Here is a 225,831-nt window from a genome sequence, read left to right as displayed (position 1 = left end):
TCTTCGGCGGCTCGACACCGGCCTTTTCGAAGGCTTCGGTGTTGATGTACATGATCGGCGCCGACGAGTTGAAGGGCATGCCGACAAACTTGCCATCGGCATCGGCGTAGAAGTAGCGCACGCCTTCGATGAAGTTTTCGCGGTTGAAGTCGTAGCCGGCGTCCTTGATCAGGTCTTCGGCAGGAACAGCAGCGCCCTTGGCGTTGATGATGGTGGCGGCGCCTGCATCGAAGACCTGCAGGATGTTCGGCTGTTCGCCCGAACGAAAAGCGGCGATACCGGAGGCGAGCGCTTCTTCATAGGTGCCCTTGGAAACCGGCGTCAGGCTGCAGGCGTCCTGCGAGGCGTTGAACTTCTCGGAAATCTGGTTGATGACTTCCTGGTTCTTGCCGCCCATGCCGTGCCACCAGGTGATGTCGGTGGCGGCGAATGCGGTCGAGGTGGAGAGGCCAGCGGCGAGCGCGGCCAGAACGAATTTCTTCATGATCAAGGTCCCCGGTTCAAAGGTCATCGACGTCGATGATGATCGGGGAGGTAGTCCCGCTGCATGACGGCGAGACGACGGTTTTGTTTCAGGAATGTAAAACCGCTGGGCAAACCTCAGAAAGCATCGGGAAAATGGCGCGGCAGACGTCCGGGCAGGCAGGCAATGATGTCATAGCGCTGCGACAGGCGCGCAAAATCGGGCTGGCGCGAAAGCCAGACATCGGAAGCCGCCCGGATGCGGCGCATGGCAGATGGCGTGACGGCATCGAGTGCCACCTGCGCCTCCCGCCGCGCCTTGACCTCGATGAAGACGGCGAGGTCGCCCTTGCGGGCGATGATGTCGACCTCTCCGGCATGGGTTTTGTAGCGGGTTGCCATGATGCGGTAGAATTTGAAGCGGAGATAGAGGATTGCGATCCGCTCGGCGGATCGGCCACGGCGTTCGGCCTTTCGGCGGCTGTCGCCCGCCTCAGCCATTCTTCAGCGCCAGAAGCTGCTGGTAGAGATCCTTGCGCGGCAGGCCGGTCTCCTTCGCGGCCTGGGCTGCGGCCTTTGCCGCGGGCATCTCGCCAGCAAGCCGTTTCAGGAGAGCGGTCACATCGGCTGCCTCCGGAACCCGGTCGGCCGGCGGCGGGCCGATCAACAGCACGATCTCGCCCTTCACTGTTTCGTCGCGGTAGAAGTCCGCAAGTGCCAGGAGTGTGCCGCGCTTGAAGGTCTCGTGGGTTTTCGTCAGTTCGCGGCAGACGGCTGCGGGGCGTTCACCGCCGAGCACGTCGGCTGCGGCATCAAGCGTTGCGGCAATGCGGTGGGGTGATTCGAAGAAGGCAAGCGTTGCCGGTACTCCGCCAAGTTCTGAAAGCCGGTCGCGCCGCGCCTTGTCCTTGGAAGGCAGGAAGCCTGCAAACAGGAAGGCATCGCTTGGAAGGCCAGCGCCGACGAGGGCTGCAAGCGGGGCGGAGGCGCCGGGGATCGGCACCACGTTGATATCGGCGGCAATGGCATGCTGGGCGAGGCGGTATCCGGGGTCGGAGACCATTGGCGTTCCGGCATCGGAGACGAGCGCTACCGTCTTGCCGTCGCCAAGCGCTTCCAAAAGCTTCTCGCCGGCCTTTTCGGCATTGTGCTCATGATAGGCATAGGGCCGCTTGCGGATCGCGAAGCGGTCGAGCAGCTTGCGGGTGACGCGGGTGTCCTCGCAGGCCAGAATATCGCAGCCGGCAATGGTCTCGAGCGCGCGGATGGTGATGTCGCCGAGATTGCCGATCGGGGTTGCGACCAGATAAAGCCCGGGCGCTAAGGGCCGCGCCTCGATCGCGTGGCCTGCGATCTCGAACCGATTGCTGTCATTGTCCATGGTCTTCATCCCGGCATTTTCCTTCCCCGTTTGACCACGGCTCAAGGGGTGTCGCAAGGGGCGCTGCGGGTCCGCCCTGTGATCAATGGGGATGGAACGGCGGGAGGCCTTGCAATCCGGCTGGAATTGCTGTCATTTTGTCCCCCCGCCTGCGCCCTTCGAAGGTGCAAGCCCGTCGCCGTCCGCGCAATGAGAGTGAAAGCGAAAGTCATGCGTATCACGCTTGAGAGATCCAATCTGTTGAAGTCCCTGAACCACGTGCATCGCGTGGTCGAGCGGCGGAACACCATTCCGATTCTCTCCAATGTGCTGTTGAAGGCCGAGGGCGCGGATCTGGAGATGAAGGCGACCGACCTCGATCTCGAAATCACCGAAAAGACCGCCTCCATGGTCGAACAGGCAGGCGCGACCACGGTTCCCGCGCATCTTCTGTATGACATCGTGCGCAAGCTTGCCGATGGCGCGGAAGTCTCGCTTGCGACCGCCACCGACGGCCAGACCATCTCGGTTGCCTCCGGCAAGTCGAAATTCTCGCTGCAGTGCCTGCCGCAGGAAGATTTTCCGGACCTGACCGCCGGTTCCTTCAGCCATTCCTTCAAGCTGAAGGCGAGCGATCTGAAGATGCTGATCGACCGCACCCAGTTTGCGATTTCGACCGAAGAGACCCGCTATTATCTGAACGGCATCTATTTCCACGCGATGGCCGAGGGCAAGGCGCTGAAGCTGCGCGCGGTTGCCACCGACGGCCACCGTCTGGCGCGTGCCGAAATCGACGCGCCGTCCGGCTGCGAGAACATGCCGGGCGTGATCATTCCGCGCAAGACGGTCGGCGAGCTGCAGAAGCTTCTCGACGATCCGGAAATCATCGTGACCGTCGAAGTCTCCGATGCCAAGATCCGCTTCACCATCGGCTCGGTGGTGATCACCTCCAAGCTGATCGACGGCACCTTCCCGGATTACCAGCGCGTGATCCCGGCCAATAACGACCGCGAGATGCGGATCGACTGCGCCGATTTCACCAAGGCCGTAGACCGCGTGTCCACGGTTTCTTCCGAGCGCGGGCGCGCTGTCAAGCTGTCGCTTGCCGAAGGCCAGCTCACGCTCACCGTCAACAATCCCGATTCGGGCAGCGCCACCGATGAGCTCGCCGTCGGTTATGACAGCGAGCCGATGGATATCGGCTTCAATGCCAAGTATCTGCTCGACATCACCGGCCAACTGACCGGCGACGAGGCGATCTTCCTGTTTGCCGATGCCGGCTCGCCGACCCTGGTGCGCGACACCGACAGCGAGAACGCGCTTTACGTTCTGATGCCGATGCGCGTCTAGCGCGTCGGGCATGTTCCGATTTGGAAAAGCGTGTGGCGTGTTGCCAATAAGCGCTTTTCCCCGAGCCGTTTTTATGCGACTTGCACCCCGGTGAAACGAGGGCCGAGAACATGCATGCACGCGACAGACTGATTGTGGGGCTGGACGTCCCGACGGTTTCCGAAGCGGAAGCCATGGTTGCCACGCTGGGCGACACCGTTTCCTTCTACAAGGTCGGCTATCAGCTGGTTTTTGCCGGCGGGCTTTCCTTTGCCCGCGAGCTTGCCGAGGATGGCAAGCATGTGTTTCTCGACATGAAGCTCCTCGACATCGACAACACGGTGGCCAAGGGCGTCGAGAACATCGCGAAAATGGGCATGACGATGCTGACGCTGCACGCCTATCCGAAGGCGATGCGCGCCGCCGTCGCGGCCGCGCGCGGATCGGATCTCTGCCTGCTCGGCGTCAGCGTTCTGACCTCCATGGACAATGACGATCTGATCGAGGCCGGCTACAGCGACACCGCCGAGGCGCTGGTGGAAAAGCGCGCCCGCCAGGCGAAAGAAGCGGGCATGGGCGGTCTGGTCTGTTCGGCAGCGGAAGCAGAGCTCGTGCGCCGCCAGATCGGCGCCGACATGGCCGTGGTTACCCCGGGCATCCGGCCTCAGGGTTCCATCGCCGACGACCAGAAGCGCGTCATGACCCCGCGCGATGCGATCGGCGCGGGCGCAAGCCATCTCGTGGTGGGCCGTCCGATCGTCAAGGCGGAGGATCCGAAGGCGGTGGCAGCGCGCATCGTCGCTGAAATCGAAAGCGCTGCGCCTTCGGCCTGAGACAGATTGCGGCGGCAGATCGAGACGTGCCTGCGGCAGGCGCTGTGTCGGCAGGGTCACGGCAGCCGCTCTTGGCGAGGGATCGTTAACCGCCGCGACGTGTTGTCCCTTCACCTTGGCCGGAGATTGGGCTAAGGAAATCACATCATCGAAACTAGAGGCTTGTCATGACGCTATCGAACATCCCCCCGCTGGTTACGGTCTTCGGCGGTTCCGGTTTTGTCGGTCGCTATGTCGTCAGGGCGCTTGCGAAACGGGGATACCGGATCCGCGTTGCCGTGCGCCGGCCCGATCTCGCGCTGTTCCTCCAGCCGCTCGGCAATGTCGGCCAGATCACCTTCATGCAGGCCAATCTGCGCTACGAGGAAACGATCCGCCGCGCCGTGGACGGTGCGGATCATGTCGTCAACTGCGTCGGCATCCTCTTCGAAGACGGCAAGAACGGGTTCGACGCCGTGCAGGAAAAGGGCGCGCGCATGGTGGCGGAAGCCGCCCGTGCCGCCGGCGCGAAGCTTACCCATGTTTCGGCGCTCGGCGCCGGCGAAGGCAGCGAATCGCATTATGCCCGCTCCAAGGGCAAGGCCGAGGCGGATATCCGCAAGATCGTGCCGGATGCCGTGATCGTGCGTCCTTCGATCATCTTCGGCCCCGAAGACGACTTCTTCAACAAGTTTGGCAAGATGTCGCTGATTTCGCCGATGCTGCCGGTCATCGGCGGCGGCGAGACGAAGTTCCAGCCCGTTTATGTCGGTGATGTCGCAGAGGTGATCGCGCGCTCCGTCGAGGGCAAGCTTCAGGCCGGCACCATTTACGAGCTGGGCGGCCGCGATGTCCTGACCTTCCGCGAATGTCTCGAGCTGGTGCTGTCGATCACCGGCCGCAAGCGGGCGCTCGTTTCCATGCCCTTCGGCCTTGCATCGCTGTTCGGCGGCGTCGCAAGCCTTGTTCCTTTCGTGACCCCGCCGCTGACATCGGATCAGGTGAAGCTCCTGAAGACGGACAATGTCGTCTCCGAGGAAGCGAAAAAGGAAGGCCGCACGCTCGATGGTCTCGGCATTCGCCCGGCCCAGCTCGAGGCAGTGTTGCCAACTTACCTCGTTCAGTACCGTCAACACGGTCAGTTCGGAAAAGCCGCTTGACGTTATGGTTGTGCGGGCGCATATGTTCGCGCACACTCTTGCAAAAATTTCGCCACATTTGGGAACCTGTCCCTGCCCTTGTGCCTTTACTGTTTATTGAAAGGTCATCGGCAGGATGATCTTGCGGGTTCTTGATCTAGAAGGTTACTAAGACAATGGGTAAATCGATCGCGGTACTGTTTGCAGGCGCGGCTCTGATGATCATGGCAGCTTCACTCGTTGCGCCCGGCAGCATTGCTGCAAGCAAGCCTGGCTGCGCACCCGCCTACGGTGTCGATCCTTGCGCGCTGGCCTCCACCAACTAATTCCCTTCTTTTGAAATACTGCACGCCCGCGCTCTCCGTTTCGTGAGGGCGAGGGTTCAGATTTAATCTTGACAATCAGCCTCGCCTTTAGCAAAACACCAGTCATCAGAGACTGATGTCAATGGTGGAAGCATGCTGGTTTGCAGTTGCAATTTCATAACCGCGAAGGACATTGAACAGACCATCGTCGAGCTTCTCGACGAGGACTGCTGGCAGCTTATCGTCCCTGCGAAGGTCTATCACCGAATGGCCAAGCGCGGCCGGTGCTGCGGATGCTTCCCGAATGTCGCCGACATCATTGTGCGCACGACCGAGGATTATCACAAAAATCGAGACTCGACCGATGCGGAAATCTGTGATTTTTTGAGCCGCCTCAAAGAGTTCCACCAAAAGAACAGGAGAGCGGACATTGAAAGGCGACAAAAAGGTTATCGAACGGTTGAACGAAGCTCTGTTTCTTGAGCTTGGTGCCGTCAATCAGTATTGGCTGCATTACCGTCTGACCAAGGACTGGGGTCTGACCAAGCTCGCCGCCAAGGAGCGCGCCGAGTCGATCGAGGAAATGAACCACGCCGACAAGCTGATCGACCGGATCATCTTTCTCGAAGGCCACCCGAACCTGCAGACTGTTGCGCCGCTGCGTATCGGCCAGACCGTCAAGGAAGTGCTCGAGGGCGATCTCGCCGGCGAGTATGAAGCGCGTAATTCCTACAAGGAAAGCCGTGATATCTGTCACGAAGCTGGCGATTACGTCAGCATGAAGCTTTTCGAAGAGTTGATGATCGACGAGGAAGGCCATATCGACTTCCTTGAAACCCAGCTTGATCTTCTCGATTCGCTTGGCGAAGAGAAATACGCTCTGCTCAACGCTGAATCGAGCGACAAGGCCGAGTAAGCCTTTTCGACTCATTGCATGATCTCTGAAGGCCCGGTTTTGCCGGGCCTTTTTTTGTTCGGATGGCGCCTCGCCGGTTCCTGATCCTCTGCCGTCGCTCGTGCCGCTTGCGCGGGCAACGGCGAAGACAGGCCGTCAGCGCACCAGGTGGCGAAATTCCGCGACCACCTGTTCATAGACCGCGCGCTTGAATGCGACGATCAGCTCTGGCAGGGCGTCGAGATCGGCCCATTGCCAGGCGTCGAATTCGCGCGCGTGCCCTTCGGGCGGCGGATCGATCGCGATCTCGCTGTCGTCGCCCAGAAACCGGTAGGCGAACCATTTCTGGGTCTGGCCGCGAAACCTGCCGCGCAGACCGATGCCGATCAGATGATCGGGGAGATCGTAATTGATCCAGCCGGCAGATTCGCCGAGGAGTTCGACCGAGCGGATGCCGGTCTCCTCATAGAGTTCCCGCGCTGCGGCATCGGCAGGCGTCTCGCCCGGATCGATGCCGCCCTGCGGCATCTGCCAGAGCTGCGGCGAGCCGTCGGATTCCGAATTGTTTTCCGACAACCTGCGGCCGAGCCAGATCTTGCCCTGGCGATTGATGATCATCACGCCGACATTCGGGCGATACGGCAGTTCGTGGGCTTTGCGCATGAAAAGGGCTCTCGGGTGGGGATCATTGACGTTCTGCGTAGCGCAAACTTCGTTTGAGTGGAATGGCTTTGTTTGGCCGCAGTCGCCCTGTTCCAAACGTCACCCGCTGCGCCACGGAAGCCTGCGGTTTTCGCGGTTGCATGCCGGATTGCTTTACTGCCGTCCAGTCGGTTGCGACCGCGCAGAAAGACTGTCATCTCTGACCCCCTATGCAGAGGAGGGGTTTATCATGATGGCTTTGCCGTTTTTCATTGGCGCTGGCGCCGTTTATCTGGCCTGGAAAGATCGGGGTGGGGCGGCGCTGCTGGTCGCCGTTTTGGGGGTGTTGCTGTTGTTTGTGCTCTACAGGCTCCACGCCACCGATACGCTCGACATCGCGCTGTAGGGAGGCCGTCATGAACGAACGTCTGGCGTCAACGCTGAACAGCCTCGGCCTTCTGGCTATCTCCTTCGTCCTGCTGTTCGCCTTTTATGCCCAGTTCGCCGATGGCGAATTACCGTGTCCGCTGTGCCTGCTGCAGCGCGCTGGCTTCGTCATGGTTGGTGTGGGGCTCAGCCTCAACATCATCCTCGGCGTCGCGCCGCAATATTACGGATTGATGATTGCCGGTGCTGTCGCGGGCGGGGTTGCCGCATTGCGGCAGGTGGCGCTCCACGTGGTTCCGGGAACGGGCGCCTATGGCGACGCCTTCTTCGGCTTACACTTCTACACCTGGGCGTTTCTGGTATTTGCGCTGGTGATCCTGGGCTCCGCCGTGATGCTGATGCTTGGCGGGTTTTCCTCCGGCCAGCGCCGCAGGCTCTCCGGCCTCGGTCTTGCGGCGGTCGTCGTCTTCATGCTGGCGTCGCTCGGCAATGGCATTTCCACGGTTGCCGAATGCGGTCTCGGCCTTTGCCCGGACAATCCGGTCAGCTACGAGGCGCTGGATTCGCTGCTTGGGCGCTGAGCACGGGAGACGGCATTGCCTCTTTCGTACCAGCCCTTGCTGCGGTTGACGATGGCAACCACCGACAGCATCACCGGTACCTCGATCAGGACGCCGACGACGGTGGCAAGCGCTGCGCCGGACTGAAAGCCGAAAAGGCTGATGGCGGCGGCGACGGCGAGCTCGAAGAAATTCGAGGCGCCGATCAGTGCCGAGGGGCCTGCAACGCAGTGCTCTTCGCCGGCGGCGCGGTTCATGAGGTAGGCAAGGCCGGCGTTGAAATAGACCTGGATCAGGATCGGCACGGCCAGAAGCGCGATGATCATCGGCTGGGCGAGGATCTGTTCGCCCTGGAAGCCGAACAGCAGCACCAGCGTGGCAAGCAGGGCAACGAGCGACAGGGGCTGGAGCCTCTTGAGCAGGGCGTCAAGCCGGGCGGTCTTGCCGCCCTGTGTCAGCGCGGTGCGGATCAACTGGGCGACGATCACCGGAATGACGATATAGAGCGCCACCGACAGCGCCAGCGTCAACCAGGGAACGGTGATCGCCGAAAGACCGAGCAGCAGGCCGACGATCGGCGCGAAGGCGACGATCATGATCGCATCGTTGAGCGCCACCTGGGACAGGGTGAAATGCGGCTCGCCCTTGGTCAGGTTGGACCAAACGAACACCATGGCGGTGCAGGGGGCTGCGGCGAGGATGATCAGGCCGGCGATATAGCTGTCGATCTCGCCCGCCGGCAGCAGCGGGCGGAACAGGTAGCCGATGAACAGCCAGCCAAGCAGCGCCATCGAAAACGGCTTCACCGCCCAGTTGACGGCGAGTGTGACCCCGATGCCGCGCCAGTGCCGGCCAACGGTGCGCATGGCGCCAAAATCGATCTTCAGCAGCATGGGGATGACCATAAGCCAGATCAGCACCGCGACCGGAATGTTGACCCGCGCGACTTCCAGTCTGCCGACCGTTTGAAACAGGCCGGGCATGACATGGCCGAGCGCAATGCCCACCACGATGCACAGCCCGACCCAGACGGTAAGGTAACGTTCAAACAGAGACATGGATCAGCAGCACTTTTCTGCAGGAGGACAGGAGGGCGAAAGGTCAGCGATCAGGGGCGCACACAGCGCGGCATCGCCGCCGCAGCAATCGTTCACGAGAAACAGCATCGCCGAGCGCAGCCCATCCAGATCGGCACGGTAGATGATCGATCGACCGTCGCGCGTGCTGGTTGCGAGCCCCGCCCGCGACAAGGTGGCAAGGTGCGCCGACATCGTGTTCTGTGGTACCGCCAGTTGCTGGGCCAGCACGCCCGCGGCAATGCCTTCGGGCTCTGCCGCCACCAGCAGGCGGAAGGTCTGCAGCCGGGTCGGCTGCGCGAGGGCGGCGAGCGCCGCTATCGTGTCTTTTTCATCCATAAATCCAGAATAATGGATATGTGGAGACTGTCAAGCGTTGATTGTGTCCCGGTGACGGGCGGATGATCCGGGGGAGGTGGCGCAATGGATGACACTGCACCAGCGCGCAGCTCCCGGAGATCACCGCCCTCAGCGCCGGGATCGCAACCCTTGCCCAAAGTGCGGGTCAGCAGGGCCGGTAGTGACGCATTTCCTGGATCATGCCGACATAGGGGCGGACATGGGCGAAGAAGGCGCGGAACTCCGCGCTTCCCCTGAAGGAACGCAGGTGATCCTCGGCAGATGTCCATTCGATCCGGATGATGAATTGCGCGGGGTCTTCCTCGCACTGCGCCATGTCGAAGGCGCGCGCATGGGGCGAGCGCATCAGCGGCTCTTTCGCCGCCTGATAGTCAAGGATGAATGCGGCCTGCTGCGCTTCAGGCACCGTATAGCGGAGATATTCGACGATCATTGCGCCCTCCTGCAACCATCAGGCGAGATTACAGCAGCAGGACACGGATGCACAAGCTGAATCTGTGGCGGTTGGCTGCGCTACAGGCTGGTTCGCGCTCTGAGCGCTGCCACCAGCGTGCCCTCGTCGAGATAGTCGAGCTCGCCGCCGACCGGTACGCCGTGGGCGAGGCGGGTGACCTTGATATCGAGCCCGTCGAGTTGGTCCGTGATATAATGGGCGGTTGCCTGCCCCTCGACGGTGGCGTTGACGGCGATGATCAGTTCGCGCACCTCGCCGGTCTTCACCCGGTCGACAAGGGCGGAGATGGTCAGGTCATCCGGACCGATGCCATCAAGCGGCGACAGCGTGCCGCCGAGCACATGATAGGCGGCGTTGAGCGCGGCAGCGCGTTCCAGCGCCCACAGATCGCCGACATCCTCCACCACGATCACCAGACCCTGGTCGCGGCTGGGATCGGTGCAGATCGTGCACGGATCGACTGTATCCACATTGCCGCAGGTGGAGCAGATCTTCACCTTGTCATAGGCGTCCTGCATGGCCCCGGAAAGCGGGCCCATCAACTGGTCGCGCTTCTTGATCAGGTGAAGCGCCGCCCGGCGCGCCGAACGCGGTCCAAGCCCCGGCACTTTCGCCAGAAGCTGGATCAGTTTTTCGATTTCGGGGCCGGTGACTCGCTTTGCCATAGCCTCCCCTAGCGCATCGGCCCGGAAAACGAAATCCGTTTTTGACAAGAGCCGTTATCGCGGAGTGCCGCAGCAGCCCCTGGTGCGACGCAACCTTTTCAGAGGCGATGCGTTTCTCTCTCGAAGGAGAACACAATGTCAAAGACCGAATTCTGGAAAGAAATGGATGATGTTCGGGCCGCCATGCTGGGGATCGGGTCCGCCCGCCACGTGCCGATGTCACCTTACCCAGTCGAGGACGATCAGGCGATCTGGTTCATCACCGCCCAGGGCACCGATCTGGTGAAGGCGCTGGAGAAGGGCGAAACGGAAAGCTCGCTGATTGTGACCGGCAATGGCGACATGCATGCCCGGGTCGAAGGCGCCTCTTCCCTGGTGCAGGATCGGGCCAAGCTCGAAGAACTCTGGAACCCGGTTGCCTCCAGCTGGTTCGACGGCATCGACGATCCCGATATCCGGCTGATCAAGTTCGATCCGGACTTTGCCGAGGTGTGGGCGACGAAGAACGCGCTTGGTTTCGCGATCCAGATCGCCAAGTCCAAGCTGACGGACGAAAAGCCCGACATGGGTGACCACTTCGAAGTGCGTTTCTGACGAGCAAGCCGATGCTGCCGTCTGGCCTCTCTCTTCAGGCGTTGGAGAGCCATCCGGCGGACTATGACGCTGTTCAAGAGGCAAAACCCGGTGTGTCAGAAATGGCACGCCGGGTTTTGCTTTGGAAAGCGCTTTGAAAACAGACGGCTAATGGGTAAGGGCCTACTTGCAGCATAGGTAGTATATGTGTAACAAACTGATATAGGCCGCTCTTGCGATGCGCAGCGGGTCCAGTCAAAGGTTTCAGGAAATACGTCATGATCGCAGCTAAGACTTTCTGGTTTGCCCTTGCGACCACAGCGCTTGTGTCGTCTGCCTCGCTTGCCCAGGATCTTCCTGAATCCCTGCAGCCTCTCGGCAATCTCAAGGGACCGCTGAACCTCGTCATCCCGAATTACTCCCAGGATCCGTCCGCCTCTGCCTGGAACGGCTTCTATCTGAAGCCGAACATCGGCTACGAGACGATGTCGTTCGACAATACGTTCCTGAAGGATGCAGGCGGCATCACGCTTGGTATTTCGGGCGGCTACGATTTCACCTTCGATCGTTTCCTGATCGGTCCGTCAGGTGAATTCAACTACAACTTCACAAGCGGCAACCAGTCGAGCGTCAACGGTGGCGACAATTACAAGGCCTTTGCCGATTTCGACGGCTATGTCGGCGGCCGCACCGGCTTCCTCCTGGACCGCACGCTGATCTATGCAATCGGCGGCTATGCCTTCACCAATACCCATGTGAAGAATGCCACGCTGGGCATTTCTGAGACCGATTACATGTCGGGTTGGACCGGCGGCGCGGGCGTCGAATATCTCTGGAGCAACACCAACGGACTTCGCCTGGAATATCGCCGGGTGCAGTACGATTCCAAGCGCTTCAGCATCCTGCCTGCCAGCGACGACAAGGTCAGTCCCAACATGGACAAGCTGTCGATCGGTTTCGTCCGCCGGTTCTGATTGCTGCCCTCATTCTTCAGCAAGGCGCGCGGCCTGCCACCGGTGGAGGTAACCGATGACAGGCGCGCGCTGGAAGCCAGACGATCCTGAGCGATCGCCATATGCTTCCTCTCGCCGGCATGGACCACCGCCGGCATCGTTTCCCCCGTTTTGGCCGTGCCGCCGGTTTTCGCCGGCCCAGAGCATTTCGCAGTCAGCTTGCAACGCCTGACCCACGCGAAAATGCGTCGAAACAGGAAGATCGAGCGGTCTGGCGTTCCCGTGAAACCCGCACTCGGGTTAAAGCGCCGCGCCGGTCTCGCTGTCGAAGATATGCACCCGTTCCGGATCGATCCTGGCTTCGAAGGGCTGCCCATGGTGAACGTCCCGTTCACCGTCCACGATCGCCGTCACATGCTGGCCGCCAAGTTCGAAGACCACATGGCTCTGCGCGCCCGTCGGCTCGACCAAAAGCGCCGTGCCCTCGATCACCGCGCCATCGCCGATATCCGGGTTCAGATGCTCCGGTCTGAGGCCGACCGTCACCTTCTGTCCGGGCTTCATGCCAGCATGGCCTTTCGAGATCGAAAGCGTCTTGCCATCCGAAAAGCGCACCGAGGGTGCGCCATCGACGCTCTCGACCGTGGCCGGCAGCAGGTTCATGGCCGGCGAGCCAATGAAGGCGGCGACAAACAGGTTGGCGGGCTTCTTGTAAAGCTCGATCGGTGTCCCTTCCTGCTCGATATGCCCCTTGTTCAGCACCACCACCCGATCTGCCAGCGTCATCGCCTCGATCTGGTCGTGGGTGACGTAAACCGAGGTGGTCTTGACACGCTGATGCAGCGTCTTGATTTCCGAGCGCATCTGAACCCTGAGTTTCGCGTCGAGATTGGAAAGCGGCTCGTCGAACAGGAAGACGGCCGGGTTGCGCACCACGGCGCGGCCCATGGCCACGCGCTGGCGCTGGCCGCCGGAAAGCTGCGAGGGTTTGCGGTCGAGAAGCTCGGTCAGGTCCAGCATGCGCGCGGCCTCGCCGACGCGCTTTTCGATCTCCTCCTTCGGCCGCTTGGCAAGGCGCAGGTTGAAGCCCATGTTTTCGGCGACCGTCATATGCGGATAGAGCGCATAGGACTGGAACACCATCGCGATATTGCGTTCGCGCGGGGTAAGATCGTTGACGATCTCGCCGCCGATCGAGATATCACCGCCGGTGATTTCCTCCAGCCCCGCGATCATGCGCAACAGCGTGGACTTGCCGCAGCCGGAAGGGCCGACAAGAGCCACGAATTCTCCATCTTCGATCGCCAGAGAAACGCCGTGAATGACTTCGAGCGCGCCGTAGGCCTTTCTGACATTGTTGAGTTCGACGGATGCCATGTCTTAAAGCTCCACGTTTTCACGACTTGACGGCGCCGGCGGTGAGGCCGGCAATGATGTGTTTCTGGGCGAGGAAGAAGGCGATGATCGTCGGCAGGATGGTGAGCGTGATGAAGGCCAGCACCAGCTGCCATTCGGTCGCGAATTCGCCCTTGTAGACCATGATGCCGAGCGGCCAGGGATAGCGGTCCTCGGTGTTCAGCATGATCAGCGGGATGATGTAGCTGTTCCAGCTCTGCACGAAGGAGATGATGCCGACCGTGGCGATGATCGGCCGCGACAGCGGCATGGTCACATGCCAGAAGAAACCGATATAGCCGCAGCCATCGACAAAGGCGGCGTCGAACAATTCATGCGGCAGGTTGCGGAAATAATTGCGGAACAGCAGGATGCTCATGCCAAGCCCGAAGGCCACCTGCGGCAGGATGACGCCCCAATAGGTGTCGAGCAGGCCAAGATCGCGGATCCGGATGTAAAGCGGCAGGATTGCCGTTGCTGCCGGAAACATCAGCCCGATCAGGAAATAGTTCAGGAGATAGTCCGAGCCGAAGAACCGGATATGGGCAAAGCAGAAGGCGGCCGCCGCGGCGATCACCACGGTCAGAAACACCGTCATCACCGCGATCAGCAGCGAATTGCCCATCTGCAGCCAATAGCGCTGTGAAAACAGGATATCGGTGTAGTTCGACCATTGCCATTCGGTGGGCAGCCCGAACGGGTTGCCGCGCAGGTCCGGCAGGGTCTTGAAGCCGCCGAGCGCCGTTGTCAGCAGCGGCACGATGACGATGCCCGCCACGATCAGCAGCGAGACATAGAGATAGGTCTGGGTGCCGGCCTTGAGCTTGCGTCCCTCGCCGCCCGTTTTTGCCGCATCGATCGGCGCGCTTTCGGAGATATCAGTCATTTTTCATGAATATCCGTTTGTAGCTGAAGGCGAGCGTGACGCAGATGACGAACAGAATGACGCCGACCGCGCTGCCGAAACCGACCTGCATGCGGGTGACGCCGAAATTGTAGAGGAAGGTCACCATGGTCTGGGTCGCGTTCGACGGTCCGCCGCCGGTCAGCGGCATGATCAGGTCGAAAAGCTGCAGCGAGCCGATGACCGCGAAGAACACCGAAAGGCGGACGGTGGAGCCCAGCATCGGCAGCGTCACCAGACGGAACTTCTGCCAGCCGGTCGCCCCGTCAATATCGGCAGCCTCCAGGATCGACTTGTCGATCGCCTGCAGCCCGGCGATGAACAGCATCATGTGAAAGCCGAAATATTTCCACACGACCACCGCAAGGATTGCCGACATCGCGGTATCTGGATTGGCAAGAACGAAGGGCGGCTCTGCGCCGAAGAAATGCCAGATGCCCGCAACCAGCCCGAAATCGCCATCATAGACGAAGCGCCAGATCATGCCGGCGGCGACATCTGCCAGCACATAGGGCAGGAAGAAGATCAGCCGGAAGAACAGCGCGCCCCTGATATGCTTGGTGACCATGGATGCCAGCCAGAGCGCCAGCGGCAGCTGAACGACGATGGACACGAACAGGATCAGCCCGTTGTTGAACAGCGCGGTCTTGAAGGCGGCATTGCGGAAAATGAGCTGGTAGTTGCGGAAATCGACCCATTTTTCCGGCGTGCCATAACCGTTCCAGTGGAAGAAGGAATACCACGCCGCCTCGCCCATGGGCAGGATCACGAGCAGCGTGAACAGCACCAGCGCCGGCGGCATGAACAGGATCAGCACCGGCCATTTGGTATGGGCGAGCGATCTGCGGCGTCTGGCTCTTGCAGGCGCGGGCCCGACCGGCGGTGGCAGAATGGAATCGGTGGTCGTCATCGCTTTTCCCGCTTTGCCGCACATCAGGAAACGGAAGGACAAACGGCCTTTCGATCCTCGGGCAGGGCCCGTCCGCGCGGAACATGAGAGGGCCTGGCCGCCGGAGGCCGGAGAGATCCGGCATCCGGCAAGCCAAGGGATTACATGTTTTCCAGTTCGAACGTGTCCTGGATCTGCTGTGCGGCATCTTCCGGCGATGTCTGGCCGGAGACAATGGCGACGCTCATGTCGTTGACGACGGCGCCGACATTGGGGCCGAGATCCTGGTCGAGATAATTCTGGTGCCAGGTTTCATCGGCAAGTGCTTCCGCGCTGCTCTTCAGAAGCGGATCGGTGATGGAATCGGCCACGCCGACGGTCACCGGGATTACCTTCTGTACCTCGGAGATACGTTTGGAAACCTCGGGGCTGGTATAGTATTCAAGGAATTTCTCCGTCTCGGGCGGCGCATCCCTGGTGACGGCCCAGCCGGTGAGGCCGCCCATATTGTCGGTGACGAGACCCGGCGCGCCTTCGATCGTCGGGAAGGCGAAACGGCCGATATTGGCCGGATCGAGGCCCTTGCCATCGGTGGCGTTGCTCGCCTGGGTGCGGCCGGTGTTTTCGAACGACAGGATCATCGCCGCGCGGCCATCGCCGAAGGTTGCGAGCGCATCGTTCCAGGTCGCGCCCTGATAGCCGTTCTGGAACGGCTCCAGTGCGCCGAGATCGGCCAGATGCTGACCGGCCTTGACGAAGGCCTCGTTGGTAAAGCCGCCGTTCTCGTTGGCTTTGGCGGCGGTGAAGCCGTCGTGACCCGCCTCGCGCATGGCCAGATAGCCCCAGTAGAAGTGGATCGGCCACTTGTCGCCGCCGCCGCCCGCAATCGGCGTGATGCCGGCGTCCTTCAGCGTCTGGACGGTGGTCAGAAGATCGTCCCAGGTGGTGATCTGGCTGGCGTCTACGCCGGCCTTGTCGAACAGTTCCTTGTTGTAGAAGAAGGAAACCACGCCGTTCAGCACCGGCGCCGCCCAGACCTTGTCGTCATAGGTCATGCCGGCGATGGAAGACGGCTTCAGCGTGTCGCGCCACTTGTTGTTGTCGGCATCGAGCGCGGGCGAAATATCACGCAGAACGCCGGTTTCTTCCTGCGCCTTCAACACGCCGCCGCCCCAGGTATAAAACAGGCTCGGCACTTCGGATGATTGCAGCAGGGTCGGCAGCTTTGCCTTGAAAGCCTGGTTTTCCAGGAACTGCATCTCGATGGTTACACCGGGATTGGCCTGTTCGAACTCGTCGGCGACCTGGCGCCAGATCTCGACCACCGGTTCCTGATTTTCAAGATGCAGCCATTTGATGACCGTGTCGGCCGAAGCGGTCGTCGCGCCTGCGACAAGAGCGGAAAAGCCGACGGTGGCGGCAGCCACGTGACGTGGCCATTTGATAGCGACTGGCATGTGCACTCCTCCCAAAGTACTTTTTGCAGTGTCCGGATTAAATAAACGGGCGGTTTGGGTTTTTGTCAATAGACTGCTATCCAGACTTTGGGCAGGATGCCTGCGATTTAGGCATGTTTTGGAAAAATCCCTTGCGCTTTTGCGGGTTTCGGGCCTAAAACTGCCGCGGTATTTAATTCGCATGGCGGATAAATTATCCGTCTTCAGCATGTTGTCCGGGCCGAAATGAAAACTGCCGATCCAGAATTGATGCGAGCGATCAACAGGTTGAGCGTGCTGGACACGATCCGCCGCCATGGCGCCATTTCGCGCATCGAGATCAGCCAGGGAACACAGCTTTCCACCAGCACGGTCTCGGCCATCACCGCCTCGCTGATGGATGACGGCCTCATCCTGTCGCGCCATGAAGGCGACCTCAGATCTTCCGCGGCACGAGGTCGCCCGCGGGTGATGCTGGAAATCAACCCGGATGCCGCGCGCGTCGTCGGCGCAAAGATCACCGCCACCCGCATGACATTCGTGGTCACGGATTTCTGCGGCGCTGTGCTGTCGGAATATTCGCTGCCGGTGCGCATCGACCGGATGCCGATCGGCGTCATCGCCGATCTGGTCGACGACGGCGTCAGGGCCTGCGTGATCGATGCGAGGCTGACGCTCGGCGAGATCGATGCGATCTGTCTCGGCATTCCGGGTGTGGTCGAGCATCGCACCGGAATTGTCCGGGCAAGCCCGATCTTTTCCGACGAGAAGGTGGATTTCGCCGGCGTGATCGCGCCCCGCTTCGGCATCCGCACCATCGTTGAAAGCGATGTCCACGCGATCACGCTTGCCCATCACTGGTTCGGCAAGGCCCGGCATCTGGAGGACATGGTGCTGATCTCGCTGGAGCAGACGCTCGGCCTCGGCGTGCTCCACAATTCCAGCCTGTTTCGTGGCGCCGGCGGCCTCAGCCACAATCTCGGCGATCTGGTGCTCGGGGCGGACGTGTCCTGCGTCGAAAGGCTTGGCGCCCTTGCAGGCGAAAGCGCGATCCTGGGAAAGGCGCCGCAGGAAGGGCTTTATGCGGATGCGATCCGGCTCGGGCGCGGCATGTCTCACGCTCAGGCCCTGATGGCGGAGGAGGATGCGCAGATGCTGGCGAACGCCAGGCGCGCCGCAGAGGCGATCGGCGTGACGCTTGCCAATATCGTGACGCTATTTGCCCCGCCGCGGGTCATTCTGGTGGGCTCGAGCCTGGCGCTCGGGCCGCCCTTCATCGAGGGCTTGCGGCAGGCCTATCTCGCAGCCGTTCCGCCATCATTGCGCGATGTCAGCGAGCTGGTCTTCGATGACAGCGACGACTTCTTCTGGGCGCGGGGCGCCGCTGCTGTTGCCCTGCACGAACTCTACGAATCGACCTGGGGGACAACGGGGCCGGCTCTCTAGGCGGATTTCTCATACCTTGAGGCCGGTGCTGGCCTCAGCTTTCGGGAGGAAAGATCATGGAAAAAGTTGGTATCGGTATCATCGGATGCGGCAATATCTCCGGCGCGTACCTGAAGGCGATGACCGGTTTCGAGATTCTCGATATTCGCGGCGTTGCGGACATGAACGAGGCGGCGGCCAAGGGGAAGGCGGAGGAATTCTCCGTGCCGGTCGCAACGATCGACGGCCTTCTCGCTGATCCGAACGTCGAGGTCATCCTCAACCTCACCATTCCCCGCGCCCATGTCGAGGTTGGCCTGAAGGCGCTTGCTGCGGGCAAGCACACCTATAGCGAAAAACCGCTCGGCATCAATTTCGAGGAAGGCAAGCGGCTCGCCGATGCCGCGGAGAAGGCGGGCCTGCGCATCGGTTCGGCGCCGGACACCTTCCTTGGCGGCGGTCATCAGGCCGCACGCGAAGTGATCGATTCCGGCGTGCTTGGCCAGGCGATCGGAGGCTCTGCGACCTTCATGCGGCCGGGCCATGAAAGCTGGCACCCGAACCCCGATTTCTATTACGATATCGGCGGCGGCCCGATGCTCGACATGGGCCCCTATTACATCACCGATCTCGTCAACCTGTTCGGGCCCGTCAGCAGGGTCGCGGGTTTTGCGACCATGCTGCGCAAGGAACGCGTGATTACCAGCGAACCGCGCAAGGGCGAGACGATTTCGGTGAAGGTGCCGACCCATATCGCCGGCGTTCTGTCCTTCGAAGGCGGCGCCGTTGTGCAGGTGACGATGAGCTTCGACGTCGCCGGTCACAGGCATTCGCCGATCGAGATCTACGGCACGGAAGGTTCGATGCTTGTGCCCGATCCGAATTTCTTCAAGGGGCCTGTCGAGGTGCTCAAGAAGGGCGGCGAGTTTGAAGATTATCCGGTGACGCTGCCCTATGCCGACGGCAATTACCGCTCTCTCGGTCTTGCCGACATGGCCTATGCGATCCGCACCAACCGCCCGCACCGTGCAAGCGGCAGCCTCGCCCTGCACGTGCTGGAGGTCATGGAGGCCTTCAATGTCGCCGCCGAAACCGGGAAGACCGTCGACATCACCACGACGACGCGCCGTCCCGATCCGCTGTCGGCATCGCTCGTTGACGGCATGCTTGCCCAGTAATTCCAGCAATTCGCACTTTGCCGGCCAGACGCCGGCGCCACGAACAGGAGGAAAATCATGCGTGAAGCACTCATCGTCTGGGGCGGCTGGAGCGGCCACGAGCCGGAGGAATGCGCCGCCGTCATCCGCGACATGCTGCAGGAGGACGGGTTCAAGGTCTATGTCGAGCATTCGACCGAGGCCTTTGCCGACCCGCAGATCAAGGATCTGAGCCTCATCGTCCCGATCGTCACCATGTCGAAGATCGAGAAGGAAGAGGTGAAGAACCTGTCCGAAGCCATCCAGGGCGGCGTTGGCCTTGCGGGCTATCACGGCGGCGCCGGCGATGCGTTTCGTGAATCGGTTGATTACCAGTTCATCGTCGGCGGCCAGTGGGTGGCGCACCCCGGCAACATCATCGATTACCGCGTGAACATCACCAAGCCGGATGATCCGATCATGGAGGGAATTTCGGATTTCCCCTACACGTCGGAGCAATACTACATGCATGTCGACCCCTCCAACGAGGTGCTGGCAACCACGACGTTCACCGGTGAGCATGCCGAATGGATCGATGGCGTGGTCATGCCAGTCGCCTGGAAGCGCCGCCACGGCAAGGGCAGGGTGTTCTATTCCTCGCTCGGCCATGTCGCGAGCGAGTTCAAGGTCGCGGAAATGGCGACCATCTTCCGCCGCGGCGCCAACTGGGCCGCGCGCTGAGCCTTCATGAAAAAGGAGTGCGGCGGACGCACGCGTGATGAAAAGGGCGCCACCGCCGAGGTGGTGCCCTTTTTGAACGCGCAGCCCGATGAATGCTGGCGGTTCAGACCGGATTGTTGAAGGTGTCGCAGGCGGAAAGGCGGCCGCTGTCATAGCCCTTCTTGAACCACGTCATCCGCTGGGCAGAGGTGCCGTGGTTGAAGGAATCGGGCACTACATAGCCCTGGGTGCGCTTCTGGAGCGTGTCGTCACCGATCTGGCGTGCCGCATTCAGGGCTTCTTCCAGGTCGCCCGTTTCAAGCAGGCCCTTCTGCGCCGTGAAATGAGCCCAGATGCCGGCAAAGCAATCTGCCTGCAGCTCGACCCGCACCGACATCTGGTTGGCTTCGACCTCGGTCATCTGCTCGCGCATGCGATTGAACTGGGGCAGCACGCCGATGATGTTTTGCACATGGTGGCCGACTTCATGCGCCAGAACATATGCCTGCGCGAAGTCACCCGATGCACCGAAGCGGCGGGCGAGTTCGTCGTAGAAATCGAGGTCGATATAGACCTTCTCGTCTACGGGGCAGTAGAAGGGGCCCATTGCCGAACTTGCCGACCCGCAGGCCGAACGGACCGCGCCGGAAAAGAGCACCAGCGACGGTTCGGGATAGGCCTGGCCCTGGCTTTCCATGATGGAATGCCAGACGTCTTCGGTCTCGGCGAGCACGGTCGAGACGAACTGCTTCATCTCGTCATTGCTGCCAGTGGTAACCTGGCCGGTTTGGCTCGGCGCATATGAGCCGCTGCCGTCATCGAGAAGGGCGAGCGGATTGATCCCCATCATGAAGAGAATCGCGCCGACCACGATCAGGGCGAGAATGCTGCCGCCGCCGCCGCGGCCAACGCGAATGCCGCGTGAGGGCATCCTTATGCCGCCGCCGCGCCCGAACGGGCTTCCGCCCCGCGATCCTCGACGATCCTCGACATTGCGGCTTTGTCGCCGGCCTCTCCACTCCATCGCATCCGCTCCATCCGTTGAAAAACCGGCGCCTTGCCTTGAGAAGCGGGGCCGTCAGCAACTAAATTGCGCGCGCGCGCCGAAGATCAAGACGGTGGCCATCTCCATCGATCAGGAAAGTGGTGAGGGTAAAACCGACAAACGGAAGGCCTGCATTGCGCAGGCCTTCCGTGATGTCAGGATATTGGGTGTCTGCGATCGGATGCCGGCTTCAGTGGAACTCATGCCGCCGGCACGCAATCGATGCGCCTGCGGCAATCTTGCCGGCATATCGAAGGCGTTCAGAGCAGCTTGTCGCTGCTGTCGCTGCTATCGGCCGCGGTCTTGTTCTGCTTCGTCTTGTCGGCGGCCTTCGCCGGCCGTTCCGAGGACTTCTCGGTATTCTTGGTCTTGTCGGCGGGTGCGGCTTCGTTCTCGACGGCTTTCGTATTTCTGGCAAATCGTATCATCTGTTTCTCCTTCGGGTGGGGTAGACGAGTGATTGGTGACAGGGTCTGCTTCAAGGAAACCGTGCAGCGCATCATGCGCTCAGGCGCGCCTGCCGGAATGAAACCAGTCGGTTGGTCCTTTCATCCCAAAGCACGAACCTGACACAGCGCAGGCTTTGAAGAAGCGTGATCCGGCCTGTTTCGTGCAGCTCCGGATAATCGCGCAGCACTTCCGGCAGCCGATAGAACGGCACCTTGGCGGCCAGGTGGTGCACGTGGTGGATGCCGATATTGCCGGTGATCCATCGCAGCGGCAGCGGGAGGTCGTAATGCGAGCTGCCATTAAGCGCCGCATTCTGGAAATCCCAGTTGCGCGCACCGGACCAGTGCGTTTCCTCGAATTGATGCTGGATGTAGAACAGCCAGACCCCGGCTGTCGCAGCCATCAGCGTGATCGGCAACTGGACCGTCAAGAACGCCAGCGGTCCCATGAGCCACATCAGCAGGGCAATGGCAACGGCCGCCCCGGCCGTGGTGACGACCGTCGATGTCCATGGCTCGAGTCCCGAGCGCATCAGGCCGAGCGGCAAGCGGTACTGGCAGATGAACAGCCAGGCGGGACCAAGCCCGAACATGATGGCGGGATGGCGATAAAGGCGATAGCGCAGCCTTCCCGCAGCCGACAGGGCGCGATACTCCCGGACCGTGAGCGTATCGACGTCGCCGATGCCGCGCTTGTCGAGATTGCCCGTCGTTGCGTGGTGGACCGCATGGGTGCGGCGCCAGTAATCATAAGGCGTCAGCGTGAACACGCCGATCACCCGTCCGGTCCAGTCATTGACGCCCCTGCGGGCAAACAGGGCGCCATGCCCGCAATCATGCTGCAGGACAAACAGGCGGACGAGGAAGCCGGCGGCAGGAACCGTCAGGAACAGCGCCCACCAATGGCCGTTCAGGACGGCGAAGGCAAGCAGCACCCAGAGGCTGACAAAGGGCAATGCCGTCGCCGCGATTTCGGCCGTGCTGCGCAACGCGCTGGGCTTGCGGTAAGGCGCAAGCGCCGCAATCCATGAGCGGTGGTTCCGTTCGATCGCAGCCTTCTCTGTCGTGCTGTCCAAGGCTTTTCCTAGCTCCGGTATACGCTTGACCGGGACGCGTGATAATCTGTCTGAAAAGGGCGCGCGGACCTTGCCGGGCGCTCAAAAGCAAGAAAGGCCGGGCGCATAGCCCGACCAATCCATTCGTCTCGATACTTCGTGCCAGTACATCCGTGGTCACGGAAGCAAAGACAATCCTTATGCAGCGCGCAGGTTTTCCGCAGCGCTTTTGCCGGACCTGCTGTCGGCAACGATGTCAAAGGTCACCTTCTGGCCTTCGGAGAGCGTGCTCATGCCCGAGCGCTCAACAGCAGAAATGTGAACGAAAACGTCCGCTCCGCCGCCATCAGCCTCGATGAAGCCGAAACCCTTGGTGCTGTTGAAAAACTTTACTGTACCAGTGCTCATGACGATTTCCTTTCAATCAATCAGAGAGAATGTCCGGAGAGCCTCTATGGCCGCACCGAACGATAATTTCGACGTTGATCAGAAAATCACACAAGCGCGATGCGCAAAATAAAGTTCGTCAAACAAAATCGATGAACATCATATGCGCCTCATTATTGTTTTAATCAAGGCGCAATCTCAGATTTATTGAAGAAAAATCCAAAATAAAAAATTCCGATTATTATAAAAAACATTATTGGTTCGGACTATTATTTGGGTCGTATCATAGATATATATAGTGTCATGGTCCGCTAAATCCGGCCTCATCAAGAAATTGCCTGTAGAATTTGCGCTTCAGAATGTCGTTCAACTTGTTGCGCGACGGCGGGCGCATGCGCTCGAAGGCGAGTGTCCTTTTCAGGCACGGGGTGCCACGACAGCCCGTCCATTGACGCTAAAGCGGCCGGGGAGCGCTGCCGCCGATCACACCAGACAATTGATTTCACATCGGAAGGAATTCGGCATCATGGCATCAGAAAACAATGGAGCGCCATCCATCGGACAACGGTGGAAAGCCTATCACCCGGCAAAATCCACCCTCGTATGGGCCTGTATCGCAACCGCTGTCGTCACGATCGCGGTCGGCTTTACCTGGGGCGGATGGGTGACGGGCGGTACGTCCAGAACGCTGGCGTCGGAAGCCGGAGAGCTCTCCCGCGATGAGCTGGCGACGGTCATTTGCGTCCAGAGATTCAAGGCGGCGCCTGACGCAGCGCAGCAGTTGAGCGAACTCAAGGCCATCGACAGTTCCTACAAGCAGCGTCAGTTCATCGAAGCTGGCGGCTGGGCGACGATGCCGGGCGAGGAAAGCGCAAATCGCACCGCCGCGGCGGCATGCGCCGGCGCACTCGAAGGCTGAAGGATTTCAAGGGGCCGAATTGCTGGCGGGGCGGCCTTGAACGGCCCCTCGTCGCAGACAGCGCCCCGGTTGAAGAGCGGCAAGCAAGAGGCGCCGCCGCAGCAAAGCGCGCCTGACAATCGGAGTTTCCAGATGGCCAAAGGTCAGAAGAAAAGCAATCGCGAAATCAGAAAGCCCAAGAAGGAAAAGAGCGCAGCTGTTGTCGAAGCGCCGTTGCTCGGCTCGCTGGTCAGAAATGCCGGCAACAACAATGCCGCGCGCAGCAAGCCGAAAGGCTGAGCCCGTCACAGGCGGGATGCCGCACCAGACCGGTCTCAAGCCGGTCTGGGCGTGTCTCCGCTGACGGAAGCCCGGTTTTTCCATTCCAAAGTGGCAAGAGATGCCACGTTTCTAAGGATTCTTTCCATCATGGCACTTCAATTCCCCAATCAGAGCCGCAGTTACGACAAGAACGGCAAACGTGTCCGCTTTACCGGTCATGATGGCATGTTCGAAGTGATGTTCTTTGCCAGAGCCGACGCCCTGAGCAACCCGGCCGAAGGCGAAGAAACCTACCTCGCCGCCTTCGATGCAGCGCGTGCCAAGATGTATGACGCAGCTCGCCGGCTCTACCTGAAGGGCCGCAAGGCGGTCTATGTCCTGACGGCGGCCGACCTCGCCTGATACCGGTCGCGCAGGTAGCGCAGACCCGAAGGTTCAGCAGAAATGCAGGCGATGACGGCTCGAGCCGTCTGAACGCGCGCTGCCCTTGCCGGCAGCGCTGCCGGAATTCAGGCCCAATCAATAAAGATCGCATCTGGGTTTTCAGACCCATAGCCGTTGCGCCGAGGCATGCGTCCCGGTGGAAAGGCAATACTTGAAAGTCGAACTCAATTTCCTTCGGGGCCGGACCGTTTCTCCCCTCTGGGCCGACCTTGCGCCGGTCAGGCAGGAGTTGTTCAGCGCGGAGCGGCTGGAGCAGCACGCAATCAGCCTGGCAGCAGCGCAACCTGTCTCAGGCAAGGCGCCTTCGGTCATGTCCCTGCACAAGAGACTGAGCGACAACGCCGCTGTCTTGCGGTCTGCCTACCGGGCGGGAATCAACGAGTTGAAGCACGGCCGGGAGGTGGTGCCGGCTGCGGAATGGCTCCTCGACAATTATCATCTGGTCGAAGAGCACATCCAGGAAATCAGGAACGACCTTCCGCCGGGCTATTACCGGCAGCTGCCCAAGCTTTCGAACGGACCCTTTGCGGGATATCCGCGCGTATTCGAACTGGCCTGGGCCTTTATTGCCCACACCGACAGCCTGTTTGATCGCGACAAGCTCGAACGCTTTCTCCTCGCCTATCAACAGATCCAGCCATTGACGATCGGCGAATTGTGGGCCGTCGCGATCACGCTCAGGATCGTCCTCATCGAGAACCTGCGCCGGCTTTCAGACCAGATTACGGTCGCGCGCGCTTCCCGGCTGGAGGCGGCGGCGCTGGCCCATAAAATCCTGTCTTCCGATGACACCGGGCAGGCGCTTCCAGACGAACTCGCCGCCCGCTCTGAAGGGCCGCTGTCTGAACTCTTTGCAGGGCATCTGGCGCGGCAACTCAGAAACCGGGACCCCGAAACCACGCCCGTTCTCGGTTGGCTGGAGAAGCGGCTTGCGCTGCAGGATTTGACCATCGAGGACGTGGTGCAGCATTCCCAGCAAAGGCAGGGCGCCTCCAACGTCACGGTGCGCAACATCGTCACCAGCCTGCGGCTGATTTCCGATATCGACTGGGCCGATGTGTTCGAAAGCATCAGCCCGGTAGACGCGCGGATGCGCGCCGCGAGCGCCTTCGCCGAGATGGATTTCCCAACACGGGATCTCTATCGCAAAGCAATCGAGCAGCTTGCGCGCGGCTCCTCATGGACGGAACTGGAGGTTGCCGATCAGGCGCTTGAAGCGGCGCGCAACCCGGCCACGGAGGGGATCAGCCTTACGGAGGCTCAGCGGATCGCCGATCCGGGCTATCATCTGATTGCAGAGGGCAGGCCGGCGCTCGAGCGCGCCATAGGGTTCAGGCCACCTGCGCGGCTCAGGGTCGGACGCATCCATATCCGGCTCGGCATTGGCGGCTATATCGCGTCGATCCTGCTTGTCACCTCCATCCTGATGGCCGTGTCGTTGTCGCTGCTGGCGCAAGCGGGGCTTGTGACCGTCTGGCTTTTGCTGTTTGCAATCCTCGCGCTTCTGCCGGCAAGCGAAGTCGCGACAGCCATCGTCAACCGGACATTGAGCTGGTGTTTCGGCCCGGTCATCCTGCCCGGCCTCTCTCTCAGGCATGGCGTCCCGCCATCCCTGCGCACGCTCGTTGCCGTTCCCACGCTTTTGACGAATGAAGCCGATATTGTCGAGCAGGTCGAGCGCCTCGAAGTCCATCACCTTTCCGGCGCCGGCGGCGATCTTGTCTTCGCGCTCGTCACGGACGGGACCGATGCCGATCAGGAGGAGACCGAGGCCGATCGCCCTCTGCTGGCCGCCGCCGCTGCCGCAATCGCCAGGCTGAACGAACGCCACGGACCTGTGGATGGCGGTCCCCGCTTTCTGCTGTTGCATCGCCGCCGCCTGTTCAACCCTCTCGAAAACCGCTGGATGGGGTGGGAGCGGAAACGCGGCAAGCTGCATGAACTCAACCGCCTGCTGCGCGGTGCCAGCGACACCAGCTTTGTTCCGATTGCAGGTGTTCCGCCCGAGGTTCCGGCCGATGTCCGTTATGTGATCACGCTCGATGCCGATACGCGCTTGCCGCGCGACGCCGCCCACCGCCTGATCGGCAAGATGGCCCATCCGCTCAACCGTCCGCGCTTCAGCGCAACGGAACATCGGATCGTCGGCGGGCACGCCATTCTCCAGCCGCGCGTGACGCCTTCGCTGCCGGTTGGCCGGGAGGGTTCGCTCTATCAGCACGTCTTTTCGGCGCCTGGCGGCATCGATCCCTATGCCGCGGCCGCCTCGAATGTCTATCAGGATCTCTTCGGCGTCGGCGCATATACCGGCAAGGGCATCTACGATATCGATGCCTTCGAACAGGCGCTCGGCGGGCGCGTGCCGGACAACACCATGCTCAGCCACGATCTTTTCGAGGGAGCCTTCGCGCGCGCTGCCCTTGCTTCCGATGTCGAGCTGATCGAGGAATTTCCGGCGCGCTACGATGTCGATGCCAAGCGGCAGCATCGCTGGACGCGGGGCGACTGGCAGCTGCTTCCGTGGCTGACCGGGCGCTACAGGGACGACGGCGCGCTGCCCCCTGTCAGCCGCGGCATGATGATCGACAATCTGAGGCGCTCGCTTGCGGCTCCGCTCACGCTCCTGGCTTTCGGGCTTGCCTGGATGATGCCGTTTGCCGCGGCATTGGTGGCGACCGTGCTGCTTCTCGCGGCTCTTGCAATCACAGCCTTCCTTCCGGTTTTCTTCGCCGCCATGCCGCACAGCGCTGGCATTCATCTGCGCAGTCACCTGAGCACGCTCGGCGCGGATCTGCGCCTTGCTGCCTTGCGAACCGGCCTCGATCTTGCCTTCCTTCCCGATCGGGCCTGGCGGATGGCGGATGCGATCGCAACGACGCTGAACCGGCTCTATCGCACCCGGCGCCATCTTCTCGAATGGACAACGGCCGCCCAGTCGCAGGGCAGCCCCCGCCTGGATCTTCCAGGGTTCTACCGCCGCATGGCGCCGGGCACGCTGACGGCGCTTGCGATCGCCGGGGCAGCCTTTCTGCTGTCGCCATCCTCATGGCCTGTTATTCTTCCCTTTGCGTTGTTGTGGCTGGCGGCGCCCGCCATTGCCCTTTGGGCGAGCCGCCCGCCTGCCGAACCGGCGGGTGCGGCAATATCCGACGCCGATGCGATCGCACTGCGTCTGATCGCCCGCCGCACCTGGCGTTTCTTCGAGACCTTCGTGACGCCGGAAAGCAACATGCTGCCGCCGGACAATTTCCAGGAAGATCCGAGGCCCGTCATCGCCCGGCGAACCTCGCCCACCAATATCGGGCTCTATCTTCTTTCCACGGTCGCAGCCCGCGACTTCGGCTGGACAGGCAAGGTCGAGACCGCCGAGAGGCTTGAGGCGACGCTTGGAACGATGAGGGCAATGGCCAAGCACAAGGGCCACCTCTTCAACTGGTATGCGACCGATGACATCCGTGTCCTCGATCCTGCTTACGTCTCTTCGGTCGACAGCGGCAATCTCGCGGGACATCTGCTCGCCCTTGCCAATGCCTGCGAGGCCTGGACAGGAGCGCAGCCTGCGACGAATATCCGGGGAGGGCTGGCCGACAGCCTGATGCTCGCCCGCCAGGCGCTTGATGCTGCCGCCGGAAACGGACGACAGGGCCAAAAGCCGCTTGCAGACGTGATCGAGGACATTGAACTCCGCCTCGACGGCTCGGAGTCGTTCGAAACACTGGGCCCCATTCTGACGCGCCTTGGCGACAAGGCGATGGCACTCGCCCGGGAAACCGTTCCCAAAACCGCCGAAGATGGCGCCGACGACCTCATTTTCTGGCTTGGCACGTTGAACAGCCGGCTGGCCGAGGATCGCCGCGACCGCCTGACCGACAGCAGCCTTGATATCCGGCTGGCAGCAATTGCAACCGAGGCGCGGGCGATGGCGATGGCGATGGATTTCGCCTTCCTGCTCGATCCCGAACGCAAGTTGCTATCGATCGGCTATTCCCTTCCGGACGAAAGCCTTGACGAGAACTGCTACGATCTTCTGGCGTCCGAAGCGCGTCTTGCGAGCCTGTTTGCGATCGCAAAGGGCGATGTCGAAACCCGGCACTGGTTCCTGCTCGGTCGCTCCGCAACGCCGGTCGGGCGCGCGTCTGCCCTGATCTCGTGGTCAGGCTCGATGTTTGAATATCTGATGCCGTCGCTGGTCATGCGCGCGCCGGATACAAGCCTGCTCGCCCAGACCAACCGGCTGGTGGTCACGCGCCAGCAAGCCTATGCCGCCAGGCTCGGCCTGCCTTGGGGTATCTCCGAATCCGCCTACAGCGCGCGTGATACGGAGCTGACCTACCAGTATTCCAATTTCGGCGTTCCGGGCCTCGGGCTGAAGCGCGGCCTTTCCGAAAATGCCGTCATCGCGCCCTATGCCACCGGTCTTGCCACCATGGTCGATCCGCAGGCCGCATGCGCGAACTATGAAAGGCTCGCCGCCCTCGGTGCGCTCGGACGGTATGGCTTTTACGAAGCGCTTGATTTCACCTCCGCCAGGTTGCCGGAAAACGAGACCGTCGCAATCGTGCGCACGAGCATGGCCCATCATCAGGGCATGACGATTGTTGCAATCGCCAACACGCTTGATGACGGGATCATGCGCGCCCATTTCCATCGCGAACCGATCATCCAGGCCTGCGAACTGCTGTTGCAGGAGCGCATCCCCCGCAGCGTGAACAACGAGCGCCAGAAGATCGACGATGCGCCCGTCTCACCCGTCAAATCCTCGCTCGGGCCCGATACGTCACGGCGGCTTGCCGGCGCGGTAGCCGGTCCTCCGATCACCCACCTTCTTTCAAACGGCCGCCATGCGGTGATGCTGACGGACAGGGGCGCCGGCTACAGCCGCTGGCACGACCTTGCCATCACACGCTGGCATGAGGACGTCACCCGCGATGGCGACGGTTCGCCGATCTTCCTGCGCGATGTCGATGACGGCACGGTCTGGTCCGCAGGCGCTCGCCCGCTTGGCGGTGACGACGAAAGCGGCCATGTGCTCTTCGACGAAGACAAGGCCCGTTTCGTTTCTGCTCACGATACGCTGAACACGGCCATGGAAGTGCTGGTATCGGGCGAGGACGATTGTGAGGTCCGCCGTGTTTCGATCGCAAACAGCGGCAGGCGCACCCGCGAAATCGAGGTCACATCCTATGCCGAGCTGGTTCTGGCGCCCGCTTCGTCCGATACCGCGCATCCCGCATTTTCGAAGATGTTCGTGCAGACGGAGTATGCCGCCGAATACGGTGCGCTGATCGCCACCCGCCGGCCCCGCACGCCGGACGAGCCCCGCATATGGGCCGCCCATTTCGCGGTGGTCGAAGGCACGCCTTCAGCCGATCAGCAGTTCGAAACCGACAGGGCCCGTTTTATCGGCCGTGGCAACACGGTGGCCACCGCTGCCTCCATGGCCGGCGATACGCCCCTTTCGAATACGGTCGGCACAGTGCTTGATCCGGTTTTCTCGATCCGCCAGCGGATCAGGATCGCTTCCGGAAAGGTCGCTCGCATCGCCTATTGGACCGTGGTCGCGTCTTCGCGTGACGAACTCATCGATCTGATCGACAGACATCTTGACCGCAGCGCCTTCGAACGTGCCCGCACGCTGGCCTGGACCCAGGCGCAGGTTCAGCTTCGCCATCTCGATGTCAAATCGGGCGAGGCCGCGGATTTTCAGCGATTGGCATCCGCGATCATCTACGTGGACAAGCGCTATCGCGCTCCCGAAGCCGAAATCGCGCGCGGCGCGGGCCCCCAGTCCGGCCTCTGGCATCTTGGCATCTCCGGCGATTTGCCGATCGTGCTGCTCAGCATCGATGACCCGCAGGACATGGCGCAGGTCCATCAATTGCTGCGGGCACATGAATACTGGCGGATGAAGAGCCTGGCAGTCGATCTCGTCATCATCAACACCCGCGCCTCGTCTTATACCCAGGACCTGCAGATCGCCATCGAGACTGCGCACCGCAGCAGCCAGTCGCGGCCCCGTCCCGGCATCAAGCTGGCACAGGGCTCGGTCTTCGTGCTTCGGGCGGATCTGATGAGCGCAGAGGCGCTCGCACAGCTTCAGTCGGTCGCCCGCGTCAGGCTGAACGCCCGTCGCGGCCCGATCGCGCAGCAATATCCGCAATATCCGCAAGGGGTCTCGTCGCCTCCAGTGCCGGCAAAATCCGCCCCCGCAAAGCGTACCCCCGCGAAGGACATTGCGGCCTATCAGCGCCCCAGCCTTGAATTCTTCAACGGGTTTGGCGGCTTCGACAAGGATGGCAGGGAATATGTGACCATCCTCGAGGGGGATGCGGTCACGCCAGCGCCCTGGATCAACGTGATCGCCAATTCAGGTTTCGGGTTTCAGGTCTCTGCGGAAGGCAACGGGTTCACATGGGCTGAAAACAGTCGCGACAACCAGTTGACGCCATGGTCGAATGATCCGGTCACCGATCCGGCAGGCGAAGCGTTCTATATCCGGGATGAAGAAACGGGCGCGTTGTTTTCCCCGACGGCGAAGCCGGTGCGGCGCAAGGGCGCCTATGTCGCCCGCCATGGCTTCGGCTACAGCCGTTTCGAGCATGAGCAAGACGGAATTTCCACGGATCTTCTGCAATATGTGCCGCTTGCCGACCCGATCAAGATTTCGCGTCTGACGCTGCGCAACACATCCGGCAGGCCGCGCCGTCTGACGGTCACAAGCTATGCGGAACTCGTCCTTGGCGGCTCGCGCGGTGCCACGGCGCCATTCGTGATCACCGAAATCGATGTACAGACCGGCGCCCTGTTCGCGCGCAATCCGTGGAGCGCCGGGTTCCCCGGTCGCGTCGCATTCGCAGACCTTGGCGGAGAACAGACGGCCTGGACGGCCGACCGCAGCGAATTCCTCGGCCGTCATGGCAAGGCGTCCGCGCCGCGCGCGCTTGGCCATGACATGCCGCTTTCAGGCGCCACCGGCGCCGGCCTCGACCCCTGTGCCGTCTTGCAGCGGACGATCGTGCTCAACGCCGGCGAAACCATCGAACTCCTTTCGTTTCTGGGCGAAAGCGGTTCCGTGGACGAGGCGCGCAGCCTGATCGCGCACTACCGCGAGGCCGATCTCGACGCAGTCCTGCAGGCGGTCACCGATCACTGGAGCGCGCTTTTGCAAACGGTTCAGGTGAAGACGCCGGACCGGGCGATGGATATCATGCTGAATGGCTGGCTGCTTTATCAGACGGTCGCGTGCCGTATCACCGCCCGCGCTGCCTTCTATCAGGCAAGCGGCGCTTATGGTTTCCGCGACCAGCTTCAGGACGGCATGGCGCTGACCTTCGCCCGGCCGGAGGAAACCCGGCATCATCTCCTGCGCGCCGCAGGGCGGCAGTTCGTCGAGGGCGACGTCCAGCATTGGTGGCTGCCGCAATCCGGCCAGGGCGTGAGAACCCGCATTTCCGATGACCGGGTCTGGCTCGCCTTCGCTGCCGCAACCTATGTGAAGACCACCGGCGATGATGCGGTGCTCGATGTTTCCGTGCCCTTCCTCGAAGGCCCCCAGCTCGAACCCGGCGAGCACGATGCCTTCTTCCACCCGACAGTCGCAGCCGAAGAGGCTTCGCTTTTCGAACACATGGCCCGCGGCCTCGACCAGTCCATCGAACTGACCGGCGAGCACGGCCTGCCGCTGATGGGCACCGGCGACTGGAATGATGGCATGAACCGGGTTGGCGAAGGCGGAAAGGGCGAGAGCGTCTGGCTTGGCTGGCTGCTGCTGGCGGCAATCGATCTCTGCGCCCCGCTTGCCGACCAGCGCGATCCGCAACGCGCCGAACGCTGGCGCGCTCATGCCGGAATGCTGCGCGCAGCCATCGAAACCCATGGCTGGAACGGCGAATGGTATGGACGCGCCACGTTTGACGATGGCTCATGGCTTGGCACCAGCGACAGTCCGGAGTGCCGGATTGACTCGATTGCCCAATCCTGGTCCGTGCTGTCGGGTGCCGGTGATCCCGCGCGTGCGGCAACGGCGATGGCATCGCTGGAACGCCACCTCATCCGGCCCGATGAAGGGCTGGCGCTGCTGTTCACCCCGCCGTTTGACGACGGGCCGCGCGATCCTGGTTACATCAAGGGCTATCCGCCGGGCCTGCGCGAAAATGGCGGACAGTACAGCCACGCGGCGATGTGGGCGATCATGGCCTTTGCAAAGTCGGGAGACGGCGACAAGGCGCAGGCGCTGTTTGCGCTCCTGAACCCCGTCAATCATGCGCTCACCGCCGCAGACGCCGAACGCTACAAGGTCGAGCCCTATGTCGTTGCAGCCGATGTCTACTCAGTCGCCCCGCATGCCGGCCGCGGCGGGTGGACTTGGTATACCGGCTCCGGCGGCTGGATGTACCGTTCGGGCGTCGAGGGCATTCTCGGCATCCGCCGTGAAGGCGGGCGCCTTTTGGTCACCCCGTCGATCCCGGCGGAATGGCCGGGCTTTGCGGCCACGGTGACGGTCGGAAACACCCGTTTCGATATCCGAGTGGACAATGGCCGGCGACCGGGCGCGGATGGATGGTCGGCCACTCTGGACGGCAACGCGCTGTCGCTCTCTGACAGCCTCGTGCGGGCGCCAATCGATGGCGGCCACCACACATTGCTCCTGCATTGATTGGGGAAGCGGAACCGGCCTTTCGCCGGCTCAGATTTCCTCGGTGACGACGTCGAACTGTCGGAGAATGGCGGGGCCGAAAGCCGTCGACATCGCCACATCGGTTGCATCGCGGCCCCTCGCCATCAGGATGCGACCGATGCGCGGCTTGTTGTGGCGCGCATCGACCGTGTACCAGCGACCGCCGAGATAGACTTCCATCCAGGCGCTGAAATCCATCGGGTTCGGATCCCTCGGTACGCCGATATCGCCCAGATAGCCGGTGCAATAGCGCGCCGGAATGTTGAGGCAGCGGCAGAGCGTGATGGCGAGGTGGGCATAGTCGCGGCAGACGCCGACGCCATCGTTGAAGCCGCCGAATGCGGTCCTGAACGGATCGGCCTTCATGTAGTCGAAGGCGATCCGCTGATGGGCGAAGTCCAGGACCGCCTGCACGCGCGGCCAGCCGAGCGGTGTATTGGCAAAGTAGCTCCAGGCAAAATCGGCCAGACGGTCGGTGTCGCAGTAGCGGCTGCCGAGCAGAAAGACCAGCACATCATCGGGCAATTCGTTGATCTGGTGCTGGATGGCGCCGTAGGGAACGGGATCGGGAAGACCGTCGTCATGGATTTCGAAGGACGTGGAGATCGTTGTCCTTCCGGGCGGGGCGACGATGCGGTTGCAGGCATTGCCGAAAACATCGGTATAGGCCGATACAGAGATCGGACGGTCGAAGGACAGGACCTGCGACGTCAGCAGATCGGCCCAGCGGGACGGGAAGACATTGAGCGACAGCAACATCGGGGTTGGCTGTTCGCAGTCGTAGCCGATATGAAAGCCAGCGCGTATCTTCATGTCGTACCTGTTCCTTGCTGTGAGCGATCGGTCATTTCAAAAGATGTAACGCTGCAGCGCGACGTTCGGCCCGGTCGAATGGCGGAATAGTCGGCCGGCTCCTGCATGATCACCGCCAGAATGCAGTCGCAGTCTTTCCGCAGGCCGCACAGGCGGCGCGATCAGACTGCGGCGCTCACGGCGCCCGCCTGCGTCGTGACATTGACCTGCACTTCCAGGCTGTCGAAATCGGCTGCCCCGCCATCATAGCTGCCCGACAAGGGAACCGCCTGGACCGGGTCCCTGGCGGTTGCGACGCGGATGAGGTCGCGGTTGCCGACAATGCCGTTGGTCGGATCGAACTCCACCCATCCCGCACCCGGGAGATAGACCTGGCACCAGGCGTGGGTCGAGCCGCCGCCAAGCGTCACGGAGCCGTCGCGGTCCGGCACATAGATATACCCGGTCACGAAAGAGGCCGCGAGGCCGAGCGAGCGGGCCGCCTCCATCATCAGGAGCGCGAAGTCGCGGCAGGTGCCGCTGCGCAGCGCAAGCGTTTCGCCGGGCTTCTGGGTGCCGTATGCGCTGCGCCGGACATAGGTGAAGCTTTCCCTGATCCCGTTGCAGAGCGTCATCAGCACGTGGCCGGTGCGCGCGGCATTGCCATAGGGCACAAAGCGCTTCGCCCAGCGGCCGACTTCATCGCCGGGATCGGGATAATGGCGCGCGATGGTCTTCTCAAGATCGATGGCCTCTTCCGCATCATAGGAAAACGGGAAGCCGGACGCTCTCTGGTCCAATTCGAGATCGATCGGGATATGCGCCATGTGATCGATTTCGATGGTGGTCTCGAAGCTGAGCTCGGACGCCGGAACGTCGACATCGACAAACGCGATGCAATTGCCGAAGACATCGTGCATCCAGTGGATGCGCGCGCTTTGCGGGCCGATGTTGAGCGTGCAGCTCAAAAGCCTCTGGTCGAAACTGTCCCGGGGGCGAAACATCAGCCGGTGCCGGCCGAAAACGACCGGCTTCCGGTATCGATAGACGGTGAGATGCCGCACCGAGAAGACCGTCATCCGGAAACGGCGCTTGGGTGCGGGTCGTGCGGAGATGAGCCGTGAATCTCAGCAGCTTCCATCATTTTTCGCTGCGCACGAGCGGGTATTCCGGCGCATCGTAGAGCTTGCGGATCTGCCTGTCGTCGTAACGGCTTTCTTCAATCTCCAGTACCGACCCACGAAGCTGACAGCCTTCCATCTCTTCCACCGCAAACCGCACTGCGTCGGCAGCCGTATCGAAGCGTCTGTATCGAGGGCTGCGGTTTCCCTTTGCCTTGCGGCCAGGATAGAGGGCAGCTTCGACCTGATAGTCGAATTCGTTCATGTATTCATTCCCGTTGAAGCAAGATTGACGGCAAGCCGCGAGATGACGTCTTCATCTCTCACCGTTGTTTCCATCACTCTACACCACAATTCCCGGTTCTGTAAGCTTCCGGCGTGAAACCTTGCTCCGATTGTCGTGAAAATCCTGATCCGTTGGCAGGCCGGAAAGGCCTTTGCGCGTCCAAGCCTCTGGAAAGACAGGCGAAGGTGGCAGAGGGAGGGAGCTCTTGCTTCATTCGCTTTTCGATCATGCGAACCTGCTTTGGGCAGCAACTGATCGCGCGGGCCAGTTTCGTCTGCAACTGCCAGGACGTCCGATCGGGTTCTGTGTGGAGAAAGATGTGCGGGCCCTGTGTCTTCTGCCATTCCCTCAGGCGTCCTTGTCCTGACCGAATGGGGGACGGGAAGCCGCGATGGACGCCTTGACCGAAGATGTGCGGAACGCCGCAAGGGCGATTGCCTCGCTTGTCGCGCCCCCTGACGGGATGCCGTCAGCTTTTCGGATCCTGATCGAGAGCGCCTGATTGCGCGGGGCAGGCTACAAATAGTTCATCGGCACGGCGGTGGTGTATTTCAGTTCCTCCATGCCGATGAATGACGAGATGTCGGTGAAGTCGAGGCGCGCGATCAGCCGCTTGTAGACGGCGTCATAGACTTCGACATCGGGCACCACCAGCCTCAGCAGATAGTCCATCTCTCCTGTGAGACGGTAGGCCTCGACGATCTCGGGTATGTCGCTGATCGCGCGGCGGAAACTCTCCAGCCAGTCCATGGAATGACGCGAGGTGCGCACGGCGACGAATACCGTCATGCCGACATTTGCCTTCCGGCGGTCGACGATGGCCACCTTGCGTGCAATCAGGCCGGTTTCCTCAAGGTTCTTGATCCGCCGCCAACAGGCGGAGGCCGACAACCCGACAGCATCGGCGAGATCGGTGACCGGCATGTCGGCGTCCTGCTGAAGAAACTCGACGATCTTGCGGTCGCGTTGGTCAAACATGGCAATCCAATCGCAGGGAAGAACTGATGGCCGGAAAATAATCGCGCGATTGATCCATACTGCAAGAAATTATCGCGAGAACATGCCAATTTGCTGCGATCTTCGATCTCATTTTGCGCCGCAGCTCAGCTATCGTGGGTGAAAAGCATGAGGAGAATGAACGTGAGAAAGACGATAGGCCTGATCGGCGGCATGAGCTGGGAATCGACGGCGGTTTATTACCGTGAAATCAACGAGCTTGTCCGGAAGCGGTTTGGCGGCCTGGCCTCTGCCGACATTCTCATGCATTCGGTGGATTTCTCGCAGGTGGTTGCCTGGCAGAAGGCGGGGCAATGGGACAGGGCGAGCGCCTATCTCGGCAAGGTCGGACGAAACCTGCAAGAGGGTGGCGCGGATTGCGTGCTGATCTGCACAAATACCATGCACATGATCGCCAGCGAGGTTTCGGCGCATTTCGATATCCCCCTCATTCATATCGTCGATGTGACCGGGGCGGCGCTGAAATCGGCCGGCATGAAGCGTCCGCTGCTGCTTGCGACCCGCTACACGATGGAACAGGGCTTTTACCGCGACCGCCTCGCGACCGCGTTCGGCATTTCTGCCATGGTCCCGGATGCCGCCGACCGGCAGGCCGTGCACGATATCATTTTCGATGAGCTTTGCTGCGGCATCATCGACGACGGGTCGCGGGCGGCCTATTGCAGGGCCATCGAAAAGGCGAGGGATGCGGGCTGCGATTGCGTGATCCTCGGATGCACGGAGATCGGACTTCTGATCGGGCCCGGCGATACCGACCTGCCGGTCTTCGATTCGACCAGGCTGCACGCCGTCGCCGCCGTCGATTTCGCATGCGCCGAGGATCAGGGCCTGCTGCGGGAGCCGGCCTGACCGGGTTGCCCTGGCATGTAATTTGCTTGATTGTCCTGTCAGGCGGCGTACCGCAAAAAGCGCATGTTTTGGTAAAGGTTTCTAATGAACGGAGGCGCCGCGCAAACCACTTTCTCATTCCAGGGTGCAAAGCCTGCTAGCAGCTACTGCAACAGCATCACAGCAAGGCAGGTGTCACTTGATCAACGATCTTTCACAAAACAACAAAAGAAAGACCACAGAGGAGAACGACATGAATGGACTTCGAAAATCGGCGCTGGCAATGGCTGCCGGTATCGCCACGACGGCGCTTGCGACCGGGCTTTCGTTTGCTGCAGATGGTGATCCGATCAAGATCGGGTATCAGCTGCCGTTGACGGGCGCGACCGCCCAGTATGGCAAGGATTTCCAGACGGCCGCGGAAATCGCGCTGGAAAAATTCAATGCTTCCGGGGAGCTTCCGGTCCCCGTGGAGATCATCTACGAAGACTCGCGTTCGGATGCCAAGGAAGGCGTCACGATCGCGCGCAAATTCGCCGACAATGACGAAATCGTCGCCGTGCTGGGCGATTTTACCTCGGGCGTTTCGATGGCCGCCGCCCAGGTCTATCAGCGCGAAGGCGTGCCGCAGCTCTCACAGACGGCATCGCATCCCGATTATACGAAGATCTCGCCCTATCAGTTCCGCAACATCACCACCCAAGCGCAGGAAGGCCCGTTCAATGCGGACTGGATGAACGCCGAAGGCTACAAGAAGATCGCCGTCATTTCGGAGCAGACGGACTGGGGCCAGACCGTCGTCGACAACTTCGCCGACGAGGTGAAGAAGAATGGCGGCGAGATCGTCTTCTCGGAATATTTCAATCGCGGCCTGCCGGATTTCCGTTCGATCATCACCAAGATCGAACGCGCCGAGCCCGATGCGATCTATACCGGCTTCTTCTACGAAGACGGAGCCAATTTCCTGAAGCAGGCCAAGCAGCTCGGACTTGATATCCCGATCTTCTCGACATCGGCTGCCTACAGCCCGCAATTGATCGAGCTTGCCGGAACGGACGCCGATGGGATGCGACTGGCGGCGACCTTCATGCCGAACGATGATCGTCCCGAGGTGCAGGAATTCGTGGAGGCATGGCAAGAAGAGCGCGGAGACCTGCCGGGCCAGTTTCCGGCCCAGGCCTATGACGCCGTCAACATCATGCTCGATGCGATCGTGAAGGCCTATCCTGACGTGACCCGTGAAACCGTTCGCGATGCGCTTGCCGCCACGACCGATTTTCCGGGCGTGACCGGTGTGACGACCTTCGGGCCGGATCGCGAGCCGCAGAAACAGTTGACCAGAGCCCTCGTCGAAGGCGGTGAATTCACCCCGGTGTCCAACTGATATCGCCAGCGCCCGGCAGGCTGCACCTTTCGCGCCTGCCGGGCTCTCCCGCTTTTTTGAAAAGACGCTACACTTGCCTCTTCCGGTGCGCTCATCATTCACGGGCTGGCCACTCATGCGGAGTTACGCATCTTGCTTGATCCATATTATCTCCAACAATTGCTCATCGGCCTTTCGCTCGGCGTCACCTATGCCCTGATGGCGATCGGGTTCACGCTGATCTTCGGCGTTCTCAACGTCGTCAACTTTGCCCATGGCGAGGTCTACACGATCGGCGCCTTCGCCGGGCTGATCGCCATCACCGCCTTTGCGCCGCCGCTCCTGATCGTGCTCTTCATTGCGCTGGCCATCGGCGCGCTTGCCGGTTTCGGCCTGGAGCGGATCGCATTTCGTCCCTTCCGGCGGTTTTCGGACGAGGCCTCGCTGAAATCGCGCGCCATGCGCGAGGCGACGCTGATGTCGTCGCTTGCGGTTTCGATCGTGGTGCGCGAAGCGCTTGAGCTGATCTTCGGATCGCAGATGCAGGCCGTTCCCTTCGATTACATGATCAACAAGCCGATCCAGCTCGGACCGGTGACGATTTCCAATGGCGATATCATCATCCTGGTCGTCGCGATCGTCATGCTGGGCGGGCTTCAATATGTCCTGAAGCGCACCCGCATCGGTCTTTCGATCCGGGCCGTGTCGAACAATGCGCTCGGCGCGAAATATGTCGGCATCAACACCGATATGACGATCGTGTCGACGTTTGTCGTCGGCTCCATGATGGGCGGTGCCGCCGGCCTGCTCGTTGGCCTCTATTACGGCGCGATCTTTCCGGCGATGGGGTTCGTGCCCGGCATCAAGGCCTTCGTGGCGATGATCATGGGCGGGCTGACATCGATCCCCGGAGCGGTGATCTGCGCACTGCTGCTTGGTCTCTCGGAAGGCCTTGCCACCACGTTCATCTCGTCCAACTGGGCGGACATGGTGGCCTATGGCTTCCTGATCGTCACGCTGATCTTCTTCCCGCGCGGCCTGTTCGGGGCAAGGAGGGAACGTGTTTAAGCTTCCGTCCTCCCGCCTGTTTTCGGTCGGTCTGCCGCTGGTCCTGCTGTTCGTGATCGTTCCTGCAGCCCTTTACGGATTTGATCGCGGATATTTCTACCAGATCGCAAGCCTCGTGCTGATCTTCGTCCTGCTCTCGGCATCGCTCAACATGGTCTCCGGCACCTCCGGCCTCCTGCATCTCGGCCATGCCGCCTTTTACGGCGTCGGCGCCTACACGGCTGCCCTTCTCGGGTCCGATTACGGCATCGGCTTCACGCTGGGGCTGCCGCTTGCAGGCCTTGTCGCCGCGCTGATCGCCTTTCTGGTGGCGCTGCCGACGATGCGGCTGGTGTCGATCTATTTCGCCGTGGCGACGCTTGCGATCGGACAGATGCTCTATCTGATCATGCTGAACTGGGTGGGCTTCACCAAGGGGCCGAACGGCGTGATGCTGTTTGATGGCATGAGCCTGTTCGGCATCTCGATCACCTCCGACACCGGGATCTATTTCGTCGTTGCCGCCGTCGTGACGGTTTCGATCTTCCTCATCCACCGCATCAGCCACTCCTATTACGGCAACGGGCTCAGGGCGCTGCGCGAGGACGACCAGTGCACCGATGCGATGGGCGTCAACACCGTCCGGCTAAAGATCGAGGTGTTCACGCTCTCTGCCTTCTTTGCAGGTCTTGCGGGCGCGCTCTGGGCCTATACGACCGGCTATATCTCACCGAAGGATTTCGACTTTTCGGTTTCGATCCAGATTCTCGCGATGGTGGTCGTCGGCGGGCTGGGCTCGCTGCCGGGAGCGATCATCGGCGCGGCGCTCCTGATCCTGCTGCCGGAAGTGCTGCGCGATGTCGGCGATTTCCGCAACATCGCGGTTGGCCTCGTGATGTTCCTCGCCATCCTGTTCCTGCCCAAGGGTCTTTTCGGCGAGGTGCCTGCGCTCTCGCTGATCCGCCGCCAGTTCGGCGACCGCTGGGCCGCGGCCCCCGGCGACAAGAAGGTGGGCTGGCGATGAACGTGCTCGAAATCCAGAACCTCTCGCGCCATTTCGGCGGGCTGAAGGCGGTTGACGACATCACCACCCATGTCGGCGAAGGCGAGCTTGTCGGCCTGATCGGGCCAAATGGCGCCGGCAAGACGACGCTCTTCAACCTGATCTCCGGCTTCACGCCGGTGTCAGGCGGCAGCGTCCGCTTCAAGGGTGAGGACATCACCGGCCAGAAGCCGTTTGCGATCGCCAAGCGCGGCATGTCGCGCACCTTCCAGAACCTGCGCATCTTTCCCAATATGACGGTGTTCGACAACGTGTCGGTCGGCGCGCTTGGCGCCACTGGCATGAACTTCTTCCAGTCGATCGCCGGCGGCAGGAAACGCGCCGAAAGGATCTCGCAGGCGAGCTGGAAGGCGCTGGAGATGACGGGCCTGACGGAGGTCGCCGACGATCTTGCGGCCAACCTTTCCTATGGCCGCCGAAAATATCTGGAAATCGCCCGCGCGCTGGCGATGGACCCGCAATTTCTGATCCTCGACGAGCCGGCGGCGGGGCTCAACGACACGGAAACGGCGGAGCTTGCGGCGTTCGTCAAGCAGCTCAACGCCGACGGCCTGCCGATCATGCTTGTCGAGCATGACATGAACCTGGTGATGAGCATCTGCGAGCGGGTGGTCGTCATCGCGTCGGGCCGCAAGATCGCGGATGACATTCCTTCGGTGGTGCGCAATGACCCCGTGGTTCTCGAAGCTTATCTTGGAGGTGACGAATGAGCGCCGTTCTCGAAGTCGAAAACCTCACCGTCTCCATGGGCGTGCAGCAAATTCTCCACGGCGTTTCGCTGAGCGTCGAAGAGAAAGGCATCTATGGCGTGCTCGGCTCCAACGGCGTTGGCAAGACCACGCTGATGCGCGCCATCTCCGGCATCTACAAGCCGGATGGCGGCACGATCCGCTTCAAGGGCGAGGTGGTCAGCGGCCTGCCGAGCCATGCGATTGTCCGGGCGGGCATTTCCCAGGCGCCGGAGGGAAGGCAGATCTTCTCCAACATGACGGTGCGCGAGAACCTGCTGATCGGCGGCGGCCGGCACGGGCTTTCCGAGCTCGACCATGTCGTCAGCCTGTTTCCGATTCTGAAGGAGCGGATCAGCCAGGAGGCCGGATCGCTGTCCGGCGGCGAGCAGCAGATGCTGTGCATCGGGCGGGCGCTGATGGGAAAACCGGAAATCCTGCTTCTGGACGAGCCCTCGCTCGGCCTTGCGCCGAAGATCGTCAAGGCGATCTTCGATCTCGTGGAGCAGATCCGAAGCGAAGGCCTGTCGATCCTGATCGTCGAGCAGAATGCGAAATCGGTTCTGAGGATCGCGGATCAGGCTGCCGTGATGGAAGGCGGCAAGATCGTGCTGCAGGGCGATGCCAAGGCGCTCGCCGCCGACCCGCGCGTTGCCGAAGCCTATCTCGGGGGACATGCCCATGTCTGAGCAGCGCCGCATCCCGATCATCGAACAGCGCCGGATCGAGGCCAACGTTCTTTCAAGCGTCTACGAGGAACTGAAGGCGCGCTGCGGCGAGGCCGAGGCGCGCTCCGTGATCGGCGATGCGGTGACGCGGGCGGCGATCCGGCAGGGCGAGAGCTTCGCCGGCGAGCTCGATCATACGGCGGATTTCACCGATTTCTCGGCAATCCTTCCGAACTGGACGGCGGGCGGTGCGCTGGAGATGACGGTGCTGGAGGAGGGGCCGGACATCCTTTCCTTCAATATCACCCGCTGTCGCTACGCCGAGATGTATCGGGCGATGGGGCTCGGCGATATCGGCGATCTGCTGTCGTGCAATCGCGACGGTGCGTTTTGCGAGGGCTTCAATCCGAAGATGAAGCTCACCCGCACCCAGACGATCATGTCCGGCGCAAGCCACTGCGATTTTCGATACGCGATGGAAAACGACGCGGCGAAGTGAAGCCCGCAAACAGAAGAGCTGAACAGAGATGCCTACATCCTTGAAGAAATCCGACGCGCCGCTGGAAGGGCGTGATGGACTTGCGGCGCTGAACGAGCGGGTGAGAGCGGATCTTGCTGTCCTCAAGCTGCCGCCGGCTGAGTGGACGGCAAGGGCGACGACCGGCGATGGCGCGTCGTTTTACGATGTCATCATCGTCGGTGCCGGCATGTTCGGGCTTTCGGCGGCTGGCAGTCTGATGTTCAAGGGCATCCGCAACATCAAGCTCCTCGACCGCGCGTCTGCAGGCAAGGAAGGGCCGTGGGTGACGTTTGCGCGGATGCTGACGCTGCGCTCGAAGAAGGATCTGCCCGGCTCGCCCTTCGGCATCCCGTCGCTGACCTTCCGCTCCTGGTATGTTGCTGCCTTCGGCGAGGCGGCCTGGGAGACGCTCTACAAGATACCGAACGCGGTCTGGCAGGATTATCTGATCTGGATCAGGAACGTGCTGGAACTGCCGGTCGATAACGACTGCGATGTCGTCGGCATTGCGCCTTATGCCGACCATGTCGCGCTCACCACAGCCGATGGCCGGGTAATCAGGGCCAAGCGCATCGTGATCGCCACCGGCCGTCCGGGGGCAGGCGGCTTCAATCTGCCCGCAGGGGTTTCCGAAGATCTCTGGCCGGATCTCGCGGCCCATACTTCGGAGATGATCGATTTCGGCCGGCTCAAGGGCAAGTCTGTTGCCGTCATAGGCGCAGGCTCATCAGCCTGGGACAATGCCGCAACGGCACTGGAAACGGGGGCAGGGCGGGTCGAGATGTTCTGCCGCCGCAAGGCCTTGCCGCAATTGAACAAGGGCCGCGCCAATGCCAATCCCGGCTTCTTTGCGGGCTGGCGCGGGCTTTCCGATGCCAAGCGTTGGGAAATGGCGGTCTACCTCGAACGCGTCCAGACCCCGCCGCCCCATGAAACCGTGCTTCGAACCATCGCCCACGACAATTTCGAGGTGCACTTCGGAAAGCCGTTCAAAACGATCGCGCGCAATGGGGCGAAGGTCGAGATCGCATTTACTGACGGTGAGAGCAGGCAATTCGACTTCCTGATCCTTGGCACCGGCTTTGCCGTGGACCTTGGCCGGGAGCCTATGTTTTCCGCTCTCAAGGACCGCATCCTCACCTGGGGCGATTGCTATCAGCCGCCGGAAGGCATGGCCAATGCCGGTCTGGCGCAGATGCCCTATCTCGGCGAAGGCTTCGAGCTCAAGGAGCGTGGTGTGGAACACAGTGCGGTCAGCCGCATCCACATCTTCAACACCGGCTCCTATCTGAGCTTCGGGACGCTTTCGCTGGATGTGCCGAGCGTCAATCCGGCAGGCGAGCATCTGGCGTCTCATATCGCCAGCCATCTCTTCGTCGATGACTTCGACGTCCTGTTCAAGCGGCTGAAAGACTGGGAAGAGGAACACGAGCTGGAGCCGACGCCCTTTTATGCGCCGGACTATGTCAACCGGGCATAGGGGACCACGCGCCGTCACACCGTCTTCTGTGGACGCGCCGGCTTTCAGACCTTGCCGGGCAGGCTGGTCCGGCGCCGATCTTGGCCGGCCTGCAGCCGAAATAATTCCGTCTCCTGCCGTGTGTATCGTAACAATACGGAAAGTTAATCTGACGGAAAACCAGATGACAGATTGCTCTGCTATCACTTCTCGATAACAGTTCTGGTTCACAACGCGCAAAGCGGACAGAATCAGACTTTATGGAGGAAGCAAAAAGTGAGCGACATGATCGATTTTGCCACCGGCGCACCGGGTATCGGTGCCCGCTGGACGTCAAGCGCCAAGAGCGGTGTCGGCACCGCGCTTTCGACGGCTTCGCCTGTCTGGTTCACGTTGAGCCACGGCATTCTCAACGAGATCTACTACCCCCGCGTTGATAGCGCCTGCACGCGCGATTTCGGTTTCGTCGTGACCGGGCGGGACGGCTATTTTTCGGAGGAAAAACGCGACTGCACCCATGAAACGGTGGCCATCGAGGATGGTGTTCCGGCCTTTTCGATCATCAATACCGCTGATGACGGAGCCTACCGGATCGAAAAGCAGGTCATCGCCGACCCCGCGCGGGCCGTGATCCTCCAGCGCATGACCTTTTCCGCCCTGAGCGGTGAGACCGGCGACTACCGGGTGCACGCGCTCCTCGCGCCCCACCTCGTCAATGCGGGCATGGGAAATTCAGCCTGGATCGGCGAGTTCGAGGGCGCGCGCGTTCTGTTCGCAAGCGGCCGTTCCCGCTATCTGGCGCTGGTGTCGAGTGCGCCATGGGGCGCCATGTCCGCCGGTTTCGTAGGCTGCTCGGATGGCTGGCAGCAGCTCAGCGCGCATGGAAGGCTCGTCAGGCAGTATCAGCGCGCCGATGACGGCAATGTCGCGCTTGCCGGCGAAATCGACCTTTCCGCAACCGACGGGACCGTGACGATGGCGCTTGGCTTCGGCCAGACCGAACACGAAGCGGCGGCGGTCGCGATGCACAGCCTGAAGGAAGGTTTTGACGCAGCCCTGAAGAAATATGTTGCTGGCTGGCGGAAATGGCAGGACAGCCTCGTTCCGCTCGACCGCAAGGAAGAGACCGGCATCAACCCCTATCGCGTCTCGACGGCGGTACTTGCCACCCATCGGGCATCGGACCGCCCCGGCGCGGCGGTTGCCAGCCTCTCGATTCCCTGGGGTTATTCCAAGGGCGATGACGACCTCGGCGGCTACCATCTGGTCTGGCCGCGCGATCTGGTGGAAACCGCCGGCGGATTTCTGGCGGCGGGGGATGCCAAAGAGGCTCTGGCGATCCTCGATTATCTGCGCGAACTGCAGCAGCCCTCCGGCCGATGGGCGCAGAATTTCTGGCTCGATGGCAAGCCTTACTGGCAGGGCGTGCAGATGGACGAATGCGCCTTCCCGATCCTGCTCGCCGACATGCTGCGCCGCCACGGCCATCTGAAGGGCAGTTCGCTCCGCCGCTTCCTGCCGATGGTCAAGAGCGCCGCCGGCTACATTCTGGCCAACGGTCCTGCGACCGGCGAGGACCGCTGGGAAGAGGATGCCGGATACAGTCCCTTCACGCTCGCCGTCGAGATCACGGCCCTGCTGGCCGCTGCCGACATTCTGGAGCTCGACGGCGAAACGAAGGCAGCCGGCCATCTGCGCGAAACGGCCGATTGCTGGAACGAGCAGATCGAGCAATGGACCTTTGAAGGCGATCCCGATCTTTGCCGGGCGCTGGATATCGCGGGTTATTATGTCCGCATCGCCGCACCCGATGCGACGGATGTCGCGGGGCCGGCGGGAACAACGCCGATCCGCAACCAGACGGCCGAACGCGCGCTGATGGCGAGCGATGCCGTGATCAGCCCGGACGCGCTGGCGCTGGTGCGCTTCGGGCTTCGCGCGGCCGATGATCCGCATATCGTCGACACGGTCAAGGCGATCGATCATAGCCTGCGTGCGGAACTGCCGCAGGGCCCGCTCTGGTACCGCTATACCAATGACGGCTACGGCGAGCATGAGGATGGCCGGGCGTTTGACGGTATCGGCCAGGGCCGGCCCTGGCCTCTGCTCGCCGGCGAGCGCGCCCATTACGAGCTTGCCGCAGGCCGGCCCGAGGCGGCCCGGGCGCTGCTTGCAACGCTCGAAAAATCCGCCAATGAAGGCGGGCTGTTGCCGGAACAGAGCTGGGATGGCCCCGACATGCCGGAGCTCGAGCTGTTCTTCGGCCGTCCGTCAGGCAGCGCGATGCCGCTGGTCTGGGCCCATTCGGAACATATCAAGCTGCTGCGTTCGCTCGCCGATGGCGCGGTATTCGACATGCCGCCACAGGGATTGGCCCGCTATGTCGAGCGCCGGACGGCGTCAGAGCTCCGGATCTGGCGGTTCAACAACCGGCTCGCCACCATACCGTCCGGCAAGACGCTCAGGATCGAACTGGATGACGCGGCGACCATCCATTGGAGCGCCGATGGCTGGGCGACCGTCGAGGACATCGAGACCGAACCTTCCGGGCTCGGCACCCATTTCGCGGACCTGCCGCTTGAGGGCCTGGAGCCCGGGCGTGCCGTTATTTTCACTTTCTTCTGGCCGGAAAGCGGCCAGTGGGAGAATGTAGACTTCACCGTTCGCCTCGGCGAATGATCAGGAGCTGGAAACGGAGTTTGGACATGCAGATTGGAATGGTAGGCCTCGGGCGCATGGGCGCCAATATGGTGCGGCGTCTGATGAAGGATGGCCATCAATGCGTCGTCTTCGACGTCAATCCCGACAATGTCGCGGCCCTGGTCAAGGAGGGAGCCGTCGGCGCCAGCTCGGCCGATGACCTCGTTGCAAAGCTGGAGCAGCCGCGCGCCGTGTGGATGATGCTGCCGGCAGCGATCACCCCGCGCATTGCGCGCGACCTGGCCTCGAGGCTTGGAAAGGGCGACGCGATCATCGATGGCGGCAATTCCAACTATCGCGATGCGATCGACCTTGCCAGGGAGTTCGCCCCTGCCGGGATCGACATGATCGATGCCGGCACGTCCGGCGGCGTCTGGGGTCTCGAGCGCGGCTATTCGCTGATGATCGGCGGGCCGAAGTCGGCGGTAGAGCGGCTCGACCCGATCTTTGCCTCGCTTGCGCCGGGCGCCGATGCAGGGGCGGACCCGGCCGCATCGGCGGACACGGCCACCAGGGGTTATCTGCATTGCGGCCCGACCGGGGCAGGCCATTTCGTCAAGATGGTGCATAACGGCATCGAATACGGCGTGATGGCGGCCTATGCCGAAGGGTTGAACGTGTTGAAGGCGGCCAATTCCGGGACGCGTGAGCGCGAGGTCGACGCCGAGACCACCCCACTCGCAAACCCCGAATATTACCAGTTCGACATCGATCTTGCCGCCGTGACCGAAGTCTGGCGCCATGGCTCGGTGATCGGCTCTTGGCTTCTGGATCTGACGGCGGCTGTGCTCAAGGAAAACCCGCATCTGGAAGGGTTTGACGGCCGGGTATCGGATTCGGGCGAAGGCCGCTGGACATTGCAGGCCGCGATCGAGACGGGCGTGCCGGCGCCGGTGCTGTCGTCGGCGCTGTTCGAGCGGTTCTCCTCGCGCGGCGAAGCGGAATTTGCCGGCAAGGTGCTCTCGGCCATGCGCTACGCCTTCGGCGGTCATCTTGAAAAATCGACAAAATAGCGGAGGAAGCGCCATGACGGAGCAAAAATCCGATGCGCTGGTGGTGTTCGGCGCCACCGGCGACCTGGCCCACAAGATGATCTTTCCTTCGCTCTACGCGATGGTGAAGCGGGGCGCGCTCGCCACGCCGGTGATCGGCGTCGCCTTCGATGACTGGAGCCTCGACCAGCTGATCGCCCGTGCGCGGGATTCGGTCGAGTCCCATGTCGCGGCATTCGACGAAGCGGTGTTTGCAAAGCTTGCCGGGCTTCTCGGATATGTGTCCGGCGACTATCGCAGCCAGTCGACCTTCGACAAGCTCCGCGAGACGCTCGCCGATCACAAGCACCCGCTCTATTATCTGGCGATCCCGCCATCGCTGTTCGAAACGGTGACCGGCGGTCTCGACAGGGCGGGGATCGCACGCGGCGCCCGGCTGATGGTCGAAAAACCCTTCGGCCGCGATCTCGAGACGGCCCGGGCGCTCAATGAGGCCCTACACACGGTTTTCGAGGAGGATGCGATCTTCCGCATCGACCATTTCCTCGGCAAGGAGGCGATCCAGAACCTTTTGTATTTCCGGTTCGCCAACGCCTTTCTCGAGCCCGTCTGGAACCGCAACACGATCGACAGCGTCCAGATCACCATGGCGGAGGATTTCGGCATCAAGGGCCGCGGCAAGTTCTATGACGAGGTCGGCTGCATCCGTGACGTGATCCAGAACCATCTGGTCAACGTGCTGCTGCTTCTGGCGATGGAGCCGCCGGTGAGCGGGTCCTCCGACGATCTGGTGGATGAAAAGGTGCAGGTGCTGAAGGCGATCCCGCCGCTTCAGCCCGAGGATGTGGTGCGCGGCCAGTTCGAGGGCTATCTCGACGAGCCGGGCGTTGCCGAGGGCTCGACGACGGAGACCTTTGCGGCTGTCAGGTTCCATCTCCACACCTGGCGCTGGAGCGGGGTGCCCTTCTTCATCCGCGCCGGCAAGAACCTGCCCGTTCACGCGACAGAGGTCGTGGTTCGGTTCAAGCGCCCGCCGATCGCGCTGTTCGATACGATGGAGCATGCCGGCGCCAATTACGTGCGCTTCCGCCTTGGTCCGGAAATCGAGATCGGTCTCGGCGCGCAGCGCAAGTCGCCGGGCGAGGACATGCGCGGCGAGGCCGTCGAGCTTGCGGCGGTCGATGACGGCGTCGGCGATCTGGCGCCCTATGACCGGCTGATCGGCGATGCCATGGCCGGGCGGCGCGAACTCTTCACCCGCGAGGATGCCGCCGAACTGGCCTGGACGATCTTCGAGCCGATCCTGGACGACAAGACTAGGCCGGAGACCTACAAGCCCGGCACATGGGGGCCGGAAAAGATGAAGGACTTCGCGCCGGCCGGCGGCTGGTTCGATCCCGCCCAATCCTGAAGGAGCCAGAGATGGAACAGACAAATGGGACCGAGCGCCGCGTGCTCGCGATCGATATCGGCGGAACCCACGTCAAGATCCGCGCCAGCGCCGGCGGCCCGGAGCGGAAGGCCGACAGCGGGAGAACAATGACCGCGACAGAGATGGTGGCGGCCGTCAAGACCATGGCGGAGGGTCTTGATTACGATGTGATCGCGATCGGCTATCCCGGTCCGGTCGTCCATGACAAGCCGATCGCGGAGCCGGCAAATCTCGGACCGGGCTGGGTCGGTTTCGATTACGGGCAGGCGTTCGGCTGCCCGGTCAGGATCATCAATGATGCGCTGATGCAGGCGCTCGGATCCTATCAGGGCGGGCGCATGCTGTTTCTGGGGCTTGGCACCGGTCTCGGTGCCGCAATGGTCGTCGAGAATGTCGCACAGCCCATGGAGATCGCGCATCTGCCGTTCCGCAAGGGCAAGACCTATGAGCATTATGTCGCCGAGGCCTATCGGGAAAAACACGGCAACAAGGACTGGCGCAAGCGCGTCTTCGACATCGTCGAAAAGCTGACGGCGGCGTTGGAGCCCGACTATGTCGTCATTGGCGGCGGCAATGTCGAGCATCTTGATGAATTGCCGCCAAAGTGCCGCCGGGGTGACAACACGCTGGCCTTCGAAGGCGGTTTCCGCCTTTGGAAGGATGAAAGCCTGGTTATCTGAAACACGAAACGGCGGCCATCGCAAACGGACTTCCATGAAGAAACGTCTGGAAGCAAATGACAAAGGAGAATGCCATGACGACCACTCTCATGATCCAGCCACTGATCGCGCTCATTGCCGGTCTGGTCATTCTGTTCGTACCGCGCGTCCTGAACTATGTCGTGGCCGCGTATCTGATCCTCGTGGGCCTGATCGGCCTATATCCGCATCTGCTCGGCTAGGAAACGAGCCCTTGTCTCCCTGTGACTCTCGGCTTACTCGTACTGCATCAGCTTTTCGTTGATCGCGTCAACGCTTCGCAGCCGATCGCGGCCGTCGCGGCCGGCTTTCAGCGTTGCGCGGACCACGATCTGGTGGCAGAGCGCCAGCACGGCCGCATGGTTGAACTGCGGTCCATCCGAATGGATCCGGCAGTGAAAATGCCAGTGGGCGGCGGGATGGCGCGCCATGTTCTCATCCGAGATCAGGGCAAGCGCAGCACCGCTTTCCACGATCGTATCCAGCAATTGCCGCGTGCCGGCGATGCGGCGGCGCAGCGTGATCGCAATCACCAGGTCGCCCTCCTTGATGCGGGCGACATGCTCGCCAAGCGTCTCGCCGCCTTGCGGAAAGACGACCACTTCGCCGACGATCTTGGTCAGCTGCCAATAGAGATAATGCGCGAAGGACTGGCTGATGCGCTGCCCGGTGATCCAGACCTTGCGGCTTTCGATGACGGCGGCGGCGAGCCGGTCGAGTTCGCTTGCATCGAGATTGGCAAAGGTCCAGTCGAGATTGTCCTTGTCCTCGCGCATGTCGAGGGCGAGGGCGGCTGCATTCGCCTCCGGTTCGGCACGGGCGAAGAAAGCGCGCGAGCCGGTCTCGCGCTCGTCGCGCACCGCCTTCTTGGCCTGATCATAGCTTGAAAAACCAAGCTTGCGGATGAAGCGGGAAACGGTCGCCTTGGAGACATCGCAAAGGCGCGCCAGCTCCTGCGCGTCATAGCTGCCGAGCTCCCCCGGGAAATCCAGAAGAAATTCGCCCAATCTGCGTTCGGCCGGGCTCAGGCGTGGCAACACCCGTTGCACGCGGGTCAGAAACGGGGCGTCATCGGCCGGATTTTGAAACTCGGATTTCATATCCTCCATTAGCGTTTGCGGGACGGAAAAGGCAAGCGGCAGGTTTCTGAAATCCCGATTGCAGGGCTAGCTTCGTGTCGAGGGGCATTGAAACATGCCGTATTTGCGAGCGTTCAAGCTGATTTGCCGCCTGCGGAAAAACCATTATGCCCAAGAAATAGACAATATTTATAGGTGCCTATTTTTTACTTGCCCGGCGTTTGAAACTGTAGTTTCCTGTTTTGGAAATTGAATTCCGTAAGTGCATTCGCCCCGTCCCACGTCAGCAGAAACTGGAGTTCTGCCATGCCGGTCCGACCGCTGAAATCCCTTATTCTCGCCGCCACGGCACTTGCCGTCCTCGCCCCCGCTGCCCTTGCCGCCGACTATCCCGAGCGGCCTGTCCGCATCCTGGTTTCCTTTCCGCCGGGCGGTTCGAGTGATCTCGTCGCCCGTCTTCTCGCCGAAAAGCTCGGCGCCGGTCTCGGCCAGCAATTCGTCGTCGAAAACAAGCCTGGCGCTGCGGGCACCGTCGCCGCAACCGAGCTCAAGAACGCGGAGGATGACGGCTATACGCTGATGCTGTCGAACCTGACGCCGTTCAATGTCGCGCCGACAAGCTTTCCCGACACGCCCTATGACCCGGTCGGAGACTTCACGCATATCGGCTATATCGGCGCCGTTCACCTTGGCATGTTCGTCTCGCCCACACTCGAAACGCCGGATATGGCTGCCTTTGTCGCAAAGGCGAAGGCAGAGCCCGGCATGCTGGATTACGGCTCCTCCGGTGTCGGCTCCTGGGGCCACGTCGTCGCCGTCGCCTTCGAAAACGATGCAGGCGTGGAACTGTCGCACATTCCCTACAAGGGGTCCGGCCCGATGCGGCTCGATTTCCGGGCAGGCGTCATTCCGGTACTATTCGACGCCGTGCCGCAAAACCTGCCCGCCGTCGAAGAGGGCGCAGCGATTCCGCTCGCCGTCACCTCGCCTGAACGGCTTGAGACATTGCCGGATACCCCCACCTTTGCCGAGCTCGGCTATGACATCGTCGCGGAAAACTGGCTCGGCATTTCCGGCCCTGCCGGGATCGATCCCGAAATCGTCGCCACGCTTCAGGAAGCGCTCGACGCGGCGCTTTCCGCCGACGATGTCGTCGCCCAGTTCGAAACATGGGGCATTGTCGGCGGCAAGATGACGAGCGAGGAATTCACCGACTATGTGGCCGCTGGGGTTGCCGAATGGGCGCCGCTCGTCAAACAGGCGAACCAGTGATGCGCGTCAGCCCGCTTGTTTCCGGGGCACCCGATCTGCCCCAGATCGCGGTCGTCGTCATCGGCGAGGCGGATGATACCGGCTTCAACGCCAGCGGTCTTGCCGGCGCGCGCAACGCGGCGCGTGCGGGCAGGGGCCGGATCAGCATTGTCGACGGGCTTGCCTATGACGCGACGGAGATCCGCGCAGGCCTCAACAGCATCATGCCGGACTTTGACGGGCTGGTATTCATCGGCGGGCAGGGTGACCAGGTCATGCCGATGATCGCGCGCGACTGGCCGGACAAGCCCTTTGCCATCGTCCAGGGCGATGCCCATGCGGCAAACCTCGCAAGCTACGATGTCGCCCAGGAGCATTCGGCCTATCTCGCCGGATGCCTGGCCGCCCTCATGACGAAGACAGGTACGGTTGGCCATCTTTCCGGACACCGGGTTCGTCCGGGCCTGAAGGGGCGCGCCGCCTTCGTGCAGGGCGTGACGGAGACCGATCCTGCCGTCCGGGTACTGACATCCTTCTGCGGCTCGCAGGATGACAATGCGATCACCCGCGAATGGGCCGATGCCGAGATCGCCGCCGGCGCCGATGTCATCTTCACCATGCTGAACGGTGCAAGGCAGGGCGCGATCGATGCCTGCCGAGAGGCCGGCATCGTGCAGATCGGCAACGCGCTCGACTGGACGGCGCTCGCGCCGGATGTGTTTGTCGCCTCGGCACTGGCGCGGATCGATCTCGGTGTCGAGCGCGCCATCGCCGATGTCGCCACCGGCTGTCTGCCGCAGAGACCGGTTGCGCTGGGGCTTTGCGACGGCGACTATGCCGCGCTCGCATTGCGGCCGGACGTTCCAGATCAGGTCGCGGAGCGGATCGCGCTTGCCGAAGAGGCCATTCGCTCCGGCGCCATCACCGTTCTGACACGCTATGACGGCAGCGAATTCGTTCTCGAAAAGGAAAACGGGCAATGCTGAAGCGCCTTTCGGCACAGGCTGGCACGCTCCTGATCGGCGCAATAGCCGTGGTCTTTATCGCCGCTTCGCTGACGGCGCTCGACCTCGGCACGCCGCGGCGGATGGGGCCCGGGGCCTTTCCACTGATCGCTGGCGGGATTCTCGTCATTCTCGCAGTCATTGCCCTTGTTGGCGACATCAAGGCCGGCGCCGAACATATGAAGGCGGACTGGCGCTCGGTCGTTCCGGTCGCGCTCGCGGTGGCAGGCTTTGCGCTTGTGACGCAGCGTTTCGGCGTTCTGCCGGGTGCCGGCGTCTGTGTCCTGATTGCAAGCTTTGCCGTCGGCGCGCTCTCGCCTCTGAGGCGGGCCGGTCTTGTGGCAGGCGCGGTGTTCGGCATCTGGCTTGTCTTCATTGTCGGCCTCAGATTGCCGCTTGAAGCCTTCCGGGGATTTTAAACCATGCTGGACAATCTTGCCCTCGGCTTTGCCACCGCCACGACAATTCCAAACCTTTTCTATTGTTTTCTCGGCACGTTTCTGGGCACCTTCATCGGCGTTCTGCCCGGACTTGGACCGCTCGCCGCCGTCGCGATGCTCCTGCCGGTTTCCTTCTACCTGCCGCCGGAAACAGCACTCGTCATGCTGGCCGGCGTCTATTACGGCGCGGAATATGGCGGCTCGATCGCCTCGATCCTGCTCAATATTCCGGGCACGCCGTCCTCCTCGATCACCTGTCTCGACGGCTATCCGATGGCGCGGCAAGGACGGGCGGGCGTGGCGTTGCTGATGACGGCGCTTGCCTCCTTCTTCGGCGGCATTTTCGGCATTCTGGTGATTGCCGCGCTTGCGCCGCTGCTTGCGGATTTCGCCCTGCTGTTGGAACCGGCGGATTATTTCGCGGTGATGCTGCTCGGGCTTGTCGCGGCCTCCGTCGTCTCAAGCTCCGGCACGCTGAGGGGGGTGATGATGGTAACGCTGGGCGTGCTGCTCGGCACGATCGGGGTTGACGTCAACAGCGGCGCCACCCGTCTGACCGGCGGTATCCAGGACCTGCGTGACGGCATCAATCTCGTGGTCGTTGCCATGGGCCTTTTCGGTGTGTCGGAGGCGATGTTCTCCGCCCGCGGGACGACGGCGTCCTATGCCACGGAAAAAGTCGCTTGGCAGCGCTTCCTGCCGCAGCGCAGCGAATGGCTGCGCTGCCTCGGGCCGGCCATCCGTGGCAGCCTGATCGGCAGTTTCTTCGGCACTTTGCCGGGCACGGGCCAGACGGTCGCCTCCTCGATCGGCTATGCGGTGGAAAAGCGCGTTTCGCCGAACCGCGCCAATTTCGGCAAGGGCGCCATAGAGGGCGTGGTCGTGCCGGAATCGGCGAACAATGCTGCCGCCCAGACAGCCTTCATCCCGACATTGACACTCGGCATACCGGGCTCGACGACGATGGCGCTGATGATCGGCGCGTTGATGATCCACGGCGTCACCCCCGGGCCGCGCCTGATCTCGGATCACCCGGCGCTGTTCTGGGGCCTGATCGTTTCCTTCCTGTTCGGCAATCTCTTCCTTCTGGTGCTCAACATTCCGTTGATCGGCATCTGGGTGCGGCTGCTGCGCATCCCGCATTATTTCCTCTATCCCACGATCGTCGTGCTGATCTCCATCGGCGTCTACAGCCTCGATCATTCGCTCTTCGATGTCTGGGCCATGCTCGGCTTCGGCGCGCTCGGCTATGTGCTGAGGCTCTACCGCTACGAACCCGCGCCGCTTCTGATCGGTTTCATCCTGGGGCCGATGATGGAGGAATATCTGCGCCGGGCGATGCTTTTGTCCAGGGGCGATCCGATGATCTTCCTCGAACGCCCGGGAAGCGCGGTCATGATTGCGATCTCCGTCCTGCTTCTGGTGCTGACGGCGCTGCCGGGGCTGAAACGGCTGGTGAAATCCGTCGTCTGACTGCGCGCCTGCTTTTGGCGGGATAGAAAGGTGGTGCCGAATTCGACGACATCTTGTCGTCATCGTCGCCCAAGATGTTGAAATGTGCGGTTGCGTGACATCGACTCATGCTTTGCGAAACGGCCAGACAAAGCTTCAGATCCAGACGAAACTTCAGATAAAGTCCCGCGGTGCAAATAAACTGTCCTATTGCAGAAGCATGATCGCCGAGCGGATTTCACTTCGGCCGGTCGGCCTATTCCACCAGTTCTAGGGTCGGCGCTGTGCGAAGCCAATCTCATATGAACAATATTTAATAGATCAAATATTGAAATCTGTTGAATTCATAGCGACCTGAAGACGATGCATTTATCTGAACAGGAGTGAAGAAAATGTTCGCAGTGATGGATGACAATGTTCGTTTGGTCGGCCTTCAGGCCACAAAAAATATCGAAGAAACATCTGTTACTGAACTGACGCTGGATGAGTTGCAAACGGTTGCTGGCGGGAAGAGCTTTTTCAAAGATCCGTGGACCTATATTGGCTTAACCGGCGCAGGTGCGTTTGCCAAACTTGCTCATCAGGTTTTAATTCCCGGAGCCCTTGCAGGTAACGAGAACGCGAATGTACCGGGGAATGCTGCAGGCGATGCCGCTCTTGATGCTGTAGCCGACGGGGAAGGCGTGGGAGGAGCCCTCATAGAGCTTGGCGAGTTGGCCGGTGAAGTCGCTTTGGCCTAGCCAGGTCAGGAGAACCTCCAGGCGATCGCTGTCTGCGATAATCTTCGGAAAAGCTGACGGTAGATTGAAGGCGCGGGGGCACTCAGATGAGCTGCCCCCGTAGCCGCGCATTCATGCGACAACGCACGAAACCGTTATCATAGTGCGTCAAGCACAGTGTACTTGGCAGAAGGCAATCTGCTGAAGACCGCACAACGATCAGGACGACTCAAAACGAAGCCTTCGGTGTCTTGCGTGCAGTCGAAGCCTGTCCTATCCCGCATTTATCTTTCTCCGTCTGCTTGGCTGTTCCGGAGTTTCGTCCAGGTTCTGCTGCAGGATCTGGATCAGGCTGTTTGCTGTTCCCATCAGGTGCGCGTCGATGACCTGTTTTGCCTTTGCCGCGTCTCCGGCTTCGCAGGCATGCAGAAGCGCCCAATGCTGTTGCTGTGAAACGGACAATCCAGCATTGGTCACATAGGAACGAACGTAGCGGTCAGCATTGCTCCGGAGTGTGTCGATCATTTCCAGAAGCCGTGGCCAGCCACAAGCCGCGTTGAGTGCGTGATGAAATGCCGCGTTCAGTTCAAGCCAGCGTGTCGTCCTGTCTTCTAGTCCGTCGATCTCTTCCAGGATTCGGCGCATGTCGTCGATTGTTTCGGCGCTCAAGCGAGGGACGGCGCGTCCTATTGCAACCTGTTCCAGGGCGCTGCGCAGCGTGAACAGCTCCTCGATTTCACCCGTTGAGAGGGTTGAGACCTCGACGCCCTTATAGGGAAAGACCTTCAGCAGACCTTCGGTTTCGAGCTGGCGAACGGCATCGCGCACCGGCATGCGGCTGACACCAAATTCTTCGGCTACCTCATCGAGATTGAGGCGCTCTCCGGGCGGCAGGACGCCTGAGAGGATGGCGTCGCGCAAGGCTTCGCGAACCGCCTCGGAGCGGCTCAGTTGAACGTGTTTTTGAAGTCCGATTTTTCTCAAGATGCCATCCCGGTTGGTTTGTCGACCGGGCATGTAGCCACGGATTTCGATGCTGCTCAGATTAGTAATCGAAAAAGGCTTTGACAAGAACCTCGTATTTAATATCTAATATATCGCAAATGACCTTGAAAGGATACGACATGACGGACGCCGTCGGAGCCTCGGTGCGCAGCAGAATACCCTATCAGCCGATTACGCAGCGACCGGCACTCACTCTACCCGGCAATGCCCGCGTCGCCGTCTGGACGATCGTTAATGTCGAAGCCTGGAATCCTGCAGCGGCAATGCCACGTTCGGTTCTCCCTCCGCCGATGGGCGTTCCCATGTTGCCGGATGTCCCTAACTGGGCGTGGCATGAATACGGCATGCGCGTCGGCTTCTGGCGATTCCTGGATGCCCTGAAGTCGCGTGACCTGAAGGCAACGCTGGCGATCAATGGTTCGGCTATCGAGGCCTATCCTCAAGCGGCTGAAGCTGCGCTTTCCGCGGGCTGGGAGTTTATGGGGCACGGCTTTCATCAGAAGCCGATGCACAAGGTCGATGATCAGGTCGAGGCGATCGCCAGAACGATGGAGGCGATCAAGGACTTTTCCGGCAAGGCGCCGCGCGGGTGGGAGAGCCCGGGTATCACAGAGACCGACGAAACTGCGGATTTTCTGGCCTCGGCCGGTATCGAATACGTCGCCGATTGGGTTCTGGACGACCAGCCTGTGCCGATCAAGACCAAGACCGGACGGCTGACTTCGGTCCCCTATACGGTGGAAATCAATGATGTGGTCATGACGGCTGTGCAGGGGCAGCCATCCGACGAGATCTTCCGGCGCGGCAAGGATCATTTCGAGCGCCTTTGGCAGGAAGGTGCCGAGACGCCAAGGGTCATGGCGATTTCGATCCACCCCTATCTGACGGGGGTACCGCACCGGATCAAGTACCTGGAGAAGCTCTACGATTTCATCCTAGGCCATGAGGGCGTGCAGATGTGGACGGGAGAGGAAATCCTCGACTGGTATCTCGGCCAGACAGGGGGACAGACAGAATGAAGGCGATGACCGAAAACATGCATCTTGATCTCTTTATCGGCGGCAAGTCCGTCCCCGCCGTCAGCGGCAAGATCTTTGAGGTTGAGGATCCTGCGACAGGCAAGAGGATCGCGACTGTTGCCGAAGGCGATGCCGCGGATATCGAAAAGGCTGTCGAGGCCGCCGAAGCTGCATTTCCTTCCTGGGGCGGCATGGAAGCCGAAGCTCGCGCCCGCATTCTCAATCGCGCTGCGGAAATCCTGACCCGACGCCTGCCCGATTTCATTGATGTCGAGGTGTCGCAAACCGGCCGGCCCGTACGCGAAATGAAAGCCCAGCTTCAACGTCTTCCGGAATGGTACTCCTACTTTGCGGCCGTTGCCCGCACGCATGAGGGTTCAGTCCATCCCTTCGGCAGGAACCACCTGAACTATACCGTCCGCAAGCCGCTCGGCGTGGTCGGCCTGGTCACGCCCTGGAACCATCCGCTGCTGATCCTCACCAAGAAGGTCGCCCCGGCTCTGGCGGCGGGAAATACCCTTGTCGTGAAACCGAGCGAGCTGGCGCCCTTGACGCCGATCATGCTTGCCGAGGTGCTTGAAGAGGCCGGTCTGCCAGCAGGTGTCTACAATGTCGTGCCCGGGTTTGGGGCGACGGCGGGCGCTGCCCTTACCAGCCATCCGCGCATTGCCAAGATCGATCTGACGGGAGGCACCGAAACGGGCAGGGTGGTTGCGGCGGCGGCCGGCAAGAACCTGATACCTTTCGCTGCCGAGCTTGGCGGCAAGGCTTCTGTCGTTATCTTCGAGGACATGGCCGATCAGGCTGTGCCTGCAGCGCTGTTCGCTTCGTTCATTGCTGCCGGGCAGACCTGCGTCCAGGGTGCGCGCCTTCTGGTCGAGCGGTCCATTTATGATGATGTGCTGAAGGCGCTGGTAGAGCGCGCCAACGCCATCAAGATTGGCACCCCTTCTGATCCGAAGACCCAGATGGGACCGATGATTTCGGCCAAGCAGCGCGATCTGGTGGAAAAATATGTCGAGATCGGCAAAGCCGAAGGCGCAACCCTTGCTGCCGGCGGCAGGAGGCCGGAGGGCGAGGAGTATGCCGGCGGCTATTTCTACACGCCCACTATTTTTTGCGATGTCAAAGATGACATGCGTGTCGCGCAGGAGGAAATCTTTGGCCCTGTGGTCTGTGTCCTTCCATTCGAGACTGAGACGGAGGCGATCACTCTGGCCAACAGCACCCAGTTTGGACTAGCCGCAAGTGTGTGGACCAGAAATGGTGCGCGCGGACATCGCGTGGCGGGCAAGATCGAGGCCGGTATCGTCTGGATCAATGACCATCACCGCGTCGATCCCGCATCGCCGTGGGGCGGTTTCAAGGACAGCGGCCTGGGCAAGGAAAACGGCATCGTCTGCTATGAATCTTACACCAAGGTGCAGAGTGTCGTCGCCAACCTTTCCGAAGACAGTTTCGACTGGTTTGACGATGACGGACGCGAGAAAAGGTACAGCTGATGTCGGGCGCTTCTTCCTCTCCTTCCCTCCCAAATATCTCGCTGATCGTGCTCGGCGGCACGATTACCATGACCTCCGGTGCAGGCGGCGGCATTACGCCGAGACTGACGGCCGAGGCGCTTTTGGCGGCGGTTCCAGGACTGGAGGCTGTGGCAAATGTCACGCCGCTTTCGCCATTTCGCATTCCAGGCGCGTCGCTGACGCTGGATCAGATTGGCGAAGTTGCTGGCCTTGCGCGGGAAGCCGTTCGCGACGGTGCTGCCGGTGTCGTTGTCGTGCAGGGTACGGATACAATCGAGGAAACCACCTTTGCGCTCGACTGCATGTGGGATGAAGAGGCGCCCATCGTCGTCACCGGAGCCATGCGCGGCCCGGAGGCGGCTGGTGCCGACGGCCCGGCCAATATTCTTGCCGCCGTCATGACCGCAGCAAGCCACCAAGCGCGAGCACGCGGCGCACTTGCGGTGATGGACGACCACATCCACACCGCGACAGCCGTGACGAAGTCCCATACGGGGTTCTGCTCGGCGTTCATTTCTGCGGGGCAGGGGCTGTCCGGCGAGGTTATGGAGGGAGCCGCCTTCTTCTTTGCCCCGCCAACCGTGCGTCGCAGGGCATGCGCCATTCCCTCCAGAGCCATTCCTCCGGTGGCTCTCATAAAGCCCGGCATTGGCGAGGACAGCAGGTTGATCGAAGCGTTGCCAGACCTCGGCTATCGCGGGGCTGTCATCGAGGCGATGGGTGCAGGGCACGTCGCCGAAGGGCTTTCCGGCCCACTGGCCGCGCTTGCGCGCGTATTTCCTGTCATTCTTGCGAGCAGAACCGGCAGCGGACCTGTGTTCCGAAAGACCTATGGATTCAAGGGGGGAGAGATTGACCTGTTGTCCAAAGGCCTCATTCCCGCAGGTCGGCTGAATGCGCTGAAGGCACGTCTGCTGCTGCAGCTCGTTCTCGCCAATGGCGGCGCGCATGATGACGTTGTCCGCGCCTTCGCGTCAGAGTGAAACGAAGACCAGGCCATGGTCCAATGAAAGGACATGCCGATAGAAACGCCGAACTGACAGACGAAAGGATTTGATCGCGTAAAACTTGATAAAAATTCATGCTTCTGTAATTTCGCTCAAGAGTGAAAAGAGGGACGCGTGATGAATCAAGATAATCTGTCGACCAATGTCGGTGTGAAGCTGAGGCATGCCCGGCTGGTCAAGGGGATGACACTGAAGGAACTGGCTGATGCGGCGGGGTGTTCGGAATCCCTGCTTTCGAAGATCGAGAACGGTCGTTCCAGTCCGTCGCTGAAAATGCTGCAGAAGATTGCGAGGGGGCTCGACCTCACTGTGGGACAGATGTTCGCCCAGGCAGATGAACCGGCCAGCCCGGTCTCGCGTGCGGGAGACAGGATGCTGGTCCACACTGATCCGCTCAGAAAGGGAGAGCATCTGACGCTCGAACGGCTCATTCCGTTTGCCGAGGGGCATTTGCTGCAGGGCAATATTCACCACATCGGAGTCGGTGGCGGCAGTGAGGGCATGTTGCAGCATGATGGGGAGGAGTTTGGTTATGTGCTTGAAGGAAAAGTAGAACTTCTTCTGGACGGCAAGAGTTATGAAATGTCGGCAGGCGATTCCTTCTGCTTTCGATCCGAACGCCCGCATGGCTATCGCAATATCGGCAGTACCGAGGCTCGGGTGATCTGGTTGAACACGCCGCCCTCATTTTAAAAAGCGAGAGAACACACAAGGCGGTCTCATCGCGACATGGACAAATGAAGAGGTCGCCATCCCGGCCCGGCCATATGCCGGGCTGGCGATATGGGGCCGGTGCTGAACCGGGGCGGCGCGATGCATCCCGAGCGCCGTTCTGAGGCGAAGCCCTTGCGCTTCGCGGCGTGAGAGAGGTCTGCCGCGACAGGGCGCATGGTTGGTGGAATGGTCGGTTTTCATAGGGGCGCAATAAAATTCAAGTTACTTGACATATAATCATCTCTCTGTAACCTCGGTGTAGAACCCTAACTGAAACAGAATTCCATCATGCAGGAGAGTGCATTTGTCTGCAGAGCAGAAGCTGATTGACGAGGTCGTCGACCGCACGGAACCCCATTATCGCGACTATGGCTGGCATCACTGGCCCGAACATCCCTGGATGTCGTACCAGTTCCGCCGCGCGCTTGGCGAAACCCAGGAAGGTGGCGGCGCAATCTCCGAGTGTTTCCAGGCGGCCTCGCGGATGGTGCCCGGCGACAAGGACAGCTGGCGTGAGGAATGGCTTCGTGTTGCAGACCGCAACGACAAGCGTGGCGACGCCGAGGAAAAGGCCGGGCACATCGAGACTGCCAAGGCCTGCTGGTTGCGCGCTGCAGACTATTACCGCCAGGCAGAGTTCTGGCTCGAAGGAGAGGACCCGGCTCGTCTCGAAATCTTCACCAAGATGGAGAACTGCTCGAAGAAGTGGGGCCGGTATCTAAAGCCGGCCATGGAAGAGGTGGAAATTCCGTATCTCGACGGCAAGATGTACGGCTATTTCCTAAAGGCGCCCAAGGCACCATCGCTTTCGCCGGTTGTTATCTGCTTTGGCGGTCTCGACAGCATCAAGGACGAGATGTGGTTCATGAGCGCCCGCGGGCCTTATGAGCGTGGCATATCGGTTCTGATGATCGACGGACCCGGCCAGGGCGGTACGCTGCGGCGCCACGGTATCAATACCCAGCTCGATTATGAAAAGCCTGTCGGCGTGATGATCGACTACCTGCTGTCGCGTGGCGATATTGACGAGAAGCGCATCGCCGTTTGCGGCTCGAGTCTTGGCGGTTTCTACGCGGCGCGCGCCGCATCCTATGAACCACGCATTGCTGCGGCCATCTCCCATGGCGCCGTCTGGGACGTCAACGACCTTTGGGGATCGGCAGGCGATAGCCATGGTCTTGCTGATCACATTACCTGGGTGTTTGGCGGCAAGAACATGTCCGAGGCGCTGCAAAAGGGAAAAGATTTCAAACTCGAAGGCCATATCGACAAGATCAGCTGCCCGTATCTGATCTGCCACGGCGGCTCCGATGTGCTGAGCGTGCGCCAGGCAACCCAGGTCTTCGAATATGCAAAGGAACATGGTGTCGACGTGACGCTCGAAATGGTCAGCGTCGAGGAAACCGGTGCTGAACATTGCCAGCACGACAACCCCACCATCGGTCAGGAAAAGATGGCCGACTGGCTAGCGGACAAGTTCGGTATCGATCAGCGGGAGGGGTACTGACCCGCCGAAACTAATATCGCGCCGCCACAAAGAGGCGGCGCGCGCTCGACCATGAAAACGATACTCAACAAAAAAGGGGAATGAAAATGAAATCCAAGACAACCAAGACACTGCTTCTCGCGCTCGGGACGGCCTGCATGGCACTCAACGCAGGCGTCGTTGCGGCACAGCCGATGAAGATCGCCCATGTTGTTCCGCCTGGCGACCCGCGTGACCTCGGCGCCCATGAGGTTGCCGACCTTCTCGCTGCCGATGAAAGTTGCGAAATCGAAGCCACGGTTTATCCGTCCGGTCAACTGGGCGGCACCACCGACCTGATCGAAGGCATGCAGATCGGCTCGATCGAAGCTGTCGTGCTTCCTGCCTCCTTCCTCGTCGGCTTCGAACCCAAGATCGGCATCTTCGACTTTCCCTTCTTCTGGCCGACGGATGAAGAAAAGCTGATTGAGTTGCAGAAGGGCGAAGCGATGGCCAACCTGCTCGCCAGCACCGAGGAGCAGGATGTCGTCAGCCTCGCGGCATGGCATACTGGCTACAAGGAATGGACCGGCAACAAGCCGTTGCAGTCGCTTGATGACTACGCCGGCCTCAAAGCCCGCGTCATGCCTTCGCCTGTTCTGGTCGAACAGCAGACGCTTCTCGGCCTCAACCCCGTCAACATGCCGTTTTCGGAGACCTACAGCGCACTGCAAAATGGCACGATCGATGCTCAGGAGAACCCGCTGGTAACCAGCTACGTGATGAAGTTCTACGAGGTCCAGAGCGATATCACCATGACCAATCATGGCAATCTTGACCAGATCTTCATGGTCTCCAAGCCCTGGTATGATGCGCTCAGCGAAGACTGCCAGACGGCTGTCAGGAACGCCGCCGTCAGCGCTGGTCAGCTTGTTGCGGACAAGACGGACGAAATGACCAGCACCGCCATGGACGCTTTCGCTAAAGCAGGTGTTGCCGTCCACGAACTGAGCGACGAACAGTATGCCGCTTTGAAAGAAGCAACGCTCCCCGGCGTTGAAGCTTTCTACGTGGAACAGGTGGGTCCTGAAGGCCAGGAAATCATCGATTCCTTCAAGGCCGAGATGGGCACCGAATAATGACCGACACGGTTGAAAGCCGGAATGCCGGCCCGAAGCCGGTGATGATACGCATTATCCATGCGTTTGATCGGGTGCTCAAGGCACCCGATCTCGTGGTTTCGTATCTCATCGGGGTGGCGCTTATTGCCATCATGGGCACGCTCTTTGTCAGTGCCGCCGGCCGCTATCTGATCGGCTTCAGCCTGATCGGCGGCGAGGAAGCCGCCCGCTACATGATGGTGTGGATGACGTTTCTCGGCATGTACATGCTGATCCGGAAGCGCTCCCATATCGCCATCGACATTCTGCCGCGCTTCGCGCCGTTCGCGATCACCCGCTGGGTGGGGGTCGCCATCGGCATTCTGGGCACGTTCATGATGGTCTATATGCTGCATTTTGGTGCGGCACTCGCAGACCGTATGCTCTCCGGCGGACAGACAAGCCCGGTGCTGCCGATCCCGCGTGGCATTCTGCACCTCTCGATGCCGGTCGGCGCAGCCCTCAGCGCGCTGGCCTATCTGCATATGACCCTGTCCTTCCTGTTTGACCCGGAAAGCGAACGAGCCGCGATGGTCAAGGACGAGGACCTCGCCGAGCAATTCGACCAGAACGCAGAAGCGGAAGCCTCTGCAAACATCGTAAAGCCCTGAAAACCATGGCGATTCTTGTTTTTTCACTTGTGCTGGTCGCTCTTCTGGCCCTTTCATTTCCGATCTTTCTCGGCATCCTGACCGCGACCGTCGGAACGTTCGAGATATTCGGCCCGCACATGCCCTCGATGGTCATGTCCCAGCGCGTGATCGAAGGCGTCAATGTTTTCTCGCTGATTGCTGTGCCGCTCTTCATCTTCGCTGCCGACATCATCGCCCGCGGCGAGATCGGTTCACGCCTCGTTGGACTGATGGAAGCGCTTGTCGGCCACGTCACGGGCGGCCTCGCCATGGCAACGGTGATCTCATGCGCCTTTTTCGGCGCGATCAGTGGCATCGGCGCCGCCGCCGTGGTGTCCATCGGGCCCATCGTCTACCCCTCGCTGCTGCGGCAGGGCTATAGCCGTTCCTTTTCCGTCGGACTGATCCTGTCCGCCTCCACGCTCGCCATGCTGATCCCTCCTGGGGTCGCGATGATCCTTTATTCGGTTCAGACATCGGCATCCGTCGGCGCGGTCTTCCTGGCGGGGCTCGCGGCAGGCGTCTTGTTTGTGCTCGCCCTGACGATCTACGTCTATATTCATGCAAAGCGTCACGGCATCACCGGAGCTGAGCCGACAAGCTGGGCACAGCGCTGGCACGCCGGCAAGCGGGCATTCTGGGCGCTCGGCTTGCCCGCCGTCATTTTCGGCGGCATCTACGGCGGCGTGTTTACCCCGACCGAAGCCGCCGCTGCGGCCTGTGTCTACGCCATCATAGTGGAATGGCTGATTTACCGGAACATGGGCCTGCGTGAATTGTTCTCGGTCTCGCGGTCATCCGGTATCGTCATCGCCAGCCTGCTGATCCTGATCGCCGTCGGCAGCGCCATGGGCTGGTATCTCACCTTGCTGCAGGTACCCCAGATGATCAGCGGTGTTCTCGGCGGGATGCCTGGCTGGGCCGTGCTCTTGATCATCAACGCGATCTTTCTCGTCGCCGGCATGTTCATCGATCCAAACTCCGCCATCATTGTCCTGGCGCCGCTCGTCTATCCCAGCGCCGTTGCCATTGGGGTCGACCCGACGCATCTCGGAGCCATTCTGGTCTTCAATCTTGCTATCGGCATGATCTCCCCGCCCTTCGGTCTCAACATTTTCATCGGCACAGCCACGTTCCGCATCGGTTACCTAGAGGTCGTCAAGAGCCTCATTCCGTTCATTATTCTCGCGCTGATCGTACTGGCGATTGCCACTTACATTCCAGCTTCAGTGCTCTGGCTTGTCTAGACGTGCTGTCCTTGAAAGGAAGGAAACATCATGGATTTTGGAGTCGACACTGCCAAGGCAGCCGTCATTGCCATCGACCTGCATCGGGGACATCTGGACCCGAGCGTCGCGACCATGCCGCTTGAGGCAGAAAAGGCCGCGCGGGTGGTTGAGAACAACCGGATCTTCTTCGATAAGTGCCGTGCGGCGGGCATTCCGATCGTCCATCTCGTGACCCGTTATCGCGATGTCGCGGAGATCCGTTCCAATCCGTTCTGGCGCACGCGCGCCGACGATCCGAATGCCTCCCGCAAGAATGTCGAGCATCACAATCTTGACGGCATGCCGGGCTGCAATATCATGCCCGAACTTCTGCACAAGGACGACATGATCGTCGACACGAAGAAGCGTTACGATTGCTTCGTCGCCACCGATCTCGACTTCACGCTGCGCCGCCATGGGATCAACACGTTGCTGATGACCGGGGTGAATACATCGAGCTGTGTACTTGCGACATCGATCCGCGCCAACGTCCTCGACTACGCGACGATCTGCATTGAGGAATGCGTGGACACAATGGACGGCCCTGTTTTGCACGAAGCCGCGTTGACCTGCCTCAGGGCGGCATTCGGCTGGGTAATGAGCGGAGATGAAGCGCTCGGACATCTCGCCGGCTGAGATCCCATCGACTTGAAGCAAAAAAGCCGGCTCGCTTTCGCGGCCGGCTTTTTTCGCTCTGGCGGAATGTGCTCAGAGCGGCTTTTCCGACGCCTGAATCGTTATGTTGACGACGGCGCTCACGCCGCCATTCACAGCCTCGAGCGCTGCTGCAAGCACCGGTTCCAGCTGGTCATGGGTCTCCACGCGTCCGCCCCATGCACCACAGGCTTCGGCGATCTTCTCGAAGGCTGGTGGATCCGTGAGATCGACGCCCACATAGCCTTCCGTCGCCTGAATGCCTTCTGGGAAGCTGTCGCGTGTTGCCAGTCGCACCGAGTTATAGCAGGCATTGTTGACGATGACGAAAAGCACGGCGATGCCTTGCGTCTTCGCCATCCACAGCGCCGCACTCGGCACACCGAACATGAACGAACCGTCCCCCGTGACGCAAACGACGGTCTTTTCCGGATCAGCAAGCTTGGCGCCAAGCGAAGCGCCGAGACCCCAGCCGAGGAACGACCCGCCATTGCGCATATAGCTACCTTCCTCGCTCGGCCTGAAGCCAAGCGCCAGCGGATTGCCTGAGGTTACCGCCTCCTCGTAAAGCTGAGCATCCGGGCAGAGCTTAGACAATGCGCGCCCGACCATGAAGGGTGTGATCGCGTTGGTGCCGGGGCTTGCCTCACGCGCTTCAAGCGCCTGCATCAGGCTGTTGTGGCGTTCAGCGGTTGACCTTTTGCGTGTTTCAAGTCGCTGGCGCGCCTCGGTGGAGAGTGACGGCAGGATCCGATCGGCGGCCTTCATCAGTGATCTCAGGCCGGCAAGCGTGTTGCAGGCGAGAACCTCGTCGGCGGGAAAGCCCCAGGTCACCAGGTTTTGCTGGATCGGATCCGGACCCATATGGGTGATGTGCAGGTCGTCGCGCAACGGCCTGTCAGCCGGAACGAAGGGGACGTCGTGGTCGAGCACCAGAATGGCATCGGCCTCGCCGACCCATCTTTCCGGGTTGAAGCCGAGATGCAATGGATGTTCGAGCGAGGCATTGAACCTGCCGCGATATTCGGTAATCGGCAGGTTCAGCACCTCGGCGAAGGCAACGATCGCGTCGCGGTGCGCGCGGGTCCGGCCGCCGTATCCGGTCACGAGAAGCGGAAACTCTGCCTCCAGCAGGCGTCGCACCAGTGCTTCTGCAGCCTCCTCATCGAGGCCGGGAAGGCGTACAGGACGGCTGCGCATTCGGCCGAGCTGGAGCTGCTTCGGTGTCTCTTCCATCAGTGTTTCGCGTGGAAAAGCCAGATAGACCGGGCCCTCGGGCTCGCTGTTGGCCATCTGAAACGCACGATCGACTGCGAGGCCAACCGCCGAAGCATGGGCAACAACCTGCTGCCATTTCACATAGTTGCGCACGAGCGCACCCTGGTCCGGCACATCCTGAAGCCAGTTGATGAATTTGGCCCGGGCGCCGGGGACGGTCGTGTCCAGAGAAAGCGGGCTCATTCCGGCGCAGAGAACCAGCGGAATGCGGCTCGCTCGGGCATCATTGAGACCGCCCGTAGCATTGGCGGTGCCCACGTCGACATGGACAAAAGCCACCTGGGCCCGACCTGTTGCGAGATAGTAGCCCTGAGCGGCGGTCACCGCGACAATCTCATGTGGGCAGAGCACGAGTTTCGGCACGGCTACACCCTCCTGTTTCAGCCTCGCCCAGGCTTCCTGCAGCGGTGGGGTATCTGTGCCCGGATTAATAAAGATGGCATCGCAGCCCTGTTCGATCAGACCTCTTAAAAACCATTCCGCGACGGTGGCCATGGGCTTAACTCCTTTTAGAAAATCCGGCTTCATCGGGTATTGCGAGCCAGCCGGGCAAAAGTGATGGTGTAACCTGCGGCGACCGAGCGTATCTCCCGGTGCCGCTTCTGCTGGACCTATGTGCTTTCAGCGCTTGCCGGCGTCCGTGTCTGGCGGAACAGCTTGACCTCCCGCCAGACGGCGTAAGCCAGGATAGCGAGCGTCAGGACAAGGAAGCCGCCCGAGATCGGGCGCGAGAAGAACATGCCCAGATCGGCTCCCGGCAGCATGAGCGACGACCTGAAATTGGTCTCCATGATCGGCCCCAGGATGAGGCCCATGGCAACAGCCAGAACCGGAAATCCTCCACGCTGGCAGAGATAGCCGATGATACCGAAGATGATGGTGAGCCAGAAGTAATAGACGTGACCATAGGAGATCGCCGGCCCGGTGATGGAGATGATAAGGATGACCGGGATCAGGTATCGCTTCCTGATGGCTGCTATCGCGGCGACCCAGCGCGTGAACATCATGCCAAGAACAAAGATCAGCAGATTGGACAGGATCATCGTGCCAAAGATGACGTAGACGAGGTCGGCGTGATCGGTAAACAGGCCTGGCCCGGGGATAAGGCCATGCACAAACATGGCGCCGAGCAGGAGCAGCGTGTTGATGTCGCCTGGAATGCCCAACGCGAGCAGCGGTATCATCGTGCCCCCGGTTGAGGCGTTATTGGCCGATTCCGAAGCGGCCACGCCCTCTTCCGATCCATTGCCGAACCGTTCCCGCTCCTTCGACAGGCTGCGTTGGGCATTGTAGCTCAGATAGGAGGCAACGGTTGCTCCGGTGCCGGGGAGGACGCCGACCAGCGTTCCGATGATGCTGGACCGGAAAATCGTTGGCGCGAGGCTTGGCAGAAGCGGAAATGCTGTGCGCATGCCTGAAAAACGGCTCTGTTCCGGTGGCGTTTCGCCCGGCGATTCAATCATGCGAAAGACCTCCGCCACGCAGAACAGCCCGATCGTCGCAGGAACCAGAGGCACGCCGATCATCAGTTCGCTCATGCCGAAGGTGAATCGCGGAAATGGCGTGATCGGATCGATCCCGATCGTTGACAGCAACAGGCCGAGGCAGGCGGCAATGATGCCGCGCGCCAGTGAGGGGGAGGAAAAGACGAAGACGACGGTGGTCGCGAAAAGGCAGAGCGAGAAATATTCCGGACCACCGAACCGCAGGGCGACCTGTGCGAGTTCGCGAGAAAGGAAAACGAGGAGAACGCAGCTTATCACGCCGCCGATCGTGCCCGACAGGATCGATACGCCGAGAGCTTCGCCGGCACGGCCCTGGCGCGTCAGCGGAAAGCCGTCGGCTGTCGTCACGGCAGCGGAAGGCGTGCCGGGCAGGCCCATCAGAATGGCGGGGACGGAGCCGCCGTACATTGACCCCACATAGATCCCGAGGAGCAGGACAAAGGCCGTGTCTGTGTTGAAGGAGAAGGTGAACGGAATCAGGACGCCGATGGCAATTGCAGGCGTCAGCCCGGGGATCGCTCCGACAATGATGCCTGCCATGACGGCGATCACCATCAGCGCCATGTTCTGCGGATCGCCAAGCACAGAGAAAGACGAGAGAAGCGTGTCCATTTTCAGCCCATCCGAATGATCTGGGAAAGATCGAAGATCGAGCCTTCGGGAATGCGTGCGTCAAGCAAGGTCCCGAAGGCGAACTGAAGCAGCAGCGGCATGACGATCGCTATTGCCAGTGTGCGAAGCCATCCGAGCGAGCAGACGCGGCCGATCACCACGATCAGAGCGAAGGACGCAAAGATGAAACCGGTGAGCTGCATGAGCGCGGGATAAAGAAGCGCGAGGATCATGCAGACGAGGACGCGCCATGTTGAAGACGATTCAGCACGAACGCCCTGGCGCACCTGCGAAAGGAAGTCGCTGAAGGTCTGTCCAAGGGACTGGTGCTGATGGCGGGCATGATAGAGTCGAACGACCTCTACCAGTGCTGCAAGTCCGATGATCCCGCATAGGACACGCGGAACGATGGCCGGGCCTCCGGGATCAGACATCAGTGTGGTCAACCCGAGGCTGCCCCAGAAAAATGCGACGGCAATACCCAGAGAGGAAAGGCAGACAAGGCCTGCAGTGAACATGGTTTGATCCTGAAACGGCTATGAGCAAAGGAGGATTGGCGAAACCGGCCCCGGGGGAGGGGCCGGCTTTCCGATTATTGCTGCCGCATCAGCTCGACGACATGCTCCATCTGTCTGCTGGTCTCGAGCAGTTCCTCCCGATAGTCTTCGGGACCGACGCTGTGCAGTGACAGTCCGACGGTGTCCAGCTCGGCCTGGAAATCCGTGTTTTCGCGGACGGTTTCAAGCGCTGCTGTCAATCTCGCCTTCACCTCCTCAGGCGCCCCCTTCGGTGTCGCCACGCCATAGGAGTGCTCCCAGACGATATCATAGCCAAGCTCCCTGGCAGTCGGCACATCGGGCAAGGCCTTCGTCCGGGTTGCACCAAAATAGGCGATATAGCGCATGTCTCCGGACTGGACGTGGGCAAGAGACTGCTTGGCGAAACTGGAGATCAGGTCGATGTGGCCGCCGAGGAGAGCCGCATTGACCTGAGGCGTGCCCTCATGGGCGACGACATTGATTCTGATGTCGGCGGCCTCAGCCAGAAGAACAAGCGGCTGGTGATGGATGCCGCCGATATTGGTGACACCGATGGAGAGGCCATCGGGGTTTTCCTTCGAAAGGCGGATGAAGTCATCAAGCGTTTCGATTTCGCTGTCGGCAGGGGCCACAAGAACAGGCGCTTCCACGGCAAAACTGCCGAGAATGTCGAAATTGTCGACTTCGATCCCCGGCGTGCCGAGTGGCTTGTATTTGGGCAGATCACTCAGGGCGGTCGTCAGCGTGTAACCATCGGGATCCGCATCGCGCGCGGTCATGTAGCCGATTGTGCCCGAAGCGCCGGTGACGTTCTGGACGGTGATCGGCTGACCGAGTTCCTCTTCATAGTATTTTGTGAAAATGCGGGTCGCAGTGTCGGCGCCGCCGCCGGGCGACCACATGAGGATCCAGTCGATGGAGCGATCCGGATAGTCCTGGGCTGTCGCTGCCGGGGCTCCCGCCAGGAGGCCCGCGGCCATCACGCCCGCAGTCGCGAAAAGACGCAGTTTGTCGAACATTTTTCGTTCCCCTTTTTCGTGCGCGCGGCAGATTGGCGCATTTGGCTGTCATTTGATTGAAATGGGCTGCCATCCAAAACTTAACGGCAAATGCATTCTGATATCAAGTATCTAATATCCAATATATCGCAAAACTGAACGATGTCTCTGTTCGGTTTGATTCTCCTGTTTGTCAATCGGTTGACCAGAATGTTCGGTGAACGGGCTCGGACGAACGAACGCTGCCGCTTGGGGCACGACATTATGAGGTGCGGTCGGGCGAATGCACCGACAGGCGTCCGGGCATTTTCAGAGCCGGGAGAAAGCTGCCTCAACGAGCGCCTCGGTTCGCTCTCCGACGCTTTCGCCGCCGCATTGGAAGTTTGACTGGGCAGCGAAGGAAAGCCTTCTTTCGGGATCGGCAAAGGCAAGTGTTCCGCCTGAGCCGAAAAAGCCGTAGGCGTTCATATTTGGGCCCATTGGCACCCAGCCCGGCTTGTTCTTGAAGAACCCGACCGCCATGCGCAGCGGGCGCTCCAGGATAGCGTCCCTGTCCGTCTCCCATTGCAGAACGTGCAGGTTTTGGACAGCCTCCGACGACAGCAGCCGGACCCCGTTGAGCGTGCCCCCATTGGCAAGCGCCGCGTAGATTGTTGCCTGGCCGCGCGCATTGCCGTGGCCACCGAAGGAAGGCAGGAGAGCGGTTCTGACCTTTGGCGTGTTCAGGGCGTCGGCATTCCATGGCTTGGCCATCGCGTTCCAGGCCCGTCCGATGGTCGAGCCAGGGGTTTGTCCACGCAGATATTGGAGGTTCGGCGTTTCAGACGGATAAAGCGTCGCCACACGGTCGAGATCGCTCTCGGCAAGCCCCATGTGATAATCCACGCCCAGCGGCCCGCAGACATTTTCCTGAAGAAACCTGTCGATCCTCTGACCGGTAACCTTCTCGACCAGCGTGCCGACGAGATAGCCGAAATTGGTAGTGTTATAGGCCGGTTGGGCGCCTGGCGGCCAGGCTGGTGCCTGAAGCTCCAATGCGCGCCTCATGGCTGGAAAGTCGAAGATGTCGCCTTCGGAGGAATGATCGTTGAAAACCATTCCGCAGCAATGGGAGAGGATATGCCGGACCAGGATCCCGGATTTTTCCGAGCCGCCATCGAGGAATTCGGGCCAGTAGAGTGAAACCGGCGTGTCGAGATCAATCTTGCCACGGTCGGCCAGAATATGGATACAGAGTGCGCCCATGCCCTTGGCGAGTGAAAACAGGACAGAAACGGTGTTGGCTTGCCACGTCTTCTGTTGTTCCAGGTCAGCGAAGCCGCCCCACAGGTCAACGACCCTTTCGCCCTCCTGAAAGATCGTGACAGCCCCCCCGATTTCCCGACGCATCTCGAAATTGCTCCGGAACGCTGCCAATACGGGCAGGAACTGCGGAGCACAGCTTCCGGCAATGTGCCCCGTATATCCGCGAACCTCGACTGCCTCTTCGATCTTCATGTCAGGTGCGCCATGGTTTGGGAGGGGTCGGTTTCACAGGCGGAGCAGGTTTGCCGCATTGCCGTTGAGGATGCGTGCCTTGTCGTCGTCTCCGAGCGTGGCAAGCTTTTCGACGGGCGTGCGCGGCTGCTCGAGCCCCATGTCGAAACAATAGTCACTTCCAAGCATGATGCGGTCGGAGCCGACTTGTTCCACCAGAAAGGCGAGCGATTGTGCGTCATGCGTGATGGTGTCGTAGAAGAAGCGGCCGGCATACTGGCGCGGATCAGTTTCAAGGTGGACACATTCGGGTCGCACCGACCAGCCGTGCGAAATCCGGCCGAGCAGGAATGGAAGTGCTCCGCCGCCATGGGGTAAAGCGACTTCGAGCTTCGGGAACGCATCTAGCACCCCGGAAAAGATCAGATGTGCGGCGGCTACCGCCGTGTCGAACGGGTTGCCGAGAAGGTTTGAAAGGAAATACTTGCTGAGGCGATCGCTCATGCCGAGCACCTTCAGCGGATGCAGGAATATTGGCAGGCCAAGCTCCTCAAGAACGGCATAGACCGGCCAGAACTTCTTGTCGCCGAGATCGTCATCATTGATTGCCGTGCCGAGATAGACGCCCTTGATGCCGGGAATGCCTGCCACGCGCCGCGCTTCGGCGATAGCCCTTTCGGGATGCTGCATGGCAAGGGTCGCGAAGCCGAAAAGCTTCTCTGGCGCATGCTCATGCGCTGCAGCAAGCGCGTCGTTGAAGGTTTGCGCCAACCGGTCGGCCGTCTGCTCGTCAGCCCAGTAGACCATCGGCTGGGTCAAGGACAGAACCTGTTTTTCGACACCGCTTTTCTCCATGTCGGCGAGGCGCATATCGAGATCGATAAATCGGGGTGCAATCGGACCGGTGAAAAGCGGGCCAACCTTGACGGCCGGGTGGCCATGGAATTCAAAGACTTCCGCTCCTGCTCCGGCTGCGGCATCGAGGTAGCTCTGCGGAAAATAATGCGCGTGGATATCAATGGCGCGATGGCGCGAGCCACATCCGCAGCCGCAGGGCGTTTGACCGGCAGTCATGTAAAGTCCTTCATATTCAGTCGGCGATAGCAATGATATTTCTTATCTAATATATTAGATAAAATTGGTTGGCAATCTTTTCTAAGCGTTTTGTGAACCCGCCTCGTTCGATGGAACAATCGGATAGGCGGCGCGTATCATTCAGATATTGCGAACACGACGTCGATCGCCATGGCAACAAACAGATCGTGTCCCATGGCGTGGGGTAGCGTCGGCGTTCACCGTTCCTTCCGGAGAGGGGCGGAGAATGGATCAGCGGGCCGCAGGCAGGCTGATGAGCGAAACATTGTGGCGATATGAGCCGGTGCACAAGCGGATGTTTTGCTGCTGGGTCTGACAGAGGCAGATGAAGCCGGCTTGTCGGTGTTATAGCGTCAACGTTCTCCAGCTGGGGCTTACCGGCATCCATTTTTCAATCCATGGGGAATGGTCGACATCGGCAGCAAGCCGATTGAAGACGACGAGGCCTCCAAGGCCCGCCGTCGGTGTCTGCACAAAAACCGACTTTTGTCGCAAAGTCGGCGTTTCCGTGTCGGACGATATATGTGGCGATGGACAGAAATGGTGGGCCTGGAGGGCCTACCTAAAACAAGCAAAAACAATGACTTGTCTATAAGTGAGACGGTTCTGCCTCCTTATGCATTTCAATGGCTTACGAACGCCCCTGTCCCACTTTTTCCGATCTTCAAGGCTGAGAATACCTCCTTCGCGATGAGCCGCAGGAGGCGCACATGACTGTCTCTCGACCATTCCGAGAAGTGAAATTGCAGTGGCTGCAGCAGCTGAGCTGTGACGCGGAGCTGAGTGACAACGCCAAATGCGTAGCGCTCTATATCATTACCACACATTTGAACGGCCACACCGAGAAGGCGTGGCCGTCCTATCAAACGATTGCCGACGCAACCGGCAAGAGCGTCAAGACCATTCAGCGCGCCATTCGCGAACTCGAAGCCACAGACTGGTTTGATGTTCGGCGCGGAAACGGTGTCGGGCACAATACGGAATATCGCCCTTCAGCATCGTCTATTTTACGCGCATCGGAATCCCGTGAAAAGACAGACAAGATTGTCCGCCTTTACCCGAAAAAAGGCGGTCAGATTTGTCCAGAAAGACAGTCAGATATGTCTCTGGAAGGGGGACAAAAACGACCGCTGAATCCAGAGAAAGAAATAAATAAAAAACCTAACGCGCGAGGGACAGGCCAACCGTCTGGCTCTCACCAATCAATGCCGCTTGTTTTCTTGATGGCTGGTCAGACGTCACAGGTTGATCGCTGGCTGGCTTGGCTTGCCAAACATCGGATGCCGCCTCTCGCTGCATTCGGTATTGAGACGAAGAACTCCGGCCGCGGCGGATACCGTCTGCCGAGCTACTGGCCGCCGAGCGAAGATAGTCCCGAGGAGGAGGCCTGCCTCCAGTTCTTCCGCGAGAGAATCAGCAAAAGCTCCAATGCCATCAGACCAAGTTCCAGCGCTGGAGGTGTGTCATGAGCGCTGGCGATGTGAAGACAGCAAGGCGACCCCTGTCATACGCTGGCGCTTCTGACCGGGAGCCTTGCGAGGGGCGGCGAGCCTCCCCTTCGAACCCCACCGGCGCAGGCCGTAGCCGTGCAAAAGAACCGCTCACCGAGACCTTTGTGTTTCGCTGCACGGCGCAGGAAAAGGTCAAGCTTCGCGCCAAGGCCGATGCGTCGAATGTCTCCGCAGCGATGCTCTTGCGGGAAACGCTCGGCCTCGTTTCAGCGAGTCGCCGCCGTCCTGTACCCGCTGCGGCTCCCGAGCTTCTTGCTGCCCTGTCGCGCATCGGCGGCAATCTCAATCAGATTGCCCGATGGTTGAACACCGCCGAAGCACGCGGCGACGTTGCCCGCATTGATGCGATTGCCGTTGCCGCCGGTCTCGTCGGCGTTGAGCGCGCATTGTCGGAGGCCTTGGCTCAGAATGCCCGCAAGGGTGACCGGCCATGCTGATCAAGTTCTTTCGCAACGGTCAGGGCGGTGGTGCAGGACCGGTCAACTATCTTATCGACCGCGAGGTCGTCGCCTATGACGAGAACCGCAACGCCATCCGTGATGCGTCAGGCGCGGTGCACATGCTCGCCCGCGATCCGTTGCCGGAAGTGCTGCAAGGCAATCCCGATCTGACACGCGGCCTGATTGATGCCTGCCCGCATCAATGGTCCTACCGCGCTGGCGTGATTGCCTTCACGGCGGAAGATGCCCCGAGTGATGAGCAACAGCGGTCAGTGATCGAGGCTTTCGAGCGTCTGGCCTTTGCCGGGCTTGAGGCCGACCGGCGCGATATTCTCTGGGTGCGCCATACCCATGAGCAGCGTGTCGAACTGCACTTCGTCACGCCGCGCATGGAGCTTGAGAGCGGGCGCAGCCTCAATATCGCGCCCCCTGGCTATCGCAAGCACTACGACGCCCTGCGTGATGTGCTGAACAAGGAATTCGGCTGGAGCGATCCGCTTGCGCCGGAACGGGCTCGGGAAACCGTCAGCCTGATTGAAAGCGTGCGCCGGGGCGAGGCGCGCACATTGATCCATGACTGGATCGTCGACCGGGTTGAAGCCGGTTCTATCCACGATCGCCCAAGCATAATGTCCGCGCTTGAGGGCGCGGGCTTCGATCTTCCCCGACAAGGCAAAAACTACATCACCGTCCGCGACCCGCAAACGGATGAACGCTGGCGGCTCAAAGGAGATTTTTTCCATGAAGACTGGACCCGACAGAAAACCCTTGAGCGAGCGCTTGAAAGAGGTGCTGGCGCAACACCAAGCCGAAGCGGGAGCCGCCTCGACGGGCTCACCCTCGAAGAGCTGCAAGACCGACTGCGAGGCAGTGTTGAGCGACTGGCGCGCTATAATCGCGAGCGATTTGGCCGCAGTGGTGGAAGACAACGCGCAGCAGATGTACCTGATCCGGCGCGAGACCGAACGGGAGCTTTCCCGCCTTCGGATGATGAAGCGACCGGTGCTGCTGACCGCGAACACGATCAGCGCGGCCGTGATCGCGGCGAGCGCGGTCATAGCGGCAATCGCAGCGGGGATCATCTTGACCAAGGCGCAGAGTGTGACCCTCTCGCACGCGGACCTTCCGAACAATACAGCCGTGCCGGAAACACACCTTTCATGGAGCGGGGCGATCCCGACCGATTGCCGGATTGGCTTCGAAGGGAAAGCCTGCCTGCCGGTCGTGGAGGCCGGATAGACGATGGACGAAGACAAGCTTTCTTCGGAGCGTCTGACGCCGATGGAGCGCGCGCTTCTGCACTACGTCGAACGATTGACGAGCGCCTTGGAGCAGTCAGCCAGTCAATTCGAAGTCTTGGAACAGCGTTCGACCGGTTTGATCGCGGAACGGCAAAGGCTGCTGAGCGATTGCATGATGTCGCTGATCGCCTCTCAGGCCAGCTTCATGACCGGCTTTCGCGCCTTCGCGAAGCGTTCGGGTGGCAGCGCTCTGATCCCGCCCGAGATGGAAGAGGCCTTTCGCCTGCTGGAAACAGCGGGCGAAGCCATGACGGCGATGCCCTCAAAATAGACCGGCCGAACCGATCCGTCCCCAGCGGCGGGCGCGGGCATTCCCGATGATGACCACGCTTTCTGTTTCCCCCTCACTCTCTGATTTCACACCGAGGCAATGCCATGAACCGGATGATACCGACCTACCGCGCAGTGCTTTCCTTATCGGCGCTTGTTCTGTCCCTGATAATCGCTCTGTTCGTCCCTGTGGTCTGGCCGTATATCGATTACAACAGCCAGATTGCGTTGGCGTTGATGGGCGTGGCGCTGGCTCTGAAGCTGCTCACAGGCGATTTTCAGGGACGCAGCCGCAGTGCGTCGGGCTTAGCTATTGGGGCTGCCCTCCTTACTGCGTCTGCACTGGCACTCGTCGCACCCGCAACGCTGGCACTCTCGGCTGGCCTTGTGTTTCAGGATTGGATGCGGGAAGGCTTTTCCTTCTTCGCAAGCCTTGGTGCAGCTGGCAGGGCCTTCACCGGCTTGTCAGAGTCGCAAAGGCTTGCGCTGATGACCAGTCTCGCCGTTGGCCTGCCGGTTCCCGTTATCGGTCTCGTGATCATTCTGGAAAAGGTCCTTCCCAAACCCAACAACCGCGTTCAGAAGAAGGGCCCATGGCGCGCGCAGTGGATGAGCCAGCAGGAAATCAACCAGCTTCGCCACAACGAAACGGGTCTGCCCTTGGGGCTGCACAAGGGCGCAATCCTCAGATATCGCCCCAATGCCAAGCAGGGCTGGCGTCAGGGCCATCATGCGGCCATCGCCGGGACCCGCGCCGGTAAGGGCGTCTCCGTGGTCATTCCGGCGATCATTGATCATGACGGGCCGGTTGCGGTCCTCGACATCAAAGGCGAAAACTTCGCCATCACCCGCCGCTATCGCCAGTCCCTCGGGCGGCGCGTGATCGTTCTCAACCCTTTCGGTGTGCATGAAGCCTCCACGGATTGCTTCAACCCGCTGGACTACATCCGCCCGGATCACCTTGTGCGCGACATCGATGTGATCGCCGAAGGTCTGGTACGGCCGGAACATGGCAACGGCTCACACTTTGCGGAAATGGCGAAGTCGATGATCGCCGGCATATTGGAGGCGATTGTCGAAAACGGCGAGGCCGACGAACGCAATTTGCCCTATGTCATCGATATGGTTTTCTCGGCAGACTTCGAAAAGTCGCTTTCGAGATGGGCTGAACATCCCGAATTGGTTGGCAAGCGTCCTGCGGCGGCTGCCGCAACGTTCCTGGCGGCCGGAGAAAACGAACGCGGCGCGATCCGCACAACCATCCTCAGAGCCTTCGAATGGGCGCGCTCGGATGAAATGCGCACTTTCCTGTCCGGCTCGAACTGCTCGCTTGATGATGTCTTTCACGGAGAGGCCGATTTGTTCCTCGTCGTTCCGCTCGATCAGATTGATGCCCAAGCCGTCTTCCTGCGTCTGATGACCAACATCATTCTCGGCACGGCGGTTCGCCTCGAAGGCTCCGACAGGCCGCAAAAGAACGTGCTGCTCGTACTCGATGAGTTTGTCAGGCTTGGCCGCATGGAAAAGCTGGTCAATATCGCCAATGTTGCCGCCGGTTGCGGCATTGAGGCGCTGTTCATTACGCAGGACAAGGGCCAGATCGAAAGCGTCTATGGCAGAGGCGACACGGCCAGCATCCTCGGCTCATGCGTCACCACGCGCATATTCGGCCTTGGTCGCGCTGAATACGAAACCGCGAGCTGGGCCGCCAATGCGCTTGGCGATCAGACTGTTTTGACCCGCAGCCGGCAGCCCGCCGTCAAGCTCGGCCAAAATCCGCGCATCACCACCAGCGAAAGCCGCCAAAAGCTCATGACGGCTGATCAGATATTGGAACTTAAGGCGGGCAAAATGCTGCTTCTGACGGGGTCAAAGGCCCCTGTGGTTATCGATGCAGTTGTTTCCCATGCCAGCCCGATCTATCAAGAAAAGCTGGGTCTTAATCCAATGGCAAGTTGATAAGCGCCTAAATTGACCCAGTGGCTTGGAGCGGCTGAACTAGATGTCGAGGTCAAAAGAGGTGGAGTCAGTGCTTCGAAGCAAGAGATCGGTTCAGCGGTTCATTTTCGCGTGTGTGGTAGGTTTCGCTTTGTCGACGGGTGTGGGCGCGGCCGAGGTCGAGTTTGCCGGGCAGGGCACTGTCCGTATCACTGGCACCATTACAGACGCGACCGAGGAAAGCTTCTATCGCCTGCTGGATCAGGAACGTATCCGAACAGTGGAACTCGACAGCGGCGGCGGGCAGGTCTACGCTGCTCTTGGCATCGCTGACCGAATCCATAAATTGGGAATCAACACTTGGGTCATGCCCGGTGCTAAATGCTACTCGGCTTGTTCTTTGATATTTCTTGCGGGTGAAATGAGGCTTGCCGATGGGCTTTTGGGCGTTCACCAAATTCGACCGGGCGAGCAGAACAACTCGCTAACCCAAGCCGTGGTCGCCGACATTTTTGCGGCGCTTTCATCTTACGGGACACCCGACGAACTCGTGGCCGTAATGCTGCGTACGCCGCCCGAGGAGATGTATGTTTTCACGCCGGAGGAAATCGATAGGCTTGGTGTTACCCGCCGCCAAGGCGAAGTTACCCTTTCACATCTGCAGGTGGTGGAAAGTACGCTTTATGATGACTGGCTCGTGGGTACCTTCCTGAACACTCACACTGCTCAACCCTTCTATGCATTGGAGAGTCGAGATCTTGATCCGGTTTTTCGCATCGTCCACTATCCGGGGAAAAATCAGACATTTGGCGAAATAATCTGGAGCAACCGAACTTTCTCACCGGGGAAAACCGACTTGCGGTTCGTGTTCGAACGTGACGCGAACGAGTTTGGTGCCGCCGGGACCTTTGAAATTTGGGTGCGTGCTGACTTGGAAGCGATAGGCTACAGTTGGGATTTTCCGGGCGATAAGGAAAGCGTTAGCTTCATGAATGGTTTCATCTATGGCCACCGTCTGAGGGTTGAGGATTTTGCGGGGCGAACCATAGCTCAGTTTGGTCTATCAGGGAGCTATAAGGCGACGGAGGAATTTATTGCACTGATGGCAAGGTAGAATGGCCCAGCTCCGCCGTCGATTGTAGAAATAATGGCTGGCAAGCGAAACCAAGCCAATTATTGTTAAGTCCGATATGCTGGGGGCGGTATCTCTGAATGAACTGAACAGCACCGGAATGCTTTTGAAACAAAAAGCTTCTGTTTCCTCCCCATTCCTTTCCAATTTGGTTCAAAGGTTTGGTGCCTATATCAGCCGAACCAGCCAACCCAATCTTGATCCTGATGCTTTCGGCTAAGAGCCACTTATTGATGGCAATTCGATCAAGAAATGTTTTGCTTCCGAAGCGCCAGCTCGAAGAAGTTTTTCATCGAGAGCAACCGGGCTTGCTGCGCAGGTCGATAAGTTGCATGCAACCTTTCAGGAAGAACAAGCCAAAGGTTTGCCTGCTGCATCTGGTCGGTCTGGTGCTCGGAGATTGCGGGCTCCAGAGTCAGCAGGTGCTTTTTCGGAATACGTTCGGCTTCGGTCAGTACCTGCCGCCATCGGTCTTTGAGAGTTGATTTTGCCCCCAACATAGTGAGTCTTTGCGATGGGAAGGCGGCATCGCGGTATTCGGCGATTCCGGGAAACAGAAAATCAGGTTTGTGCCGGTTCTCTGTCTCGGCCCCGCGCACGTACCGGATACCGTGAGCCTGAAACAACGCTTCCAAGTGATTTTCCAGTGACTGTCCGGCGCGCGCCTTGCGCCGGTTCTGGACACTGAGCGAAAACGCCAGAAATCCGTCAACATCCGCCTCGCTTCCCGCCATGAAACCATTCACCAGACGATCGGACACAATATGGCGCTCCAGACGCCGGAAAAGCAGTTCCTCACGCTCCAGCCACGCCATCAACACGCTGTCAGGGCTATCGTGTCCGGCAGTCACATCCGGCAGGGAGGTTCGTGCCAGCGCGGAGAATTCCCGCGTGGTCGGAAATTTCATGCCAAAGCGTTCGATCAGAGCATCAAGGGCATCGGCTTCAGGCTCTTCAGGCTCGATACCGAGTTCATCCAGGATGTATCTGACTGTGAAGTCCAGCTCGGCATCCTGATTGCCCGATATTTCCTGTACCTCGAAATGCAGGTCGGGCTGAGATTCCATTCCGAACAGCCATAGCAGCTGGTTCTGCACGGTACTCCCGGACGGTGTAATTATCACCATCGCCGTGCCATCGCGGCGGGTAGCCAGAAAGAAGGTATCCCCGGCCTCCATAAGCGCGGTGACCTCGTTGCCGGGGTAATACAACCGATATTCCGTTCGCGTTGGATGCTGGCGTCGCGCGTCGTACCAGCTGATAATGCCTTCGGCCGATACGCCTTCCTGTTCGCCGCCGAGCCATACAAAACGTGTTGGTATTCCTCTCCGGTCATCTTCACCGAAAATCCGGCGCAAAGCCTTTGTCGCGTTGAACTCGTGCTGGTTCGAGCTGTCCGGAGAGGTCTCGACCGCACTGAGCCGCTTCACCGCAGCTCCCTCGAAGTAGTCTGACAGATAACCCTTGCCGATCATGCCGCCCCCCGTAATTCAATCGCGCTCCCGTCCGAGCGAAGCCAGTCAGCCAGTTGCCCCGCAACCGCTGCGAATTCCAGCTTTTCCCGACCCTTCAGCGCACATTCCCATACTGTTCCCACGCGCCAGCCCGCCGTTTGCAACTGTTCGGTCGCGGCGCAATCGCGCACGACATTCCCCTCGATCTTGGATTTCCAGAATTCCGGGCGGGTTGAGGGCAGACGGAACAGGTGGCAGTCATGTCCGTGCCAGAAGCAACCGTGAATGAACAAAACGGCCCGGTATTTCGGAAACACCATATCGGGCTTGCCCGGCAGCCGCCGGTCATGCAGACGATAGCGGAACCCTGCCGCGTGCAGGGCCTTGCGGATTACGATTTCCGGTTTGGTGTCCTTGCCCCTGATGCCGGACATCATCCGGCTTCTGACCTCGGGCGAAACAGTATCAACCATGCGCGGCAGCGACTTCCGGCTCTTGCGGTGTTGAAGCTGAAAGCGGAATGACGTCACCACCCTGCGCGCGGGGTAACCATGGCTCCATGGCCTGCGCCACGGCCTCGACAACCGGCACGACAACGGCGTTGCCGAACTGTTTGTAGGCCTGTGTATCCGATACCGGTATGTCCCATACCCGGTTGCCGCGTTCAAATCCCATCAGCCGGGCGCATTCCTTCGGCGTCAGCCTGCGGGGGCGCTTGCTGGGGCCCTGGTCAACGAGGATTTCGGAGCCGTCCTTGTAATAACGGGCGGACAGGGTGCGCGCGACATCGTTCGGCCCGCACAGACCATAACCGAACCCGTTGCCCTTGGATTCATGTTTCTTGCGATAGTCCTGCAGATACTGCCAGAGCTTCGGTGTCAGCGTGTATTTTTCGTCGACCCTTGGCAACAGCACCGATCCCAGCACCGGTGCAGGCCCCTCGGGGATGACGACATCATCAAACGAAAAGCCGACGCCATGGTCCAGAAAACCGGCAATAAAGATGCGCTCGCGTCCCTGGGGCACCCAGGGACGGGCACTCATGACCCGTGTTTCAACCTTGTAGCCGAGCTCGTTTTCCAGCACGTTCATGATGGTCCGGAACGTGTTGCCACCGTCATGGCTGCGCAGGTTTTTCACATTTTCCAGCAAAAAGGCCTTCGGCCGGTGAAACTTGATAATCTGGGCGACATCGAAAAACAGGGTGCCTTGCGTCGCATCCAGAAAACCGTGCGGACGCCCCAGCGAGTTCTTTTTCGAGACGCCCGCGATCGAGAAAGGCTGGCAGGGAAATCCCGCCAGCAACACGTCATGCGCCGGTATGCCCGCCAGTGCGCCGACATCTTTCGTGTATTCCCGGATATCTCCGGCAAACACATGCTCGGGATCTTCCGGAAAGTTCTTGCGATAGGTTTGCTGGGCGTACTTGTCCCATTCGCTGGTGAACACGCACTTGCCCCCGAGCTTCTCGAAGCCGATCCGCAGTCCACCGATGCCGGCGAACAGGTCAACAAAGCGGAACCCGGCTGACGGCTGCTCCCGCTGGTGACTGCGCGCCATCAGTTCAAGGATTTCGAGGGCGAGGGGCGAGGGGGAAGAGTCACCGCTTTCATAGCGATAGGCTGTACGACCGGAAACGCGGACAACACGCGCGGCTTCCTCCAGCGTCAGCCCGGCCTGTTCCCGAAGCCTTGTGAATTCCGTTTTTCCGGTCAGCTCACGTGTCACGAATCGCGCCTTTCTGTGTTATTTTTTGACAGACTGGCACATTTTGACTCGGATGAATAGTCGTTCGTTCGCTTTTTGTTCCTCCCGCCGCCCCTTTTTCAGTGAACTAATTCATGTACGGTGTAGCTATCTTCGGACATCGATATCTGAATTACGCATTAGCAATCTATTGACGTGCTCGGCAATTGCGAGAGAGGCGCAAGACGCTGCCAAAACACATAAAAGTATTGTGGTCGCAATATGCGAGTTGCTTGTTTTATCCCAATTCCAAACTATCAATCCAGAACCGGTCGCCACTATCGAAAGGATACTTCCGAGACGGATAATTCTCACTGAGGTGGCTAGCTCTTGGGTAAGGCTGTCTAAAGTCATTAGAAGCTCACTTTCTCGTTCTGTAAAACTCTTCTGCTTCAACGCTAGGGTCTGTGTTTTTCTCAATAGTCTGCTTCATGATGTAGCGTGCACATCGAGCCAGATCCTCTTTATCCTCATCTTTGAGGTCAATGTGGGCATATTTCAGCACTGCTTGCACTAGGTTCTCGACCATATTTAAGTTTTGTTCACTGGCTCCCTCGGGCTTTCCAATCAGAAGCCATGACAAGCTTACGTCGAACAATTCACAGAAATGCACTGCGACTAATGACGGGATTTCCCTCTTTTCTAGCTCATAGAATTTGTAAGTTTTATCCGAGATTCGGAGCTTGGCGGCTACTATGGCTTGGGTAAGCCCATGTTTTTTCCTGACCTCTAAGAGTCTAAATCCGATTCCAGATAATTCCGTTGACATTTCTCCCTTTCTGGTAACAATAGTTACCGAACGGTACCAATAGGTAATATATAATATCGATTCGTAAGGCAAAAATCAAAGCCCAGCACAAGACGGACCATTTCTGGAAAGGGGTAAGAAAGTGAGCGACCAAAATCGAGATCCCGATATTGAATGGCTCGAGAAACGAGCATTGCGTCGCACGAAAGCCGCGGCAAGATTTGATATTGCGCCTAGTACATTTGACAATTGGGTGCGACTGGGCTGGATGCCAAAGGGTCTTAAAGTCGGCAGTGTCCGCCGCTGGGATAAGGCTAAGCTCGATGAGAGCTGGTGCAAATTACTAGAGCGTCTCGGGGAAGATGAGGAAGGGGACGATGGTGAAAATCCGTTCGACAGCAAAATCGGATAGGTGCCGGGTGCCATTCAAATATTGCACGCGCGATGTCGACCGCCATGGCAACGAACGATTCTATGTTCGGTTGCCTGAAAAGCCGAAATACAGGATGACCTCACCCTATCTGGATGAAAATGGAAGCGTGACGCAGGCGTTCGTCGAAGAGTACCATCGCGTTTTGACTGGAAAGGTGGTTACGCTCGTTAAGCCATCGCCTCGTATTATTCCGGGTTCGGTACGCTGGTTAATCGAAGAATATTATCGTTCAAAGGAGTTCATGCTTCTTGCAGCGTCAACTCGATCGGACAAGAAAAGCGTTCTTAATCGGTACTGCAACAACATTGGTGATCTGCCTTTCAAGAAGATTCGCAGATCCGACATTGAAGCAAGCCAGATGAAGCGGCGTGAAACGCCGGGAGCTGCCGATAAGTTGGTGAAGTACCTGAAAACGCTGTTCGAGTGGGCAATTCATACAGAGCGCGCCACATTCAACCCAGCGAAAGGTGTAAAGAAAATCAACAAATCGAAGGGCTTCCATAGCTGGTCGGAGGGAGAGATTGCTATGTTTCGGGCGAACTATCCTTTCGGAACCACGGCGCGACTCGCATTCGAATTGTTGCTGAACCTTGGGGTGCGTCGTTCTGACGCCGTAAAGCTTGGCCCTGCCAACGTTATCGATGGCCGAATTGAATTTTTCCCGCAGAAAGGCGAAGCGGAGCTTGTCAGCCTGCCGATTACAGCTGAACTGAGAAAAGCGCTGGAATGGCTTCCTTGCAAAACAGAAACCTATTTGGTCACCGAACATGGCAAGGCGTTCTCGTCGAACGGCTTTGGCAACAAGATGAGACAATGGTGCGATGACATCGGCCTGAAACAATGCTCATCACACGGTCTGCGGAAAGCCTCCGCAACAATCTTGGCAGAAGCGGGTGCGACAGAAAAGCAGCTTATGGCGATCTTTGGGTGGTCCGACTCCAAGATGGCGCACCACTATTCAAAAGCGGCCGAGAAGAAGCGCCTCGCGGATGCCGGTTTCGAACTCCTTCAGAGCTATTGGGATAGCAAAAATGTCCCACTCTCGACCTCCGAAAATTCCAGTGAGGCAAAACGAGGAAAAAATGCAAGAAAATCAACGTCAAAATTCAGGGGTGGTGGGCCTGGAGGGACTCGAACCCCCAACCAAGCGGTTATGAGCCGCCGGCTCTAACCATTGAGCTACAGGCCCACAGAAAGGCAGATGCCGTTGCCGCGCGGGCAATGGTTCCGCGCGCGGTTCTTCCGACTACTCCAAAATACCGGGCATCGCAAGCGCCTGCCGTATTGGCTTCACATTTGTTGGCCATGACATCACGAGGTTCATTCAAGGAGGGATTCCCATGGCCAAACTACCTGTTCGCATTGCCGCCGCCGGGCTGCTTTTTGCCTTGCCGCTTGCCGGGTCTGCGGCGCTTGCCGACGGCCCGAGGATGCCGGCCGTGATCAGCGTGACCGCCGATGGCGATGCAACGCTGGTCCCTGACATGGCGACCGTGTCGCTGTCCGTGGTCAGCCAGGCCGATGACACGGCGACCGCGCTTTCGGACAATTCGACTGCGATGCAGAAGGTGATCGACGCGCTCAAAGCCGATGGCATCGAGGACAAGGACATCCAGACCAGCAATTTCTCCGTCAGCCCGCGCTACGAGCAGGTCACGGCCTCCGATGGTTCGATGACCACCGAGATCGTCGGCTACGAGGTCCAGAACGGGCTCGATGTCCGGGTGCGCGATCTTTCCAAGCTCTCGGGCGTGCTCGATGAAGCCGTCAAGCTCGGCGTCAATTCCGGCGGCGGCATCGCATTTTCGAACAGCGATCCGACGGCGGCAGAAGATGAAGCCCGGCGCGAGGCTGTCGCCAACGCGCTTGCCAAGGCAGAAACGCTTGCAGAAGCGGCCGGCGTCACGCTCGGCAAGGTCGTCTCGATTTCCGAACAGGGCTCGATGCCGCGTCCGATGATGATGCGCGGCGACATGATGATGGCGAAGGCCGAAAGCGCTCCGCCGATCGCGGCTGGCGAAAATACCTACAGCATCACCGTCAACATCTCGCTCGAGATCGATCAATAGGTCTGCAGCGCCCGGGCAACAGGCGTGATCCTGTTCCGACACGTTGGCATATGGGCCGGATGCCGGGATCGGATCGAAAGCAAGCGGGGCCGCATCTTCATGGATGCGGCCCCGCTTCCGTTTTGCCGGTTCGTTGCGGGGAGAAGGCGGACTGTTGGCCGGGACCGGTGACGCCTGCGGCGGAGCGCTGCCCAAACGCAAGACGGCCCGCACATGGCGGGCCGTCGTTCGAGACGCGGTTCAGAGGCCGCGTGCCCTTTCCTCGCGCTCCTTCGCGCGGTCATCCATCAACTCGTACCACATCGCGTTCAGCACCGCGAACAGCGCTGCAAGCGGCAGGCCGAGGATCCAGGCGAAATACCACATGGTTCAATTCCTTTCGTCAGAACATTGCGCGGCCCGGCATCCTGCCTGTGTCCGCGCAATGCGGCTTGAGAGCGTGGCGGGCCGCCAAGGCCCGCCGGTTTTTCTCAGTAGGCGTGCTTGTCCTTGCTGGTCACGTCGGCGTCGGTCACCTTGCCCCACATGATGTGGTAGACCCACGAGGTGTAGACGAGGATCAGCGGCACGAAGATCAGCGCAACGACCAGCATGATGAACAGCGTCAGATGGCTCGAAGAGGCATCCCAGGCCGTCAGGCTTGCTGCCGGCTGCTCCGAAGAGGGCAGCAGGAACGGGAACATCGAAACGCCGGGCGTTGCGACGATGCCGAAGACCGACAGGCCCGACGAGATGATCGCCAGTCCGCCACGGCCTGCGCGCAGGCCGATGAAGGCGCCGAGCGCACCGAGGAAGCCCAGCGCAGGCGCCAGCATCATCCACGGATATTTCCCGTAATTGACGAACCATGCGCCCTGGCTGCGTGCCACGTCGTTCATCAGCGGGTTCGAGGGACCGCCCGCATCGACAGCGCCGGTGAAGGCGTAACCATCAATGCCGTAATAGAGCCAGACGCCGGCCAGCGCGAACAGCACGATGAGCGCAATCGCCGCGATCGAACCGAAGTTGCGGGCCCGTTCCTGGACAGGACCGGCCGTCTTCGTGGTCAGGTACGAGGCGCCGTGCATCACCAGCATGGCAACGCTCACGAGGCCCGCAACCAGCGCGAAGGGGTTCAGGAGGCCGAAGAACGAACCGTCGTAGAAGATCCTCAGATCATTATCGAGACGGAAGGGAACGCCCTGCAGCACATTGCCAAGCGCAACGCCGAAGATCAGGGTCGGTACGAAGCCGCCGATGAACAGCAGCCAGTCCCAGGTGTTGCGCCACCTGGCACTCTCGCGCTTGGAGCGATACTTGAAGCCGACCGGGCGCAGGATGAGCGCGAACAAGATCGCGAACATCGCCAGATAGAAGCCCGAGAACGAAACGGCGTAGATGGCCGGCCACGCCGCGAAGATCGCGCCGCCGCCGAGGATGAGCCAAACCTGGTTGCCTTCCCAGACCGGGCCGACCGTGTTGATGACGACGCGGCGTTCGGTGTCGTTCTTGGCGACAAAGGGAAGCAGGGTGGCGGTTCCGAGGTCGAAGCCGTCGGTCACGGCGAAGCCGATCAGCAGGACGCCGAGCAGCAGCCACCAGATGACGCGGAGGACTTCGTAGGAGAGAAGATCGTGTAATACCATTGTTCCTTACTCCGCAGGTGCCATGGTGCCCTGGACGCGGCGGATGCCGAGGACCGGCATGTCCGGTCCGTTGTCCGGCTGCGGTCCCTTGCGGATCGCGGCAAGCATCAGGCCCATTTCGATGATGAACAGCACGGTGTAGAGGGCGACGAAGCCCGTGATCGTGAGCAGCAGCGTGCCTGCACCGAGGCTGGATACGGCAAGCGCCGTCGGCAGAATGCCCTCGATGATCCAGGGCTGGCGACCGATCTCGGCGACGATCCAGCCGCATTCGGCGGCAATCCACGGCAGCGGAATGATCCAGACTGCGACGTGAAGGAGCCAGCGGTGCTTGTCGAGACGGCGACGGGTCGACAGGTAGAAGAACGTCGCCATGACCGCGATGAACAGGAAGCCTGCTCCGACCATGATGCGGAACGACCAGAACAGGGTGCCGACCGGAGGAACGAGGCTGTTTGCGGCCTGTTCGATCTGGGCGGGCGTTGCCTTTGCCGGATCATCCACGAACGGCTTCAGGAGATAGGCGTAACCGAGGTCGTTGCCATATTCCTCCATCAACGCCTGGTCGGCCGGGTCCGGCGTGCCGGTGCCCATGTTTGCGCGCATGTTCTGCAACGCGCCATAGGCCTGGATACCGTTTTCGATCTTGGTCTTGCCGCTTTCGACCAGCTCGTTGATGCCCTCGATCGGGGTATCGAGCGAGCGGGTGCCGATCAGGCCCATGACCCACGGAATGCGCACCGCATAATGGGTTTCGCGATCCTTGGAGTCGGGAATGCCGAACAGGGTGAACGAGGCTGGCGCCGGTTCCGTGTCCCACATCGATTCGATCGCGGCGAGCTTCATCTTCTGGTGTTCGGTGGTCAGATAGCCGCTTTCGTCGCCCAGCACGACCACCGAAAGGGCAGCGGCAAGACCGAACGAACAGGCGACCGTCATCGAACGGCGGGCAAGCTCCACATGGCGGCCCTTCAGCGCGTACCATGCGCCGACGCCGAGCACGAAGACCGAAGCCGTGACATAACCCGCCGATACCGTGTGGACGAACTTGGCCTGGGCCACGGGGTTGGTCAGAACCGCAAAGAAGTCGGTGACTTCCATGCGCATCGTGACCGGGTTGAAGGCCGAACCCACCGGGTTCTGCATCCAGCCGTTTGCGATCAGGATCCACAGCGCCGAAAGGTTCGAGCCGATGGCGACGCACCAGGTGACCACCAGGTGGGCTACCCGCGACATGCGGTCCCAGCCGAAGAAGAACAGGCCGACGAAGGTTGCTTCGAGGAAGAAGGCCATCAGGCCCTCGATCGCCAGCGGCGCGCCGAAAATGTCACCGACATAGTGGCTGTAATAGCTCCAGTTCATGCCGAACTGGAATTCCATTACGATACCGGTGGAGACGCCGATGGCAAAGTTGATGCCGAACAGCGTTCCCCAGAATTTTGTCATTTGCCGCCATATCTTGCGGCCGGTCATGACGTAGGTCGTTTCCATGATCGCGACGATCATGGAAAGGCCCAGCGTCAACGGCACAAACAGAAAGTGATATAGCGCCGTCATAGCGAATTGCAGGCGCGATAGCGCCACGATGTCCAGTTCCATTGCGTCTCTCCCGCGTTCAAACCGGGTCTCTGTTTCATCGATCCTGCCGCGTCACCGGCAGTCCGCATTTTTATTGGAGGCCGGGTTTCAGTCCGGTCTCAGTGCAGCGAGCGTTTCGGCAAAGCCCTGCTCGCCTCTTCTGTAGACGGAAACGATCCGTCCCGAATTGATCATGATCAGTCGGTCGGCAATTTCTGCCTCGCGACGGATATGCGTTGCGATCAGCAAACTACGGTCTTTTCCGGCGCGCGCCTTGATCTTTGTCATGACGTCGCGTGCCGTTTTGCCGTCGAGCCCTTCGCTTGGCTCATCCAGCAGCCAGAGCGGCGTATCGCGCAGCACCAGGCGGGCAAGCGCCAGCCTGCGGGCCTGGCCGCCGGACAGACCGAGGCCCTGTTCGCCAAGCTCGGTATCGAGCCCATGGGGGAGGCCGCGCACCGTTTCGCCAAGGCCTGCCGCATCGAGCGCTGCCATCAGCGTCTCGTCGCTGGCTGCGGGCCTTGCAAGTTTCAGATTGGCGCGCAGCGTGTCGTGGAAAAGCTCGGTGCGCTGGGTGAGAAGCGTTGCGGGCAGGGCGGCGACCTTGCCGTCATCGGCGGTCACCTCGCCGGCGATCAGCGCCATGATCGAGGATTTGCCGGTACCGCTCGGGCCGATCAGGGCCACCGTCTCGCCGGCGGCGATCTGCAGCGAAAGGTCTGAAAGCGCCGGCGCGCTGCGGCCCTGGTAGCGAAGGGTGACCTTGTCGAAGATCACCGCAGTGCCGCTCTCGGGGACGGGGGGCAGCGCCCGGGCGCTGTCCTCATCACACAGACGCGGGCCGAGCCTGCGGGCGGCGAGAAGCGTGCGACCGAGCTCCATCGCCCCGCGCCTGAGGGCTGCAAAGGGTTCAAGCGCTGCAAAGGCGATCAGAAGGGCGAGTGCCGCAAGTGGCGCGGTGATCGCGCCCCCTTCCGCAAGGCCTGCGCCTGCAAGGAGGACGCCCGCAAGGATCAGCGCGGTTACCACGTCGAAGCCGAAGCCGGTATTGCTGTCGATCCGGTTGAGCGCCAGATCGGCCTCATATTCCTTGCTGTCGGCGGCCTGCACCTTGTCGCGCTGGGCGGAAAGCCGTCCGGCAAGCGCCAGCTCGCTCTGGCCGGCGATCATGTCGACGGTGCGGGCGCGCAGTGCCTCCTGCGCATGGGCGCGGCGGCGGGCGGGTTTTTCGGCGGCGCGCGCGGCCAGCGCCGGTGCGGCGAGGCCAGGTATGACGATGGCGGCGCCGACGGCAACCGCAAGCGGCAGTGAGAGTGTGCCAAGCACCGCGATCGCCGCAAGGCCCGCAACGACGGCGACCGCGCCCGGCACCAGAACCCGCAGGTAAAGCGAATCGAGCGCATCGACATCTGCGGTCAGGCGGAACAGCAGCCGGGCAGGGCGAAGTGCGAGCGCGCGGGCCGCACCCGGCGCGGCAAAGCCCCGGAACAGGCTGACCCGAAGGCCGGCAAGCACGCGAAGCGTGGCATCATGGGTCTGTAGCCGTTCGAAATAGCGGCCGGCCGTGCGTGACAATGCCAGAAAACGAATGGCTGCAGAGGGCGCGAACACATCGAAGACAAGGGCGGTCGACATCGAAAGCCCGGCAATGGCGGTGGCCGTCACGAACCAGCCGGAAACGCCGAGAAGCGCGATACCGGCCAGAACGGTGAAGGCGGAAAGGGCGGCACCCGCGACAAGACCCCAGCGCCGTTCGCGCCAGAACAGGCGAAGGATAGGCCGAAGGGCTGCAAGACCTCTGGTTTTCATGCCGTGTTCTCCCGGAAATCGTCTGCGATGCGGATCACCCGGTCCATCCGTCCGGCCAGCACCGGATCATGGGTTGCCACGATCAGCGTCCGCCCGTGGGCAAGCGCCAGCAGGGCCCCGGTGATATCGGCAGCGGTCTGGTGGTCGAGGTGGGCGGTCGGCTCGTCGGCCAGAATGAGGCCGGCGTTTTGCGAGGCGGCGGCGCGTGCAAGCGTGAGGCGCAGGCCTTCTCCGCCGGAAAGGCCGGCGCCGTTTTCGCCGATCATGGCATTGCCGTGCGCTTCGGCAACGCCATCGAGTGCGGCGAGCCGGAGCGCCCGGGCAATGGCGTCGCGGCCGATGCCGTCGCGGGTGAGGCGGATATTGCTGGCAATCGAGCCCGCAAAGAGGTGCGGGTTCTGCCCGATCCAGGCGATTCGGCTGCGCAGCCTGTCGGCGGTGTCGTGGTCAAGCCGGACGCCATCGATCGTGATGGCACCCCGGCGCGGCTCGGCGAGGCCGGCAATCAGCGCGAGAAGGGTGGACTTGCCGCTGCCCGAGGGCCCCAGCAGCGCCACATGTTCGCCCGGAGCGACGGAGAGGTCGAAGCCCTCGAAAACCGGGTCCCTGGAGCCCTGATGGACAAAGGAAAGATCGGCAAGCGTGACGCCCGCCGGGCGGGCTGCCGTCTCGGGCGTTTCAACGGGGCGGTCGCCGCCGGTCATCACCAGGCCATCCTCGGCGAGGCCGTCGAGCGCTAAAAGGGCTGCCTCGCCTGCCGCACGGTCATGCCAGACCGATGACAGCATGCGCAGCGGATCGAAGAAGGCGGGAGCCAGAAGCAGGATGAACAGGCCTTCCGACAGCGTCAGCTTGCCGCCCCAGGCGCCGAAGCTGATCTGGCCGAGAAGATGAAAGCCGATATAGGCTGCCGCCATCGCCACGCCGAGCGCGGAAAACAGCTCCAGCACCGCCGAGGTCAGAAACGCGATCTTGAGCACGGCCATCGTCCGTTTGCGAAGGTTTTCGGCCCGGTAGCTGAGGCGTTTGGCAACCTGTTCGACGGCGTCGAAGGAGCGGATGGTCTGCAGGCCGCGCAGGCGATCGAGCAGGAAGGCGTTGAGCGTGCCCATGTCGGAAAGGTGCTTTTCGCTTGCCGATTGGGCGCTCCAGCCGATCAGCGCCATGAAGATCGGGATCAGGGGCGCTGCGATCAGCAGCACCAGCCCCGCAATCCAGGAAAAGGGAAAGACCACGGCAAGAATGGCGAGCGGCACCACGCTTGCCTTGAAGCGCGCGGTCTGGAACCGGGCGAGATAGGGCACGATGTGCTCCGACTGCTCGGCAAGAATGCTGGCCGCCTCGCCAGAGGCTGCGCGGGTGGTATCGAGCGGCGAGCGCTTCGCAAGCGCTTTGATCGCATCGGCGCGCCTGGCCGAAAGGATGCTGCGCGCCTCGCGGTAGGCGATCCGGTTGCCCGTGCGCTCCAGGACGGCCTTCACAAGGCCGAGCGCGAGCACGGCTGCGGCAAGGGGAAGGATTGCGGCCATGCCCTCACCGTTGGCGATCCGGCCGATGCCCCAGGCAAGGCAGGCGGCCTGCGGCAGCCACATCAGCTCGGCAAGCGTTGAAAGCCAGGCGGCGCGCTTCAGCGCGCGGGTTTTGGGCGCACGCGACGCCGGGCGCCGGCTCTTTCCGGCTCCGGCAGGCGGCAAGGCCGGACGGCTTTCTGCCACGGCGATGCCGCCATCCTCGCGTTCCGTTGTTTCGACCACCGCATCCATCAGGTGTCCCTGCTCTTGTTCTCGCGCTTCCGGCCGAAGCCTGGAAGCCTGTCCGCCGTTTCCAGCAGTTTCGTCACGGTCGAGCCCATGCTCAAAAGCATCAGCAGGCGCTCGGTTTCCATCACCTTCACGTCGTCGTACCAGTCCGAGAGCTTTTCGATCAGCTGGTGCATTTCGCCCATCCGGGCCTGCGCATAGCGCTCGTCCTCGCTTTCGGGTTCGCGCATCAGCACCTCGCGCAGAAGGCTGAGCGTGGGATCGATCTCGCGTTTCTTCCGTTCTTCCGCGAGCGTGCGCAAAATTGCCCAGACATCGTCGGGCGTGGTGAAATAGTCGCGCCGGTCTCCCGCCTTATGGCGCAGCAGCACCAGCCCCCAGCCCTGCAGCTCCTTCAGGCTCATGGCGACATTGGAGCGCGACATCTTCAGCGCCTCCACCATGTCGTCGGCGCAAAGCGGCTCGCGGGTGGCATAGAGCAGGGCGTAAATCTGCCCGACGGACCGGTTGATGCCCCAGCGGCTGCCCATCTCACCGAAATGGGCGACAAAATCCTGCACGATCGGCGTCATTTCCATCGACATATGTTCTCATCTGAATTTTCAGAAACTTCTGAAAATTGTGTACATCGAATTCTGACAATCTTCAAGTCGCCGATTGATGAACCGGGTGTAGCCGGGAACGCAGGGGATGAAATTGATTTATGTCAGGTGCGGAAAAGAACTTTGCGGAAGGGGGCCGCCCAGCCGCGTGCGGCACTTCGCCGTAGCGCCGGGGAAATGCGCCTGAATGGCGCGATCATGGCGGGTTCTGAAGGCCGGAAGGCGCCGGCCTGACAGGGACGGATACCGGCGTGGGCGAAATAGCGGCCCAAGAGATAGCGCGGGGAGCGCGGGTCAGTCCGAAGCGAGGACGTTTTCGCCGGCGATGAAGCTTGCCGAAAGCGCAAGATTGTTGTCGAGCAGGATGAAATCCGCATCGGCGCCGGGCGTCAGCCTTCCCTTGGATAGCGCGCCCACAGCCCTTGCCGGATAAAGCGAGGCCATCCGCAGCGCTTCTTCCAGCGACAGGCCGGCCATGTCGCGCACGTTTCGCACGCAGGACAGAAGGTCGGTGTCGGCGCCCGCAAGCGTGCCATCGGCAAGCGTCAGCCTTCCGTCCTTGCGGTAGATGGTGCGGCCATTGAGTTCGAAGCTTTGAAGATCGGTGCCGGTCACCGACATCGCGTCCGATACCAGGAATATTTTCCCAGGCCCCGCCTTTGCCCGAAGCGCGATGCCCATTGCAACCGGATCGACATGAAAGCCATCGGCAATCAGGCCTGCGGAAAACCCGCCATCGGCGAGCACGGCGCCGACAACGCCCGGTTCGCGGTGGCCAAGCGGGCTCATTGCGTTGAAGAGGTGGGTGGCCGTGCTGGCGCCCGCCAGCCGGTACTCACGCGCGACCGCAGCCGACGTGTCGGTGTGGCCAAGGCTCACGATATAGCCCGCCTGCTTCAGCCGGGCGACCTGCTGGCGGGTGACATTCTCGGGGGCGACCGTCAGAAGGCCGATCCCGAACAGGCCGGCATTGTCGACCAGATAGTCGCAATCCTCCTTTGTCATCGGGCGGATCAGGGCCGGATCATGGGTGCCCTTTCTGGCAAGCGACAGATGCGGGCCTTCCAGATGCAGGCCCAGATAGCCGGGCACGCCTTCGCTGAAGGCGGCCTTGCCCGCTTCAATCGCGGTCCGCACCACGTCCGGCCCATCGGTGATCAGCGTCGGCAGCAGCGCGGTGACGCCGGATCTGACCTGGGCGGCGCAGATCGTCCGCAGGCCGTCGACCGTCGGGGCATTGTTGAACAGCAATCCGCCGCCGCCATTGACCTGCAGATCGACCAGGCCGGGCGCGATGAGCTTGCCATCGGCTGCGATGGTCTCGCACTCCCCCGGTATGTGCCGGTTGGAGACGATCGCCTCGATGCCTGCCGTCGAGAACACCAGTGCGCGGCCATCGAGAATGGTCTCGCCGTCGAAGATGCGGGCGCCGCGGATTGCCTTCTTCATGATCACTCGGTCTCCGTCACCTTGTTGAGCGCGACCGGGGCATCGGGGTTGAAGCCGCGGGCGAGCGACAGTTTCTCGATGACGCTGTAATAGGGCACGATCAGGGCAAGCGCATCGGTGAGCGGGTGGCCGGTGGCCACATGCGGCAGCAGTGCCGTGCCCTTGCCCTTGTCGGAGGAGAGAAACACCGCGGCGCCCTTCTCGGCCATGCCGGAGGCGATCTTGACGACGGAGTCCTCCGCCTTGTCGCGGGCGGCAAAGGCGATCACCGGAAAGCGCGGCTCGACCAGCGACACCGGTCCATGCATCACTTCCGCCGATGAATAGGCCTCTGCATGGAGTTCCGAGGTTTCCTTGCATTTCAGCGAGGCTTCGCTTGCGATCGCAAAGCTCGGACCGCGGCCCAGCACGTAAAGCGACTGCGCATCGGTGAGCGGCGCGATCAGCGCCGACCAGTCGCAGGAAAGCGCCTTTTCAAGATCCTCGGGCAGCTTTTTCAGCGCGGCCTTGAGTGCGGCGTCATCGGCCCAGGCCGCGACCACCGCAAGGCCTGCGATGATCGAATTGACGTAGGACTTGGTGGCCGCCACCGCCTTTTCGGGGCCCGCCGAAATATCGATCGGCTGGTCGGCCATGTCGGCAAGCGGCGAGGCGATGGTGTTGACGAGTGCCAGCGACAGCGCCCCGCCATCGCGCGCGGCCTTCGCCAGCGCGACGATGTCCGGGCTCTTGCCGGATTGCGAAACCGAAATCGCTGCGGCCTTTTCCATCCGGAGTTTCGCCTCATAGATCGAGGCAAGGGAGGGGCCGAGCGAGGCGACCGGAATGCCGAGCGTCAGTTCGATCGCATATTTCAGAAACAATGCGGCGTGGTCAGAGGAGCCGCGGGCAATGGTGACGATCACCGCCGGATCCTTGCTTGCAAGCGCGCGCCCCGCCGCGTGAAGCGCCTTGTCCTGGCTCTCCAGCAGCCGCGCGGCGGCGTGCGGGATTTCGTTGATTTCGCGGCGCATGTCGGTGGTCATGAAAATCTCTTCGTGTTCAAAGGTCGCCGGCATAGGTCAGATCGGCGACGAGGTCATAGATATCGCTTCGATAATAGGTTCGCGTCATTTCCAGAGGCCGTCCGCCGGCATCGAAACCGGTGCGGCGGATATGGAGCGCCGGGGCGCCGGCCGGCACGGTCAGAAGGGCGGCCTGTTCGGCGGAAAGAAGACAGGCCGTGATCCTTTCCTCCGCGCGCACCATGGTGACGCCGCGTTCGGCGAGCACGCTGTAAAGCGAGCTTTCCACCGCCTCGGGCCGATCGAGAATATCGGCCGGGATCGTCGAATGTTCGATGGCCATCGGCAGATCATCGCCAAGACGGATGCGGCTCAGGCGCGCAACGGATGCGTTCTCGCCAAGCTTCAGTCCCTCGATCTCTTCCGCGGTCGCGGCATGGACCCCGCGCTCCAGCCAGAGCGAGCTGGGCTTGAGGCCGCGCGCCTGCATATCCTGGGTAAACGAGGTCAGCCGTTGCAGCGGCTGCTCGATCCGCGCCGGCGGGCGCATCACGAAGGTTCCGGCGCCGTGGCGGCGCTGAAGCAGGCCTTCCGTGGTCAGTTCCGCGATGGCGCGGCGCACGGTGACGCGGCTCACGCCGACAATCTGCGCGAGTTCGCGTTCCGGCGGAAGCGCTGCCCCGTGGACCAGCGCACCGCTCCCGATCGCCCCGGCAAGCCGTGCCTTCAGCCGCCGGTAAATCGGACCATCACCGGATAGATCGAAATCCTCGAATATCTGCACGCGCATCTCCTGCTGGAATGAAGATACCAATTTAATACCAAATGGCAAGATCAGGGCCTGCAAAAACCGCGCGGATCGCATGTTGCACGCCTTGCCTTGAACATCTTCGATCGCTCAAATGAGGGCCGATGAGAAGCGGGAAAGTGATGCAGATAGAAGCGCTGATATATTTCAACGAACTCGTGCGGTCGCGCTCGATGCGAAAGGCTGCGGAAGCGCTTGGCGTGTCGCCGATGGCGGTCAGCCGCCAGCTCGAGAATCTCGAGGCCTATTTCAACGCCCGTCTGATCGAGCGCGGTGCACGCGGCATTGCCCTGACGCCTGCGGGCGCGCTTCTGGCGGGGCGGTCAGAAGCGGTGATTCGCGATCTCGAAAGCGCACGCCAGGTGATCGACGACCTGCGCGGTCTCAATGCCGGTCATGTCTCCCTCCATGTCAACGGCGCGGTGATCAACGCCATTCTGGCCCCGGCGCTCGCCGAGTTCTACGCGCTCTATCCGGCAATCTCGATTGCGGTGACGGTCACCTCCGCAGAAGTCGCCCTCAACGCCGTCACCACCGGCGAGGCCGATCTCGCGGTCACCATGTTCTCGCCGCTCGATGCCAGGATAGAGACGCTGTTTTCGCTCTCCGTGCGGCATGATCCCGTGATGTCGCCGGATCATCCGCTTGCGAACATGCAGGACATCTCGCTCGAAGCGGTCCGCGCCCATGCGATCGCGATGCCGGATCGCGCCTTCAGCATCCGCCGCGATTTCGACGACCGTCAGCGGCAAGCGGGGCTTGAGCCGGTCGAAATCGCATTTACGACCTCATCGCTCGAACTTCAGAAGGAGCTTGCCCGGCGTGGAACGGCGGTGCTGATCCTGCCGGCGATGACGGTGGCGCGCGAGCTTGCCGATGGGCAGTTGCTGACGCGGCCTTTCGTCAGTGGCGCCGAGATTGCAAGCGACATGCGACTGGTGCGCGCCGAAGGCCCGACGCCGACTTTTGCGGCAGAAAGGCTTGCGGAATTCCTGGAAGCCTTTCTGCGCGAACACGGCAACGCCTAGATTTCTGTCCGTGCAAATATGTCATGGAGCCAGTCGAGAAAGACCCGAAGGCGCTGTGCGGTCTGGCGGTTCTGCGGATAGAGCGCGGCCATGGTGCTGATCGAGGAAGTGGCGGCTATGGCCGGGCCGGAAACGTCTCGGCCAATCCCTCAACGAAGCGCATGACCTTGGCGGTCGGCCTGCGGGCGGCGGGATAGAGCGCCTGCATGGTGCGCGGTGTCGCCCGATGGTTTTGAAGCACCGGCACCAGCCTGCCCGCAGCAAGCTCCGTCCGCAGGATGAGTTCGGCGCCGAGCGCGACCCCATGGCCGTCGACGGCCGCGTTCAGCAGGACCATCCAGTCATTGCTGTAAAGCCTGCCGCTGACATGGACCTCGCTCTGGCGCCCGTTCTGCTCGAAGAGCCAGCGGCAGAGCGAATGACCGGCGCGGTTGCCGAAAATCAGGCATTCGTGCCCCGCCAGTTCCTCCGGCGTTTGCGGCGTGCCGTGGCGGGCGAGATAGGCGGGCGCGGCACAGACCACAAGCTGGTAGGGCGATAGCGGCACGGCGACCATGCCGGGCGTTTCCTCTGCGCCGATGCGGATCGTGACGTCAAAGCCCTCCTCCAGCGGATCGACGAACCGGTCCTCGAGCGTCACCTCGACCTCGACATCCGGATAGGTTTCAAGAAACCGGGTGATGTAGGGGGCGAGCGCAAGGGCGCCGAAGGTCTTCGGCGCATTCACCCGCAAAAGCCCCTTGGGATGGCGGTGCATCTCCAGCGCAATGCCTTCCGCAGCCTCGGTTTCGCTGAGGATGAGACGGCAGCGTTCATAGAAGGTGCGGCCGATATCGGTCAGGCTCTGGCGCCGCGTGGTCCGGTTCAGAAGCGTCGTGCCCACCCTGTCTTCGAGAAACACGATGTGCTTCGAGACCATTTGCGGCGACATGCCAAGCGCCTCTGCGGCTGCGGCAAAGGAGCCGAGATCCACCGCCTTTACATAGACGGCCATGCTGGTGAGACGATCCATTATCCCCTCCTGGTTGGGAGACTATACCGATCTTCGATATTTATACATCAACAGTGGGGGTTTAATCTGGGTCATCCCATCCTGACAAGGAGTTTAGAGATGAAAATCGGTATTATCGGCGCGGGTTTCGTTGGGCGGTCGCTGGCGCAGAAGGCGATCGCTGCCGGACACGAGGTCATGATCAGCAATTCCCGCGGCCCGCAGAGCCTGTTCAGCATGCAGGGCGGCCTGGGCTGCGCTGCAGGCACCGTCGAGGAGGCGGCGGCCTTTGGCGAGGTCATCGTGCTGGCCATTCCGCTCAGCGCCCGTGAGGTCCTCAGGGCGGAAGACTTTGCGGGCAAGATCGTGATCGACGCGATCAACTATTATCATGAGCGCGACGGCCATATCGAGGCGCTTGACCGGGGCGAGACCACGACCAGCGAAATGATTGCTGCCCGTCTTCCGGACGCCCGCGTCGTCAAGGCGTTCAACGCCATCCGGATGATCGATCTGGATGTGGTCGGGCGGCCGAAGGGGGATGAAGATCGCGTGGCCCTGCCGCTTGCAGGCGATGATGAAGACGCAAAGGCTGTCGTTGCTGCGCTCTACGACGCCTTCGGCTTCGACAGCCATGACGCAGGTCCGCTTTCGGAAGGCTGGCGTTTCGAGCGCGATCGCCCGGCCTATTGCACCCTGCTCAAACGGCAGGCGCTTGCCGAGGCTCTGGCCGCCACCACCCGGTAAGGGCAAAGAGGACGCGGGCCTTTGCGAGAGAAGGCACGCGTCCTTTCATGCTGCCCGCGCAAGGGCTCAGCCGAAACGCCTGTCAGGCCATGTCCTTGCCGGTGATCTTGACCGTTGGATCGAGATGCTTGCGCTTCGGGCGCATCAGCGGTTCGGGGCTGACGGGGCGGGTGTGGAGCATGTCGGCGCCAGCCATGATGCCTTCCACCGCCTGGATCTCCAGGCGTTTCGCGTCGCGCTTGCGGATGTCGTCCGTGATCGCGATCGCCTCGTCCTCGCTGGTGCCGAGTGCCACGAGCGTTTCCCGCCCGAATACAAGTCCGGATTCGAGCGTTTCCCTGAGCTCGTATTCCACGCCGCGCTGGCGCAGTGACAGCGTATGGCCGCGGTCATAGGAGCGGGCATAGATGTGGGCGCGGGGGAAATTTTCCTGCACCACGTCGATAACCCGGTCGGTGATCTCGCGCCTCTGGGTGCAGACTGCAACGATCTTGGCCTTTTCGATGCCGGCCGCAATCAGCACGTCCTTGCGGGTGCCGTCGCCGAAATAGATGTGGAAGCCGAAGGCGGAGGCCTGGCGGATACGATCCGCGGAAAAGTCGATGATCGTCACCTCGCGGCCGCTCGCCAGCAGGATCTGCGCGGCAATCTGGCCGAAACGCGAAAATCCGATCATCAGCACGTCGGCCCCCGCGCCCTCGAAATCCTCGTCGAGCTCCTCATGGGTGTCGCGCCTGGCGTAAAGCCGCTCGGAAAGCTTGACGCAGAGCGGCGTTGCCACCATCGACATGGTGACGATCGCAATCAGCAGCGAGGCGGTGGCGTTGGAAAAGATGCCTGCAGCCGCAGCGGTCGAGAACATCACGAAACCGAACTCGCCACCCTGTGGGAGCAGGGCTGCAATACGAACGGCGTCCTCGTGCGGCGATCCGGTCAGCCGGCAGAGGCCGTAGATGACCGCGGCCTTGACGATGATCAGCACCGGGACCGCGATGATGATCAGCAGGATGTTCTCGTAAACGACCTTCAGTTCCAGCGAGAGGCCGACGGCAATGAAGAAGATCGACAGGAACACGCCGCGGAACGGCTCGATATCGGCCTCGAGCTCGTGGCGGTAGGAGGACTCGGCGAGCATCACGCCCGCCAGAAACGCGCCCATGGCCATCGACAGGCCCACCATCTGCATGAGCATCGCCGCTCCGATCACCAGGAACAGCGCGGCGACGATCATGACCTCGCGCGCGCCCGTTGCGGCAATGACCTGGAACACCGGCGTCAGCACGTAGCGGCCGGCAGCGATCATCAGCGCAACGACGCCCGCAGCAATCCCGGCGCTCATCATGATGTCCCGCGTGCTGGCTTCTTCCGCCCCGCCGCCGAGAATGCTGACGAGAACCAGGAGCGGCACGATCGCGATATCCTGAAACAGCAGCATCGAGAACGAGCGCTGGCCGTAGCGGGTGTTGACGTCGCCATTGTCATCGAGGATCTGCATCGCAAAGGCTGTCGACGACAGCGCAAGGCCGAAACCCGCGATCACGGCGGCGGGCCAGTCTCCGATGCCGCCGAGCTTTGCAAGCGGCACCAGCGCGGCGCCGGTCAGCAGAACCTGGGCAAGACCGAGCCCGAAAATATCCTTGCGCATGGTCCAAAGCCGCGCAGGCTTCAGCTCCAGCCCGATCATGAACAGCAGGAAGACGATGCCGAGTTCTGCGACATGCAGCACCTCTTCGCCATTGGAAATGCGCTGCAACAACGGGCCGATCACCACGCCGCCAGCCAGATAGCCAAGCACCGTGCCAAGCCCCAGCCTCTTGAACAGCGGTGCCGCAATGGTCGCCGCTCCCAGCATCCACACGGTTTCGGTGAAAAGGCTCTGCGTGGCTGCCATAAAAGCGTCCTGGGCTGAAAGAAAACGGGAGGGCCGGCGCGGCGGCACTTGATGCGCGTTGAAGTGAACAATAAATGAGAGCGCAAGGAAAGGCCAATGCCATGTCATTATCTCCAGAACAACTGATCGATACCGCGTCGAAAATCCTCGATGTCGCACGACGCAAGGGTGCCGATGCAGCCGATGTCGTTGTTTCCGAGGGCGTTTCGAACGGCGTTTCGGTGCGCGACGGCAAACGCGAGAATGCCAAGGCATCGGAAAACCGCGGGTTTTCGCTGCGCGTGTTCAAGGGCGCACGGGTTGCAAGCGTCTCGACCAATGACGACAGCGACGTCGACACGCTGGTCGAACGCGCGCTCGCCATGGCTGCGGTTTCGCCCGAAGACCCCTATGCGGGCCTTGCCGAACCCGGCCGGCTCGCCCGCGATTTCCCCGATCTCGATCTTTACGATGCCACCGACCCTTCTCCCGAAACGCTTGCCGAGCGCGCGCTTGCCGCCGAAGAGGCAGCCCTTCAGGTGAAGGGCGTCAGCAAGAGCTCCGGCGCCGGCGCATCGCGCGGCGAGGTCGGCTTCGTGCTCGTGACCTCCGACGGCTTCTCGGGCGGCTATCGCCGCTCCTATTCGTCGGTCTCGGTTTCGGTCGTGGCGGGCGAGGGCGCCGCCATGCAGCGCGATCACGACTATGATGCGCGCACCTATGACAGCGATCTCGAAAGCCCGGAAGAAATCGGCCGCACGGCGGGAGAGCGCACCGTGGCGCGGCTCGGCCCAAAGCAGGTCGCAACGCGGCGCAACGCCGCCGTCCTTTTCGAGCCGCGCATGGCCGCAAGCCTCGTCGGCAGCCTCGCCGGCGCTATTACCGGCTCGTCTGTTGCCCGCAAGACCAGTTTCCTGCGCGACAGGCTCGGCAAGCAGGTCCTGAAGAAGGGCCTCAATCTGATTGACGATCCGACCATCCGTCGCGGCTCCGGCTCGCAACCCTTCGATGGCGAGGGTGTCGCGAGCGATCGGCTGATGATGATCGAGGATGGCATCCTGCAGCAATGGTTCCTGTCGACGGCGCTTGGCCGCGAACTCGGCCTTGAAACCAATGGCCGCGGCGCCCGCTCCGGCAATTCGGTTGCCGCCTCCGGCACCAATCTCGTGCTCGAGCCGGGCGCGAAGTCGCCGCAGGAGCTGATGACGGAGATCGGAACCGGTCTCTACGTGACCGAACTCATCGGCCACGGCGTCGACATGGTCACCGGCGAGTATTCGCGCGGGGCCAGCGGCTACTGGATCGAAAACGGCGAGATCACCTATCCGGTGTCGCAGATGACGATCGCCGGCAACCTGAAGGACATGTTCCTCGCCATGACGCCGGCAAGTGACATCGATCGCCGCTACTCGATCGCCACGCCCAGCATTCTCGTCGAGGGCGTCACCCTCGCCGGATCGTGAGGTCCTGATGAGCGCGCCGCCTGCACAAGATGTTCTCGACGATCTCACGCTGATCACCGAGGCTGCCCGCGAGGCGGGGGCGGTGGCGCTTTCCCATTTCGGGCAGAGCCCGGAAGTGTGGTGGAAGAATGCAGGTCAGTCGCCGGTCAGCGCCGCCGACTTCGCGGCCAATGCCTGCCTTGAGGCGATCTTGCGCAAGGCAAGGCCCGATTATGGCTGGCTTTCGGAGGAAAGCGGCGATGATTTCGCCCGCATGGACGCCGAACGCACCTTCGTTGTCGATCCGATCGACGGCACGCGCGGTTTCCTGAAGGGCAAGAAGAACTGGATGGTCAGCGTCGCCGTGGTCAGCGCCGGAAGGCCGCTCGCGGGCGTTCTCGTGGCGCCGGCGCTCGAAGAGGTCTTCACTGGCGCCATTGGCGGACCAGCGCTCAGAAACGGCGCGCCGATCACGGTTTCGGCAAATACAGGCGACGCCGGGTCGCTGGAACTCTGCCTGCCCGCCGTGATGCTGGACGGCTTCAGCCCGCCGATGCGCGCGCGCATCAACAAGGCTGCCCATATTCCCTCGCTCGCCTACCGGCTCGCGCTTGTTGCCGACGGTCGTCTTGATGCCACACTTGTGAGGCCTAACTCCCATGACTGGGATCTGGCCGCCGCCGATGTCATATTGGCATCAGCCGGCGGCGCGCTCGTGGATGAGAGCGGAAAGGCCCTGACCTATAACCGGCGCGAGCTCAAACATGGTACCCTGTTTGCGGGACATCATGGGCTGGTCTCCGCGCTGATGGAAGAATTCGTCGGTCCGCCCATGGCTTGACATTAACGGCCAAACCCGGAAAACCGACAGGCGGGGGGCACGGAAAAAGAGAGATGAGAAATGGCTGATACGGTAGAGAACAAGCAACTCCTTCATCTGGTCTTCGGCGGCGAGCTGGAAAGCTTGAAGGGCGTGCGCTTCTCCGATCTCGATGCGCTCGATATCGTCGGTATCTTTCCCGATTATGCGACGGCCCATAAAGCCTGGAAATCCAAGGCCCAGCAGACCGTCGACAACGCCCATATGCGTTACTTCATCGTCCACCTGCACCGGCTCCTCGATCCCGAGGCGTGAGCCGCTTCGCAGGCAAGACTGTGGATAAAATCTTAGCGTGTGCTTTATTATTGAGCAGACGAGAATCCTAATTCCATAAGAGAAAATCCGTTTGCCTGCAGACGTCCCGACGTGAAGCGTAAGCAAATTTTTGCATATGTTTCACATAGATGCTTGATGTTACAATTGTGACATGGGATCATTCGCGCAAAGGTGGTGGGTGCGACCGCGGATCCGATTCACAAGGACGGGGTACGGACAAGGGAATGAGATCTGGCATTTCAATCTGGCTGGCCAGCAATGCCTACCGCCTGGGCGGCACGCTTGGCTATCCGCTGCTGCGCCCGCTGCTTGCCCGCCGCGCCCGGCGCGGCAAGGAAGACAAGGCCCGCATCGACGAGCGTTTCGGACGGACGTCGCGTGAGCGGCCCGCAGGCCCGCTGGTCTGGATCCATGCAGCAAGCGTTGGTGAGACCCTGGCCGTCGCATCGCTGATCCAGAACATCCGCAATTTCGGAATCAACATCCTTCTGACAACCGGCACGGTCACGTCGGCGCGCCTTGTCGAAGAGCGCTTTAGCGACACGGTGATCCATCAATACGTGCCGCTCGATGTGGTGCCGGCGGTCACGCGTTTTCTCGATCACTGGCGTCCCGACCTTGCCATCAACGTCGAAACGGAAGTCTGGCCCGTCACGATCGCTGAACTCTCCAGGCGCAAGATCGCGCAGATCATCGTCAACGGACGTATCTCCGACCGCTCGTTCGCCCGCTGGCTCAAGCGGCGCGATCTGGCGCGCACACTGTTCTCGCGCTTCTCGCTGGTGATGGCGCAAACCGATCTCGATTCCGAGCGCTTTGCCGATCTCGGCGCGATGCATGTGTCGGTCGCCGGCAATCTCAAGGTCGACCGAACGGCCCCGCCCGCCGATGATGACGCGCTCAGGACGTTGGCGGCCGCGATTGGCGAGCGGGCTGTCTGGGCTGCGATCTCGACTTTCGACGGCGAGGAAAAATATGCCGCCGACGTCCATGCCGCGCTCAAGGCCAGGCATGCCGACCTCCTGACCATCATCGTGCCGCGCCATCCCGACCGCGCCGATGTGCTCGCCGGCCTGTTTGCCGCCAAGGGCCTTTCGGTCAAGCGGCGCTCCCTCGGCGAACTGCCCGATGAGCAGACAGACATCTATCTGGGCGACACGATCGGCGAAATGGGGCTTTACCTGCGCCTCACCGAGATCGCCTTTGTCGGGCGGTCGATGACCGCGCGCGGCGGGCAGAACCCGCTGGAACCGGCCATGCTGGGCGCTGCCATCCTCACCGGCCAGCATGTCGACAATTTCCGCGATACCTATCGCCAGCTCCGCCAGAAGGGTGCCGTGCGCACGGTGGACGGCCCGGAAGCGCTGCTGCAATCGGTCGATCTGCTGCTCAGCGATGACAAGTCGCGCGCACAGATGATCGAGGCGGGCTATGCCGGCGTGCGCGACATGCGCGGTGCGCTTGTCCGCACCATGAAGGGGCTGGAGCGCTATCTGGCGCCGCTGATCCTCGAGGCCCGCTTCTGCGCGCGTCCGCGCGAGGTCACGGAAAAGCAGGGCAGGACGGTAAAGTCGGAGCGACTGCCCGAGCAGAACCTGCGCAAGGCGCTGCGTTAGCCTTGCTCCCGGCCGCGACATCCAATTCTCTTCGACGGCGCATTTTGTTTTCGTCCGCGATGCGGTAAAGCGTAGGCGCTATAGATGCTTGCCGCATTTCGGGGCCCGCCCTTGACGGGGTCGTGCCGGTCTTGCCGCCCACACCTTCAACGCACCCGCAGAGGGCCGCGCCCGACATGAGCAGTAAAGCCCTGGATTTCTGGTGGAAGCGCGGTCATCCCGCAAGCTTCATTCTGTGGCCGGTCTCATGGCTTTACGGTGCGGTCGCCGGGCGACGGATGGAGCGGGCCGATGGCGCGCGCTTGGCAGTGCCGGTGATCTGCGTCGGCAATTTTACCGTCGGCGGGACAGGCAAGACGCCGGTGGCGGAGGCGCTTGCAAGGGCTGCTCTTGCCATGGGCAGGCGCCCGGGCTTTCTGCTCAGGGGCTATGGCGGCAAGGTTGATGCAGCGGTGATGGTCGATCCCCAACGCCACACATTCCGCGATGTGGGCGACGAGGCGCTGATGCTGTCGCGGCTTGCCCCTGTCGCCGTCTCGCCGGCGCGGGTGGATGCCGCAGCGCTGCTGGATGAGGCCGGCGTCGATTTCATCATCATGGATGATGGCTTGCAGAGCGGCCGCCTGCGTCCGGACTTTGCCGTTGCCGTGGTCGATGCCAGGCGCGGTTTCGGCAATGGTTACTGCCTCCCCGCAGGCCCGCTCCGCGCGCCGCTTGCAAAGCAGCTGCCGAAGGTGGATGCGGTGCTCCTGAACGGCGAGGGCGCTGGAGCCAGGGCGGTGCGCATGCTTGCTGCAGATGCCGGATTGCCGGTCGTCGCGCTCCGGCAGGTGCCCGTTGCAGAGACGCATACGCTCGCCGGTGCTTCGGTGCTGGCCTATGCCGGCATCGGCGACCCGGAGAAGTTCTTCGCGACCCTGAAGGCGCTTGGTGCGGATGTCGTCCGCAGCATTCCGCTCGCCGACCATCAGCCGATCACGGAGGCGATCGCCCGGTCGCTGCTCGCCGATGGCGCCGGCCTCACGCTCGTGACCACCGCCAAGGACATGGCAAGACTTGGCGGCGCGGCTGGGCCAGCGGTTACGGGCTTGCGGGAGGCAAGCGAAGTGCTCGAAATCACAGCCGAATTCAACGACCCGACCATGCCCGCGCATCTCGTCGAACAGACGCTGTCGTCCTTTCTGCGCCGCAGTGCGAAGGCGGGCGATGGCGCTGCGCTGGGGCAATAACTTAATTTTGATGGGCAATGCCCGCAGTTTGTCGTATCCTTGCTTTTTTACCGCAGGACGGTTGGAGACGATGAGGATATTGTCCAGCGACGTCCGGCCAGCGGAAGCGGCCGACGCCGAAAAGATCGCAAATGTATATTGGCGCGCCTGGCAGCATGCCTATGCCGGCATCCTGCCGCATCAGGCGCTTCACGAACTTCTTTCCCGCCGCAACATCGCCTGGTGGAAACGCGCGATCGCCGGCGAAGAAACGCTGCTGGTGCTGGAAGTCCAGGGGAAGCCGGTCGGCTATGCCAGCGTCGGATTGAACCGGGTGAAGGCCTTGCCCCACGAAGGCGAAATCTACGAGATCTATCTCCTGCCGGAATATCAGGGCCTTGGATTTGGCCGGGTGCTGTTTGGCGAAGCGCGCCGGCTGCTCGCCTCGCTCGGCTGCAAGGGCACGATCTGCTGGAGCTACGATGCGCTCGATCAGGCCGCAACCTTCTTCACCGCGCTCGGCGGCAAGCCCTTTGCCTTTGCCGAGGAAGAGCATGGCGGCAAGCTGTTCGGCAAGGTTTCCCACGTCTGGGAGTGACGCGGTCCGAATATCTCATATTCCGTATATTGCACCTGCGATGGCGCGGTTGCTTTATCGGGGCATTTTGGCTATCCAAGACGCGAAATTTTCCCTTTTCTGGAGGCCTCCCATGCGTATTGAAGCGATCTCGATCGGCAAGAACCCGCCTGACGATATCAATGTTATCGTCGAAGTTCCCCTCGGCGGCCAGCCGATCAAGTATGAGATGGACAAGGAGGCCGGTGTCCTCGTCGTCGATCGCTTCCTCTATACGCCGATGATGTATCCCGGCAATTATGGCTTCGTACCGCACACGCTCTCCGACGACGGCGATCCGATCGACGTGCTGATCTGCAATTTCCGCCCGCTGATGCCCGGCTGCGTCATCAATGTCCGCCCGATCGGCGTGATGATGATGGAAGACAATTCCGGCAAGGACGAAAAGATCATCGCCGTTCCCTCCCGCGATCTCAGCGCCCGGTTCGACAAGGTCGAAGACTACACCGACATTCCGGAAATCCAGCTGAAGCAGATCGAACACTTCTTCGAGCACTACAAGGATCTGGAGCCCGGCAAGTGGGTCAAGATCTTCGGGTGGCACGGCGTTGACGAGGCCAAGAAGCTGATCGTCGAAGCGATTGATCGCGCCAAGGCGCAGAAGGCCTGATCCTCGGCCGATCCGCATCAAACAGAAAAGGGCAGGCGCCGCACGGTGCCTGCCTCAGGCTACTGACAAAGCCAGAGCTTCAGAATTTTTTGGGCGCGCCAAGCTCACCCACAGGGGCCATGCTCGGACTTGATCCGAGCATCCAGGCGGCTCGAAGCGAGTGACTTTCTTAAGCCTTGCTGCGAACGATGAGCATGCTGCCTGGATCCTCGTGTCAAGCACGAGGATGACACAGAATTGAATGACAGCTTCGTCAACAAAAAGGGCAGGCGCCGCACGGCGCCCGCCCTTTTTGTTTGCACAGCGTCGTAAGACATCCGGCAGGCTGCGCACCGGTCCTTGACGAAAGGTCGCGGCGCGCTTGGCCCGGATGGCTTACATCTGCACCAGAATGTTCTTGAACTGCCACGGGTCCCGCTCGTCCTTCTTTTCCTCGAAGAAGGTCTGGCGGCCGGTGAGCGGCGTCCAGTCGGTGTAGTGACCCTCGACCGGGCCGAGATAGGGCATCTGGATTTCGAGGCAGCGGCGATAGTCCATCTCGTCGGCCTCGACGATGCCTTCATGCGGATTTTCGAGCGCCCAGACCATGCCGGCAAGCACGGCGGAGGTCACCTGAAGCGCGGTCGCATTCTGGTAGGGCACCAGATTGCGGGTCTCTTCCATCGAAAGCCGCGAGCCATACCAGTAGGCATTCTTGTCGTGGCCGTAGAGCAATACGCCCAGTTCATCGATGCCGGTCAGGATATCGGCTTCTTCCAGCACCAGGCTTTCCCTCTGCGGCGTGCCGCCATTGCCGAACATTTCATCGAGCGACAAGACGGCAACGTCGGCCGGGTGGTAGGCATAGTGGCAGGTCGGGCGGTAGGTGACCTTGTCCTTGTCGTTGCGCACGGTGAAGAAGTCGGCAATCGAGATCGACTCGTTGTGGGTCACCAGAAAGCCGTACTGCGCGCCGGGCGTCGGGCACCAGCTTCTGACGCGGGTATTGGCGCCCGGCTGCTCCAGATAGATCGCGGCCTTGCAGCCCTTCTTGTGGCGCTTGGCGTTTTTCGGCATCCACTTCTCATGGGTGCCCCAGCCGAGTTCGGCCGGCTGCATGCCTTCGGCGACGAAGCCTTCGACGGACCAGGTGTTCCAGAACACGTTCTGCGGACGCAGGAACTTGGAGCGCTGGGTGTCGCGTTCGGCGATATGGATGCCCTTCACGCCAGCGTCCTTCATCAGCGCCGCCCAGCCCTCGCGGTCGTCGGCTGCCGGTTCCTCGAATTCGACGCCGGTATCGCGCGCGACATTGACCAGCGCCTGCTTGACGAACCAGGACACCATGCCGGGATTTGCGCCGCAGCAGGAAACGGCGGTTGTGCCGCCCGGGTTCTTGCGCTTTTCCTTGCGCACGGTTTCACGCAGCGCATAATTGGTGCGCTCGGCATTGCCGTTATTGCTGTCGAAATAGAAGCCGAGCCAGGGCTCGATCACGGTGTCGATATAGAGCACGCCGAGCGAGCGGCAGAGCTTCATCAGATCGAGCGAGGAGGTGTCGACCGAAAGGTTGACGCAGAAACCCTGGCCCTCGCCTTCGGTCAGAAGGGGCTCCAGCAATTCCTCGTAATTGTCCTTGGTCACCGCAGCGTGGATGAAGCGCACGCCATGATTGGCGGCGAGATGGGCGTGGGCATCATTCGGGTCGATGATCACCATCCGCGACTTGTCGAAACGGAAATGCCTTTCGATCAGCGGCAAAGCGCCGCGGCCGATGGACCCGAAGCCCATCATGACGATGGGGCCTGTGATTTCGGCGTGGATCGGGAATTCCTGCTGCATTTCCATGTCCTTCTTGTTAATCCGGCGGGCGCCTTGTCGCACTGTCTACTGTGAAATTGTGACGCGGCGATAATTGTTCCTTGCGGGAAGCGAGATCACACCAACACGGTCAAGTAAAGCGGATTTGTGGCCGCAACTCCAGACGTATCAGTGCAAAAGAGTGTCGAGCCAGGCAATCAGCGCACCGATATCGGCATCCTGCATGCCCTTGTAAGCCCGCTCGTCCGCGGAAAGTCCCTGTAGCTGGGCGATCATTGCGGTCGCAATCGCTCGACTTTCAGGGTGGCTCTCGATGGCGGTTACCGGATCGGAATAGATCCGGATGGTAAACAATATGCCACCGGTTTCAGGCAGCCGCGTCAGCGTCTGCCGCTCCACCCGGACGAAATTGGAAGCGATCGGGCGCTGCGGCCGGAACGGGTCTTCGGGAAGATGTTTGGAGACCGGCATTGCCAGCGCATCCTTCCCCTTGAACGACCAGTTGAAACGCTCGGCCGGCAGGCCAGGCTTGAGATTGTCGAAGATGCGGGCAACCAGCATGGCGTTGCGGGTGCCCTCGCTGAAGCCCGGCACATCGGCATGGACCTCATGCATCGGCCGCCCGGCCTTTTCGGCAAGCGACCAGGACGAGGGAAAGGCGATGAAGCCGGCCGACAGATGCCAGTGGCCGCCCTGGTTTGTCAGGATGGCGAGATCGTCCTCGATCATCATGCCCGCCGCCAGAAGCGCGGGCGTGTCGGGGTCGTCGAGCCGCACCGACCTGTCGAGGAAGCGCATCACGTTGCCGTCGCGGCGGTAAAGGTGTTGGTGATCTGCGGCAAGATGCGCGCTGATCATGGCAAGCGCCTCGCGGCCTGCGGCAAGGCTGTCGTCGCCGGCGCGAAAAACGCCGTCCCGATCCGCCTCCAGCAGAGCATCTTTTTCGGCGAGATAGCGTTCGAGGTCGGCGCCGGGCTCCAGCCAGCGTTTAGGCTGAAGCGCCGTCAGGCCGACCGAAAACGGCTTGTAGGCCCGCCCGTAGGGTTTGAGCCTCAGAGCGTCAGTCGCCATCCTTCAACCCTTCGAGGGATGGGAGTGTGCGGGAGAAGTTCACCTCCGTCGCCGCAAACTCGGCGACCCCTTCCGAAACGAACGGGTCCTCCCGGCAGATCTGCTCGATATCGGAAAGCGTGCCGCGGGCGATGATGACGCCCCCGGTGCGCGGCACCTTGCGCCCGGAGGCAACGAAGGTGCCGTTTTCGTAATAACGGTTCAGCCAGGCGATATGCCCGTCGAAGTGCTTTTCGACCTCTTCGAGCGGGCGGATATAATGGAGCGAGATGATGATCATCGTCTGCTGTCCTCTCAGTCCAGCGCCTCGAGTTCATCGATCAGTCCTTCGATCATCGACAGGCCGCGGCCCCAGAAGGCGGGGTCGGAGGCATCCAGGCCGAAGGGTTTCAGCAGCTCGGAATGATGCTTGGTGCCGCCGGCGGTCAGCATGTCGAAATACTTGTCCTGGAAGCCGCTTTCGGCGTTCTGGTAGACTGCATAGAGCGAGTTCACCAAGCAATCGCCGAAGGCATAGGCGTAGACATAGAAGGGCGAGTGGATGAAATGGGGCACATAGCTCCAATAGGTCTCGTAGCCATCGGCAAGCTTGATCGCGGGGCCGAGGCTCTCGCCCTGGACCGACATCCACATGTCGTTGATCTGGTCTTCCGTCAGTTCGCCCTCGCGGCGAGCGCTGTGGACCTTGCGCTCGAACTGGTAGAAGGCGATCTGTCGCACGACCGTGTTGATCATGTCTTCTACCTTCTGGGCCAGCATGGCCTTGCGGGTCGCCCGGTCTTCGGTCTTGGCAAGCAGCGCGCGGAAGGTCAGCATCTCGCCGAACACAGACGCGGTTTCAGCAAGCGTCAGCGGCGTCGAGCACATCAGCGCGCCCTGCTTGGCGGCCAGCACCTGGTGGACGCCGTGGCCCAGCTCATGGGCGAGCGTCATCACGTCGCGCGGCTTGCCGAGATAGTTGACCAGCACATAGGGGTGTGCGGAAGGCACTGTCGGGTGCGCGAAGGCGCCGGTGCGCTTGCCGGGCCGGATCGGAGCATCGATCCAGCTTTCATCGAAGAAGCGGCGGGCGATATTGCCCATCTCCGGTGAAAACCCGCCATAGGCGGAAAGAACGGTGTCGCGGGCCTCGTCCCAGGAAATCAGCCGGTCGGCGGTATCGGGCAGCGGCGCGTTGCGGTCCCAGTAGTTCATCTGGTCCATGCCTAGCCACTTCGCCTTCATCGCGTAATAGCGGTGTGAAAGGCGGGGATAGGCGTCGCGCACGGCTTCGCTCAGCGCATCGACCACCTCGCGCTCGACGCGGTTGGAAAGGTGGCGGCTGTCGGCGATGTCCTCGAAGGCATGCCAGCGGCTGTTGATCTCGGTGTCCTTGGCAACCGTGTTCATGATCAGCGAAAAGGTCGGCAGGTTTTCCTTGAAGGTCGCCGCCAGCGCTTCCGCCGCCTTGCGGCGCACCGGTTCCTTGTTGTCGGACAAGAGGTTCAGCGTCTTTTCGAGCGGCATCTCCTCGCCGTCGACGGTAAACCGCATCCGGTCCATGGTCTGGTCGAACAGCCGGTTGAAGGCCTGGCTTCCGGTGGTGGACTTTTCCATGAACAGCTGTTCCAGCCGGTCATCGAGCTGGTGCGGCTTCTCCTTTCGGAGATCCAGCACCCAGGGCCTGTACCGGGCAAAGCGCGGGTCTGCCGCAAGCGCCTTCTCGATGGCCTCTTCCGAAAGCCGGTTCAGTTCGAGTTCGAAGAACAGAAGGTCTGCATAGATTTCGGTGATGCGCGCCGATGTGTCGCCGTAAAGCTTGCGCAGCGCCGGATCGGCGGCATTGGCATAATAGGAAAGGCCGGCATAGGAGCCGAGCCTGCCGAGCGTATCGCCGATCTCCTCGTAGGTTTCGGTGGCCGCGCCCAGTCCGTCATCGCCGGTTTGTTCCGAGGCTGCGGCAAGCTGACCCTTCCAGCGCTCGGAAAAGGCGCGGGCCTTGCGGGCGGCCGTGTCGAAATCGCCCTGGAACTCGGGCGAGGCAGCACCCGGATAAAGATGCGTCAGGTCCCATTCGGGCAGGGCACCGAGCGCTGCATCTTCCTGCCTGGCCGTGGCGCCGTCCTTGGCGAGGAAAAGAAAATGGGGATCGAACATGGGTGTGCCTTTCATGACGTGTCTTGCTTTCTGGACGTGTCCTGGCCTCAACATATGGATCGGCGATGCCGCCCGCAACGCTCTAAATCGGAAGCCGTCATCGAAACCGCAGGACGAAAGGCCCGGAAAGTTGCGCCACTCCGTCAGCTTTGATTGATCTGCAGCAAGGGCTTAACCCTTATGTAAGCTTAACGGTTTATCACGGGACTAGGAAATTAACCGAATGTTGCCTATAAGATGGCGACCTGAATTTGTGACGGAATGCCGCCTCGTTTGCGCCGCATTAGGCCTTCAGAAAAGAGCTTCCATTCTTTAATGAAGGCATGTGCACTGCGCTCGGGGGAGCCCTTCGCAAAGCTCAGATGAATCCAGGGAGAGTCCGGTTTGACAATCCGTCCATATCGCGCGTTTTTGCGGCGGACATTTGCGGTACTGGCCGTGCTGGCAGCAGCTTTCTGCTTTTTCGGCGGAGAAGAGGCGCGTGCAGAAAACCGGACGCTGAAGCTCTATTATATCCATACCGGCGAAAAGGCCGAGATCACCTTCAAGCGCAATGGCCGCTACGACAAGAAGGCGCTCGAGCAGCTCAACTGGTTCCTGCGCGACTGGCGCCGCAAGGAGCCGACCAATATGGATCCGCGCCTGTTCGACCTGGTCTGGTCCGTCTATCAGCAGGTCGGCGCAACCGATTACATCAATGTCGTTTCTGCCTATCGCTCGCCTGAAACCAATGCGATGCTGCGCCAGAATACTGCCGGCGTTGCCAAGAAATCGCAGCATATGCTCGGCAAGGCGATGGATTTTTACATCCCCGGCGTGCCGCTTGCGAAGCTGCGCGCGACCGCGATGAAGATGCAGATCGGCGGCGTCGGTTACTATCCGAAATCCGGATCTCCCTTCGTCCACCTCGATGTCGGCAGCGTGCGCGCCTGGCCGCGCATGAGCCGCAGCCAGCTGGTGGCACTCTTCCCCGAGGGCCATACGCTTCACCTTCCCGCCGACGGCAAGCCACTGCCCGGCTACAATGAGGCGCTCGCCGAATACAAGGCCAAGGGCACGCTCAGCAATTCTGCGCCGATCCAGGTCGCAAGCGCGGATGATGGTGACGAGGACGAGCGTCCCAACCTGCTTTCCATGCTCTTCGGCAAGAAGGACAAGGGTGAGAGCGCGCCGACGCCCAGCCGTCCGCCGCGCCAGCAGCAGGCAGCGCCCCAGCAGCCAGCAGCCCAGCAGCCCCCGTCACAGCCGAGCGAACCCGTTCAACGGCCGGTCGATATCCTGACTGCGGCAGTGTCGTTCGACAATCTCAGCATTCCGCTTCCCCAGACCCGTCCGAGCGATGGCGAGACAGCTATCGGCACGCCGATCGTGACGGCGCTCGTCGATCCGACGCCGGTGCCCACGGCCGCCGAGATTGCGACCGATCCCGCCATGGCGCTTGCGGCCAACATTCCCGTGCCGCAGACCCGACCCTCCGCCCTTGGGCCTGACGACGGCGTCTCTGTCTCCGATCTTCTGGTCGCGGAAGCAGCGGATCCCGTCTCGGCAGAGCCGCCGAGCCAGCTCGCCGCGCTTCAGGCCACCGCGCCGGATTTCAACGACGACCGCTTCGGCTTGTTTGATGGAGACGTGCCGGTGCCCAGTCCGCGCCTTGCCTATGCCGAAACCGGCGGTGCCGCGATTTCCATGGACAGGACGCCGGTGCCGCGGCCGACGCTCTCTGCCGAAAAGCCGGCGACGCCTGCAGAAAGCGTGACGGTTGCGAAAGCCGCGCCGGATAGCGACGCCCGCAGCGAACTGGCCCGCAAGCTGAGCGAGATGGGCGATACCACGGAGCTTGCCTATAACGAGGGCGGCGACTTCCGTGAACTGTTCAAGCCATCGGCAGCCCGCATCAACGCGGCTGGCCCGCAATCCCCGCAAAAGGGTGGCCGTCCGAGCGAAGTCTCAGCGTCTGTTCAGCCCGCGAGCGACAGTAGTTCTGTTTCCTCAATTGGAGGAAATAATAAAACTGGAGCAGAAGAGACAGGAATTTTAGTTGGCTCTAATAAGAACAGTGCAGGCGCGCCGACCGTTGTCGAGTATTTTGATGCCGCACGGTTCTGATATCGCCCGCATACCGCTTTAGAACTACTTGTGGCATCATGGACTTTGACGTAATGTGCAGGAATGAGCACATTTGACCCATTCGTTGCCATATCCGACCCCAATCGCCGTCACTTGCTGATGGCGCTCCGGCGCGAGCCCAAGACGGTGACAGAGCTTTCAGAGGGCCTGCCGATCAGCAGGCCTGCCGTCTCCCAGCATCTCAAGGCGCTTCTGGAAAGCAATCTGGTGCGGGTGACGCCCGTCGGCACGAAGCGGTTCTATGCGATCAATCACGAGGGTTTTGCTAGCCTTAACATGTGGATCCGGCAGTTCTGAAAAGGACGCCATTTCTTGCGCCAAGGGCCGCAAATGCGGGCTTCGGCGGTCAAGGCTGCCTCCCGCTTCCGTCAGGTACATGCATGAAGCGCGTCGTGCCCCGTCAGCGGGGCGGGATTTTCCGCGTCAGGTCACGCTTTCTGCGTTTCAGGAAAGGTCATGCGGGTCAGGATAGCGCGCTCATGCCCTCAGCCAGAACGACGTCGCCTTCCGGCTCACTGCCTTGACGTGGCTTCGGGATGGGTCAGTTGAAGACTTCGTTGGGGTATACGCCCCAGAGATCCTTCTGGTGCATGAAGCCCTTGACGCCCTTCGCCTCAAGCTCGCACCAGGTGCCGTCGCATTCTTCCAGCCTGACGATGACGCCCGGCTCTATGCTGGCGACATCGCGGGCCGAATCATTGGCATTGGCCTTCATCGGGATCATGTTTTCGCTGTTTTCGGTGCTGTTGCGCAGCCAGGGCGCCACCATGGCGTTGCGCTGCGAGGACAGCACCGAGACATGCATCCAGCCTTCGGTCCCGTCGGCATCACGGATCTGGCGCCAGACGCTGTATTCCTCGATGATCTCCACCGGCAGGCCCGGACGCTTGTAGATCCAAGTGGTGGCGTAGTTGAAGCCCGGGCCGACGCGCATGCGGGCGCGGTCCGGCTTGATCATCGCAAAACGCGGCAGCGGACCGCCGGAGGCGCCACGCCGTTCGGTCTGCGCCATGGCGGGCGCCAGCACGGAAAAGACAAGCGATGTACAGATCAGCAGCCTTGCCCAACGACGCATGGAACCTCTTCTTTCAACGGTGTGGTTTTCGCCCGAATTGCGGGCACTTTGGGGGCGCCCGCGCTGCAAATGTCGGCGCCTCGACCATTTTCGGTACGGGAAAATCCGCTTCAGGTGGAAATGCGCCTCCAATATGTGCATTATCGCCCCACATGTTTAATGAGCTGTTAACCGATGACTAATCCCAGGAAACCCGTCGTGTACGTTACCCGCAAGCTGCCGGCTTCGGTGGAAGCGCGCATGGGGGAGCTTTTCAGCGTCGAGCTGAACCGCGACGATCACCCGCTGTCACGCGAAGAGCTGGCTGAGGCCATGAAGCGTGCCGACGTGCTGGTGCCGACATTGACGGACACGATCGACGCCGCGCTGATTGCCGGGGCGGGCGAGAACCTGAAGCTGATCGCGAGTTTTTCGAACGGCATCGACAATGTCGATGTCGATGCCGCCGCGCGCAAGGGGATCACGGTTACCAACACGCCGAACGTCCTGACCGAAGATACCGCCGACATGACCATGGCGCTGGTGCTGTCAGTGCCGCGCAGGCTGGCAACGGGTGCACGCCTTCTTGCCGGCAGCGCGCCGGATACCTGGCAGGGCTGGAGCCCGACATGGATGCTTGGCCGGCGCATATGGGGCAAGCGGCTCGGCATTGTCGGCATGGGGCGGATCGGAACGGCGGTCGCGCGCCGGGCCAAGGCCTTCGGCCTCTCGGTGAACTATCACAACCGGCGCCGGGTCAATCCGGAGACGGAAGCCGAACTGGAAGCGACCTATTGGGACAGCCTCGACCAGATGCTCGCCCGCGTCGATATCGTCTCCGTCAACTGCCCGTCAACGCCTGCGACCTATCACCTGATCTCGGCGCGCCGCCTCGCACTGCTGCGGCCGGAGGCCTATATCGTCAACACAGCCCGCGGCGACGTGATCGACGAGGCGGCGATGATCCGGTGCCTCGAAGAGGACCGGATTGCGGGCGCGGGGCTCGACGTGTTCGAGAACGAGCCGGCAATCAACCCGAAGCTCCTCGATCTCGCCAAGGCGGGCAAGGCCGTGCTGTTGCCGCATATGGGCTCCGCCACGCTCGAGAGCCGGATCGACATGGGTGACAAGGTGATCATCAATATCCGCACCTTCTATGACGGCCACCGTCCGCCGAACCGCGTCCTGCCGGGCCGGATCTGAGGCGTCAGGCGATCACCTTCAGCCGCATGCCGGGCTTCAGGTGCGGGAGCAACACCCGCATCGCAGCAGGCGCAATCGCCACACAGCCCGCTGTTGGTGAAAAATCCGGGCGGGCGAGATGGAAGAAAACGGCCGATCCGCGATTGCGCGCCCGGCTGGTGATGTTCCAGTCCATGACGATGACGAGGTCGTAAATGCCATCGTCACGCAGCAGACGTTCGTGGCTTGCGGCAAAGGGCAGGCGGACGGGACGGTTGTAGCACGGCGAGCCGGGCGCATCGCACCAGCCGTCATGCTCTCCGGCGGCTACGACCTTCAGCGCCGCATGTGGAAAGCGGCCGCGCTTCCTGCCATCGGAAAAACCATGGAGCAATGCCATTGCGGCAATCGGCGTCTTGCCGTCGCCTTCGCGCTTGATCGCGGCAAGCCCGTTGCGGCCGATGGCCGCCTTGAACCTCAACGGGCCGAAGGCCAGGATTGCGCGGTGGCAGGCACCGGGCGCCCGGCGCACGACGATCGGCCCTTTCGCCCGGGATTGGCTGGTTTTCTTCACTTTTTTTTGCTTTGTTTGTGAAATCATATAGTTTCATAGCAATACGCCCGGCCAAGGTGTACCGCAATGGTTCCGGCACGCGTCGGGCACGCGAGACAAAGGGGCAGGATCGGATGACGGAGCGGACGATACTTCTCGTCGACGATGACGAGGATTTGCGCGAAACCCTGGTGGAGCAGCTTGAACTCTACGACGAGTTCATCATCCGCTCTACCGATAGCGCCGGCCGTTGCCTGAAAACCCTGCGCGAGGAGCCGATCGATCTTCTGATCATGGATGTCGGCCTGCCGGACATGGATGGGCGTGAGGCGGTAAAGCTTGCCCGCAAGAACGGTTTCAAGGCCCCGATCATCATGCTGACCGGCCATGACACCGACAGCGACACCATTCTGGGCCTCGAGGCCGGCGCCAACGACTATGTCACCAAGCCGTTCCGCTTCGCCGTGCTGCTCGCCCGCATCCGCGCGCAGCTGCGCCAGCATGAGCAGAGCGAGGATGCGACCTTCAATGTCGGGCCTTACGTGTTCAAGCCGGGCCAGAAACTCTTCACCACCGGCGACGGCCAGAAGATCAGGCTGACCGAAAAGGAAGCCTCGATCATCCGCTATCTTTACCGCGCGGGCCAGAAAGTGGTAACCCGCGACATGCTGCTGGAAGAGGTCTGGGGCTATAATTCAGGGGTGACGACGCATACGCTCGAAACCCATGTCTATCGCCTGCGCCAGAAGATCGAGGAAGACCCTTCGAACGCGCGTATTCTGGTCACCGAAAACGGCGGCTACAAGCTGGTGCCATAGGCTGGCGCGATCGCGATGCGGCGCAATGGGCGAGGGGGAACGAAATGGCATTGTCCGACGACATAGCAACGCTGCGCCGCGCCGATCTCTTTTCCGGTTTCACGGCAGAACAGCTTCGCCTGATCGCGTTCACCATTGCGCGGCGCACGCTTGGCGAGGGCGAACTCCTGTTTGCCGAGGATGAACCGAGCGAAGGCGCCTATCTTCTGGAACGCGGCCATCTGGCGCTGGAGGCTGCAGGCCGTTCGGCAGGCATTGCCGGGCCCGGAAGCCTTCTTGCGGAAGCTGCCCTCGTGAGCCCGGTGCCCCACCGTCTTTCCGCCCGCGCCAGCGAGCCCTCAGAACTCATTGCAATCCGCCGCGAGCAGTTCCTGCGCCTGATCGAGGAATATCCCGATATCGGCGAGGAAATGGAAAACCGGCTGCGCCAGAGTTTCGCCGACATGGTGGGGGCGCTGAATGCGGTGAAGACCCGGCTCGCCGATTTCTAGGCCTTCCGGGATTCACGAGATCAGGCCCGGACACCGCGCCTGCGCCTGGCAAGACCGAAAGGCCCTTGCTGCCGTTTCCGGAAAATCTCCGACTTTCGAAGTCAGCGGAGCCAACTGCCGTCCGGGAAACGCGGCCAGAGCGGCAAGCGCTAGACAGGCTCCACCCTCAGCTTGCCACCATCGCCGCCGGTGATGCGCACCGTGGCGCCGGCCGGCGCATCGGGGCCTTCCGCCGTCCATGTCGTGTCGTCGAGGCGGATCCGGCCGCGACCGTTGACGATCGCTTCGCTGACGATTGCGGTACGGCCGATCAGGCTTGCGGCGCGCTGGTTCAGAAGCGGCTCGTCGGAGGCACTTTCGCGCCCCGAAAGGAGCTTGCGCCCGACGAGAATGCTGATGACCGCAAGCACGGCAAAGGCGATGAGCTGCAATTGCCAGGGTATGAAGAAGAAGGGCTGGAGGACGAGTGCGCCGGCGCCGAGGATCAGCGCCGCGATCCCGACCCAGATCAGGAACACGCCGGGCACGATCAGCTCGGCGACAAGCAGCAGCAGGCCGAGGATGAACCATCCCCACGGCCCGGATTCCGCAAAGAAGACCAGAAGCCCCATCACCGGTCAGCTTTCGTTCTGCGGGCGCGACCCGCCGACCACGGGGGTCGAGCGGGCGGGGCGCGATGCGGTCGTCTTGTCCCCGTCGCTTCCGAACACTTCTTTGGCGATCTGGCCGATGCCGCCCAGCGAGCCGATCAGCGCGGAGGCCTCCATCGGCATCAGCACGATCTTGGAATTGGTCGACGTGCCGATCGCGGCCATGGCTTCGGTATATTTCTGCGCCACGAAGTAGTTGATCGCCGTGACCTCGCCCTCGGCGATTGCCGTGGAGACGGAGCGGGTTGCGTTGGCCTCGGCTTCGGCCAGACGCTCGCGGGCCTCGGCCTCGCGATAGGCGGCCTCGCGCTCGCCTTCGGCCTCAAGAATGGCGGATTGCTTGGAGCCTTCCGCGCGGAGGATCTGGGCGGCGCGGTGGCCTTCGGCGTCAAGGATCTGCGCCCGCTTTTCGCGCTCGGCCTTCATCTGCCGGCCCATGGCCTCGACCAGATCGGCCGGCGGGCGGATATCCTTGATCTCGATACGCGTCACCTTCACGCCCCAGGGCTCGACCGCCAGATCGACGACGCGGAGCAGGCGCTCATTGATCGAATCGCGGTTGGACAGCAGTTCGTCGAGGTCCATCGAGCCCATGACCGAGCGGATATTGGTCATGGTGAGGTTGAGGACAGCAAGCTGCAGGTTTGCAACCTGGTAGGCGGCGGCTGCGGGATTGAGGATCTGGTAGAAGCAGACGGCGTCTGCCTCCACACTCGCATTGTCGCGGGTGATCACCTCCTGCTCGGGGACATCCAGCACCTGTTCCATGATGTTAATCCGCTTGCCGATCTTGTCGATGAACGGAATGATCAGGTTGAGGCCGGGGGTCAGGGTGCGGGTGTAGCGGCCGAAGCGCTCGATCGTATAGCCATAGCCCTGCGGCACGGTCTTGATGCCGGCAAACAGCGTGAGAAGGATCAGGACCGCCAGTATGATGATCGTGATGGAAAATCCGGTCAGTGCAGCCATTGTGTTTCCTCCTTGGGCCGGTTGTACCGGCCCTTGTTCAGTTTACCCAGCCGGAAAGCTCACGGGCGACAACATGCTCGATCACCCGCATGCCCTCGGGGCTGTCGTTGAGACAGGGGATATGGGTGAATTTCTCGCCGCCATGCTCCATGAAGCTCTCGCGGGCCTGCTCGCCGATTTCCTCGAGCGTCTCCAGACAGTCGGACACGAAGCCGGGGTTCATCACGGCAATGCGCTTGATACCCTTCTTCGGCAGTTCCTCGACGGTCTTGTCGGTGTAGGGCTGCAGCCATTCTTCCGGTCCGAAACGGGACTGGAAGGTGATCTTCAGCCGTTCCTTCGACAGCCCCAGCCGCTCGCGCAGCAACCGCGCCGTCTTCTGGCACTGGCAGTGATAGGGATCGCCCTTCCTGAAGTAGGACTGCGGAATGCCGTGGAAAGAGGTGATGATCATCTCCGGCTCCCAGTCGAGCGTGGCGAGATGGTTTTCGACCGATTTCGCCAGCGCATCGATGTAGACCGGGTCGTCATGATAGGGCGGCACGGTGCGCAGCGCCGGCTGCCAGCGCATGTCGAGCAGCGTCTGGAATGCCTTGTCGTTGACGGTCGCCGTGGTGGAGGCGGCATATTGCGGATAGAGCGGGTAGATCAGGATGCGCTCGCAGCCCGCCGCCTTCAGCGCTTCGAGGCGTGCGGGAATGGAGGGCTGGCCGTAGCGCATCGCCCAGTCGATCACCAGGTTCTGGGTATCGGCATAATGCGCGGCAAGCCTTTCGGCCTGGTTGCGGGTATAGGTGCGCAGATAGCTTTCATCGAGCTCGTTGTTCCAGATCAGCTTGTAGGCTTCGCCGACCTTGGCGGGACGGCGGTTCAGGACGATGCCGTAAAGGATCGGATACCAGAGCGCGCGCGGCCATTCGATCACGCGCTTGTCTTTCAGGAATTCCTCAAGATAGCGCCGCATCGAAACTTTGTCGGTGCCATCCGGTGTCCCGAGATTGACCAGCAGGACGCCGGTCTTGCCGAAAGCGACGCTTGGATGATTGTCCGGCCATGCGGCATGCATTTCTGACATCGGGATCCGGCCTTTCCTTAATTGTGCTTGTTGCGGTGTATATAACAACGCATGCCGGGCTTCGCCAGATTTTACGGTGTCGCAGATTGGCGGTGAAAATGTCGGTCGCGGTGTCGTGATCGGACTGTCTGTCGGCGCGTCCGGAAAGCCTGCGGCGCTTTTGCTGCGGGCTTTGCGCGAGGCAAGTGTGGACCCTCGGCTCTGGTCAAGAGCCCTGGCATCTCGCCCGGGAGGGTGGAAAGGTTTTTCAGCAGTCGGACGCCGCGACCCTTCTGGTCGCGGCGTTTCGTCTTCAAGCCGTCAAGGCCTCAATTCGCCATTTCCATGGCGCGCTGTTCGTCGACGGTGGCCTGGGCTTCGTCGACAGCGATGGTGAAGCTTGCGAAGATGTCCTCGCCGCCCGGTACCGATTTCTTGAACCATTCGAACACCGGCTGAACCGCATCCTTGAATTCGGCCTTTTCGGCGTCCGTCGGCACGTAGATCTCGCCGCCCGCCTTCAGGAAGTCCTGATAAGCGGCAATTTCCTTGCGCTTGGGGCTGGCAAACGTTGCCTGCTGAAGGGCATAGAACGCATCGACCACGAGCTTCTGCTGGTCTTCGGAAAGGCTCTTGAAGCGCTCGTTCGACATCCACCAGAAGGCCGCCATGTAGGAGTGGCGATCGAGCGTGATGTATTTCAGTCCGGCATCGGGGAACTTCATGTTCATGATGTCGGTGATGCCATTGGCCGTGCCCTGGACCACGCCGGTCTGGAGCGAGGTGAAGAGTTCCGGCCATGCGATCGGCGTCGGCGCGGCGCCGAGCGACTTCACCAGTTCCTGCGGCAGCTCGGCCGGCACGGTGCGCATCTTCAGGCCCTTCATGTCGGCGGGCGTCTTGATGGTGTGTTCGGTATTGGCAAAATTGCGCCAGCCGCCGGTGTTGCCGATGGTCATCAGCCGGATCGTGTCACCGCTGTCGGAAAGCGCCAGGTCGCGCAACTCGGCGGTAAACGGACCCTCGAGCACCTCTTCGGCCACCCGGTCATCATTCATGATGTAGGGCAGGTCGAGCACCTGCAGATAGGGGAACAGGCCGGCAGCGCCGCCCGATGTCGAGATGTAGATGTCGAGCGAACCGTCGGCGATGCCCTGCAGGCATTCCTCGCCGGTGGCGCAAAGCTGGGTGCCGATGAAGAGTTCCACTGCGATCGCGCCGTTGGAGGCGTTCTCGATGTAGTTCTTGAACACGACGAGGCCGTCATAGTCTTCGTCATTCTCGTTGGAATTGGCGGTGGCGCGCAGCGTGATGTCCGCCGCCTGGGCCAGTTGCCCCGCGCTGATGGCGATGACGCCCGCCAGCATGGTGGTCTTCATAAGGTTCTTGAGCATGGCAGTCCTCCCTTTGCTCTGTCTCATTGTCTTCTACTCCAGAAATCCGAACAGCCGCGGCAGCGTCAGGCTGATCGCGGGCACGTAGGTGATCAGAAAGATAACGGCGATCTCGACGGCAAGAAACGGCAGCACGGCACGCGCCACGGTCTCGACCTTCAGCCGCGACACCGAGGCCGTGACGAACAGCACCAGCCCCATGGGCGGCGTCAGCAGGCCGACCGTCAGGTTGACCGCCATGATGATGGCGAAATGCACCGGCTCGACGCCCATCTTCAGGAAGATCGGCCCGAGGATCGGTCCGAGAATGATGATCGCAGGCCCCGCATCGAGAAACATGCCGACGATGAACAGCAGGATGTTGATCAAAAACAGCAGCAGCAGCGGGTTTTCGGTGATCCCGAGCATGATCGAGGCGAGAAGCTCCGGCGTGTGTGACAGCGATGCGACGGTCTTGAAGGCCATGGCCGCGCCGACGAGCAGCAGCACGACCGAAGAGGTCAGCCCCGCGCGCATCAATATGCCCGGCACATCGCCGACCTTCAGCGAGCGCAGCACGAAGAAGCCGATCAGGAAGGCATAGGCAACGGCAACGGCCGAGGCTTCTGTCGGCGTGAACACGCCGCCGAGAATGCCGCCCATGATGATCACGGGCGTCAGCAGCGGCCAGAACGCCTTGAGGCTCGCATTGCCGCGCTCCTTCCAGCTTGCCTTTTCGGTGGCGGCCGGCAGGCCTTCGCGGTCGGCCAGAAGCCGCACGACAACCATCAGCGAAACCCCGATCAGCGCGCCCGGCACGATGCCTGCGAGGAACAGCGCCGCAACGCTTTCGCCCATGACATAGGCATAGATGATCATGATGCCGGACGGCGGGATGATCGGTCCGATGATCGAGGAGGCCGCTGTGACGGCGGCGGCGAACTTTCTGGAATAGCCCTGCTTTTCCATCGCCGGGATCATCATCGCGCCAAGTGCGGAGACATCGGCGACGGCGGAGCCGGAAAGCCCGGCAAACAGCATCGAGGAAAGGATGTTCACATGGGCGAGGCCTGCGCGGAAGTGGCCGATCACGGCCTGCGAGAACTCCACCAGCCGGTGGGTGATGCCGGCCCGGTTCATCAGTTCGCCCGCCAGCATGAAGAACGGAACCGCCATCAGCGGAAAGCTGTCCATGCCGTTATAGACGTTGCGGTAGAGCAGCACGATGTCGCGCTCCTGGCCGTTGAACCAGAGGAGTAGCGCGGGCGCCGCAATCAGGGCAAACAGGATCGGCAGGCCGAGAAACAGGAAGACGAGGAACAGCGGCAGGAACAGGCTCAGCATCACTCGACCTCCAGCCCGGCGACTGCAGACATCGGCTTCAGCCGCTCGCCCGCGCCCAGTGCCTCGGCGAGAAGGCGCAGGAGGAGCTCGATATTGACCGAGAACATCATGGTGACGCCCGTCGCAAGCGAAGCCATCATATAGGCGCGCGGCACCTTGACCCAGGTCGAGAAATCAAGCGATGTCGGCACCATCATCGAGGGCATCTTGAACTTGCCGCCAATGCCGGTGACCTCGCTCCAGCCGATCCCGATCGCCCACCAGAGCACGATCGCAGAGAGGGTGAACAGGATGAGGTTGAGGATTGCAGCCCCTCGGGCGGGCAGAAACTGGCGGATCGTGTCGATGCTGACGAAACCGCCATGGCGAAACGCCGTCGGCGCCATGATCGATACCATCCAGAGCATCAGGAAGCGGGAGAATTCCTCGGTCCAGGGCAGGGCATCATTCAGCACGTAGCGGAAGAACACCTGGATCAGGATGACGACGACCATCACCCCCATCATCGCCGCGCCCAGCCACCGGCCAAGTGCAAGCAAAGGTCCGTTGATGCGGGAAAGCACAGCGGCCGCAGTCAGCAACAATCCCATCGGTTCACCGTTTCATAGCCATGTCGAAGCCTGCGGCAATTCATCTACCGGGTTAAAGCACAAGCTTTGGCAAAGCCACCCCGGGCGAGAAAATCTCCACTGTCACCAGCGCCGTTTGCAAAACAAACAGGCGCCAGCCTTCCACACGGCCATGCCTCCTCCCACATTCCCGGCCGGTCAGCCGTCCGGGGCATTCTAGCGCGCGCCGCTCCTCCTCAAAAGCGAAGCGCCCGTCTTACCCGTGATGGGCAAACCGCCCGAAGGCGCCGCGCGAAAAGATCAGCGGCTCGCCCTCGCCATGGGCCGCGCGCAGGACGCGTCCGACAACAATCGTATGATCGCCGGCATCGTGCACATTGGCCCGGGCGCATTCGAAGCGCGCCAGCGTATCGGAAAGCACCGGCACGCCCTCCTCGTTCAGATGGTAGTCGAGCCCGTCAAACCCGGCGCCGCCGCGTGTGAAACGGGCCAGAAGATCATGCTGGTCGGCGGACAGGACATGGATCGCATAATGGCCGGCGCCTGCGAAAAGATCATGCCGGCTCGAACTTTTGGCAGGCGACCAGAGCACCAGCGGCGGATCGAGCGAGACCGAGGCGAAGGAGTTGACCGTCATGCCCTGCGGGCCTGCATCGCTCTGCAGCGTGACGATGGTCACGCCGGTCGAGAACGTGCCGAGCGCATGGCGATAGCGGCGGCTATCGGCGGGGTCCGGCACGAATACATTGTCTTTTGCAATCGCCAGCTGGTGCACTGTCACTCTCCTTAGGGAACGTCATATCCACGGGCGGTTTCGAACAGGGCAAACCAGTCCTGCCTGTCGAGTTCGACCTTCTCGGCATCGGAAATCGCGCCAATCCGGTCGAGATTGTTGGTGCCGAGCACGGGCAGGATCTTTGCCGGGTGCTTCAGCAGCCATGCGATTGCGACTGCCGAGGCGTCGACGCCGAAGCGCTTTCCGATCGCCTCCAGCGCCGCACGAAGCGGCTTGCCCTCTTCGGCAAACAGCCGTCCCCCGCCAAGCGGGGACCAGGCCATGACCGGCAGCTTGCGCTCCTGCAGGAAGGCGAGGTCGCCATCGGTGAAGGCATCGGTCGCCAGCAGGCCAAGTTCGATCTGGTTGGTCGCAAGCCAGGTTTCCATGTTGGATTGCAGCAGCGTGAAATCATGGGGACGGAAATTGGAAACCCCGGCGGCGCGGATCTTGCCTTCCGCCACCAGATCATCGAGCACGCGGCCGGTCTCTTCCGGATCGATCATCGGATCAGGACGATGGATCAGAAGCAGATCGACATGATCCGTCGCCATGTCTTTCAGCGATGCCTCGACCGAGGCGCGGATATGGGCGGCGGAGGTATCGTAATGCTTGACGCGCGCGGCCTGATGCCGGCCGACAGGGGCGACGATGCCGCATTTGGTGACGATTTCGATCCGGTCGCGCAGGGAAGGGGAGGCCTTCAGCGCGCCGCCGAGGACGGCTTCTGCGGTATAGCCGCCATAGATATCGGCATTGTCCATCGTGGTGATGCCCTGGGCGAGGCAGGCCTCGATCTTGGCCTCCACGGCGGCGGGCGCGGTGTCGCTCTCGCCGATCCGCCACATGCCATAGACCAGGCGGCTGAAACTCAGGTCTTTCGCGATATCGATCCGCTGCATCAATGCCTCTCTCCAACGCCGAGCGGCGTTGCCGGTGTTGTTTCTGGAACCCGGCCATATACATGCGGCAGCGAGCAGGTCTCAAGCTCCGGCATCACCTTGGTGCCGAAATGATCGGCCTCGTCGAGATGCGGATAGCCGGAGAGGATGAAGGCGCGGATGCCCATTTCGCGATATTCGGCAAGTTTGGAGAGCACCTGGTCCGTGGAGCCGACGAGCGCCGCCCCGCAGCCGGAGCGCGCGCGGCCGACCCCTGTCCAGAGGTTCGGCTCGACATAGCCGAACTGGTCGGCCAGTTCGCGGGCGCGGGCCTGATGGGAGACGCCGAGCGAGGCGGCATCATGGGCCCGGTCGCGGATCAGCCGGCCATATTCGTCATCAAGCTTCGAGACCAGATGGTCGGCGTATTCGCGCGCTTCCTGCTCGGTATCGCGGACGATCACATGAACCCTCAGTCCGTAATCCAGCGTGCGGCCATGGGCGGCCGCGCGCTCATGCACGGCTTTCATCCGCTCGGCGAGCTGATCCTTGGTCTCGGGCCACATCAGATAGACATCGCATTGCGCGCCGCAAAGCTCCAGCGCATCCGGCGAATAGCCGCCGAAATAGAGCAGGGGCCCGCCATTTTGCTGATAGGGGCGTGCAGGCTCGGTCGACACCTTGTGAAACTGGTAGATCTCGCCATCGTAATCGATTTCGTCACGGGTCCAAGCCTGACGCAGGATCTCGACGACCTCGTGGCTGCGGCGGTAGCGATAGGCGCTGTCGGCCTCCTCGCCGGGAAAGTTGGAGGAGATGACGTTGAGCGTCAGCCGGCCCTTCAGCATGTGATCGAGCGTTGCCACCGTGCGCGCCAGCATGATCGGCTGCATCTCGCCGCAGCGGATCGCCGCCAGGAAATTGATGTTCTCGGTGATCGGCGCGCAGCCTGCCACGAAGCTCAGCGTATCCTGTCCCACCTGATAGGAGGACGGGCAGAGAATGTTGCGAAAGCCGTGACCTTCGGCCCGCTTCACGATGTCGGAGCAGTGTTCGAAGGAGGAGCGCAGCGCACCGTCCGGAACGCCGAGATAGGCATAGTCATCCGAGCACAGCGCGGAAAACCACGAGACTTCGGCGGCTTTGAGATCTTCGGATGTGACGGGCACGACGGCCATGGTGCTCTCCCATTTTTCTCTTGCGTAACATCAAATTTTGGGTAAATCAATAGTGTATCAATTTAGAGGTCTCCGATGATTTCGCCAACCCAGAACGATGGCAGCCTGCCGATCTATCTTCAGATCGTGGAGCTGATCGTGCGCGATCTGGCGGCAGGCCGGCTGGTCGATGGCGAGAAGCTTGCGCCCGAGCGCAAGCTTGCGGCGGAGCTCAATGTCGCGGTCGGCACGCTTCGAAAGGCGCTTACCGAACTGGAAGAGCGCGGCCTGCTGGAGCGCCGTCAGGGCTCCGGCAATTACGTGCGCGCGATCGCCGATCCGGCGAGCGTCTATACCATGTTCCGGCTGGAGCTGATCGAGGGCGGCGGACTGCCGACGGCGAAGGTGATCTCGGTGGACCGTCTTCCGAAACCAGATTTTCTGCCTGAATTCGGCGCCAGCGCTGAAGCGCATCGCATCCGCCGCCGCCGCCTCGTCGGCAACCGGTTCGCCGCGCTTGAGGAGATCTGGCTGGATGCCGGTTATTGCGAGACGATTGCCCTGCAGGACCTTTCGGAAAGCCTTTACCTCTACTACCGCACCCGTCTGAACCTCTGGATCACGCGCGCGGAAGACCGGCTGGGCCTTGGCGCCGTCCCGGACTGGGCACCTGAGGATTTCGGTCTCGCGCGGGGCGCGGCGGTACCGGAGGTGGAGCGGATGTCGACCGCGCAGGACGGCATGAAGGCGGAATATTCTTACACATGGTTTGATCCCGCGGTGGTGCGTTACGTCGCGCGGCTTAAATAGGAGGAGGCTTCGTGAAGGCAATCTACGGCATCATCGGCTGCGGCATGATGGGACAGGAACATCTGCGCAATATCGCGCTTCTCCCCAACGCGGAGGTCGGCGCGATTTTCGAACCGGATCCGGCGATGCGCGAAAAGGCGGCGGCGCTTGCGCCTGCGGCAAGGATCTGCGCCAGCGTTGCCGATCTTCTCGCGGTTCCCGAAATCAATTGTCTGCTGATCGCAAGCCCCAATCATGTTCATCTCGCCCAGATGGAGGAGGTCGCGCGCACCCGCCCGCTGCCGCTTCTGGTCGAAAAGCCGCTGTTTACCGATCCCGCCGACACCGAGCGCGTCTCCGCGTTTCGGGCGCAGTATCAGGCGCCGGTCTGGGTCGCGATGGAATATCGCTACATGCCTCCGATCGCGCGGCTTCTCGGCGAGGCGGAGGCCGCGACCGGCGGCGTTCAGATGCTGACCATCCGCGAGCATCGCTTTCCGTTTCTCACCAAGGTCGGCAACTGGAACCGGTTCAACCGCTATTCCGGCGGCACGCTGGTGGAAAAATGCTGCCACTTCTTCGATCTGATGCGGCTTGTGATGAAAAGCGATCCGGTGCGGGTGATGGCAAGCGGCGGCCAGGCCGTCAACCACAAGGACGAGATCATCGACGACCATGAGCGCCCCGATATCTGGGATAATGCCTATGTGATCGTCGATTTCGCCTCCGGCAGCCGCGCGGCGCTTGAGCTGTGCATGTTCGCCGAGGGCGCGCGCTATCAGGAGGAGATCACCGCGATCGGCCCGAAGGGCAAGATCGAGTGCCATGTTCCCGGCCCCACCCGGTTCTGGCCGGCAGAACTTGGCGCGCCGCCCGAGGCCCGGATGGTCTATTCGCCCCGAAGCCCCAAGGGCCCGCGCGAGGAGACGATTTCGGTCGACCCGGCGCTGTTGCTGGCCGGCGACCACAATGGCTCGACCTTTTACCAGCATCAGAATTTTGCAGCGGCGGTTACGGAAGGGCGTCCCGTCGAGGTTAGTCTCGATGATGGGTGGTGGGCCGTCGCCATGGGGCACGCGGCCCAGCAATCGGCGCTGAGCGGCCACTGCGTGAAGCTGGAGGGCGCGCAGTTTCGCGTCGCGGTCTGAAACAGGGTGGCCGGGTCATTGTTTTGCATCGCGACATACGCTCTTGTGTCTGGACGATGACCCATCGACCACTGTAGTCTGCCTGCAAACATAAGAATGCGGGTAAGAAAAATGGCTCCCCTTCCACTGCCGCTGACGCTCGCGGCTCCCGTGCAGTCCGGCGACACCGTCGATATCATTCTCGACACCGTGCGCAGCCATTTTGATATGGAAGTCGCCTACCTGTCGGAAATCGTCGATGGCATGTCGGTGTTCCGCGCCGTCAGCGCCCCGGGTTTCGAGGCGGTTGCCGGACCCGGATCTGAAATCCCGCTATCTCAGGTCTACTGCCAGCACATTCTCGAAGGCCGTTTGCCGAATCTGATCACCGATACATCAAAATACCCGCTTGCAGTGTCGATGCCGATCACGCAGCATTTGCCGATCGGCGCACATATGAGCCTGCCGGTCTACCGCGAGGATGGCAGCGTTTACGGCATGTTCTGCTGTCTGCGCTCCACGCCGCATCCCGATCTGACCGAGCGCGACCTCTCGGTGATGGAAACCTTTGCGGGGCTTGCGGCAGGCCAGATCAACGACAGCCTGCGCCGGCGCGCGGAGCTCGCCGACATCAACAGGCGCCTTGATCTCGCGCTTGGCGAGAGCGGCTTCAAGGTCGTGCTCCAGCCGGTGGTCGATCTGGAGACCCGGAAGCCGATCAAGTTCGAGGCGCTGTCGCGCTTTCCGGGCGAACGGACGCCGGATGTCTGGTTCGAGGAGGCCCGGCAGGTCGGGCGCCAGGTGGAACTCGAGATCGCCGCGATCGAAAAATCGCTCGCGCTGCTCGACAGGTTGCCGCCCGGCGTGGCGATCGGCTTCAACGCTTCGCCGCAGACGATTGCGAGCGGCGCCCTGCTTGCGGCCGTGAGCGGAATGGCTCCGGATCGCCTCGTGGTGGAAATCACCGAGCATGACGTGGTCGAGGATTACGACAAGCTTGCCTCTGCGCTTCAGTCACTGCGCCAGATCGGGGTGCGAATCGCTGCGGATGATGTCGGTGCCGGGTTTTCCGGGCTGATCGCGCTGTTGCGCATGCAGCCCGATATATTGAAGCTCGATATCGAACTGGTGCGCGATATCGACAACAATCTCGCCAAGCAGTCCCTGGTGCTGGGCATGGTCGACTTCGCCCGCCACACGGGCGCGATCACGATTGCAGAAGGGGTCGAGACCGAGGAAGAACGCACCACGCTCAGCCGCCTCGGCGTCAATCTCGGCCAAGGCTATCTGTTTGCAAGGCCGATGGATATCGGGGACATTCAGGGGTGGATGAAGCAATCCGCATGACCGGTCATCGACCGGCTCAACCGGCGATAACACATTGATCATGTTTGGAAAATGGTGCCCAGAAGAGGACTCGAACCTCCACACCCTTGCGAGTACCAGCACCTGAAGCTGGCGCGTCTACCAATTCCGCCATCTGGGCAACGACCGCTCGTTTAAGAGGCATCACGGAATTAGTCAACGGGTATTTGACGTTTTCGCGACAAAAACTTCAGCCACCCCCGAAACACAAGCGCTCCGGCCTCAGGGCGTCCCGGTTTCGGCCGGGTTGCGATCGACATGGCCGAGATTCCGCTCCGGATCGATGATATCGCGAACCTTCTGCTTGAGCTCCTTTGGTCCCGGAAAACCGCCATCGCGCTTGCGCTCCCAAATCAGGATCTCATCCACCCAGATCTCGAAAATGCCGCCCGTGCGCGGTTCAAGCGTGACCGCGTCAAGCTCCTGCGAGAATGTGGACAGCAATTCCTGCGCCATCCAGGCCGACCGCATCAGCCAGTTGCACATCGAGCAGTAGACGATCCTGATTCTCGGTTTCTCGGCCATGACACGCTTCCATTGGTCTTTGCCCATTCTTAGAAATCGCAAGCCACCCATGCAAGACCATAGAGGCCATTGTCGCCCGGCCCGCTTCGTGATTTTCTCTCGCGAGGCGGGAAGCGGGAGCGCGCAATGTCGGACGAAATTTTCGAAGGGGGCTGCTTCTGCGGCGCGGTGCGGTTTCGGATGCGGGGACGGCCAATGTTCATTCATGCCTGCCATTGCCGCGATTGCCAGCGCCAGACCGGCGGCCCATTTGCGATCAACGGATTGATCGAGGCCGATGCCCTGACGGTCACGCGCGGGACGGCTGAGGTCCGCTCGCTCCCCACCGACAGCGGCCGGCCGCACGATGTTGCCGTGTGCGGGCAATGCGGGGCGGCGCTCCATAGCGATTACGGCCGGCGCGACTGGCTGAGATTCGTGCGGATCATGGCCCTTGACGAGGCGGCCCGATTCCAGCCGGACGTGCATATCTTTACCCGCACGAAATTGCCCTGGCTGCCGCTGCCCGAGGGCGCGCGGGTGTTCCAAGCCTATTATGACATGATGGCCGAATGGCCTGCCGAAAGCCTTGCCCGCCGGTCCCGTGCCAGCGCCGGGCGGTGAGCCTTCATTGCAACGCTCTCAAACCGATGGAACCAAACGGCCTCTCGCGCAGTTGCTTTTTAGAGCGAGATACGCCTTGTTACATTTAAAACCGATTGCGAAAGAGCGCGCCCGTGAAAACGACCCCGATCCTGACCCTGATTGCTGCCTCCATCCTCGCGTCCGCGTGCACCACCGCCACGCCCCAGCCCAGCGCACGCCCGACGCCGTCGCTTCCCGCGGCGCCGGTGAATGCCGTTGACGGCCAGTGGCGCGACAAGGATGGCGTGATTTCCAACTTCTCCAACGGCAGGTTCGAGACGCTGACGGCAGACAGCAATACCGCGCTTGCCATCGGCACCTATACCGAAACCGGCAATCTGGTCGAAATCGAGTTGACCTCCGTCGTTCGCCGGACCCAGAGCCGTGTGAACTGCATGCTGAATTCGCCCTATCTTCTGAACTGCACGCCAAGCCAGGGCGCGCAGTTCTCGCTCTACAAGCCGAGCGCGGCCCCCGTCGGGTTCACGCTGCAGGATGTGCCGACAATGAACCCGCCGGCGACAACCGGCCAGGTCGCCGCCACGATGCCGGGCGCGACCACGGGTACGGCCCCGACCTATGGTTATGGCGGCACCCAGACCGGCGGCAGTTTCTGAGCCGCTTTTACACAGTTTCCTGAACGGGAAGCCGGATTTTCCGGCTTCCTCCGAAATCGACACTTGCGTCACCCCTGAAAAAAACGTCACATTTCAGCCTTACGTTCGTGTCGGGCGGCATCTGCCGCATATTTCATCTGTTTCAGGAGCTTGCCATGAATTCCGTATTGAAAGCCGCCCTGTTTGGGGCAACTGCGCTGACACTTTCAGCCGGCAGTGCATTTGCCGATTTCAACCTTGAAGTCCTCCATATCAACGACCTTCATTCCCGGATCGAGGCGATCAACAAATACGACTCGACCTGCTCGGACGAGGAAGCCACGGCAGGCGAATGCTTCGGCGGCATCGCAAGGGTGAAAACCGCAGTCGAGCAGAAGCGCGAGGCGCTTTCCGGAGGCAGCCTTCTGGTGCTGGACGCGGGCGACCAGTTCCAGGGCTCGATGTTCTACACGAAGTACAAGGGCGCCCCGATTGCCGAATTCATGAACGGCATCGGCTTCGATGCGATGGCGATCGGCAACCACGAGTTCGATGACGGGCCGGAAGAGCTGCTCGCCTTCATCGACGCCATCGATTTCCCGATCCTGTCCGGCAACACGATCGCTGCCGAAGACAGCGTCGTCCACGACAAGTTCGAAGGCTACAAGGTCTTCGATTTCAATGGCGAGAAGGTTGGCGTCGTTTCGGTTCTGGCAACCGACACCGGCGAGACCTCGTCGCCCGGACCCAAGATCACCTTCGAAGACGAGATCACCTATCTGCAGAAGGCGGTTCCCGAACTCGAGGCGCAGGGCGTCAACAAGATCATCCTGCTCTCCCATGTCGGCTACAAGCGTGACCAGGAGATTGCGGCCGCCGTCGATGGCATCGATGTGATCGTGGGCGGCCACAGCCATACCCTGCTTTCCAATACCGATGAAAAGGCCGCCGGTCCCTATCCGACCCTGGTGAAGAACCCCTCGGGCGACGACGTGCCGATCGTAACCGCCTATGCCTATTCCAAATATCTCGGCGATCTCAGCCTCACCTTTGATGATGACGGCAAGCTGACCGCAGTGTCCGGTGCGCCCATTCTTCTCGATGCCTCGATCGAACCCGATGAGGAATTCACCGCCCGTGTTGCCGAACTCAATGAGCCGCTTGAAGAGCTGAAGAAGCGGGAAGTCGGCGAATCTGCCGGTGAAATCATCGGCGACCGCACCGTCTGCCGCGCCGAGGAATGCTCGATGGGCAATCTCGTCGCCGATGCCATGCTGGCGCGCGTTGCCGATCAGGGCATCACGCTTGCGATCCAGAACGGCGGCGGCGTGCGCGCCTCGATCGACGCGGGCACCGTCACCATGGGCGAGGTGCTGACCGTACTGCCGTTCCAGAACACGGTCGCAACCTTCCAGCTCAAGGGCGCCGACGTGATCGCGGCCCTCGAAAACGGGCTTTCGGAGATCGAAGAGGGCGCCGGGCGCTACCCGCAGGTTTCGGGCATGAAATACACGTATGATTCCAGCAAGGAGGCGGGCAGCCGCGTCATTTCCGTCGAGGTTGCCGATGGCAATGGCGGGTTCGCGCCGATCGACGAGGACGCCACCTATGGCATCGTCACCAACAATTACGTGCGCGGCGGTGGCGACGGCTACGCGATCTTTGCGGAAAAGGGCATGAACGCCTATGATTTCGGCCCCAACCTGGAAGATGTCGTCGCCGAATATATCGGCATGAACAGCCCCTACGAGCCCTACACCGACGGCCGTATCGTCAACGTCGCCAAGTAGACGAAAAGTCCGAGCCGCTCGGGCTGCAGGAACCTTGATCTCCCCCTTTCGAGGGGGAGTTTCTTTTGCGAGCCGTACGCCTGGGGCACGCGCTTGCCTGTCCTGACATAGCCTCGGACTCCCCGTGGGTCGGGGATGCCTGGCGTATTTTTGCGAACGGTCCGGCGTTCCTCAAGCCTTCGTGATCAGCCCCGGCAGCACGCGCGTGACGGTGCGCTCGATCACATCGACCAGCACCATGGTCTGGTGATCGACCTCGATGTTCAGAAGATCGCCGGGCTGGTAATCGCGAAACGTGGTCTGCCGCAGGGTTTCGGGGATCAGGTTGATGGTAAAGAGGTTTCCGTGCACCTCGGCGACCGTCAGGCTGCAGCCATTGACCGCCAGATAGCCGCGCGGAAAGATGTACTTCGCCCATTCCTCCGGCACCCGGAACCTTATGAAGGCGCGTTCCTCGGCGGTGCTGATCTCTTCCACCATGGCCGTGGTTGCGATGTGGCCGGCAATCACGTGACCGCCATTCTCGTCCGTCATCTTGGCCGAGCGTTCCAGGTTGACGCCGTCGCCCGCCTTGAACCGGTCGAGATTGGTGCGCTCGAGCGTCGCATTCATCGCATCGAAGGTGACATGATCGCCGTCAATGCCTGTCACCGAAAGGCAGACGCCCTCGATATTGACGCTGGCACCGAGCTTCAACGCGCCGAGCAGTTCATCGGTGAAGGCGATGGTGAAGGTCTTTCCGCCGGGATAGGCGGTGATGTCGGCGAGCGGCCGGACGGCCTGGACAATGCCGGTATACATGAGGCTCTCCCGCCGCGCGGCATGCCGCGCGGTTGCATGGAATTCGAAGGGTCGGCGTCAATATGAGCGGGCGGCCGGACGAAAACAAGAGCGCTGCCATGGACGGAGCGTCTATGGTTTAGGCGGCAGCGAATAGGCGTTTTCCACCGCGATCGACATCCATTCCGCGAAATGCGCCTCGCTCACCTCGTCGGCATCGACGAAATAGAAGCCGGTCATCGTGCGCCCGCCATGCACCATCGGTTCCGACTGGCCGAGCCCTGCGGCGGCATCTGCGTTTTCCTTGCCGACGCGGAACAGGAAGCGGCCTTCGCCCTTCCGCCGGCTGACGGCGACGACCATATGGCCATTGATCAGAAAACACAGCCCGCCGAACATCTTCTTCTCGCCCAGGCCTTCAAGCCCCTCGAGCCGGTCGCGCACGCGGGCCGCAAGCTCTTCGTCAATGGCCATGTCCGTCGCCGTTCAGATAGGCCTTGAAGGCGTCGCCATAGTCGGGATGCCAGCGCGACAGCGGCGGGCGGTTCTCGACGATATCGCCGATCGCCCACATCATCCGCTTTTCGTCGGTCTGGCGATCGACCTCGCCGTCCGGGCAGAGAATGTAGAAGTCGCCGGCCTTCAGGCTTTCCAGCATGAAGGCGACGGTCTGTTCCGGCGTCCAGGCGGCGTCGGGCTTTTCGGTGCGCTCGCCTGCCGTCAGCGGCGTGAACACGAAGCCCGGGATCAACAGATGGGCTTCCACCTTGCAGCCTTCGATATTGCGCAATTCGTGCTGCAGCGCTTCGGTAAACGCCTTCACGCCGGCCTTGGCGACATTGTAGGCGGGGTTGCCCGGCGGTGTCGTGATACCCTGCTTGGAGCCTGTATTGATGATCACCGCCGGCTCGCCATGGGCGCGCATTTCCGGCGCGAAGATGCGGGTGCCATTGATCACGCCGGTGAGGTTGACGTCGATGATGCGGTCCCACGGCATCTGCTTGCCGAAGATTCCGGTCTGCGGCTGGATCCCGGCATTGTTCATCAGGACATGGACATTGCCAAAGGCGCGGTTGGCGGCGCGTTCCAGCTCTTCCAGTTCGGAAAGGTCCGAGACGTCGGTGGCGTGGGCAAGGGCCTGCACGCCCTTCTTCTCTGCAAGGGCCGCCAGTTCATGGCCCGCGCGCTTCAGCCGTTCGCCCTTCAGATCGGCAATCATCACGTTCATGCCGAGATCGATGAAGGCCTTGGCGCTCGCAAGGCCGATACCCGAGGCGCCCCCGGTGATAACCGCGCTGTTGCCCGCCTTCAGTGCTGGATGCTGCGTCATGTGATGCCTCCCATCAATCTTTTTCATTCGACCATCAGCACGAAAGCAAGCACATTTCTCCCACCCTGGGCCGCTTTCGCCGAAACTCTGCAGGCGCCTCGAACACCGGGCCCGCCCTGCCGACTGTTTTCACAAAGACAGCCGCTGTCAATGCGCAAATTCCGTGCCGCTGGCCAACCTTCGGGCAACCGCCGGCCAACCGCCAGTCTGTATGGTTTTTCTTGCGTGTCCCGGCAAAGCCGCTAAAACGTGACCCAAATTAATCCGGCTCGCGCGAGCCCAATGCGAATGGACTGAACAAATGGCAACGCACAAAGACGTCAAGAAGGTCGTTCTCGCCTATTCCGGCGGGCTCGACACCTCGATCATCCTGAAATGGCTTCAGACCGAACTCGGCGCGGAAGTCGTGACCTTCACCGCCGATCTCGGCCAGGGCGAGGAGCTCGAACCCGCGCGCCAGAAGGCGGAACAGGCCGGCGTGAAGGAGATCTTCATCGAGGATGTGCGCGAGGAATTCGTGCGTGATTTCGTGTTCCCGATGTTCCGTGCCAACGCCGTCTACGAAGGCGTCTACCTGCTCGGCACCTCGATTGCCCGGCCGCTGATCTCCAAGCACCTGATCGAGATCGCCGAAAAGACCGGCGCCGATGCCATCGCCCATGGCGCGACCGGCAAGGGCAACGACCAGGTCCGTTTCGAAATGTCGGCCTATGCGCTGAACCCCGACATCAAGATCATCGCGCCCTGGCGCGACTGGACGTTCAAGAGCCGGACCGAGCTTCTGGCCTTCGCCGAACAGCACCAGATCCAGATCGCCAAGAACAAGCGCGGCGAAGCCCCGTTCTCGGTCGACGCCAACCTGCTGCATTCCTCCTCGGAAGGCCGCGTTCTGGAAGACCCGGCGGTCGAGGCCCCGGAATATGTCCATATGCGCACGCTTTCGCCGGAAGCCGCTCCCGACAAGGCAACCATCATCAAGGTCGGCTTTGAAAAGGGCGATGCCGTCTCGATCAATGGCGAGCGGCTGAGCCCGGCAACGATCCTCGCCAAGCTCAACGACTATGGCCGCGACAATGGCATCGGCCGTCTGGACCTCGTCGAAAACCGCTTCGTCGGGATGAAGTCGCGCGGCGTCTACGAGACCCCCGGCGGTACGATCCTGCTGACTGCTCACCGCGCGATTGAAAGCATCACGCTCGACCGCGGTGCGGCACACCTCAAGGACGAGCTGATGCCGCGCTATGCGGAGCTCATCTATTACGGCTTCTGGTTCTCGCCGGAGCGCATGATGCTGCAGGCCGCGATCGACAAGAGCCAGGAACATGTCGAGGGCGAAGTGACGCTGAAGCTCTACAAGGGCAATGTCATGGTCATCGGCCGCGAGAGCGACAAGTCGCTCTACTCCGAAGCCCTTGTCACCTTCGAAGACGACCACGGCGCCTACGACCAGAAGGACGCCGCAGGCTTCATCAAGCTCAACTCGCTGCGCCTCAGGACGCTCGCCAAACGCGACCGGATGTGATCCTTCCGCTGCCGGTTCACCGGCTCGGATTTGCCAAGGGCGGGTTATGGACCCGCCCTTTTGCTTTTCGCAGGCCATGCAGAGATCAGAGAGCGCTTTTCGTCATCGAGCGGCGTTCGCAGGCTGCAAGCCAGACAAACGACAGCACCGCGATCACCCCCATGGCCGGCACCACCACGGTGAGCGCCAGGACGGGGGCGCCGAGGGCGGCGGCTGCGAGGCCGCCGAGAAAGCCCGCGCCCATCTGCAGAAAGCCCATCATTGCCGAAGCGGAGCCCGCGATATCGGGGAAGGGCAGAAGGGCTGCGTTGATCGCATAGGGCATGATGAAGGCCATGCCGAAGGCGATCGTGCCGACGGGCACCATGATCGAAAGATAGCTGATGGCAAGGGTCTCGACCGAGACCAGCATGGCGAGCGCGCCAAGCGCCACGAAACCCACCCCGATGCGCAGCAGGATGCGCGACTGCGTCCATCGCATGCCGAGCCGGAACAGGCTCGAGCCGACGAAATAGGAGCCCGTCTGCGCCAGCATGCCGAGACCGAATTGTGCAGGCGTCAGGCCGGCAATGTCGATCAGCACGAAGGGCAGCATCGAGGCGAGCGCATAGATCGAGCCGGCAGAGGCTGCAATCAGCAGTGAGGCAGCCAGAAAATGCTGGCTGGTGAGGATCCGGCCATAGGTGGCAAGCAGCGGCACGGGATGGATCATGCGGCGGTCGGGCTTTCCGGTTTCCGCCATCGACAGAAAGACGGCGGCGCAGACGACCAGGCCGAAGGCGGTCATGGTGTAGAACGTCGCCTGCCACCCGAAAAGGTCAAGGATGATGCCGCCGAAGGTGGGCGCGATCGCGGGTCCGGTGGCGAGCATCATGCCGATTAGGTTCAGGATCCGCGCTGCCGGCTCTCCTGTGAACTGGTCCCGGACGATGACGCGGCCGACGGACATGCCGACGGAGGCGCCGATCCCCTGGATCAGCCGTCCGAGCAGCAGCAGGTTGACGTCGGTGGCAAAGGTCGCAAGCACGCTGCCTGCGAGATAGATCATCAGGAAGCCGAGAACCGCGCGCCGCCGCCCGAACGCATCCGAGATCGGTCCGGCAACGAGGATCGCAAAGGCAAATCCGCCGAAATAGGCCGAGAGCGACAGCTTGATCGCCGCATCGGTGGTGCCGAAGGCCTCGGCAAGGGCCGGCATGGCCGGCGTGTAGATCGACAGCGAAAACGGCCCGAGCATGGTCAGCATTGCGCCGATCATGCTGGTGCGCCGCGCGCTCATCGGTGTTTTCTGCAGCGGGTCCGGCGCGCTGATGGTCTTGTCAAAGGTTGGCAAAATTGTCGCGCATGGTTTTCAGCGCCTTTCTGAGCGTTGCCTTTTCGGCGGCATCGAGCCCGGCTTCAAGGCGTTCGATCAGCGTGTCGGAAAGCGCCCGGATCTGATCGAGCACGGCATCCGCCGCATCGGTGGTTTCAACGCATTTTGCGCGCCTGTCGTCCGGGTCCGCGCGGCGTGCGACCAGGCCCGAGCGCTCCAGCCCGTCGACATAGCGCGACAGCGTCATCGGCTCGATCCCGAGTTCGACGGCGATCTCGCTTTGGCGCGCGCCCTTGCGGGCGGCGATGCGCACCAGCGCGCGGGCCTCGCCGGCGGTGATGCCGAGACCCGCGCGTGCGATCTCGCGTTCGAAGGCCGCGCGGAAGAACCGCGTCACATCGCTCAGCAGGAAGCCGAGCCGGTCGGCGCTGATCTCGGTGGTCATGGATCATCCCTGAAATGATAAGCTTTGCTTAGTATTTTTTACCGCTGCCTTCAAGCCCTTGTCTTGAATGACGCAATCGCGCACACAAGATGAAGGGACCGCCGACAGTGAAGGAGTATCGCCATGGCACGTGCCGCAACAATCAACGAAGCCCTGATCGACTGGAACGGCGCCTGTGGCCTGCCGCAGTTCGACCGGATCGCCGACAGCGATTTCGCGCCCGCCTTCGAATGGGCGATGGCCGACCACAATCGCGAGATCGCCGCGATCGCCGAAAACGACGCCGCGTCGGATTTTGCCAACACCATCGATGCGCTTGAGATTTCGGGCGATGCGCTGTCGCGGGTCTGTTCGGTGTTCTTCACCAAGGCGGGCACGGATACCAATCCTGAAATCCAGGCGCTCGAACGCGACATCGCGCCCAAGCTTTCGAGCCATTATTCGGCCATCGGCGCCAATGCGGCGCTGTTTGCCCGCGTTGATGCGCTATGGCAGAAGCGCGATACGCTTGCCTTGAACGAAGAACAGGCGCGGGTTCTCGAGCGCCACTGGAAGGGCTTCATCAAGGCGGGCGCCGAGCTCGATGATGATGGCAAGGCGCGGCTTGCGGCGATCAACGGGCGGCTTGCAGCGCTCGGAACCGCATTCGGCCAGAACGTGCTTGCCGATGAGAGCGCATGGGCGATGTTCCTGACGGAGGGGGACGATCTTGCGGGCCTTCCCGATTTCCTGGTTGACGCCATGGCGGGTGCTGCCGCCGAGCGCGGCCGCGAGGGCGCCTATGCCGTCACCCTGTCGCGCTCGATCGTCGAGCCGTTCCTGACACTGTCGGCGCGGCGGGACCTGCGCGAAAAGGCGTTCAGGGCCTGGACCGCGCGCGGGCTTTCCGAAGCGCATGACAACCGGCCGGTGATGCGCGAGACGCTCGAACTCAGGGCCGAAAAGGCGGCGCTGCTCGGCTATGCCAATTTTGCCGCGCTGAAGCTCGATAACACCATGGCGAAGACTGCCGCCAATGTCGATGCGCTGCTGATGGATGTCTGGGACAAGGCCGTGAAGGCTGCTGGAAACGATGCCTCGAAACTCGCCACGCTTGCCGCGGAGGAAGGCTACAACGGCGATATCGAAGCCTGGGACTGGCGCTACTATGCCGAGAAGCTGAAGGCCCAGACGTTCGATTTCTCCGAAAGCGAGGTGAAGCCTTATCTTCAGCTTGAAAAGATGATCGAGGCTTCCTTCTCCGTCGCCGAGCGCCTGTTCGGCATCCGTGCGATGGCAAGGCCGGACATCAAGGCCTATCACCCGGATGTGCGCGTCTACGAGATCCGCAACGCCGAAGACGCCGTCATCGCGATCTTCCTCGGCGATTATTTCAACCGCACTTCCAAGCGGTCGGGCGCGTGGATGAACGCGCTGCAGAGCCAGCACCGGCTGACGCTGCCGAATGGTGCCGAGGGCGAGATTCCGATCGTCATCAATGTCTGCAATTTCGCCAAGCCCGCAGCCGGAAAGCCCGCGCTGTTGTCTCTCGATGATGCGCGCACGCTCTTTCATGAATTCGGCCATGCGCTGCACGGCATGCTGTCAAACGTCACCTATCCTTCGGTCTCGGGCACCGGCGTCGACCGCGATTTCGTGGAACTGCCCTCCCAGCTCAACGAGCACTGGCTGACCACGAGGGAGGTGCTCAAGACCTATGCGCTTCATGCCGAAACCGGCGAAGCCATGCCGGACGCGCTGATGGACAAGGTGTTTGCGGCAGCGACCTTCGGCCAGGCCTTTTCCACGGTGGAATACACGGCCTGCGCCATCGTCGACATGCGTCTCCACACCACCGAAACCCCGCCGAGGGACCCGGTGGCGTTTCAGGATGGCGTGCTGAACGGGATCGGCATGCCGAAGGCGATCGCCATGCGCCACGCCATCCCGCATTTCCTGCACATCTTCTCCGGCGACGGCTATGCGGCAGGATATTATTCCTACATGTGGTCGGAGGTGCTCGACGCCGATGCCTTCGAGGCCTTCTCGGAAACGGGCGACGTGTTCGATCCCGCCGTCGCCGGGCGTCTCAAGTCCGAAATCCTGACGAGGGGCGGTTCGGTCGCGCCGGAAGCCGCCTATCAGGCCTTCCGCGGCCGGATGCCCGGTCCGGAAGTCATGCTGAAGGGGCGGGGGCTGGTCTGAAGCCCGCCCGTCAGGCAGGTTCAAGGAGAACAGCCGGCCTGCGCATCCTTGGCCGGCCGGCTGTTCAAGATCAATGTTCGAAGCGGCTTAAAGCCCGATTTCGTGCGCGAAGGGCGGGTTGGCCCCGGCGCGGGAGACGGTGACGGCGGCGGCCCTGGCGCCGAGTGCCAGCGCATCGCGGATTGCTTCCGGCGACAGCGTTTTCACCTTTTCCTTCGTGAGGAGCCCCGCCATGTCGAGCGAGGCGAGAATGCCGGCGTCGAACGTATCGCCGGCGCCGACGGTATCGACCACCTCGACCTTCTCGCTCGGCACCTCCACCTTGTGCTCTGCGGTGTAACCGATCGCACCGTCCGCGCCGCAGGTGATCACAACCAGGCTCGCGCCCTCGGCAATCCAGTGCCGGGCGCGGTCGTCGAGCGAGCCTTCAAGGCCGAACCAGTCGAGATCCTCGTCGGAGAATTTGACGATATCGGACTTCGCCGCCATGCGCTCGATACGGGCGCGATGCTTTTCGGGATCGGTGATGAAGCTCGTGCGGATGTTCGGATCGAGCGAGATCACCCGGCGCTCCGCCTCACGCATCAACAGCGCCTCGTAGGTTCCCCCGCAGGGCTCGGGGATCAGGCTGATCGCGCCGAAATGCATGGCGCTGCAATCATCGCCGATCGTGGGCAGATCGGCCTCGGTGATCATCCGTCCGGCGGTGTTCTCGTCATAAAAGGCGTAGCTTGCCGCGCCATTGACCAGCTTGACGAAGGCAAGCGTGGTCGGGCGGTCCGAGGTTGCCACATAGGAATGATCGACCTTCGAGGCGTCGAGCTTCTCGCGAATGATGTCGCCCATCAGATCGGAGGACAGGCCGGAAAAGAAGCCGGTTGGCCTGCCGAGGCGGGCAAGGGCCACGGCGGTGTTGCAGACAGCGCCGCCGGCATAGGGTGAAAACGCCGCTTCGCCTTTGGTGGTTTCGCGGGGCAGCATGTCGATAAGGGCTTCGCCGCAGCACAGGATCATGATTCTCTCCCAAAATTCCGTGTTCGCTTTCGACCGGCCCAAGGGCTTGGATCGGCCCTTTCAATCAGACCGGCAGTGTGTCGACGCCGCCGCGGGCCTTCGACCAGGCCATTGGCTGATCGAGGAAGTCGGCAACGGAATCGAGCGCCCTTTCATCGAACAGCTTCTTCTCGCGCGCCACCGACAGCACATTCTGCCAGGTTGCGATGTAATGAAGCTCAACGCCGCCGTTTTCGAAACGTTGCACCGCCTGGCTGAAAATATCGTAGTAGAACAGCGCCATGCCATGCTTCACCACGCCGCCGGCATCGCGGATCGCGTGAATGAAGTTGAACATCGAGCCGCCTGCCGTGGTCAGATCCTCGATCACCAGAACCCGCGCGCCCTCCGGCAGATCGCCCTCGATCTGGGCGTTCTTGCCGTAGCCCTTCGGCTTCTTGCGGCAATAGATCATCGGTAGGTCCAGCCGGTCTGCGAGGAAAGCCGCGAAGGGTATGCCCGCCGTCTCGCCGCCCGCCACGCAGTCGAACTGCTCGAAACCGGCTTCGCTCATGATCTTGGCGGCCGCAAAATCCATCAGCGTGGCGCGGATGCGCGGAAACGAGATCAGACGGCGGCAATCGATATAGACAGGGCTGACGAGACCGGAAGAGAGCTTGTAGGGTTCGTCGGGCGAAAAATGCACCGCCTGGATTTCCCACAGCATCCGCGCCATCAGATCGGCCATCACCGCCGGCTCGGAAAAACTCGCTCTCGTCATCTCAGTTCCTTTCGTCTGGCGGCCCCACTCGTGGCTTGTCCGTGCCCTGTCTGGAGGGAAAAATCAATTGCTGGCGCAGGAAAGTACAGTGGTTTGGTGGTCTGAGGATAAAGAAACGATGCGGTATCGCAATGACGGTGGGCGGAATGTGCGAGGATTCCGAAAGTGAGGGGCCAACGAAACGCGTCGGCATCGCAGCCCTTTACCCTCGCCCCGGAGGGGAGAGGGTGGCGCGCATGCGCCGGGTGAGGGGAGACCCCGCGCCTGAAGATAAAGTTGTCAGTTCTTAGTTGAAGACCTGCGCCGCAGGCGCTTCAGCCGTGGCGATGCCGCTTGCCCTCATCCGGCCTTCGGCCACCTTCTCCCCAAGGGGAGAAGGGGACGACCTCGACCCGGCGGTTCTTCTCACACTTCCATCGAATAGCCAGCGCCGCGCACGGTGCGGATCACGTCCGGCATCTGCGAGAAGTTGAGGGCCTTGCGCAGGCGGCCGACATGGACGTCGACGGTGCGCTCATCGACATAGATGTCGTGGCCCCAGACGCCGTCGAGAAGCTGGGAGCGGGAAAACACCCGGCCCGGAGAGGTCATCAGGAATTCGAGCAACCGGAACTCGGTCGGGCCGAGGCGGACTTCCTTGGCCTTGCGGTGGACGCGGTGGGTCTCGCGGTCAAGCTCGATATCGCCGCATTTCAGCACGCTGGAGAGCACTTCGGGGCGCGCCCGGCGCAGGATCGCCTTGACGCGGGCCATCAGTTCCGGCGTCGAGAACGGCTTGACGACATAGTCGTCGGCGCCGATCGCAAGGCCGCGCACCCGCTCGCTTTCCTCGCCGCGCGCCGTCAGCATGATGATCGGCAGGCGCTCGGTCTCGGGCCGCATGCGGAGCCTGCGGCAAAGCTCGATGCCGGAAACGCCCGGCAGCATCCAGTCGAGGAGCAGAAGGTCCGGCACCCGCTCCTGCAGCCGGATCTCGGCTTCGTCGCCGCGTGCGATCGTCTCGACTTCATAGCCTTCCGATTCAAGATTGTAGCGCAGCAGGACGCTCAGCGCTTCTTCATCTTCCACAACTGCGATTTTCGGAACCATGCGGTGCCCCTGTCTTCTGGCGTTGTTTTCTGGCGTTTTATTCTTGCGTTGTCTTGTGGCGTTCAGGATCAGGCTTCGCCGGAGCCGACCGAGGGCGACATGTCGTCCTTCGGGCGCTCTCCCTGCGGCTGCGAGCCGGTGGCGATGTAGTAGATCATCTCGGCGATATTGGTTGCGTGGTCACCGATGCGCTCGATGTTCTTGGCGCAGAACAGAAGATGCGTGCAGGTTGTGATGTTGCGCGGATCTTCCATCATGTAGGTCAAGAGCTCGCGAAACAGCGAGGTGTAGATCGCGTCGATCTCCTCGTCGCGCTCGCGGATCGAGTTGGCCTTGTCGGCCTGGCGCGAGGTGTAGGCGTCGAGCACTTCCTTGAGCTGCAAGAGCGCAAGCTCGGACAGATGCTCGATGCCGTGGGCAAGCTTGCGCGGCACGCCGGTGCCCTGCACCGAGATCACGCGTTTGGCGGTGTTCTTGGCCATGTCGCCGACGCGTTCCAGATCGGCGGCGATGCGGATGGCGCCCATGATTTCGCGCAGGTCCGCCGCAACCGGCTGGCGCCGCGCGATGATGACGATCGCCTTTTCGCCGACCTCGCGCTCGGCGTCATCGAGCGCCAGATCCTTGGCGATCACGCGTTCGGCAAGCTCTGTATCGGTGTTGACGAGGGCCTGGACGGATTGCGAGACCATTTCTTCCGCCATGCCGCCCATTTCGGAAATGCGGCGCTGGAGGTATTTCAGCTCGTCGTCGAAAGCCGAGATGATGTGGGTATGTGCCATCTGTTTTCCTCCTTAGCCGAACCGGCCCATGATGTAGTCCTGGGTGCGGCTGTCGGCGGGATTGGTGAAAATCCTGTCGGTTGTATCCTCCTCGACCATGTGGCCGAGATGGAACATCGCCGTGCGTTCGGAAACGCGGGCGGCCTGCTGCATCGAATGGGTGACCATCACGATGGTATAGTTCTGCTTGAGTTCGCTGATCAGCTCTTCCACGCGCGCGGTCGCGATCGGATCGAGCGCCGAGCAGGGCTCGTCCATCAGAATCACTTCCGGGCTGACGGCGATCGCGCGCGCAATGCAGAGCCGCTGCTGCTGGCCGCCGGAAAGGCTGGTGCCGGGCTCATGCAGGCGGTCCTTGACCTCATTGAAAAGCCCTGCCTTCTGGAGACTTGTCTCGACGATCCGGTCGAAATCGGCGCGGTGGCGGGCAAGTCCGTGAATGCGCGGGCCGTAGGCGACATTTTCATAGATCGATTTCGGAAACGGGTTCGGGTTCTGGAACACCATGCCGACGCGGGCGCGAAGCTCCACCACATCGATGCCGGAGGTATAGATATCCTCGCCGTCGAGCGTGATCGTGCCGGTGACGCGGCAATGATCGATCGTGTCGTTCATCCGGTTCAGCGTGCGCAGAAAGGTGGACTTGCCGCAGCCCGACGGACCGATCAGCGCGGTCACCGCATTGCGGCGGATGTTGAGATTGACGTCGAACAGGGCCCGCTTCTGTCCGTAATAGACGGACACATCCTTGCCGGCCATCTTGCAGGTTTGATCGCTCATGTTTGCGCCCATCGTGTTTCTTGCATCAAGGTTCATCTCCGCCTCCTACCAGCGCCGCTCGAAGCGGCGGCGGAGAATGACCGCGGTCAGGTTCATGAAGATCAGGAACACCAGCAGCACGATGATCGCGGCCGAAGTGCGTTCCACGAAGGCGCGTTCCGCCTCGCCCGCCCACATGTAGATCTGCACGGGCAGCGCGGTCGAGGGATCGAGCGGGCTTGCCGGATAATCGGCGACAAAGGCGACCATGCCGATCAACAGAAGCGGCGCGGTTTCGCCAAGCGCGCGGGCAAGGCCGATGATCGTGCCGGTCAGGATGCCGGGCATGGCAAGCGGCAGGACGTGATGGAAGACTGCCTGCATCTTCGACGCGCCGACGCCGAGCGCTGCCGCGCGGATCGAGGGCGGCACGGCCTTGAGCGCCGCGCGCGTGGCGATGATGATCGTCGGCAGCGTCATCAGCGTCAGCACCAGCCCGCCGACGAGCGCTGCCGAACGCGGCAGGCCGAGGAAGCCGATGAAGAGCGCGACGCCGAGCAGGCCGAACACGATCGAGGGCACGGCTGCGAGATTGTTGATATTGACCTCGATGATGTCGGTGAACCGGTTCTTCGGCGCAAACTCTTCCAGATAGATCGCCGAGGCGACCCCGAGCGGGAGCGCCAGCGCCAGCACGATGCCCATCATGTAGAGCGTGCCGACAAAGGCAACGCCAATGCCCGCCGATTCCGGTCGCGAGGACGCGCCATGGGTGAAGAAGCCGGTGTTGAAGCTCTTGTGCAGCCGCCCTTGGGCCTTCAGCTCTTCCATCCACGCCGCCTGCCGGTCGGAAACGCGGCGGCTGGTTTCCGGCAGCGTCAGATCGATCTGGCCCTTGTTGGCGGAATCGATATCGGCCCTTGCAAGAAGCTTCACATCAACGGTCCTGCCGATCACCGACGGATCGTCGATCACCACGTCGCGCAGGTCCACACGTGCGGAGCGCGAGACGAGCTGCATCGCTTCGCGCATCTCGGCGGCATTCGACGGATCGAGCCCCAGCGTTTCCGAAAGCGCCTGCTGGAGCAGCGCCGGATAGTTTGCCGTCAGCAGCAGGCGCGGGTTTTCACCGCGCACGCCATCGGGATCAATGACCTTCTCGCTGAAGGTGATCGGCAGCGTGATCGTCGTCTGCTGGAAAGCGGAAAAACCCTTGCCGGCGACAGAAAACAGCAATGCGGCGAGAAAGAACAACCCGGCGAAGATCGCGAGAAAGCCGAAGACGCGGAAACGCGTTTCCGCGCGGTGGCGGCGCTTGAGGCCCTTGCGGCGGGTCTCGGTGACCTTGCGGCGGAAATCGTCCGCCTCGTTCGGGTTGGAGAGGGTGTCGCTCATGCGTACTGCTCCCGGTATTTGCGCACCACATAGAGCGCGTAGACATTGAGGCAGAGCGTGATCACGAACAGCGTCAGTCCGAGTGCGAAGGCCACAAGCGTCTGGGGCGTGTTGAATTCGAGGTCGCCGGTGAGCTGGTTGACGATCTTGACGGTCACCGTCGTCATCGGCTCGAACGGGTTGATATTGAGATTGGCGGCGACGCCTGCCGCCAGCACCACGATCATGGTTTCGCCGATCGCGCGGGATGCGGTCAGGAGCAGCGCACCGACAATGCCGGGAAGGGCCGCCGGCATCACCACCCGCTTGATGGTTTCGGACTGGGTCGCGCCGAGACCGAGCGAGCCCTTGCGCAGGCTGTCGGGCACGGCGTTGATGATGTCGTCCGAAAGTGACGAGACGAACGGGATCAGCATGATGCCCATCACCACCCCCGCCGTCAGCACCGATTGCGCCTCGATGAAATTGCGGTAATCGCCGGTGAGCAGGCCGTTCAGATCAGCGGAGAGATCGCGCAGCAGCGGGCCGACCGTGACCAGCGCGAAGAAGCCGTAGACGATGGTCGGGATGCCGGCGAGCACTTCCAGCAGCGGCTTGGCGATCGCGCGCAGTCTCGTGCTTGCATATTCCGACATGTAGACGGCGGCATAAAGCCCGATCGGCACGGCGACCGCCATCGCCACGAGCGAAATATAGAGCGTACCGGCGAGAAGCGGGATCAGGCCGAACTGACCGGCGGAGCCTGATTCTCCGGCCGCCGCAAAACGCGGATCCCAGACGGTGCCGAAGAAGAAGTCCATCGGCGGGACCTGGGCAAAGAAGCGGAGCGATTCCGACAGCATCGAGAGCACGATGCCGATCGTGGTCAGGATCGCGATCGTGGAGGCCAGCAGCAGGCCCCCAAGCACCACCTGTTCCACGCGATTGCGGGCCTGGAAGTGCGGCCGGACGGCGCGGTAGGACAGGAACAGGCCGGCAAGCGCCACCGCGATCACGGCGGCGGCCATGCCGTAGCTGCTTTTGGCCGAGAGCGCGTTCATGCGCTCGGCGGAACTCAGCACGAAGGGCTGCGGGTTCTCGGCCAGCGGAATGCCGTTTCTGGCAAGCACGGCGCGAAGCTGGCTTGAATCGTCCCTGACGGTGGCGCGGGCCTCGGCGGGCAGCTGGCGCAGGCCGTAGGCAACGGCGGTGACGGTGTTGAAGGTCAGGCTCTGCTCGGAGGCCGGCTGTGCCTTGACGCTTTCGGGGAAGTCCTTCCGGATGTCCGCGCCGATCAGGAGCGGGCTCGCGATCATCCACACGGCCATCAGCAGCACGGCGGGAATGACGGTGGCGATCGCCACGAAGCTCGCGTGATGGGCGGGGCGGGAATTGATCCGCCGGCTGTCGGCCAGCGCATAGGCTTTCGCGCGGGCCGCAAGAAAGCCGCCTGCGCCGAACAGCACGATGAGCGCGACAATGATCAAAAACACATGCATATCCGGACCATCCGGGTTTGGCTCCACCTACGGTGAAGCATTGCAAATCTGACTTCGCGTCACTCGGTTTCCTTGAGCGTCACGCTTTCATCGAATGCAGCCATCGTCGCTGCGCGTTCCGCCTCGGATGCCGGTACCAGGCCGTATTCGGCAAGCGGGCCATAGGGCCCGGCCATATCGTCGGACAGAAAGAAATCGACATATTCCCGCAGGCCGGCAATCGCGCCGACATGGGCATTCTTGACGTAGAAATAGAGCGGCCGGGAGACCGGATATTCGCCCGAGCCGACGGTCGCAAGCGTCGGGGTCACGCCGTCGATCGTCGCGACATTCAGCTTGTCGGCATTGTTGTCGTAGAAGGAAAGGCCGAAGACGCCGAGCGCGGAACGGTTGGCGGCAACGCGGGCAAGCGTTTCGGTGTAATCGCCGTCAATGCCCGGCGCACGACCATCCTTGCGCACGGCGATGCACTTGCTGGCGCCCTGCTTGTCGCCGAATTGCGCGACCAGGAATTCTTTCGCACCTGCCGCCTCGCAGCCGACCGCCAGCACCTTTTCCTCGAAGACTTCACGGGTGCCGTGCTTTTCGCCGGGGATGTAGGCGGCAATCTCGCTGTCCGGCAGCGCCGGATTGACCTGCGACCAGCGCGTATAGGGGTTTTCGACCAGCTTGCCGTCGATCAGGAGCTCCGCGGCGAGCGCCCTGTATAGATCAAGCGGCGTCAGCGCCATGGCGGGCATTGATGCATCGGTTGCAAACACGATGCCGTCATAGCCGAACATGATTTCCGAAATGCCGGTGACGCCGTTTCTGGCGCAGGTCTCGGCCTCGCCGGGGCGGATTCTCCGAGAGGCATTGGCGATGTCGATCGTACGGGGACCGACGCCCCGGCAGAATTCCTTGAGCCCTGCCGACGAGCCGCCGGATTCAACGATCGGCGTCTTGTAGTCGGGAAAGATCTCGCCGAAGGTCTCGGCAACGATCTTGGCATAGGGCAGCACGGTCGAGGAGCCTGCAATCTGGATCTGGCTGCGCGCGTGAGAGGGTGCGGCAAACGCGAGCGTTGCGGCAAGCGTGACGATCGACAGTATGAATGGCTTCATGGCTGGGTTCGCCTCTTGCGGCTTTTCCGGGGCCGGCGCTCTTGCCGGGTCGCCCCGGTTTTATGTCATTTTTATTTCAGATTTATGACAGCCTAAATATTTGAAAAAGATATGATTTCAAAAATCGGCTCGATTCAGAACCGGACGGTGAAGGTGGTGCCCTGGCCAACCTCGGATTTCACCGCGAGCCGCGCCTTGTGCCGGGTGAGGATGTGCTTGACGATTGCCAGGCCAAGCCCGGTGCCCTTCTTCGAACGGCTGTCTGCAACCGAAACGCGATAGAAACGTTCGGTCAGGCGCGGCACGTGCTCGGCGGGAATGCCCGGTCCATGGTCGACCACCGAGACTTCCGCGCCGGACGGCGGCAGCGCCTTGAGGTAGACCTCGACCTTGCCGCCTTCGCTGCCATATTTGCAGGCATTCTCGATCAGGTTTTCAAAGACTTCGACGAGCTCGTCCTTGTCGCCGTTCACCATCACCTTGTCTTCGGGCATGAACAGGTGGATCGAGACTTCCAGCTCTTCTGCAAGAGGAAGCAGGCTGTCGCGGACATGGCCGAGCAGATCGTTGAGCGCCACTTTCTGATCCGGCGGAAGATGGGCGCGCGCCTCCAGCCGCGACAGGCTCATCAGGTCGTCCACCAGTCGGCTCATGCGGGTCGCCTGATCGAGCATGATCGGCAGGAACCGCTCCTGCGCCTTGGCGTCGTGCTTGGCGGGGCCCTGCAAGGTTTCGATATAGCCGCGCAGCGAGGCCAGCGGCGTGCGCAGTTCGTGGCTGGCATTGGCAACGAAATCGGAGCGCATGCGGTCGATCCGGCGCGCTTCGGACACGTCGCGCAGCACCAGCATGAACACGGGCCCTGCGGTGTCGGCGACCGGTGCGGAGCGCACCAGATAGACCCGTTCTGATGGCAGGCGTTCGGAATATTCGATCTGGTTGACCCTGTCGTTTGCCAGCGTGTCGCGGATGATGTCGAGCACGCCCGGCGCCCGCATCCGGGCTGAAATGTGCGCGCCGAGCGGGAACTTGCCGAAAGTGTCGGCGGCTGATCGGTTCTGGAAGATCACGGTGCCATCGGCCGCCAGAAGATAGATGGCGAGGTCGATTTCATCCAGGAAGCGCGGCGGATCGTCAAGCTCGCCCGCAATCGTGGCCTCGGGCCGGGCCGGAATATCCTGCTCCGCGCTTTCGGCGCGCGGCGGATTGCCGGCAAGGGCCGCGATCACGATCAGGCACCAGCCCGCAGCAATGGCAGGTACCGGCACTGCCGCAGAGACAAGCGCGGCAATCGCGACGGCGGTCGCTGCCAGCAGCACGAACTGCGCTGACTTTGCGCGCGCTGCAAAGCTGCTCAATATCCCATCCACGCGGTTCACCTGAAATCCCTGGAAACATCTAAACTGGGCTTACTACATGCTGTTTGTAACAGGAATATTGTTCCGTGAATTTTTAATGACCGGGCCCTCTGTCACCCCGGCATAGCGCACTCCATCGCTTGTTCCACCATCTCGCAACGATCTGCGGCCATGAAATTTTTTAAAGCCGATTGACTTATTGCTACGTATCAATAAGCTATTGTTACGTAGCAATGGGAGGTTATGGGTTGCCGCGGAGGGTTACGCAAAAGGAAGTGGCCGAGCGGGCGGGCGTTGCGCAGGCAACGGTCTCGCTGGTGCTGAATGGCGGTCGGGACAAGGTTGCGCCCGAGACTGCGGAGCGGATCGAGGCGGCCATCGCCGAGCTCGGCTATCAGCCCAACCGCTTTGCCCAGGCGCTGCGGACCCAGCGGACCCATGTGATCGCCTGCGTGGTGCCGGACCTTTCCAATCCCTTCTATCCTTCGCTGGTCGTGGCTGTGCAGAAGGTCGCGCGCGCAGCCGGTTATGAGGTCATCACGATCGACACCGAGGGGCGCGAAGCCAATGAGCGTCAGGTGGTCCAGGCAGCGCTTCATGGGCGCTTCGACGGCATTGTCGGCGTGTTCTTCAATCTCGGCGCGCGTGATCTTGCGCCGCTCGGCAAGGCGGGCGTTCCGATCGTGCGCATCGAGGTCAGCCGCAAGAGCGGCGGTCCGCTGCCGATCGACGATCTCTATATCGACAACGAGGCGGCCGCCCGCGCGCTGACGGAGCATCTGCTTTCGCTCGGCCATCGCGACATCACCATGATCGCAGCGCCCGGCGGACCGCAACGGGTGCGTCTCGGCGGCTATCTTGCGGCCATGGAAGCCGCGGGCGCCGCGCCGAATGTGAGCGAGGCGGAGAATTTTACCGTGGAAGGCGGGCGCAGCGCCGCTGCCGCATTGGTGGAAAGCGGCGCACCCGTGACAGCCATTATCGCAGCCAATGATCTGATGGCGATCGGCGTGATGCAAAGCCTGATCGCCCACGGCCTCGCCATTCCAGACGACATTTCCGTTGCAGGTTTCGACGACATCCTGGCCGCCGAGCTGGTGACGCCCTCGCTCACCACCGTGGCGCAGTTTCAGGACAGGCTCGGGGCGGCTGCGGCTGAAAAGCTTCTCGCGCGTCTTGCAAACGATGCGGAAGCGCCTGGTGAGGCGGAGGAAATGCCTCACCAGATCATCATCCGGAAATCCGTAGCTGCACCAGCTGCGGTGAATGTTTAACGCAGGGAGGAAATGCAATGACTATGATGAGATTGCTGACCACGGCCGCCGTCATCATCGGCACGGCCCAGTTCGCCGCCGCTCAGGAGAAGGTGAGCTGGTGGTATGAGCAGGCCACGCCCGATCAGCAGAAGCTGATTTCGGAAAACATCGTCGAGCCTTTTGACAAGGCAAATCCGGATTACAATCTGGTGGTCGATTACCGTGGCAACGAGCTCGACAAGCAGCTGCGCGTCGCCATGCTCTCCGGCAATGGTCCGGATGTGGTCTATACGCCCGGTCCAAGCTATGTCGCGCCGATGGCTCAGTCCGGCCAGCTGAAGGCGCTTGACGACTATGCCGCCAAATATGGCTGGAATGACCGCGTCCTGCAGGTCTTCCTCGAAATGGGCCGCTATAACGACAAGCTCTATGCGCTGCCCAAGACCTATGAGACGCTCGGCCTGTTCTACAACAAGACGCTGTTTGAGGAAAAAGGCTGGGAAGCGCCGACGAGCCTCGATGAGCTCGAAGCGCTTGCCGACAAGATGCTGGCCGAAGGCATCACGCCGTTTGCCGCCGGCAATGCCGACTGGCGTGGCACCAATGAATGGTTTGTGACCATGGCGCTCAACGCCGTTGCCGGTCCCGAAAACCTCAACAAGGCGCTGCGCGGCGAAATGCCGTGGACTGCCGAACCCTTCGTCCAGTCGATCGACCGGCTGAACACGTGGTGGGAGAAGGGCTATTTCGGCAAGAACTATTTCTCCATGCAAGGCTCCGAACAGGCTGCCGACATGATGGCATCCGGCCGCGCGGGCATGATGCCGACCGGCACCTGGCAGTTCCAGAACGTCGCAACCTATTCCAAGAAGGACAATTCCGAAGCCGGTTTCGTCGGCTTTCCGAGCGCAAGCGGCGACCCGGTGTTCCCGCTCGGCGTTGGTTCGACCTTCTCGATTGCCGAGAAAGCCACCAATCCGGACGGCGCGGCGGCCGTGATCAATTTCGTGTTCTCGCCCGAAGTCTACGGCTCGATGAACTCGGCCTGGCAGGGTGAGTGGAACATTCCGCTCAAGGATATTTCCAACGTCACGATGGCAAGCGATGTTTCGCCGCTCTTTACCGAAACGATGAAGACGCTCGCGTCCTCCGTGAATGACGGCAATTACGGCTACACCACCTGGACCTTCCTGCCGCCGGCGACCGACAGCTATCTGATCAACGGCATCGAGGAAGTCTGGCTCGACAAGATCGACAGCACGGCGTTTCTGACCAAGCTGAACGACACGTTCGAGAAGGAATTCAAGGACGGCAAGGCGCCTGCGGTGCCTGCCCGGTAACGGCTTGAAAGCGTCCGTGCGCCGCCTTCGCGGCGCGCGGACAGACTGCGCAAAGCGCGACCGGAAAGAAGCCTGTCTTCGCTCTGGAAAGGTATTTCCATGCATCGTCTCTACGTCCTGCCGACATTGCTGATCAATGTTGCGATCATCGCCGTGCCGGCGCTCATCACCATATTCCTGGCATTCTTCGAATGGGACGGCATCACCATGCCGAGCTTCGTCGGGCTGGGGAATTTCCAGGCGCTCTGGCATGACAGCGTGTTCTGGACGGCGCTGACCAACAACATCATCTGGACGCTGATTTTCCTGACCGTGCCGATCGCCATGGGCCTGCTTGCGGCCACCATGATGCTGGTGGCCCGACGCGGCTCCAACTATTTCCAGGTGATCTATTTCCTGCCGGTGATCATCGCGACCGCCATCACGGCGCGGATCTGGCAGGGCATGATCTTCTCGCCGATCACCGGCATTGCGGGCCTCCTCCAGCGCATGGGGCTCGATGTCGCAAACCCGCTCGCCGAAACCTCGACCGCGCTTTACGGCATTGCCACGGTCGACCTCTGGCACTGGTGGGGCTTTCTCTGCGTCATCTTCTTCGCAGCGCTCCGGCAGGTGCCCGCCGAACAGGTTGAGGCCGCCCGCGTTGAAGGCGCGACCTTCACCCAGATCATCCGCTACGTGCTCCTGCCCGGCATTCGCCCGACGATCACGCTGATGATGATCATGACGGTGATCTGGTCGTTCCTGGTGTTCGACTTCGTCTACATCCTCACCCAGGGCGGTCCGGCCTTTTCATCGGAAGTGCTTTCCACCTTCGCCTATCGCTCCGCCTTTTATGATCTGGCGGTTGGCAGGGCGGCGGCGATTTCCGTGGTGATCAGCCTGTTCGGCCTTGCCGCCACCATCTTCTACATCCGTGCCCAGGCCAGGGAGTTCGACCAATGAACACGTCCGAAAGCCGGATTACCCGCATCATCGCCTACATCACTCTCGGCATTCTGCTTGCGATCACCCTGTTTCCGATCGCCCTTCTGGTGCTGAATTCGTTGAAAGGCTCGCAGGAAATCGTGCAGAACCCGCTGGCGCTGCCGTCGCAATTGCGCTGGGACAATTTCGCCCGTGCCTGGTCGGACGCCAATTTCAGCCGGACGCTTTTGAATTCGGCGCTTCTGACCGGCATGACCATCGTGCTGGTGTGCACCACCGGCTCGCTGACGGCCTATGTTCTGGCGCGGCGCAAGATCAAGACCTGGAAGATCCTGACCTTCTATCTGCTGGCGAGCACCACCGCGCCGATCCAGCTCTTCCTGTTTCCGCTCTATTTCGGCTTTGCCCGGATGGGGCTGATCAACAATCCGGTAGCGGTCGCCTTCATCTACACCGCCGTCTATTCGCCCTTCGCGATCATGCTGCTCAGAACCTATTTCCTGGCGGTGCCGAAGGAACTGGAAGAGGCGGCCCTGATTGACGGTGCAAGCCACTGGCAGGTGTTTTCCCGCGTATTCCTGCCGATCGTCTCGCCCGGCATCCTGACCGTGGCGCTGATCATCGGGCTTTACTCGTGGAACGAATTCCTGATCGCAACCACCTTCCTGCAGGGGCAGGAGCGGCTCACCGCCGTGGTCTCGTTCTTCCTGCTGTCCGGCCAGTACTCGTCCGACTGGGGCGTGGTCATGGCGGCGGCCCTCATCATCATTCTGCCCATCGTAATTCTCTTCGTCCTGCTGCAGCGCCGCTTCATTGAAGGCATGGCCGGCGGCTCGGTGAAGGGCTGACAAGGAGCCTTACATGTCCATCCCCTCAGATTATCAGGACCGCGTCTATGCCGGCGTGCTCGGCAAGCTGATCGGCGTCTATCTCGGCCGCCCGTTCGAGAACTGGCGCTATCGCGATATCCTGCAAAAGCTCGGGCCGATCGAATATTACGTCCATGACCGGCTGGGCGATCCGCTGATCGTCACCGATGACGATATTGCCGGGACCTTCACCTTTCCGCGCGCGCTCGACGATTACGGCATCTCCGCGGATCTTTCGGCAGAGGATATCGGCAAGGCCTGGCTCAACTACATCATTGAGGAACGGTCGATCCTCTGGTGGGGCGGGGCCGGCAATTCCACCGAGCACACCGCCTGGCTGAACCTCAGGCGCGGCATCAAGGCGCCCGAATCCGGCTCGATCGCCACCAATGGCGCCACCGTCGCCGAACAGATCGGCGCGCAGATCTTCATCGATGGCTGGGCGCTGGTCTCGCCCGGCAATCCGGCGCAGGCGGCAAAGCTTGCACGCGCGGCCGGTTCAGTCAGCCATGACGGTGAATCCGTCAATGCTGCCGTGCTCTGGGCTGCCATGGAAGCGGAAGCCTTCGTCAGCCGGGACGTCAACCACCTGCTCGACACCGGTCTCTCCTACATTCCGAAGGACAGCCTGATTGCCAAGCTGATTGCCGATATCCGCGAATGGACCTCGGGCAACGAGGATTGGGAGGCGACCCGCCAGCGGATCGAGGACAATTACGGCTACGACAAACATCCCGGCAATTGCCACGTCGTACCCAATCACGCGCTGATGATCATGGCGCTGCTGCATGCGCCCCATGATTTCCAGCGCGGCCAGATGATCGTCAACACATCGGGCTGGGATACAGACTGCAATGCCGGTAATCTGGGTTGCCTGCACGGCATCATGCTGGGGCTGGACGGCCTCGAGGCCGGGCCGGACTGGCGCGGCCCGGTAGCCGACCGGCTGTTCATCTCGACCGCCGATGGCGGGCGTTCGGTGACCGATGCGGCCGAAATCGCGCTCTGGCTCGAAAATCTCGGAAGAAAGCTAGCGGGTGAAGAGGCGCTTCCCGCGCCGAAGGGTGGCGCTCAGTTTCACTTCTCGCTCCCCGGTTCCGTTCAGGGCTTCCTGCCGCAGGGCGGCGAGACAGCGCTTGCGGGCCTGAAGGTGAGCGGGACGGGTTCTGCTCTTGCCATCGATTACCACGCGCTTGCGCCCGGCCGGGAAGCGGCCGCCACGACCGCCGTGTTCTCCCCCCGCGATGCCACCCGGATGCGCACCTATGATCTCGTCGCAAGCCCGCGCATCCATGCCGGGCAGACGCTGCGGGCCGAGGTGCGGGCAGAGGCGCAGAATGCCGGCACGGTCGAGGCGAAGCTCAGGCTCCGCCATTATGACGGCACGGATATGCTGGTCGATCTCGACATGGCGCAGGCGGTCGCAGTGTCGCCCGGCAAATCGGCGACGCTCGAATGGACGGTGCCGGAAACCGGCTTCCAGCCGATCGCCGAGATCGGCATCGTGCTGACATCGCCTGACGGGCGCTGCAATGGCCGCGTGCTCGTCGAAAAGCTCTGGTGGGACGGCGTGCCGGATGTGACGTTCAAGCGCCCGGCAGGCACCGGCGATTTCTGGCGGCGCGCCTTCGTCAGCAATGTCCATTTTTTCTCCAAGCACTTCCAGCAGGATATCCGCATCAGCCAGAACCGTGGCGACGGCATGATCATGCAGGGCGGGCGTTCCTGGACGGATTACGCGGTCGAGGCCGATCTGATGCTGCATCTCGGCCCCTATGGCGGGCTGGTGCTCCGGGCGGAAGGGCAGGAGCGGTATTACCTCGCCCGCGTCACGCTCGATGGCGCGCTCGAGATCGTGCGCCGCAAGGACGGCGCCGAAGAGGTGCTGGCCTCGACCCCATACGACACCAGGCTCGAAACCGCCTTCACGATGACGGCCGAGGTTTCCGGCAATCGCATCGCGGCCAGGATCGGCGAGACGCGCGTCGAGGCTCGCGACGACAGCTTTGCGGGCGGTGCTGCCGGCATGCTCGTCCGTGAGGGCGCGCTGTCCTCCACCCGCATCCGGGTCCGTCCGGTTTAGAGGAGATTGTCATGGCAAGTGTTACGCTCAACAAGGTCGCCAAGCGCTATGGCAGCGTCGAGGTGATCCACGGCGTCGATGCCGAGATCGCCGATGGCGAGTTCGTGGTGCTCGTCGGTCCTTCCGGCTGCGGCAAGTCCACGTTGCTCAGGATGATCGCGGGGCTTGAGGACATTACCGGCGGCGAGATCGCGATCGGCGGCAAGGTCGTCAACGCGCTTCCGCCCAAGGCCCGGGACATCTCCATGGTGTTCCAGAACTACGCGCTTTATCCGCATATGACGGTCGAGGAGAACATGGCCTTCTCGATGACGCTTGCGGGCGCGCCCAAGGAAGAAAAGAAGCGCAAGGTCCGCGAGGCCGCCGAGATCCTCGGCCTGACGCAGTTGCTCGACCGCAAGCCGCGTGCGTTATCGGGCGGTCAGCGCCAGCGCGTTGCCATGGGACGCTCGATCGTGCGCAATCCGCAGGTCTTCCTGTTCGACGAGCCGCTGTCCAACCTCGATGCCAAGCTGCGCGTGCAGATGCGCGGCGAGATCAAGACGCTGCACCGCCGGCTGAAGACCACCATGGTCTATGTCACCCATGACCAGATCGAGGCGATGACCATGGCCGACCGGATCGTGGTCATGCATGGCGGGCGGATCGAGCAGATCGGCACGCCGCTGGAACTCTATGACCGGCCGGCCAATGCCTTCGTTGCCCAGTTCATCGGCTCTCCGGCGATGAACCTTTTTGCAGCTGAGGTAAAGGATGGAGCGCTTGTGCTCGAGGGCGGCAAGCCATCCGGCGTTGATGCGCCGCAAGGGCTCAGCAATGGCCACAAGGTGCTGATCGGCAAGCGTCCGGAGGAAATCCGGCTCTCGCCCGATGGCCCGCTTCAGGCAAGCGTCGAGAATATCGAGCCCACCGGCTCGGAAACATTCGTGGAACTGCTCTTTGCCGGCGAACATCTGTCAGTGGTGCTGCGCGACCGTCCCGCCTTCGATGTCGGCGCGACGCAGTCGCTGGAACTCCAGCACGGTGCCTCGCACATCTTCGATGCAAAGAGCGGAGAGCGGTTGAACTGAGGTCTCTCGCCAAGGCGCCTTGCTCTCGTCCCATCGATTTGACCGGAATCAAGGCATGGTTCATCCTTTCTCGATAGTGATGAACCATGCCAGCAGCCACGAACAAATCCGAATTGCTCGCGGTCTTTGACAAGGACCTTGCGAAGCTGAGAAAGACGCTCACAGAGGTCGATGAGGAGACGTCGACCTTGTCCGCGCCTGATGACCCCGTCACGATCAAGGGCATCATCGCGCACCGAACCCACTGGATGGGCAAGCTCCATCATTGGTACGAAGACGGCGTTGCGGGCCGGGAGGTGTTCGTGCCTGCCAAGGGCTACAAATGGAACCAGCTCAAGGCCTATAACGCCCCGCTTTATGCAAAGGGCGACGAAACGCCCTGGGCCGAACTGCTTTCAAATTTCGATGCCGCCTGCGACAGATTGCGGTCGTTTATCGTCTCTCGGCAAGATCTCGAACTCTATACCAAAGGCGTCCACGCCTGGACAGGGACGTGGACGCTTGGCCGGTATGCCGAGGCAGCCGGACCGTCGCATTTCCGATCCGCCAACAGCTATATCCGCAAGACGTTGAAAGCCCCGCGATAGGCCTTGCGTTTCGGGGCATCAGCCTGGGTCGAGCCGAACTAGGCAGGCTCGAACAGCTCGGCGATTTCCATTTCCGGCACCAGCACCAGACCCTTGTCGGTGATCCGGATTTCGGGGATTACGGAAAGCGGGATCAGGTTGAAGCCCATATAGGGGATGGCGCAGCCGGCCTCCTGCCATTCAAGCTTCAGGGCGCGCACCTCGTCTGCCACCTCGTGGACCCGCTTTTCGGAAAGCAGTCCCGCGATCGGCAGTTCGACCATGGCGCGCACCTTGCCGTCTGCCACCACGCAGACGCCGCCCTGCGTGTCTTCGATTGCCCGCAGCGCCACCTGCATATCGGCCTCATTGGTGCCGGCCAAGATGATATTGTGGCTGTCGTGACCGACGGAGGAGGCGACGGCGCCGCGCTTCAGCGTGAATTCGGACAGCAGGCCATGGGCCACATTGCCGCTTGATTTGCCGTGACGCTCGACCACGGCCACGAAGCAGAGCCCGTGCTTGTCGAAATGGGTCTGCCAGTCATTGGCAGGCTCCAGTTCGATGACGTCATGAACGGCGGTGATGCCGGGAAGCTCGGTGCGGATGCAATGGGCCTTGACGCGCTCGGTCGGCAGGTCCGGGATGAGCTTCACCTCTTCGGGAAGCTTGACCGTGTGATAGGCCGCATCCGGATAGCGCCAGCGGTCGGAAAGGGCTTCGTCAAGCAGTGGCGTGATCCGGCGGTCTTCCACCACCAGTTCGCCCCCATACCATGTGTTGACCGGCTGGAGCGTGTCGTCGAGCAGCACCAGATCGGCGCGGCGGCCGCCGCCAAGCCCGCCGATCTCGTCGCCGAGGCCGAAGCGGGTCGCGCCATGGAGCGAGCCCATCGACCAGGCCTGTTCCGGCGTCATGCCAGCTTTCACCGCCTGGCGGGTGACCCAGTCCTGACCGAACATCAAGAGGTCGTCCGCATCGCGGTCGTCGGTGCAGACCGCGACGCGCTTGTGGGAGGCGCCGAGTTCCGTGATCGCCTTGATCGCCTCGGGCAGCGAATGCCAGGGCGTGGTCGGCGGGCCGCCGCGCAGGAAGATCCAGACGCCTGCCTCCAGCAGATCATTGGCAATTTCGCGGTCGATCGCCTCATGGGTATCGGTAACGCCCGCAGCCGCATAGGCCGCCACGAATTCGCGGCCGTAGACATGGCCGGAGACCGGACGGCCGCGCTTCAGCGATTCGGCAATGATGGCATGGGAGCGCTCGTCGCTCATGGCCACCGGAACGAAGTCCATCTTTTCGCCAAGCGCCATGGCCTCCGGCCATTTATCGAAGATCTGGGCGATCTTGTCCGGGGTCAGGTCGCCGCCAGCCGTTTCCATGTCGGCCGAAGTGGCCGGCACAGTCGAAGGAACGGTGAGGTAGATCGACAGCGGCGCCCGGCGGGCATCTTCCAGCATCGCCTCGACGCCGGCGACATCCATGACATTGCCGATCTCGTGGCTGTCGCAGAAAATTGTGGTGGTGCCGTTGAGGAGGGCTGCCTCGGCATAGGCGCAGGCCGTGACCATGCTCGATTCGATATGAAGATGCGGATCGACGAGGCCGGGGGCGATGATGCCGCCGCGGGCATCGTAGAGCGTGGCGCGCCGTCCCTTGTAGCTGCCGGCCTTCCGAACTGCGGCAATGCGCCCGCCCGAAAGCCAGATCTCGCGGTCCTCGATCGTGCGCTCGCTATAGGTCGACAGCACCCGTGCGCCTGTGATCACGAGGTCGGGATCCTCCCGCCCATGGGCGACATCGGCAAGCTTTCGGGTCATTTCTGAGAGCGGGGAAACGGAAAAACGGGTGAGCTTGCTCATTTGCGGCCTTTGTCTGGTTGCAATTGTCAACGCAAAGGCTAGCGGCAGGGCAGGGCCCGGTCCAGTCCCTTTTCGCCTTGTTCAGCCTGCGCGGGCCTTGGCGACCGCCTCTTCGAGAAGCGGACGGTCCAGCACGCCGGGATAGATCGTGCGGCCGATCACAAAGGACGGCGTGCCGATGAATTGCAGGGCTTCCGCCTGGCGGTAATTGCGGTCGAGAAGCGCACTGATCCGGGCGTCGTTCTTCTTCACGCTCGCGGCGATCTCCTCGAAATTGAGGCCGGCTTCGGTGAGGATCTCATCGACCCTCTCATAGGAGAGCCGCCCCTTCGATAGCATCAGCGCATCGATCGCGCGCTCATAGTCGCCGATTTCGGCAGCGCCCAGCACGGCCTGTGCGGCAAAGGCGGAGACCGGTCCGAAAACCGGCCAGTCCTTCATCACCAGCCTGATATTGCCGTCCTGTTCCACGACATCGCGGACCATCGGATAATCGCGTTTGCAATAGCCGCACTGGAAGTCGAAATATTCGACAATGGTCACGTCGCCATCCGGATTGCCGAGCACCGGGGCGGCGGGATCGAAAAAAATCTCTTCGGGAGAGGGGCCATCCGCGCTGGCGGATGAGAGCGGCAACAGCGTCAGCGCACCCGTTCCGATCAGGCCTGTCAGCAATGTGCGTCTGTCGAGCATCAAAATCTCCCTCACCGTAAAGCGGCAATAGAGCGAAGGGGGCCGGTCTGCGCAAGCGGCAGGAGCGCAAATTGCCTGCCTTTGCCGCTCACAATAACGCGAGCAGGCTTTGAACGCGCGCAGACCTCCCACTCGAACAGGCCTCGAACCCGATCAAATGAGGGACGTTCGGAGGAGGCTTGTGCGCATTAATGGTTGAGGTGCCGCCTCTGCCGGAAGGACAGTGTGCCCGTCGTCGATCGTTGCGGGGTTTGATAAAAAAAATTGATTGCCGCATGGAAAATTGAAATTGGACAGAAATGCCTAAAAGTCGATCATTTGTGGTACATAATTAAGTGGGAGCCGTTTTGTGAGCGACAAGAAACTCTATCTGAAATTCGTCGAAGCCAATGTTCAGGGCATAATTTCTCTTTATTGGGAAAATGCTCCGGAGACCTGCGCCGCACTCTGGGGCGCGCTCGAAAAGCCGATCCAGTGGCCGGCAACCCATGCAATCTTCTCCGGTCCTGAAATCATGATGGGCCTGCCCGAGGAAAACCGCAATTTCGACCCGACCAAGCTGCCGCCGGAAAACCAGACGATCCTGCCCGAGCCCGGCGAACTTCTGTGGTTCTATCAGCCGAAGAACTTCTTCAAGATCGACCCGGACGAGTTCTGGGAAATCGGCATGTTCTACGGCGTCGGCGGACGTACTTTCGGCCCGACGGGGTGGATACCCTGCACCTATTTCGGCAAGATGACTGAAAATCTCGATGCAGTGGCTGCCCAGTGCAAGCTGATCCGCACCGAGGGCGCAAAGACCGTGGAAATTGGCCGTCTGGCCTGAAACAAACCATAAAGGAAGGGAAGAGCATGAAACTTGTAACAGCAATGCTGGCGGGCGTTTCGTTTGCTGCCGCAGTCCCGGCTTTCGCAGCCGAGATCACCATCAATTCCTTTGGCGGTGCCTATGAAGAGGCGCACCGCACATGCGTGATCGAGCCGTTCACCGCGCAAACCGGCGCCGATGTGAAGATCGTCACCGCCTATTCCGCCGATGCCTTCGCCCAGCTTCGGGCCCAGAAGGACGCGCCGCAATATGACGTGATACACTTCTCGGGCGGCCAGGAAATCGTCGGCGCCAAGGAAGGCCTGCTGTCGCCGATCGATGCTTCCAAGCTCAAGAACGCAGCCGACCTCTATCCCTTTGCCGGTGCAAAGATGGCCGAAGGCGAAGGTCCGGCCTACCAGATCGCCGCCATCGGCCTGCTTTACAACAGCGACGAGCTTTCAGAAGCGCCCGCCAACTGGGCGAACCTGATGGAGCCGGAGCTTGCCGAAGGACTGGTGCTGACCGACATCTCCAACACCTATGGCCTGTTCGGCTTCCTGATGCTGAACCAGGTTGCCGGTGGCGACCTCGACAACATCCAGCCGGGTCTCGACGCGGTGAAGACGATGCTTGAAAACGGCGCCTTCGTGGTTTCGAAGTCTCCGGAAATCCAGCAGGCCTTCGCCCAGGGCGGCACCTTCGTGGCGCCCTATGCGTCCGACTACGCCTACACGCTGCGCAAGGCCGGCCTGCCGGTCAAGTTCCAGCAGGGCGCCGAAGGCACGCCGGCAAGCTACATCACCGCCAATCTGGTCGCCGGTCGCGACAACCAGGATCTGGCGCTGCAGTTCATCGACATGGAACTGTCGCCGGAAGCCCAGGCCTGCTTTGCCGAAGCGCTGCGCTATACCCCGACCAATGCCAAGGTCGAGCTGCCGGAAGAGGTTGCCGCCGATGTCGCCTATGGCGAGGAGGGCGTGAAGAGCCTTCTGCGGTTCGATCCCGAAACGATCGAAGCCAGCCGGGCCGACTGGGTCGTGGAGTGGAACAAGGCGATCGCACAGTAAGGTCCGCCCAACCGGACCGCACTTGCGATCGAACTCCCCCTTTTCAACGAGGGGGAGGAGCCCCGGCAGGACGAGGGCTGTGCGCGCCGTCACAGCCTCCGGCGCGCGACCCCCGCGCATCCTGCCGCCGCAGCCCCGATTGCCCGGCAAGAGGCAGGGCTGCGGCACAAGGGTCTTGTGAACGGAAGACAGAGCGGTGTAGCTGCACCTGAAGCCTTTTCCGCTTGTGCGGGGGCGGCAGGTGCGAAGCCTCAGAAACAGGAAATCCAGCGGATGAAATCCGACCGAGCAGAAAACGCGCTTCTGGTGGCGCCCGGCATCATGCTGCTGGCGCTGGCGTTCTTCCTGCCGATCGCGCGCATGCTGATGCTGTCGGTGATGGGGCCCGAGGGCTTCACGCTCTCGCATTTCGCAGCCTTTGTCAGCGAACCCTATTATCTCAACGTGTTGTGGCGCACGATCCGGCTCTCTTTCATCATCACGGTAATCTGCGCGGTGGTCGGCTTTCCGCTTGCCTATATCATGGCGCGCGCCGGGGCGACCGTTAGGCTGTGGCTGATCATCGTCATCCTGCTGCCGCTGATGACCAGCGTGGTGATCCGGACCTTCGGCTGGATGGTGATCTTCGAGCGCGGCGGGATCATCTCCTCGACGCTCTACGATCTTGGTCTCGTCAAGCGCAACTTCACCCTGATGCGCACCGAAACCGCGATCGTGATCGGCATGGTCCAGGTGCTTCTGCCCTTCATGACGCTGTCCATTCTCGGCGTCGTCACCCGCATCGACCAGCGGCTGGAAGAAGCCGCGCGCACCATGGGTTGTTCCTTCCTGCAGGCATTCCGCCATGTGGTGCTGCCGCTTGCCATGCCCGGCATCGCGGCCGGTTCGCTGCTCGCCTTCACGCTTTCCGCAAGCTCCTTCGTCACACCGAGCCTTCTCGGCGGTCCCCGCCTGCAGGTGCTTGCCGCTTCGATCTATTCGTCGGTGACGCAGACGCTCGACTGGCATTTCGCAGCCGCCCAGGCGGTGATCCTGTTCCTCGGCATCGCGCTCACTCTCATTCCCTATTTCAAGCTGACGGGAGGCCAGCATGGTTAAGGCCGTCCCGCCCTGGCTGAAGATTGCCACCTGGGTGTTCGTGGCGCTGGTCGTGGTGGTGATGCTGGCGCCGCTTGTCGTCGTCATCGGTACCTCGTTTTCCGCGAACCAGTTCATCGCCTTCCCGCCCAAGGACTTCTCGCTTGAATGGTACCGGAAGGTGCTGTCGTCGAGCGCCTATCTGTCCGCAGGCGCGCTCAGCCTCGGCATTGCGCTGCTGGTGACGCTGTCCTCGGTCACGATCGGCGGAGCGGCAGCGATTGCCATCCATCGCCGGCAATTGCCGAAATCGGAACTTCTCGGCGCGCTGTTCCTGTCGCCGCTGATCCTGCCGACGATCATCTATGCGATCGGCCTTCTGATGTTCTGGAGCGCCACCTTCGGCCCGGTCTCCTTCGTCACGCTCTGGATCGGCCATACCGCGATCACGCTGCCCTATGTTGTGCGCACCACGCTTGCGGTGCTGACGGAAAGCGATCCCTTCATCGAGGAGGCGGCGCGGACCATGGGAGCAGGACGGATCCAGCGGCTGCTTTACGTCGTGCTTCCGCAGTGCCGCCCCGGGCTTGCCGCCGGCGCCTTCTTCGCCTTCAACATCTCTTTCGACGAGGCGGTGCTGTCATTGTTCCTGCGCACGCCCGATCTCACCACGCTGCCGGTGCAGATTTACGGGCAGCTCGAATTCAGTCCCGATCCGTCGGTCGCTGCGGTCTCCACCATCATGATCGCGCTCACCGTCATTCTCATCCTGGTTATCGACCGCGTGCTCGGTATCCGCAAATTCGCCGCAGCCTAGGACCATCATCATGTCGGATATCCATCTCGATCGGATCAGAAAATCCTATGGCCACGTCGAAGTGCTCCACGGCATCGACCTGGCGCTTTCCTCTGGCGAATTCGTCAGCCTCCTCGGCGCATCCGGCTGCGGCAAGACCACGCTTCTGCGCTCGGTCGCGGGCCTTGAGGCGGTCTCCTCCGGCCATGTGATCATCGACGGGCAGGATGTGACGAAGCTGCCGCCGGAAAAGCGCGACATCGCGATGATGTTCCAGTCCTACGCGCTGCTACCGCATCTGAGCGTCTATGAAAATGTCCGCTTTCCCCTGCGCATGCGCCGCATCGGCGACCGGGAGGAGCAGGATGCGCGGGTGAAGGCGGCGCTGGAGACGGTACAGCTTCCCCACCTTGCCGACCGCTATCCGCGCCAGCTTTCCGGCGGCCAGCAGCAGCGCGTCGCGCTGGCGCGCGCCATCGTCTCGAACCCGAAAGTGCTGCTGCTCGATGAGCCGCTTTCCAATCTCGATGCAAGGCTGCGCGAGGACATGCAGGTGGAACTGATCGAGATCCACCGCCGGCTGGGCCTGACGACGCTGTTCGTGACCCATGACCAGGAAGAGGCGCTGAGCCTTTCAGACCGTGTCGTCCTTCTCAATGGCGGAAAGGTCGAGCAGGAAGGCGCGCCGTCTGAAATCTACGCGCATCCCGCCACCGAATTCGTTTCCGGTTTCATCGGCTCGGCCAATGTGCTGCACGCGACGCTGGAAAATGGCGGCATCGCCGTGCTGAAGGATGGTCAACGCCTTCAGGTTCCGGCGGAAGCGGCATCGGGCCCGGTCGCCGTCGTGCTGCGGCAGGAGGATCTGACGGTCTCTGCCACCGGAGAAGGGATCAGGGCGAAGGTCAAGACCCGCGTCTATCTCGGCGCGCGCAATCGCTATGTGCTGACGCTTGCAGGCGAGACGATCCGCATGCTGACCGACAATGAAACCGTGTTTCAGCCCGGAGACGAGGCCGTGCTCGCAATCGATCCGGACCGCATTCGCGTTCTGCCACGCTGACGGTCGCTGATTGTGCGGCCGCAAGGAGGCTGATAGCCTATGGCGATGCGCATCATCGACATGGCCACCTTCGTGGCGCTTGCCCGCAACCGGCATTTCGGCCGCACCGCCCGGGAGCTGAACACCACCCAGCCGGCGATTTCCTCGCGCCTTGCGATCCTCGAGCGCGACTATGCCTGCCGGCTGGTCGAGCGCGGCGACCGCGAATTCAGGCTGACGCCCGCCGGCGAAGAGGCGCTTGCGGTTTTCCAGGAGGTGTTGGAAAAGCTCAACACGCTGAAATCCGACCTGAAGGAAGGCGGCAGCGATGCCGCCTATATCGTGCGCATCGGGGCGATCGATTCGGTGGTCGCGACCTGGATGCCGGATTTCATCGAGGCGCTGAGCCACGCGATGCCGAACCTCAGGGTGGAACTGACCATCGAGGGCACGCGCGATCTGGTCGCGGGGCTTGCGCACGGCGAATTCGACCTGATTTTCGGCATCGAGCCTGCCATCGGCGACAGCTTTCGCTCGTTCATCATCTGCTATTATGAAATGGTCTGGGCGGCGGCACCCGCCGCGATTGACGCGGGCGCGATCTACAGCGTCGACGAACTCTCGCAGATGCCGATCATCACCTTTCCCAAGGGCACGCCGCCCTATACCTATGTCGCGCCCTATTTTCAGGACGAAAGGGTGCTGGCGTCGAAACTCACCAGCTCGAATTCGTTGTTTGCAATGATCAATCTGCTGATCGGCGGCTTCGGCCTTGCCGCGATCCCGTCCGTCGCGATCGCGCGCGAGCTGGAAAACGGCCTGCTCTGCCGGGTCAAGGTCGCAAAGCCCTTTCCGCCGATGCCGATCGTCGCCACCTACCAGACCGCCGTCGGCCAGAATATCCTGCGCAGCGTCGCCGATCACGCCCGCAACAGCGCCGCCGACTTCTGCCGCAAGGTTTCGTCGGAAAGCGCCTGGGTGCCTGAATAGCGGCGGTCCCGCGTCCTGCCGGAACGCGGAACCGCTTCATCGCTGGCTAGCCCCGCAAGGCCCGTGCCGCCTCCACCATGTGGACAAGCGCGGGCTTGACCTCATCCCAGCCGCGCGTCTTCAGCCCGCAATCGGGATTGACCCAGAGCTTGCGGTCGGTAAGGCGCTCGCGGGCAAGGGTCAGCAGATCGGTCATCTCGCCGGTGGTCGGAATGCGCGGCGAGTGGATGTCGTAGACGCCGGGGCCGATCTCGTTCGGATAGTCGAAGCCGGTGAAGGCGTCGAGCAGCTCCATCTTCGAGCGCGAGGTCTCGATCGAGATGACGTCGGCATCCATGGCCGCAATCGCCTCGATGATGTCGTTGAACTCCGAATAGCACATATGGGTGTGGATCTGGGTCTCGTCGGCAACGCCCGAGGCCGTCAGCCGGAAGGCGTTCACGGCCCAGTCGAGATAGGCCTTCCATCCGGAACGGCGCAGCGGCAGGCCTTCGCGCAGGGCGGCCTCGTCGATCTGAATGATCTTGGCGCCGGCAGTTTCGAGGTCCTTCACCTCGTCGCGGATCGCGAGCGCGATCTGGGCGCAGGTCTCGGCGCGTGCGATATCGTCGCGTACGAACGACCAGTTGAGGATGGTGACCGGGCCGGTGAGCATGCCCTTGACCGGCTTTTCCGTCTTCGACTGCGCAAACCGCCACCAGTCCACCGTCATCGGCGCCTCGCGCGCGACATCGCCGAAGATGATCGGCGGGCGGACATAGCGCGAGCCGTAGCTCTGCACCCAGCCGTGACGGGTGAAGGCGAAACCGGAAAGCTGTTCGCCGAAATACTGCACCATGTCATTGCGCTCGAACTCGCCATGCACCAGCACATCCAAGCCGATTTCCTCCTGGAAGGCGATTGCGGTTGCCGTCTCCTGTTCAAGGAAGGTGCGGTAGGCCGCGCCGTCGAGCGCGCCCTTGTTGAACGCCGCGCGGGCCTTTCGCACCCCGACCGTCTGGGGGAAGGAGCCGATCGTCGTCGTCGGAAAGGCGGGCAGGTTCAACCGCTCATGCTGGAGAGCGACACGTTCCGCAAAGGCTTTGCCGCGGCGGCGGTCGGCTTCGGTGACGGCGGCGAGGCGGGCTGCAACGTCTTCATTGTGAACCCGTTTTGAGGCCGCGCGGCCGGCAATCGCAGCATCGGCTTCGCCAAGCGCTTTTGCGACCGCGCCCTTTCCAAGGGCAAGACCGGTTGCGAGCGTCGCCAGTTCATCAAGCTTCTGGTTGGCGAAGGCGAGCCATGACTTCAGTTCGGGATCGAGCCCGGTTTCAAGATCGACATCGATCGGCACATGCAGAAGCGAGCAGGACGGCGCGATCTGGATCTTGTTCGCGCCGCGCGCGGCAACGAGCGGCGCAAGCCGGTCGATGATCGCCGAAAGGTCCGCCCGCCAGACATTGCGGCCGTCGATGACGCCGAGGGAGAGCACGAGATCGGCAGGGGCGTTTTCGAGGATGCCGGAGAGCGTGCCGCGTTTCAGGTCGACGTGAATGCCAGCGACCGGCAGCGAAAGCAGGGTGTCGAGATTATCCTCGGGCGCAGCGAAATAGCTTGCGAGCATGATCTTCGGCGCGGCCTGCGCGAGGACCGCGTAGGCACGGGCAAAGGCAGCGCGCTCCTCGTCCGTCAGGTCCAGCACCAGCGCCGGCTCGTCGATCTGCACCCATTCGGCCCCGGCCGCCTTCAATTGCGCCAGAAGGTCGGCATAGACCGGCAGGAGGCCTTCCAGCAGCGACAGGGGCGAGAAATCGCCCTGGCGCGCCTTTGCGAGCTTGAGGAAGGTCACGGGCCCGAGGATGACGGGGCGGGTCTCGATGCCGAGCGCCTTTGCCTCGAGATAATGTTCAAGCGGCTTGAGGCCGGTCAGGGTGAAGCTCTGGCCTTCGGTCAGTTCCGGAACAAGATAGTGGTAGTTGGTGTCGAACCACTTGGTCATTTCGAGCGCGCGGGTCTCGCCGTGGCTGTGACCGCAATCGGCGATTTCGCCGCCGCGGGCAAGCGCGAAATAGGTCTCAAGGCTCACCGCGCCGCCATCCCAGCCATAGCCTTCGGGAATGGCGCCGACCATGACGGCGGTGTCGAGCACGTGGTCATAGAGCGAGAAATCGTTGGAAGGGATCACCGTGATGCCCTTTTCCTGCTGTGTCAGCCAGTTCCGGCGGCGCAGATGTTCAGCGGTGTCGGCAAGGCTTGCGGCCCCGGATGTTCCGGCCCAGTAGGATTCGAGTGCGAATTTCAGCTCGCGTCTTGCGCCGATGCGCGGAAAGCCGAGACTTGCTGCTGCCAGTTTATCGTTTGACATTTCATACCCCGATCAAGGTTCTCTAGGGGGCGCGGCGTCAAGACGGCGTGCGCAAGCCGACGGGCGACAAACCCGTCTGAAACCGGCAGCACCACCGGGACACCCCGCCCGTGGACAGATGTTGCCTTGGCAGGTCTCCTGACTTGCGGGTCAATGCGGCTTTCCGTCTTCCCGGTTTCCCAGTGACATTGTTGGAACGACGCTCACCGCTCACAGTTGCGGGGGCAGCTCCGGCTTTGCACCGTTCCTTCTCGCAGATCGCGAGATGAAAAAGTCCGCACCGGATTCCCTCTTAGCGCTTCGCGGAACGAAGCGAACCAAGACGGCGCGAGATTGAGCTTGGTGAGCCGCAAAGTCAATATCATATAAAGATATATTTATATCAGCAAATCATTATGTCTAATCGAAGATGGCAACGGACTTGATCTGCGCATAGACGTTCATGCCAGGCTTGAGGTCGAGAAGATGCACCGAACGCGCGGTGACGCGGGCCATGACAATCCGGTTGCCGATGGCAAGATGCACGATCATGACGGCGGGATGATCGCCGCGGGCGATCTCGCGCACGATTGCCGGCACCCGGTTGATGATCGAGACGTTCGGTTGCTCGCTGAGCGCGATCGAAACATCGCGGGCGTGGATCATCAGCCGCACCGGATCTCCGACTTCGCGGTGGGTATGGGCGATCCACAGGGCTCCGCCATCGAACTTTGCGAGCGCAAGCTGCCAGCGCAGATCGATATCGGCGATGACGGCATCGATCGCGATCCCCGCCCGGCGCTCATGCGCCATCGGGAGGTCGAGCCGCGTCAGCGTGTCCTCGGTCGGTCCCGATGCGATGATCCTGCCATCGCGCATCACCGCCAGATGATCGGCAAGCCGTGCCACTTCGTCGGGCGCGTGGGTGACGTAGAGAACCGGGATCGATAGGGTCTCCCTTAAGCTCTGCAGATAGGGAAAGATCTCCTGTCGTGCATGGATGTCGAGGGCGGACATCGGCTCGTCCATCAGCAAGAGTTTCGGCTGAGAGAGCAGCGCCCGGGCGATCGCCACGCGCTGCCGCTCGCCGCCCGAAAGCCTTGCCGGCATGCGCTGGAGGAGGTCGCCGAGCCCGAGGAGGGCGACGAGCGCGTCGCGGTCAGTCTTGCCCTCCCTTCGCGCGCGTTTTTCGGCATAGCGCAGATTGTCGTTGACGCTGAGATGGGGGAAGAGGTTCGCCTGCTGGAACACATAGCCCACCTCGCGCCGGTGCGGCGGACGGAAGGTCTTGTCGTCCTGCCAGACCTCGCCATCGATGGTGAAGTGACCCTTCGGCAAATTTTCAAGTCCTGCAAAACAGCGCAGCAGGCTCGACTTGCCGCAGCCCGACGGTCCGAAGAGAGCGGTGACGCCGCGATCTGGAAAGCGGAAACCGGCATCGAGATGGAACTGGCCGAAATCGCCGGCGAAACGGGCTTCAAGCTTGTTCATGGAAATCGCCTCCGCATGCGGCGCTCGATCAGCATAGTCGTGAGGATGACGATGAAGGAAAATGCCAGCATGCCTGCCGCCAGGATATGCGCCTTTTCCCATTGCAGCGTTTCGACATAATCGTAGATCGCGACCGAGAGGACCTTGGTCTCTCCCGGAATATTGCCGCCGATCATCAGCACCACGCCGAATTCGCCGACGGTGTGGGCAAAGCCCAGGATCGCGCCGGTCAGAAGGCCGGGGCGTGCAAGCGGCAGGGCGATCGAGAAGAACCGGTCGATCGGACCGGCCCTGAGGGTGGAGGCGGCCTCCATGGGGTCATTGCCGATCGCCTCGAAGGCGTTGCGCACGGGCTGGACGGCAAAGGGCAGGGAGTAGATCACCGACCCGACGACAAGGCCGGCAAAGGTGAAGGGGAGAGAGAAACCGATCGTATCGGCGATCCCACGGCCAAGAGGACTTTGCGGGCTGAGCGCAATCAGAAGGTAGAAGCCGAGCACGGTGGGCGGCAACACCAGCGGCAACGCCACGATCGCGCCCACGATCTCCTTCCACCATCGGTGCGAGCGCGCCAGCCACCAGGCGAGCGGCACGCCGAACAGCATCAGGAACAGGGTCGTGACGCTGGCAAGTTTCAGCGTCAGGAATACGGCTTCCAACATCTCTTGCGCTCCAAGCCCATTCCCGACTGCGGTTACTGACCGGGCAAGCGGTATCCGTGGTTTCCGACAATTTTACGGGCGACATCGCCCTTCAGGAAGCTCATAAACGCGCGCGCTGCCAAATTGTTCGCCCCCGTTTTCAAAAGAACGGCATCCTGGGCGATCGGGGCATAAAGCGTTTCGGGGATCTCGTAGCGGGAACCGTCCTTTCTGTCGATCACCTGCGACAGCGCGACGAAGCCGAGCGATGCGTTTCCGGTGGCGACGAACTGATAGGCCTGGGTGATGTTTTCGCCCGTCACCAGCCGGTCGGCGAGCCGGTCATAGACGCCGAGCGCTTGCATCGCCTCGACGGCCGCTGTGCCATAAGGGGCCGTGGCGGGGTTGGCGATGGCCAGCTTGCCGAAGCGCTCGGGGTGCAGCAGCACGCTGCCATCGCCGTCGACGAGATCCGGATCAACGCTGTAGAGCACCAGCGCACCCAGCGCGTAGGTAAAGGCGCTGCCCGCCACGGCAAAGCCTTCCGCGATGGCTCGTGCGGGCCGTGATACGTCGGCGGCGAGATAGACGTCGAACGGCGCGCCATGGATGATCTGCGCATATAGCCTGCCGGTCGAGCCGAAGCTCAGCAGCACGTCATGGCCGGTTTCATCGTGAAACGCCTCCGCGATTTCCTCCGCGGTGCCCGTGAAGTTGGCGGCAACGGCAACCGTGACCTCGCCCGAAAGCGCGGATCGTGGGGGAAGAGGAAGAATGAGGAGGGCAAGGAGAACAAGTCGGCGCATTGCGGTATCCGGTGCGGTCTGGATTGCGATCTTGCCCCGCGACGGACGCCGGGTCAAATCGGACATGCAAAGGCCCATCCCGGTGCAAATTTCGTGACTGGCTCTTTAAAATCGCTTCGATTGTGCCGATAAGGCTTTGGAGGCTTCGCGACGACCATGCAGACCAACGGACGAAACATCATGACCGATATTCTCAATCTCAACGAAGACTGGACGTTTGCGACGGGAGACCATCAGATCACGCTGTCGGCGCCCGGCGATGTCCTGTCCGCCCTCCTTTCCGCAGGCAAGGTTGAAGATCCGTACTATCGCGACAATGAAACCAGGACGGACTGGGTGCATGAAGCCGAATGGGTGGCGGTGAAACGCTTCAACCTTTCTGAGATCGATGGCGGCCGTTTCACGCTCCGCTTCGAAAGCGTCGACTGCTTGGCCGAAGTCAGCGTCAACGGTCAACCGGCAGGCCGCTGCGAGAGCCAGTTCCTGCGCTATGATTTCGATGTGACGGCGCTTCTGCGCGAAGGCGAGAACGAGATTTCGGTTCGGTTTCTGTCGAACTCGCGGGAAGCCGAAAAGCGCGCCGAAGCCTCCGAATTTCCGGTGCCCTATACCAAGAATAACCGCATCGGCCATTTCAATTTCCTGCGCCGCGCGCAGTGCCATGGCGGCTGGGACTGGGGGATCGCGCTGTCGCCGCTCGGGTTTTACGGCGACATCACGCTGCAGCGCACCGGCGATCTGAGGCTTGATGACGTCGCCATCCGCCAGCGGCATGCGTCGGGCGCGGTCGAGCTTGACGTCACATTCCACGCCTTTGCCTTCGCGCCTTGCGAGGGTGAGGCGGCAGTCGAGATTGATGGCAGGCGTGCGACGGCTGCCATTACCGCCTGGCCTGGCGAAACCCGGGTGACGGTGACCGTGCGCGTCGAGGAGCCGCGGCTCTGGTGGCCGGCAGGCGACGGCGAACAGGCGTTCTACGATCTTTCCGTTTCGCTTGGCGGGCAGTCCCGCACGATGCGGATCGGCTTGCGCAGCGTCGAGCTGCTGACCCACGCCGACACGATCGGCAACCGCTTCGCCTTCCGCATCAATGGCCGCGAGATCTTCATGAAGGGCGCGAACTGGATTCCCGGTGATGCCCTGCCGGCGCGGGCCACGCCCGATCAGGTGCGCGATCTCCTGCAATCGGCCGTCGATGCGAACATGAACATGATCCGCGTCTGGGGCGGTGGCCAGTATGAGGCCGACTGGTTCTACGAGATCTGCGACGAACTCGGCATCATGATCTGGCAGGACTTCATGTTCGCCTGCAATCTCTATCCCGCCCATGAGCGCGCGTTTCTGGATCTGGTGCGCAAGGAGGCCCGCCAGCAATTGCGAAGGCTGTCGCGCTTTGCCTCGATTGCGCTCTGGTGCGGCGACAACGAACTGGTCGGCGCGCTCACCTGGTACGATGTCAGCCTCAACAACCGGGACCGTTATCTCGCGATCTATGACCGCCTCAATCATGCGCTGGAAGAGGCGGTGGAGGACGAGGATATCGGCCTGCCGTTCCGCCCGTCCTCGCCTTCGGTCGGGAGGCTCGATTTCGGCGACGGCTGGCATGTCGACACCTCCGGCGACATGCATTTCTGGGATGTCTGGCACTCGGCCAAGGATTTCGAGCATTACCGCACGGTGCGCCCGCGCTTCTGCTCGGAATTCGGCTTCCAGTCCTTCCCGTCGATGCGGGTGATCGAAAGCTTCACCGCGCCGGAGGACCGCAATGTGTCGTCGGCCGTGATGGACGTTCACCAGCGCAATGTCGGCGGCAACAGCCGGATCGTGGAAACGATCGCGCGCTATTTCCGCTTCCCCGACAGTTTCGAGGACATGGTCTATCTGAGCCAGCTCTCGCAGGGCCTGGCGATGAAGACCGCGATCGAGTTCTGGCGCTCCAACAAGCCGCGCACCATGGGAACGCTGTTCTGGCAGCTGAACGACACCTGGCCGGTCGCTAGCTGGTCGAGCCTCGAATATGGCGGCGGCTGGAAGACCACGCAGTATCTCGCCCGCCGCTTCTTCGCGCCCCTGATGGTGACGGCCGAGCCCGATCCCGAGACCGGCGCGATCGTTCTGCTTGCGGTTTCGGATATTGACGACGGCAGGAAGATTACGGTGCGGCTGCGCGGCGTCGATGCTGCAAGCGGGGCCGTTTCTGAACTGGGTAAATATCAGGCGACGACGAGCATCGACACGGTCGTCGAGATCGCGCGCATCAGGCCCGAAAGCCTCGGCGCCGGCGTGTTTCTCGTGTTCGACTGGCGCGATGATGACGGCGTGGTTCTCGGCGAGAACGAGTATCTGCCGGAGCGTCCGAAAGCCTATCGCTTCCAGGAACCCGTCATCACCGTCCATCAGGAGGATGGACATATCCGCCTGTCGACCGATCGCCCGGCGCTCTATGTCACCTATGATCATGGCGGCGACGATATCTATTCGGACAATTGCTTCACGCTGCTGCCCGGCGAGGACAAGGTGCTGACGGTGACCCGCAAGCGGACCTCGCATCTGGCCACGGGAGGGGATAAAGCGGTGCTTTATATGCGGGGCTAGGGCGAGCATATTGCGAGACCAAGAAGACACACCTGCAAGGGCTTAGGGCGCCGCCGACGGGCCGAGGGCTTGCCCTTGCGGGACGATTGGCCTATTTGTCAGCCGCCGATGCCGATGGGACGATGAGCGCACCAGCGTGTTGCCTCCCCGCGACAGCGAAGGGCCCTAATCGTTATGGAACAGCGCATACCAATGCAAAAGACTACGTTTTTCACGCGTATCGCCGACAAGGTGGCCGCGCGCTTTATTCCTTTGGCAAACCGCAGCCTGCTCTACCGCTTGCTTTCGGAGAACCTGCGTGCCCAGGCGCCCTGGTATGCTCTGGCGACCGTTGCGATGCTGATCGTGGCCGGCATGACGGCCATGAGCGCCTGGATCATGAAGGATATCGTCAACGAGACGGTCGTCTCCCAGAACATGAATCGGATGTTCATGCTCGCCGGAGGCGTTGCTGGCATTTTCATTGTTAAAGGCATTGCTACTTATTTCCAGATCGTGATCCTGAGCAAGGCTGGCAACAACATCATCGCCAAGGCGCAAAGCAGCATTTTCAGCCGGATTCTGCAGCAGGACCTGAATTTCTTCATCCGTTTCCCGTCTTCCGACCTTGTCATGCGTCTGACCAACAATGCCCAGGCGGCACGCACGGCAATGGATTTGATCCTGACCTCGGCAATCCGCGACCTGTTTTCGCTCGTCGGGCTGGTGATCGTCATGTTCATCCAGCAGCCTGTCCTGTCGCTTGTTTCCTTTATTCTCGGACCGGCAGCTTTCATCGGCGTTCGCTACCTGACCAACAAGGTCCGCTTTATCATGGCGCAGGAACTGACTGCGTTCACCAAGATCATCGAGAGTGTCCAGGAAGCCTCCACAGGCGTTCGCATCATCAAGGCCTTCGGCCTCGAAAACCATATGCGCGAGCGCATGGACATGCAGGTCACGCAGGTGGAGCATCGCGCCAACAGCATCGCAAAGCTTTCAGCGGCCACAAGCCCGATCATGGAAACGTTGTCGGGGCTGGCGATTGCAGGTGTTATTGCGCTGAGCGGCCTCTGGGTCGTAGGAGGCACCCAGACACCCGGCGAGCTGATGTCATTCATTACCGCCCTGCTTCTGGCGTACGAGCCGGCCAAGCGCCTGGCGCGCATGCGCGTCAATCTCGAAACGGCGATGGTGGGCGTGAGGATGATGTACGAGATCAAGGATCATCCGATCATGCTGACCGAAGCCGAAGACGCCCAGCCGGTGCCCCCGGGCGGTGGCGAGGTCATCTTCGAAGATGTCGGCTTCTCCTACGACGTGAACAAGCCCCTGTTCGAAAATCTCAATCTTGTTTTCCCTGCGGGCAAGACAACGGCGCTCGTGGGGGCGTCCGGCGGCGGCAAGTCGACGATTCTCAATCTCGTCATGCGCATGTTCGATCCCGAAAAAGGCAGGATTACCGTCAACGGTCTCGATCTGCGGCGGATCTCCTTTGAGTCGCTCAGATCGCACATGGCCTATGTCGGGCAAGACACCTTCCTGTTCAACGGAACGGTGCGGGACAATATCGGCCTCGGCCGCGAAGGCGCGACCGAAGAAGAGATCATCCAGGCCGCCAAGGATGCGCATGCGCATGATTTCATCATGAACATGCAGAATGGTTACGATTCGCCCGTGGGCGAAAACGGCGGCAATCTTTCCGGCGGTCAGAAGCAGCGCCTGGCGATTGCACGTGCCATGTTGCGCAACGCCGACATCCTGATCCTGGACGAGGCGACAAGCGCGCTCGATTCCTATGCCGAGTCGCTTGTTCAGGACGCCCTGAAGCGGTTGACGGAAGGGCGGACCACGATCGTGATCGCCCACCGACTCTCCACCATTACATCGGCGGACAACATCATCGTTCTGGAAGACGGCAAGATCCTGGAACAGGGAGCGCAACGCGAGCTTTTGGCCCATGATGGTCCCTATCGCAAGCTTTACGAGCTTCAGATCCTGCCGCAGCTAGAAAACGCCTGATCACGCCCTATCTTGGTCTCGCAGGCCATGGCAGCCGCCGGTTGCCATGGCTTTTTTGTTTTACACGCCTGCTTTTCCGTCGCTCGAACCCCAGCTGTTTGCGGGGAGAGCTTCGAATGCTAAACGAAATGTGGCTTTTTCGTGTTCGGCATATGTCGTGCCGGGAGAAAGCTCCGCCAAGCGAGTGGGTGAGGGAAGGAACCCGGCGGGTCGGCAAACCCGCAAATCAGGAAATGCGATGTTTCAGAAAATCATGGTACCCGTCGATCTGGCCCATGCGGACAAGCTTGAACGCGCGCTGAAGGCGGCTGGCGATCTCGGCAAGCTTTACGGCGCTTCAATCGTTTATGTCGGCGTGACATCTTCCGCGCCAGGCGCCCTTGGCCACAATCCGGAAGAATACCGCAACAAGCTTCGGGCTTTTGCAGAACTTCAAGGCGATGCAGCCGGCATCGCGGCCGAAAGTCACGTGATCGTCGCGCATGATCCTGCCGTCGACCTCAACCAGTCGCTTGCGCGCTGTGTCGACGAACTCGGTTGCGACATGGTGGTCATGGCGACACACGTCCCTAATCTCGCAGACCACTTCATGCACGCGCACGGCGGACAGCTTGCGACCCACACCCGTGCCTCGGTGCTTCTGGTGCGCGGCTGAACATTCAAGACATATCAATTCGGATCGTCCGATCGCCGGGCCAGGAACGGTCAGGTGAGATCAAACAAGGAGCTATTCATGTCCGATACGGGGATACCCGAGCCGGAAGGCGAAACAGACATCATCGAAACCGATTACGAGATCGGTCAGGACAATATCACCACCACGATCGGTCCGTTTGGGCTCGACGTGCACAATCCGGTTTTTCTGATCTCGGGGCTCGCGGTCGTCGCCTTCGTTCTGGTGACGCTTGCTTTCCAGGATCAGGCTGAAACCGTCTTCAACGGCATGCGTGACTGGCTGACCTCGACCTTCGACTGGTTCTTCCTGCTCGCCGGCAATGTCTTCGTGCTGCTTGGCATCTATCTGATCTTTTCGCCCTACGGCAAGATCCGCCTCGGCGGCGCCGATGCCAAGCCGGATTATTCCTATATGGGCTGGTTCTCCATGCTGTTTGCCGCTGGCATGGGCATTGGTCTGATGTTCTACGGCGTTTCGGAGCCGATCTCGCATTACACGTCCTCGATTGCAGAGAATGCCGGATCGCCGGAAAGCTGGGCCCCGCTCGGCGGCGCGCCCGGAGATCAGGCGAAGGCGCAGTCGATGGCAATGGCCGCCACGATCTTCCACTGGGCGCTTCATCCGTGGGCGATCTACGCCATCGTTGCCCTGTCGCTGGCGCTGTTTTCCTATAACAAGGGACTGCCGCTTGCTATGCGCTCGGTGTTCTATCCGATCTTCGGCGAACGGGTCTGGGGCTGGGTCGGCCACGTCATCGATATTCTGGCGGTGCTTGCGACGCTCTTTGGACTGGCGACGTCTCTTGGCATCGGCGCGGAGCAGGCCAATGCCGGCCTGAACCACATCTTCGGCCTGCCGGTCAGCGAGGTTTCGAAGGTCGTGCTGATCGTGTTCATCACCGGCATTGCGCTGACCTCGGTGATCGCGGGCATGGATGCGGGCGTCCAGCGGCTTTCGATGATCAACATGGGCCTTGCCGCGATCCTGCTGCTGTTCGTGATCGTGGTTGGTCCGACGGCCTATATCCTGAAGGGGCTGTTCTCGAACTTCTTCGATTACGCCCGCTACCTTCCGGAGCTTGCCAATCCGTTCGGCCGCTCCGACAAGAATTTCATGGATGGCTGGACCTCGTTCTACTGGGCCTGGTGGATTTCCTGGTCGCCCTTCGTCGGCATGTTCATCGCCCGCGTTTCGCGCGGCCGCACGGTGCGCGAGTTCATCACCTGCGTGCTGGTGATCCCCTCGGTCGTTTCGATCGTCTGGATGACGGTGTTCGGCGATACCGCCATTCGCGAAATCGTGGTCAGCAACTATCAGGCGCTCGCCGATGCATCGCTTGATCTGAAGCTGTTCATCATGCTGGAGGCGTTGCCGCTTTCCACCATCACTTCGGTCATCGGTATCGTTCTGGTCATCGTGTTCTTCGTGACCTCGTCGGACTCGGGCTCCATCGTGATCGATACGATTACGGCAGGGGGCAAGGTCGATGCGCCGGTGCCGCAGCGCGTGTTCTGGGCAAGTTTCGAAGGTCTCGTCGCCATCGCGCTTCTGCTCGGCGGCGGCCTGACGGCGCTCCAGGCGATGGCGGTGTCGACGGGCTTCCCGTTCACGATCGTCCTGCTGCTGGCCTGCTTCGGCACCATCAAGGGGCTCCGCAGCGAACCGCACTAGACGGCTTTGCAGTCGACACAATCCGGCGGCGCCCCACGGGGCGCCGTTTTTTGTTGGGGCGAGCACGCAGGCTCACGATCGGCGCGTCGGCTAGAACTGGCGCGTGACCCCGTGCTGGAGCGTGACGCCCCTGAGCGCTTGCAACTTTGGTGAGACGCGGGTAAATGGTTATGCAACCAGTTGCACTGATAGGATGTTAATTGCCCGCTTCAGTCGAAATATGCAGCTTGTGGACGTTTTTCAGGTCGCCGCACTTCCGAACGGAGGCGAGGAAAAACGCCGTGAATGCGCACCACAGCGTTTCATCGAGAGAGGGCGCTCCCATCGGATTTCGGCTAAAGCCGCCGGAAGACACCTTACCAAACTGTAAGGCCGCTGGCAGGCGGATGCCGCATTTCCGCTCAAATCCAGGCTATCTACGGTGATCCCGAAAGCCCGCCGCGCGTCGAACGCACGGCTTCGGAGAGACGTATGAGTGCACCGCGCCACAAGCAGCTGACCCGCAAGCTCAGGGAAGACATCACCTCAGGCCGCATCAGGATCGGCGATCGCCTGCCACCGGAGGTGGAATTCGCGCAATTGTGCGGCGTAAGCAGAACAACGCTCAGACGCGCGCTGAGCGAGCTGGAGGCGGAGGGGCTCGTGGCCCGGCGCAAACGGGTGGGCACGGTCGTCGCCTCGCAAACGCCGCAGCAGCATTTCCGGATGCGGACCAACAGCCTGCCGGAAATGATGCGGGTCACGCGTGAAACCGCGCTCGAGATCTGGTCGACCCGGATGATCGGCGGCGTTGACGAGCCGCTGCTGCGGGGCAGGGACAGCCCCGAGGAAGGCTGGCTTGAGGTAACGGCGGTGCGCCGCATGCCCGGCCGTCTCCGGCCATTCTGCTGGAGCCGGATCTTCGCGGCCGGCGCCTATGCCGGCATCGAGGCGTCCCTTTCCCGCCACAAGCTCGAATCCGTTTTCGGTCTGATCGAGGAACTTTACGATCGGCCGGTTATCAAGCTTGTGCAGAATGTGACCGCTGTTGCCTGTCCCGCCGGGGCGGCCGATGCCATGGGCATCTCCGCCATGGCGCCCGCGCTCTGCATCGAATCCGAACTCTACAGCCACCACGACGAGCTGATCCAGGTGACGCATAGCATCTATGATCCCGCCCGGTTCCAGCTGCGCAACGAAGCGTTTCTGGGGTAGGCAGGCGCCTCAATCGAAGACGATCGAGGGCGCCTTTTTCGTCTGTGCCTTCATGCCTGCGAGAACCGATCGGGCAATCCGGCGGTAGGCGTCGGCGTGCGGGCCGTCAGGCGCATCGACAACGACTGGCGTCCCGGCGTCGGATTTTTCCCGGATATCGATTGCAAGCGGGACTTCACCGAGAAATGGCACATCGATTTTCTCCGCCTCGTTCCTGGCCCCGCCATGGCCGAAGATGTGGTGCGTCGCGCCGCAATCCGGGCAGATGAATGTGCTCATGTTCTCCACGATGCCGAGGACCGGCACGGAGACCTTGTTGAACATCGCAATCGCCTTGCGGGCGTCGATGAGGGCGAGATCCTGCGGCGTGGATACCACCACGCTGCCGGCAAGCGGCACCTGCTGCGCCATGGTCAGCTGCGCATCACCGGTCCCGGGTGGCATGTCGACAACCAGCACATCGAGCTCGCCCCAGGCCACTTCGCGCAGCATCTGCATCAGTGCCGACTGGACCATCGGGCCACGCCAGATCACGGCGGTGCCCTCATCAACGAGGAAGCCGATCGACATCACCTTCAGGCCAAATTTTTCCATCGGCATGATGGTCCGGCCCGGTCCCTGCATGGGGCGTCCGGACAGGCCGAAAAGGCGGGGGATGGAAGGGCCGTAGATATCGGCATCGAGGATGCCGACGCGAAGCCCTTCGGCGGCAAGGCCGAGCGCCAGATTGACCGATGTCGTGGATTTGCCGACCCCACCCTTGCCGGAGGCAACGGCAATGATCTTGCCGATTCCGGGAATATCCGGTTTCGCGGGCTTTGCCGGTTGCGGCGGCGGCGGGGCCTTGCCGGCCGTGGCAGGCTTGTCCGCCGTCAGCGACACGAAGGCCTGTTTCGCGCCGGGTATCGCCCCGGCTGCCCTGGCGGCCGCCAGACGCACCGGTTCGAAAGCCGCAGCATCGCCGCCCGGTACGCTCAAAGAAAAATAGATCTTGCCGTCGGTCACGAAAATATCCGAGACGAGCCCGCTGGAGGCCAGGGGTTTTCCATCAGGCAGGTTCACGGCCTCAAGGCTTTTGAGAACTTGCTGGCTGGTGATTTCACTCATGCGACATGCCTCTGCGTTTCCTCACACCTAGATAGGTGGAAAAGCCTCCGACGCCAATGAAAAAGCCGGAGGAAGGTGGACGCGGACTTGGCAGGTGATGGGGACTCTTCAAAGCAAAACGATAGAAACGCCGGCGCTTGTGAAAGAACCCGAAGGATCGAAGCGCCGGCGTTTCTATTGTCTTGCATTCGCGCTCTTGGGCGCGTGTTTGTTTTCATCCCCTCTGGAACTTTCGAGAAGATGGACTATTCGCTTTGCCATTGCAAGCGGCTTTTTTCCGTTCGGAACAATGATTTAGACTCAAACTATTCTTGGCGGTGCAATGGTGGTGTTGCTGCAATGCACAAATTATTGACTCCGCTCATTTTTTGAGCCCGGGCCTGCGCCTGCGGCGCACTGTCGCAGGGCAAAAAAATGTCATCAGGATGTCGCCGAACGGGTGTGGGGAAGACCGTTCGCAAAATACAGCGCTTGATTTATCGTGCCAGCTTGTCTTTGTTCAGTCAGACGCTTCGTGACAGGCGCGGCAACCGCTGCGGCCACACGAAAGGGAAGCGTCCCGGGAGTGAGACTGATGACTGAGACCGTATTCGAGGGCCGCATCCTCGTGAACGACAGGATGTCGCTTGGCGAGGGGCCGGGCTATGACCGCGACACGGACATGATCTGGTGGTTCGACATCAATGCCAGCAAGCTGCATTTGCTCAATGCCTCGACCCGCGACCGCCGCATCATCGCGCTTCCGGAAATGGCGAGCGCGCTGGCGGTTGTCGACGAACAGCGTCAGGTGATCTCGACCGAGACCGGGCTCTATTTCCGCGACATCTCGACCGGGGCGCTTTCGCTCCATGTGGCGATCGAGGCCGACAATGAGGTTACCCGGTCGAATGATGGGCGCGTGCATCAGTCCGGCGCCTTCTGGGTCTCCACCATGGGCAAGAATGTGGAGAAGCAGGCTGGCGCGATCTATCATGTGCTGGAGGGCGTGGTCACCAAGCTGTTCGACAAGATCACGATCCCAAATGCGATCTGCTTCTCGCCCGATGGCGCTACCGGCTATTTCGTCGATACCGATGCCAATCAGCTGATGTCCGTGCCGCTTGCGCCGGAAACCGGCCTTCCGACGGGCCCTGCCAGCGTGTTCATCGACACCGCCCACATGCCGGGCGGCATGGACGGCGCGGTCTGCGATGGCGACGGCAATATCTGGAACGCCCGTTATGGCGCCGGCGTGCTCGACCACTATGATGCCACTGGCAAGCTTGTGATGCGCTACCAGCTCCCCGCCCGCCAGCCGACATGCCCGGCCTTCATCGGCCGCGATGGCGGCTGGATGATGGTGACGAGCGCAGCCCAGGATACGGTTGCGCGCGAAGAGCCGAATGCCGGTAATTGCTTTGCGCTCGTCACCGGCGCCAAACCGCGCTTCGATCCCGCCTATCGCGCGGGGCGCTGAAACGGCGTGGTGCAAAAACGCGAATCTGTTATGACTGCGCCATGAGCATCAGACAGCTTTCCGAAACCGTCATCAACCAGATTGCAGCCGGCGAGGTCATCGAGCGGCCGGCGAGCGCTGCCAAGGAACTGGTGGAAAATGCGCTCGATGCCGGCGCCACCCGGATCGAGATCGCCACCGCCGGGGGCGGCAAGGCGCTTTTGCGCGTCACCGACAACGGTTCCGGCATGGGCCGGGAAGATCTCGCGCTCGCGGTCAGGCGCCACTGCACGTCCAAGATCACAGCCGACCTGATGGATATCCGCACGCTCGGCTTTCGCGGGGAGGCGCTGCCCTCGATCGGCTCGGTCGCCAGGCTTTCGATTTCGAGCCGGACGCGCGAGGCCGGTGAAGGCTACCGGATTGTGCTTGAAGGCGGCCGCGCCGGCGACACCGAGCCGGCGCCGGTCAATCCAGGCACGATCGTCGAGGTTCGCGATCTGTTTTTCGCCACGCCCGCGCGCCTCAAGTTCCTGAAGACGGAGCGGGCCGAGGCCGCGGCAATCACCGAGGTTGTCAAACGCATGGCGCTCGCCTTTCCGGCAACGCGCTTCGTGCTGTCCGGTTCGGACCGGACAACGCTTGAACTGCCGGCAACGGGCGATGACCGCCTTGCCCGCATCGCCCAGGTGCTGGGACGCGATTTCAGGGCGAATGCGATCGAACTGGATGCGGTCCGCGAGGACGTCGCGCTCTCGGGCTTTGCCGGGGTGCCGACCTTCAACCGCGGCAATTCCGGCCATCTCTATGCTTTCGTCAATGGCAGGCCGGTTCAGGACAGGCTGCTGCTGGGAGCAATCCGCGCGGCCTATGCCGAAACCGTGCCGAAGGGGCGCTATCCGGTGGCGGTGCTGTGGTTCACGCTCGATCCGGCGCTGGTCGACGTCAATGTGCATCCGGCAAAGGCCGATGTTCGCTTTCGTGATCCGGCGCTGGTGCGCGGGCTTATCATCGGCGCGATCCGCGAAGCGCTCACGCGTTCGGGCGACCGGGCATCATCGACCGGTGCGGATCAGATGCTGAAGGCTTTCCAGCCGCGGTTTTCGCCTCAGCCGCAAGGTGCGGCCTTCCGGCAGGACTACCAGAGGGCGGAAAATGCCAACTGGTCTGCGCAACGCTCTCCCTATCGTCCGGACGGTTTTGAGGAGCAGCCGCAGGACCGGTATGCAGGCGCACCGGCTTTTACTCGGCCGCAGCGCTTCGAGGGCTTTTCAACGCCGTCGGCGCGCGGCGAGGCGCCGCCGCCCGTGGCCCAGCCCTCCGCCGACCATCCGCTTGGAGCTGCAAGAGCCCAGGTGCATGAGAATTATATCGTGGCCCAGACCGAAACCGGCCTTGTCATCGTCGATCAGCACGCCGCTCATGAGCGGCTGGTCTACGAGGCGCTGCGCACCGCCTTCTCAAGGAGCAGGCTGCCCTCGCAGATGCTGCTGATCCCGGAGATCGTCGACATGCCGGAAGAGGATTGCGACCGGCTGATGCCATTTGCCGATGAACTCTCCCGGCTCGGTCTCGTCTATGAGCGCTTCGGCGCGGGCGCGCTTGCGGTGCGCGAGACGCCGGCGCTGCTGGGCGAGGTCGATGCGGGCGCCCTGATCCGCCAGCTTGCCGATGAGGCTGCGGAATGGGAAACGGCCGATGGGCTGCGCGCGCGGCTCGAAAGCGTGGCCGCCACCATGGCTTGCCATGGTTCGGTGCGTTCGGGCCGGCGCTTGCGCGTCGATGAAATGAATGCTCTTCTCAGGCAGATGGAGACCACGCCGGGCTCCGGCCAGTGCAATCACGGCCGACCAACCTATATTGAACTGAAACTTGCCGATATCGAGCGGCTGTTTGGACGCTGAGGCGCTTGAAAGAGCAGGAGATCGATCATGAACATCTTTGAAAAGAGCGGCCAGGGCGTTGCGCGGATCCGGTATCTGGACGCCAGCTTCGACGTCGTCATTCCCGGCAGCCACGTCGTGTGCGCCGTTACCGGCAAGCCGATCGCGCTTGAAGAATTGCGCTACTGGAGCGTCGCCCGCCAGGAAGCCTATGTCGACGCGCATGCCGCCTTCGAGGCGGAAAAACGCGCCGGCGCGCTTCCGACCCAGGGCTGAAGGCCCGCGCGCCGCAGCCCGCCCAACCTACCGATTTCAGCTTTCGCGATCCGGAAGCGCTGCAGGTCCATGCGGCAAACGCACGTTCGCGGCCTGCGTTCGGGAAGTGACCTTAGGCGTCAGTTGCTGCCGGGCAGGCCAAGCCGGTTGCGGGTGAGCGCGAGGCCTTCCATGCCTTTTGCATTTCCCATCTCGGCCAGCGCGCTGAACACCTTGAAGGCGTCGGTGTAGCGGCCGAGATTGTAATAGGCGTAACCCTTGATCACCATCAGCCCGTTTTCTTCAGGCGCCAGCTGGTTACGCTGGGCAAGCAGCAGAAGCGCATCCTGATAGTGCCCGCTCTGATAGGCCGAGATCGCGCGCGAGGAGAGAATGTCGACCTGCAGGTTGACCTGGCGCTCGCGGCTGAGCGGCTCCTGCGATGCTGCGACAGCGGCCTTGTTGGTAAGGCCTAAGCGCATATAGGCAAGGCTCTGCCCGTAGGCCGCCTCTTCGCGGTTCTTGGCGGACGAGGAGCCGAGTGCGACCTCGAAAGCGCGGGCGGCTTCCGTCGGACGCTGGAGATCCATCAGGCACCAGGCCTGTTTCAGGGCCGCATCCGGTGAAAGGCTCGTGGCGGCGCGTCCGCTCCAGCAGCTTCCGCCTGAAGAGGAAGACGCGGTGCTTGCGGCAACCCGCCGCGTGGAACCGGAGGAAGATGAACTGCGCACAACGGCCGGTTCGACCGAGGCAAGCGGGATGGCGGTGCCTTCCGGCAACATCGTGCCGGCGGGCAGTCTCGAGACCGTGATCTGGTCGCCGGACGTCGCATCCGCGCCGACGACATTCAGGTAGTAGGCCAGCTGGAACTGGCGCAGGTAATCGCGGTTGGCATAGGCCTGCTCGTCGAACCGGTAGATCTCCGTCTGCGGTGACGGCTCGCCGGTGGTGTAGAAGGCGGCCTGGATCTGGGCTGCGGAATATTGATAGCGGTTGCGCTCCGGATCGAGTGCCGTGTTGAGGACCGTCACGGTCTGGACGCCCGTCACCGGGTCGGTGCGGATCATCGAGCGCGGAATGCTGAGCCGTTCGAGTGCCTGCGTGCGGCTTGCCGCATCGCTGCCCCCCGCCACTGCGCCTCCGGCGCCGCCGCCGTAATAATATTGATAGTATTCCGGCACGTAGTTTGCAGGCGCCTCGCTGACCTCGGTGCCGGCGGCGCCCAGCATGCCGGGGGCGGAAACGGGCGCGGTCAGCGCCACGCCGTTTTGCGGCTGGCCGGGTGAGGCTGCGCCTGCTGCACCCCCGATCGGTGTCTGCTGGCCGGTCGCAAGATCGATCTCGGCAATCGGAACGGCAACGATGCGGGAGGTGCCGCCGGTCTCCTTCAGCGTCGTCAGTTCGAAGACGGTCGCCATCATGTTCTCGAGCGTCGTCACCGGGGCGTTCGGATCGTTGAGCCAGGCGATGCGCTCGGAATAGGGCGCCCAGATCTTCTGCATCAGATAGACGCCGGGCTTGTAGTTCATGTTGTTGAGCATCAGCGTCACGCCATAGGCGGCGGGCTCATAGTCGGGCTGCCAGGAAAGCGCTGCCTCGAACCACTGAAGGGCGGCAAGCGGCTGGTCGAGATCGTTGGAGTACCAGCCGAACTGCTGCGCTGCAGTCATGCTCTTGGCTTCGGTGATGACGTCGGCCATGCGCGACAGCACGTCGCTTGCATATTCCTTGCGCGGGATCCGTCCGAGCATCCGCACCACGGCATTGAGATAGGTATCCAGTGCTTCCGCGCTGTCGTTGCGCCAGGGGTACATCACGGCTTCGGCCTCGTCGGCCTTGTCCTGTTCGATCAGGATCAGCGCCAGCCCCTGCGAGATGGTGGCGGAATCGCCTTCTTCCCGGGCCTTGCGGAACCAGGGTTCTGCAGCGGATGAACTGCCGCGGATCAGGAAATACCACGCCAGAAGCTCGGCATCGTTGGCGGAGCCGCTGGTATTGGCAAGCTCTTCCATCGCGGCGAGATCGTCTGCGGACACGATCAGGTTTTCGTCGTCGCCGGCTGCGGCCATGCGGTCGCGCAGCAGGTTGTCGCTGATTTCCTTGAAGTCCGGATTATCGACTTCGTCGGGCTTTTCAAAGCCGATCAGCGTCTTCATGTCGTCATAGGGCATGACGGCAAGGGCCTTCTGAAGCGTTGCAAGGCGCTCCTTGGTGTCCTCGCAATTCTTCATGATGTAGGTGTAGTCGTCCATAGCCCGGCCGAGCTTGTCGGTCTTGGCGAAAGCCTCGCCGACGAGCCAGAGCACGTTGATTTCCGCGCAGGTCAGGATGCTTGGCGACTGCGATGCAAGATCGATGACCTTTTCGTAATCGCCGGCTTCGGAGGCCTTTAGAAGATTGGCTCGGTTTTCGGCGATCTGCAGGCGATCGACGAGGTCGGCGGGCGGGTTCCAGTCCGGTTCTTCCACCCTGCGGGCCTGGATCATCTGGCGAACCTGATCGTAATTGCCCTCGGCATAGGCCTTCCACATGGCGTTGAGCTGTTCGTCCTCGCCGTCCTCGACCGCCAGCGGATTGGCCGGCGGGGTCCAGTTCGGATAGAGCGAGCGAAGGCGCGAGATTTCCGCCTGAAGACGCTGCAGGTCGCCCTGCTGGGCGAAATAGCGCAACGCGCTTTCATCAACCGGTGCACGCTCCGGCTCCTGGGTCGGCTGGGCGACGGTCTGCTGGGCAGGCGTCTGGGGCGATGTCGTGGTCTGCGGCAGCGTAGTGTTGGAGGGCAGGTTGCGCAGGTCGTCCGATGGCTCCTGGGCTCTCGCCTCGGAAACCGCATTGAACCGCACGGAAGGCTCCGGCGCAGCGGGCTTTGGTGCATCGTCGCTGACAATCTGCTGATAGGCGTCGCGAAAGGCATCGGTCGGCTCTGCGAGCGCGGTCGAGACCGGGAGCCTGCGCCCGGGCGCATTCATGCTGACTGCACCGATCATGGCGATCGCGCCCGCTGTCAGTGCGATATACGTCAGCTTCATGGCATCCTTACTCCGGCAGAGCGTCTCGACGGCATGGCCATCGCATTCTGTTCCAGGCATGCGCTGCGTGCATGGAGCCCGACACGAACATCCGTTCGATAAAATGTATCGGTCGCCTCACGCGCTCGCATCACGCTTCCCTGTGTACGGGTTCTTTTGAACATGGTCTCAAACACTACAAACACGAATTGTCGTTAAGAAATATTAAAAACCGGGCGTCAGCCGACAAACTTTCAGGGTATTTGTTAATTTTTTCACCACCTTCACGCCGCCGTTGAAGGTGCCCGTTAGGTCTTTGTTTACCAAAGTCTGAAAAATATGAGGCGCATTCACTCGGCCGGATGGAAAAGCCCGATCCGTGCCGCGTCAAACCAAGGTGTGCCACAAGATGAAAATTGCCGTCGCCCATCAGATCAGGTCCCGGTGCCGCGCGGCTTTGGGCCTTTTCGCATTGGGCTTCCTGGCAAGCTGTGCCGGCAACCTGACGCCTTACGGCTCCTCCGTGCGCAATCTGATGCCGGAAGAAGCGGTCATCATGACACCGCCCGGCGGACCGGCGATCATCTCGGTGCTGGAAAAGCAGTTTGCGAACGCCACCGAACAGCAGATCATGCTGCGCACCGATGCCCGCACGCCGGGACAGAACGCCATTCGCGCCGTCTTCTTCGGCACCCGCAACTATTCGCGCATGAACGGCAACAACCTCTCCTATCAGTCGATCACCGACCGTCGGATCGATCAGGAAATGCGTGAGGAACTGCCCGGCATCCGGATGGTGCGCTCGCCCTATTACGTTCAGAACAATTACGGTCCGTTCGGCTATGCCTTCGGACGCGGCAGCGGCAGCGACCTTTGCCTTTATGGCTGGCAGCAGATCCGGCCGGGTCGCGACAGTCTGGCTGCCGCCGGCCAGGCAGGAACGATCCAGATCCGGCTCCGCTTCTGCGAGGCCGGCGCCAGCGAGGATGATCTGCTCGGCATCATGTACGGCTTCACCGTTGCAGCAACGGTCGATGCCTATGGCTGGAATCCCTACGGCGAACAGGCAGGTCCGCCGCCGCTTCTCGGCGAAACCGGCGCGCCCACCTATCCCCGCCGCGCCTATGACGAACGTCCCGACCAGATGGCCAACACCGCGCGCGTGCTGAGCTCTTCATCGGCAGCGTCTGCGCCTGCCACGCGGACCGTGCGCAGCACCGTTTCCTCTGGCGATGACATCAATGTCGATATCGTCCGCCTGCCGCCGGGCAGCCTGCCTTCTGCGGGATATGGCAACATGCCGGGTGCGCCGACGGCCTATTCGCCGGCCATGAATACGACGGGTCTTCCCGCGATGGGCGCTCCGCAGTCCTCCATCCCCACGCCTGGCCGCCAGAGCACGTCCTCGGTCGTGCCTGCTGCCACGAGCGTGCCCACGCTTGGCGCGCCAGTGCCCCAGGCGACGGGAGGCGGCATTCCGGTGCCGGCGCGCAACACCTCGGCAGGATCGTCGGTCGTTGGCGCAGTGCCTGCGGTCTCAGCGCCTGTGGTTGGCAGCCGAAGCATACCGGCGCCGCCCTGCCGCCTGCTGCCCGGTTCGACGACAGTCAGCTGCGAATAGTCCTTTCCGGGCTCGAAAACGCTCGGAATGACATGAGCCTGTCAGGCCCGGTCCGGCTTCTCCGCTTTGATCGTGCGCTGCCGATCGGCTTTATGCTAGGGTCGCAAGAAAATATGTCGCTTCTGCAAGACAATTTTTAGTTTTCTTGCGTATAAGGGCGCAATAGCCTGTCGGAAGGACCTGCATAATGCGCAAGATCGCAATCGCCATTGCCTGGATCATATCAGCGATCTTCCTGCTCGGCCTCGTCTCCCTCCCCATCGATCTTCGCACGCAGATCGTCGTGAGTGTCGTCGCCGTCGCCGTGATGCTGGTTCTCAAGCAGATGCATGCGGAAGGCAACTGGCGGCTGATCGCGCTTGCATTCGGCACGTCGGTTGTCTTGCGCTACGTGTTCTGGCGGACCACAAGCACGCTGCCGCCGATCACGGAGCTGCAATATTTCATTCCAGGCCTGTTGCTGTATTTCGCCGAAATGTTCTCGGTCGGCATGCTGGCGCTCAGCCTTTTCGTGGTTGCACTTCCGCTGCCCGTGCGTCCGCGCTGGGGCAAGCTTGAGGGCGACCTGCCCTATGTGGACGTCTATGTTCCCTCCTATAACGAGGATGCCACGCTCCTTTCGAATACGCTGGCTGCGGCCAAGGCGATGGATTACCCGCCGGATAAGCTGAAGGTCTATCTGCTCGATGACGGCGGCACGGAGCAGAAGCGCAACTCCAAGAACCTTGTCGAGGCAAGCCTGGCGCAGACCCGTCACCGCGAACTGAGGCAGCTGGCTGCCGAGCTCGGCTGCGGCTACATCACCCGCGCGCGCAACGAGCATGCCAAGGCCGGCAACATGAACCACGCGCTGCAGTATACCACCGGCGATCTGATCGTGGTGTTCGATGCCGACCATGCGCCTGCCAATGATTTTCTGACCGAGACGGTCGGCTACTTCATGGAGGACCCGAAGCTGTTTCTGGTCCAGACGCCGCACTTCTTCATCAATCCCGATCCGCTGGAGCGAAACCTTCGGACCTATGAGCTGATGCCGAGCGAAAACGAGATGTTCTACGGCATCATCCAGCGCGGTCTCGACAAGTGGAACGCGTCTTTCTTCTGCGGCTCTGCCGCAGTGCTGCGCCGCGAGGCGCTGAACTCGGTGAACGGCTTTTCGGGCGTATCGATTACCGAGGACTGCGAAACCGCCGTCGAGCTGCACTCCAATGGCTGGAACAGCGTCTATGTCGACCGGCCGCTGATCGCCGGTCTTCAGCCCGCGACCTTCTCGAGCTTCATCGGACAGCGCAGCCGCTGGGCGCAGGGGATGATGCAGATCCTGCGATTCAAGTTTCCGCTGCTGCTGCGCGGCCTCTCCCTGCCGCAGCGCCTCTGCTACATGTCCTCGAACCTGTTCTGGCTGTTTCCCTTCGCCCGCGCCTCGTTCATGATCGCGCCGCTCTGCTACCTGTTCTTCGGCCTGCAGATCTTCGATGCCTCGGGTGGCGAGTTCCTGGCCTACACGCTTTCCTATCTGATCGTGAACATGCTGACGCAGAACTATCTGTTCGGCCAGTTCCGCTGGCCCTGGATCTCCGAGCTCTACGAATATATCCAGACCGTGCATCTGATGCCCGCCGTGGTGTCCGCGATCCTCAACCCCAAGAAGCCGTCCTTCAAGGTGACGGCGAAGGACGAGTCGATCGAGCACAGCCGGCTTTCGGAAATCAGCCGTCCGTTCTTCATCATCTTCTTCATCTATGTGGCCGCCTGCGTGATGATGGTCTACCGCCTTTATGCCGAGCCCTATCTGGCTGGCGTGACCTGGGTGGTGGGCGGCTGGAACTTCCTCAACCTGTTCCTGACGGCTGCGGCGCTTGGCGTGGTTTCGGAAGCGGGCGAACGCCAGAAGGCGCGGCGCATCAAGATGTCGCGCCGCTGCGAACTGGTGATCGGCGACAGCGTTTATCGCGGAACGATCGAGGATGTGTCCACCGATGGCGCCGGCCTGCAGGTGCAGGTCCGCGATCTCGACCGCCTGAGGCCTGGCACCCAAGCGCTGCTGCGCGTGGAGCCGCACAAGGGCGGGGATGCCGGCGAGGTGCCGGTGATGATCCGCCATGCCCGCTCGCTCGGCGAACTCGCCATGGTCGGCTGCCGCTATGCACCGGTTTCAAGCCTGCACTATTCGGTGATTTCCGACCTGATGTTCGCCAATTCCGAACGCTGGCAGCAGCTTCTGCAATCGCGCAAGAACGATCCCGGCACACTGGGCGGCACCTTCTGGTTCATCAAGACCGCAGTGCGCCAGATGGGCCGCGGCATGAGCTATTTCATCGGCAAATATCAGCCCAATACCGGCGGCGCGTCGGCACGGGCGAGGGGCAAGGGCTGATGAAGACTTCACTGCTTCTCATGGCCTTCCTGCTGGCCGGAATGCCGCTTGCCTCAGCCCAGACGGGCGCTCCCTCTTCGGTCGCACCCTTCAGCATGGGGGCGGATGGTTCCGGCCCGCTGCCGCGCGCGCCGTCGGCGCCGCAAAATCCCGGCAATGTCGAACCCGTCACGCCTGCCGTCGAGACCCTTCCGTTCTTCCGCTACATCGTCCCGGCCGACCAGATGCGGCTTGAGGGCGAGAATGTCGAGCGGGCCTGGTCGGTCTATCTGACCGAGGCGCAGGCGAAGTCGGTGACGCATTTCAACATCGGCTATCAGAATTCGATCTTCGTCGCCCCGGAATATTCCGAGCTCAAGATCGCCTTCAACAATGTCGAGATCGCAACGCCGCTCCTCGATTCCTCGGAGCGCAAGTCGGATCTGCGCTTCGATGTGCCGGAGGGCGTTCTGAAGGCCGGCTACAACCAGTTCTCGATCAGGATCAAGCAGCGTCACCGCACTGACTGCGATCTCGATTCGACCTATGACCTTTGGACCGATATCGACCCGGCCCGCACTTTCCTGATGTTCGATGATCCGGCAACCTCTGAACTGTCGACGATCGCCGATATCCGGGCGATCGGTGTCGATGCACAGGGGCGCACGCAGTTCCACATCGTCGCGCCGGCGCTTTCGGATCAGATTGCCGCCGATCCCCTGCTGGAACTTGCCCAGGGGCTGGCGCTTCTTTCCGACATGCCGAACACCTATTTCACCTATTCAAAGTCCGAGCCGGTGAAATTCGGCTCCGGCGTCCTGCCGGTTTATGTCGGCACGCCGGACGAGCTGCGCCCGCTTCTCGGCGACGCCCTGCCGGATATCGGTACGTCGCAGTCCGCCCGTTTCGTGGGCACCAATGCGCTCGGCCAGAGCGTGCTGGTTCTCGTTGCCCCCTCGTGGCAGCGGATCGGTCCGCTGATCGATGGCATCACCACGCCGGCCGCGCGCAGTGCCGCCGCGAAGGACGAAGCCTATTCCACGCATTCCTGGCGCAAGCAGGACACGCAGCTTCTGACAGGCCACAAGCGCCTGACCTTCGAGCAGCTCGGCATTCCGACGCAGGAATTTTCCGGCCGCAGCTTCCGCGCCGAGTTCACCATCGGCCTTCCCGCCGATTTCTATGCCGATGCCTATGGCGAGGCGCGGCTTCTGCTCGATGCGGCCTATGGCCAGATGGTGCTGCCGGGAAGCCGTCTTCATGTTTTCGTCAACGACCAGCTTGCCGCGACATGGCCGATCAGCACGGTCAATGGCGCCGTTCTGCGCCGTACGCCGGTGCGCTTCACCATGCGGCACATGAAGCCGGGCGTGAACAAGATCGTGCTCGAGGCAGCGCTCCTGACCCGCGAAGATGCTGCCTGCCTGCCCGGCGCGACATCCGATGATACGGCGCGTTTTGCCGTGTTCGACACGAGCGAGTTCGAGATGCCGAACTTCGGGCGGGTGGCGCAGGTGCCGGATCTGTGGGCAACCGGCGGCACGGGCTTTCCCTATTCGCGCCACAGCGACCGCATTCCGCTCTACATCGACAATCTCAGCGCCGACACGCTGACGACCGCCTCGGATTTCGTCGCCAAGCTATCCAATGCCGCGCGCCAGCAGATCCCCGTCGATATCGTGCATTCCACCGAGGATATCGGGGAGGGCGATGCGATCTTCGTCGGCTCCATCGGTCAGGTGCCGACCGAGGCTTTGAGGGAAACCAAGATTTCGCAGACGAGCCGAAGCGTGTGGACGCAGCAGGTCGGCGGCGAGGCCAATTACAACGAAGCGCCCGAGACCACGATCGAGCAGTGGGACGAGCAGGTCACGGCCGGCTGGTACAACTGGATCTTCGAGGTCGAGAAGTATCTCAAGCGAAATTACGATCTGTCGTTCGAGACCCTGCGCTTCCTGCCGCGGCCGGACACCGAATACCTGCCGCCGAACTCTGTCTCGATGATCATCGCGCAGGAGCCGAGCCCGGATGGCGACGGGGCCTGGACGCTGATCTCAGCACCATCTTCGGAGAACCTTTCCAACGGCATGACGGCGCTGATGAAGCGTCAGCACTGGGATGCCGTGCAGGGCAGGATCACCACCTACAACCGCAATACCGGGGTCATCGACAATATCGCGATGGGAGCGACCGACTTCATTTTCGATACGCCGTTCTCGATTGCGAACTTGCGCCTGGTGGCGACCAACTGGTTCTCAACCAATACGATGTCGTTCTCGCTGGCGCTGGTCGTGTTCTCCGTGCTTCTGGGGATCGCCACCAAGGCCATGCTGACCCATTTCGGACGCTACGAGGATTGATGCTGCTGCCAGGCGATGGCGGAAGCGCCGGCAAGGCCCGGCTCTGGCCCGCTCATTGCCGGCACCACCAGCGGACGGTCGAAGTTCCTGAGCGTCAGAGGCCTGACGGCCCTGTCGATCGCGTCGAGCAGGTCGTGGGCGGCTGACAGGCCGCCGCCTGCGGGCACGATGGTGGCGCCCGTCAGATTGACGCAGACGGCCAGCGGACCGGCGATCAGGTCGAGATAGGCGCCGACCGTCTGGGCCGCAGCGGCCTCGCCCTTGCGCCAGCCATCCAGGATTTGCCGCGAATCGCGTGTTTGCCCGCTGAAATGGGCGTGGAGGCGTTCAAGGCCGCGCGCGCTTGCAACCGTATCGAGGCAGCCCGACAGACCGCAGCCGCAGGCAAAGGGCGGCAGGCTCAGTCCGTTCGCCCTTGCCGGAGCGATCGGCCCGTGGCCCCATTCGCCGGCAAATCCGCCCTTGGCGTTGATCAGCCTCCTGCCGGATACCAGCCCGCCGCCGACGCCTGTGCCGAGAATGATCCCGAACACGATGTCATGCTGCCGGCCCGCGCCGAAGACGGCTTCGGCGACTGCAAAGCAATCGGCATCATTGGTGATGATCACGGGCATGCCGGTTCGCGCCTTGAGGTCGGCGGCAAGGTCGGTGCCATGGATTGCAGGAATATTGGCGACGATCATGCGGCCCGTTTGCGGATCGACAACGCCGGCAAGCGAGATCGAGATCGCATCGGGCCTTTGCGGCAGGCGCGCCGCCATGTCTGCAAGGCATGCCAGAAAGGCTTCTCGGTCGTGGGCAGGTGTTGCCGTTCGGCTGACCTCGCCCGGCTCGGCCCCGTCGACAGAGGTCGCCGCCCGGATCGCGGTGCCGCCGATATCAAAGCTCAAGACGCTATATCCCATGTCCATTCCCCAGACAGCGCGCACAGCGCCGCAAAACCCTTTGGCAAGACCTAGACTATCACAGGGAAAATCGGAATCGCTTTCCGGCAGGTGCATGACGGTGGAGGAAAGACCCGACAGGTCCGCCCCCGAGGGGGATCATCAGTGCTGAACATACAGGAAAAAGGAACGGATGGTGGGCGTGACAAGGATCGAACTTGTGACCCCTACGATGTCAACGTAGTGCTCTCCCGCTGAGCTACACGCCCATCCGTGGCGCGGTGTATTCCAAAATTTGGCGGCGGCGTCAACTCATTTCTGAAGGTTTTTTGCGGACTTGCCGATTTGCCCGGAAATCAGGCCGCCAGCACCTTTTCGACCTCGTCGACGAGATCGCGCAGGTGGAAGGGCTTGGACAGGACCTTGGCATCCTTAGGCGCCTGCGAATCGGCATTGAGCGCGACAGCCGCAAAGCCGGTGATGAAGATCACCTTGAGATCGGGGTCGAGTTCTGTCGCTCGACGCGCAAGCTCGATGCCGTCCATTTCCGGCATCACGATGTCGGTCAGCAGCAGGGAAAACGGTTCCTCGCGCAGCCGGTCATAGGCGCTTGCGCCATTGTCGAAGGCTGCGACCTGATAACCAGCCTTTTCCAGGGCTTTCACCAGGAAACGGCGCATGTCGTCATCATCTTCAGCAAGCAGGATTTTCAGTACCATCGGCTCAACCACTATCGGCGCATGCTTGTCATTAACGGGTCTGATAGACCCTCTGTCGTAAACAAGCAATAAAGACCGGGTCAAACTTTTCCGCCGCCCGCGGCGCGGCTTGGCAGAATGGGCCGGAGATCATAGATTGAAAGGGCTTGAAAGGAGCCGGAGTGACAACGCAGCGCAATCAGGAAAGCCGGAGCCCGTTCTTCGAGGTGATCCGCCCCGAGGTCCAGACGCTGCCGATCGTGTTCAACTCGCCGCATTCGGGAAGGGTCTATCCGCGTGCCTTTCTGGAATCCTCCAGGCTCGATGCCAGCGAAATCCGCCGTTCGGAAGATCTCTATGTGGACGAGCTTTTCGCCGAAGCGCCAGCCTTCGGCGCCCCGCTTCAGCGGGCGTTCTTTCCGCGCGCCTTCCTCGATGTCAATCGCGAGCCGTTCGAACTCGATCCGCGCATGTTTTCCGGTCCGCTGCCTGCTCATGTAAATGCCGTCTCGCCGCGTGTTGCGGGCGGGCTCGGCACGATCCCCCGCATCGTTGCGGAAAACATGCCGATCTATGAGGGGCCGCTTTCGGTCGAAGACGGGCTGTCGCGCATCGAGTGGATCTACCGGCCCTATCATCGCAGCCTGAAGGGGCTTTTGCAGGAGACCCGCAACCAGTTCGGGCGCTCGGTGCTGGTCGACTGTCACTCCATGCCGGGCACGGTCTCGGCCGGCAATCATCGCAGGCGGCCGGATTTCGTCGTTGGCGATCGATACGGAACAAGCGCTTCTGCGGATATCGCCTATGCGGCAATCTCCATTCTGGAGGGCATGGGTTTTTCCACAGCCTACAACAAGCCCTATGCCGGCGGCTTCATCACCGAGCACTACGGCCGACCCGCAGCCGGCAGCCACGCGCTGCAGATCGAGATATCGCGCAGGCTCTATGCGGATGAGGCAAGCCTGCAGAAGAAACCGGAATTCATCGCGGTCAAGCAGGCGATCAACATCTTCATCGGAGAGTTTGCCGCGTTCATCGGGTCGGACGGCGAGGTCTCGGGGCTGGCGGCCGAGTAACACTTCAAAAAAAACCGCGCTCATGGCGCGGTTAAGTCTAGGGAGGAAACACCCAAGGAGGGTATTCACAGTCGAAAGACTGTAAGGAGAGATTAGATCGCAGGTTGCAAACTGTCAAGTTCTCCTGCCTGAAATTTGCGCAAAATTTGTATTTGTATAAATTTTGTGCGGTTAGCTTAATTGTTGCGCGCTTTTTCTCCCGCTCCGGTCGTTTTTTCCGCGTTTTCAGGCATAGTCGCGCCGAAAGCGGGGGCAGGGCTCGAAGAACCGTACAGACCGGTCCCTGCCTTGCCGGCACCAGCGAAAGGAAATTCCATGCAGCCCGACCGCATCTTCTTCAACACGCTCGCCGATGCCGCGGCGGCGCAGACCCTGCCGCGGTTTCGCGCAGGCGTCGGCGTCGACAACAAGCTCGATCGCGGGTTTGATCCGGTCACCGAGGCGGACCGGGCGGCCGAACGCGCGATCCGCGCCCTGATCTCGGACGTCTATCCTGAGCACGGGATCCTCGGTGAAGAAGAGGGTGCCGAAGGTCTGGAGCGCGAGCATGTCTGGGTCATTGATCCGATCGACGGCACCCGCGCCTTCATCTCCGGCGTTCCGGTCTGGGGAACGCTGATCGGGCTTTACAGGAATGGGCGGTCGGTGATGGGGTTGATGGATCAGCCCTTCACCGGCGAGCGCTATTTTGCCGATGGCGTGCGAAGCCACTACACCGGCCCGGGCGGCGCCCGAGAACTTCGGACGCGCGCATGCAAGGTGCTGGAGGAAGCGGTGCTGTTCACCACGTCGCCGCGCATCATCGCGCCCGCGCTGCAGAGCCATTACGACCGGCTGGAAGACAGGGTGCGTCTCGCCCGATACGGCACGGATTGCTATGCCTATTGCCTGCTTGCCGGCGGCCATGTGGATCTGGTGGTGGAGACCGGACTCAAACCCTACGACATCGGCGCGCTGATCGCGATCGTCGAGCAGGCGGGCGGCGTCTTCACGACGTGGAAGGGCGAACGGCCGGAGGATGGCGGTGATATCGTGGCGGCGGCAACGCCCGAGCTGCATCAGGCGGCCCTTGCGCTACTGAACGGCTGAGTGCGACCGAAAAGGGAAAAGGACCGGAACCTGCCGCTTGAACAGGGGTAAAAGCGACGGGGTTCCGGCCAAGGTTACCGCAACCGCTGGGTCAAGAGCGGCAACGGCGCCGGGACGGGTGCGCCGTATTTCCCGGCAAAACACGAATGCAACTATTCGCATGAACGAAGCAACAATGAGGCGTTCATATCGCGTTCATCGAACGAGCGATCATATTCTGATTCATCCTTAAGGCGAATTCAGGGAGACTGCAATCGCGGAATGCGTGTCGTTTCTGCAGGGTGTCTTCACTGCAACAAAAACTCTTGAAACGGCGTTCGCCAGTTCCCAGATATCTTTCGTCGGACGCCGCAGAGCGGGTCCGAAACCACTCCCAGCAGTCGCCGGTTTCGGGATTGCCGGGACATTTCGCAAACTCGTCGCTCAAAGGAGGACATCATGCGTAACGTCGATTTTTCACCCCTTTATCGTTCGACCGTCGGTTTCGACAGGCTCTTCAATCTGCTCGACACCGTAGGCCAGCCTGAACAGGCTCCGACCTATCCCCCCTACAATATCGAACGCACTGGTGAAAACGATTATCAGATCACCATGGCCGTCGCCGGTTTCGGCGAAAACGAACTCTCGATCGAGGCGCATGCCAATGTGCTGACGGTCCGGGGCGAAAAGGCCGAGGAAGACGCCAATGACGGCCGCGAGTATCTCTATCGTGGCATTGCCAAGCGCACATTCGAACGCCGTTTCCAGCTCGCCGACCATATGGAAGTGCGCGGCGCGACCCTGAAAAACGGCCTTCTGCATGTCGCGCTTCTGCGCAACATCCCCGAAGCCATGAAACCCCGCCGGATCGCGATTGAAACGCGCGGTGGCGACCAGGTGAAGACGATCACTGCCGATACCGGCAAGGAAAAGACCGCCGCCTGATTGCGTTCGTTTCAGATACGCTGCGGCGCTTCCTTAACGGGAGGCGCCGTTTTTCTTTGGCCGCATAGCAACCGGCGCGCGGCGCCATCCACCGAGACCATGCCGGGCCCATAAATGACCAAGTAGATCAGCGGAAACAGCCACAACAGGCGTTGATCGAGGATCGCCGAATCGGGAAACCGGTCGAACAATGCGCCGATCGTTTCGGCGCCGACCTGATGCACGGTGATATCGACAAGGGTCTGGACCGCGATGAAGACGGTCATGCCGAGTGCCGAAAGGCGGGTCATGATCCCGAGCACGATCATTGCGGGCAGAAGGAATTCGGCATAGGTGCCGAGCGCGACGACGAGGTGCCAATACGCAGGAAGCGCGGAAATGTCGCCGCCCGCAGCTTCGACTGCCGGGAGGGCGATCTGGTAATAGGCGCTGTCGCGGATCATGAAGAAGCCCGCAATGCCGGGCTCGACCTTAGTAAGCGCCGAGTTCAGAAAGTAGAGCCAGAGCGTGGCGGCAAAGACGAGGCGGGCGAGCAGCCCCGGCAGCCAGGGAGCAAGTGACCGCTCCATACGGTGAACGGACACGGTATACCAGTCAGCGATGCGGCAGAGCCTATGCATCACGGCGTCTCCGTTTTCTGGATTGCGGCGAATGCGCCTGTTGCGATGATCAGTTCGAAGGCTTTTGGCAGGTCGAAGCCATGATCTGTGTCCTGCGCCGCCGCTGCGGCGTCGCCAAGCGTTTCGCCCTGAAACAGCGCCTGCAGAAATGAGGCCTGGCCCGCGCTCACGCCGCGAACGGCGACATCGCAATCAGGCCTCGTGATCAGCGCCGTTTCGGCGGGCGAGGGATCAAGTCCCTTCAGGTCGCCCTCTGCCCTGGTTCGGGTGAAAATCGTGACGGCGGATGAGCCAAGCGGCAGCAATTGTGCTGCGGGGTGGGGTTTGAGCCGCGTTGCGGCGAGCGCATCGGCGGTGAGCGCCGTCAGGGCTTCGGCTGGAAGGGGCGTACGGTCGGCAGCGTGGTAGCAATCGAGCCATGCCCGTTCAAGGCGCGCGACATCCGGGAGGAAAAACAGTTTGCGGGCAGGCGCAAAGCCTTCGATGAAGGCGGGAAAGTCCCTGCCATAGGCCGCGAGCACCGGCGAGCGCGGTGGATTTTGAGCGATGAAGCCCTGCGCCATGGCAGCGAAGAAACGCGGGCCGACAAGGGTTCTTGTCACCGGAAATATATCGGCAAGCGCCGATGTCAGGCTCATGGCAACATTGTTGCGATAGACCGCATAGCGCTTTTCCGCCCGGCCGCCGCGCGGATTGATGACGCCCGCCGGCACATCCTTGTGCGAAAGCAGGCTTGATGCGAAGGCGGCGAACGCGGCTCCGTTCTCTTTCCCTGCTGGGGTCTCATTCATGGCGGGTTCCCAGCAGCGCATGAGCGCCATGGTCTGCAAGAAGGCGCTCGGCGATCAGCGCCTCACGCTTCAACACCGGCCAGTCCGGCACGTCGTTGTCCCACTCTATCAGCGTCGGCAGCGGGCCCGACTGTTTCAGCACGAAGCTGTAAAGGCCCCAGACCGCATCAGCGACGGGGCGATCATGGGCGTCGATCAGCAGCGGATCGCCATTGTCATCAAGGTCCTCGGCGTGTCCTGCGAGATGAACTTCACCGACGCGCTCGAGCGGAAATGCCTTGAGGTAGGCAAGCGCGTCATAGCCGTTGTTGATCGCCGAAACATGGACATTGTTGACGTCGAGCAGCAGTCCGCAGCCGGTGCGGTCGGCAATCTCGGTCAGAAACTCAGTTTCCGGGATCACGCTCTCGGCAAAGGCGATGTAGGTGGAAGGATTTTCGAGCAGGATCGGGCGGCCGATTGCCGTCTGGACCTCGTCGATATGGGCCGTGACCAGAGAAAGCGTCGTCTCGGTATAGGGCAGCGGCAGCAGGTCGTTGAAATAGGCGCTGTCATGGGTCGACCACGCCAGATGCTCGGATACGAGGCCCGGTTCGTAGCGTTCGACGAGCGCCTTCAAGCGCAAAAGGTGATCGCGGTCGAGACCGCGCGGCGCGCCGATGGACATGCCGACGCCATGGATCGACAGCGGAAAGTCCGCGCGCATGCGTGACAGGATCCGGTGCGGATGGCCGCCTTCGCCCATATAGTTTTCGGCGTGCACCTCCAGAAAGCCGACACGATAGGCGTCATTGAGGATGGCATCGGCATGGGCAGTCTTGAACCCGGCGCCAGCGCGGGCGGGAATCCGGCCGGTCGCTGCCGTCTGCGGAGAAACATGTCGCATCGTCGTCTCCCGAAAGGGGTGCCGCCAGCGCGGGGGAACGCCGGCGGCATGAGCTCACATTTGCGGCAGATCGCGCATCAGCGGATCCAGCGAGCCCATCCGGTCTCCCGGAAGCGACATTTCGGTGCAGGTGCCTTCTGCGACATATTTCCAGGCATTGCCCTGGTAATCGACCTTGGATGTGCCGGCACAGGTGGTGCCGGGGCCGGCGGCGCAATCATTCTGTCCGGCCATGGCAACGCCATAGCATTTCACATTGGCGGCCTGGGCGGGGGTGGTTGTGGCAATGGCGCCTGCGGCAACCGCCAACGCGCCGGCCAGTGACGCGGCGCTGATCTTTGAAACCCGTGACATGAAATTCTCCTGTTCCCTCTGGTTCTCGGCAAGAAATCTGTCTTGCAGGAGGGAGTGTCGCAGAGAGCTGCATCAACTGGAAATCAATCGCGCGTCATCAGGATTTCACGGCGGATGACCGGTTCGTGATGGCTGCGTGACCGTCAGGCCGTCAGAAACGAGACGAATCTGTCGATCTCGCTTTCCTCTGTGGAAAAGCTGGTGACGCAGCGTGCAAGCACTTCGCCCTCGCCGACGAGATCCGGCTGATCGGCGGGCGGCAGCCAGTTGTAGAACCTGGCGCCGGCCCCGCGCGCGGCCTCCGCTGCTGATTCCTTCAGGATGATGAAGACCTCGTTGGTGTTGGTCTCCCATGCGAGGCGGGCGTGATTGGAGCCCCGGAAAGCCTCGCGCATGCGCTCCGCCATCGCGTTTGAGCGGCGCGCAAGCTCCAGCCAGAGACCATCTTCCAGATAGGCATCGAACTGTGCGGAGATGAACCGGGTCTTGGAAAACAGATGCGCCGCGCGTTTACGGATGAACGGCATGTCGCGGGCCTGTCCCGGGTTCATGAACACGATCGCCTCCGCGCACCAGCAGCCGTTCTTGGTGCCGCCGAAGGACAGGATGTCGATGCCCCGCTTCCATGTCATCTCGGCAGGGCTGACATCAAGGGCTGCCAGCGCATTGGCGAAACGGGCGCCATCCATATGCACCGGCAGATCGTGAGCCTTGGCCTCTGCCGTGATCGCATCCAGTTCGTCGAGCGTGTAGACCGTGCCGACCTCGGTCGATTGCGTCAGCGATACGGCCATCGGCTGGCCGTGGTGCACGAAATCGGCGGGATAGCGACCGATGATGCGCTTCAGGGTTTTCGGGTCCATCTTGCCATTGTCGCCGGAGACGGTCGCAAGGCGGCCGCCGCCGGTGAAATATTCCGGTGCGCCGCCCTCGTCATTGGCGATGTGGGCATCCTTGTGGCAAAACACCACGCCGCCCGGCCTGCCGACGGAGGAGAGCGCCAGGGAATTGGCAGCCGTGCCGGTGCCGACGAAGAAGACGGCGACCTCGCGTTCGAAGACCTCGTTGAAACGGGCCTCGATCTTGCGGTCGAGGGCGCTCGTGCCATAGGCATTGGCATAGCCGGACTGTTCGCGCATCAGGGCTGCGCCGATGGCGGGGTGGGCGCCGGACCAGTTGTCGGAAGCAAAGAACATGGCAGTGAACCTCGATTGACGGATGCTGAGGATATCAGGGGTTGGGACGCACGTTGTAAAGGTAGCGCGCCGAAAGCCCTGTTGATAGAACGCGTCAGAAAGATTGCGCGCCGCCCCGCAGCAGGCGTGGAATCTGCCCGAAATTCGCCTTTTTGTTTCACGTATTACGAATATACGCCCCTATGGGTAACTTTATTTCGCCAGAAGTGCAGCATGCGAAATTTTCGCTCGCAGTTTGCGACGCGTGGCGGTGATTTTGCTTGCCAGTTTCCGTTGTTTCTGGCATGTAGTGCAGATAGGACAGTTATGCTGTCCTATTTTTGTGTCCGGCAGGATTGCCGTCGAGGGGCTGACGCCACGGCGCTTTGGGTTTATAATGGACCCGAGACGAGGCGATCGGGCCTTGCGACTTATCCGTCAGGACACGGCCGGGACGGTTCCTTGGGATTACCGCTCCGGCACTTAGTGAAATTGAACAGAGGCTGGACGGCGCGTTCGCGCGGTATCCGGTCTGTGTGCCCCGGCTTCGCCTGCATTCGGCAGGATTTTAGGAGATCTTGAATGACGAAGATGACGCCCATAGCGCTTGATGGTGCCCCGGTCACTGACATTGACGTGACGAGCGAAGCCAAAGCTGCCGGCCGTCGCGTCAAACGTCAGGGTCTTTACGATCCCCGCAACGAGCACGATGCCTGCGGCGTCGGCTTCATCGCCCATATGAAGGGCGAGAAGTCGCACCAGATCGTGCGCGACGGCCTGTTCATCCTGGAAAACCTCACCCATCGCGGCGCTGTCGGCGCCGATCCGCTGATGGGCGATGGCGCCGGCATGCTGATGCAGATCCCCGACCGCTTCTTCCGCGAGGAAATGGCGAAGGACGGCATCACGCTGCCGAAGGTTGGCGAATACGCCGTCGGCTATTTCTTCATGCCGCGCGATGAGGAGCGGATTGCCCACTACAAGTCGATCATCGAGAAGGTGATCGTCGACGAGGGGCAGAGCTTCATCGGCTTCCGCGAAGTGCCGGTCGACAATTCCTCGCTGTCGAAGGCGCCGGATATTGCCGCCACCGAGCCCTATCACCTGCAGGTGTTCATCGGCGCCGGCCAGCGCGCCCATACCCAGGAAGAATTCGAACGCCGCCTGTTCGTGCTGCGCAAGGTGATCTCCAACACGATCTTCTCCGAGAGCCCGGAGGCGACCGAGGATTTCTATGCCGTTTCGATGTCGTCCTCGACGATCGTCTACAAGGGCATGTTCCTCGCCTATCAGGTTGGCGCCTATTACAAGGATCTGGCCGATCCGCGCTTCGAATCGGCCGTTGCGCTTGTTCACCAGCGGTTTTCGACCAACACCTTCCCGTCCTGGAAGCTCTCGCACCCCTATCGCATGGTTGCCCACAACGGGGAGATCAACACGCTGCGCGGTAATGTGAACTGGATGGCGGCCCGTCAGGCTTCGGTGTCCTCGCCGCTCTTCGGTTCCGATATCTCGAAGCTCTGGCCGATTTCCTATGAGGGCCAGTCCGACACCGCCTGTTTCGACAACGCGCTCGAATTCCTGGTGCAGGGCGGTTATTCCATGGCGCATGCCGTGATGATGCTGATCCCCGAAGCCTGGGCCGGCAACCTGTCGATGAGCCCCGAGCGGAAGGCATTTTACGAATACCACGCCGCCCTGATGGAGCCGTGGGACGGCCCGGCAGCCGTTGCCTTTACCGATGGCCGCCAGATCGGCGCGACGCTTGACCGCAACGGTCTGCGCCCCGCGCGCTACCTGATCACCAAGGATGACCGGATCATCATGGCGTCTGAAGCCGGCGTCCTGCCGGTGGCAGAGGAAAACATCGTTGCCAAGTGGCGTCTCCAGCCGGGCAAGATGCTGCTGATCGACATGGAAAAGGGCCGGATCATTTCCGACGAGGAGATCAAGTCGGAGCTTGCCGGCATGCATCCCTACCAGACCTGGCTCGACCGCACCCAACTGATCCTCGAGGACCTGAACCCGGTCGAACCCCGGGCGCTGCGCCGCGACGTATCGCTGCTCGATCGCCAGCAGGCCTTCGGCTACACCCAGGAAGACACCAAGATCCTGATGTCGCCGATGGCGACCACGGGTCAGGAAGCGATCGGCTCGATGGGCACCGATACGCCGATCTCGGCGATGTCGGACAAGTCGAAGCTGCTCTACACCTATTTCAAGCAGAACTTCGCCCAGGTCACCAACCCGCCGATCGATCCGATCCGCGAGGAGCTGGTGATGAGCCTGGTGTCGTTCATCGGCCCGCGTCCGAACATTCTCGACCATGAGGGTGCCGCCCGCGAAAAGCGCCTGGAAGTGCGCCAGCCGATCCTGACCAATGGCGATCTCGAGAAGATCCGCTCGATCGGTCACACCGAAGATCGTTTCGACACCAAGACGCTCGACATCACCTATGGCGAGGAGCAGGGCGCCGAAGGCATGCCGGCGATGATCGACCGGCTGTGCGAACGGGCGGAAGCGGCCGTGCGCGGCGGCTACAACATCATCGTGCTGTCAGACCGCCAGATCGGTCCGGACCGGATCGCGATCCCGGCGCTTTTGGCAACGGCTGCCGTCCATCACCATCTGATCCGCAAGGGTCTGCGCACCTCGGTCGGCCTCGTGGTCGAATCGGGCGAGCCGCGCGAGATCCATCACTTCTGCTGTCTGGCGGGCTATGGCGCGGAAGCCATCAACCCCTATCTCGCCTTCGATACGCTCTCTGACATGCATGCCAAGGGCATGTTCCCGCAGGAGGTCGATTCCGGCGAGGTGATCTATCGCTTCATCAAGGCGGTCGGCAAGGGCATGCTCAAGGTCATGTCCAAGATGGGCATCTCGACCTATCAGTCCTATTGCGGCGCGCAGATTTTCGACGCGATCGGCCTGTCCTCCGAGTTCGTCGAGCGCTTCTTCTTCGGAACTGCCTCGATGATCGAAGGCGTTGGTCTCAAGGAAATTGCAGAGGAAACCGCTCAGCGCCACAGTGCGGCCTTCGGCAAGGATCCGATCCTGTCGTCGACGCTCGATATTGGGGGCGAATATGCCTACCGTATCCGCGGCGAGGCCCATGCCTGGACGCCGGATGCGGTGGCGGAGCTGCAGCACGCCGTGCGCGGCAATGCCCGCGACCGCTACGATGCGTTTGCGAAGATGGAAAACGCCAGCGCGCTGCGCATGAACACGATCCGCGGCCTGTTCCGGATCAAGAGCGCCGAGGAAATCGGCCGCAAGCCGGTGCCGCTCGAAAATGTCGAGCCGGCTTCCGAAATCGTGAAGCGTTTCTCGACCGGGGCCATGTCCTTCGGCTCGATCTCGCGCGAGGCGCACACGACGCTTGCAATCGCCATGAACCAGATCGGCGGCAAGTCGAACACCGGTGAAGGCGGCGAGGAAAGCGATCGCTATCTGAAGCTTCCCGATGGCAGCTATCCGAAGGAACGGTCGGCGATCAAGCAGATCGCGTCGGGCCGGTTTGGCGTGACCACCGAATATCTCGTCAACGCCGACCTGCTGCAGATCAAGGTGGCGCAGGGCGCAAAGCCCGGCGAGGGCGGCCAGCTGCCCGGCCACAAGGTCGATGCGACGATCGCCAAGACCCGCCATTCCACGCCGGGCGTCGGCCTGATTTCGCCGCCGCCGCACCACGATATCTATTCGATCGAGGATCTGGCCCAGCTGATCTACGACCTCAAGAACGTCAACCCGACGGCGGATGTCTCGGTCAAGCTGGTGTCCGAAGTGGGCGTCGGCACGGTTGCCGCCGGTGTCGCCAAGGCGCGCGCCGACCACATCACCATTTCCGGCTTCGACGGTGGCACCGGCGCCTCGCCGCTCACCTCGCTGAAGCATGCCGGCAGTCCCTGGGAAATCGGCCTTGCCGAAACCCAGCAGACGCTGGTGCTGAACGGTCTCAGGTCGCGCATTGCGCTGCAGGTCGATGGCGGGCTGAAGACCGGCCGGGACGTGCTGATCGGCGCCATGCTCGGCGCTGACGAATTCGGCTTCTCGACCGCACCGCTGATTGCGGCAGGCTGCATCATGATGCGCAAGTGCCATCTGAACACCTGCCCGGTTGGCGTCGCAACCCAGGACCCGGTTCTGAGGAAGCGTTTCAAGGGCGCGCCGGAACATGTCGTCAACTATTTCTTCTTCGTTGCCGAAGAGCTGCGCGAGCTTCTGGCCGAACTCGGCTTCACCAGCCTGAACGACGTCATCGGCGCCGTCGAATTCCTCGACAAGGACGATGCGATCGCGCACTGGAAGTCGGAAGGGCTCGATTTCTCGAAGATCTTCCACAAGGTTGATGCCCCCAAGGAAGCAACCTTCTGGACAGAGCGTCAGGTTCACCCGATCGACGATATTCTCGACCGCAAGCTGATCGCCGAAGCGATGCCTGCGCTCGAGAACAAGGAAAAGGTGACGATCGAGGCCGTCATCAAGAACGTCGACCGCTCGGCGGGCGCCATGCTCTCGGGCGAGGTTGCCAAGCGCTGGAACGACAAGGGTCTGAAGGAAGACACGATCACGGTGAAGCTGACCGGCACGGCCGGGCAGTCCTTCGGCGCGTTCCTCGCCAATGGCGTCACCTTCGATCTCGTTGGTGACGGCAACGACTATGTCGGCAAGGGGCTTTCCGGCGGCAAGATCATCATCCGCCCGCCGGAGAATTCTCCGATCGTGGCGGAAGAGTCCATCATTGTCGGCAATACCGTGCTTTACGGCGCAACCGCGGGCGAGTGCTACTTCAATGGCGTTGCCGGCGAGCGGTTTGCCGTGCGCAACTCCGGTGCGGCCGCCGTCGTCGAAGGCGTTGGCGACCATGGCTGCGAATACATGACCGGCGGCATCGTCGTCGTGCTCGGCTCCACCGGCCGCAACTTCGCAGCCGGCATGTCCGGCGGCGTTGCCTATGTCCTCGATGAGGATGGCGGCTTTGCCGACCGCTGCAACATGGCCATGGTCATGCTGGAGCCGGTTCCGGAGGAAGACGACATGCTCGAAAAGCTCCACCACCATGGCGGCGACATCATGCACAAGGGTCGCGTCGATGTGTCCGGCGACATGACCCGCCACGACGAGGAACGTCTCGTGCGTCTCATCAACAACCACATGCTCTACACCGGCTCGGCGCGCGCCAAGGCGATCCTGGACGACTGGGCCCACTACCGCCCGATGTTCCGCAAGGTGATGCCGGTCGAATATCGCCGGGCGCTTGAGGAGATGGAGCGCATGCGCATGGGTGTCGCGGCGGAATAATTGTCGCTTCTCAAGCCCTGTGATATGACATTGTCATATCACAGGTGTGGAGGCTGAAATGTCGAACCGGATCACCAGGGAAAAGAAGTCACGCATTTTCATGAATGGCCGCAGCCGCGCCGTCCGGATCCCGAGCGATTTCGAACTGGAGGGCGATGAGGTCATCATCAGACAGGAGCAGAACGGCCTGATCACGATCGAGCCGGTGAAGAAGAAGATGACGCCACGGGAGCTGATTGAGTGGCTGCGGAGCCAGCCGCCGCTACCGGAGGATGAATGGCTTCCGGAGATCGAGGATCTTCCGCTCCGTGATGTTGATCTCTGAAAAATGAAATATCTGCTGGATACGAATACGATCTCGCATGCGCTGAAATTCCCGGCAGGGCCGGTTGGTGAAAGGATATTGGAGAGCGAGGCGGGCGCGCTTTGTACCAGCATCATGGTGGTGGCCGAACTGAGGTTCGGCTATCTGAAAAGGGGCTCTGAGCGGCTCAGGCGGGATGTCGAGGCGCTGCTCGCCAGTCTGGAGATCATGCCGTGGGAAAGCCCGGCAGAACTGAAATATGCCGAGCTTCGGCTGGCGCTTGAAGCCGTCGGCAGTCCGATCGGCCAGATGGACATGCTGATCGCCGCTCACGCACTCGCGCTCGATGCGGTGGTGGTGACGGCGAAAGAAAGAGAATTCATGCGGGTTCCCGGTCTCAAGGTCGAGAACTGGGAACTGGAAGACGATTGAGCCGCCCGATCGGGCATTTGGAAACTGAGGTGTTGTCATGCTGATTACCACCACGAACACGCTCGAGGGCCACCGGATCGTTGCCTATAAGGGCATTGTCACGGGCGAGACCATTCTCGGGACCAATATTTTCCGCGATTTCATGGCTGGAATCCGCGACATTGTCGGCGGCCGGTCGGCGGCATACGAAAGCTCGCTGCGCGAGGCGCGCGAAACCGCCTATGAAGAGATGCAGCACCAGGCAGAGCGGCTTGGTGCGAATGCGGTCATCGGGGTCGATCTCGACTACGAAAACATTACCTCCGAACGTGGAACGATGCTGATGGTATCAGTGTCCGGCACTGCGGTCGTTATCGAGTAATTCAGGGAAGAACATGGGTAAAGTTACAGGTTTCATGGAAATCGACCGGCAGGTGGCGAAGTACCAGCCGGCGTCTGATCGCATCCGCCATTTCCGCGAATTCACCATCCCGATGTCGGACCCTGAGGTGCAGAAACAGGCTGCCCGCTGCATGGATTGCGGCATTCCCTATTGCCACGGCCCGACCGGCTGTCCGGTTCACAACCAGATCCCGGACTGGAACGATCTGGTCTATAATGGCAACTGGAAGGAGGCGATTGCGAACCTGCATTCGACCAACAACTTCCCGGAATTCACCGGCCGCGTCTGCCCGGCGCCCTGCGAGGAAGCCTGCACGCTGAACCTCGAGGATATCCCGGTTGCGATCAAGACTGTCGAACAGGCGATCGCCGACAAGGCTTACGAACTCGGCTACATCGTGCCCAAGCCGGCCACGGTGAAGACCGGCAAGAAGGTTGCCGTCATCGGTTCGGGGCCCGCAGGCATGGCGGCGGCCCAGCAGCTTGGCCGCGCCGGCCACGAGGTGCATCTTTACGAGCGCGAATCCAAGCCCGGCGGTCTGCTGCGCTACGGCATTCCCGATTTCAAGATGGAGAAGAACTTCATCGACCGCCGGGTCGAACAGATGCGCGGCGAGGGCGTCGATTTTCGCTGCGGCGTGAATGTCGGCGTCGATGTGACGGTCGATCAGCTTCTGGCGGATTACGATGCCGTGCTTTATTGCGGCGGCTCGGAAACCCCGCGCGCTTCCGGCATCGGCGGCGACGAGCTGCACGGCGTCTATGATGCGATGCCCTTCCTGGTGCAGCAGAACCGCCGAGTCGGCCGCGAGAACATCGACAGCACCGGTTGGCCGTCCGAGCCGATCCTTGCCGGCGGCAAGCATGTCGTCGTCGTCGGCGGCGGCGACACGGCCTCCGACTGCGTCGGTACGGCCTTCCGCCAGGGCGCCGTCAAGGTGACCCAGCTCGATATCCGCCCGCAGCCGCCCGAGAAGGAAGACAAGCTCGCCGTCTGGCCGTTCTGGGCCACCAAGATGCGCACCTCGTCGTCTCAGGCCGAAGGCGCGGTCCGCGAATTCCAGGTTGCGACGCTGGAGTTCGTTGGCGAGGACGGCATTCTCACGGGCGTGAAGTGCTGCCATGTGGACGAGAGGCGCAAGCCGATCGCTGGCACCGAATTCGTGATCAAGGCCGATCTCGCCTTCATCGCCATCGGCTTCCGCGGTCCGTTCCAGAGCGGCGTGCTTGCCGATCTCGAAGGCCGTCTGACGCTCAACACCGATAGCCGCGGATCCGTCAACGTGGTTGCCAGCGAAAACGACTACAAGACCTCGGTCGACCGGTTCTGGACAGCCGGCGATGTCCGTCGCGGGCAGTCGCTGGTGGTCTGGGCCATTCGCGAGGGCCGTCAGGCCGCCCGCGCTATTGACGAAGCGCTGATGGGCACTACTCTTCTTCCACGGTAATTGCGTCTGAAGTGGCAGGCCCGCCTGCCACTTTGGTCCACCTCTGTGGGCAGCTTGATTGCGCTGGCAGGTGCTTCTTGCTAGACCTGTCGGATAGCTGACACAGAGCGTTTGTAGATTTGCCGGACATTGATTGAAGGGAGATGAGCTTGGCTCACAATAAGGTTCGCAAGGCAGTGCTTCCGGTCGCCGGGCTTGGCACGCGTTTTCTGCCCGCTACGAAGGTCGTGCCGAAGGAAATGCTTCCCGTCGTCGACAAGCCGATCATCCAGTATGTGGTTGATGAGGCGATCGAGGCTGGCATCGAGCATTTCGTGTTTGTCACGGGGCGCAACAAGAACGTCATCGAAGACTATTTCGATATTCAGTACGAGCTGGAATCGACGCTGAAGGCGCGCAACAAGAACGCCGAGCTCAGCCTGCTTTCAAGCCTTCTTCCGACCGCCGGCACATCCACCTTCACCCGCCAGCAGGAGCCGCATGGCCTCGGCCACGCGGTCTGGTGTGCGCGCGAGATCGTCGGCCATGATCCGTTTGCTCTGATCCTGCCGGACATGGTGATGGATTCGGAGACGCCTTGCCTCAAGGGCATGATGGACGTCTACGAGGTCGCTGGCGGAAACGTGATCTCCGTGGAGGAGTGCGATCCCGAACAGGCCCACAAATACGGCATCGTCGGCGTCGGCGAGGCTGTCGGCAGCGGCTTCAAGATCACCGAGATGGTTGAAAAGCCTGCCAAGGGCACCGCGCCGTCGAACTTCTTCATCAATGGCCGCTATATCCTCCAGCCGGAAATCTTCCCGATTCTGGCCAAGACCGCCCGCGGCGCCGGCAATGAAATCCAGTTGACGGATGGCATGCTGATGCTTGCCAAGGAGCAGGATTTCTACGGCTACAAGTTTGATGGCCAGACCTTTGACTGCGGTTCCAAGGAAGGCTTCATCATCGCCAATGTGGCTCTGGCGCTGAAGCGCGATGATATCCGCCCGAAGGTGGAGAACGAACTCAAGGCCCTGGTCGCGGCCTTGAAGTAAGCGACGTGGCAAGGGGCGCAAATCTATTGATTGCGCCCCCCAAAGGCGCTAACAGCGTGTCATGACTGAAGCGAATGAAGATGGTTTGGGAGACGCCGCCCGTTCTGCGCTGAGGACGCTCGATTTCGAGCGACGCGGCCTGGAGGCGCTTTCTGTCGCCCTTGAAGACGGGCTTGCCGAGCCTTTCGAAAAGGCCGTAGCGCTGCTGCAGCAGACATCCGGCCATGTGATCGTCTCCGGCGTGGGCAAGAGCGGTCACGTCGGGACCAAGATAGCGGCCACCTTCGCCTCCACAGGAACCCCTGCATTCTTCGTGCATCCGGCCGAAGCCAATCACGGCGACATGGGCATGATCTCCCAGAAGGACGCCGTTGTGGCGCTTTCCTGGAGCGGGGAAAGCAGCGAGCTTACCGCCCTTGTCGCCTATACCCGCCGCTTTGCCATTCCGCTGATCGCGCTCACCTCGGGGCGCCAGTCTTCCCTTGCCCTTGCCGCCGATATCGTTCTCGATCTTCCGAAGGCGGAAGAAGCCTGTCCGCACGGGCTGGCGCCGACCACCTCCACCACCATGCAGCTTGCCCTTGGCGATGCTCTGGCGATCGCGCTTCTGGAAGCGCGCGGCTTTTCGGCCGGCGATTTCAAGATCTATCACCCGGGCGGCAAGCTCGGCGCGCTCCTGTCCCATGTCGCCGATATCATGCATGTCGGCGAGGAGGTCCCGCTCGTGCCCGCAGGCACGGCCCTGCCGGATGCGATCATGGTGCTGTCGAAGCGCCGCTTCGGCTGCGTCGGCGTGCTGACGGAAGAGGGACGGCTTGCCGGCATCATCACCGATGGCGATCTCGCCCGCAATCTCGCGCGCGACATGAGCCGGCTTGCCGTGGAAGACGTGATGACCCGCGGCCCAAAGACCGTGAAGTCATCCATGATGGTGTCGGGTGCCATGGGCCTGCTGCAGAAGCACAATATCTCGGCGCTCATGGTCGTCGACGAGGACAACCGCCCCGTCGGCATTGTGCATTTCCACGATTTCCTGCGGATCGGCGCGGCCTGAGGCCAGCCTATTTGCCGCGCGCGCCCCAGAGCGCGACCACCGCGATCACCAGGCTTGCAATCACATTCCATCCGGCGAAGGAAAGGCCGAGTACGCGGAGTGCCGCCTCGTCGCATTTCGGGCCGGTCACGCGGTTCAGGTCCCCCAGCAGGTTGCCAGCATCCGTCGTCACGCCCGAAAGCGAGCCCGAGCAATCGGAAGGCCCCGCCCACCAGTGCCATTCGACGCCGGCGTGATAGACGCCCATGACCATGCCCCAGACCATCAGTCCGGCAATGGCGATGAGCGCGAGGCGCGCGATGATGCGCGGCAGGCCGAAGGCAGAGGTGAGGAGCCCGATAATGCCGAGCGGCACACCGATGTAATAGGGGTTCCGCTCCAGCAGGCAGAGATGGCAGGGGATATAGCCGCCGAAATGCTGGAAACCGAGCGCGGTACCGACGGTTACAGCCATTGCCAGCGTTGAAACAACAAGTCCGGCCTGGATGCGGGAATGGGACTGCGCGCTCATGAAATCTCCTAGAACACGAATTTGACGAGATAGAACCCGCCGGCAAGTAGAATGACGAACAGGGTGAAAAGAAGGCCGAGGTATTTTTCGATGAAATCCCGGATCGGCGCGCCGTAGCGGCTCAGAAGCCAGGCGATCAGGAAGAAGCGGAACGAGCGGCCAATAATGCTGACGAGCAGGAAAATGCCGAAATTGAGCCCGGTTGCGCCGGAAAAGATTGTCAAAACCTTGTAGGGGAACGGGGTGATGGCTGCAAACAGCACGCCCCAGCCGCCCCAGCTGTTGTACCATCCGGCGACCTTGTCGAAGGAATCCTGCTTGCCGTAGAAGGACAGGATCGGCTGGGCTACCTGCTCGAAAAGGAACATGCCGATCAGATAACCGGCGATGGCGCCGAGGATCGAGCCCAGCGTGCAGATCAGCGCAATCCGGAACCATTGCGCGGGCCTCGCGATCACCATCGGGATCATCAGCACGTCGGGCGGGATCGGGAAGAACGAGCTTTCGGCAAAGGACACGCCGAACAGGACGCCCTCTGCATTGCGCTGCCCGGCAAGTGACATTGTCCAGTTGTAGAGTCTTCGCAGCATGGCTATCCCGGCTATCGGCGCATTTCCGTCGGTCCGGACAATGCTGTCTCGGCCCTGCCATGTCCATCACTATCGGACCGCGCCCGGCATTTTGTTCGCCGTCGCTGCGAGAAGGTTGTTGACGACCGGAGCGATCTTCTTATATTTCGGCCAGCCTGCCTTGGAGACGAGGCAAGGGCCCCTTTGGCGGAATTGGTAGACGCGCCTGACTCAAAATCAGGTTCCGAGAGGAGTGCTGGTTCGATTCCGGCAAGGGGCACCATCTTCTTCCCCCGATTTATCGATCTCTACGGCGCCTCAGCGGCCGCGCTTTTCGGCCAGGCGTTGACGCCGCGTGCGCCGCCAGCGTGAACGCCGCGTGCTGGTGCTCGCGGCAGGGCTCGGGAACACGATCTCGATCGTGACGCCGTCCTCCTGGTAACGCCGTTCGATTGTTCCCTGCAATTCGCCGATGATATTGGCGTCGATCAGGCGCGTGCCGAAACCCTTGCGCTCCGGCTCGCTGATCTTTGCGGTGCTGGATTCATCCCAGATCAGTCGCAGCTTGCGAGCATCGCCGGTGCCTTCATAGCTCCACGTCACCTTAAGGCCTCCGCCCGAGCCGGACATGCCGCCATATTTCAGGGCATTGGTGGCAAGCTCGTGAAAGGTGAGGCTGAAGGCCTGGGTTGCCTTCTCGTCGAGTTCCGCATTTGGCCCGTAGACTTCGTATAGGGATTCGCCGTCGCCGAAGACCTGTTCCAGTTCCTTGTTCAGCAGTTCCTTGAGGTCGGCGCGCTGCCAGCGCGAGCGGGTCAGCACATCCTGCGCCGTCGACATGGCCTGAAGGCGGGCGGAATAGGATTCGACGAACTGGTCAAGGCTTTCGGAATGGCGCGCGGTCTGGCGGGCGATCGCAAGGACGCGGGCGATCGAATTCTTGATCCGGTGCTTCATCTCCTGAAGCATCAGCTCCCGTTCCTGAAGGGACTTTTCTGTCACGCGCTGGACTTCGCGCGCTGCCGCAAGCGCCTTGATCTGCCATTGCGCCGCGAGCGCCAGCGCCACGGCAAGCAGAAGGGCAACGCAGGCGATGACGAAGGGCGTCACATCAAACTGCGCCTTTTCGAACGCGGTGCTGGGCGTCATGTCCAGTACCCAGGTCCTGCCGGCGATGTCGACCTCGCGATGTACCCTCAGAGCGCTCTTGGCAAACGCGTCATCGTAGGTCTCGGACTTGAAGAGCGGCGTTTCCGGCGCATTCTTGTCATAGGCGCTGATCGCCACGGGCAGGGCCGGGCTGGCGGTCATGACGGCGCGGTACAGGTCGCCTGCGCGAAATGGCGCGTAGATGAACCCGGACAGGGGCAGGTTGCCCTCGGTATCATTCGGGCCCCCTTCTGCAGCGAAGGGCAGGTAGAGCAGGAAGCCGACCTGTTTGTCGTCGGTGATTTCCTGGACCAGTTCCACCGGTCCGCTGGCGCGCGGCGTGTTGGTGGCGAACGCCTTTGCCATTGTTTCACGCCGTATGGGATCGGAATACATGTCGAAACCGATCGCGGCTCTGTTGCGATCGTTCTCCGGTTCCAGCATGACGACCGGCGCGCGGAAATCCTGGTCGGTCTCGGGCCAGATTTTACGGGTCTCGCCGTAGGTTCGGCCGATCATGTCTTCGGCACGCGCCTCGTTGCCGGCATAGATCATCCGGGCGAAGCCGATGCCCTGGATACCGTCATAGCGACCCTCGGTATCAAGTCCGTTCACATAGGTCTGAAACGCCGGCCGGTCGATATTCCCGTCCGTTGCCTCGAAGAACGCCTTGGTCGCCTCCAGAAGCGACATGTGCTGATAGAAACGGTTGACGATACGGTCTGCCGCATCGCCGGCGACCAGTTCGAATTTCGCCCGCCTCTCCACTTCCGATGCGCGGTAGATGGAAAACGACATGCCGAGCCCGATCACTGTCACGACCAGGAAAACAAGCACCGGTAGCACGCGGCTGAGGGTGGAGATGTTGCCGCTTTCGGCGTTTTCGAATAATTTCCGCATGTCTTAATGCGGCGCCACCAACGTCGTCGGTCGAGGCCGCCTCTCAATGATCCATATCCAGGAAGTGAAAACGTCTAATACTCGCGACGATGCGCCGTCGGTCAGCACTTTAAAAATGAGCAACGGCCTCATTTTTTTTAAAGCTTGACCGCGTCAGCCTGTCAGCCTGATTTGCTACATTCCTGTTTTTCCTAGCCTTGTCAATGATGAAGGCCGTGATTGGAACACTTCCGCCGCCCGTCGCGTTTAAACAGGCATAAGACAAGCTAACCTGAAAGGAGCAGGCTTATGAATTGGGACCGTATCGAGGGCAACTGGAAGCAGTTCACCGGTGAAGCGCAGGCCCGTTGGGGAAAGCTCACCAACGACGATCTCGACGTCGTGGAAGGCAAGCGCGAAAAGCTGATCGGCAAGATCCAGGAACGCTACGGCAAGGAGCGCGACGAAGCTGAGCGCGACGTCGATAGCTGGATGGACAAGATCAACTGATCGCCATCAGTTTTGTCGAAGGGCAGTGACGCATAGCGTCGCTGCCTTTTTTTATTGCTTGCGCGCTGGTGTCTGCCGTCGCTTTTGCGCAACTCTGATCGCGTCGTGAAGTCGGTTGGCTATGTCTGTGAACAAAAACCGCACTTTGTCTGCGGTCGTGGCAAGGCGGCAGCTCGGCTCGGGGGTGGACCCGGTCAGAGAAGAAACCGTCTCGCAATAAGAAAGCGACGGCACTTTGCACATAAAAAAGCGGGCCGTCCGGAGACGGTCCGCTTTTCGGGGAGGGAACCTGGTTTTATCGGCTGCGTGCGAAGTTCACGATAACTGCGACAGCGAAGAACAGCAGGAACAGGAAGAAAAGAATCTGTGCGATGCCTGCTGAAGCGCCCGCTATGCCGCCAAAGCCGAGAGCGGCAGCAATCAGAGCTATCACCAGGAAAACAACGGCATAATAAAGCATGGGTATTCTCCTTGTGTTTGTTGAGAGAATAACGCCTGAGCAAGGGCCAGGTTCCGCACCACGCTAAAAGGGCGGTCTGGAACCGCCCTTTCCAATCAAACGCATGCCGCAGATCAGGCGGCCTGTTCGTGATGCTCCTGGAAGAACAGCGCCTGGCTGATCAGCGCCTTTACCATGTCGGGATTGAACGGCTTGGTGACCAGGAAGGTCGGCTCCGGCCGTTCGCCCGTGAGCAGCCGCTCGGGGAAAGCGGTGATGAAGATCACCGGCAGCGATTCCGCTGCAAGGATATCATTGACCGCATCGATGCCGGAGCTTCCGTCTGCGAGCTGGATATCGGCAAGCACCATGCGCGGGCGTGAAGACTTGAAAAGCTCTACAGCCTCCTTGTGGGTGCGGGCGATGCCGGTCACGCGGTGGCCCAGACTTTCCACCATCTGCTCGATATCCATCGCGATCAGCGGTTCATCCTCGATGATCATGATGTCGGTCGCAACCTGACGTGCGATTTCAGACGAGGCCTCATCAATGAGATCGGAAATGCCATCGCTTTCTACGCCCAGGATCTCTGCAGTTTCCTCGTGGCTGAAATTTTCCAGGGAAATCAGCAGAAAGGCCTGACGGGGCTTTGCCGGAAGAGCCATGAGATTGGCGGCAGCGCGCTTTTCCCATGAAAATGGCGATTCAATCTCTTCTATCTCAATGGTTGTGGAACTGAAAAGCTGGGAGAAGAGTTTATAGAGCGAGACTTTATCATTGCCGTCTTCCGGAAAGAGCGAAACATCCTCGATGAGGGTTTCGAGTACGGCAGCAACATAGGCGTCGCCTGACGTCTGGGAGCCGGTTACGGCACGTGCGTACCGCCTAAGATAGGGTAAATGCGCGGCGATACGGGTAGAAAGCGACATGTCTGGTAGTCTCCTGCCTCGATAGGTCGTAAATTGGGATCACTCTTAAATCATCCCTCAAAAGGCAAAAATGCCTGAAGCGAAAAAAAGTTCCCGTGACCGGAACAATTTATTTCGAACCGCGTTTTTGGTGTGAATGGATTATGTCAAGAGAGGCAAAGACTGGTGAAGAACGATAGCGGTCTTGGAAAGGGTTCGAATATGCCCGGTACGGCGAAGAGCCCGGAAGAGGCGATCAGCAGGCGCCTCAAGGCACTCTATAATGCTGTGGAACAGGAAGAAATACCGGATCGGTTTCTCGATCTCCTCGAGCGTCTGGATGCAGCCGAAGCTGCCTCCGATCGCAAAGCGAGGGGGTAAAAGCCGTGGTCAGGGATGACGATACGACTTTCAAGCGGGACATGTTGAAAACTGTCCCCAGCCTTCGCGCCTTTGCCGTTTCGCTCTGTGGCCATCAGGATCTTGCCGACGATCTCGTGCAGGACACGATCATGAAGGCGTGGGCGAAACAGGACAGTTTCGCCGAAGGCACGAACATCAAGGCGTGGCTGTTCACGATCCTGCGCAATGAGTTCTACAGCCAGATGCGCAAGAGCGGCCGCGAGATCCAGGATTCCGACAACGTCTTCACCGAACGGCTCTCCACCCATCCTGCGCAGTACGGCGCGATGGACCTGAAGGATTTTCGCAAGGCCCTGAACCGTCTTCCCGACGATCAGCGTGAGGCGATCATTCTCGTCGGCGCATCCGGCTTCTCTTATGAAGAAGCGGCGGAGATTTGCCATTGCGCCATCGGCACTATCAAGAGCCGGATCGCGCGTGCGCGCGGCAAGCTGCAGGAATTGCTCGAGATCACCGGCGACACCGAATTCGGTCCCGATGCCAATTCGGCGTCCGTCGTCAGCCGCGCCTTTGTCGGCCGTCCGACCTGAGGCTATAATCCATCACTGCATGATGTAGGGGCCGGCTTTTCAAGCCGGCCCGTTTGCTTGCAAAGCTCCCGTTTTTTTGCCAAGACGAAGTTCATGCCCATCTCTGGGCGTGATCGGGCGGGGACATGTCATTGAGAGTGACGAAGGCGATCTTGCGGGAACTTGCGGCGGCGCTTGCCGTGATCGCCGTGTTCACGCTGGCTTTCGTCTCCCAGCCGGGACATGTGGCGCCTGTTGCAAACGCCACGCTTTCGTTTTCCGAACTCAGCTATTGCGGTGACGGTCACGGCAAGGATAGTCCCGGCAGCCACGGCCCCTGCCATGCCTGCCGGCTGAAGGTTGCCATCGTGCCGGCGCCTCCCGCGCAAGCACTCCCGGCCTTTGCTGGCTTTTATGCCTTCGCGCATGCCGAACAGCCTGCGCTGCCGACCCTCGACATTTCTGTTTCAAGCTACGATGCACGCGCTCCTCCGCGCACGGCCTGATTTCTATCGCACGCCCTCAGGGCGAGAAAATCAGCACTTTCAGCACGGAGACACACGATGTCCGTCAATATTTCGCGCCTGGCGCTCGCCGGCACACTTTCGCTCGTCTCGCTATCGGTTGCGCAGGCCCATGTAACGCTGGAGGCCGGCGAAGCGGCTGCCGGCGGTTCGTACAGGGCGGTAATGCGCGTCCCTCACGGCTGTGATGGCGCAGCCACCACCGCCATTCGCGTTCAGGTGCCGGAAGGCTTCTTTTCCGTAAAGCCGATGCCGCACGCCGGCTGGACGCTTTCGACGGAAACCGGCGCCTACGACAATACCTATATGAACCACGGCAAGCCCGTGAGCGAGGGCGTGAGAGAGGTCAGCTGGACGGACGGCGATCTGCCGGATGCCTATTACGACGAGTTCGTCATGCGCGGCACGCTTGCGCCCGATCTCGAGGCGGGAACGGCGCTTGCCTTTCCGGTGATCCAGACCTGCGCCGATGGCAGCGAGATCCGCTGGACCGGCGAGGGCGACGATCCGGCGCCTGAACTGATGATCACCGCACAGGCTGCGGGCGACGATCACCAGCACGGCCATCAGCACGAACACGCCATGGCCGAACCTGCCGGTGACCTCGAAATCACCGGCGCCTTTGCGCGCGCAACGCTGCCAGGCGCGCCTGTGGGCGGCGGGTTCCTGACCATCGCCAACCACGGCGATGAGGATGACCGGTTGATCGTCGTCAAGACGGATGTCGCCGGTGAGGCACAGCTTCACAATATGCGCATCGAGGGCGAGGTCATGAAGATGTATCAGATGGCGGATGGCATCACGATCCCTGCCGGGGAAACCGTTACCCTTGCGCCGGGCGGCCTCCATATCATGCTGATGAAGCTGAACGGTCCGCTGGTGGAAGGCGACAGCTTCGATCTGGAACTGACGTTCGAGAAGGCAGGCACGCTCACCGTGCCGGTAAAGATCGAGGGCATTGCCGCCAAGGGCACGGACCATGCCGGACATGCCGGTCATGGCGACATGAAGATGAAATAATGCGTCAGGCGTCAGGCGGATCTGACGGTCCGCCTGACGCTGTCCCTGACGTAAGCCGGCATGCGACGCGCTAGAGGCGCTCGCCGGCGAGCAGTTTCGGCAGTTCGCGGGCGGTGCGTCCGGAAGCTTCCTCAATGAAATAGCGCTTCAGCTTCGGCATCCGGTCGACGACGCCAAGGCCGAAATCGCGCGCCACCCGCAACGGTCCGATATCGTTGGAAAACAGGCGGTTGAGGATATCGGTGGTCATTCCCATGCGCACCGTATCGAAACGCCGCCAGCGCTGGTAGCGCTCTAGCGTGTCCAGCGCGCCGATATCAAGCCCGCTGCGATCGGCGTCGACGATGGTTTCGGCAAGCGCCGCGACATCCTTGAAGCCGAGATTGAGACCCTGGCCGGAAATCGGATGGATGCCGTGGGCGGCATCGCCCGCAAGCGCCAGCCGCGGCGCGACAAAGGCGCGTGACAGCGTAAGGCCAAGCGGGAAGGCGCGGCGGCCGCCGGCAAGCGTGAGCTTTCCGAGATGGTGGCCGAAGCGGCGTTCCAGCTCGAATTCGAACACCATGTCATCGCTTTCGACAAGCCGTCTGGCATCATCGGTGCGCTCGGTCCAGACCAGCGAGGACCGGTTGCCGGTCAGCGGCAGGATTGCGAAGGGTCCGGCCGGCAGGAAATGCTCTTCCGCTCGGCCATTATGCGGGCGCTCATGGGCAATCGTGGTGACGATGCCGGATTGACCATAATCGAATTTCACCGTCTTGATGCCGGCCATGTCGCGCAGGCGCGAACGCACGCCGTCGCAGGCGACCACCAGCCTGCTGGTGATCTCGCCGCCACCGGCAAGCGTGATCTTCGCGTGGCCGCCTTCATCCGAAAACGCCGTGACCGCCGCGCCATGGCTGATCTCGATCCCGAGTTCGCCGGCTGCCCTGCGAAGCGCCCGGACCATGGCGACATTGGGGATCATGTAGGCAAAGGGTTCGCTTTCGTCGGCGCGCTCGCCGAAGGTGAGGAACACCGGCTTTACCGGCTCGCCGGCATCCGAATCCGTCACGATCATGTCGTTGATCGGCTGAGCATGCTCCTTGATCTCGTCCCAAAGCTCCAGCGTCTTCAGCATGTTGATCGCCGCTGCGATGATGGCGGAGGCGCGCTCATCCTTTTCCCAGACATGCTCCGGCGCGGCTTCCATGAGCGCAATATCGAGATGGGGCGCGGCCTTCTTGATGGCCACTGCGACCGAGAGCCCGACATAGCCTCCGCCGACGATAACGATATCCTTCATGCTCGGTTCCTTCTTGCGCTTTGCCATGGCTCGCTCCAAATCATCAAAGCTGTTATAGGCGATTGCGTCATCCAGTAGATATATAGGGACCGCGTTGAAATGTCACAGGCCAGCAGAAATCAGGGCGGCAATCACGACGGTAAGGCGCTTGCCGCATTGCTGGATCTCGAAAGGCTTGAGGAAAATCTCTATCGCGGGCAGAGCCCTGCAACAACATGGCAGCGCGTGTTTGGCGGGCAGGTGGTCGCCCAGTCGCTGGTGGCGGCGCAGCGCACCGCGCCCAAGGGGCTGTTCGTTCACTCCCTCCATGGCTATTTCATGCGGCCGGGCGATACCGAGGTGCCGATCATCTTTCTCGTCGACCGCCTCCGTGACGGGCGCAGCTTTGCCACGCGCAGCGTGCGCGCAATCCAGCATGGCCAGCCGATCTTCATCATGACCGCTTCGTTTCAGGTGGAGGAGGGCGGGCATCAGCACCAGGACCCGATGCCGGATGTGCCCCCGCCGGAGGCGCTGGCAACCAGCGACATCATGAACGATGCGGAAAAGGCGCCCGCGCCCATCCGCAATTACTGGATGCGCGAGCGCCCGATCGAAATCCGCCCGGTCGATCTCGAGAACTTTCTCTGGCGCAACAAGCCCTCCGGCGAGCAGTCGATCTGGATCCGTGCCAACGGCCAGTCGCCGCACGGGCGCGAATACCAGACCGCCTTTCTCGCCTACATGTCGGACATGACGCTGCTCGACGCGACGCTCTATCCCCATGGCAGCTCGGTCTTTTCCGACCGGGTGCAGGCGGCGAGCCTCGATCATGCGGTGTGGTTTCATCGCCCGTTCAACATCGACGACTGGCTGCTTTACGTGCAGGAAAGTCCGTCGGCCAGCAACAGCCGGGGCTTTGCCCATGGCCGCATCTTCAGCCGCGACGGAACGCTTGTTGCCTCCGTCGCGCAGGAAGGCCTGATCCGCATTCGCGATCACGCGCGGCCGTTCTACCAGAAGTCCTGAAGGGACTTCACCGGCGCTCGACGCTACCAAGTTCTGGCGCCTGTTCGGCAAGCGCGCGGCAGGCCGCGTTCCAGGCGTCGGCGTCCTCGCCGAGCGCGGTGCGCAGCCATGCCGCAGTCATGCGCAGGGTGGCGGCCAGCCGGTCCGGATCCTCGTCATCCGTTTCCTTCGCATCGTAGCCGGCAATGCCGCCAAGGCCGTGTTTGCCGCCTCTCAGCAGCAGCAGCGCCTCCGCGCCGGGCCCGTGAACGAAGGGGTCGGTGTGCCAGGCATAGCCGCGAACGTTCAGATGGGGGTTTTCGTCGGCATCGCCCGCCACGACCAGCGTCGGCGTGGTCATGTGGGAGAAGTCGGGGTTCAGGGCGCTATAGTTCTCGCGGGCGAACTCGGAAAGGCTGTCGCCGCCAAGGCCGGGCGCTGCCAGGAGAACGCCGGCACGAATGCGCTTGTCTGAAAGGTCGACATCCTGCGCGTCGGGATCGCGGGGATCGCTCAGCCGCGCGCCAAGCAGCATGCCGACGGTCTGCCCGCCCATCGAGTGACCGACGGCTGCAATCCTGTCATGGTCGAGCCGGCCGGAAAGCAGCGGCACCTCCGCCTCGATCGTATCGAGCCCGTCGAGTACGAGCTTCATCTCCAGGACCCGCTCCCGCCAGAACAGCGGCGCGCCCGGAGAATTGGCCGGAAGCCCGCCCACGCGCGAGCTTGCATGGGTCGGCTGGATCACCAGGAAGCCCTGTTCCGCGAGGAAATGCGCCAGCGGGCCATAGCCGTCCTTCGATGCAATGTAGAGCGATGGGCCCATGCCGTGCGAGAGCAGGATGACCGGGCGCTTTCCGCCGTCGGCCGGAGTGGTGATCCGCAGTTCGAGCGGTGTGCTTCGGCCGGGCACGGGCAGGCGCACCGGGCTGATGGAGATTGTCTGGCGTGCAGGA

210 protein-coding genes, 4 tRNA genes, 1 pseudogene and 1 riboswitch (2 of these 216 only partly in view) are annotated in these 225,831 nt (G+C 61.6%); of the genes and pseudogenes, 116 read left to right on the top strand and 99 right to left on the bottom strand.

Annotation, left to right across the window (positions count from 1 at the left end; all coding sequences use genetic code 11):
- The 3 genes from HPQ62_RS09545 to rsmI form a co-directional block, all read right to left on the bottom strand.
- A protein-coding gene (locus tag HPQ62_RS09545) for an extracellular solute-binding protein (RefSeq protein WP_244629622.1) crosses the window boundary here: on the bottom strand, positions 1 to 484 show its beginning. It extends 815 nt beyond the left edge of the window; the window shows 484 of its 1,299 coding nt (coding positions 1-484); it begins with the start codon at positions 482 to 484; its stop codon lies off the left edge, out of view.
- A 116-nt stretch (positions 485 to 600) separates the two neighbouring features.
- Positions 601 to 963: a YraN family protein gene (locus HPQ62_RS09540; protein ID WP_174802303.1), complete on the bottom strand. Its 363-nt coding sequence runs from the start codon at positions 961 to 963 to the stop codon at positions 601 to 603.
- A complete protein-coding gene (gene rsmI / locus HPQ62_RS09535) occupies positions 956 to 1,852 on the bottom strand; it encodes a 16S rRNA (cytidine(1402)-2'-O)-methyltransferase (RefSeq protein ID WP_244629621.1) in 897 nt (298 codons plus the stop codon). Before rsmI ends, HPQ62_RS09540 begins: the two co-directional genes overlap by 8 nt.
- A 201-nt stretch (positions 1,853 to 2,053) precedes the next feature.
- Between rsmI and dnaN the strand changes: the two genes are divergently transcribed.
- The 6 genes from dnaN to bfr all read left to right on the top strand — a co-directional run bounded on the left by dnaN (position 2,054) and on the right by bfr (position 6,323).
- Complete coding sequence (dnaN, locus tag HPQ62_RS09530; protein ID WP_174802302.1) at positions 2,054 to 3,172, top strand: DNA polymerase III subunit beta; 1,119 nt, start codon at positions 2,054 to 2,056, stop codon at positions 3,170 to 3,172.
- A gap of 110 nt (positions 3,173 to 3,282) precedes the next feature.
- The gene (pyrF, locus tag HPQ62_RS09525; RefSeq protein WP_174802301.1) at positions 3,283 to 3,984 is read left to right on the top strand and encodes an orotidine-5'-phosphate decarboxylase; all 702 of its coding nucleotides are present in this window, start codon (positions 3,283 to 3,285) and stop codon (positions 3,982 to 3,984) included.
- Between the two features lie 167 nt (positions 3,985 to 4,151).
- Positions 4,152 to 5,123 carry a complex I NDUFA9 subunit family protein gene (locus tag HPQ62_RS09520; RefSeq protein WP_174802300.1) on the top strand — a complete coding sequence of 324 codons (972 nt, stop codon included), beginning with the start codon at positions 4,152 to 4,154 and terminating at the stop codon, positions 5,121 to 5,123.
- 155 nt (positions 5,124 to 5,278) lie between these two features.
- Complete coding sequence (locus HPQ62_RS09515) at positions 5,279 to 5,428, top strand: hypothetical protein (RefSeq protein WP_174802299.1); 150 nt, start codon at positions 5,279 to 5,281, stop codon at positions 5,426 to 5,428.
- A 132-nt stretch (positions 5,429 to 5,560) separates the two neighbouring features.
- Positions 5,561 to 5,890, top strand: coding sequence for a (2Fe-2S)-binding protein (locus tag HPQ62_RS21070; protein ID WP_244629620.1), 330 nt, complete (start codon positions 5,561 to 5,563; stop codon positions 5,888 to 5,890).
- Positions 5,838 to 6,323 carry a bacterioferritin gene (gene bfr, locus HPQ62_RS09505; RefSeq protein ID WP_174802297.1) on the top strand — a complete coding sequence of 162 codons (486 nt, stop codon included), beginning with the start codon at positions 5,838 to 5,840 and terminating at the stop codon, positions 6,321 to 6,323. Before HPQ62_RS21070 ends, bfr begins: the two co-directional genes overlap by 53 nt.
- Positions 6,324 to 6,458: 135 nt before the next feature.
- Here bfr and HPQ62_RS09500 read toward each other — a convergent pair whose 3' ends face one another.
- Complete coding sequence (locus HPQ62_RS09500) at positions 6,459 to 6,965, bottom strand: RNA pyrophosphohydrolase (protein WP_174802296.1); 507 nt, start codon at positions 6,963 to 6,965, stop codon at positions 6,459 to 6,461.
- A 229-nt stretch (positions 6,966 to 7,194) separates the two neighbouring features.
- Between HPQ62_RS09500 and HPQ62_RS09495 the strand changes: the two genes are divergently transcribed.
- Together HPQ62_RS09495 and HPQ62_RS09490 are read left to right on the top strand one after the other, a co-directional pair.
- Complete coding sequence (locus HPQ62_RS09495; protein ID WP_174802295.1) at positions 7,195 to 7,350, top strand: DUF5993 family protein; 156 nt, start codon at positions 7,195 to 7,197, stop codon at positions 7,348 to 7,350.
- 10 nt (positions 7,351 to 7,360) lie between these two features.
- On the top strand, positions 7,361 to 7,912 hold the full coding sequence (locus HPQ62_RS09490) for a disulfide bond formation protein B (RefSeq protein WP_174802294.1): 552 nt from the start codon (positions 7,361 to 7,363) through the stop codon (positions 7,910 to 7,912).
- On the opposite strand, the gene arsB is transcribed toward HPQ62_RS09490, so the two are convergent.
- The 4 genes from arsB to recR all read right to left on the bottom strand — a co-directional run bounded on the left by arsB (position 7,879) and on the right by recR (position 10,446).
- Entirely contained in the window at positions 7,879 to 8,949 is a 1,071-nt protein-coding gene (gene arsB, locus HPQ62_RS09485) for an ACR3 family arsenite efflux transporter (protein ID WP_174802293.1), read from the bottom strand. The genes HPQ62_RS09490 and arsB overlap by 34 nt on opposite strands.
- 3 nt (positions 8,950 to 8,952) lie before the next feature.
- Positions 8,953 to 9,306 carry an ArsR/SmtB family transcription factor gene (locus tag HPQ62_RS09480; protein ID WP_174802292.1) on the bottom strand — a complete coding sequence of 118 codons (354 nt, stop codon included), beginning with the start codon at positions 9,304 to 9,306 and terminating at the stop codon, positions 8,953 to 8,955.
- Between the two features lie 166 nt (positions 9,307 to 9,472).
- On the bottom strand, positions 9,473 to 9,760 hold the full coding sequence (locus HPQ62_RS09475; protein ID WP_174802291.1) for an antibiotic biosynthesis monooxygenase family protein: 288 nt from the start codon (positions 9,758 to 9,760) through the stop codon (positions 9,473 to 9,475).
- 80 nt (positions 9,761 to 9,840) lie between these two features.
- Positions 9,841 to 10,446 carry a recombination mediator RecR gene (gene recR, locus HPQ62_RS09470; RefSeq protein ID WP_174802290.1) on the bottom strand — a complete coding sequence of 202 codons (606 nt, stop codon included), beginning with the start codon at positions 10,444 to 10,446 and terminating at the stop codon, positions 9,841 to 9,843.
- 135 nt (positions 10,447 to 10,581) lie between these two features.
- Between recR and HPQ62_RS09465 the strand changes: the two genes are divergently transcribed.
- A complete protein-coding gene (locus HPQ62_RS09465) occupies positions 10,582 to 11,040 on the top strand; it encodes a pyridoxamine 5'-phosphate oxidase family protein (RefSeq protein ID WP_174802289.1) in 459 nt (152 codons plus the stop codon).
- 257 nt (positions 11,041 to 11,297) lie between these two features.
- Positions 11,298 to 11,993 carry an outer membrane protein gene (locus tag HPQ62_RS09460; protein WP_174802288.1) on the top strand — a complete coding sequence of 232 codons (696 nt, stop codon included), beginning with the start codon at positions 11,298 to 11,300 and terminating at the stop codon, positions 11,991 to 11,993.
- Positions 11,994 to 12,272: 279 nt separating this feature from the next.
- Here the strand turns inward: HPQ62_RS09460 and HPQ62_RS09455 are convergent, their stop codons facing one another.
- The 4 genes from HPQ62_RS09455 to HPQ62_RS09440 all read right to left on the bottom strand — a co-directional run bounded on the left by HPQ62_RS09455 (position 12,273) and on the right by HPQ62_RS09440 (position 16,617).
- On the bottom strand, positions 12,273 to 13,349 hold the full coding sequence (locus tag HPQ62_RS09455; protein WP_174802287.1) for an ABC transporter ATP-binding protein: 1,077 nt from the start codon (positions 13,347 to 13,349) through the stop codon (positions 12,273 to 12,275).
- A 19-nt stretch (positions 13,350 to 13,368) separates the two neighbouring features.
- The gene (locus tag HPQ62_RS09450) at positions 13,369 to 14,253 is read right to left on the bottom strand and encodes a carbohydrate ABC transporter permease (RefSeq protein WP_174802286.1); all 885 of its coding nucleotides are present in this window, start codon (positions 14,251 to 14,253) and stop codon (positions 13,369 to 13,371) included.
- Positions 14,246 to 15,181: a carbohydrate ABC transporter permease gene (locus tag HPQ62_RS09445; RefSeq protein WP_174802285.1), complete on the bottom strand. Its 936-nt coding sequence runs from the start codon at positions 15,179 to 15,181 to the stop codon at positions 14,246 to 14,248. Before HPQ62_RS09445 ends, HPQ62_RS09450 begins: the two co-directional genes overlap by 8 nt.
- 140 nt (positions 15,182 to 15,321) lie before the next feature.
- Positions 15,322 to 16,617 (bottom strand): extracellular solute-binding protein, encoded by a 1,296-nt coding sequence (locus HPQ62_RS09440; protein ID WP_174802284.1) that lies wholly within the window; start codon positions 16,615 to 16,617, stop codon positions 15,322 to 15,324.
- 225 nt (positions 16,618 to 16,842) lie between these two features.
- Here HPQ62_RS09440 and HPQ62_RS09435 point away from each other — a divergent pair, with 225 nt between their 5' ends.
- From HPQ62_RS09435 to HPQ62_RS09425, 3 genes are read left to right on the top strand one after another with little or no spacing between them, the layout of a single operon-like run.
- On the top strand, positions 16,843 to 18,042 hold the full coding sequence (locus HPQ62_RS09435) for an ROK family transcriptional regulator (protein WP_174802283.1): 1,200 nt from the start codon (positions 16,843 to 16,845) through the stop codon (positions 18,040 to 18,042).
- A 56-nt stretch (positions 18,043 to 18,098) separates the two neighbouring features.
- Complete coding sequence (locus tag HPQ62_RS09430) at positions 18,099 to 19,199, top strand: Gfo/Idh/MocA family protein (protein ID WP_174802282.1); 1,101 nt, start codon at positions 18,099 to 18,101, stop codon at positions 19,197 to 19,199.
- Between the two features lie 57 nt (positions 19,200 to 19,256).
- A complete protein-coding gene (locus HPQ62_RS09425; protein ID WP_174802281.1) occupies positions 19,257 to 19,898 on the top strand; it encodes a ThuA domain-containing protein in 642 nt (213 codons plus the stop codon).
- 103 nt (positions 19,899 to 20,001) lie between these two features.
- Here the strand turns inward: HPQ62_RS09425 and ypfJ are convergent, their stop codons facing one another.
- The 4 genes from ypfJ to HPQ62_RS09405 form a co-directional block, all read right to left on the bottom strand.
- On the bottom strand, positions 20,002 to 20,901 hold the full coding sequence (gene ypfJ, locus HPQ62_RS09420; protein WP_174802280.1) for a KPN_02809 family neutral zinc metallopeptidase: 900 nt from the start codon (positions 20,899 to 20,901) through the stop codon (positions 20,002 to 20,004).
- 281 nt (positions 20,902 to 21,182) lie between these two features.
- The gene (locus HPQ62_RS09415; protein ID WP_174802279.1) at positions 21,183 to 21,350 is read right to left on the bottom strand and encodes a hypothetical protein; all 168 of its coding nucleotides are present in this window, start codon (positions 21,348 to 21,350) and stop codon (positions 21,183 to 21,185) included.
- Between the two features lie 71 nt (positions 21,351 to 21,421).
- Positions 21,422 to 22,447, bottom strand: coding sequence for a fatty acid desaturase (locus HPQ62_RS09410; protein WP_174802278.1), 1,026 nt, complete (start codon positions 22,445 to 22,447; stop codon positions 21,422 to 21,424).
- Positions 22,448 to 22,624: 177 nt separating this feature from the next.
- Positions 22,625 to 22,834, bottom strand: a complete 210-nt coding sequence (locus HPQ62_RS09405; RefSeq protein WP_174802277.1) for a cold-shock protein — start codon at positions 22,832 to 22,834, stop codon at positions 22,625 to 22,627.
- Positions 22,835 to 23,339: 505 nt separating this feature from the next.
- Between HPQ62_RS09405 and HPQ62_RS09400 the strand changes: the two genes are divergently transcribed.
- From HPQ62_RS09400 to HPQ62_RS09385, 4 genes are all read left to right on the top strand, one after another.
- Positions 23,340 to 23,732: a hypothetical protein gene (locus HPQ62_RS09400; RefSeq protein ID WP_174802276.1), complete on the top strand. Its 393-nt coding sequence runs from the start codon at positions 23,340 to 23,342 to the stop codon at positions 23,730 to 23,732.
- A 69-nt stretch (positions 23,733 to 23,801) separates the two neighbouring features.
- On the top strand, positions 23,802 to 24,011 hold the full coding sequence (locus HPQ62_RS09395) for a hypothetical protein (RefSeq protein ID WP_174801969.1): 210 nt from the start codon (positions 23,802 to 23,804) through the stop codon (positions 24,009 to 24,011).
- A gap of 129 nt (positions 24,012 to 24,140) precedes the next feature.
- Complete coding sequence (locus HPQ62_RS09390) at positions 24,141 to 24,395, top strand: DUF1488 family protein (protein WP_174802275.1); 255 nt, start codon at positions 24,141 to 24,143, stop codon at positions 24,393 to 24,395.
- 193 nt (positions 24,396 to 24,588) lie between these two features.
- Positions 24,589 to 33,093: a GH36-type glycosyl hydrolase domain-containing protein gene (locus HPQ62_RS09385; RefSeq protein ID WP_174802274.1), complete on the top strand. Its 8,505-nt coding sequence runs from the start codon at positions 24,589 to 24,591 to the stop codon at positions 33,091 to 33,093.
- Positions 33,094 to 33,123: 30 nt separating this feature from the next.
- Here the strand turns inward: HPQ62_RS09385 and HPQ62_RS09380 are convergent, their stop codons facing one another.
- The 4 genes from HPQ62_RS09380 to HPQ62_RS09365 all read right to left on the bottom strand — a co-directional run bounded on the left by HPQ62_RS09380 (position 33,124) and on the right by HPQ62_RS09365 (position 36,291).
- Complete coding sequence (locus HPQ62_RS09380; protein ID WP_174802273.1) at positions 33,124 to 33,927, bottom strand: transglutaminase-like domain-containing protein; 804 nt, start codon at positions 33,925 to 33,927, stop codon at positions 33,124 to 33,126.
- 161 nt (positions 33,928 to 34,088) lie between these two features.
- Positions 34,089 to 34,985 carry a transglutaminase family protein gene (locus HPQ62_RS09375; protein ID WP_174802272.1) on the bottom strand — a complete coding sequence of 299 codons (897 nt, stop codon included), beginning with the start codon at positions 34,983 to 34,985 and terminating at the stop codon, positions 34,089 to 34,091.
- 61 nt (positions 34,986 to 35,046) lie between these two features.
- Positions 35,047 to 35,292, bottom strand: coding sequence for a hypothetical protein (locus HPQ62_RS09370; protein ID WP_174802271.1), 246 nt, complete (start codon positions 35,290 to 35,292; stop codon positions 35,047 to 35,049).
- A 537-nt stretch (positions 35,293 to 35,829) separates the two neighbouring features.
- Positions 35,830 to 36,291, bottom strand: coding sequence for an Lrp/AsnC family transcriptional regulator (locus HPQ62_RS09365; protein WP_174802270.1), 462 nt, complete (start codon positions 36,289 to 36,291; stop codon positions 35,830 to 35,832).
- A 156-nt stretch (positions 36,292 to 36,447) separates the two neighbouring features.
- On the opposite strand from HPQ62_RS09365, the gene HPQ62_RS09360 reads away from it, so the two are divergent.
- From HPQ62_RS09360 to HPQ62_RS09300, 13 genes are all read left to right on the top strand, one after another.
- Complete coding sequence (locus HPQ62_RS09360; RefSeq protein WP_174802269.1) at positions 36,448 to 37,179, top strand: aspartate/glutamate racemase family protein; 732 nt, start codon at positions 36,448 to 36,450, stop codon at positions 37,177 to 37,179.
- Between the two features lie 232 nt (positions 37,180 to 37,411).
- Positions 37,412 to 38,542: an ABC transporter substrate-binding protein gene (locus HPQ62_RS09355; protein ID WP_174802268.1), complete on the top strand. Its 1,131-nt coding sequence runs from the start codon at positions 37,412 to 37,414 to the stop codon at positions 38,540 to 38,542.
- Positions 38,543 to 38,674: 132 nt separating this feature from the next.
- Positions 38,675 to 39,589 carry a branched-chain amino acid ABC transporter permease gene (locus HPQ62_RS09350; RefSeq protein WP_174802267.1) on the top strand — a complete coding sequence of 305 codons (915 nt, stop codon included), beginning with the start codon at positions 38,675 to 38,677 and terminating at the stop codon, positions 39,587 to 39,589.
- Positions 39,582 to 40,592, top strand: coding sequence for a branched-chain amino acid ABC transporter permease (locus HPQ62_RS09345; RefSeq protein WP_342343694.1), 1,011 nt, complete (start codon positions 39,582 to 39,584; stop codon positions 40,590 to 40,592). Before HPQ62_RS09350 ends, HPQ62_RS09345 begins: the two co-directional genes overlap by 8 nt.
- The gene (locus HPQ62_RS09340; RefSeq protein WP_174802266.1) at positions 40,589 to 41,341 is read left to right on the top strand and encodes an ABC transporter ATP-binding protein; all 753 of its coding nucleotides are present in this window, start codon (positions 40,589 to 40,591) and stop codon (positions 41,339 to 41,341) included. The genes HPQ62_RS09345 and HPQ62_RS09340 overlap by 4 nt, the downstream gene beginning before the upstream one ends.
- Positions 41,338 to 42,048 carry an ABC transporter ATP-binding protein gene (locus HPQ62_RS09335; RefSeq protein ID WP_174802265.1) on the top strand — a complete coding sequence of 237 codons (711 nt, stop codon included), beginning with the start codon at positions 41,338 to 41,340 and terminating at the stop codon, positions 42,046 to 42,048. Before HPQ62_RS09340 ends, HPQ62_RS09335 begins: the two co-directional genes overlap by 4 nt.
- A complete protein-coding gene (locus tag HPQ62_RS09330) occupies positions 42,041 to 42,526 on the top strand; it encodes an L-2-amino-thiazoline-4-carboxylic acid hydrolase (RefSeq protein ID WP_174802264.1) in 486 nt (161 codons plus the stop codon). The genes HPQ62_RS09335 and HPQ62_RS09330 overlap by 8 nt, the downstream gene beginning before the upstream one ends.
- A 28-nt stretch (positions 42,527 to 42,554) precedes the next feature.
- Entirely contained in the window at positions 42,555 to 44,027 is a 1,473-nt protein-coding gene (locus HPQ62_RS09325) for an NAD(P)-binding domain-containing protein (RefSeq protein ID WP_174802263.1), read from the top strand.
- Positions 44,028 to 44,291: 264 nt separating this feature from the next.
- Complete coding sequence (locus HPQ62_RS09320; RefSeq protein WP_174802397.1) at positions 44,292 to 46,685, top strand: glucan 1,4-alpha-glucosidase; 2,394 nt, start codon at positions 44,292 to 44,294, stop codon at positions 46,683 to 46,685.
- A 26-nt stretch (positions 46,686 to 46,711) separates the two neighbouring features.
- Positions 46,712 to 47,719 (top strand): phosphogluconate dehydrogenase (NAD(+)-dependent, decarboxylating), encoded by a 1,008-nt coding sequence (gene gnd, locus HPQ62_RS09315; protein ID WP_174802262.1) that lies wholly within the window; start codon positions 46,712 to 46,714, stop codon positions 47,717 to 47,719.
- A gap of 13 nt (positions 47,720 to 47,732) precedes the next feature.
- Positions 47,733 to 49,109, top strand: a complete 1,377-nt coding sequence (zwf, locus tag HPQ62_RS09310; protein WP_174802261.1) for a glucose-6-phosphate dehydrogenase — start codon at positions 47,733 to 47,735, stop codon at positions 49,107 to 49,109.
- 11 nt (positions 49,110 to 49,120) lie between these two features.
- Positions 49,121 to 49,810, top strand: coding sequence for an ROK family protein (locus tag HPQ62_RS09305; protein ID WP_174802260.1), 690 nt, complete (start codon positions 49,121 to 49,123; stop codon positions 49,808 to 49,810).
- A gap of 74 nt (positions 49,811 to 49,884) precedes the next feature.
- Positions 49,885 to 50,031, top strand: a complete 147-nt coding sequence (locus HPQ62_RS09300; protein WP_174802259.1) for a DUF3096 domain-containing protein — start codon at positions 49,885 to 49,887, stop codon at positions 50,029 to 50,031.
- A gap of 33 nt (positions 50,032 to 50,064) precedes the next feature.
- Here the strand turns inward: HPQ62_RS09300 and HPQ62_RS09295 are convergent, their stop codons facing one another.
- Entirely contained in the window at positions 50,065 to 50,928 is an 864-nt protein-coding gene (locus HPQ62_RS09295) for a MurR/RpiR family transcriptional regulator (protein WP_174802258.1), read from the bottom strand.
- A gap of 285 nt (positions 50,929 to 51,213) precedes the next feature.
- On the opposite strand from HPQ62_RS09295, the gene HPQ62_RS09290 reads away from it, so the two are divergent.
- The 5 genes from HPQ62_RS09290 to HPQ62_RS09270 all read left to right on the top strand — a co-directional run bounded on the left by HPQ62_RS09290 (position 51,214) and on the right by HPQ62_RS09270 (position 55,794).
- Positions 51,214 to 52,179 (top strand): Bug family tripartite tricarboxylate transporter substrate binding protein, encoded by a 966-nt coding sequence (locus HPQ62_RS09290; protein ID WP_174802257.1) that lies wholly within the window; start codon positions 51,214 to 51,216, stop codon positions 52,177 to 52,179.
- Entirely contained in the window at positions 52,179 to 53,144 is a 966-nt protein-coding gene (locus HPQ62_RS09285; protein WP_174802256.1) for a BMP family protein, read from the top strand. The genes HPQ62_RS09290 and HPQ62_RS09285 overlap by 1 nt, the downstream gene beginning before the upstream one ends.
- Positions 53,138 to 53,581, top strand: a complete 444-nt coding sequence (locus tag HPQ62_RS09280) for a tripartite tricarboxylate transporter TctB family protein (RefSeq protein WP_174802255.1) — start codon at positions 53,138 to 53,140, stop codon at positions 53,579 to 53,581. Before HPQ62_RS09285 ends, HPQ62_RS09280 begins: the two co-directional genes overlap by 7 nt.
- Positions 53,582 to 53,584: 3 nt before the next feature.
- Entirely contained in the window at positions 53,585 to 55,075 is a 1,491-nt protein-coding gene (locus tag HPQ62_RS09275; protein ID WP_174802254.1) for a tripartite tricarboxylate transporter permease, read from the top strand.
- A 371-nt stretch (positions 55,076 to 55,446) separates the two neighbouring features.
- Positions 55,447 to 55,794 (top strand): hypothetical protein, encoded by a 348-nt coding sequence (locus HPQ62_RS09270; RefSeq protein ID WP_174802253.1) that lies wholly within the window; start codon positions 55,447 to 55,449, stop codon positions 55,792 to 55,794.
- 252 nt (positions 55,795 to 56,046) lie between these two features.
- On the opposite strand, the gene HPQ62_RS09265 is transcribed toward HPQ62_RS09270, so the two are convergent.
- A complete protein-coding gene (locus HPQ62_RS09265) occupies positions 56,047 to 56,844 on the bottom strand; it encodes a GntR family transcriptional regulator (RefSeq protein ID WP_174802252.1) in 798 nt (265 codons plus the stop codon).
- A gap of 53 nt (positions 56,845 to 56,897) precedes the next feature.
- Here HPQ62_RS09265 and HPQ62_RS09260 point away from each other — a divergent pair, with 53 nt between their 5' ends.
- The 9 genes from HPQ62_RS09260 (at position 56,898) to HPQ62_RS09220 (ending at position 66,202) form a co-directional block, all read left to right on the top strand.
- A complete protein-coding gene (locus tag HPQ62_RS09260) occupies positions 56,898 to 57,797 on the top strand; it encodes a polysaccharide deacetylase family protein (protein ID WP_174802251.1) in 900 nt (299 codons plus the stop codon).
- Positions 57,794 to 59,299, top strand: a complete 1,506-nt coding sequence (locus HPQ62_RS09255) for an aldehyde dehydrogenase (protein ID WP_174802250.1) — start codon at positions 57,794 to 57,796, stop codon at positions 59,297 to 59,299. The genes HPQ62_RS09260 and HPQ62_RS09255 overlap by 4 nt, the downstream gene beginning before the upstream one ends.
- Entirely contained in the window at positions 59,299 to 60,303 is a 1,005-nt protein-coding gene (locus tag HPQ62_RS09250) for an asparaginase (RefSeq protein ID WP_174802249.1), read from the top strand. Before HPQ62_RS09255 ends, HPQ62_RS09250 begins: the two co-directional genes overlap by 1 nt.
- Before the next feature lie 141 nt (positions 60,304 to 60,444).
- Complete coding sequence (locus HPQ62_RS09245; RefSeq protein WP_174802396.1) at positions 60,445 to 61,020, top strand: helix-turn-helix domain-containing protein; 576 nt, start codon at positions 60,445 to 60,447, stop codon at positions 61,018 to 61,020.
- A 325-nt stretch (positions 61,021 to 61,345) separates the two neighbouring features.
- Positions 61,346 to 62,548 (top strand): alpha/beta hydrolase family protein, encoded by a 1,203-nt coding sequence (locus tag HPQ62_RS09240; RefSeq protein WP_174802248.1) that lies wholly within the window; start codon positions 61,346 to 61,348, stop codon positions 62,546 to 62,548.
- An 86-nt stretch (positions 62,549 to 62,634) separates the two neighbouring features.
- Positions 62,635 to 63,645, top strand: a complete 1,011-nt coding sequence (locus tag HPQ62_RS09235) for a TRAP transporter substrate-binding protein (RefSeq protein ID WP_174802247.1) — start codon at positions 62,635 to 62,637, stop codon at positions 63,643 to 63,645.
- The gene (locus HPQ62_RS09230; protein WP_174802246.1) at positions 63,645 to 64,277 is read left to right on the top strand and encodes a TRAP transporter small permease; all 633 of its coding nucleotides are present in this window, start codon (positions 63,645 to 63,647) and stop codon (positions 64,275 to 64,277) included. The genes HPQ62_RS09235 and HPQ62_RS09230 overlap by 1 nt, the downstream gene beginning before the upstream one ends.
- A 5-nt stretch (positions 64,278 to 64,282) precedes the next feature.
- Positions 64,283 to 65,545 carry a TRAP transporter large permease gene (locus HPQ62_RS09225; protein WP_174802245.1) on the top strand — a complete coding sequence of 421 codons (1,263 nt, stop codon included), beginning with the start codon at positions 64,283 to 64,285 and terminating at the stop codon, positions 65,543 to 65,545.
- A gap of 30 nt (positions 65,546 to 65,575) precedes the next feature.
- The gene (locus HPQ62_RS09220; RefSeq protein WP_174802244.1) at positions 65,576 to 66,202 is read left to right on the top strand and encodes a cysteine hydrolase family protein; all 627 of its coding nucleotides are present in this window, start codon (positions 65,576 to 65,578) and stop codon (positions 66,200 to 66,202) included.
- A 72-nt stretch (positions 66,203 to 66,274) separates the two neighbouring features.
- On the opposite strand, the gene HPQ62_RS09215 is transcribed toward HPQ62_RS09220, so the two are convergent.
- The 6 genes from HPQ62_RS09215 to HPQ62_RS09190 all read right to left on the bottom strand — a co-directional run bounded on the left by HPQ62_RS09215 (position 66,275) and on the right by HPQ62_RS09190 (position 73,702).
- Positions 66,275 to 67,993, bottom strand: coding sequence for a thiamine pyrophosphate-requiring protein (locus HPQ62_RS09215; protein WP_174802243.1), 1,719 nt, complete (start codon positions 67,991 to 67,993; stop codon positions 66,275 to 66,277).
- Between the two features lie 116 nt (positions 67,994 to 68,109).
- Complete coding sequence (locus tag HPQ62_RS09210) at positions 68,110 to 69,615, bottom strand: tripartite tricarboxylate transporter permease (protein ID WP_174802242.1); 1,506 nt, start codon at positions 69,613 to 69,615, stop codon at positions 68,110 to 68,112.
- Positions 69,616 to 69,617: 2 nt separating this feature from the next.
- Positions 69,618 to 70,133, bottom strand: coding sequence for a tripartite tricarboxylate transporter TctB family protein (locus HPQ62_RS09205; RefSeq protein WP_174802241.1), 516 nt, complete (start codon positions 70,131 to 70,133; stop codon positions 69,618 to 69,620).
- 74 nt (positions 70,134 to 70,207) lie between these two features.
- Positions 70,208 to 71,173: a tripartite tricarboxylate transporter substrate binding protein gene (locus tag HPQ62_RS09200; protein WP_174802240.1), complete on the bottom strand. Its 966-nt coding sequence runs from the start codon at positions 71,171 to 71,173 to the stop codon at positions 70,208 to 70,210.
- A gap of 288 nt (positions 71,174 to 71,461) precedes the next feature.
- Complete coding sequence (locus tag HPQ62_RS09195) at positions 71,462 to 72,649, bottom strand: serine hydrolase domain-containing protein (protein WP_174802239.1); 1,188 nt, start codon at positions 72,647 to 72,649, stop codon at positions 71,462 to 71,464.
- 33 nt (positions 72,650 to 72,682) lie between these two features.
- Entirely contained in the window at positions 72,683 to 73,702 is a 1,020-nt protein-coding gene (locus tag HPQ62_RS09190) for an amidohydrolase family protein (RefSeq protein ID WP_174802238.1), read from the bottom strand.
- A 731-nt stretch (positions 73,703 to 74,433) separates the two neighbouring features.
- On the opposite strand from HPQ62_RS09190, the gene HPQ62_RS09185 reads away from it, so the two are divergent.
- Positions 74,434 to 75,192, top strand: a complete 759-nt coding sequence (locus HPQ62_RS09185; RefSeq protein ID WP_174802237.1) for a helix-turn-helix domain-containing protein — start codon at positions 74,434 to 74,436, stop codon at positions 75,190 to 75,192.
- Positions 75,193 to 75,338: 146 nt separating this feature from the next.
- Positions 75,339 to 75,671: a plasmid mobilization protein gene (locus HPQ62_RS21065; RefSeq protein ID WP_342343693.1), complete on the top strand. Its 333-nt coding sequence runs from the start codon at positions 75,339 to 75,341 to the stop codon at positions 75,669 to 75,671.
- Positions 75,672 to 75,943: 272 nt separating this feature from the next.
- On the opposite strand, the gene HPQ62_RS21060 is transcribed toward HPQ62_RS21065, so the two are convergent.
- Positions 75,944 to 76,417, bottom strand: coding sequence for a hypothetical protein (locus HPQ62_RS21060; RefSeq protein ID WP_244629619.1), 474 nt, complete (start codon positions 76,415 to 76,417; stop codon positions 75,944 to 75,946).
- Here HPQ62_RS21060 and HPQ62_RS21055 point away from each other — a divergent pair.
- From HPQ62_RS21055 to HPQ62_RS09165, 4 genes are all read left to right on the top strand, one after another.
- Positions 76,416 to 76,913, top strand: a complete 498-nt coding sequence (locus HPQ62_RS21055) for a hypothetical protein (protein ID WP_244629618.1) — start codon at positions 76,416 to 76,418, stop codon at positions 76,911 to 76,913. The genes HPQ62_RS21060 and HPQ62_RS21055 overlap by 2 nt on opposite strands.
- Positions 76,914 to 76,916: 3 nt before the next feature.
- Positions 76,917 to 77,246: a hypothetical protein gene (locus HPQ62_RS21050; protein WP_244629617.1), complete on the top strand. Its 330-nt coding sequence runs from the start codon at positions 76,917 to 76,919 to the stop codon at positions 77,244 to 77,246.
- 608 nt (positions 77,247 to 77,854) lie between these two features.
- Positions 77,855 to 79,204, top strand: a complete 1,350-nt coding sequence (locus tag HPQ62_RS09170) for a type IV secretory system conjugative DNA transfer family protein (RefSeq protein WP_244629630.1) — start codon at positions 77,855 to 77,857, stop codon at positions 79,202 to 79,204.
- 130 nt (positions 79,205 to 79,334) lie between these two features.
- Positions 79,335 to 80,297, top strand: coding sequence for a COG3904 family protein (locus HPQ62_RS09165; RefSeq protein ID WP_174802234.1), 963 nt, complete (start codon positions 79,335 to 79,337; stop codon positions 80,295 to 80,297).
- A 263-nt stretch (positions 80,298 to 80,560) separates the two neighbouring features.
- On the opposite strand, the gene HPQ62_RS09160 is transcribed toward HPQ62_RS09165, so the two are convergent.
- The 4 genes from HPQ62_RS09160 to HPQ62_RS09145 all read right to left on the bottom strand — a co-directional run bounded on the left by HPQ62_RS09160 (position 80,561) and on the right by HPQ62_RS09145 (position 84,284).
- Entirely contained in the window at positions 80,561 to 81,790 is a 1,230-nt protein-coding gene (locus HPQ62_RS09160) for a type II restriction endonuclease (RefSeq protein ID WP_194246305.1), read from the bottom strand.
- The gene (locus tag HPQ62_RS09155) at positions 81,787 to 82,242 is read right to left on the bottom strand and encodes a very short patch repair endonuclease (RefSeq protein WP_174802233.1); all 456 of its coding nucleotides are present in this window, start codon (positions 82,240 to 82,242) and stop codon (positions 81,787 to 81,789) included. Before HPQ62_RS09155 ends, HPQ62_RS09160 begins: the two co-directional genes overlap by 4 nt.
- A complete protein-coding gene (gene dcm / locus HPQ62_RS09150; protein WP_342343692.1) occupies positions 82,235 to 83,497 on the bottom strand; it encodes a DNA (cytosine-5-)-methyltransferase in 1,263 nt (420 codons plus the stop codon). The genes HPQ62_RS09155 and dcm overlap by 8 nt, the downstream gene beginning before the upstream one ends.
- A gap of 379 nt (positions 83,498 to 83,876) precedes the next feature.
- On the bottom strand, positions 83,877 to 84,284 hold the full coding sequence (locus HPQ62_RS09145; protein WP_174802232.1) for a helix-turn-helix domain-containing protein: 408 nt from the start codon (positions 84,282 to 84,284) through the stop codon (positions 83,877 to 83,879).
- Between the two features lie 121 nt (positions 84,285 to 84,405).
- Here HPQ62_RS09145 and HPQ62_RS09140 point away from each other — a divergent pair, with 121 nt between their 5' ends.
- Positions 84,406 to 84,675 carry a DNA-binding protein gene (locus tag HPQ62_RS09140; protein ID WP_174802231.1) on the top strand — a complete coding sequence of 90 codons (270 nt, stop codon included), beginning with the start codon at positions 84,406 to 84,408 and terminating at the stop codon, positions 84,673 to 84,675.
- Positions 84,626 to 85,609 (top strand): annotated as a pseudogene (locus HPQ62_RS21225) (site-specific integrase); the annotation flags it as partial. The gene HPQ62_RS09140 and the pseudogene HPQ62_RS21225, both read left to right, overlap by 50 nt.
- Positions 85,610 to 85,809: 200 nt before the next feature.
- Here HPQ62_RS21225 and HPQ62_RS09130 read toward each other — a convergent pair.
- A tRNA-Ile gene (locus tag HPQ62_RS09130) sits at positions 85,810 to 85,885 on the bottom strand.
- 151 nt (positions 85,886 to 86,036) lie between these two features.
- On the opposite strand from HPQ62_RS09130, the gene HPQ62_RS09125 reads away from it, so the two are divergent.
- On the top strand, positions 86,037 to 86,765 hold the full coding sequence (locus HPQ62_RS09125; protein WP_174802230.1) for an SIMPL domain-containing protein: 729 nt from the start codon (positions 86,037 to 86,039) through the stop codon (positions 86,763 to 86,765).
- A 240-nt stretch (positions 86,766 to 87,005) separates the two neighbouring features.
- Here HPQ62_RS09125 and cydX read toward each other — a convergent pair whose 3' ends face one another.
- The 9 genes from cydX to HPQ62_RS09080 all read right to left on the bottom strand — a co-directional run bounded on the left by cydX (position 87,006) and on the right by HPQ62_RS09080 (position 97,382).
- A complete protein-coding gene (cydX, locus tag HPQ62_RS09120) occupies positions 87,006 to 87,131 on the bottom strand; it encodes a cytochrome bd-I oxidase subunit CydX (RefSeq protein WP_174802229.1) in 126 nt (41 codons plus the stop codon).
- 104 nt (positions 87,132 to 87,235) lie between these two features.
- Entirely contained in the window at positions 87,236 to 88,390 is a 1,155-nt protein-coding gene (gene cydB / locus HPQ62_RS09115) for a cytochrome d ubiquinol oxidase subunit II (RefSeq protein WP_174802228.1), read from the bottom strand.
- Positions 88,391 to 88,396: 6 nt separating this feature from the next.
- The gene (locus HPQ62_RS09110) at positions 88,397 to 89,989 is read right to left on the bottom strand and encodes a cytochrome ubiquinol oxidase subunit I (RefSeq protein ID WP_174802227.1); all 1,593 of its coding nucleotides are present in this window, start codon (positions 89,987 to 89,989) and stop codon (positions 88,397 to 88,399) included.
- 87 nt (positions 89,990 to 90,076) lie between these two features.
- On the bottom strand, positions 90,077 to 91,777 hold the full coding sequence (gene cydC / locus HPQ62_RS09105) for a thiol reductant ABC exporter subunit CydC (RefSeq protein WP_174802226.1): 1,701 nt from the start codon (positions 91,775 to 91,777) through the stop codon (positions 90,077 to 90,079).
- Positions 91,774 to 93,540 carry a thiol reductant ABC exporter subunit CydD gene (cydD, locus tag HPQ62_RS09100; protein WP_174802225.1) on the bottom strand — a complete coding sequence of 589 codons (1,767 nt, stop codon included), beginning with the start codon at positions 93,538 to 93,540 and terminating at the stop codon, positions 91,774 to 91,776. Before cydD ends, cydC begins: the two co-directional genes overlap by 4 nt.
- Positions 93,540 to 94,115, bottom strand: coding sequence for a GbsR/MarR family transcriptional regulator (locus HPQ62_RS09095; RefSeq protein WP_174802392.1), 576 nt, complete (start codon positions 94,113 to 94,115; stop codon positions 93,540 to 93,542). Before HPQ62_RS09095 ends, cydD begins: the two co-directional genes overlap by 1 nt.
- 318 nt (positions 94,116 to 94,433) lie before the next feature.
- Positions 94,434 to 95,588, bottom strand: a complete 1,155-nt coding sequence (gene nagA / locus HPQ62_RS09090) for an N-acetylglucosamine-6-phosphate deacetylase (protein WP_174802224.1) — start codon at positions 95,586 to 95,588, stop codon at positions 94,434 to 94,436.
- A gap of 2 nt (positions 95,589 to 95,590) precedes the next feature.
- Complete coding sequence (locus HPQ62_RS09085) at positions 95,591 to 96,613, bottom strand: SIS domain-containing protein (RefSeq protein WP_174802223.1); 1,023 nt, start codon at positions 96,611 to 96,613, stop codon at positions 95,591 to 95,593.
- Between the two features lie 16 nt (positions 96,614 to 96,629).
- Positions 96,630 to 97,382, bottom strand: a complete 753-nt coding sequence (locus HPQ62_RS09080; protein WP_174802391.1) for a GntR family transcriptional regulator — start codon at positions 97,380 to 97,382, stop codon at positions 96,630 to 96,632.
- A gap of 122 nt (positions 97,383 to 97,504) precedes the next feature.
- Here HPQ62_RS09080 and HPQ62_RS09075 point away from each other — a divergent pair, with 122 nt between their 5' ends.
- Positions 97,505 to 98,428 (top strand): LysR family transcriptional regulator, encoded by a 924-nt coding sequence (locus HPQ62_RS09075; protein WP_206678057.1) that lies wholly within the window; start codon positions 97,505 to 97,507, stop codon positions 98,426 to 98,428.
- Positions 98,429 to 98,543: 115 nt separating this feature from the next.
- On the opposite strand, the gene HPQ62_RS09070 is transcribed toward HPQ62_RS09075, so the two are convergent.
- Complete coding sequence (locus tag HPQ62_RS09070) at positions 98,544 to 99,440, bottom strand: LysR family transcriptional regulator (RefSeq protein WP_174802222.1); 897 nt, start codon at positions 99,438 to 99,440, stop codon at positions 98,544 to 98,546.
- Positions 99,441 to 99,539: 99 nt separating this feature from the next.
- Between HPQ62_RS09070 and HPQ62_RS09065 the strand changes: the two genes are divergently transcribed.
- Positions 99,540 to 100,166 carry an NADPH-dependent F420 reductase gene (locus HPQ62_RS09065; protein WP_174802221.1) on the top strand — a complete coding sequence of 209 codons (627 nt, stop codon included), beginning with the start codon at positions 99,540 to 99,542 and terminating at the stop codon, positions 100,164 to 100,166.
- Between the two features lie 82 nt (positions 100,167 to 100,248).
- On the opposite strand, the gene HPQ62_RS09060 is transcribed toward HPQ62_RS09065, so the two are convergent.
- Entirely contained in the window at positions 100,249 to 102,057 is a 1,809-nt protein-coding gene (locus tag HPQ62_RS09060) for a monovalent cation:proton antiporter-2 (CPA2) family protein (RefSeq protein ID WP_174802220.1), read from the bottom strand.
- Positions 102,058 to 102,158: 101 nt separating this feature from the next.
- Between HPQ62_RS09060 and HPQ62_RS09055 the strand changes: the two genes are divergently transcribed.
- The 7 genes from HPQ62_RS09055 to ppa all read left to right on the top strand — a co-directional run bounded on the left by HPQ62_RS09055 (position 102,159) and on the right by ppa (position 108,705).
- Positions 102,159 to 103,499: a TldD/PmbA family protein gene (locus HPQ62_RS09055; protein ID WP_174802219.1), complete on the top strand. Its 1,341-nt coding sequence runs from the start codon at positions 102,159 to 102,161 to the stop codon at positions 103,497 to 103,499.
- A gap of 7 nt (positions 103,500 to 103,506) precedes the next feature.
- On the top strand, positions 103,507 to 104,319 hold the full coding sequence (locus tag HPQ62_RS09050; protein ID WP_174802218.1) for a 3'(2'),5'-bisphosphate nucleotidase CysQ: 813 nt from the start codon (positions 103,507 to 103,509) through the stop codon (positions 104,317 to 104,319).
- Between the two features lie 60 nt (positions 104,320 to 104,379).
- A complete protein-coding gene (locus tag HPQ62_RS09045) occupies positions 104,380 to 104,613 on the top strand; it encodes a DUF4170 domain-containing protein (protein WP_174802217.1) in 234 nt (77 codons plus the stop codon).
- A 245-nt stretch (positions 104,614 to 104,858) separates the two neighbouring features.
- The gene (gene waaA, locus HPQ62_RS09040; protein ID WP_174802216.1) at positions 104,859 to 106,250 is read left to right on the top strand and encodes a lipid IV(A) 3-deoxy-D-manno-octulosonic acid transferase; all 1,392 of its coding nucleotides are present in this window, start codon (positions 104,859 to 104,861) and stop codon (positions 106,248 to 106,250) included.
- A gap of 176 nt (positions 106,251 to 106,426) precedes the next feature.
- Positions 106,427 to 107,479, top strand: coding sequence for a tetraacyldisaccharide 4'-kinase (lpxK, locus tag HPQ62_RS09035; RefSeq protein ID WP_174802215.1), 1,053 nt, complete (start codon positions 106,427 to 106,429; stop codon positions 107,477 to 107,479).
- 70 nt (positions 107,480 to 107,549) lie between these two features.
- On the top strand, positions 107,550 to 108,056 hold the full coding sequence (locus HPQ62_RS09030) for a GNAT family N-acetyltransferase (RefSeq protein ID WP_174802214.1): 507 nt from the start codon (positions 107,550 to 107,552) through the stop codon (positions 108,054 to 108,056).
- Positions 108,057 to 108,168: 112 nt separating this feature from the next.
- Positions 108,169 to 108,705, top strand: a complete 537-nt coding sequence (gene ppa, locus HPQ62_RS09025; protein WP_174802213.1) for an inorganic diphosphatase — start codon at positions 108,169 to 108,171, stop codon at positions 108,703 to 108,705.
- 375 nt (positions 108,706 to 109,080) lie between these two features.
- Here ppa and HPQ62_RS09020 read toward each other — a convergent pair whose 3' ends face one another.
- The 4 genes from HPQ62_RS09020 to HPQ62_RS09005 form a co-directional block, all read right to left on the bottom strand.
- Positions 109,081 to 110,526, bottom strand: a complete 1,446-nt coding sequence (locus HPQ62_RS09020) for a homospermidine synthase (protein ID WP_174802212.1) — start codon at positions 110,524 to 110,526, stop codon at positions 109,081 to 109,083.
- Between the two features lie 147 nt (positions 110,527 to 110,673).
- On the bottom strand, positions 110,674 to 111,576 hold the full coding sequence (locus HPQ62_RS09015; protein ID WP_174802211.1) for a heme-dependent oxidative N-demethylase family protein: 903 nt from the start codon (positions 111,574 to 111,576) through the stop codon (positions 110,674 to 110,676).
- Complete coding sequence (locus tag HPQ62_RS09010) at positions 111,566 to 111,856, bottom strand: YciI family protein (RefSeq protein ID WP_174802210.1); 291 nt, start codon at positions 111,854 to 111,856, stop codon at positions 111,566 to 111,568. The genes HPQ62_RS09015 and HPQ62_RS09010 overlap by 11 nt, the downstream gene beginning before the upstream one ends.
- A 14-nt stretch (positions 111,857 to 111,870) precedes the next feature.
- Entirely contained in the window at positions 111,871 to 113,727 is a 1,857-nt protein-coding gene (locus tag HPQ62_RS09005; protein WP_425312613.1) for a M3 family oligoendopeptidase, read from the bottom strand.
- Positions 113,728 to 114,096: 369 nt separating this feature from the next.
- Here HPQ62_RS09005 and mepK point away from each other — a divergent pair, with 369 nt between their 5' ends.
- Together mepK and HPQ62_RS08995 are read left to right on the top strand one after the other, a co-directional pair.
- On the top strand, positions 114,097 to 115,818 hold the full coding sequence (gene mepK, locus HPQ62_RS09000) for a peptidoglycan L,D-endopeptidase MepK (protein ID WP_244629616.1): 1,722 nt from the start codon (positions 114,097 to 114,099) through the stop codon (positions 115,816 to 115,818).
- A gap of 63 nt (positions 115,819 to 115,881) precedes the next feature.
- The gene (locus HPQ62_RS08995) at positions 115,882 to 116,136 is read left to right on the top strand and encodes an ArsR/SmtB family transcription factor (protein ID WP_174802209.1); all 255 of its coding nucleotides are present in this window, start codon (positions 115,882 to 115,884) and stop codon (positions 116,134 to 116,136) included.
- A gap of 244 nt (positions 116,137 to 116,380) precedes the next feature.
- On the opposite strand, the gene HPQ62_RS08990 is transcribed toward HPQ62_RS08995, so the two are convergent.
- Positions 116,381 to 116,914: an SH3 domain-containing protein gene (locus HPQ62_RS08990; RefSeq protein ID WP_174802208.1), complete on the bottom strand. Its 534-nt coding sequence runs from the start codon at positions 116,912 to 116,914 to the stop codon at positions 116,381 to 116,383.
- Between the two features lie 174 nt (positions 116,915 to 117,088).
- Between HPQ62_RS08990 and HPQ62_RS08985 the strand changes: the two genes are divergently transcribed.
- On the top strand, positions 117,089 to 118,096 hold the full coding sequence (locus HPQ62_RS08985) for a 2-hydroxyacid dehydrogenase (RefSeq protein WP_174802207.1): 1,008 nt from the start codon (positions 117,089 to 117,091) through the stop codon (positions 118,094 to 118,096).
- Positions 118,097 to 118,100: 4 nt separating this feature from the next.
- Here the strand turns inward: HPQ62_RS08985 and HPQ62_RS08980 are convergent, their stop codons facing one another.
- A complete protein-coding gene (locus HPQ62_RS08980) occupies positions 118,101 to 118,676 on the bottom strand; it encodes a L,D-transpeptidase family protein (RefSeq protein ID WP_174802206.1) in 576 nt (191 codons plus the stop codon).
- A gap of 86 nt (positions 118,677 to 118,762) precedes the next feature.
- Here HPQ62_RS08980 and HPQ62_RS08975 point away from each other — a divergent pair, with 86 nt between their 5' ends.
- Positions 118,763 to 119,446 carry a response regulator transcription factor gene (locus tag HPQ62_RS08975; RefSeq protein WP_174802205.1) on the top strand — a complete coding sequence of 228 codons (684 nt, stop codon included), beginning with the start codon at positions 118,763 to 118,765 and terminating at the stop codon, positions 119,444 to 119,446.
- A gap of 44 nt (positions 119,447 to 119,490) precedes the next feature.
- Positions 119,491 to 119,937, top strand: coding sequence for a Crp/Fnr family transcriptional regulator (locus tag HPQ62_RS08970; protein ID WP_174802204.1), 447 nt, complete (start codon positions 119,491 to 119,493; stop codon positions 119,935 to 119,937).
- 149 nt (positions 119,938 to 120,086) lie between these two features.
- On the opposite strand, the gene HPQ62_RS08965 is transcribed toward HPQ62_RS08970, so the two are convergent.
- From HPQ62_RS08965 to HPQ62_RS08925, 9 genes are all read right to left on the bottom strand, one after another.
- Entirely contained in the window at positions 120,087 to 120,548 is a 462-nt protein-coding gene (locus HPQ62_RS08965; RefSeq protein WP_174802203.1) for an NfeD family protein, read from the bottom strand.
- Positions 120,549 to 120,554: 6 nt separating this feature from the next.
- A complete protein-coding gene (locus HPQ62_RS08960) occupies positions 120,555 to 121,556 on the bottom strand; it encodes an SPFH domain-containing protein (RefSeq protein ID WP_174802202.1) in 1,002 nt (333 codons plus the stop codon).
- Between the two features lie 37 nt (positions 121,557 to 121,593).
- Positions 121,594 to 122,631 (bottom strand): ferrochelatase, encoded by a 1,038-nt coding sequence (gene hemH, locus HPQ62_RS08955; RefSeq protein WP_174802201.1) that lies wholly within the window; start codon positions 122,629 to 122,631, stop codon positions 121,594 to 121,596.
- A gap of 308 nt (positions 122,632 to 122,939) precedes the next feature.
- Positions 122,940 to 124,004 carry a TRAP transporter substrate-binding protein gene (locus tag HPQ62_RS08950; RefSeq protein WP_174802200.1) on the bottom strand — a complete coding sequence of 355 codons (1,065 nt, stop codon included), beginning with the start codon at positions 124,002 to 124,004 and terminating at the stop codon, positions 122,940 to 122,942.
- A 33-nt stretch (positions 124,005 to 124,037) separates the two neighbouring features.
- Entirely contained in the window at positions 124,038 to 125,327 is a 1,290-nt protein-coding gene (locus tag HPQ62_RS08945; RefSeq protein WP_174802199.1) for a TRAP transporter large permease, read from the bottom strand.
- Positions 125,327 to 125,917 (bottom strand): TRAP transporter small permease, encoded by a 591-nt coding sequence (locus tag HPQ62_RS08940; RefSeq protein WP_174802198.1) that lies wholly within the window; start codon positions 125,915 to 125,917, stop codon positions 125,327 to 125,329. Before HPQ62_RS08940 ends, HPQ62_RS08945 begins: the two co-directional genes overlap by 1 nt.
- A gap of 235 nt (positions 125,918 to 126,152) precedes the next feature.
- The gene (locus tag HPQ62_RS08935; RefSeq protein ID WP_194246311.1) at positions 126,153 to 126,662 is read right to left on the bottom strand and encodes a flavin reductase family protein; all 510 of its coding nucleotides are present in this window, start codon (positions 126,660 to 126,662) and stop codon (positions 126,153 to 126,155) included.
- A 20-nt stretch (positions 126,663 to 126,682) separates the two neighbouring features.
- Positions 126,683 to 127,573: an aldo/keto reductase gene (locus tag HPQ62_RS08930; protein WP_174802196.1), complete on the bottom strand. Its 891-nt coding sequence runs from the start codon at positions 127,571 to 127,573 to the stop codon at positions 126,683 to 126,685.
- A complete protein-coding gene (locus HPQ62_RS08925; RefSeq protein WP_174802195.1) occupies positions 127,573 to 128,730 on the bottom strand; it encodes an LLM class flavin-dependent oxidoreductase in 1,158 nt (385 codons plus the stop codon). Before HPQ62_RS08925 ends, HPQ62_RS08930 begins: the two co-directional genes overlap by 1 nt.
- 75 nt (positions 128,731 to 128,805) lie before the next feature.
- On the opposite strand from HPQ62_RS08925, the gene HPQ62_RS08920 reads away from it, so the two are divergent.
- The 3 genes from HPQ62_RS08920 (at position 128,806) to HPQ62_RS08910 (ending at position 131,972) form a co-directional block, all read left to right on the top strand.
- Entirely contained in the window at positions 128,806 to 129,519 is a 714-nt protein-coding gene (locus HPQ62_RS08920; RefSeq protein ID WP_174802194.1) for a GntR family transcriptional regulator, read from the top strand.
- Between the two features lie 11 nt (positions 129,520 to 129,530).
- Entirely contained in the window at positions 129,531 to 130,646 is a 1,116-nt protein-coding gene (locus HPQ62_RS08915; protein ID WP_174802193.1) for a Gfo/Idh/MocA family oxidoreductase, read from the top strand.
- Positions 130,647 to 130,757: 111 nt separating this feature from the next.
- The gene (locus tag HPQ62_RS08910; protein WP_174802192.1) at positions 130,758 to 131,972 is read left to right on the top strand and encodes a sensor domain-containing phosphodiesterase; all 1,215 of its coding nucleotides are present in this window, start codon (positions 130,758 to 130,760) and stop codon (positions 131,970 to 131,972) included.
- A 52-nt stretch (positions 131,973 to 132,024) separates the two neighbouring features.
- Here the strand turns inward: HPQ62_RS08910 and HPQ62_RS08905 are convergent.
- Together HPQ62_RS08905 and HPQ62_RS08900 are read right to left on the bottom strand one after the other, a co-directional pair.
- A tRNA-Leu gene (locus HPQ62_RS08905) sits at positions 132,025 to 132,111 on the bottom strand.
- A 101-nt stretch (positions 132,112 to 132,212) separates the two neighbouring features.
- Positions 132,213 to 132,515 carry an Rdx family protein gene (locus HPQ62_RS08900; RefSeq protein WP_174802191.1) on the bottom strand — a complete coding sequence of 101 codons (303 nt, stop codon included), beginning with the start codon at positions 132,513 to 132,515 and terminating at the stop codon, positions 132,213 to 132,215.
- Positions 132,516 to 132,641: 126 nt separating this feature from the next.
- Here HPQ62_RS08900 and HPQ62_RS08895 point away from each other — a divergent pair, with 126 nt between their 5' ends.
- From HPQ62_RS08895 to HPQ62_RS08885, 3 genes are all read left to right on the top strand, one after another.
- Positions 132,642 to 133,118 carry a GFA family protein gene (locus tag HPQ62_RS08895; protein ID WP_174802190.1) on the top strand — a complete coding sequence of 159 codons (477 nt, stop codon included), beginning with the start codon at positions 132,642 to 132,644 and terminating at the stop codon, positions 133,116 to 133,118.
- A 113-nt stretch (positions 133,119 to 133,231) separates the two neighbouring features.
- On the top strand, positions 133,232 to 133,756 hold the full coding sequence (gene omp10, locus HPQ62_RS08890; protein ID WP_174802189.1) for an outer membrane lipoprotein Omp10: 525 nt from the start codon (positions 133,232 to 133,234) through the stop codon (positions 133,754 to 133,756).
- Positions 133,757 to 133,911: 155 nt separating this feature from the next.
- Entirely contained in the window at positions 133,912 to 135,525 is a 1,614-nt protein-coding gene (locus tag HPQ62_RS08885) for a bifunctional metallophosphatase/5'-nucleotidase (RefSeq protein WP_174802188.1), read from the top strand.
- Positions 135,526 to 135,696: 171 nt separating this feature from the next.
- Here HPQ62_RS08885 and HPQ62_RS08880 read toward each other — a convergent pair whose 3' ends face one another.
- The 3 genes from HPQ62_RS08880 to HPQ62_RS08870 all read right to left on the bottom strand — a co-directional run bounded on the left by HPQ62_RS08880 (position 135,697) and on the right by HPQ62_RS08870 (position 137,635).
- On the bottom strand, positions 135,697 to 136,326 hold the full coding sequence (locus HPQ62_RS08880) for a riboflavin synthase subunit alpha (RefSeq protein ID WP_174802187.1): 630 nt from the start codon (positions 136,324 to 136,326) through the stop codon (positions 135,697 to 135,699).
- A gap of 111 nt (positions 136,327 to 136,437) precedes the next feature.
- Positions 136,438 to 136,779: a TfoX/Sxy family protein gene (locus HPQ62_RS08875; RefSeq protein WP_174802186.1), complete on the bottom strand. Its 342-nt coding sequence runs from the start codon at positions 136,777 to 136,779 to the stop codon at positions 136,438 to 136,440.
- A complete protein-coding gene (locus tag HPQ62_RS08870; RefSeq protein WP_174802185.1) occupies positions 136,769 to 137,635 on the bottom strand; it encodes an SDR family NAD(P)-dependent oxidoreductase in 867 nt (288 codons plus the stop codon). Before HPQ62_RS08870 ends, HPQ62_RS08875 begins: the two co-directional genes overlap by 11 nt.
- A gap of 301 nt (positions 137,636 to 137,936) precedes the next feature.
- On the opposite strand from HPQ62_RS08870, the gene HPQ62_RS08865 reads away from it, so the two are divergent.
- Entirely contained in the window at positions 137,937 to 139,157 is a 1,221-nt protein-coding gene (locus tag HPQ62_RS08865) for an argininosuccinate synthase (RefSeq protein WP_174802184.1), read from the top strand.
- Between the two features lie 85 nt (positions 139,158 to 139,242).
- Here HPQ62_RS08865 and HPQ62_RS08860 read toward each other — a convergent pair whose 3' ends face one another.
- Positions 139,243 to 140,436: a multidrug effflux MFS transporter gene (locus tag HPQ62_RS08860; protein ID WP_174802183.1), complete on the bottom strand. Its 1,194-nt coding sequence runs from the start codon at positions 140,434 to 140,436 to the stop codon at positions 139,243 to 139,245.
- A 40-nt stretch (positions 140,437 to 140,476) separates the two neighbouring features.
- Entirely contained in the window at positions 140,477 to 140,917 is a 441-nt protein-coding gene (locus HPQ62_RS08855; protein WP_174802182.1) for a MarR family winged helix-turn-helix transcriptional regulator, read from the bottom strand.
- A 123-nt stretch (positions 140,918 to 141,040) separates the two neighbouring features.
- Here HPQ62_RS08855 and HPQ62_RS08850 point away from each other — a divergent pair, with 123 nt between their 5' ends.
- Complete coding sequence (locus HPQ62_RS08850; RefSeq protein ID WP_174802181.1) at positions 141,041 to 143,101, top strand: M3 family metallopeptidase; 2,061 nt, start codon at positions 141,041 to 141,043, stop codon at positions 143,099 to 143,101.
- An 87-nt stretch (positions 143,102 to 143,188) separates the two neighbouring features.
- On the opposite strand, the gene HPQ62_RS08845 is transcribed toward HPQ62_RS08850, so the two are convergent.
- The 9 genes from HPQ62_RS08845 to phoR form a co-directional block, all read right to left on the bottom strand.
- The gene (locus HPQ62_RS08845) at positions 143,189 to 144,115 is read right to left on the bottom strand and encodes a carbohydrate kinase family protein (protein WP_174802180.1); all 927 of its coding nucleotides are present in this window, start codon (positions 144,113 to 144,115) and stop codon (positions 143,189 to 143,191) included.
- Between the two features lie 64 nt (positions 144,116 to 144,179).
- On the bottom strand, positions 144,180 to 144,875 hold the full coding sequence (locus HPQ62_RS08840; protein ID WP_174802179.1) for an orotate phosphoribosyltransferase: 696 nt from the start codon (positions 144,873 to 144,875) through the stop codon (positions 144,180 to 144,182).
- A gap of 405 nt (positions 144,876 to 145,280) precedes the next feature.
- Positions 145,281 to 145,964 carry a phosphate regulon transcriptional regulator PhoB gene (phoB, locus tag HPQ62_RS08835; protein ID WP_174802178.1) on the bottom strand — a complete coding sequence of 228 codons (684 nt, stop codon included), beginning with the start codon at positions 145,962 to 145,964 and terminating at the stop codon, positions 145,281 to 145,283.
- Positions 145,965 to 146,032: 68 nt separating this feature from the next.
- Positions 146,033 to 146,746: a phosphate signaling complex protein PhoU gene (gene phoU / locus HPQ62_RS08830; protein ID WP_174802177.1), complete on the bottom strand. Its 714-nt coding sequence runs from the start codon at positions 146,744 to 146,746 to the stop codon at positions 146,033 to 146,035.
- Positions 146,747 to 146,758: 12 nt separating this feature from the next.
- Positions 146,759 to 147,562, bottom strand: a complete 804-nt coding sequence (pstB, locus tag HPQ62_RS08825; protein ID WP_174802176.1) for a phosphate ABC transporter ATP-binding protein PstB — start codon at positions 147,560 to 147,562, stop codon at positions 146,759 to 146,761.
- A gap of 9 nt (positions 147,563 to 147,571) precedes the next feature.
- The gene (gene pstA / locus HPQ62_RS08820; protein WP_174802175.1) at positions 147,572 to 148,900 is read right to left on the bottom strand and encodes a phosphate ABC transporter permease PstA; all 1,329 of its coding nucleotides are present in this window, start codon (positions 148,898 to 148,900) and stop codon (positions 147,572 to 147,574) included.
- Positions 148,897 to 150,378, bottom strand: coding sequence for a phosphate ABC transporter permease subunit PstC (pstC, locus tag HPQ62_RS08815; protein WP_174802174.1), 1,482 nt, complete (start codon positions 150,376 to 150,378; stop codon positions 148,897 to 148,899). Before pstC ends, pstA begins: the two co-directional genes overlap by 4 nt.
- 59 nt (positions 150,379 to 150,437) lie before the next feature.
- On the bottom strand, positions 150,438 to 151,481 hold the full coding sequence (locus HPQ62_RS08810; RefSeq protein WP_174802173.1) for a substrate-binding domain-containing protein: 1,044 nt from the start codon (positions 151,479 to 151,481) through the stop codon (positions 150,438 to 150,440).
- Positions 151,482 to 151,615: 134 nt separating this feature from the next.
- The gene (gene phoR, locus HPQ62_RS08805) at positions 151,616 to 152,839 is read right to left on the bottom strand and encodes a phosphate regulon sensor histidine kinase PhoR (protein ID WP_194246304.1); all 1,224 of its coding nucleotides are present in this window, start codon (positions 152,837 to 152,839) and stop codon (positions 151,616 to 151,618) included.
- Positions 152,840 to 153,087: 248 nt separating this feature from the next.
- On the opposite strand from phoR, the gene HPQ62_RS08800 reads away from it, so the two are divergent.
- The 7 genes from HPQ62_RS08800 (at position 153,088) to HPQ62_RS08770 (ending at position 160,971) form a co-directional block, all read left to right on the top strand.
- Positions 153,088 to 154,113 carry a LacI family DNA-binding transcriptional regulator gene (locus HPQ62_RS08800; RefSeq protein WP_174802172.1) on the top strand — a complete coding sequence of 342 codons (1,026 nt, stop codon included), beginning with the start codon at positions 153,088 to 153,090 and terminating at the stop codon, positions 154,111 to 154,113.
- A 17-nt stretch (positions 154,114 to 154,130) separates the two neighbouring features.
- Entirely contained in the window at positions 154,131 to 155,435 is a 1,305-nt protein-coding gene (locus HPQ62_RS08795) for an ABC transporter substrate-binding protein (protein ID WP_174802171.1), read from the top strand.
- 99 nt (positions 155,436 to 155,534) lie between these two features.
- Positions 155,535 to 156,380, top strand: coding sequence for a carbohydrate ABC transporter permease (locus HPQ62_RS08790; protein ID WP_174802170.1), 846 nt, complete (start codon positions 155,535 to 155,537; stop codon positions 156,378 to 156,380).
- Complete coding sequence (locus HPQ62_RS08785) at positions 156,377 to 157,210, top strand: carbohydrate ABC transporter permease (RefSeq protein WP_174802169.1); 834 nt, start codon at positions 156,377 to 156,379, stop codon at positions 157,208 to 157,210. Before HPQ62_RS08790 ends, HPQ62_RS08785 begins: the two co-directional genes overlap by 4 nt.
- A 13-nt stretch (positions 157,211 to 157,223) precedes the next feature.
- A complete protein-coding gene (locus HPQ62_RS08780) occupies positions 157,224 to 159,314 on the top strand; it encodes an ADP-ribosylglycohydrolase family protein (protein ID WP_174802168.1) in 2,091 nt (696 codons plus the stop codon).
- Between the two features lie 11 nt (positions 159,315 to 159,325).
- Positions 159,326 to 160,384: an ABC transporter ATP-binding protein gene (locus tag HPQ62_RS08775; RefSeq protein WP_174802167.1), complete on the top strand. Its 1,059-nt coding sequence runs from the start codon at positions 159,326 to 159,328 to the stop codon at positions 160,382 to 160,384.
- 86 nt (positions 160,385 to 160,470) lie between these two features.
- On the top strand, positions 160,471 to 160,971 hold the full coding sequence (locus HPQ62_RS08770) for a ClbS/DfsB family four-helix bundle protein (RefSeq protein ID WP_174802166.1): 501 nt from the start codon (positions 160,471 to 160,473) through the stop codon (positions 160,969 to 160,971).
- 38 nt (positions 160,972 to 161,009) lie between these two features.
- Here the strand turns inward: HPQ62_RS08770 and HPQ62_RS08765 are convergent, their stop codons facing one another.
- Positions 161,010 to 162,812, bottom strand: coding sequence for an adenine deaminase (locus HPQ62_RS08765; protein ID WP_174802165.1), 1,803 nt, complete (start codon positions 162,810 to 162,812; stop codon positions 161,010 to 161,012).
- Positions 162,813 to 162,893: 81 nt separating this feature from the next.
- The gene (locus HPQ62_RS08760) at positions 162,894 to 163,505 is read right to left on the bottom strand and encodes a DsbA family protein (protein WP_174802164.1); all 612 of its coding nucleotides are present in this window, start codon (positions 163,503 to 163,505) and stop codon (positions 162,894 to 162,896) included.
- 349 nt (positions 163,506 to 163,854) lie between these two features.
- Here HPQ62_RS08760 and HPQ62_RS08755 point away from each other — a divergent pair, with 349 nt between their 5' ends.
- The 6 genes from HPQ62_RS08755 to HPQ62_RS08730 all read left to right on the top strand — a co-directional run bounded on the left by HPQ62_RS08755 (position 163,855) and on the right by HPQ62_RS08730 (position 169,288).
- Positions 163,855 to 164,331, top strand: coding sequence for a DUF3830 family protein (locus HPQ62_RS08755; RefSeq protein WP_174802163.1), 477 nt, complete (start codon positions 163,855 to 163,857; stop codon positions 164,329 to 164,331).
- A 26-nt stretch (positions 164,332 to 164,357) separates the two neighbouring features.
- A complete protein-coding gene (locus HPQ62_RS08750) occupies positions 164,358 to 165,383 on the top strand; it encodes an ABC transporter substrate-binding protein (protein WP_174802162.1) in 1,026 nt (341 codons plus the stop codon).
- Between the two features lie 273 nt (positions 165,384 to 165,656).
- On the top strand, positions 165,657 to 166,481 hold the full coding sequence (locus HPQ62_RS08745; protein ID WP_174802161.1) for an ABC transporter permease: 825 nt from the start codon (positions 165,657 to 165,659) through the stop codon (positions 166,479 to 166,481).
- Positions 166,474 to 167,277, top strand: a complete 804-nt coding sequence (locus HPQ62_RS08740; RefSeq protein ID WP_174802160.1) for an ABC transporter permease — start codon at positions 166,474 to 166,476, stop codon at positions 167,275 to 167,277. Before HPQ62_RS08745 ends, HPQ62_RS08740 begins: the two co-directional genes overlap by 8 nt.
- A gap of 10 nt (positions 167,278 to 167,287) precedes the next feature.
- Entirely contained in the window at positions 167,288 to 168,319 is a 1,032-nt protein-coding gene (locus HPQ62_RS08735) for an ABC transporter ATP-binding protein (RefSeq protein WP_174802159.1), read from the top strand.
- A 39-nt stretch (positions 168,320 to 168,358) separates the two neighbouring features.
- On the top strand, positions 168,359 to 169,288 hold the full coding sequence (locus HPQ62_RS08730) for a LysR family transcriptional regulator (protein WP_174802158.1): 930 nt from the start codon (positions 168,359 to 168,361) through the stop codon (positions 169,286 to 169,288).
- Between the two features lie 46 nt (positions 169,289 to 169,334).
- On the opposite strand, the gene metE is transcribed toward HPQ62_RS08730, so the two are convergent.
- The 4 genes from metE to modA all read right to left on the bottom strand — a co-directional run bounded on the left by metE (position 169,335) and on the right by modA (position 174,549).
- On the bottom strand, positions 169,335 to 171,632 hold the full coding sequence (metE, locus tag HPQ62_RS08725) for a 5-methyltetrahydropteroyltriglutamate--homocysteine S-methyltransferase (protein ID WP_174802157.1): 2,298 nt from the start codon (positions 171,630 to 171,632) through the stop codon (positions 169,335 to 169,337).
- A 111-nt stretch (positions 171,633 to 171,743) separates the two neighbouring features.
- Positions 171,744 to 171,969, bottom strand: a riboswitch (cobalamin riboswitch).
- Positions 171,970 to 172,031: 62 nt separating this feature from the next.
- Positions 172,032 to 173,102, bottom strand: a complete 1,071-nt coding sequence (modC, locus tag HPQ62_RS08720) for a molybdenum ABC transporter ATP-binding protein (RefSeq protein WP_174802156.1) — start codon at positions 173,100 to 173,102, stop codon at positions 172,032 to 172,034.
- Positions 173,099 to 173,764, bottom strand: a complete 666-nt coding sequence (gene modB / locus HPQ62_RS08715) for a molybdate ABC transporter permease subunit (RefSeq protein WP_174802155.1) — start codon at positions 173,762 to 173,764, stop codon at positions 173,099 to 173,101. Before modB ends, modC begins: the two co-directional genes overlap by 4 nt.
- Before the next feature lie 32 nt (positions 173,765 to 173,796).
- Complete coding sequence (gene modA, locus HPQ62_RS08710; RefSeq protein ID WP_174802154.1) at positions 173,797 to 174,549, bottom strand: molybdate ABC transporter substrate-binding protein; 753 nt, start codon at positions 174,547 to 174,549, stop codon at positions 173,797 to 173,799.
- Between the two features lie 180 nt (positions 174,550 to 174,729).
- Between modA and HPQ62_RS08705 the strand changes: the two genes are divergently transcribed.
- The 5 genes from HPQ62_RS08705 (at position 174,730) to HPQ62_RS08685 (ending at position 182,686) form a co-directional block, all read left to right on the top strand.
- Positions 174,730 to 177,144, top strand: coding sequence for a glycoside hydrolase family 2 protein (locus HPQ62_RS08705; protein WP_174802153.1), 2,415 nt, complete (start codon positions 174,730 to 174,732; stop codon positions 177,142 to 177,144).
- A 192-nt stretch (positions 177,145 to 177,336) separates the two neighbouring features.
- On the top strand, positions 177,337 to 179,145 hold the full coding sequence (locus tag HPQ62_RS08700; protein ID WP_174802152.1) for an ABC transporter ATP-binding protein: 1,809 nt from the start codon (positions 177,337 to 177,339) through the stop codon (positions 179,143 to 179,145).
- Positions 179,146 to 179,383: 238 nt separating this feature from the next.
- Positions 179,384 to 179,800 (top strand): universal stress protein, encoded by a 417-nt coding sequence (locus HPQ62_RS08695; protein WP_174802151.1) that lies wholly within the window; start codon positions 179,384 to 179,386, stop codon positions 179,798 to 179,800.
- Positions 179,801 to 179,878: 78 nt separating this feature from the next.
- Positions 179,879 to 181,492, top strand: coding sequence for a BCCT family transporter (locus tag HPQ62_RS08690; protein ID WP_174802150.1), 1,614 nt, complete (start codon positions 179,879 to 179,881; stop codon positions 181,490 to 181,492).
- 471 nt (positions 181,493 to 181,963) lie between these two features.
- Complete coding sequence (locus HPQ62_RS08685; RefSeq protein ID WP_174802149.1) at positions 181,964 to 182,686, top strand: GntR family transcriptional regulator; 723 nt, start codon at positions 181,964 to 181,966, stop codon at positions 182,684 to 182,686.
- Between the two features lie 9 nt (positions 182,687 to 182,695).
- Here the strand turns inward: HPQ62_RS08685 and apbC are convergent, their stop codons facing one another.
- The gene (gene apbC / locus HPQ62_RS08680) at positions 182,696 to 183,793 is read right to left on the bottom strand and encodes an iron-sulfur cluster carrier protein ApbC (protein ID WP_174802148.1); all 1,098 of its coding nucleotides are present in this window, start codon (positions 183,791 to 183,793) and stop codon (positions 182,696 to 182,698) included.
- Positions 183,794 to 184,364: 571 nt separating this feature from the next.
- On the opposite strand from apbC, the gene HPQ62_RS08675 reads away from it, so the two are divergent.
- The 3 genes from HPQ62_RS08675 to HPQ62_RS08665 are packed head-to-tail and all read left to right on the top strand — an operon-like array spanning position 184,365 to position 187,387.
- Positions 184,365 to 185,249, top strand: coding sequence for an SMP-30/gluconolactonase/LRE family protein (locus HPQ62_RS08675; protein ID WP_425312619.1), 885 nt, complete (start codon positions 184,365 to 184,367; stop codon positions 185,247 to 185,249).
- A gap of 41 nt (positions 185,250 to 185,290) precedes the next feature.
- On the top strand, positions 185,291 to 187,132 hold the full coding sequence (mutL, locus tag HPQ62_RS08670; protein WP_174802146.1) for a DNA mismatch repair endonuclease MutL: 1,842 nt from the start codon (positions 185,291 to 185,293) through the stop codon (positions 187,130 to 187,132).
- A gap of 27 nt (positions 187,133 to 187,159) precedes the next feature.
- Entirely contained in the window at positions 187,160 to 187,387 is a 228-nt protein-coding gene (locus tag HPQ62_RS08665) for a DUF2093 domain-containing protein (protein ID WP_174802145.1), read from the top strand.
- 119 nt (positions 187,388 to 187,506) lie between these two features.
- Here the strand turns inward: HPQ62_RS08665 and HPQ62_RS08660 are convergent, their stop codons facing one another.
- Positions 187,507 to 190,395, bottom strand: coding sequence for a tetratricopeptide repeat protein (locus tag HPQ62_RS08660; protein ID WP_174802144.1), 2,889 nt, complete (start codon positions 190,393 to 190,395; stop codon positions 187,507 to 187,509).
- A 388-nt stretch (positions 190,396 to 190,783) separates the two neighbouring features.
- Between HPQ62_RS08660 and bcsN the strand changes: the two genes are divergently transcribed.
- The 3 genes from bcsN (at position 190,784) to HPQ62_RS08645 (ending at position 196,711) form a co-directional block, all read left to right on the top strand.
- On the top strand, positions 190,784 to 191,995 hold the full coding sequence (gene bcsN / locus HPQ62_RS08655; RefSeq protein WP_174802143.1) for a cellulose biosynthesis protein BcsN: 1,212 nt from the start codon (positions 190,784 to 190,786) through the stop codon (positions 191,993 to 191,995).
- 187 nt (positions 191,996 to 192,182) lie between these two features.
- Complete coding sequence (gene bcsA / locus HPQ62_RS08650) at positions 192,183 to 194,372, top strand: UDP-forming cellulose synthase catalytic subunit (protein WP_174802142.1); 2,190 nt, start codon at positions 192,183 to 192,185, stop codon at positions 194,370 to 194,372.
- Entirely contained in the window at positions 194,372 to 196,711 is a 2,340-nt protein-coding gene (locus HPQ62_RS08645; RefSeq protein WP_174802141.1) for a cellulose biosynthesis cyclic di-GMP-binding regulatory protein BcsB, read from the top strand. Before bcsA ends, HPQ62_RS08645 begins: the two co-directional genes overlap by 1 nt.
- Here HPQ62_RS08645 and HPQ62_RS08640 read toward each other — a convergent pair.
- The 3 genes from HPQ62_RS08640 to cpdR form a co-directional block, all read right to left on the bottom strand.
- Positions 196,699 to 197,616 (bottom strand): ROK family protein, encoded by a 918-nt coding sequence (locus HPQ62_RS08640; RefSeq protein ID WP_342343691.1) that lies wholly within the window; start codon positions 197,614 to 197,616, stop codon positions 196,699 to 196,701. The genes HPQ62_RS08645 and HPQ62_RS08640 overlap by 13 nt on opposite strands.
- A gap of 173 nt (positions 197,617 to 197,789) precedes the next feature.
- A tRNA-Val gene (locus HPQ62_RS08635) sits at positions 197,790 to 197,864 on the bottom strand.
- 87 nt (positions 197,865 to 197,951) lie between these two features.
- Positions 197,952 to 198,314 carry a cell cycle two-component system response regulator CpdR gene (gene cpdR, locus HPQ62_RS08630; RefSeq protein WP_174802139.1) on the bottom strand — a complete coding sequence of 121 codons (363 nt, stop codon included), beginning with the start codon at positions 198,312 to 198,314 and terminating at the stop codon, positions 197,952 to 197,954.
- Between the two features lie 161 nt (positions 198,315 to 198,475).
- Between cpdR and HPQ62_RS08625 the strand changes: the two genes are divergently transcribed.
- The 3 genes from HPQ62_RS08625 to HPQ62_RS08615 all read left to right on the top strand — a co-directional run bounded on the left by HPQ62_RS08625 (position 198,476) and on the right by HPQ62_RS08615 (position 201,382).
- Positions 198,476 to 199,369: an N-formylglutamate amidohydrolase gene (locus HPQ62_RS08625; protein WP_174802138.1), complete on the top strand. Its 894-nt coding sequence runs from the start codon at positions 198,476 to 198,478 to the stop codon at positions 199,367 to 199,369.
- Positions 199,370 to 199,684: 315 nt separating this feature from the next.
- The gene (gene hisN / locus HPQ62_RS08620; RefSeq protein ID WP_174802137.1) at positions 199,685 to 200,458 is read left to right on the top strand and encodes a histidinol-phosphatase; all 774 of its coding nucleotides are present in this window, start codon (positions 199,685 to 199,687) and stop codon (positions 200,456 to 200,458) included.
- A gap of 438 nt (positions 200,459 to 200,896) precedes the next feature.
- Complete coding sequence (locus HPQ62_RS08615) at positions 200,897 to 201,382, top strand: Hsp20 family protein (RefSeq protein ID WP_174802136.1); 486 nt, start codon at positions 200,897 to 200,899, stop codon at positions 201,380 to 201,382.
- A gap of 11 nt (positions 201,383 to 201,393) precedes the next feature.
- Here the strand turns inward: HPQ62_RS08615 and HPQ62_RS08610 are convergent, their stop codons facing one another.
- From HPQ62_RS08610 to HPQ62_RS08590, 5 genes are all read right to left on the bottom strand, one after another.
- Positions 201,394 to 202,002, bottom strand: coding sequence for a DoxX family protein (locus HPQ62_RS08610; protein ID WP_174802135.1), 609 nt, complete (start codon positions 202,000 to 202,002; stop codon positions 201,394 to 201,396).
- A complete protein-coding gene (locus HPQ62_RS08605) occupies positions 202,002 to 202,793 on the bottom strand; it encodes an HvfC/BufC N-terminal domain-containing protein (RefSeq protein ID WP_174802134.1) in 792 nt (263 codons plus the stop codon). The genes HPQ62_RS08610 and HPQ62_RS08605 overlap by 1 nt, the downstream gene beginning before the upstream one ends.
- A complete protein-coding gene (gene bufB, locus HPQ62_RS08600; protein WP_174802133.1) occupies positions 202,786 to 203,679 on the bottom strand; it encodes an MNIO family bufferin maturase in 894 nt (297 codons plus the stop codon). Before bufB ends, HPQ62_RS08605 begins: the two co-directional genes overlap by 8 nt.
- Before the next feature lie 54 nt (positions 203,680 to 203,733).
- The gene (locus HPQ62_RS08595; protein WP_174802132.1) at positions 203,734 to 204,033 is read right to left on the bottom strand and encodes a BufA1 family periplasmic bufferin-type metallophore; all 300 of its coding nucleotides are present in this window, start codon (positions 204,031 to 204,033) and stop codon (positions 203,734 to 203,736) included.
- Positions 204,034 to 204,176: 143 nt separating this feature from the next.
- Positions 204,177 to 205,229, bottom strand: coding sequence for a threonine aldolase family protein (locus tag HPQ62_RS08590; protein ID WP_174802131.1), 1,053 nt, complete (start codon positions 205,227 to 205,229; stop codon positions 204,177 to 204,179).
- Between the two features lie 561 nt (positions 205,230 to 205,790).
- Here HPQ62_RS08590 and gltB point away from each other — a divergent pair.
- The 7 genes from gltB to HPQ62_RS08555 all read left to right on the top strand — a co-directional run bounded on the left by gltB (position 205,791) and on the right by HPQ62_RS08555 (position 215,162).
- Positions 205,791 to 210,509 (top strand): glutamate synthase large subunit, encoded by a 4,719-nt coding sequence (gltB, locus tag HPQ62_RS08585; protein ID WP_174802130.1) that lies wholly within the window; start codon positions 205,791 to 205,793, stop codon positions 210,507 to 210,509.
- A 58-nt stretch (positions 210,510 to 210,567) separates the two neighbouring features.
- Positions 210,568 to 210,834 (top strand): antitoxin, encoded by a 267-nt coding sequence (locus HPQ62_RS08580; protein ID WP_174802129.1) that lies wholly within the window; start codon positions 210,568 to 210,570, stop codon positions 210,832 to 210,834.
- A 3-nt stretch (positions 210,835 to 210,837) separates the two neighbouring features.
- Positions 210,838 to 211,245, top strand: a complete 408-nt coding sequence (locus HPQ62_RS08575) for a type II toxin-antitoxin system VapC family toxin (protein ID WP_174802128.1) — start codon at positions 210,838 to 210,840, stop codon at positions 211,243 to 211,245.
- A gap of 37 nt (positions 211,246 to 211,282) precedes the next feature.
- Complete coding sequence (locus HPQ62_RS08570) at positions 211,283 to 211,606, top strand: heavy metal-binding domain-containing protein (RefSeq protein WP_174802127.1); 324 nt, start codon at positions 211,283 to 211,285, stop codon at positions 211,604 to 211,606.
- Between the two features lie 13 nt (positions 211,607 to 211,619).
- Entirely contained in the window at positions 211,620 to 213,074 is a 1,455-nt protein-coding gene (locus HPQ62_RS08565) for a glutamate synthase subunit beta (protein WP_174802126.1), read from the top strand.
- Positions 213,075 to 213,223: 149 nt separating this feature from the next.
- Positions 213,224 to 214,108 carry a UTP--glucose-1-phosphate uridylyltransferase GalU gene (gene galU, locus HPQ62_RS08560; protein ID WP_244629615.1) on the top strand — a complete coding sequence of 295 codons (885 nt, stop codon included), beginning with the start codon at positions 213,224 to 213,226 and terminating at the stop codon, positions 214,106 to 214,108.
- Positions 214,109 to 214,169: 61 nt separating this feature from the next.
- Positions 214,170 to 215,162, top strand: a complete 993-nt coding sequence (locus HPQ62_RS08555; protein WP_174802124.1) for a KpsF/GutQ family sugar-phosphate isomerase — start codon at positions 214,170 to 214,172, stop codon at positions 215,160 to 215,162.
- Positions 215,163 to 215,169: 7 nt separating this feature from the next.
- On the opposite strand, the gene HPQ62_RS08550 is transcribed toward HPQ62_RS08555, so the two are convergent.
- Both HPQ62_RS08550 and HPQ62_RS08545 read right to left on the bottom strand, forming a co-directional pair.
- Positions 215,170 to 215,673 (bottom strand): disulfide bond formation protein B, encoded by a 504-nt coding sequence (locus tag HPQ62_RS08550; RefSeq protein WP_174802123.1) that lies wholly within the window; start codon positions 215,671 to 215,673, stop codon positions 215,170 to 215,172.
- Positions 215,674 to 215,681: 8 nt separating this feature from the next.
- A complete protein-coding gene (locus HPQ62_RS08545) occupies positions 215,682 to 216,263 on the bottom strand; it encodes a YqaA family protein (RefSeq protein WP_174802122.1) in 582 nt (193 codons plus the stop codon).
- Between the two features lie 177 nt (positions 216,264 to 216,440).
- Here HPQ62_RS08545 and HPQ62_RS08540 point away from each other — a divergent pair.
- A tRNA-Leu gene (locus HPQ62_RS08540) sits at positions 216,441 to 216,525 on the top strand.
- Positions 216,526 to 216,560: 35 nt separating this feature from the next.
- Here HPQ62_RS08540 and HPQ62_RS08535 read toward each other — a convergent pair.
- Positions 216,561 to 218,291, bottom strand: a complete 1,731-nt coding sequence (locus HPQ62_RS08535; RefSeq protein WP_174802121.1) for a CHASE domain-containing protein — start codon at positions 218,289 to 218,291, stop codon at positions 216,561 to 216,563.
- Between the two features lie 288 nt (positions 218,292 to 218,579).
- Between HPQ62_RS08535 and HPQ62_RS08530 the strand changes: the two genes are divergently transcribed.
- A complete protein-coding gene (locus tag HPQ62_RS08530) occupies positions 218,580 to 218,780 on the top strand; it encodes a CsbD family protein (protein WP_174802120.1) in 201 nt (66 codons plus the stop codon).
- Positions 218,781 to 219,075: 295 nt separating this feature from the next.
- Here HPQ62_RS08530 and HPQ62_RS08525 read toward each other — a convergent pair whose 3' ends face one another.
- On the bottom strand, positions 219,076 to 219,240 hold the full coding sequence (locus HPQ62_RS08525) for a DUF1328 domain-containing protein (protein ID WP_174802119.1): 165 nt from the start codon (positions 219,238 to 219,240) through the stop codon (positions 219,076 to 219,078).
- Between the two features lie 113 nt (positions 219,241 to 219,353).
- Positions 219,354 to 220,148 (bottom strand): response regulator, encoded by a 795-nt coding sequence (locus HPQ62_RS08520; protein ID WP_174802118.1) that lies wholly within the window; start codon positions 220,146 to 220,148, stop codon positions 219,354 to 219,356.
- 165 nt (positions 220,149 to 220,313) lie between these two features.
- On the opposite strand from HPQ62_RS08520, the gene HPQ62_RS08515 reads away from it, so the two are divergent.
- The 4 genes from HPQ62_RS08515 (at position 220,314) to HPQ62_RS08500 (ending at position 222,603) form a co-directional block, all read left to right on the top strand.
- Positions 220,314 to 220,508: a NepR family anti-sigma factor gene (locus HPQ62_RS08515; protein ID WP_425312612.1), complete on the top strand. Its 195-nt coding sequence runs from the start codon at positions 220,314 to 220,316 to the stop codon at positions 220,506 to 220,508.
- Positions 220,509 to 220,513: 5 nt separating this feature from the next.
- Positions 220,514 to 221,080, top strand: coding sequence for an RNA polymerase sigma factor (locus HPQ62_RS08510; RefSeq protein WP_342343690.1), 567 nt, complete (start codon positions 220,514 to 220,516; stop codon positions 221,078 to 221,080).
- Between the two features lie 131 nt (positions 221,081 to 221,211).
- Entirely contained in the window at positions 221,212 to 221,565 is a 354-nt protein-coding gene (locus tag HPQ62_RS08505) for a hypothetical protein (protein ID WP_174802116.1), read from the top strand.
- 57 nt (positions 221,566 to 221,622) lie between these two features.
- Positions 221,623 to 222,603 carry a DUF1775 domain-containing protein gene (locus HPQ62_RS08500; RefSeq protein ID WP_174802115.1) on the top strand — a complete coding sequence of 327 codons (981 nt, stop codon included), beginning with the start codon at positions 221,623 to 221,625 and terminating at the stop codon, positions 222,601 to 222,603.
- Between the two features lie 70 nt (positions 222,604 to 222,673).
- Here HPQ62_RS08500 and HPQ62_RS08495 read toward each other — a convergent pair whose 3' ends face one another.
- Positions 222,674 to 223,888, bottom strand: coding sequence for a ubiquinone biosynthesis hydroxylase (locus tag HPQ62_RS08495; RefSeq protein ID WP_244629614.1), 1,215 nt, complete (start codon positions 223,886 to 223,888; stop codon positions 222,674 to 222,676).
- Positions 223,889 to 223,987: 99 nt separating this feature from the next.
- Between HPQ62_RS08495 and tesB the strand changes: the two genes are divergently transcribed.
- Positions 223,988 to 224,896, top strand: coding sequence for an acyl-CoA thioesterase II (gene tesB / locus HPQ62_RS08490; protein WP_174802113.1), 909 nt, complete (start codon positions 223,988 to 223,990; stop codon positions 224,894 to 224,896).
- Between the two features lie 7 nt (positions 224,897 to 224,903).
- Here the strand turns inward: tesB and HPQ62_RS08485 are convergent, their stop codons facing one another.
- Positions 224,904 to 225,831, bottom strand: the 3' portion of a protein-coding gene (locus tag HPQ62_RS08485) for an alpha/beta hydrolase family protein (protein ID WP_174802112.1). It continues 41 nt past the right edge of the window; only the last 928 of its 969 coding nucleotides appear in the window; the start codon falls outside the window, past its right edge; its stop codon occupies positions 224,904 to 224,906.

This window comes from Martelella limonii (assembly GCF_013344475.1).
In the GTDB taxonomy this organism is placed as follows: domain Bacteria; phylum Pseudomonadota; class Alphaproteobacteria; order Rhizobiales; family Rhizobiaceae; genus Martelella; species Martelella limonii.
Note: the sequence above shows the minus strand (reverse complement) of the source record. Positions and strands in the feature narration are given on the sequence as shown.

Excerpts from the sequence above, each read along its gene's own strand:
- HPQ62_RS09295 (WP_174802258.1), bottom strand. The coding sequence starts at position 50,928 with ATGAAATCCGAGTTTCAAAATCCGGCCGATGACGCCCCGTTTCTGACC.
- HPQ62_RS09475 (WP_174802291.1), bottom strand. The coding sequence starts at position 9,760 with ATGATCGTCGAATATCTCCGCTATACGGTGCCTGAAGCGCAGCAGGCC.
- HPQ62_RS08990 (WP_174802208.1), bottom strand. The coding sequence starts at position 116,914 with ATGCGTCGTTGGGCAAGGCTGCTGATCTGTACATCGCTTGTCTTTTCC.
- cpdR (WP_174802139.1), bottom strand. The coding sequence starts at position 198,314 with ATGGTACTGAAAATCCTGCTTGCTGAAGATGATGACGACATGCGCCGT.
- HPQ62_RS09375 (WP_174802272.1), bottom strand. The coding sequence starts at position 34,985 with ATGACGGTCTTCTCGGTGCGGCATCTCACCGTCTATCGATACCGGAAG.
- rsmI (WP_244629621.1), bottom strand. The coding sequence starts at position 1,852 with ATGAAGACCATGGACAATGACAGCAATCGGTTCGAGATCGCAGGCCAC.
- HPQ62_RS09290 (WP_174802257.1), top strand. The coding sequence starts at position 51,214 with ATGCCGGTCCGACCGCTGAAATCCCTTATTCTCGCCGCCACGGCACTT.
- HPQ62_RS08580 (WP_174802129.1), top strand. The coding sequence starts at position 210,568 with ATGTCGAACCGGATCACCAGGGAAAAGAAGTCACGCATTTTCATGAAT.
- zwf (WP_174802261.1), top strand. The coding sequence starts at position 47,733 with ATGACGGAGCAAAAATCCGATGCGCTGGTGGTGTTCGGCGCCACCGGC.
- HPQ62_RS08925 (WP_174802195.1), bottom strand. The coding sequence starts at position 128,730 with ATGGCCGTCGTGCCCGTCACATCCGAAGATCTCAAAGCCGCCGAAGTC.
- HPQ62_RS09380 (WP_174802273.1), bottom strand. The coding sequence starts at position 33,927 with ATGAAGATACGCGCTGGCTTTCATATCGGCTACGACTGCGAACAGCCA.
- HPQ62_RS09170 (WP_244629630.1), top strand. The coding sequence starts at position 77,855 with ATGAGCCAGCAGGAAATCAACCAGCTTCGCCACAACGAAACGGGTCTG.
- HPQ62_RS09145 (WP_174802232.1), bottom strand. The coding sequence starts at position 84,284 with ATGTCAACGGAATTATCTGGAATCGGATTTAGACTCTTAGAGGTCAGG.
- cydD (WP_174802225.1), bottom strand. The coding sequence starts at position 93,540 with ATGGATGCGGTGGTCGAAACAACGGAACGCGAGGATGGCGGCATCGCC.
- ypfJ (WP_174802280.1), bottom strand. The coding sequence starts at position 20,901 with ATGGAGTGGAGAGGCCGGCGACAAAGCCGCAATGTCGAGGATCGTCGA.
- HPQ62_RS09050 (WP_174802218.1), top strand. The coding sequence starts at position 103,507 with ATGAGCGCGCCGCCTGCACAAGATGTTCTCGACGATCTCACGCTGATC.
- HPQ62_RS09080 (WP_174802391.1), bottom strand. The coding sequence starts at position 97,382 with ATGCGCGTGCAGATATTCGAGGATTTCGATCTATCCGGTGATGGTCCG.
- HPQ62_RS09250 (WP_174802249.1), top strand. The coding sequence starts at position 59,299 with ATGTCGGGCGCTTCTTCCTCTCCTTCCCTCCCAAATATCTCGCTGATC.
- HPQ62_RS09190 (WP_174802238.1), bottom strand. The coding sequence starts at position 73,702 with ATGACTGCCGGTCAAACGCCCTGCGGCTGCGGATGTGGCTCGCGCCAT.
- nagA (WP_174802224.1), bottom strand. The coding sequence starts at position 95,588 with ATGAAGAAGGCAATCCGCGGCGCCCGCATCTTCGACGGCGAGACCATT.
- HPQ62_RS08760 (WP_174802164.1), bottom strand. The coding sequence starts at position 163,505 with ATGCTCGACAGACGCACATTGCTGACAGGCCTGATCGGAACGGGTGCG.
- HPQ62_RS08985 (WP_174802207.1), top strand. The coding sequence starts at position 117,089 with ATGACTAATCCCAGGAAACCCGTCGTGTACGTTACCCGCAAGCTGCCG.
- phoB (WP_174802178.1), bottom strand. The coding sequence starts at position 145,964 with ATGGTTCCGAAAATCGCAGTTGTGGAAGATGAAGAAGCGCTGAGCGTC.
- mutL (WP_174802146.1), top strand. The coding sequence starts at position 185,291 with ATGAGCATCAGACAGCTTTCCGAAACCGTCATCAACCAGATTGCAGCC.
- dnaN (WP_174802302.1), top strand. The coding sequence starts at position 2,054 with ATGCGTATCACGCTTGAGAGATCCAATCTGTTGAAGTCCCTGAACCAC.
- cydB (WP_174802228.1), bottom strand. The coding sequence starts at position 88,390 with ATGGTATTACACGATCTTCTCTCCTACGAAGTCCTCCGCGTCATCTGG.
- HPQ62_RS08920 (WP_174802194.1), top strand. The coding sequence starts at position 128,806 with ATGATTTCGCCAACCCAGAACGATGGCAGCCTGCCGATCTATCTTCAG.
- lpxK (WP_174802215.1), top strand. The coding sequence starts at position 106,427 with ATGAGCAGTAAAGCCCTGGATTTCTGGTGGAAGCGCGGTCATCCCGCA.
- HPQ62_RS08945 (WP_174802199.1), bottom strand. The coding sequence starts at position 125,327 with ATGCTGAGCCTGTTCCTGCCGCTGTTCCTCGTCTTCCTGTTTCTCGGC.
- HPQ62_RS09365 (WP_174802270.1), bottom strand. The coding sequence starts at position 36,291 with ATGTTTGACCAACGCGACCGCAAGATCGTCGAGTTTCTTCAGCAGGAC.
- HPQ62_RS08965 (WP_174802203.1), bottom strand. The coding sequence starts at position 120,548 with ATGGGGCTTCTGGTCTTCTTTGCGGAATCCGGGCCGTGGGGATGGTTC.
- HPQ62_RS08745 (WP_174802161.1), top strand. The coding sequence starts at position 165,657 with ATGAAATCCGACCGAGCAGAAAACGCGCTTCTGGTGGCGCCCGGCATC.
- HPQ62_RS09235 (WP_174802247.1), top strand. The coding sequence starts at position 62,635 with ATGAAATCCAAGACAACCAAGACACTGCTTCTCGCGCTCGGGACGGCC.
- HPQ62_RS09060 (WP_174802220.1), bottom strand. The coding sequence starts at position 102,057 with ATGGCAGCCACGCAGAGCCTTTTCACCGAAACCGTGTGGATGCTGGGA.
- HPQ62_RS08845 (WP_174802180.1), bottom strand. The coding sequence starts at position 144,115 with ATGATCCTGTGCTGCGGCGAAGCCCTTATCGACATGCTGCCCCGCGAA.
- HPQ62_RS09075 (WP_206678057.1), top strand. The coding sequence starts at position 97,505 with ATGAGAAGCGGGAAAGTGATGCAGATAGAAGCGCTGATATATTTCAAC.
- HPQ62_RS09455 (WP_174802287.1), bottom strand. The coding sequence starts at position 13,349 with ATGGCATCCGTCGAACTCAACAATGTCAGAAAGGCCTACGGCGCGCTC.
- HPQ62_RS08775 (WP_174802167.1), top strand. The coding sequence starts at position 159,326 with ATGGCAAGTGTTACGCTCAACAAGGTCGCCAAGCGCTATGGCAGCGTC.
- HPQ62_RS09305 (WP_174802260.1), top strand. The coding sequence starts at position 49,121 with ATGGAACAGACAAATGGGACCGAGCGCCGCGTGCTCGCGATCGATATC.
- arsB (WP_174802293.1), bottom strand. The coding sequence starts at position 8,949 with ATGTCTCTGTTTGAACGTTACCTTACCGTCTGGGTCGGGCTGTGCATC.
- HPQ62_RS08940 (WP_174802198.1), bottom strand. The coding sequence starts at position 125,917 with ATGGGATTGTTGCTGACTGCGGCCGCTGTGCTTTCCCGCATCAACGGA.
- HPQ62_RS08740 (WP_174802160.1), top strand. The coding sequence starts at position 166,474 with ATGGTTAAGGCCGTCCCGCCCTGGCTGAAGATTGCCACCTGGGTGTTC.
- HPQ62_RS08885 (WP_174802188.1), top strand. The coding sequence starts at position 133,912 with ATGAATTCCGTATTGAAAGCCGCCCTGTTTGGGGCAACTGCGCTGACA.
- HPQ62_RS09280 (WP_174802255.1), top strand. The coding sequence starts at position 53,138 with ATGCTGAAGCGCCTTTCGGCACAGGCTGGCACGCTCCTGATCGGCGCA.
- HPQ62_RS08570 (WP_174802127.1), top strand. The coding sequence starts at position 211,283 with ATGCTGATTACCACCACGAACACGCTCGAGGGCCACCGGATCGTTGCC.
- HPQ62_RS09005 (WP_425312613.1), bottom strand. The coding sequence starts at position 113,727 with ATGAAAGGCACACCCATGTTCGATCCCCATTTTCTTTTCCTCGCCAAG.
- HPQ62_RS09460 (WP_174802288.1), top strand. The coding sequence starts at position 11,298 with ATGATCGCAGCTAAGACTTTCTGGTTTGCCCTTGCGACCACAGCGCTT.
- cydC (WP_174802226.1), bottom strand. The coding sequence starts at position 91,777 with ATGAAAACCAGAGGTCTTGCAGCCCTTCGGCCTATCCTTCGCCTGTTC.
- HPQ62_RS09480 (WP_174802292.1), bottom strand. The coding sequence starts at position 9,306 with ATGGATGAAAAAGACACGATAGCGGCGCTCGCCGCCCTCGCGCAGCCG.
- HPQ62_RS09160 (WP_194246305.1), bottom strand. The coding sequence starts at position 81,790 with ATGATCGGCAAGGGTTATCTGTCAGACTACTTCGAGGGAGCTGCGGTG.
- HPQ62_RS09435 (WP_174802283.1), top strand. The coding sequence starts at position 16,843 with ATGAAAACTGCCGATCCAGAATTGATGCGAGCGATCAACAGGTTGAGC.
- HPQ62_RS08695 (WP_174802151.1), top strand. The coding sequence starts at position 179,384 with ATGTTTCAGAAAATCATGGTACCCGTCGATCTGGCCCATGCGGACAAG.
- HPQ62_RS21055 (WP_244629618.1), top strand. The coding sequence starts at position 76,416 with ATGAAGACTGGACCCGACAGAAAACCCTTGAGCGAGCGCTTGAAAGAG.
- HPQ62_RS08840 (WP_174802179.1), bottom strand. The coding sequence starts at position 144,875 with ATGACGAGAGCGAGTTTTTCCGAGCCGGCGGTGATGGCCGATCTGATG.
- HPQ62_RS08975 (WP_174802205.1), top strand. The coding sequence starts at position 118,763 with ATGACGGAGCGGACGATACTTCTCGTCGACGATGACGAGGATTTGCGC.
- HPQ62_RS08880 (WP_174802187.1), bottom strand. The coding sequence starts at position 136,326 with ATGTATACCGGCATTGTCCAGGCCGTCCGGCCGCTCGCCGACATCACC.
- HPQ62_RS09055 (WP_174802219.1), top strand. The coding sequence starts at position 102,159 with ATGTCATTATCTCCAGAACAACTGATCGATACCGCGTCGAAAATCCTC.
- HPQ62_RS09495 (WP_174802295.1), top strand. The coding sequence starts at position 7,195 with ATGATGGCTTTGCCGTTTTTCATTGGCGCTGGCGCCGTTTATCTGGCC.
- HPQ62_RS08995 (WP_174802209.1), top strand. The coding sequence starts at position 115,882 with ATGAGCACATTTGACCCATTCGTTGCCATATCCGACCCCAATCGCCGT.
- HPQ62_RS08750 (WP_174802162.1), top strand. The coding sequence starts at position 164,358 with ATGAAACTTGTAACAGCAATGCTGGCGGGCGTTTCGTTTGCTGCCGCA.
- HPQ62_RS08855 (WP_174802182.1), bottom strand. The coding sequence starts at position 140,917 with ATGACCACCGAGATCAGCGCCGACCGGCTCGGCTTCCTGCTGAGCGAT.
- pyrF (WP_174802301.1), top strand. The coding sequence starts at position 3,283 with ATGCATGCACGCGACAGACTGATTGTGGGGCTGGACGTCCCGACGGTT.
- HPQ62_RS08640 (WP_342343691.1), bottom strand. The coding sequence starts at position 197,616 with ATGGGATATAGCGTCTTGAGCTTTGATATCGGCGGCACCGCGATCCGG.
- HPQ62_RS08615 (WP_174802136.1), top strand. The coding sequence starts at position 200,897 with ATGCGTAACGTCGATTTTTCACCCCTTTATCGTTCGACCGTCGGTTTC.
- HPQ62_RS08900 (WP_174802191.1), bottom strand. The coding sequence starts at position 132,515 with ATGGCCGAGAAACCGAGAATCAGGATCGTCTACTGCTCGATGTGCAAC.
- bcsA (WP_174802142.1), top strand. The coding sequence starts at position 192,183 with ATGCGCAAGATCGCAATCGCCATTGCCTGGATCATATCAGCGATCTTC.
- HPQ62_RS09335 (WP_174802265.1), top strand. The coding sequence starts at position 41,338 with ATGAGCGCCGTTCTCGAAGTCGAAAACCTCACCGTCTCCATGGGCGTG.
- HPQ62_RS09015 (WP_174802211.1), bottom strand. The coding sequence starts at position 111,576 with ATGGCGACTGACGCTCTGAGGCTCAAACCCTACGGGCGGGCCTACAAG.
- HPQ62_RS09360 (WP_174802269.1), top strand. The coding sequence starts at position 36,448 with ATGAACGTGAGAAAGACGATAGGCCTGATCGGCGGCATGAGCTGGGAA.
- pstB (WP_174802176.1), bottom strand. The coding sequence starts at position 147,562 with ATGAACCTTGATGCAAGAAACACGATGGGCGCAAACATGAGCGATCAA.
- metE (WP_174802157.1), bottom strand. The coding sequence starts at position 171,632 with ATGTCAAACGATAAACTGGCAGCAGCAAGTCTCGGCTTTCCGCGCATC.
- HPQ62_RS21060 (WP_244629619.1), bottom strand. The coding sequence starts at position 76,417 with ATGGAAAAAATCTCCTTTGAGCCGCCAGCGTTCATCCGTTTGCGGGTC.
- HPQ62_RS08500 (WP_174802115.1), top strand. The coding sequence starts at position 221,623 with ATGTCCGTCAATATTTCGCGCCTGGCGCTCGCCGGCACACTTTCGCTC.
- HPQ62_RS09065 (WP_174802221.1), top strand. The coding sequence starts at position 99,540 with ATGAAAATCGGTATTATCGGCGCGGGTTTCGTTGGGCGGTCGCTGGCG.
- HPQ62_RS08730 (WP_174802158.1), top strand. The coding sequence starts at position 168,359 with ATGGCGATGCGCATCATCGACATGGCCACCTTCGTGGCGCTTGCCCGC.
- HPQ62_RS09370 (WP_174802271.1), bottom strand. The coding sequence starts at position 35,292 with ATGAACGAATTCGACTATCAGGTCGAAGCTGCCCTCTATCCTGGCCGC.
- HPQ62_RS08575 (WP_174802128.1), top strand. The coding sequence starts at position 210,838 with ATGAAATATCTGCTGGATACGAATACGATCTCGCATGCGCTGAAATTC.
- modB (WP_174802155.1), bottom strand. The coding sequence starts at position 173,764 with ATGTTGGAAGCCGTATTCCTGACGCTGAAACTTGCCAGCGTCACGACC.
- HPQ62_RS08495 (WP_244629614.1), bottom strand. The coding sequence starts at position 223,888 with ATGAAGGATATCGTTATCGTCGGCGGAGGCTATGTCGGGCTCTCGGTC.
- HPQ62_RS21070 (WP_244629620.1), top strand. The coding sequence starts at position 5,561 with ATGCTGGTTTGCAGTTGCAATTTCATAACCGCGAAGGACATTGAACAG.
- HPQ62_RS08520 (WP_174802118.1), bottom strand. The coding sequence starts at position 220,148 with ATGTCGCTTTCTACCCGTATCGCCGCGCATTTACCCTATCTTAGGCGG.
- HPQ62_RS09515 (WP_174802299.1), top strand. The coding sequence starts at position 5,279 with ATGGGTAAATCGATCGCGGTACTGTTTGCAGGCGCGGCTCTGATGATC.
- gltB (WP_174802130.1), top strand. The coding sequence starts at position 205,791 with ATGACGAAGATGACGCCCATAGCGCTTGATGGTGCCCCGGTCACTGAC.
- tesB (WP_174802113.1), top strand. The coding sequence starts at position 223,988 with ATGTCACAGGCCAGCAGAAATCAGGGCGGCAATCACGACGGTAAGGCG.
- HPQ62_RS08850 (WP_174802181.1), top strand. The coding sequence starts at position 141,041 with ATGGCACGTGCCGCAACAATCAACGAAGCCCTGATCGACTGGAACGGC.
- HPQ62_RS08685 (WP_174802149.1), top strand. The coding sequence starts at position 181,964 with ATGAGTGCACCGCGCCACAAGCAGCTGACCCGCAAGCTCAGGGAAGAC.
- HPQ62_RS08735 (WP_174802159.1), top strand. The coding sequence starts at position 167,288 with ATGTCGGATATCCATCTCGATCGGATCAGAAAATCCTATGGCCACGTC.
- ppa (WP_174802213.1), top strand. The coding sequence starts at position 108,169 with ATGCGTATTGAAGCGATCTCGATCGGCAAGAACCCGCCTGACGATATC.
- HPQ62_RS08785 (WP_174802169.1), top strand. The coding sequence starts at position 156,377 with ATGAACACGTCCGAAAGCCGGATTACCCGCATCATCGCCTACATCACT.
- HPQ62_RS08525 (WP_174802119.1), bottom strand. The coding sequence starts at position 219,240 with ATGCTTTATTATGCCGTTGTTTTCCTGGTGATAGCTCTGATTGCTGCC.
- HPQ62_RS08765 (WP_174802165.1), bottom strand. The coding sequence starts at position 162,812 with ATGAGCAAGCTCACCCGTTTTTCCGTTTCCCCGCTCTCAGAAATGACC.
- HPQ62_RS09320 (WP_174802397.1), top strand. The coding sequence starts at position 44,292 with ATGATCGATTTTGCCACCGGCGCACCGGGTATCGGTGCCCGCTGGACG.
- HPQ62_RS08610 (WP_174802135.1), bottom strand. The coding sequence starts at position 202,002 with ATGCATAGGCTCTGCCGCATCGCTGACTGGTATACCGTGTCCGTTCAC.
- HPQ62_RS08960 (WP_174802202.1), bottom strand. The coding sequence starts at position 121,556 with ATGGCTGCACTGACCGGATTTTCCATCACGATCATCATACTGGCGGTC.
- HPQ62_RS09415 (WP_174802279.1), bottom strand. The coding sequence starts at position 21,350 with ATGATACGATTTGCCAGAAATACGAAAGCCGTCGAGAACGAAGCCGCA.
- HPQ62_RS08930 (WP_174802196.1), bottom strand. The coding sequence starts at position 127,573 with ATGCAGCGGATCGATATCGCGAAAGACCTGAGTTTCAGCCGCCTGGTC.
- HPQ62_RS08555 (WP_174802124.1), top strand. The coding sequence starts at position 214,170 with ATGACTGAAGCGAATGAAGATGGTTTGGGAGACGCCGCCCGTTCTGCG.
- HPQ62_RS09325 (WP_174802263.1), top strand. The coding sequence starts at position 42,555 with ATGCCTACATCCTTGAAGAAATCCGACGCGCCGCTGGAAGGGCGTGAT.
- HPQ62_RS09260 (WP_174802251.1), top strand. The coding sequence starts at position 56,898 with ATGACGGACGCCGTCGGAGCCTCGGTGCGCAGCAGAATACCCTATCAG.
- HPQ62_RS09045 (WP_174802217.1), top strand. The coding sequence starts at position 104,380 with ATGGCTGATACGGTAGAGAACAAGCAACTCCTTCATCTGGTCTTCGGC.
- HPQ62_RS21050 (WP_244629617.1), top strand. The coding sequence starts at position 76,917 with ATGGACGAAGACAAGCTTTCTTCGGAGCGTCTGACGCCGATGGAGCGC.
- HPQ62_RS09330 (WP_174802264.1), top strand. The coding sequence starts at position 42,041 with ATGTCTGAGCAGCGCCGCATCCCGATCATCGAACAGCGCCGGATCGAG.
- HPQ62_RS08875 (WP_174802186.1), bottom strand. The coding sequence starts at position 136,779 with ATGGCCATTGACGAAGAGCTTGCGGCCCGCGTGCGCGACCGGCTCGAG.
- HPQ62_RS09085 (WP_174802223.1), bottom strand. The coding sequence starts at position 96,613 with ATGACCACCGACATGCGCCGCGAAATCAACGAAATCCCGCACGCCGCC.
- HPQ62_RS09540 (WP_174802303.1), bottom strand. The coding sequence starts at position 963 with ATGGCTGAGGCGGGCGACAGCCGCCGAAAGGCCGAACGCCGTGGCCGA.
- HPQ62_RS09095 (WP_174802392.1), bottom strand. The coding sequence starts at position 94,115 with ATGGAAATGACGCCGATCGTGCAGGATTTTGTCGCCCATTTCGGTGAG.
- HPQ62_RS08660 (WP_174802144.1), bottom strand. The coding sequence starts at position 190,395 with ATGAAGCTGACGTATATCGCACTGACAGCGGGCGCGATCGCCATGATC.
- pstC (WP_174802174.1), bottom strand. The coding sequence starts at position 150,378 with ATGCATGTGTTTTTGATCATTGTCGCGCTCATCGTGCTGTTCGGCGCA.
- HPQ62_RS08780 (WP_174802168.1), top strand. The coding sequence starts at position 157,224 with ATGTCCATCCCCTCAGATTATCAGGACCGCGTCTATGCCGGCGTGCTC.
- HPQ62_RS09405 (WP_174802277.1), bottom strand. The coding sequence starts at position 22,834 with ATGAGCACTGGTACAGTAAAGTTTTTCAACAGCACCAAGGGTTTCGGC.
- HPQ62_RS09340 (WP_174802266.1), top strand. The coding sequence starts at position 40,589 with ATGAACGTGCTCGAAATCCAGAACCTCTCGCGCCATTTCGGCGGGCTG.
- HPQ62_RS08770 (WP_174802166.1), top strand. The coding sequence starts at position 160,471 with ATGCCAGCAGCCACGAACAAATCCGAATTGCTCGCGGTCTTTGACAAG.
- HPQ62_RS08790 (WP_174802170.1), top strand. The coding sequence starts at position 155,535 with ATGCATCGTCTCTACGTCCTGCCGACATTGCTGATCAATGTTGCGATC.
- bcsN (WP_174802143.1), top strand. The coding sequence starts at position 190,784 with ATGAAAATTGCCGTCGCCCATCAGATCAGGTCCCGGTGCCGCGCGGCT.
- HPQ62_RS09205 (WP_174802241.1), bottom strand. The coding sequence starts at position 70,133 with ATGTTCACTGCAGGCCTTGTCTGCCTTTCCTCTCTGGGTATTGCCGTC.
- HPQ62_RS09200 (WP_174802240.1), bottom strand. The coding sequence starts at position 71,173 with ATGTTCGACAAACTGCGTCTTTTCGCGACTGCGGGCGTGATGGCCGCG.
- HPQ62_RS09210 (WP_174802242.1), bottom strand. The coding sequence starts at position 69,615 with ATGGACACGCTTCTCTCGTCTTTCTCTGTGCTTGGCGATCCGCAGAAC.
- HPQ62_RS09465 (WP_174802289.1), top strand. The coding sequence starts at position 10,582 with ATGTCAAAGACCGAATTCTGGAAAGAAATGGATGATGTTCGGGCCGCC.
- HPQ62_RS09195 (WP_174802239.1), bottom strand. The coding sequence starts at position 72,649 with ATGAAGATCGAAGAGGCAGTCGAGGTTCGCGGATATACGGGGCACATT.
- HPQ62_RS09245 (WP_174802396.1), top strand. The coding sequence starts at position 60,445 with ATGAATCAAGATAATCTGTCGACCAATGTCGGTGTGAAGCTGAGGCAT.
- HPQ62_RS09030 (WP_174802214.1), top strand. The coding sequence starts at position 107,550 with ATGAGGATATTGTCCAGCGACGTCCGGCCAGCGGAAGCGGCCGACGCC.
- modA (WP_174802154.1), bottom strand. The coding sequence starts at position 174,549 with ATGCGCCGACTTGTTCTCCTTGCCCTCCTCATTCTTCCTCTTCCCCCA.
- HPQ62_RS08870 (WP_174802185.1), bottom strand. The coding sequence starts at position 137,635 with ATGACGCAGCATCCAGCACTGAAGGCGGGCAACAGCGCGGTTATCACC.
- HPQ62_RS08645 (WP_174802141.1), top strand. The coding sequence starts at position 194,372 with ATGAAGACTTCACTGCTTCTCATGGCCTTCCTGCTGGCCGGAATGCCG.
- apbC (WP_174802148.1), bottom strand. The coding sequence starts at position 183,793 with ATGAGTGAAATCACCAGCCAGCAAGTTCTCAAAAGCCTTGAGGCCGTG.
- HPQ62_RS08910 (WP_174802192.1), top strand. The coding sequence starts at position 130,758 with ATGGCTCCCCTTCCACTGCCGCTGACGCTCGCGGCTCCCGTGCAGTCC.
- HPQ62_RS09450 (WP_174802286.1), bottom strand. The coding sequence starts at position 14,253 with ATGACTGATATCTCCGAAAGCGCGCCGATCGATGCGGCAAAAACGGGC.
- HPQ62_RS08665 (WP_174802145.1), top strand. The coding sequence starts at position 187,160 with ATGAACATCTTTGAAAAGAGCGGCCAGGGCGTTGCGCGGATCCGGTAT.
- HPQ62_RS08565 (WP_174802126.1), top strand. The coding sequence starts at position 211,620 with ATGGGTAAAGTTACAGGTTTCATGGAAATCGACCGGCAGGTGGCGAAG.
- HPQ62_RS08950 (WP_174802200.1), bottom strand. The coding sequence starts at position 124,004 with ATGCTCAAGAACCTTATGAAGACCACCATGCTGGCGGGCGTCATCGCC.
- HPQ62_RS09490 (WP_174802294.1), top strand. The coding sequence starts at position 7,361 with ATGAACGAACGTCTGGCGTCAACGCTGAACAGCCTCGGCCTTCTGGCT.
- modC (WP_174802156.1), bottom strand. The coding sequence starts at position 173,102 with ATGAACAAGCTTGAAGCCCGTTTCGCCGGCGATTTCGGCCAGTTCCAT.
- HPQ62_RS09230 (WP_174802246.1), top strand. The coding sequence starts at position 63,645 with ATGACCGACACGGTTGAAAGCCGGAATGCCGGCCCGAAGCCGGTGATG.
- HPQ62_RS09270 (WP_174802253.1), top strand. The coding sequence starts at position 55,447 with ATGTTCGCAGTGATGGATGACAATGTTCGTTTGGTCGGCCTTCAGGCC.
- HPQ62_RS09400 (WP_174802276.1), top strand. The coding sequence starts at position 23,340 with ATGGCATCAGAAAACAATGGAGCGCCATCCATCGGACAACGGTGGAAA.
- HPQ62_RS08550 (WP_174802123.1), bottom strand. The coding sequence starts at position 215,673 with ATGAGCGCGCAGTCCCATTCCCGCATCCAGGCCGGACTTGTTGTTTCA.
- hemH (WP_174802201.1), bottom strand. The coding sequence starts at position 122,631 with ATGTCAGAAATGCATGCCGCATGGCCGGACAATCATCCAAGCGTCGCT.
- HPQ62_RS09355 (WP_174802268.1), top strand. The coding sequence starts at position 37,412 with ATGAATGGACTTCGAAAATCGGCGCTGGCAATGGCTGCCGGTATCGCC.
- HPQ62_RS08700 (WP_174802152.1), top strand. The coding sequence starts at position 177,337 with ATGCAAAAGACTACGTTTTTCACGCGTATCGCCGACAAGGTGGCCGCG.
- HPQ62_RS09110 (WP_174802227.1), bottom strand. The coding sequence starts at position 89,989 with ATGGAACTGGACATCGTGGCGCTATCGCGCCTGCAATTCGCTATGACG.
- HPQ62_RS09125 (WP_174802230.1), top strand. The coding sequence starts at position 86,037 with ATGGCCAAACTACCTGTTCGCATTGCCGCCGCCGGGCTGCTTTTTGCC.
- HPQ62_RS08545 (WP_174802122.1), bottom strand. The coding sequence starts at position 216,263 with ATGCTGCGAAGACTCTACAACTGGACAATGTCACTTGCCGGGCAGCGC.
- HPQ62_RS09500 (WP_174802296.1), bottom strand. The coding sequence starts at position 6,965 with ATGCGCAAAGCCCACGAACTGCCGTATCGCCCGAATGTCGGCGTGATG.
- HPQ62_RS09275 (WP_174802254.1), top strand. The coding sequence starts at position 53,585 with ATGCTGGACAATCTTGCCCTCGGCTTTGCCACCGCCACGACAATTCCA.
- pstA (WP_174802175.1), bottom strand. The coding sequence starts at position 148,900 with ATGAGCGACACCCTCTCCAACCCGAACGAGGCGGACGATTTCCGCCGC.
- HPQ62_RS08795 (WP_174802171.1), top strand. The coding sequence starts at position 154,131 with ATGACTATGATGAGATTGCTGACCACGGCCGCCGTCATCATCGGCACG.
- recR (WP_174802290.1), bottom strand. The coding sequence starts at position 10,446 with ATGGCAAAGCGAGTCACCGGCCCCGAAATCGAAAAACTGATCCAGCTT.
- HPQ62_RS09225 (WP_174802245.1), top strand. The coding sequence starts at position 64,283 with ATGGCGATTCTTGTTTTTTCACTTGTGCTGGTCGCTCTTCTGGCCCTT.
- HPQ62_RS08810 (WP_174802173.1), bottom strand. The coding sequence starts at position 151,481 with ATGAAGCCATTCATACTGTCGATCGTCACGCTTGCCGCAACGCTCGCG.
- gnd (WP_174802262.1), top strand. The coding sequence starts at position 46,712 with ATGCAGATTGGAATGGTAGGCCTCGGGCGCATGGGCGCCAATATGGTG.
- HPQ62_RS09070 (WP_174802222.1), bottom strand. The coding sequence starts at position 99,440 with ATGGATCGTCTCACCAGCATGGCCGTCTATGTAAAGGCGGTGGATCTC.
- HPQ62_RS08535 (WP_174802121.1), bottom strand. The coding sequence starts at position 218,291 with ATGCGGAAATTATTCGAAAACGCCGAAAGCGGCAACATCTCCACCCTC.
- phoU (WP_174802177.1), bottom strand. The coding sequence starts at position 146,746 with ATGGCACATACCCACATCATCTCGGCTTTCGACGACGAGCTGAAATAC.
- HPQ62_RS08705 (WP_174802153.1), top strand. The coding sequence starts at position 174,730 with ATGACCGATATTCTCAATCTCAACGAAGACTGGACGTTTGCGACGGGA.
- HPQ62_RS09215 (WP_174802243.1), bottom strand. The coding sequence starts at position 67,993 with ATGGCCACCGTCGCGGAATGGTTTTTAAGAGGTCTGATCGAACAGGGC.
- HPQ62_RS08690 (WP_174802150.1), top strand. The coding sequence starts at position 179,879 with ATGTCCGATACGGGGATACCCGAGCCGGAAGGCGAAACAGACATCATC.
- HPQ62_RS09255 (WP_174802250.1), top strand. The coding sequence starts at position 57,794 with ATGAAGGCGATGACCGAAAACATGCATCTTGATCTCTTTATCGGCGGC.
- HPQ62_RS09425 (WP_174802281.1), top strand. The coding sequence starts at position 19,257 with ATGCGTGAAGCACTCATCGTCTGGGGCGGCTGGAGCGGCCACGAGCCG.
- HPQ62_RS09300 (WP_174802259.1), top strand. The coding sequence starts at position 49,885 with ATGACGACCACTCTCATGATCCAGCCACTGATCGCGCTCATTGCCGGT.
- HPQ62_RS09440 (WP_174802284.1), bottom strand. The coding sequence starts at position 16,617 with ATGCCAGTCGCTATCAAATGGCCACGTCACGTGGCTGCCGCCACCGTC.
- HPQ62_RS08595 (WP_174802132.1), bottom strand. The coding sequence starts at position 204,033 with ATGTCACGGGTTTCAAAGATCAGCGCCGCGTCACTGGCCGGCGCGTTG.
- HPQ62_RS09155 (WP_174802233.1), bottom strand. The coding sequence starts at position 82,242 with ATGGTTGATACTGTTTCGCCCGAGGTCAGAAGCCGGATGATGTCCGGC.
- HPQ62_RS08865 (WP_174802184.1), top strand. The coding sequence starts at position 137,937 with ATGGCAACGCACAAAGACGTCAAGAAGGTCGTTCTCGCCTATTCCGGC.
- HPQ62_RS08605 (WP_174802134.1), bottom strand. The coding sequence starts at position 202,793 with ATGAATGAGACCCCAGCAGGGAAAGAGAACGGAGCCGCGTTCGCCGCC.
- HPQ62_RS08860 (WP_174802183.1), bottom strand. The coding sequence starts at position 140,436 with ATGAGCGCGCGGCGCACCAGCATGATCGGCGCAATGCTGACCATGCTC.
- HPQ62_RS09020 (WP_174802212.1), bottom strand. The coding sequence starts at position 110,526 with ATGCAGCAGGAATTCCCGATCCACGCCGAAATCACAGGCCCCATCGTC.
- waaA (WP_174802216.1), top strand. The coding sequence starts at position 104,859 with ATGAGATCTGGCATTTCAATCTGGCTGGCCAGCAATGCCTACCGCCTG.
- hisN (WP_174802137.1), top strand. The coding sequence starts at position 199,685 with ATGCAGCCCGACCGCATCTTCTTCAACACGCTCGCCGATGCCGCGGCG.
- HPQ62_RS09285 (WP_174802256.1), top strand. The coding sequence starts at position 52,179 with ATGCGCGTCAGCCCGCTTGTTTCCGGGGCACCCGATCTGCCCCAGATC.
- HPQ62_RS09445 (WP_174802285.1), bottom strand. The coding sequence starts at position 15,181 with ATGACGACCACCGATTCCATTCTGCCACCGCCGGTCGGGCCCGCGCCT.
- bufB (WP_174802133.1), bottom strand. The coding sequence starts at position 203,679 with ATGCGACATGTTTCTCCGCAGACGGCAGCGACCGGCCGGATTCCCGCC.
- cydX (WP_174802229.1), bottom strand. The coding sequence starts at position 87,131 with ATGTGGTATTTCGCCTGGATCCTCGGCCTGCCGCTTGCAGCGCTGTTC.
- HPQ62_RS08895 (WP_174802190.1), top strand. The coding sequence starts at position 132,642 with ATGTCGGACGAAATTTTCGAAGGGGGCTGCTTCTGCGGCGCGGTGCGG.
- HPQ62_RS09185 (WP_174802237.1), top strand. The coding sequence starts at position 74,434 with ATGACTGTCTCTCGACCATTCCGAGAAGTGAAATTGCAGTGGCTGCAG.
- HPQ62_RS09430 (WP_174802282.1), top strand. The coding sequence starts at position 18,099 with ATGGAAAAAGTTGGTATCGGTATCATCGGATGCGGCAATATCTCCGGC.
- HPQ62_RS08530 (WP_174802120.1), top strand. The coding sequence starts at position 218,580 with ATGAATTGGGACCGTATCGAGGGCAACTGGAAGCAGTTCACCGGTGAA.
- HPQ62_RS09010 (WP_174802210.1), bottom strand. The coding sequence starts at position 111,856 with ATGATCATCATCTCGCTCCATTATATCCGCCCGCTCGAAGAGGTCGAA.
- HPQ62_RS09390 (WP_174802275.1), top strand. The coding sequence starts at position 24,141 with ATGGCACTTCAATTCCCCAATCAGAGCCGCAGTTACGACAAGAACGGC.
- HPQ62_RS08590 (WP_174802131.1), bottom strand. The coding sequence starts at position 205,229 with ATGTTCTTTGCTTCCGACAACTGGTCCGGCGCCCACCCCGCCATCGGC.
- HPQ62_RS09220 (WP_174802244.1), top strand. The coding sequence starts at position 65,576 with ATGGATTTTGGAGTCGACACTGCCAAGGCAGCCGTCATTGCCATCGAC.
- HPQ62_RS08980 (WP_174802206.1), bottom strand. The coding sequence starts at position 118,676 with ATGATTTCACAAACAAAGCAAAAAAAAGTGAAGAAAACCAGCCAATCC.
- HPQ62_RS08970 (WP_174802204.1), top strand. The coding sequence starts at position 119,491 with ATGGCATTGTCCGACGACATAGCAACGCTGCGCCGCGCCGATCTCTTT.
- HPQ62_RS09520 (WP_174802300.1), top strand. The coding sequence starts at position 4,152 with ATGACGCTATCGAACATCCCCCCGCTGGTTACGGTCTTCGGCGGTTCC.